Source organism: Flexibacter flexilis DSM 6793 (genome assembly GCF_900112255.1).
GTDB lineage: Bacteria > Bacteroidota > Bacteroidia > Cytophagales > Flexibacteraceae > Flexibacter > Flexibacter flexilis.
Window position 1 is genome coordinate 1 of the sequence record NZ_FOLE01000009.1, and the last position, 204,081, is coordinate 204,081.

158 protein-coding genes, 4 tRNA genes and 1 pseudogene are annotated in these 204,081 nt (G+C 42.9%); 98 read left to right on the plus strand and 65 right to left on the minus strand.

The window, feature by feature from the left end:
• Positions 1–666: 666 nt before the first annotated feature.
• Positions 667–5,478, minus strand: a complete 4,812-nt coding sequence (locus BM090_RS13695) for a T9SS-dependent choice-of-anchor J family protein (protein ID WP_091514328.1) — start codon at positions 5,476–5,478, stop codon at positions 667–669.
• A 314-nt stretch (positions 5,479–5,792) separates the two neighbouring features.
• On the opposite strand from BM090_RS13695, the gene BM090_RS13700 reads away from it, so the two are divergent.
• From BM090_RS13700 to BM090_RS13725, 6 genes are all read left to right on the plus strand, one after another.
• The gene (locus BM090_RS13700; protein WP_091514331.1) at positions 5,793–7,931 is read left to right on the plus strand and encodes a glycoside hydrolase family 97 protein; all 2,139 of its coding nucleotides are present in this window, start codon (positions 5,793–5,795) and stop codon (positions 7,929–7,931) included.
• 187 nt (positions 7,932–8,118) lie between these two features.
• On the plus strand, positions 8,119–8,439 hold the full coding sequence (gene trxA / locus BM090_RS13705; protein WP_091514334.1) for a thioredoxin: 321 nt from the start codon (positions 8,119–8,121) through the stop codon (positions 8,437–8,439).
• A gap of 87 nt (positions 8,440–8,526) precedes the next feature.
• Positions 8,527–9,375: an alpha/beta hydrolase gene (locus BM090_RS13710; RefSeq protein WP_091514338.1), complete on the plus strand. Its 849-nt coding sequence runs from the start codon at positions 8,527–8,529 to the stop codon at positions 9,373–9,375.
• A gap of 42 nt (positions 9,376–9,417) precedes the next feature.
• Positions 9,418–10,476: a DNA cytosine methyltransferase gene (locus BM090_RS13715; protein ID WP_091514816.1), complete on the plus strand. Its 1,059-nt coding sequence runs from the start codon at positions 9,418–9,420 to the stop codon at positions 10,474–10,476.
• Positions 10,473–11,588: a DUF262 domain-containing protein gene (locus BM090_RS13720; RefSeq protein ID WP_091514342.1), complete on the plus strand. Its 1,116-nt coding sequence runs from the start codon at positions 10,473–10,475 to the stop codon at positions 11,586–11,588. The genes BM090_RS13715 and BM090_RS13720 overlap by 4 nt, the downstream gene beginning before the upstream one ends.
• Positions 11,581–12,282: an MAE_28990/MAE_18760 family HEPN-like nuclease gene (locus BM090_RS13725; protein ID WP_091514345.1), complete on the plus strand. Its 702-nt coding sequence runs from the start codon at positions 11,581–11,583 to the stop codon at positions 12,280–12,282. Before BM090_RS13720 ends, BM090_RS13725 begins: the two co-directional genes overlap by 8 nt.
• A gap of 82 nt (positions 12,283–12,364) precedes the next feature.
• Here BM090_RS13725 and rpsB read toward each other — a convergent pair whose 3' ends face one another.
• The 3 genes from rpsB to rplM form a co-directional block, all read right to left on the minus strand.
• Positions 12,365–13,150, minus strand: coding sequence for a 30S ribosomal protein S2 (gene rpsB, locus BM090_RS13730; protein WP_091514349.1), 786 nt, complete (start codon positions 13,148–13,150; stop codon positions 12,365–12,367).
• A gap of 100 nt (positions 13,151–13,250) precedes the next feature.
• Entirely contained in the window at positions 13,251–13,637 is a 387-nt protein-coding gene (gene rpsI / locus BM090_RS13735; RefSeq protein WP_091514352.1) for a 30S ribosomal protein S9, read from the minus strand.
• A 15-nt stretch (positions 13,638–13,652) separates the two neighbouring features.
• On the minus strand, positions 13,653–14,096 hold the full coding sequence (gene rplM / locus BM090_RS13740) for a 50S ribosomal protein L13 (protein WP_091514355.1): 444 nt from the start codon (positions 14,094–14,096) through the stop codon (positions 13,653–13,655).
• Positions 14,097–14,383: 287 nt separating this feature from the next.
• Between rplM and BM090_RS18430 the strand changes: the two genes are divergently transcribed.
• From BM090_RS18430 to BM090_RS13775, 5 genes are all read left to right on the plus strand, one after another.
• Positions 14,384–15,769 carry a hypothetical protein gene (locus BM090_RS18430; RefSeq protein ID WP_091514360.1) on the plus strand — a complete coding sequence of 462 codons (1,386 nt, stop codon included), beginning with the start codon at positions 14,384–14,386 and terminating at the stop codon, positions 15,767–15,769.
• 96 nt (positions 15,770–15,865) lie between these two features.
• On the plus strand, positions 15,866–17,434 hold the full coding sequence (porX, locus tag BM090_RS13755) for a T9SS response regulator signal transducer PorX (RefSeq protein WP_091514363.1): 1,569 nt from the start codon (positions 15,866–15,868) through the stop codon (positions 17,432–17,434).
• A 319-nt stretch (positions 17,435–17,753) separates the two neighbouring features.
• The gene (locus BM090_RS13765) at positions 17,754–19,610 is read left to right on the plus strand and encodes a pseudouridine synthase (RefSeq protein WP_091514370.1); all 1,857 of its coding nucleotides are present in this window, start codon (positions 17,754–17,756) and stop codon (positions 19,608–19,610) included.
• Between the two features lie 460 nt (positions 19,611–20,070).
• Positions 20,071–21,282 carry an ADP-forming succinate--CoA ligase subunit beta gene (sucC, locus tag BM090_RS13770; protein WP_091514374.1) on the plus strand — a complete coding sequence of 404 codons (1,212 nt, stop codon included), beginning with the start codon at positions 20,071–20,073 and terminating at the stop codon, positions 21,280–21,282.
• Between the two features lie 279 nt (positions 21,283–21,561).
• Complete coding sequence (locus tag BM090_RS13775; protein WP_091514377.1) at positions 21,562–21,783, plus strand: DUF2795 domain-containing protein; 222 nt, start codon at positions 21,562–21,564, stop codon at positions 21,781–21,783.
• Positions 21,784–21,850: 67 nt separating this feature from the next.
• On the opposite strand, the gene BM090_RS13780 is transcribed toward BM090_RS13775, so the two are convergent.
• The 3 genes from BM090_RS13780 to fmt are packed head-to-tail and all read right to left on the minus strand — an operon-like array spanning position 21,851 to position 24,634.
• On the minus strand, positions 21,851–22,873 hold the full coding sequence (locus tag BM090_RS13780) for a DUF4421 family protein (protein ID WP_091514381.1): 1,023 nt from the start codon (positions 22,871–22,873) through the stop codon (positions 21,851–21,853).
• Positions 22,874–22,886: 13 nt separating this feature from the next.
• Positions 22,887–23,642 (minus strand): tRNA pseudouridine(38-40) synthase TruA, encoded by a 756-nt coding sequence (gene truA, locus BM090_RS13785; protein ID WP_091514384.1) that lies wholly within the window; start codon positions 23,640–23,642, stop codon positions 22,887–22,889.
• Positions 23,643–23,689: 47 nt separating this feature from the next.
• Entirely contained in the window at positions 23,690–24,634 is a 945-nt protein-coding gene (gene fmt / locus BM090_RS13790; protein WP_262487671.1) for a methionyl-tRNA formyltransferase, read from the minus strand.
• A 254-nt stretch (positions 24,635–24,888) separates the two neighbouring features.
• Between fmt and BM090_RS13795 the strand changes: the two genes are divergently transcribed.
• Together BM090_RS13795 and BM090_RS13800 are read left to right on the plus strand one after the other, a co-directional pair.
• Positions 24,889–25,437 carry a gamma carbonic anhydrase family protein gene (locus BM090_RS13795; RefSeq protein WP_091514388.1) on the plus strand — a complete coding sequence of 183 codons (549 nt, stop codon included), beginning with the start codon at positions 24,889–24,891 and terminating at the stop codon, positions 25,435–25,437.
• Positions 25,438–25,479: 42 nt separating this feature from the next.
• The gene (locus BM090_RS13800; RefSeq protein WP_091514391.1) at positions 25,480–26,334 is read left to right on the plus strand and encodes a hydroxymethylglutaryl-CoA lyase; all 855 of its coding nucleotides are present in this window, start codon (positions 25,480–25,482) and stop codon (positions 26,332–26,334) included.
• Here the strand turns inward: BM090_RS13800 and BM090_RS13805 are convergent.
• Entirely contained in the window at positions 26,331–27,281 is a 951-nt protein-coding gene (locus BM090_RS13805) for a C40 family peptidase (RefSeq protein ID WP_177199939.1), read from the minus strand. The genes BM090_RS13800 and BM090_RS13805 overlap by 4 nt on opposite strands.
• Before the next feature lie 154 nt (positions 27,282–27,435).
• Here BM090_RS13805 and BM090_RS13810 point away from each other — a divergent pair, with 154 nt between their 5' ends.
• The 3 genes from BM090_RS13810 to BM090_RS13820 all read left to right on the plus strand — a co-directional run bounded on the left by BM090_RS13810 (position 27,436) and on the right by BM090_RS13820 (position 31,313).
• Positions 27,436–27,897 carry a metal-dependent hydrolase gene (locus BM090_RS13810; RefSeq protein ID WP_091514397.1) on the plus strand — a complete coding sequence of 154 codons (462 nt, stop codon included), beginning with the start codon at positions 27,436–27,438 and terminating at the stop codon, positions 27,895–27,897.
• Positions 27,898–28,033: 136 nt separating this feature from the next.
• Complete coding sequence (locus BM090_RS13815) at positions 28,034–30,370, plus strand: TonB-dependent receptor (protein WP_091514400.1); 2,337 nt, start codon at positions 28,034–28,036, stop codon at positions 30,368–30,370.
• 526 nt (positions 30,371–30,896) lie between these two features.
• Positions 30,897–31,313 carry a hypothetical protein gene (locus BM090_RS13820; RefSeq protein WP_091514402.1) on the plus strand — a complete coding sequence of 139 codons (417 nt, stop codon included), beginning with the start codon at positions 30,897–30,899 and terminating at the stop codon, positions 31,311–31,313.
• 70 nt (positions 31,314–31,383) lie between these two features.
• On the opposite strand, the gene phbB is transcribed toward BM090_RS13820, so the two are convergent.
• Positions 31,384–32,136 carry an acetoacetyl-CoA reductase gene (phbB, locus tag BM090_RS13825; RefSeq protein ID WP_091514404.1) on the minus strand — a complete coding sequence of 251 codons (753 nt, stop codon included), beginning with the start codon at positions 32,134–32,136 and terminating at the stop codon, positions 31,384–31,386.
• 328 nt (positions 32,137–32,464) lie between these two features.
• Between phbB and mfd the strand changes: the two genes are divergently transcribed.
• Positions 32,465–35,839 (plus strand): transcription-repair coupling factor, encoded by a 3,375-nt coding sequence (gene mfd, locus BM090_RS13830; protein ID WP_091514408.1) that lies wholly within the window; start codon positions 32,465–32,467, stop codon positions 35,837–35,839.
• Between the two features lie 70 nt (positions 35,840–35,909).
• Here the strand turns inward: mfd and BM090_RS13835 are convergent, their stop codons facing one another.
• Positions 35,910–36,269, minus strand: coding sequence for a hypothetical protein (locus BM090_RS13835; protein WP_091514412.1), 360 nt, complete (start codon positions 36,267–36,269; stop codon positions 35,910–35,912).
• Between the two features lie 301 nt (positions 36,270–36,570).
• On the opposite strand from BM090_RS13835, the gene BM090_RS13840 reads away from it, so the two are divergent.
• The 3 genes from BM090_RS13840 (at position 36,571) to BM090_RS13850 (ending at position 38,839) form a co-directional block, all read left to right on the plus strand.
• Positions 36,571–37,572 (plus strand): M28 family peptidase, encoded by a 1,002-nt coding sequence (locus BM090_RS13840; RefSeq protein ID WP_091514820.1) that lies wholly within the window; start codon positions 36,571–36,573, stop codon positions 37,570–37,572.
• 38 nt (positions 37,573–37,610) lie between these two features.
• The gene (locus tag BM090_RS13845; RefSeq protein WP_091514415.1) at positions 37,611–38,141 is read left to right on the plus strand and encodes a YfiR family protein; all 531 of its coding nucleotides are present in this window, start codon (positions 37,611–37,613) and stop codon (positions 38,139–38,141) included.
• 317 nt (positions 38,142–38,458) lie between these two features.
• Positions 38,459–38,839: a DNA cytosine methyltransferase gene (locus tag BM090_RS13850; RefSeq protein WP_394333477.1), complete on the plus strand. Its 381-nt coding sequence runs from the start codon at positions 38,459–38,461 to the stop codon at positions 38,837–38,839.
• On the opposite strand, the pseudogene BM090_RS18920 reads toward BM090_RS13850, so the two are convergent.
• The 3 genes and pseudogenes from BM090_RS18920 to BM090_RS13865 form a co-directional block, all read right to left on the minus strand.
• Positions 38,806–39,521 (minus strand): annotated as a pseudogene (locus BM090_RS18920) (Eco47II family restriction endonuclease). The gene BM090_RS13850 and the pseudogene BM090_RS18920 overlap by 34 nt on opposite strands.
• Before the next feature lie 134 nt (positions 39,522–39,655).
• Entirely contained in the window at positions 39,656–40,321 is a 666-nt protein-coding gene (locus BM090_RS13860) for a CBS domain-containing protein (protein WP_091514418.1), read from the minus strand.
• 12 nt (positions 40,322–40,333) lie between these two features.
• Positions 40,334–41,089, minus strand: coding sequence for an alpha/beta fold hydrolase (locus tag BM090_RS13865; protein ID WP_091514422.1), 756 nt, complete (start codon positions 41,087–41,089; stop codon positions 40,334–40,336).
• 298 nt (positions 41,090–41,387) lie between these two features.
• On the opposite strand from BM090_RS13865, the gene bioA reads away from it, so the two are divergent.
• The 4 genes from bioA to BM090_RS13885 all read left to right on the plus strand — a co-directional run bounded on the left by bioA (position 41,388) and on the right by BM090_RS13885 (position 46,125).
• Positions 41,388–42,752 (plus strand): adenosylmethionine--8-amino-7-oxononanoate transaminase, encoded by a 1,365-nt coding sequence (bioA, locus tag BM090_RS13870; protein ID WP_245756734.1) that lies wholly within the window; start codon positions 41,388–41,390, stop codon positions 42,750–42,752.
• 3 nt (positions 42,753–42,755) lie between these two features.
• Positions 42,756–44,033, plus strand: coding sequence for a M28 family metallopeptidase (locus tag BM090_RS13875; RefSeq protein WP_091514426.1), 1,278 nt, complete (start codon positions 42,756–42,758; stop codon positions 44,031–44,033).
• Between the two features lie 33 nt (positions 44,034–44,066).
• The gene (locus BM090_RS18850) at positions 44,067–45,095 is read left to right on the plus strand and encodes a tetratricopeptide repeat protein (protein WP_091514430.1); all 1,029 of its coding nucleotides are present in this window, start codon (positions 44,067–44,069) and stop codon (positions 45,093–45,095) included.
• A 169-nt stretch (positions 45,096–45,264) separates the two neighbouring features.
• Complete coding sequence (locus BM090_RS13885) at positions 45,265–46,125, plus strand: choice-of-anchor V domain-containing protein (protein ID WP_177199940.1); 861 nt, start codon at positions 45,265–45,267, stop codon at positions 46,123–46,125.
• Between the two features lie 67 nt (positions 46,126–46,192).
• Here BM090_RS13885 and BM090_RS13890 read toward each other — a convergent pair.
• From BM090_RS13890 to BM090_RS13900, 3 genes are all read right to left on the minus strand, one after another.
• A tRNA-Arg gene (locus BM090_RS13890) sits at positions 46,193–46,266 on the minus strand.
• A gap of 17 nt (positions 46,267–46,283) precedes the next feature.
• Positions 46,284–46,367: transfer RNA gene (locus BM090_RS13895), tRNA-Leu, on the minus strand.
• A 45-nt stretch (positions 46,368–46,412) separates the two neighbouring features.
• Positions 46,413–46,488 (minus strand) — tRNA-Lys (locus BM090_RS13900).
• A gap of 275 nt (positions 46,489–46,763) precedes the next feature.
• On the opposite strand from BM090_RS13900, the gene BM090_RS13905 reads away from it, so the two are divergent.
• The 3 genes from BM090_RS13905 to BM090_RS13915 all read left to right on the plus strand — a co-directional run bounded on the left by BM090_RS13905 (position 46,764) and on the right by BM090_RS13915 (position 48,284).
• Positions 46,764–47,294, plus strand: a complete 531-nt coding sequence (locus BM090_RS13905; protein WP_143083982.1) for a hypothetical protein — start codon at positions 46,764–46,766, stop codon at positions 47,292–47,294.
• Positions 47,294–47,968: a tRNA (5-methylaminomethyl-2-thiouridine)(34)-methyltransferase MnmC2 gene (gene mnmD, locus BM090_RS13910; protein ID WP_091514442.1), complete on the plus strand. Its 675-nt coding sequence runs from the start codon at positions 47,294–47,296 to the stop codon at positions 47,966–47,968. Before BM090_RS13905 ends, mnmD begins: the two co-directional genes overlap by 1 nt.
• Positions 47,969–48,068: 100 nt before the next feature.
• The gene (locus BM090_RS13915; protein ID WP_091514447.1) at positions 48,069–48,284 is read left to right on the plus strand and encodes a hypothetical protein; all 216 of its coding nucleotides are present in this window, start codon (positions 48,069–48,071) and stop codon (positions 48,282–48,284) included.
• Here BM090_RS13915 and BM090_RS13920 read toward each other — a convergent pair.
• On the minus strand, positions 48,277–49,110 hold the full coding sequence (locus tag BM090_RS13920; protein ID WP_091514450.1) for an inositol monophosphatase family protein: 834 nt from the start codon (positions 49,108–49,110) through the stop codon (positions 48,277–48,279). The two genes, BM090_RS13915 and BM090_RS13920, sit on opposite strands and share 8 nt — an antisense overlap.
• A 163-nt stretch (positions 49,111–49,273) precedes the next feature.
• Between BM090_RS13920 and BM090_RS13925 the strand changes: the two genes are divergently transcribed.
• Positions 49,274–51,862, plus strand: coding sequence for a glycoside hydrolase family 31 protein (locus tag BM090_RS13925; RefSeq protein ID WP_091514454.1), 2,589 nt, complete (start codon positions 49,274–49,276; stop codon positions 51,860–51,862).
• Between the two features lie 77 nt (positions 51,863–51,939).
• On the opposite strand, the gene BM090_RS13930 is transcribed toward BM090_RS13925, so the two are convergent.
• A complete protein-coding gene (locus BM090_RS13930) occupies positions 51,940–53,007 on the minus strand; it encodes a branched-chain amino acid aminotransferase (protein WP_091514458.1) in 1,068 nt (355 codons plus the stop codon).
• Between BM090_RS13930 and BM090_RS18445 the strand changes: the two genes are divergently transcribed.
• Positions 53,006–53,164: a hypothetical protein gene (locus BM090_RS18445; protein WP_221405404.1), complete on the plus strand. Its 159-nt coding sequence runs from the start codon at positions 53,006–53,008 to the stop codon at positions 53,162–53,164. The genes BM090_RS13930 and BM090_RS18445 overlap by 2 nt on opposite strands.
• Before the next feature lie 132 nt (positions 53,165–53,296).
• Here the strand turns inward: BM090_RS18445 and BM090_RS13935 are convergent, their stop codons facing one another.
• The 6 genes from BM090_RS13935 to BM090_RS13960 all read right to left on the minus strand — a co-directional run bounded on the left by BM090_RS13935 (position 53,297) and on the right by BM090_RS13960 (position 60,114).
• A complete protein-coding gene (locus BM090_RS13935; RefSeq protein WP_091514461.1) occupies positions 53,297–53,650 on the minus strand; it encodes an MmcQ/YjbR family DNA-binding protein in 354 nt (117 codons plus the stop codon).
• Positions 53,650–53,838, minus strand: a complete 189-nt coding sequence (locus tag BM090_RS13940; RefSeq protein ID WP_091514466.1) for a DUF6728 family protein — start codon at positions 53,836–53,838, stop codon at positions 53,650–53,652. The genes BM090_RS13935 and BM090_RS13940 overlap by 1 nt, the downstream gene beginning before the upstream one ends.
• An 86-nt stretch (positions 53,839–53,924) precedes the next feature.
• Positions 53,925–55,811, minus strand: coding sequence for a DNA mismatch repair endonuclease MutL (mutL, locus tag BM090_RS13945; protein ID WP_091514470.1), 1,887 nt, complete (start codon positions 55,809–55,811; stop codon positions 53,925–53,927).
• A gap of 36 nt (positions 55,812–55,847) precedes the next feature.
• The gene (gene gldG / locus BM090_RS13950) at positions 55,848–57,521 is read right to left on the minus strand and encodes a gliding motility-associated ABC transporter substrate-binding protein GldG (RefSeq protein ID WP_091514473.1); all 1,674 of its coding nucleotides are present in this window, start codon (positions 57,519–57,521) and stop codon (positions 55,848–55,850) included.
• Positions 57,522–57,575: 54 nt separating this feature from the next.
• Positions 57,576–58,313 carry a gliding motility-associated ABC transporter permease subunit GldF gene (gene gldF, locus BM090_RS13955; protein ID WP_091514476.1) on the minus strand — a complete coding sequence of 246 codons (738 nt, stop codon included), beginning with the start codon at positions 58,311–58,313 and terminating at the stop codon, positions 57,576–57,578.
• A 277-nt stretch (positions 58,314–58,590) separates the two neighbouring features.
• A complete protein-coding gene (locus tag BM090_RS13960; RefSeq protein ID WP_091514479.1) occupies positions 58,591–60,114 on the minus strand; it encodes a choice-of-anchor I family protein in 1,524 nt (507 codons plus the stop codon).
• A 324-nt stretch (positions 60,115–60,438) separates the two neighbouring features.
• Between BM090_RS13960 and BM090_RS13965 the strand changes: the two genes are divergently transcribed.
• Complete coding sequence (locus tag BM090_RS13965) at positions 60,439–60,705, plus strand: NifU family protein (RefSeq protein ID WP_091514482.1); 267 nt, start codon at positions 60,439–60,441, stop codon at positions 60,703–60,705.
• A gap of 72 nt (positions 60,706–60,777) precedes the next feature.
• Here BM090_RS13965 and uvrB read toward each other — a convergent pair whose 3' ends face one another.
• On the minus strand, positions 60,778–62,805 hold the full coding sequence (uvrB, locus tag BM090_RS13970) for an excinuclease ABC subunit UvrB (protein ID WP_091514485.1): 2,028 nt from the start codon (positions 62,803–62,805) through the stop codon (positions 60,778–60,780).
• 110 nt (positions 62,806–62,915) lie between these two features.
• Between uvrB and crtD the strand changes: the two genes are divergently transcribed.
• The 10 genes from crtD (at position 62,916) to BM090_RS14020 (ending at position 78,525) form a co-directional block, all read left to right on the plus strand.
• Complete coding sequence (gene crtD / locus BM090_RS13975) at positions 62,916–64,394, plus strand: 1-hydroxycarotenoid 3,4-desaturase CrtD (RefSeq protein ID WP_091514489.1); 1,479 nt, start codon at positions 62,916–62,918, stop codon at positions 64,392–64,394.
• Positions 64,395–64,456: 62 nt separating this feature from the next.
• On the plus strand, positions 64,457–65,722 hold the full coding sequence (locus BM090_RS13980) for a hemolysin family protein (RefSeq protein ID WP_091514492.1): 1,266 nt from the start codon (positions 64,457–64,459) through the stop codon (positions 65,720–65,722).
• 167 nt (positions 65,723–65,889) lie between these two features.
• A complete protein-coding gene (locus tag BM090_RS13985) occupies positions 65,890–68,925 on the plus strand; it encodes a M16 family metallopeptidase (protein ID WP_245756735.1) in 3,036 nt (1,011 codons plus the stop codon).
• A gap of 194 nt (positions 68,926–69,119) precedes the next feature.
• The gene (locus BM090_RS13990; protein WP_091514496.1) at positions 69,120–71,687 is read left to right on the plus strand and encodes a M1 family metallopeptidase; all 2,568 of its coding nucleotides are present in this window, start codon (positions 69,120–69,122) and stop codon (positions 71,685–71,687) included.
• Between the two features lie 46 nt (positions 71,688–71,733).
• Positions 71,734–74,352 (plus strand): DNA mismatch repair protein MutS, encoded by a 2,619-nt coding sequence (gene mutS, locus BM090_RS13995; RefSeq protein ID WP_091514500.1) that lies wholly within the window; start codon positions 71,734–71,736, stop codon positions 74,350–74,352.
• Between the two features lie 210 nt (positions 74,353–74,562).
• Positions 74,563–75,606 carry a 4-hydroxythreonine-4-phosphate dehydrogenase PdxA gene (gene pdxA / locus BM090_RS14000; protein WP_091514503.1) on the plus strand — a complete coding sequence of 348 codons (1,044 nt, stop codon included), beginning with the start codon at positions 74,563–74,565 and terminating at the stop codon, positions 75,604–75,606.
• A gap of 18 nt (positions 75,607–75,624) precedes the next feature.
• Positions 75,625–76,764 (plus strand): zinc dependent phospholipase C family protein, encoded by a 1,140-nt coding sequence (locus BM090_RS14005; RefSeq protein ID WP_317040748.1) that lies wholly within the window; start codon positions 75,625–75,627, stop codon positions 76,762–76,764.
• Positions 76,765–76,794: 30 nt separating this feature from the next.
• Complete coding sequence (locus BM090_RS14010; protein WP_091514507.1) at positions 76,795–77,661, plus strand: flavin reductase family protein; 867 nt, start codon at positions 76,795–76,797, stop codon at positions 77,659–77,661.
• Positions 77,662–77,701: 40 nt separating this feature from the next.
• On the plus strand, positions 77,702–78,178 hold the full coding sequence (locus BM090_RS14015; RefSeq protein WP_091514510.1) for a hypothetical protein: 477 nt from the start codon (positions 77,702–77,704) through the stop codon (positions 78,176–78,178).
• Positions 78,179–78,195: 17 nt separating this feature from the next.
• Positions 78,196–78,525: a translation initiation factor gene (locus BM090_RS14020; protein WP_091514513.1), complete on the plus strand. Its 330-nt coding sequence runs from the start codon at positions 78,196–78,198 to the stop codon at positions 78,523–78,525.
• 60 nt (positions 78,526–78,585) lie between these two features.
• Here BM090_RS14020 and BM090_RS14025 read toward each other — a convergent pair whose 3' ends face one another.
• The 4 genes from BM090_RS14025 to BM090_RS14040 form a co-directional block, all read right to left on the minus strand.
• Positions 78,586–79,581 carry a bifunctional phosphoglucose/phosphomannose isomerase gene (locus tag BM090_RS14025; protein WP_091514516.1) on the minus strand — a complete coding sequence of 332 codons (996 nt, stop codon included), beginning with the start codon at positions 79,579–79,581 and terminating at the stop codon, positions 78,586–78,588.
• An 89-nt stretch (positions 79,582–79,670) separates the two neighbouring features.
• Positions 79,671–80,537, minus strand: a complete 867-nt coding sequence (locus BM090_RS14030; protein WP_091514520.1) for a hypothetical protein — start codon at positions 80,535–80,537, stop codon at positions 79,671–79,673.
• Between the two features lie 18 nt (positions 80,538–80,555).
• Entirely contained in the window at positions 80,556–80,987 is a 432-nt protein-coding gene (locus BM090_RS14035) for a DUF2721 domain-containing protein (RefSeq protein WP_091514524.1), read from the minus strand.
• 14 nt (positions 80,988–81,001) lie between these two features.
• Positions 81,002–81,301: an FtsB family cell division protein gene (locus tag BM090_RS14040; protein ID WP_091514528.1), complete on the minus strand. Its 300-nt coding sequence runs from the start codon at positions 81,299–81,301 to the stop codon at positions 81,002–81,004.
• A 281-nt stretch (positions 81,302–81,582) separates the two neighbouring features.
• Here BM090_RS14040 and BM090_RS14045 point away from each other — a divergent pair, with 281 nt between their 5' ends.
• The 4 genes from BM090_RS14045 to BM090_RS14060 all read left to right on the plus strand — a co-directional run bounded on the left by BM090_RS14045 (position 81,583) and on the right by BM090_RS14060 (position 88,647).
• Entirely contained in the window at positions 81,583–82,863 is a 1,281-nt protein-coding gene (locus tag BM090_RS14045; protein ID WP_091514531.1) for an acetyl-CoA hydrolase/transferase family protein, read from the plus strand.
• A 238-nt stretch (positions 82,864–83,101) separates the two neighbouring features.
• Positions 83,102–83,608: an inorganic diphosphatase gene (locus tag BM090_RS14050; protein ID WP_091514534.1), complete on the plus strand. Its 507-nt coding sequence runs from the start codon at positions 83,102–83,104 to the stop codon at positions 83,606–83,608.
• Between the two features lie 78 nt (positions 83,609–83,686).
• On the plus strand, positions 83,687–84,337 hold the full coding sequence (plsY, locus tag BM090_RS14055) for a glycerol-3-phosphate 1-O-acyltransferase PlsY (RefSeq protein ID WP_091514538.1): 651 nt from the start codon (positions 83,687–83,689) through the stop codon (positions 84,335–84,337).
• Positions 84,338–84,714: 377 nt separating this feature from the next.
• Positions 84,715–88,647, plus strand: a complete 3,933-nt coding sequence (locus tag BM090_RS14060; protein ID WP_091514541.1) for a DEAD/DEAH box helicase — start codon at positions 84,715–84,717, stop codon at positions 88,645–88,647.
• A 150-nt stretch (positions 88,648–88,797) separates the two neighbouring features.
• On the opposite strand, the gene BM090_RS14065 is transcribed toward BM090_RS14060, so the two are convergent.
• From BM090_RS14065 to BM090_RS14080, 4 genes are read right to left on the minus strand one after another with little or no spacing between them, the layout of a single operon-like run.
• Positions 88,798–89,166 carry a hypothetical protein gene (locus BM090_RS14065; protein ID WP_091514544.1) on the minus strand — a complete coding sequence of 123 codons (369 nt, stop codon included), beginning with the start codon at positions 89,164–89,166 and terminating at the stop codon, positions 88,798–88,800.
• A 12-nt stretch (positions 89,167–89,178) separates the two neighbouring features.
• On the minus strand, positions 89,179–90,084 hold the full coding sequence (locus BM090_RS14070; RefSeq protein ID WP_221405405.1) for a DUF5777 family beta-barrel protein: 906 nt from the start codon (positions 90,082–90,084) through the stop codon (positions 89,179–89,181).
• The gene (locus BM090_RS14075; RefSeq protein WP_221405406.1) at positions 90,084–90,656 is read right to left on the minus strand and encodes a YceI family protein; all 573 of its coding nucleotides are present in this window, start codon (positions 90,654–90,656) and stop codon (positions 90,084–90,086) included. The genes BM090_RS14070 and BM090_RS14075 overlap by 1 nt, the downstream gene beginning before the upstream one ends.
• 44 nt (positions 90,657–90,700) lie before the next feature.
• Positions 90,701–91,360, minus strand: a complete 660-nt coding sequence (locus BM090_RS14080) for a c-type cytochrome (protein ID WP_091514550.1) — start codon at positions 91,358–91,360, stop codon at positions 90,701–90,703.
• Positions 91,361–91,903: 543 nt separating this feature from the next.
• Between BM090_RS14080 and BM090_RS14085 the strand changes: the two genes are divergently transcribed.
• Both BM090_RS14085 and BM090_RS14090 read left to right on the plus strand, forming a co-directional pair.
• Positions 91,904–92,617: a head GIN domain-containing protein gene (locus BM090_RS14085; protein WP_177199943.1), complete on the plus strand. Its 714-nt coding sequence runs from the start codon at positions 91,904–91,906 to the stop codon at positions 92,615–92,617.
• A 322-nt stretch (positions 92,618–92,939) separates the two neighbouring features.
• Positions 92,940–95,345: a TonB-dependent receptor gene (locus BM090_RS14090; protein ID WP_245756736.1), complete on the plus strand. Its 2,406-nt coding sequence runs from the start codon at positions 92,940–92,942 to the stop codon at positions 95,343–95,345.
• A gap of 149 nt (positions 95,346–95,494) precedes the next feature.
• Here the strand turns inward: BM090_RS14090 and BM090_RS14095 are convergent, their stop codons facing one another.
• Genes BM090_RS14095 through BM090_RS14110 form a run of 4 tightly spaced genes read right to left on the minus strand, consistent with a single transcriptional unit; the run spans position 95,495 to position 98,866 of the window.
• Positions 95,495–96,253 carry an SDR family NAD(P)-dependent oxidoreductase gene (locus tag BM090_RS14095; protein ID WP_091514560.1) on the minus strand — a complete coding sequence of 253 codons (759 nt, stop codon included), beginning with the start codon at positions 96,251–96,253 and terminating at the stop codon, positions 95,495–95,497.
• 51 nt (positions 96,254–96,304) lie between these two features.
• Positions 96,305–96,700: a helix-turn-helix transcriptional regulator gene (locus BM090_RS14100; RefSeq protein ID WP_091514563.1), complete on the minus strand. Its 396-nt coding sequence runs from the start codon at positions 96,698–96,700 to the stop codon at positions 96,305–96,307.
• A 58-nt stretch (positions 96,701–96,758) separates the two neighbouring features.
• Entirely contained in the window at positions 96,759–98,171 is a 1,413-nt protein-coding gene (locus tag BM090_RS14105; RefSeq protein WP_091514567.1) for an ATP-binding protein, read from the minus strand.
• Positions 98,168–98,866 (minus strand): response regulator transcription factor, encoded by a 699-nt coding sequence (locus tag BM090_RS14110; RefSeq protein ID WP_143083983.1) that lies wholly within the window; start codon positions 98,864–98,866, stop codon positions 98,168–98,170. The genes BM090_RS14105 and BM090_RS14110 overlap by 4 nt, the downstream gene beginning before the upstream one ends.
• A gap of 295 nt (positions 98,867–99,161) precedes the next feature.
• On the opposite strand from BM090_RS14110, the gene BM090_RS14115 reads away from it, so the two are divergent.
• From BM090_RS14115 to BM090_RS14145, 7 genes are all read left to right on the plus strand, one after another.
• Positions 99,162–99,584, plus strand: coding sequence for an RrF2 family transcriptional regulator (locus BM090_RS14115; protein ID WP_091514570.1), 423 nt, complete (start codon positions 99,162–99,164; stop codon positions 99,582–99,584).
• A 41-nt stretch (positions 99,585–99,625) separates the two neighbouring features.
• Entirely contained in the window at positions 99,626–100,300 is a 675-nt protein-coding gene (locus tag BM090_RS14120) for a class I SAM-dependent methyltransferase (protein WP_091514572.1), read from the plus strand.
• A gap of 32 nt (positions 100,301–100,332) precedes the next feature.
• Positions 100,333–100,686, plus strand: a complete 354-nt coding sequence (locus tag BM090_RS14125) for a DoxX family protein (RefSeq protein ID WP_091514575.1) — start codon at positions 100,333–100,335, stop codon at positions 100,684–100,686.
• 42 nt (positions 100,687–100,728) lie between these two features.
• The gene (locus BM090_RS14130; RefSeq protein WP_091514579.1) at positions 100,729–101,325 is read left to right on the plus strand and encodes a hypothetical protein; all 597 of its coding nucleotides are present in this window, start codon (positions 100,729–100,731) and stop codon (positions 101,323–101,325) included.
• A gap of 228 nt (positions 101,326–101,553) precedes the next feature.
• Positions 101,554–102,807 carry a hypothetical protein gene (locus BM090_RS14135; RefSeq protein ID WP_091514582.1) on the plus strand — a complete coding sequence of 418 codons (1,254 nt, stop codon included), beginning with the start codon at positions 101,554–101,556 and terminating at the stop codon, positions 102,805–102,807.
• A gap of 48 nt (positions 102,808–102,855) precedes the next feature.
• Positions 102,856–103,860 carry a T9SS type A sorting domain-containing protein gene (locus BM090_RS14140; RefSeq protein ID WP_091514586.1) on the plus strand — a complete coding sequence of 335 codons (1,005 nt, stop codon included), beginning with the start codon at positions 102,856–102,858 and terminating at the stop codon, positions 103,858–103,860.
• A 76-nt stretch (positions 103,861–103,936) separates the two neighbouring features.
• A complete protein-coding gene (locus tag BM090_RS14145) occupies positions 103,937–104,146 on the plus strand; it encodes an alkylphosphonate utilization protein (RefSeq protein WP_091514589.1) in 210 nt (69 codons plus the stop codon).
• An 80-nt stretch (positions 104,147–104,226) separates the two neighbouring features.
• Here BM090_RS14145 and cmk read toward each other — a convergent pair whose 3' ends face one another.
• The 5 genes from cmk to BM090_RS14165 all read right to left on the minus strand — a co-directional run bounded on the left by cmk (position 104,227) and on the right by BM090_RS14165 (position 109,769).
• Positions 104,227–104,922, minus strand: a complete 696-nt coding sequence (gene cmk, locus BM090_RS14150) for a (d)CMP kinase (RefSeq protein ID WP_091514593.1) — start codon at positions 104,920–104,922, stop codon at positions 104,227–104,229.
• A 41-nt stretch (positions 104,923–104,963) separates the two neighbouring features.
• A complete protein-coding gene (locus BM090_RS18450; protein WP_177199944.1) occupies positions 104,964–105,104 on the minus strand; it encodes a hypothetical protein in 141 nt (46 codons plus the stop codon).
• Between the two features lie 25 nt (positions 105,105–105,129).
• Positions 105,130–106,095 (minus strand): ADP-glyceromanno-heptose 6-epimerase, encoded by a 966-nt coding sequence (rfaD, locus tag BM090_RS14155; protein WP_091514597.1) that lies wholly within the window; start codon positions 106,093–106,095, stop codon positions 105,130–105,132.
• 497 nt (positions 106,096–106,592) lie between these two features.
• Positions 106,593–107,234, minus strand: a complete 642-nt coding sequence (locus BM090_RS14160; protein WP_177199945.1) for a porin family protein — start codon at positions 107,232–107,234, stop codon at positions 106,593–106,595.
• A gap of 45 nt (positions 107,235–107,279) precedes the next feature.
• Positions 107,280–109,769: a YfhO family protein gene (locus tag BM090_RS14165; RefSeq protein ID WP_177199946.1), complete on the minus strand. Its 2,490-nt coding sequence runs from the start codon at positions 109,767–109,769 to the stop codon at positions 107,280–107,282.
• A 244-nt stretch (positions 109,770–110,013) separates the two neighbouring features.
• Between BM090_RS14165 and BM090_RS14170 the strand changes: the two genes are divergently transcribed.
• The 3 genes from BM090_RS14170 (at position 110,014) to BM090_RS14180 (ending at position 111,730) form a co-directional block, all read left to right on the plus strand.
• The gene (locus tag BM090_RS14170) at positions 110,014–110,361 is read left to right on the plus strand and encodes a hypothetical protein (RefSeq protein WP_143083984.1); all 348 of its coding nucleotides are present in this window, start codon (positions 110,014–110,016) and stop codon (positions 110,359–110,361) included.
• Positions 110,362–110,575: 214 nt separating this feature from the next.
• Positions 110,576–111,379, plus strand: a complete 804-nt coding sequence (locus BM090_RS14175) for a type II toxin-antitoxin system antitoxin SocA domain-containing protein (RefSeq protein ID WP_091514610.1) — start codon at positions 110,576–110,578, stop codon at positions 111,377–111,379.
• A 6-nt stretch (positions 111,380–111,385) separates the two neighbouring features.
• On the plus strand, positions 111,386–111,730 hold the full coding sequence (locus BM090_RS14180) for a hypothetical protein (RefSeq protein WP_091514613.1): 345 nt from the start codon (positions 111,386–111,388) through the stop codon (positions 111,728–111,730).
• Between the two features lie 77 nt (positions 111,731–111,807).
• On the opposite strand, the gene clpB is transcribed toward BM090_RS14180, so the two are convergent.
• Complete coding sequence (clpB, locus tag BM090_RS14185; RefSeq protein WP_091514617.1) at positions 111,808–114,417, minus strand: ATP-dependent chaperone ClpB; 2,610 nt, start codon at positions 114,415–114,417, stop codon at positions 111,808–111,810.
• Between the two features lie 244 nt (positions 114,418–114,661).
• On the opposite strand from clpB, the gene BM090_RS14190 reads away from it, so the two are divergent.
• The gene (locus BM090_RS14190; protein WP_091514619.1) at positions 114,662–115,327 is read left to right on the plus strand and encodes an ATP-binding protein; all 666 of its coding nucleotides are present in this window, start codon (positions 114,662–114,664) and stop codon (positions 115,325–115,327) included.
• A 62-nt stretch (positions 115,328–115,389) separates the two neighbouring features.
• On the opposite strand, the gene BM090_RS14195 is transcribed toward BM090_RS14190, so the two are convergent.
• A complete protein-coding gene (locus BM090_RS14195) occupies positions 115,390–117,117 on the minus strand; it encodes a tetratricopeptide repeat protein (RefSeq protein ID WP_091514622.1) in 1,728 nt (575 codons plus the stop codon).
• An 86-nt stretch (positions 117,118–117,203) separates the two neighbouring features.
• Here BM090_RS14195 and BM090_RS14200 point away from each other — a divergent pair, with 86 nt between their 5' ends.
• From BM090_RS14200 to BM090_RS14240, 9 genes are all read left to right on the plus strand, one after another.
• A complete protein-coding gene (locus tag BM090_RS14200; protein WP_091514626.1) occupies positions 117,204–117,641 on the plus strand; it encodes a ribosomal eL19 family protein in 438 nt (145 codons plus the stop codon).
• Between the two features lie 100 nt (positions 117,642–117,741).
• Complete coding sequence (locus BM090_RS14205; RefSeq protein ID WP_091514628.1) at positions 117,742–120,759, plus strand: tetratricopeptide repeat protein; 3,018 nt, start codon at positions 117,742–117,744, stop codon at positions 120,757–120,759.
• 153 nt (positions 120,760–120,912) lie between these two features.
• The gene (locus BM090_RS14210) at positions 120,913–122,748 is read left to right on the plus strand and encodes a tetratricopeptide repeat protein (RefSeq protein ID WP_091514632.1); all 1,836 of its coding nucleotides are present in this window, start codon (positions 120,913–120,915) and stop codon (positions 122,746–122,748) included.
• 167 nt (positions 122,749–122,915) lie between these two features.
• Positions 122,916–123,446 (plus strand): hypothetical protein, encoded by a 531-nt coding sequence (locus tag BM090_RS14215; protein ID WP_091514634.1) that lies wholly within the window; start codon positions 122,916–122,918, stop codon positions 123,444–123,446.
• Positions 123,447–123,606: 160 nt separating this feature from the next.
• Positions 123,607–124,644 carry a hypothetical protein gene (locus BM090_RS14220; RefSeq protein WP_091514637.1) on the plus strand — a complete coding sequence of 346 codons (1,038 nt, stop codon included), beginning with the start codon at positions 123,607–123,609 and terminating at the stop codon, positions 124,642–124,644.
• A 32-nt stretch (positions 124,645–124,676) separates the two neighbouring features.
• Positions 124,677–125,711 carry a hypothetical protein gene (locus BM090_RS14225; RefSeq protein ID WP_143083985.1) on the plus strand — a complete coding sequence of 345 codons (1,035 nt, stop codon included), beginning with the start codon at positions 124,677–124,679 and terminating at the stop codon, positions 125,709–125,711.
• 32 nt (positions 125,712–125,743) lie between these two features.
• Positions 125,744–126,796 (plus strand): hypothetical protein, encoded by a 1,053-nt coding sequence (locus tag BM090_RS14230; RefSeq protein ID WP_143083986.1) that lies wholly within the window; start codon positions 125,744–125,746, stop codon positions 126,794–126,796.
• 29 nt (positions 126,797–126,825) lie between these two features.
• Positions 126,826–127,869 carry a hypothetical protein gene (locus BM090_RS14235; protein WP_143083987.1) on the plus strand — a complete coding sequence of 348 codons (1,044 nt, stop codon included), beginning with the start codon at positions 126,826–126,828 and terminating at the stop codon, positions 127,867–127,869.
• Positions 127,870–128,171: 302 nt separating this feature from the next.
• Complete coding sequence (locus BM090_RS14240) at positions 128,172–129,404, plus strand: NAD(P)-dependent oxidoreductase (protein WP_091514651.1); 1,233 nt, start codon at positions 128,172–128,174, stop codon at positions 129,402–129,404.
• Positions 129,405–129,470: 66 nt separating this feature from the next.
• Here the strand turns inward: BM090_RS14240 and BM090_RS14245 are convergent, their stop codons facing one another.
• Positions 129,471–133,040: a BspA family leucine-rich repeat surface protein gene (locus BM090_RS14245; protein WP_091514655.1), complete on the minus strand. Its 3,570-nt coding sequence runs from the start codon at positions 133,038–133,040 to the stop codon at positions 129,471–129,473.
• Between the two features lie 189 nt (positions 133,041–133,229).
• Here BM090_RS14245 and BM090_RS14250 point away from each other — a divergent pair, with 189 nt between their 5' ends.
• The 4 genes from BM090_RS14250 (at position 133,230) to BM090_RS14265 (ending at position 137,577) form a co-directional block, all read left to right on the plus strand.
• Entirely contained in the window at positions 133,230–133,481 is a 252-nt protein-coding gene (locus tag BM090_RS14250) for a hypothetical protein (RefSeq protein WP_091514658.1), read from the plus strand.
• A 183-nt stretch (positions 133,482–133,664) separates the two neighbouring features.
• Entirely contained in the window at positions 133,665–134,321 is a 657-nt protein-coding gene (locus tag BM090_RS14255; RefSeq protein ID WP_091514836.1) for a peptidylprolyl isomerase, read from the plus strand.
• A gap of 192 nt (positions 134,322–134,513) precedes the next feature.
• Positions 134,514–136,820, plus strand: a complete 2,307-nt coding sequence (locus tag BM090_RS14260; protein WP_091514662.1) for a penicillin-binding protein 1A — start codon at positions 134,514–134,516, stop codon at positions 136,818–136,820.
• Positions 136,821–136,890: 70 nt separating this feature from the next.
• Positions 136,891–137,577 carry a DUF4129 domain-containing protein gene (locus BM090_RS14265; protein WP_177199948.1) on the plus strand — a complete coding sequence of 229 codons (687 nt, stop codon included), beginning with the start codon at positions 136,891–136,893 and terminating at the stop codon, positions 137,575–137,577.
• Positions 137,578–137,638: 61 nt separating this feature from the next.
• Here the strand turns inward: BM090_RS14265 and BM090_RS14270 are convergent, their stop codons facing one another.
• Complete coding sequence (locus BM090_RS14270; protein ID WP_091514670.1) at positions 137,639–138,067, minus strand: hypothetical protein; 429 nt, start codon at positions 138,065–138,067, stop codon at positions 137,639–137,641.
• Positions 138,068–138,091: 24 nt separating this feature from the next.
• Positions 138,092–139,111 carry a patatin-like phospholipase family protein gene (locus BM090_RS14275; RefSeq protein WP_091514674.1) on the minus strand — a complete coding sequence of 340 codons (1,020 nt, stop codon included), beginning with the start codon at positions 139,109–139,111 and terminating at the stop codon, positions 138,092–138,094.
• A gap of 331 nt (positions 139,112–139,442) precedes the next feature.
• Between BM090_RS14275 and ftcD the strand changes: the two genes are divergently transcribed.
• Positions 139,443–141,107, plus strand: a complete 1,665-nt coding sequence (ftcD, locus tag BM090_RS14280; RefSeq protein ID WP_177199949.1) for a glutamate formimidoyltransferase — start codon at positions 139,443–139,445, stop codon at positions 141,105–141,107.
• A gap of 51 nt (positions 141,108–141,158) precedes the next feature.
• Here ftcD and BM090_RS14285 read toward each other — a convergent pair whose 3' ends face one another.
• Entirely contained in the window at positions 141,159–142,589 is a 1,431-nt protein-coding gene (locus tag BM090_RS14285; RefSeq protein ID WP_091514681.1) for a TolC family protein, read from the minus strand.
• A 30-nt stretch (positions 142,590–142,619) separates the two neighbouring features.
• Positions 142,620–143,978: an HlyD family secretion protein gene (locus BM090_RS14290; protein WP_091514684.1), complete on the minus strand. Its 1,359-nt coding sequence runs from the start codon at positions 143,976–143,978 to the stop codon at positions 142,620–142,622.
• A gap of 320 nt (positions 143,979–144,298) precedes the next feature.
• On the opposite strand from BM090_RS14290, the gene BM090_RS14295 reads away from it, so the two are divergent.
• The 3 genes from BM090_RS14295 to BM090_RS18455 all read left to right on the plus strand — a co-directional run bounded on the left by BM090_RS14295 (position 144,299) and on the right by BM090_RS18455 (position 147,837).
• A complete protein-coding gene (locus BM090_RS14295) occupies positions 144,299–146,326 on the plus strand; it encodes a dipeptidyl-peptidase Dpp5 (protein ID WP_221405407.1) in 2,028 nt (675 codons plus the stop codon).
• Between the two features lie 136 nt (positions 146,327–146,462).
• Entirely contained in the window at positions 146,463–147,419 is a 957-nt protein-coding gene (locus BM090_RS14300; protein WP_091514692.1) for an Rpn family recombination-promoting nuclease/putative transposase, read from the plus strand.
• An 88-nt stretch (positions 147,420–147,507) separates the two neighbouring features.
• Entirely contained in the window at positions 147,508–147,837 is a 330-nt protein-coding gene (locus BM090_RS18455; RefSeq protein WP_177199950.1) for a hypothetical protein, read from the plus strand.
• A gap of 89 nt (positions 147,838–147,926) precedes the next feature.
• Here BM090_RS18455 and BM090_RS14310 read toward each other — a convergent pair whose 3' ends face one another.
• Positions 147,927–148,790 carry a DUF4249 domain-containing protein gene (locus BM090_RS14310; protein WP_091514695.1) on the minus strand — a complete coding sequence of 288 codons (864 nt, stop codon included), beginning with the start codon at positions 148,788–148,790 and terminating at the stop codon, positions 147,927–147,929.
• Between the two features lie 27 nt (positions 148,791–148,817).
• A complete protein-coding gene (locus tag BM090_RS14315) occupies positions 148,818–151,205 on the minus strand; it encodes a TonB-dependent receptor (RefSeq protein WP_091514699.1) in 2,388 nt (795 codons plus the stop codon).
• Positions 151,206–151,472: 267 nt separating this feature from the next.
• Here BM090_RS14315 and BM090_RS14320 point away from each other — a divergent pair, with 267 nt between their 5' ends.
• A complete protein-coding gene (locus BM090_RS14320) occupies positions 151,473–152,909 on the plus strand; it encodes a hypothetical protein (protein ID WP_091514702.1) in 1,437 nt (478 codons plus the stop codon).
• Here BM090_RS14320 and BM090_RS14325 read toward each other — a convergent pair.
• Positions 152,906–153,745 carry a universal stress protein gene (locus tag BM090_RS14325; RefSeq protein WP_091514705.1) on the minus strand — a complete coding sequence of 280 codons (840 nt, stop codon included), beginning with the start codon at positions 153,743–153,745 and terminating at the stop codon, positions 152,906–152,908. The genes BM090_RS14320 and BM090_RS14325 overlap by 4 nt on opposite strands.
• Here BM090_RS14325 and BM090_RS14330 point away from each other — a divergent pair.
• Complete coding sequence (locus BM090_RS14330; RefSeq protein WP_091514708.1) at positions 153,737–155,152, plus strand: AbiH family protein; 1,416 nt, start codon at positions 153,737–153,739, stop codon at positions 155,150–155,152. The genes BM090_RS14325 and BM090_RS14330 overlap by 9 nt on opposite strands.
• A 49-nt stretch (positions 155,153–155,201) precedes the next feature.
• Here the strand turns inward: BM090_RS14330 and porZ are convergent, their stop codons facing one another.
• Complete coding sequence (gene porZ, locus BM090_RS14335; RefSeq protein WP_177199951.1) at positions 155,202–157,496, minus strand: type IX secretion system anionic LPS delivery protein PorZ; 2,295 nt, start codon at positions 157,494–157,496, stop codon at positions 155,202–155,204.
• A gap of 222 nt (positions 157,497–157,718) precedes the next feature.
• Here porZ and BM090_RS14340 point away from each other — a divergent pair, with 222 nt between their 5' ends.
• The 4 genes from BM090_RS14340 (at position 157,719) to BM090_RS14355 (ending at position 161,406) form a co-directional block, all read left to right on the plus strand.
• Positions 157,719–158,174, plus strand: coding sequence for a hypothetical protein (locus BM090_RS14340; RefSeq protein ID WP_091514716.1), 456 nt, complete (start codon positions 157,719–157,721; stop codon positions 158,172–158,174).
• 175 nt (positions 158,175–158,349) lie between these two features.
• Positions 158,350–159,465, plus strand: coding sequence for a glutamine-hydrolyzing carbamoyl-phosphate synthase small subunit (gene carA, locus BM090_RS14345; RefSeq protein ID WP_091514720.1), 1,116 nt, complete (start codon positions 158,350–158,352; stop codon positions 159,463–159,465).
• Positions 159,466–159,538: 73 nt separating this feature from the next.
• The gene (locus BM090_RS14350; RefSeq protein ID WP_091514723.1) at positions 159,539–160,693 is read left to right on the plus strand and encodes a tetratricopeptide repeat protein; all 1,155 of its coding nucleotides are present in this window, start codon (positions 159,539–159,541) and stop codon (positions 160,691–160,693) included.
• Positions 160,694–160,749: 56 nt separating this feature from the next.
• Positions 160,750–161,406: a 3-oxoacid CoA-transferase subunit B gene (locus BM090_RS14355; RefSeq protein ID WP_091514726.1), complete on the plus strand. Its 657-nt coding sequence runs from the start codon at positions 160,750–160,752 to the stop codon at positions 161,404–161,406.
• A gap of 209 nt (positions 161,407–161,615) precedes the next feature.
• On the opposite strand, the gene BM090_RS14360 is transcribed toward BM090_RS14355, so the two are convergent.
• Both BM090_RS14360 and BM090_RS14365 read right to left on the minus strand, forming a co-directional pair.
• The gene (locus BM090_RS14360; protein WP_091514730.1) at positions 161,616–162,017 is read right to left on the minus strand and encodes a hypothetical protein; all 402 of its coding nucleotides are present in this window, start codon (positions 162,015–162,017) and stop codon (positions 161,616–161,618) included.
• Positions 162,018–162,037: 20 nt separating this feature from the next.
• Positions 162,038–162,751 (minus strand): hypothetical protein, encoded by a 714-nt coding sequence (locus BM090_RS14365; RefSeq protein ID WP_143083988.1) that lies wholly within the window; start codon positions 162,749–162,751, stop codon positions 162,038–162,040.
• A gap of 388 nt (positions 162,752–163,139) precedes the next feature.
• Here BM090_RS14365 and xerD point away from each other — a divergent pair, with 388 nt between their 5' ends.
• Positions 163,140–164,051, plus strand: a complete 912-nt coding sequence (gene xerD / locus BM090_RS14370) for a site-specific tyrosine recombinase XerD (protein ID WP_091514736.1) — start codon at positions 163,140–163,142, stop codon at positions 164,049–164,051.
• A 73-nt stretch (positions 164,052–164,124) separates the two neighbouring features.
• Here xerD and BM090_RS14375 read toward each other — a convergent pair whose 3' ends face one another.
• Positions 164,125–164,910 carry an N-acetylmuramoyl-L-alanine amidase family protein gene (locus BM090_RS14375; protein ID WP_091514739.1) on the minus strand — a complete coding sequence of 262 codons (786 nt, stop codon included), beginning with the start codon at positions 164,908–164,910 and terminating at the stop codon, positions 164,125–164,127.
• A 70-nt stretch (positions 164,911–164,980) separates the two neighbouring features.
• Between BM090_RS14375 and BM090_RS14380 the strand changes: the two genes are divergently transcribed.
• Together BM090_RS14380 and BM090_RS14385 are read left to right on the plus strand one after the other, a co-directional pair.
• Entirely contained in the window at positions 164,981–167,647 is a 2,667-nt protein-coding gene (locus BM090_RS14380; RefSeq protein ID WP_143083989.1) for a putative LPS assembly protein LptD, read from the plus strand.
• Between the two features lie 150 nt (positions 167,648–167,797).
• Positions 167,798–167,874, plus strand: a tRNA-Ala gene (locus BM090_RS14385).
• Positions 167,875–167,917: 43 nt separating this feature from the next.
• Here BM090_RS14385 and BM090_RS14390 read toward each other — a convergent pair.
• The 3 genes from BM090_RS14390 to BM090_RS14400 all read right to left on the minus strand — a co-directional run bounded on the left by BM090_RS14390 (position 167,918) and on the right by BM090_RS14400 (position 173,177).
• Positions 167,918–170,986: an ATP-binding cassette domain-containing protein gene (locus BM090_RS14390; protein ID WP_091514747.1), complete on the minus strand. Its 3,069-nt coding sequence runs from the start codon at positions 170,984–170,986 to the stop codon at positions 167,918–167,920.
• A gap of 159 nt (positions 170,987–171,145) precedes the next feature.
• A complete protein-coding gene (locus BM090_RS14395; RefSeq protein ID WP_091514750.1) occupies positions 171,146–172,033 on the minus strand; it encodes a hypothetical protein in 888 nt (295 codons plus the stop codon).
• 136 nt (positions 172,034–172,169) lie between these two features.
• Positions 172,170–173,177, minus strand: coding sequence for a ClpXP adapter SpxH family protein (locus tag BM090_RS14400; RefSeq protein WP_245756737.1), 1,008 nt, complete (start codon positions 173,175–173,177; stop codon positions 172,170–172,172).
• Between the two features lie 72 nt (positions 173,178–173,249).
• Between BM090_RS14400 and BM090_RS14405 the strand changes: the two genes are divergently transcribed.
• The 5 genes from BM090_RS14405 to BM090_RS14425 all read left to right on the plus strand — a co-directional run bounded on the left by BM090_RS14405 (position 173,250) and on the right by BM090_RS14425 (position 178,631).
• The gene (locus tag BM090_RS14405) at positions 173,250–173,555 is read left to right on the plus strand and encodes a winged helix-turn-helix transcriptional regulator (RefSeq protein WP_091514841.1); all 306 of its coding nucleotides are present in this window, start codon (positions 173,250–173,252) and stop codon (positions 173,553–173,555) included.
• 53 nt (positions 173,556–173,608) lie between these two features.
• Positions 173,609–174,148 (plus strand): hypothetical protein, encoded by a 540-nt coding sequence (locus tag BM090_RS14410; RefSeq protein ID WP_143083990.1) that lies wholly within the window; start codon positions 173,609–173,611, stop codon positions 174,146–174,148.
• A gap of 50 nt (positions 174,149–174,198) precedes the next feature.
• The gene (locus BM090_RS14415) at positions 174,199–176,727 is read left to right on the plus strand and encodes a DNA gyrase/topoisomerase IV subunit A (protein ID WP_091514757.1); all 2,529 of its coding nucleotides are present in this window, start codon (positions 174,199–174,201) and stop codon (positions 176,725–176,727) included.
• 106 nt (positions 176,728–176,833) lie between these two features.
• Complete coding sequence (gene purE / locus BM090_RS14420; protein WP_091514761.1) at positions 176,834–177,319, plus strand: 5-(carboxyamino)imidazole ribonucleotide mutase; 486 nt, start codon at positions 176,834–176,836, stop codon at positions 177,317–177,319.
• Between the two features lie 76 nt (positions 177,320–177,395).
• Complete coding sequence (locus tag BM090_RS14425) at positions 177,396–178,631, plus strand: BaiN/RdsA family NAD(P)/FAD-dependent oxidoreductase (RefSeq protein WP_091514765.1); 1,236 nt, start codon at positions 177,396–177,398, stop codon at positions 178,629–178,631.
• Between the two features lie 105 nt (positions 178,632–178,736).
• Here BM090_RS14425 and panD read toward each other — a convergent pair whose 3' ends face one another.
• Both panD and panC read right to left on the minus strand, forming a co-directional pair.
• Positions 178,737–179,084, minus strand: coding sequence for an aspartate 1-decarboxylase (gene panD, locus BM090_RS14430; RefSeq protein WP_091514769.1), 348 nt, complete (start codon positions 179,082–179,084; stop codon positions 178,737–178,739).
• A gap of 54 nt (positions 179,085–179,138) precedes the next feature.
• Positions 179,139–180,011, minus strand: a complete 873-nt coding sequence (panC, locus tag BM090_RS14435) for a pantoate--beta-alanine ligase (protein ID WP_245756738.1) — start codon at positions 180,009–180,011, stop codon at positions 179,139–179,141.
• Between the two features lie 199 nt (positions 180,012–180,210).
• Here panC and BM090_RS14440 point away from each other — a divergent pair, with 199 nt between their 5' ends.
• From BM090_RS14440 to BM090_RS14465, 6 genes are all read left to right on the plus strand, one after another.
• Complete coding sequence (locus tag BM090_RS14440) at positions 180,211–181,026, plus strand: glycogen/starch synthase (protein ID WP_091514776.1); 816 nt, start codon at positions 180,211–180,213, stop codon at positions 181,024–181,026.
• A gap of 7 nt (positions 181,027–181,033) precedes the next feature.
• Entirely contained in the window at positions 181,034–182,392 is a 1,359-nt protein-coding gene (locus BM090_RS14445) for a DUF4270 family protein (protein ID WP_221405408.1), read from the plus strand.
• Between the two features lie 109 nt (positions 182,393–182,501).
• A complete protein-coding gene (gene glmS, locus BM090_RS14450; RefSeq protein ID WP_091514783.1) occupies positions 182,502–184,337 on the plus strand; it encodes a glutamine--fructose-6-phosphate transaminase (isomerizing) in 1,836 nt (611 codons plus the stop codon).
• Positions 184,338–184,415: 78 nt separating this feature from the next.
• On the plus strand, positions 184,416–185,219 hold the full coding sequence (locus tag BM090_RS14455; RefSeq protein ID WP_091514788.1) for a polysaccharide biosynthesis/export family protein: 804 nt from the start codon (positions 184,416–184,418) through the stop codon (positions 185,217–185,219).
• 69 nt (positions 185,220–185,288) lie between these two features.
• Entirely contained in the window at positions 185,289–186,047 is a 759-nt protein-coding gene (locus BM090_RS14460; protein WP_091514791.1) for a PspA/IM30 family protein, read from the plus strand.
• A gap of 38 nt (positions 186,048–186,085) precedes the next feature.
• Positions 186,086–186,532, plus strand: coding sequence for a YbjN domain-containing protein (locus tag BM090_RS14465; protein ID WP_091514795.1), 447 nt, complete (start codon positions 186,086–186,088; stop codon positions 186,530–186,532).
• Positions 186,533–186,594: 62 nt separating this feature from the next.
• Here the strand turns inward: BM090_RS14465 and can are convergent, their stop codons facing one another.
• Entirely contained in the window at positions 186,595–187,257 is a 663-nt protein-coding gene (gene can / locus BM090_RS14470; RefSeq protein ID WP_091514798.1) for a carbonate dehydratase, read from the minus strand.
• A gap of 265 nt (positions 187,258–187,522) precedes the next feature.
• Between can and BM090_RS14475 the strand changes: the two genes are divergently transcribed.
• Complete coding sequence (locus BM090_RS14475) at positions 187,523–188,785, plus strand: DUF1573 domain-containing protein (RefSeq protein ID WP_091514802.1); 1,263 nt, start codon at positions 187,523–187,525, stop codon at positions 188,783–188,785.
• Between the two features lie 85 nt (positions 188,786–188,870).
• On the opposite strand, the gene argS is transcribed toward BM090_RS14475, so the two are convergent.
• Positions 188,871–190,652 carry an arginine--tRNA ligase gene (gene argS / locus BM090_RS14480; RefSeq protein WP_091514805.1) on the minus strand — a complete coding sequence of 594 codons (1,782 nt, stop codon included), beginning with the start codon at positions 190,650–190,652 and terminating at the stop codon, positions 188,871–188,873.
• Between the two features lie 353 nt (positions 190,653–191,005).
• Here argS and BM090_RS14485 point away from each other — a divergent pair, with 353 nt between their 5' ends.
• The 3 genes from BM090_RS14485 (at position 191,006) to BM090_RS14495 (ending at position 201,286) form a co-directional block, all read left to right on the plus strand.
• Positions 191,006–198,031, plus strand: a complete 7,026-nt coding sequence (locus BM090_RS14485) for a T9SS type A sorting domain-containing protein (RefSeq protein WP_177199953.1) — start codon at positions 191,006–191,008, stop codon at positions 198,029–198,031.
• 267 nt (positions 198,032–198,298) lie between these two features.
• The gene (locus tag BM090_RS14490) at positions 198,299–199,006 is read left to right on the plus strand and encodes an OmpA family protein (RefSeq protein WP_091514810.1); all 708 of its coding nucleotides are present in this window, start codon (positions 198,299–198,301) and stop codon (positions 199,004–199,006) included.
• Between the two features lie 36 nt (positions 199,007–199,042).
• A complete protein-coding gene (locus tag BM090_RS14495; protein ID WP_091514812.1) occupies positions 199,043–201,286 on the plus strand; it encodes an OmpA family protein in 2,244 nt (747 codons plus the stop codon).
• Positions 201,287–201,348: 62 nt separating this feature from the next.
• Here the strand turns inward: BM090_RS14495 and BM090_RS14500 are convergent, their stop codons facing one another.
• Both BM090_RS14500 and BM090_RS18685 read right to left on the minus strand, forming a co-directional pair.
• Positions 201,349–203,499 carry a S46 family peptidase gene (locus BM090_RS14500; RefSeq protein WP_091514814.1) on the minus strand — a complete coding sequence of 717 codons (2,151 nt, stop codon included), beginning with the start codon at positions 203,497–203,499 and terminating at the stop codon, positions 201,349–201,351.
• Positions 203,500–203,676: 177 nt separating this feature from the next.
• Positions 203,677–204,081, minus strand: a 405-nt coding sequence (locus BM090_RS18685; protein ID WP_221405409.1) for a hypothetical protein, incomplete at its 5' end; no start/stop codon positions are given.

A 204,081-nucleotide genomic window follows, 5' to 3' on the forward strand; every position in this document is an offset into this window, starting at 1 on the left:
GGTACTGCGGTCACACGTGGGAGAGTAGGTAGCTGCCAACCTTATTAAGCACAGGGTCATCTTCACAAGAGATGACCCTCTTTGCTGTTTATACCTAATCTAACTCAAATAAGGAATAGGGCAGAGAAAAAAATAACAATAAAAAAGGGTCTTGCAACAATGCAAGACCCTTTTCTTTTGATTTGATTACCAATTATCTTTCAATTAGTTCAGCAGGCTGACGCTGCGTTCGATAAACTCGGCTAAGGCTTGCCCTTTTAACTCGTTCTGGGATAGCAAAGCCAAATCGTACGCATGACGGATTAGTTTGGTCTTGGGGTGGCGGGAGATGTATTTTTGGCCTATTTAGATGTTTACTTTTGTATAAATTGATTGCTTTATTATATAAAACGTAGTGTGGCACTTTCAGTCTTTATGCAATCAAAACTACTTGACTTTGATATTGGTTTGAAGGTTAATCTTAGTAGCTATCTATTTGAATTAGATTTCATCTAAAAATAAGCCATTTTTGGTTTTGTAAAAGTTGAATTTAGGTTGTCTGCTAAGGTTTATATCTAATTATTGTAAAACGTTAGCATGATTCCAATAGGTCTAAATAGTTTATCGGTTTGTACATAAAAAAGGCGTTGAGATTTCTCAACGCCTTTTTTATTGATAAAAGAAATATTAGTGTTGAACGATAATACGTTTAACTGCTAATCCTTTATTTGTATTGATTTGTAACAAGTAAGAGCCTGTAGCCAAGTTAGATAAGTCTATGGTGCTTACCGTTTCGGTGGCGTATCCTGTCCAAACTTTTTTACCTTGTAAATTCGTAACAGAAACAGAAGCTTCTCCTGTTATTTGTGAGAGATCTACTGTAAATAAACCTGAACTTGGATTGGGATATACTTCAATAGCCTTGGCCAATCCTGTATTAGGTTTTGTACCAACTACAGCTATGTGCTCTACTTTCACATAATCTAAGCCGATGTTATTACCATAACCACTGTAAGCATCAAATGCGAATCTTACATTTTGGCCTTGATATGCAGCTAAATCAATACTGAATATTGACCAACGTGGCAAGATATGAGGCACATAACGACGCACCGCTAATATTGGTGCTTCCGAATAAGATTGTCCTGCATTTGTAGAAACACGTACTGACAGGCTATCCGTTCTGTCATTGTAGCTACTGTCTTGTGACATGGCAAATACCAAACGTAGCGTATCGTTGGCCGCTACTGAAGGTAATGCGAAACATGGAGTTGCTAAGCGAGCTTCTAAACCTTTCGAAAAGCTATAAGAGTTGAAGTATGCTATTGAACCAGATACAGGACTTATTGAAGGGTTCGTCATGCTAGAAACAAATGACCAGTTGCCTGTAGATGTACCGCTACCTGTGCCTGTTGTTAGCATCTGACTACTCCAGCCATTAGGCAATGTATTTGTAAATTCCTCTACGTATGGAAGAGTTGTTACCGAGCCAAAATGATTGATAGTATAACCTTTTATGGTATCGTTGGCATGTGTAAGTGTTTCTGTTGCCAAATCGGTATAAGCAGTGATACTGTAAACTGCCGTTGCCGTTAAATCTACTGGCATAGCAAATTCAATAGTGTCTATTTGACCTACTGCTAAAGACTTGTTGAATGTTTCGTTGGCAGAAACGCTACCTGCTGTTTGGCCATTTACAGTCCAAGACATCATAAAGCCTGCATTAAAGCTACTTTGTGCTACTGTACCGATATTTTGTACTGTGATTTTTACTTTTTCTGTTGCGGAGAAATCACAGCCATTAGGTTTGGTTGGTGCTATTACAGCCACAGCTTTTAGGTCATTTGCTTCTTGTATGAAGATTTCCAAATCATCTATGTGCAAATCATAATCATTAGCGTTGTCAACTGTACCATCGGTTGCTAATAGGGCAACAATTACTTCTTGTCCCGCATAGGCCGCTAGGCTGTATTGTTTGGTTTGAACGGCAAAGCCTAAATTGTCGGCAGCTGTAATGTTGGCAAGTGTTTGCCATGAAAAACCACAGTTTGTAGAAATCATTACTTTTAAGCTATCATCTGTGCCCGTCATGTTATCTGCGTCAGCAGATGTACTGGCAAAATTGGTAATAGCGGTATTAAAACGAATAGCAGATGTCGGTGTTGCAATAACCTTTGGGCCTACAATCCAATCGCGGTGTGAAGTAGAGAAAAGATTTACTTTAGCTGTTTTTCCTCCAAATAAAGCTGTTTGTGTACTTGAAATCCAATTAGAAGTTGTTCCTGTTGGTGTTGTTTGGCCAGTAGCCTCTGTGTACAATCCATTTGTAACAGTATTAAGGTTTTCTCCATCAAAAGTTTCAAATGTCAGAACAGGCAATGGCAATGCCACTGGTGCTACAATTACTTTATTCAAAACGACCGAAGAGTCATTGCCTGAAACCGTTGTAGGTTCGCCATTAGCTTTCACAAAGCCGCGCAAACGATAAGTACCAACTTCTGTTAAGTTAAGCCCATCACTTACAGTTACATCTAACGTTTGACCGATTGCCAAAGCACCTTCATTTAATGTTGTCTGTAATACACTATGTACACCAGAAGGGCTTGTAATAGCAAGGCCTACCACGTCATTAGAAAAGTTACGTGTTACACCGCCAAGGTTTTTGATTTGCACTACGGCTGTAAGATTTTCGCCTCCACAGCCCAATGCTTTAGGGGAAACGATAACAGTTGAAGCCAAATCCAGATCAAGCGATATGTATATTTCCAAATCATCTATGTGTAGATCGTAGTCGTTATTGTTACTAATAGTTCCGTCTGTAGCAAAAAGTGCTACCATGATATTCTGACCTGCATATGCTGCCAAGCTGTATTGTTTGGTTTGAACAGCAAAGCCTAAGTTGTCGGCGGCTGTAATGCTGGCAAGTCTTTGCCACGAAAGACCACAGTTCGTTGAAACCATTACATTTAAACTATCATCCGTACCTGTCATACCATCAGCATCAGCACTAGTAGAATTATAATTCGTAATAGCTGTACGGAAACGTACAAACGTATTTGCATCTGGTGTTACTTTTGGCCCAATAATCCATTCACGACGTGTACTAGAGTAAAGATTTACTTTAGCTGTTTTTCCACCAAACAAAGTTGGTTGATTATACGAAAGCCAGTTTGAAGTACTGCCACTTGGTGTTTGGCCAGAAGCTTCAGTGTAAAGTCCATTAGTGATTGTGCTAAGGTTGCTTCCATCAAACGTTTCGAAGGTTACGACAGGTAATGACAATGCTACAGGGGCAGTAATGATTTTGTTTACTACCGTAGCCGAGTCGTTTGAGGTTGTACCTGTAGATTCGCCAGCAGCTTTTGCAAAAGCACGTAAACGATATGTTCCTACGTCGCTAAGCTCAATGCCAGATGCTAATGTTACGTCCATTGTAGCATTAACGTCTAAAAAGCCAGTATTTAATACAGTACGAACTACTTGGTGTGCTCCCGTAGGATTTGTAACAAAAATACCTACAGTGTCATTGGCAAAAGTACGAGTTGCACTACCAAAGTTTTTGATCGTAACAATAACAGGAACATTTGTTCCGCCACAACCAATGTTTTTGGGTGAAACTAAAACAGTAGCACCTAGGTCATTAGCAGCTACGGTCGTGGCAAATGCAAAGAATGGGTTGTTGGCTACCGCAAAACCAGCATTTGTTGTGCGTGTACCTGAAGTAAGTGAACCCGCCGAAGAAGAAGCCGAAACTTCAGCCCAAGCACCAGAAGCTGTTGAGGCTTGTGCTACACGGATATTACCTACACCACCTGTCATATTGTCGTCTGCACCATAGCTAAATGTAACTGTTGCCGTTGCTGCTAAAGTAGCTGTAGAGCCTAATTTATATACGCGAGCACCAAGTACGCTTGTAAGTGGGGTGATCACAGCACCTGTTGGAGCAGTAGTTAAAATTTGCGCATAATACACATCATTAGTGCCGCTAATGCTATTAAATACTACGGGGCGGTACTGACCACCAGAGCCTAATGGAAAGGTGCGTGTTACAGATGATGTGTTAACTACTAAACTAATAGCACCTTCTATATAAGAAGATGAACTTCCTGAAGGAAGTGTAGCTGTATTGCTTAAAAGTTTTAAGGTGTCATCAGCATTCTCAACTTTCAAATAACCACTGCTTAAGGTAAGTGGCGAAGTTGATTTGAGGTGTAAAGATGCTGGCAATGAAACGGTAGAAGACGGACGTTCGATGGTTAAAGCATTAATATAACCATTTATTAATTCTGAACCAGCCGTAATATTAGGTTCAGTAACAGTCGATGTAATTGCGCTATAGTTAACATTGTATGTGGCCGCTGCTGGAACATTAATGTTGCCAACGAAAGCACCGTGCATTCTGCGTAAAGTAACAGTGTTAGGAGACGTTACACCCGCAATCGTGATTGTATTATCTAATGTTAAGTTGTCGTATGTCATTACATTACCTGCAGACAATGTAAATCCTATTGTAGCGGCTATTGGGCGAGTAATAAGGAAAACCCCATTTGCACCAGTGTTATTTACCACTATCTGACGAAAAACAGCCACGCCATTTACACCTTCGTATGTACCAGTTCCATCCAACATTTGGGTTTGGGTTCCATTAAAGTAGAGATTTGTGCTACCGCGTGTAAAGTTTGCATAGCCATTGTTGGTTAGATTTTTTCCTACATAAACATTACGAGTAGATGTTCCATTGCCATAAGCCAATAGCGTGTCCATATTGTTAACAACTAGATTGCCTGTTACGGTTAGTGTGCGTGAAAGCGTTCCCGAAAAACGCAATACAGAGCGAGTGTCAGCAGCATTAGTACCAATTTCTAGATTGGCAACCGTTGCGTCAACATCTATTAATACTTTTGAACCATCGGCAATCAGTACGCTGTCTTGTTCTGTAGGTAATACACCTCCAAGCCAAGTATTAGTGCTGCTCCAGTTGCCGCCATTAGGCGTAGATACAATTTTGCTAGGAGGAGGAAGCTCTGTAACACACACAGTAAAATTACCGCTTCCTGAACCCGTAGAATAATGATAAACACGGAAATAGTATGTTTGACCTACTACCCAGTCTGTACGCTTGATAAACTCAGTACCTCCGTTACCTGTAGCATCTTTACAGGTAAGCGCAGCAGATCCACAAGCTCCTGAAAAAACCTCAACAACAGCATCAAAAGAGCTAGAGCCAACTACTGTAATTTGTTGTCCTGAAGTAGTAGGAACAAAAGAAAACCATACATCATCGTCAGATTCACTGGAACTGCTACAAACCGATTGCGGAGGCAAAGATGCTGTTGCATTGGTTGATGATGCGGCTGTAGGTGTACATACAATGCTAGGGGTGAGGGGGAATGCTCCTGCACAATTATCATTGTTGGGTTGTTGTGCCAGTGCCATTGTAGGCAATGCTCCGAACGCCAATAATTGAAGACAAAGCCTCGTAATTGTTCGTTTCATCATAAAAATTGATTGAAAAATTTAAAAAATAAATGAGTTAGGTTGTTTCGTTTGGTGGAATTGAAGTTCCATTTCGACAAAAGCGCGTGCAAGATAGAGGATTTTTATTAGGAATAAAGATGCCTGTAATTATTTATAAAACACTAATAATACGGTCTAAAATGAAGGTAGCTGGAGCAATAATTAAGCGTTGAAATTTTTAAAGAAATGCTTTTGTTGGGAATATGCAATCGTTGTTCTAATTTGCAGCCCCATTGCGCTTGCACTTGGAATCAGGTGTTGGCCAATATTTTTCAAATTAATAACAATACGCCACAATGAAAAAAACAATTATTTTTGGCTTAGGGATACTTTCCCTGAGCTTATCGACTGTTGCCCAGTCGATCAAATCGCCCAATGGCCAATTAGAATTTGCCTTTGAAATAAAAGATGGAAAACCGTCTTACAAACTCAATTACAAGGACAAAGCCGTTGTGCGAAACAGCCGCTTAGGTCTTACGCTCAAAGACGCGCCAGCACTGCTGGAAGGTTTTGAAGTGAAAAAACAGGAAACAAAATCCGTAAACGAAAACTGGAATCCTGTTTTGGGTGAATTTAAAACCATCAAAAACAACTACAACGAATTGGCCGTTACGCTGCGCCAAGCCAAAGAAGACCGCGAAATTTTGGTTCGCTTCCGTGTGTTCAACGACGGTCTTGGATTTCGTTACGAATTTCCCCAACAAAAAAATCTGAATTATTTTGTAATCGCTGAAGAAGAAACGCAATTCGCACTTTCGGGCGACAACAAAGCGTGGTGGATTGCAGGCGATTACGACACGGAAGAATACAACTATGTTACTTCCAAACTTTCGGAAGTTCCTGCACGTTTCAAAGAAGGTTACGAACAAAATGTTTCGCAAACTGTCATTCCTAATGGTTTGCAAACGCCTTTGATGATGAAAAGCCAAGACGGTTTGTACATAAACCTTCACGAAGCTGCTTTGATGGACTACGCCGCCATGAACGTAGAGCTTGACAGCAAAAATTTTGTACTCAAAACGCACTTAACCCCAGACGCACAAGGCGCAAAAGGTTATATGCAAACGCCTTGTCAAAGCCCTTGGCGCACGATTGTGGTTTCTGACAAAGCCACTGATATTTTGGCTTCAAAATTGATTTTGAATCTGAACGAACCTTGTAAACTGCCTACGACGGACTGGATTAAGCCAGTAAAATATGTGGGCGTTTGGTGGCAAATGTTCTGCCCAAATCAGGGTTCTTGGTCGTATGCCGATGTGGACAATATCCATTTGGGCGTAACCGATTACAAAAAATTAACGCCTAACAAAACACACGCAGCCAACAACAAAAACGTAAAGAAATACATTGACTTTGCGGCCAAACATGGTTTTGATGCCGTGTTGGTAGAAGGTTGGAACGAAGGTTGGGAAGATTGGTTTGGCCACTCGAAAGAATTCGTTTTTGATTTCGTAACGCCTTATCCAGACTTTAACGTAAAAGAACTCAACGAGTACGCACAAAGCAAAGGCGTGCGCATCATCATGCACCACGAAACATCAGCTTCGGCAACCAACTACGAACGTTGGATGGACACAGCCTATAAATTCATGGTAAATCATGGTTACAAAGCTGTAAAATCGGGTTATGTGGGCAATATCATTCCGCGCGGCGAGCACCATTACAGCCAATGGATGGTAAAACATTATCACAGAGCTTTTACGCGTGCCGCCGACTACAAACTCATGGTAAACGCGCACGAAACCGTACACCTTACAGGTATGCACCGCACTTACCCGAACTACATTGCAGCGGAAGCGGCTCGCGGTACGGAGTACGAAACTTTTTCGGGTGTAAATCCAGAACATACTACTATTCTGCCATTTACGCGCCTGATGGGTGGCCCAATGGACTATACACCAGGTATTTTCCAAACGCAATTTAACTATTACAAATCCGACGATACACGTTTTATCAAAACTACTTTGGTGAAACAATTGGCTTTGTATGTAACCATGTACAGCCCACTGCAAATGGCTGCCGACATCATCGACAACTACGAACGTTTCCCTGATGCGTTCCAGTTCATTAAAGATGTGGCCGTAGATTGGGACGATACCAAAATCATTGAAGCCGAACCAGGCGACTACATTACGATTGCGCGTAAAGCCAAAGGCAAAGAAGATTGGTTTGTGGGCGGCATCACAGACGAAAATCCGCGTACTGCCAAATTTGATTTCTCGTTCTTGGACGACAAAGCAACCTATGTAGCCACAATTTACGCCGACGGCGCAGACGCACACTATGTTACGAAGCCTCAAAGCTACGCTATCCGCAAAGTGTTGGTAACCAAAAAATCTAAGTTGACGCAAAAGTTGGCGGCAAGTGGCGGTTTCGCGATCAGCCTTAAAAAAGCAACTGCCGAAGATTTGAAAACAATTAAAGCAAAACTTTAATCGACTGAAAATCAAAATTTAAAATAAACAAAACGAGGCTATAACTCAAGCGGTTGTAGCCTCGTTTTGTTTGGCGTTCAAAATTTATTCCTATATTGAACTTTTTATTTGTTTTTAGTCTTTTATGATAAAACAAGCTAATCGACTTGAAACTAAATTTATATAAAATCTTTAATTCATTATTCTCATGGGAAAAGCAATAGAAATTACTGACGCAAACTTCGAATCAATCATTGCATCAGATAAGCCAGTTTTGGTGGATTTTTGGGCTGAATGGTGCGGTCCTTGCCGCATGATTGCGCCAATCGTAGAAGAGTTGGCTGGCGAATACGAAGGCAAAGCCGTAATCGGCAAATTGAACGTGGACGAAAATCCTAACGTTGCCGTACAATTCGGTATCCGTAGTATCCCAACGCTACTTGTTTTCAAAGATGGCAAGATAGTGGACAAACAAGTTGGTGCAGTAGCAAAAGGCGTATTAGCTGGCAAAATTTCTGCCCAATTCTAATAAAATAACATTCTGGATTCAGAAAAATTTTTATCTTGCAAAGCCTGTCCGTTGTGGTCAGGCTTTTGCCGTTTAATTTGAGTGCCTATGCCCAAACATTTATCTAATCATTTAGTCCCAGAATTGGCGGCTGTACAAGGGTCGGCCATTGAGCAATGGGTAATTAAATCGTTTCATTCTGCTGTTCAGCACAAAGATTACACTGTGCGCATTTTTTTGCCGCTCGGCTACCACGACAGCAACGCGCATTACAAAGTGCTTTATGCCAACGACGGGCAAGACATGGAAGCCATCAAGCTGGCCGCAACACTGGAAAACCTCCAAAATGCTGGCCAAACCAATCCGCTTATTGTGGTGGCCATTGATGCCAACGAACGCATTTTGGACTATGGAACTGCCGAAATTTTGGATTTTGCCAACAGAGGCCGCAAAGCCAAAAAGTATATTTCTTTTATTTTGGAAGAACTAATGCCCTACATCAACAGCCATTACAGAACCTTGCAAGGAGCTGAAAATGCGGCGTTTATGGGCTTTTCATTGGGCGGACTCTCGGCCATAGACATCGTGTGGCATTATCCGCATTTGTTCGGAAAAGTCGGCGTTTTTTCGGGTTCGTTTTGGTGGCGCAGACGCGATATTGGCAAAGGATATGTGCCCGCCGACCGCATCATGCAAGCCCAAATCCGTGAAAGTCAGGCAAAAAAAGAAGGGTTACGTTTTTGGTTGCAAACAGGCACCAACGACGAAACCAACGACCGCGACGGCGACGGCATCATTGATTCTATTGGCGATACGTTGGATTTGATACACGAACTAAAAGCCAAAGGCTACACCGACCGCGACATCGAATACGTGGAAGTACAAGGCGGAGAGCATAACCAACAGACTTGGGGCGAGATTATGCCCGATTTCCTGAAATGGGCTTTTGGGCGTTAGTGGAAATTTATTCTTAAATTTGCGGTGTAGATGATGACAAATATGTTAAATAACACTGTTGTAATAGATTTATTTTGCGGAATTGGTGGCTTATCACATGGTTTTGTGAAAGAAGATTTTAAGGTTGTTGCAGGAATAGACATTGATAAGTCTTGCAAGTATCCTTTTGAGGCAAATAATAATTCCGTTTTTATTTTAAAAAGTGTCTCAGATATTTCAAAAAAGGATATTGCTCCTTTATTTGAAAAAGCTGAATGTAAAATATTAGTAGGTTGCGCCCCATGTCAGCCATTTTCCTCTTATACTTTTAAAGATGAAGAAAAAAAAGATAACGAGAAATGGAGTTTATTATATGATTTTGCGAGAATAGTTAGAGAAACTCAACCTGATATAGTTTCAATGGAGAATGTATCTCAACTAATAAACTTCAAAAAAGCTCCAGTTTTTGAGGATTTTCTTAATTCTTTAAAAGAGTTAGGCTATTTTGTGCATTACGAAGTGGTAAACTGTCCTGATTATGGTATTCCTCAGAAAAGAAAGCGACTTGTTTTATTAGCATCAAGGCTTGGTAAAATTCAATTAATTCCCAAAACTCACACTAAAAAAACGTACGTTACTGTTAAAGATGCCATAGGACAGCTTCCTGCAATTCAGGACGGAGAGGCATATAAAAATGATAAATTACATTATGCAAGAAAACTAACGCCTCTCAATAAAGAAAGAATTGAGAAAACGCCTTATGGTGGCAGTTGGAAAGACTGGCCTAATGATTTAAAGTTGGAATGCCATAAAAAGGATTCGGGGAAGTCTTATCCAAGTGTATATGGGCGAATGAAATGGGAAGAGCCTGCTCCAACCATGACAACGCATTGTATTGGCTATGGCAATGGTAGATTTGGGCATCCTGAACAACATAGAGCAATTTCTTTAAGAGAGGCTTCGCTGCTTCAAACATTTCCAATTGACTATAAGTTTTTTGATGAAAAACAGCAAAACTTCTCTTCGGTAGCCATTGCAAGACAAATTGGAAATGCTGTTCCTGTTAAATTAGGAGAAGTAATTGCCAAAAGCATTAAAGAACATCTAAAAAATATAGCATGAAAACCTTAGAAGAATCAGAAAAAGCAGAAGAACAAATCAAGGACGTTCAGGCAGACTATAATTATAGATTTGCAGATTATTCTATTGGCGAACTTCTCAAAAAATTTGTACCTAAAGGGCAAAAACCAAATTTTGAAGATGACGCTATTTCGGGGCTTTATGTACCTATTTATCAACGTGATTTTGTTTGGCCAGAAAACATGAAATCTCGATTTATTGAATCGCTTTTGATGGGTGTTCCTATACAGCCATTGTTTGCTTTTGAGTTAGATGAAGATGGAAATTTAGAGTTATTAGATGGCGTTCAAAGGCTTTCATCTGTAAAGTCATTTGTTGATAATGAGCTTGTTTTGTCAGATTTAGAAGCGTTAGATACGTTAAATGGATTTTCTTTTAGTGACCTAAATTCAGCACGAAAACGTAAATTTTTGAATATACAACTCAAGCTCTATATAATTGATGATAACACAACTGAAGGTGTTCGGGCAGATATTTTTAGGCGTGTAAATGAAGGAGGTAAAAGATTAGAACCCGCAGAAATTAGAAAAGGTAAATTTTTAGACAATAAATTTTATGAATTTATTCTAAAAATGGCAGATTCCCCTGAATTTGGCGCACTTTTCAGTTCTACAAAAGATAGTAAAAAACTAAGAGGAGAAAAAGAAGAATTAATCACGCGCTTTTTTGCTTTTTCTAATAATTATCAAAATTTTGTTCATTCTGTTAAAGGTTTTTTAGATGATTATATTATAAATGTAGGGCAAACATTTGACCAGCAACAAGAACAAATAATGCAAGATGAACTATTTAGAACATTAGATTTTGTGCAAAAAAATATACCAAATGGATTTAGAAAATCACAAAATTCTAAATCTATACCTCGTGTTCGTTTTGAGGCTATATCCATTGGTACTAATTTAGCTTTAAGGGAAAATCCACAATTATTGTTTGCTAAACCAGTGAATACAAAGTGGATAAACTCCAATGAGTTTAAAATACAAACCACTTCTGATGCTGCCAACAATAAATCTAAAGTTATTGGAAGAATTGATTTTGTAAAAAATTGTCTGCTTGGCATTCAAGATTTAAACAAACTTACTTACAATGATTAGAGATGAATTTAATACAAGAAAAGCAGAAATAGACTCATATTACGAGATATTGAGAATAATTGAATTAGAAAGCCCTAATATTTCTGCTTATAACCTCAATGAAGGTATAACAACATCATTGCCAATAAACAGCGAGAAAATATGCGCATTACGTTCTACGGCATATTTGCTTCTGTACAATTTAATCGAATCAACCGTCTATAACTCTATTGTTTCAATATTTGACAGTATTAGCGATGACCATTTAAAGTACTTTGATGTTATTAATGAAGTACAAAAATATTGGCTAAATCAACTTTATAAACACGATGACAAAAAAAAGAAAGAAGCGATTATTGAAACAATAATGAATATTGCTATTCAGATTCAAAATGACACAATATCATTAGTATCAAATGAAATAAGCTATGGAGGGTCTTTGGATGCACGAACAATCCAAAATACAGCCCAGTCTATGAATATTGAAATAAAATACATTCATCAAATGTATAATGCAAGTACTCATGGTACAGCCTTATCTAATATTAAACAAAAACGTAATTGGTTGGCTCATGGAGAAAAATCATTTACAGATGTAGGCAGACAATGTTCCACTACAGAATTAACTGATGCAAAAGATAGAGTGTATGAATACTTAGACGCATTTATTACATCAGTAGAAAAATACATAAACGACAAAAAATACAAAAAATAATTACCTCATACACAAAGCAAAAGCGACTGTAACTTATTAGTTTACAGTCGCTTTTGTTATTTTGGTAAGAACTCAAAATCAATTATTCTTCGTCTTGAGCAGCAGCTTTTGGAGCTTCTGACGTTTCGTTGATTTTTGCTTCTTCGTCTTCACGAGTTTTGTCTTCGTCGCGTTCACGTTTGCGCTCCATCAAGCCTTCTTCGATAGCTTGGCCGATTGCTTTAGTGATAAGGGCGATAGATTTGAAAGCATCGTCGTTAGCAGGGATAGCGAACTCAACCGCAGTTGGGTCAGAGTTTGTATCTACCATTGCAAACACAGGAATACCAAGTTTGTGAGCTTCCGCGATAGCGATGTGTTCTCTCTTAATATCCACTACGAAAAGAGCTGAAGGCAAACGGTTTAGGTCAGTTACACCGCCTAAGATGCGCTCCAATTTCTCTTTTTCACGAGCGATAGTAAGTTTTTCTTTTTTCGCAAGACTCTTGTAAGCCTCTTCTTTCATCAAACGCTCGATGTTAGAGAGTTTTTTCAAGGATTTGCGAATTGTTACGAAGTTAGTAAGCATACCACCCAACCAACGTTCTGTAACGTAAGGCATTTTAAGGCGACGAGCTTCTTCCGAAACAAATTCTTTTGCTTGTTTTTTAGTAGCAACGAACATCACTTTGCGACCAGAACGCACGATGCCTTTGATAGCTGCTGTAGCTTCGTCAAGGCTTGTAAGCGTTTTGTTAAGGTCAATAATGTGGATACCGTTACGCTCCATGAAGATATAAGGAGCCATTTTAGGGTTCCACTTGCGGGTGAGGTGGCCGAAGTGTACACCAGCATCCAACAAATCTTTATATTCTATTTTTTGAGCCATTTTTTTTGTAAATCTTTGAGATGATTAAAGGTTGTAGGCAACGCTTCAGGCAGCTAATTTTTCGGAAAAAGAAGCCGACAGCAACGCGCCAAAACAAATATTAACGCTTGCTGAATTGGAATCTGCGACGTGCTTTGCGACGACCGTATTTCTTGCGTTCCACCATGCGAGGGTCGCGAGTAAGGAAACCTTCCGCTTTAAGAGCAGGACGGAAATCCGCGCTGATTTCGCACAATGCACGAGAGATAGCCAAACGAACTGCTTCAGCTTGGCCAGCGATACCACCACCTTTTACGTTTACTTTTACGTCGTATTTAGCTAATTCGCCAGATACCGCAAATGGTTGGTTTACAATTGTTTGCAGAATTTCAGAAGGAAAATATTCTTTAATATCACGTTTGTTTACAGTGATGGCACCACTGCCAGCAGACAAATAAATGCGTGCTACTGCTGTTTTTCTTCTTCCTAATGTGTTTACAACTTCCATTGACTTGAGAGGGGATTAAAGTTTAATCTCTTTAGGTTGTTGAGCAGCGTGTGGATGCTCAGCACCTTCATAAACATACAACTTGGTGAAAAGGCGGCGACCCAAACGGTTTTTAGGCAACATACCTCTTACAGCGTGTTCGATGATAATCGCTGACGATTTTGCTTTAAGCTGGCGAGGGGTTGCTTCGCGTTGTCCGCCTGGATAACCAGTATGCGAGATATACACTTTGTCGTCCCATTTCTTACCAGTAAGCTTGATTTTGTCAGCGTTAATAACGATTACATAATCACCGCAATCAACGTGAGGGGTGTAATTTACTTTGTGTTTACCCCGAATCATTTTGGCAACTTCACTTGCCAAACGACCCAAAACAGCGGCTTCGGCGTCAACAATCACCCACTGCTTGTCAGCAGTTGCGTCGTTGGCCGATACAGTTTTGTAACTTAATGCGTCCACTTTTTTACTTGGCTTAATTTATGGTTAAATAATTTATCTATCCTTTTTCACAAAAGGACTGCAAAGGTACACATTTTTTCTTTCTACCAAATTTTTATTCCCAAAAACCCAAAAATATTTTTGCATGAAACATTCTCCATCAATACTTTACCGCCCCGACACGCTCCCGCACCTGCTATCAGGTCATTTCGCCTTACGCCCCTTTTCCCCTCGCCTGCTGCTTTTTTTCTATAACTTTGTTTTTTTGAACAAATAAGCTCAATTGCAACATTCCTTAATGTATTGGCATGGAAAATCAAATCCCGAACATAACTCCGAACACCGACTTACCAACAGATGACCTTTACAATCGCGGTTATATGAATGGTTTGCTCAAAGTGCAACAAGAACACTACAAAGAATATATACAAGAAAAAGAACGAAGCAAACAATATACCGTAGAGCGCGAAATTCTCGAACAAAAAATAGTTGAGAAAAAAAGTGCCTACGCGGTGTGGCGCGAGAAAACGCTTTTGTTTCGAAATCAAATCATTGACAATGAGCAGATAATCGAAACCGAACAAAAAAGTTACAAACGCGTTCAGGCCGATTTTGCTACGTTGGGGCAAGCCATCGACGCGGGCGAAAAAGAAAAAAACAGCCTGATTGCACCGTATAGCTGGATTCCTGCCGTGCTGTATTTGTTGGCGGGTATCGTATTTATTAGCTCGGATATTTCTATCACACATGATATTGTGTCGTGGGGGTTGGACATGGGCGGCATCGAATCTTGGATTTTTGCCGTCGGGTTGGCCGCACTCGCTTTCCTGATAAAACCCGCCATTGACCGCATCGTCGAAAAGCCGTACCGCACGGGACAAGGCATCCGCACCAATCACGGCGTTTTGGTGGCTTTGTGCGTGGTGGCCATGATTACACTTGGCATTTTGGGCTATTTTCGCGGCGAAGCCGACAAACTCAAAAACACCAAACGCGATTTGGTAAGCCAAAAAAATAAAATTCAGGAACAACAAAGCCGCGAACCAGACCAAGCCGTGCGCCTACGCATGAACAAAGAAATTGAGCGCATAGACCAAGAAATCGCCGCGCACCAAAACGCCCTGACCAACAACTGGGCGCGTGTTACTTCGTTTATTTTGAGCAGTATTTTATTTGCTTTTGCGGGGGCGGTTTGTTTGGGAATTGCTTTTCCTGCACTTGATATTTTGTATAAAAAACAGTTGGTGTTGCCGAAACTTTTGCGCAAAAAGCAAGCACAATTGGCCGAAGAACGCCAAAAATTACAGGCCAGTGAGCAGCAAATCGCGCAAGCACAAGCCCAAATCCAACGCGCCAAAGTGGAGTTGGAACTGCTGCCTTCGGCGCAAGATTTGACGAAAGAATTAGAAGACTTGGACGCGTCTTACGAGCAACTTTTGAGCGACATTTACACCAGCGAAATCGCCTCGCAAACAGCCTATTATGCAGACGGTTACGAACACGGCCATTCGGCAGAATTAGACAGACGAATTTCTCATTCAGCCTCCGAGTTGGAAAATAAAATGCTAAAAAATATCTTGGCTACACAAAATACAGTCGAGAAAAAAACAGCGTCGGAAGCCAGCCGTTTGAGGCCTTATCAGCTTTTGCGCCAGCACATCACCGACGAGTTTAAGCGCAAAAACAAAGAATAATTCATTCAAAATAAAACATTACAGAGAGCCGTTAGTTTACTGAAAAGCTAATTTTCTCGAAAATAAATACAAACATTCACTTTAGCTTCTATCCTTATGCAACAGTACAATATTTTGTGGGCAGACGATGAGATAGACCTTCTCAAACCGCATATTCTTTTCCTTAAAAATAAAAACTGCGACATCACGCCTGTAACCAGCGGCTCGGACGCATTGGAAAAATGTCAAGAAAACAACTACGACATTGTTTTCTTAGATGAAAATATGCCAGGCATGACGGGTTTGGAAACGCTCTCGCAAATCAAGGCAATGTGGCCGCATTTGCCTGTGGTGATGATTACCAAAAGCGAGGAAGAACACATCATGGAAGATGCTATCGGGGCAAAAATTGCGGATTATCTCATTAAGCCCATCAACCCGAACCAAATTTTGCTTTCGCTCAAAAAAATATTGGATAACAAAAGGCTCGTAACCGAAAAAACCAACTTGAGCTATCAGCAAGATTTTAGGCAGTTGGCCATGGCCTACAACGACCGCATCGGGCATGAGGAATGGGCAGATATTTATAAAAAACTCGTTTTCTGGGAGTTAGAAATTGACAATACCGAAAACAAAAGTATGTCGGAAGTTATCGTGATGCAAAAAGACGAGGCAAACTCCAATTTTGCGCGTTTCGTAACCGACAACTACGAAGAATGGCTCAACGACCCAGACGCAGAACGCCCTGTAATGTCGCATCAAATTATGCGCAAAAAAGTGTTTCCGATGCTGGCAGACACCAAAGATACTTCGCCTGTTTTCTTTATTTTGATAGATAATTTGCGCTACGACCAATGGCGCATTTTGCAACCGATTTTGCAGGAATATTTCTTGATAGAAGAAGAAAGTTCGTACTATTCGATTTTGCCAACGGCAACGGCTTACGCCCGTAACGCGATTTTTGCGGGACAAATGCCTTCGGAAATCGAACGCCAATATCCAAACCTTTGGGTTGGCGACGACGAGGAAGAAGGCAAGAACAACCACGAAGACGAACTTTTGGGCAAACAATTGGCAAAGAACAAGTTAGGACACGTCAAGTTTTCGTATCATAAAATCCTGACTACGGCGCAAGGCCGCGATTTGGCCGACAAAATCCCGAATTTGTTTCACAACCAGTTTAACGCCATTGTGTATAACTTTGTGGATATGCTTTCGCACGCACGCACGGACACGGCCATGATTCGGGAGTTAGCCCCTGACGAGTCGGCGTATCGTTCGCTTACGCAGTCGTGGTTTTTGCATTCGCCATTGCTGGATATTCTCAAGAAAATAGCCGAGAAAAAAGGCCGCGTTGTGATTACCACCGACCACGGCACTATCCGCGTGAAACGTCCGTTCAAAATCGTGGGCGACAAAAGCGTGAACACTAATTTGCGTTACAAACAAGGCAAAAATTTAGGTTTCGACTCGACCAACGGCGTATTTGTGGCACGCAAACCCGAACGTTTATTTTTGCCCAAACCCAATGTTTCGACGGCCTACGTGTTCACTACGCAAGATTATTTCTTTGCCTACCCCAACAATTTTAACTATTACGTGAACTATTACAAAGACACGTTCCAGCATGGCGGCATTTCGTTAGAAGAAATGATTTTGCCATTTATCGTGCTTTCTTCCAAATAAAAAATAGGTTTCCAACGCTGCTTTTGCCCGAAAGTAGCGTTGGAAATTTAATAGCGTAGAGCCTTGATTATCATTTTTTTAGGTAAAAAATAAATACTTGCCAATATATTTTTATTCCTGATTTGGCTTTCGTACCTTTGCGCCCCTTGTATCTAACACAAGTCCTTTGTGATAGGCCGACAGAATCTTTTGCGCATCATCTTTTTTTCTTCTGTATTTTTCTGAACCAACAATCGAAGTAAGGCTGTGTGTAAAGGTGTTCGCAAAAGCACTTTGAGCCGACTCGCTTGGTTTTATTTTGTAAATATTAAAAAACACAATGAATAGAAATTCAAATCGTTCATTTGGAAAGTCCTCACAACGTTCCAAATCTGATAACGATACTTCAAAATCAGCACCGCGCTTGCGCAAACCTGCTGACAATAATTTCCGTGGCCGTGAGGGCCAGTCGGAGTTCAAGAAATCAAACCGCGACTTTTCGGGCAATAATGACCGTTTTGAGAAAAAAGAAGGCGGCTTCCGCAGCCGTGAGGCTTCATCGTCTCGCCCAGATTTCAAAAAATCTTCTGGCCGCGATTTCTCCTCAGATAGAGGCAATCGTTTTGAGAAAAAAGAAGGCGGTTTCCGTAGCCGCGAAGAGTCTTCATCTCGTCCTGACTTCAAAAAATCTTCTGGCCGCGATTTCTCCTCAGATAGAGGCAATCGTTTCGAGAAAAAAGAAGGTGGCTTCCGCAGCCGCGAAAATTCTTCATCTCGTCCTGACTTCAAAAAATCTTCTGATCGCGATTTCTCGTCGGACAAAGGCGGACGTTTTGAGAAAAAAGAAGGTGGCTTCCGTAGCCGCGAAAATTCTTCTTCTCGTTCAGACTTCAAAAAATCTTCTGACCGCGATTTTTCGTCGGACAGAGGTGGACGTTTTGATAAAAAAGAAGGTGGTTTCCGCAGCCGCGAAAATTCTTCGTTCCGTTCAGACTTCAAAAAATCTTCGGACCGCGACTTCTCGTCGGACAGAGGCGGACGTTTTGATAAAAAAGAAGGTGGTTTCCGCAGCCGCGAAAATTCTTCATCTCGTCCTGACTTCAAAAAATCTTCTGACCGCGATTTTTCGTCGGACAGAGGCGGACGTTTTGATAAAAAAGAAGGCGGTTTCCGCAGCCGCGAAAATTCTTCATCTCGTCCTGACTTCAAAAAATCTTCTGACCGCGATTTTTCATCGGACAAAGGCGGCAACAGAGAAGGTGGTTATTTTGAAAGAAAAGAAGCCAATGCTCGTAGCCGCGCAGAAGCTGCACGCCCTAAATTCAAAAGCAGAGGCGGTCGCAACAACTTTTCAGAAGACAAATCAGATAAATTTGTTAATAAATATGCACGTCGTAACAATGATTATGATCAAGATGGCCCACCGTCTTACGACTTCAAACATTACGAAAAGCACCACAAAAACGAACCTGATCGCAGCATAGAACAAGGCATTCGCCTGAACCGTTATATTGCAAATTCGGGTGTTTGTTCGCGCCGCGATGCCGACAAATTGATTCACGATGGTCTTATTTCTGTTAATGGCACTGTCGTTACGGAGATGGGTTTTCGCGTGCAACCAACCGACGTAGTGAAATACGGAAAAAAAAAATTAAGTCGTGAAAAGAATGTTTATGTGCTTTTGAACAAGCCGAAAGATTTCATAACGACTACCGACGACCCTGAAGAGCGCAAAACAGTCATGCAGTTGGTGGCTTCGGCTTGCGAGGAACGCATTTACCCAGTGGGTCGCCTCGACCGCAACACAACGGGTTTGCTTTTACTTACCAACGACGGCGAGTTGGCCGACAAACTTTCGCACCCATCCCAAAAAATTACCAAAATTTATCAGGTAGATTTGGACAAACCGCTTACCGAAGAAGATTATGAAAAAATCATGGCGGGTTTGGAATTGGAAGATGGTACAGCGCAAGTGGACGAATTGGAAATCCTTTCGCCAGATCGTAGCATTTTGGGAATTGCCATTCATATTGGCCGTAACCGTATCGTTAGACGTATTTTCGAACATTTGGGTTATGACGTTGTTCGCCTCGACCGCGTAATGTACGCAGGCCTTGACAAGAAAAATTTGTCGCGCGGACACTGGCGTTATCTCACTGAAAAAGAAGTGATTAACCTCAAATATTTCTTAAAATAATTCTTGTTAATTGGTAAAACAAGAAAGGCGGTTGAGTCAGGATAATTCCAGATTCAGCCGCCTTTAATTTTTATATTATTCAACTAAAAAACTAACTCAGCACTTCGGCATAAGCTCGTAACACATTATACGCGGCGTGTTTCCAGCTTAATTGTAACGATATTTCTCCTCCACTTTTTTGTATAAGTAGTCTTATCTATATCACAATACATCAACAGTAAATCCTTGGATAAGTAAAAATATAATAACGTTGTGCAAACGTTAGCTTTTTTGCGTTTATTTGTATAAAAGCTCTACTAGAATAAAAAGCAACAGTTCTGCATTAGTTGTGTTAAAACCTTGAATTAGAATCAAATAAATATTTTTCTATTGAGAAATAGCACAAAAAAAGGAATGCCTGACAAAAGTCTTTTGAAACTAATCACAAATACATTACTTTCGTGCCAAACCCCTAATAATTATGAACATTCACGAATATCAAGCCAAAGCTATTCTTAAAAAGTATGGCGTTCGCGTGCAAGAAGGCGTTGTAGCTGATACGCCAGAACAAGCAACAGCCGCCGCCAAACAACTAAATGCCGAAACAGGCACAACATGGTATGTGATTAAAGCGCAAATCCATGCTGGCGGTCGCGGTAAAGGTAAAATCAATGAAACAGGCTCAAACGGTGTAGTTTTGGCTAAAAGCCTTGAAGATGTAGCTCCTAAAGCAGCTGCTATTTTGGGTGGTGTGTTGGTAACGCACCAAACTGGCGCAGAAGGCAAAAAAGTAAACAAAGTGCTTGTGGCACAAGATGTTTACTATCCAGGTGCTTCTGCCCCAAAGGAATACTATGTTAGTATTTTGCTTGACCGTGCTTCTGGCCACAACGTAATCATGGCAAGTACAGAAGGTGGTATGGACATCGAAGAAGTAGCGGAACATACTCCTGAAAAAATCTTCAAAGAGTGGATTGACCCATTGGTAGGTTTGCAAGCATTCCAAACACGCAAAATTGCGTTTGCTTTGGGTCTGAGCGGCAACGCCTTCAAAGAGATGGTGAAATTCCTACACGCTCTTTACAATGCTTACGTAGATACAGATTCATCTATGTTCGAAATCAACCCAGTGTTGAAAACTTCTGACGACAAAATTTTGGCCGTAGATGCGAAAGTAAATCTTGACGACAACGCTTTGTACCGTCACCCTGATTTGGCAGAGCTTCGCGACATTACGGAAGAAGATCCATTGGAAGTAGAAGCTGGTGAAAACCACCTTAACTACGTGAAATTGGATGGTAACGTAGGTTGTATGGTAAACGGCGCAGGCTTGGCAATGGCTACAATGGACGTTATTAAATTGGCTGGTGGCGAACCTGCTAACTTCTTGGACGTAGGTGGCGGGGCTAACGCTAAAACAGTAGAAGCTGGTTTCCGTATCATTTTGAAAGATCCTAACGTAAAAGCTATCCTTATCAACGTGTTCGGTGGTATCGTTCGTTGCGACCGCGTGGCTAATGGTGTGGTTGAGGCTTACAAAAACATCGGAGATATTAAAGTGCCAATTATCGTTCGTTTGCAAGGTACTAACGCTGAAGAAGGCGCACGTATCATCGACGAGTCTGGTCTTAAAGTATTCTCGGCTGTATTGTTGAAAGACGCAGCTCAAAAAGTAAAAGAAGTATTAGCTTAATCGCTGTATCAATACTTTTATTAAAAAAATAAAAACGCTTCAGACCTCACAGTTTGAAGCGTTTTTTGTTGATAATCATAGCAGATACAAAAAAGCTTTGTTATTAACAAACAAACACGTTTCCAAAAAAATGTAGTAAGATTTGGAATTTTGCTTAACTTTTTTATTTTTGCAGGGCATCGGATAGTAAAACATTAAATTTTTATGGGCTTTCCGCAAAAAATCCAGAAAACGCTCCGGTGTAGCAAACATTTTGTGTAACAATAAAGAAAAAGAACTATGTACTGGACACTCGAATTGGCTTCTTACTTAGAAGATGCACCTTGGCCAGCCACGAAAGACGAATTGATTGACTATGCCATTCGTTCTGGTGCGCCTTCGGAGGTGGTAGAGAATTTGCAAGAGTTGGAAGATGAAGGACAGCCTTACGAAAGTATCGAGGAAATTTGGCCTGACTATCCTACCAAAGACGACTTCTTTTTTAACGAAGACGAATATTAAAAAAAAAATGGCTACAAGACGCTGGTATCCAGTATTTTGTAGCCATTTATCTTTTGTGGAGTAGTCATTAAAACCGCACTCCCATAAAGAAACGCAAGTTGCTTAACTCGCCACCTAATACCAATTTATCAACTTGTGTAGTTTTGCGGTCGAGCAAATAAGATACACCTGTAAAGAAACGCCTGTCGTTGTAACCAGCCGCAAAACGTGTGTAAAGTCGGCCAATACCCCGTACGCCGCGTTTGTCCTCTATGGCTGTTTGATATTTTTGAGCTTGTACGCCAAAGCCGCCCAACACTGTCCCCGACACATACCAACGCCGCCAGACAAACGTATGTCCGTAGCCGCCCAGTATCGAAAAGTCGATGAATCGCCCGCCCAAAAATGTCTCTGATTCCCGAAATTTGGTAGAGTCTGCTGCATATGGAATCAAGTTAGAATCCGCTTCAATGGAATAGTTGGAAGCTCCCGCCATCAGCATCACCGAACCCGCGCTGCGGCATTGGTGGCGCGTTTGCCTGAATGCCGACTGATACGAAAACTTGCGATAATTCAGGATATAATAAAAGTTAAGTGCCTGATTGGTAACCTTGATGTCGTCGCGCTGCGGATACACGTTGCCTTTTTCCCATGTTTTGTTAAAATCTTGTGGGTTGTTCAGATAGAAACCTTTATAGTTTTGTGAAACCAAATCTATGCCGAATTGTTGGGCGTATAAATTGAGCTGAAAGTCACGCAAATAGGTGCTTCCATACAGCGACAAATCTTCTTTGTTGTCTTTCTTGAACGTAAAAAAAGAGTATTCCAAACCAATGCCCGAATACAAAACCCCAAAATTTAAGTTGTTGTTTACGTTGGGATTGTAACGCGCCACCGCCGTATTTCTTTTATTTCTTAGATAAAAAGAAAGATACTTGCGCGAAATGGCCGTGTAAGTCATTAGCTTACGCGGATAGAGTGTAATATAATTGGTGTCAATGTCTGGGCGAATGATTTTGTTAATCAGGCGCATTTGTGCTTGTGCCTGATTTTCTATCAAACAATTGATTATCAACAAAAGAAACGTTACACTAAAAACTTTTTTTTGCATTACAACCAAACAACTATATTTTAAGAACTTCTGTTGGATAAACCACCTCCGATAAAAATAAACCTTCGGGCGGTGCGCTGCGACCTGCTTTATTGCGGTTGCGGGACAAAATGATTTGTTCAAATTCTTCTACGCTCATTCGTCCCACGCCTACTTCCAGCAATGTGCCGACGATGGCGCGCACCATGCCGCGCAAAAACCGATTGGCCGAGATGTGAAACACCAAACTATGCGCGTCGGGCTGTTGCCACTGCGCTCGCGTGATGTGACACAAAAAGTTATTTACTTCTGTCTTGACCTTACTAAACGCCTCAAAGTCTTGATGCTGAAGTAATACGGCGGCGGCTTCGTTCATTTTCTTCACCTCGACAGGCCGCGTGAAGCAATAACGCTCATTTGGGAGAAATGGTATTTTGCGCGTGCAAATATGATACTGATAGCTTCTGGAAATAGCATCAAAACGTGCATGTGCCGTGTCGGCCACCAGCCAAAGGCCATTGGCGGCGATGTCGGGCGGCAAAATGGCGTTGAGTTGATAGACAAAGCGGCTGGGGTCGGCGATAACTATCGGGATGTCGAAATGTACAAGCTGTTGCAAGGCATGAACACCCGTATCCGTGCGGCCACTGCCCAGCGTTTCGACACGCTCGCAGCGCAGCAATTTGCCTAAGGCCAATTCTAATACCTCTTGTACGGTTCGGGCGTTCTCTTGTTTTTGCCAGCCATGATAATTTGTGCCTTTGTAGGCTACATCAATGAAATATCGCAAAATAATGGGGTTAGAAAATGGAAAATAGCTGTTTGGTTGGGCGTAATTTATTCCATAACAGTTCCTTCGGCGATTTTGTTGCCGCGTAGAAACTCCGCAATGTTCATTCGCTTTTTACCTTCAGTTTGTAACTCTTCAATCGCTAACAAACCTTTGGCCGTACCGACGTGCAAAAAGGTTTTGTGGTCGGTAAAAAGCTGCCCAACGGCGGCATTTACATCTGTATCAACCAAATTAGTTTTGAAGACTTTGCAAGATTTACCATTAAGTAAAGTCCAAGCGGCAGGGTAGGGACTTAGGCCGCGTACAAAGTTGTGGATTTGCTCGGCAGTTTGCTCAAAGTTGATGCGACAGGTCTCCTTAAAGATTTTGGGAGCGGCTTTAAGCGGTGCATCAAAGACTTGTGGCGTTGGTTGCACGGCGTTGGCTTCGATGGCTTGCACGGTACGCAACACAAGGCCTGCACCTTTGTGCATGAGTCGCTCGTACAGCGTGCCGACGTTGTCGGTGGGTAAAATGTTTTCGGTTTCTTTGAGAATAATGTCGCCTGTGTCTATCTCGTGTTGCAAGAAAAATGTCGTAATGCCTGTTTGTGTTTCGCCATTGATGATTGCCCAGTTAATGGGGGCTGCGCCTCTGTATTGCGGCAACAAAGATGCGTGCAAATTGAATGTTCCTAACCGTGGCATATTCCAAACGGCTTCTGGCAACATACGGAAGGCTACCACAATTTGCAAATCGGCTTCGTAGCTACGCAACGTTTCCAAAAACGCGGGGTCTTTGAGCTTTTCGGGTTGCAAAACTGGTATGTTGTGGGTGAGTGCCGCCGCCTTCACTGGAGAGTGTGCCAGTTGCAGGCCGCGCCCTGCGGGTTTGTCGGGGGAGGTAATCACAGCCACGACGTTGTAGCCGTTTTCTACCAAAATATCTAAACAAGGAACGGCAAATTCGGGCGTTCCCATAAAAATGATTCTAAGATTTTTGTTGTTCATGCCCAGCAAAATAAAAACTAATGTGGATTGTGGGGCGTAAAATTAGTGAAAGAATGTGGTTTTAGGGTAAATAAAAATAGAGTAGGGGGCACGCAAATATTCATATGTAACGCGGAACGTATTTTTGATTAAACGCGATACTATAAAAGTAATAAACATTAAATGCATTTTTTGTGGTATTTTTGACCTGCAAGGGCGGCGCAAAAACGTAAGACCGCATCTATTACTTTTTTCAACCTAAAACATTTAAAATCATGGCTTTAATTAAATCTGTGAAAGGCGTAAAGCCACAGTTTGGTAAAGATTGTTTCTTGGCCGACAATGCCACTGTAGTCGGAGACGTGCAAATGGGCGACCAATGTAGCGTTTGGTTTAATGCCGTTGTGCGTGGCGATGTGCACAGTATTCGCATCGGCGACCGCACCAATATACAGGACGGCGCAGTAATTCACTGCACGTACCAAAAAGCTGCGACAATCATTGGTAGTAATGTTTCCATTGCGCACAATGCTATCGTTCATGGCTGTACCATCGACGATAACGTACTTATTGGAATGGGTGCTATCGTCATGGACAATGCTCACGTACAAAGTGGTGCTATTGTGGCGGCTGGTGCAGTAGTTTTGCAAAATACGGTAGTAGAACGCGGTTGGATATATGCTGGTGCTCCTGCTCAAAAAGTGAAACCTGTTTCGTCGGAAATGGCCGAAGTGTTTCCGCGCACGGCCAACAACTATATTATGTATGCCAAATGGTTTGAGGAAGGCGAAAATCTTTCACAAGAAGATTTGATACGCCCCTAAATCACGGCGATAATTGCCCATTAACACACCAAATTTCTTTATATGTCCAATCAAGTTTTTATTACCGAATGCCCGCGTGATGCCATGCAAGGGCTACACGACTTTGTGCCCACAGAGCAGAAAATCAATTATTTAAACAAACTTTTGAAGGTTGGTTTTCCTGTTTTGGATTTTGGAAGTTTTGTGTCGGCCAAAGCCATTCCGCAACTGCGCGATACCGCCGAGGTGTTAGCGGGTTTGGAACTAAATCTGTGTACCAAACTGCTGGCTATTGTGGCCAACGTGCGCGGCGCGAAAGAGGCGGCAGCTTTTGAACAAATTTCATTTCTGGGTTTTCCGCTTTCGGTGTCCGAAACGTTCCAGATGCGCAACACCAACAAAACCATTGCGCAAGCCCTGACGGAAGTGGCTGAAATACAACAGATTTGTCAAGAGACTGGCAAACAACTGATTGTGTATTTGTCTATGAGTTTCGGCAATCCTTACGGCGAAGCGTACAGCGTGGCGCAAGTGGCGGCTTTGTCAGAAAAGTTGGTGCAAATGGGAATTTCTACGATTGCTCTTTCGGATACGATTGGCGTTTCGCAACCCGAAAATATTAGTCCGCTTTTCGAGCAACTCACTGCCCAATATCCGCAAACTATTTTTTCGGCGCATTTGCATTCTACACCGCACACGGCACAAGAGAAAATCGCTGCGGCTTACGCGGCTGGTTGTCGGCATTTCGACGGGGCAATACGTGGGTTCGGCGGCTGCCCAATGGCCAAAGACGACCTGACGGGCAACGTAGCCACCGAACAACTTATTTCGTTTTTTGAAAGTAAAAATATTGATTTACAATTAGATAAAGCTGCTTTCGGCGAAGCCTTTGCTTTTTCTTCGCAAATATTTGGTTAGTCCAACACCGAGCGCACGAACAGCACTTGGCGCGACCAATAGCCCGCATCGAGGCGGTTGGTAGCCACGCCGCGCGTAACCGAATGAATCACTTCGGGGGTTTGGCCTTTGTCGGAAATAATCATGCCCACGTGTCGGATGTGATAAGTGTTATCCGCGCCACGTTCTCCAAAAAATACCCAATCTCCCTTTTGGGCTTCTTGCAATGGCACTTCTTTTCCGAGTTGTGCCATTTCTTTTGTGCCATGAATAAAATCGTAACCAAAATTACGCATCACGTAGAGCAGCAACCCCGAACAATCAAAACCCGTTTTGGGGGTTTCGCCCGTCCAATGATACCGCGCACCAACCAATTTTTTAGCAACTTGTACCACGTCTTGGCGGTTGGGCTGTTGGGTTGGTACAACCCAAAGTGGCAGATTTGGACTAATAACACTGCTATCTTTGGCCGCGGACAGGCTTTGAGTGATGGCGGTTTTGGGTACGGACGGATACAAAATTGCGTACTGGGGCGTAGTGTCGGCAAACAACCGAATCGCCATTTGCGCGTAACGCTTGGCTTCGGGCAAGTTGTTAGCAGCCATAGACTTACTGACATTTTCTTGCAAAAAACGACTCACAGCCACCATAAAAACAGTGTCGGCACTGCCCAGCAGCGTATGGGTTTGGTCTTTGGTTTGTACCACGAACAAGGCTTTCATGCACTCGTTAGCCGCGTCGGGGTACTGTTGGCGCAAATCGCGGTCGGGGCTTTGGGCAATAGCAAAATAGGCTTTGGCTTTATAGAAATGTGGCACGGCGGCACGCGGATATTTGCGGGCGGCTTTTTGGCTCTTGCAAATTAGTTTTTCGTAGCGTTGCTGTGTGTAGAGTTTTTCTAACTTCTCAAAAGACTGACCAACAGCCAATACAGGCAACAAAAGCAGCAGTAACAGGGTCATTTTCATGGCGATCATCAAATTTTAAGTGAGGTAGTTTCTTTGTTTTTGATGAATGATTACCGCCGCTGCAAAAGGTCTCCTAATTATTTTGAAAGAAAATTGTTTTTATGAATTATTTCGCAAATTATTGGTGCTAATAATCAACTTTTTATAGGCCATCATGCAACCCAACGACAAACTCCGTTTTCCTATCGGGACATTTGCCAAACCCGACACCATCACATCCGCACAACTCGCCACTTGGATAGAAGAGATTGCTTCTTTTCCTGAGAGGCTGCGTAAAGAAGTATTGCAGCTTTCTGATAGCCAACTGGATACGCCATACCGCCCCGAAGGCTGGACGTTGCGCCAAGTGGTACATCATTGCGCCGACAGCCACCTGAACAGCTATATTCGTTTTAAATTGAGCCTTACGGAAGAAAACCCCACTATTAAGCCTTACGAAGAGCAACTTTGGGCGGCACTGCTCCAAAGCCTTGACGAACAACAACTTTTGCGCACTTTTTTTCACCCAAAATATGAAAAAACATATTCCCTAAATGAAGCAATTGGGCTTTATGCTTGGCACGGGAATCATCATTTAGCACACATTACCACGCTAAAAGCACAAAAAGACTGGTAATTTGATTAAATCTTCACTAAACCTACTCTCTTTTGATGACTCTAAGCAAAAAATAGAAAGTGTATGTCTATAACTACATATTGTACAACATAGACAACGTTTTGAACGTTTTTAGCGCGTAAATCATCAAAGAAGAATGACCTATTTCATACGTTTACTGATATTCTCCAACTTATTTTGGCTATTTACCAATGAGCTTTTTGCTCAAAATATTGTAGTTCGTGGCCGCATAAAAGATGCACAGAACAATGAGCCACTCATTGGCGCGACAGTTTTTGCTCCTTCGCTTCAAAAAGGCACAAGTGCTGATATTTCAGGAAATTATATACTTGAAATAGCTGCTGCCGATACGCTTACTTTGTTGTTTTCGTATGTGGGCTACACGACCAGCCGCAAAACGATTTCTGCTACAAAAAATCAAACTATAAACGTTGCGCTTGCCTCACAAACTACGCTGCAAGAGGTGGTAGTTACGGAACAAAAATCCTACAAAGAGCAAATCCAATCTACGCAAATGAGCGTAACCAGTATTGATATGCGCGAAGCGAAACTCTTGCCTGCGCTGTTTGGGGAAGTGGATATTCTCAAAACACTGCAACTCAAACCTGGCGTAAAGTCGGGCGGGGAGGGCACAAGCGGCATTTATGTACGTGGCGGTGGTGCAGACCAAAACCTGATGCTTCTGGACGATGCGCCCGTTTATAACGCCTCGCACTTATTTGGTTTTTTTAGCGTGTTCAATAGCGATGCCGTCAAAGGACTGGATTTGTACAAAGGCGGCTTTCCGTCGCAATATGGCGGCAGACTCTCGTCGGTGGTGGACGTGAAACTTCGTGAAGGCAACCAAGAAAAATATTCGGCTACGGGCGGCATTGGGCTTATTTCGTCGCGCCTTTTGGTCGAAGGGCCTATTCAAAAAAACAAATCGGCTTTTATTGTATCGGCTCGGCGCACGTATTTCGATACGTTTACGCGCCGTTACAACGATTCTCAAAAAAGCAAGCCTGATTATCAGCCAATTCCAGATTATTATTTCTATGACCTTAATGCCAAACTGAATTACGAGTTAGGCGACAAAGACCGTTTGTTTTTCAGCGGCTACTATGGCCGCGACGTTTTTCATTACAATCAAAATCGTTTTACAGTTAATTTTGATTGGGGAAATACGGCCTCTTCCTTGCGTTGGAATCACGTGTTTTCGCCGCATCTATTTGCTAATACTTCGTTGGTGTATGCGGGTTATAACTACGGTATTCACAACGATTTCAGCGGTTTTAAATTTAGTTTGGGTTCGGGCGTAAAAGATTATACCCTCAAAACAAACTTCAATTATACGGGTTACGAAAAACATAACATTCAGTTTGGGGCAGAAGCAACGCACCATGTTTTTGACATTGGCCGCGCCAGTGGAGCGAGTTCGGACGGAGAATTTTCGTTCAGTGTGGGCGAGCAGCTCACTGCCCGCGAATACGGCATTTATGTTTCAGATGACTATACCATCAATCCGCGTTGGCAACTCAATGGCGGTGTGCGCCTTTCGGGCATGGAACGCAGCGGCGAGTACATGGGAGGCGTAGAACCGCGTATTTCGGCGCGTTATATGCTCGACGAAAATAGCTCTCTCAAACTCGGTTATTCGCGTATGTATCAGTACCTTAACTTGGTTTCAAGTTCGGGTTCGTCCTTGCCCACAGATTTGTGGTATCCGTCGGGAGGGCGCACGCGTCCGCAAAATGCCGACCAGTTGGCCGCCTCGTATAGCACTACGTTTTTGGACGGAAAATTGCTGTTTACCAACGAAGTGTATTACAAACAAATGCGTAATCAAGTCGATTTTAAAGACGGTTCAAACCTGTTCATTAACAGCCAATTGGACACAACTTTTGTGTTTGGGAAAGGTTCGGCCTACGGCACAGAATTTTATTTGGAAAAGAAAAACGGCAGACTTACAGGGTGGATTGGTTATACGTTGGCGTGGGCTTGGCGGCAGTTCGACGAAATTAGTCAGGGGCAAAAATTCCATCCGCGTTATGACCGTCGCCACGACATTTCGGTCGTAGTGATGTATCAGATTAGCAAGCGTTTGAGCCTGAGTGCTTCGTGGATTTATAACACTGGCAATGCCATTACGCTGCCTAAAGGCCGCTATTATTACCAAGACATCAACGGCACGACCTCGCCCGTACCGGGAATTCAGCTTGTGCCTGATTATGGTGCGTTGCGCAACACGTTCCGAATGCCTGCGTATCATCGCATGGATGTGGGATTGGTGCTAAAAACGCATCCGCGTTGGGGCGAGGCCGACTGGACATTTAGCATTTATAACTTGTACAGCCGCATGAATCCGTATTTTATTTACTTCGAGACGGTAACAGAAAACCCCGACGGTACAGGCCAAATCAAAGGCATTCAGGCCAAACAAGTTTCCTTGTTCCCGATTATACCGTCCGTAACCTATAATTTTAAGTTCTAGAAGCAGAAAATATGTTGAGTGATTTAGAGAGGAAAATCATCAGATACAGAGTATGTTATGGGCGGGTTTGCAATTCCAAAAAAATATTTCAGGGATGTAGTTACTTTTGCTATGCTTATTGATTATTATATATTCTTTAATTGTCTGATAGGTAGATAACATCAATAACATATCAAACTTTCATAATATCTTACAAGCATTTTTAGTAACATTTGTTATGCTTTATTGCGCAAGAACAAATTAATACCCTATTGCATGCGGAGTGTTTGGTAAAATAATATGTTACTTTTGAAATAAAATAAGTTGTATTGGGCCAATTTTTTAAAAAAATAAATAATTCTGGTGTTTTATTGATTATATGGCTTGTTTGTTATAAATAGCAATGTATATAAATCTAATATATTATTCTGTTTATTGAATCATTTTGCTGATTTAAACGTACATTAGTAAAAAAACATTTTAATTTTGTATATAATTTTTTTACACTATTGTAACTTTGTGATAACAAACAACAACAACGTAAAATATGGCAATTATATTTAAAGAAACATACTTGACAATAGAAAAGAACGAGCGTGAACCTTTTGCTCGTTTGGTTTGGTCGGGTGATTTGACAAATGAACAATATAAGAAAGGTTGGCAAGCGGCTTTGAAAGCGATGCAGGATTTGGATTTGCGTAAAGCCATTAACGATCAACGCGCGTTGGGCAATGTGAGTATGGAGGCCTATGCGTGGATGACAACAGTATTTTTTCCAGCAGCCCTCAAGCAGCTTGGGCGTTTGGATATGGCAATTTTGCCTTCCAAAAAGTTGTTCACTAAACTTTCCGCGCAAAATATGCAGAATAAAATGTCTGCGATTGATATGAATTTCAATAAAGAATACTTTCTGGAATTAGCCGAAGCAGAAACTTGGCTTGCCAATACTTCTGAAATTGCATAATACTAAACATACGAAAAGGACTTTCTTTTAATTAAGAAAGTCCTTTTCGTATGTTTATCGCGATTAAATATTAGGCTACGTGTTGACCACCATTGATGGCGTAATTCGCACCAGTAATAAAACTTGCTTTGTCGGAAGCCAAAAACGACACCAAATGCGCTACCTCTTCCGTACCTCCCAAACGCCCCAACGGAATTTGTGCCACGATTTGATTGCGAATCTCTTCTTTTACGGCCATTACCATGTCCGTCCCGATGTAACCAGGTGAAATAGTGTTTACGGTAATGCCTTTTTGCGCTACTTCCATCGCCAATGTTTTGGTAAAGCCGTGCATACCCGCTTTCGCTGCCGAATAGTTGGCTTGGCCGAACTGTCCGCGTTGGCCGTTTACGGACGAAATATTGATAATTCGCCCAAAATTGCGTTTTATCATGCTTTCGATTACGTGGCGCGAACAATTAAATACGCTGGTTAGGTTTGTGCCAATTACATCGTCCCACATTTCTTTGGTCATTTTGTGGAAAGCGCGGTCGCGCGTAATACCCGCATTATTCACCAAAATATCCACAGGTCCTACTTTTTCCTCGATGGCCGCAATCATGCGTCCGCAAGAATCAAAATCCGATACGTCGGCCTGAAAAAGCTCAATGTCATAACCTTCGGCTTTCATTTGGGCTTTCCATTCGTCAGCTTTGGTTTGGCTGCGATAGCTGCCTACTACGGTATAACCGTCGTCATACAATTTTTTGCACATGGCCGTACCCAAGCCACCCGTTGCACCTGTTACTAAAGCTACTCTTTTTGTGTTCGGTTCGTTTGTCATAATGAAGAAATGGTGTAATAACTGTAATTGTTTTGTGTTATAGAGATGATGTGTTTTGTTAGCAACCGAATCTTGTAGAAAGTAACCTACATGGATTCTGCTTTTAAGTTATGGTATTTATTTTGAATAAATAAATATTTTTACTAAAAAAAATAAAATATAATATTGGGTTTTTATCAGTCAAATATAACAATACACAGAAGCACTAATTGCGACAACATCGTTCTCAATCGAATCAAATCGCTGGGAGAAACCTTCCTGCCAGATATTTAGTTATTTTTGCAGAAGCTCATATTTTTGGCTCATCAAATCAAAAACGCCAGTTGTCGTGAAGGTTAGAGATTTTATCAAATTATATCAGAATGAAGCCCTGTTGCAAACGCTTGCTACTCGTTTGCGTGCGCAGGATTCGTCTCGCATTCAGTTGAAAGGGCTTATAGGCAGTGCCGACGCTATTTATGCAGCTGCGCTGTATATGTCCGACGAAAAAAGTAATCATTTGTTCGTACTGCCCGATAAAGACGAGGCCGCCTTTTTTGTGCAAGACCTCCAACAGCTTTTGGAGCACCATCGCAATATTTTATATTTCCCGTATTCCTACAAAAAGCCGTATCAGTTTTTGGACGTGGAAAATGCCAATATCGTGGAACGCTCCGAGACGCTAAGCCGCCTAAACACGCCCGACGATAAAGGCTTTCTGATGGTTACTTACCCAGAGGCTTTGTCCGAAAAAGTGATAAATAAACGTTCTTTATTGGATAACACTTTTACCATACGCGTAGGCGACACACTCGACCTGAATTTTTTAGCGGAAGTGTTGGCGGATTACGATTTCGAGCGAAGTGATTTTGCTTACGAGGCTGGCCAATACGCTATTCGCGGCGGTATCGTGGATATTTTTTCGTATTCGGGAGAATTGCCGTACCGTATTGAGCTTTTCGGCGACGAAATAGAAAGCATTCGGACGTTTAATCCTGAAACACAACTTTCCGTAGAGCCGCGCCAACATTTGAGCATTGTGCCAAACGTCCAAACGCGACTTTTGCAGGAAACGCGCGAATCGTTTTTGGGCTTTTTGCCCCAAAATACTGTGCTTTGGTTCAAAGACGTAGTGCATACGATAGACGTAATTGATAAATATTTTGAACGTGCGACGGCAGCTTTTGAGCAAATCGTGGCCAGCAGTGGCAGCGACAAAGTAGCCATGCAACCCAGCGATTTATTTGATTCGGGAAAGGATTTTAAAGACGCACTCAAGGTCAAAACTGTCGTAGAATTTGGTTCGAGGTTTCATTTTAAGAATGCCGAGAAATTGACTTTTTCCATGAAACCACAACCATCTTTTAACAAAGATTTTAAGTTGTTGGCCAATACTTTAGCGCAGCATCAAAGTAAAGATTTTGTCAATGTTATTTGTTCGGACACGCCCAAGCAGCTCGAACGCCTCCAAACTATTTTTGAGGAATTGGACAAAGACCTCAAGTTTCAGCCCTTGTATTTGTCGCTGCGGCAAGGTTTTGAAGACGAAAATTCGCGGTTGGTTTGCTACACCGACCACCAGATTTTTGACCGCTACCACCGCGTAAAAGGCAAAGACAAATTTTCCAAATCCAAAGCCCTGACTCTGAAAGAACTCAAAAGTTTGCAGGCTGGCGACTACGTTACGCACATAGATTACGGCGTTGGGCGTTTTGTGGGGCTGGAAAGAATAGACATCGGAGGCCGCGCACAAGAAGCCGTGCGGTTGCTGTATCGCGACGACGATTATTTGTTTGTGAGTATCCACTCGCTACACAAAATCTCGAAATATAGCGGTAGAGAAGGCACGCCACCGCAAATCAGCAAGCTGGGAACGGGAGAATGGGAAGCCAAAAAATCGAAGGTTAAGAAAAAAGTAAAAGACATTGCCAAAGACCTGATTCAGCTATACGCCAAACGCAAGGCCGCCCCTGGCATGGCTTATACTAAAGATGGTTTTATGCAAATAGAGCTGGAATCCTCGTTTTTGTACGAAGATACGCCCGACCAAGCCAAAGCCACCGCCGACGTAAAAGCCGACATGGAGCAACCGCACCCAATGGACAGGCTCGTTTGTGGTGATGTGGGTTTTGGGAAAACGGAAGTAGCCGTAAGAGCCGCGTTTAAGGCCGCCGCCGACGGTAAGCAAGTGGCGGTACTTGTGCCTACTACGATTTTGGCCATGCAGCATTACAAGACTTTCAAAGAGCGTTTGCACAAATTTCCCGTAACGGTGGAATATGTAAACCGCTTCAAATCAGATAAAGAAATTAAGGAAACCCTTAAAAAAGTAACAGAAGGAAAAGTTGATATTCTGATTGGTACACATCGCTTAGTGAGTGCCGATGTCAAATTCAAGGATTTGGGTTTGATGATTATTGATGAAGAACAAAAATTTGGCGTGAAAGTAAAGGACAAGCTCAAGGAGATGCGCGTAAACGTGGACAGCCTAACGCTGACGGCTACGCCGATTCCGCGAACCTTGAATTTTTCGTTGTTGGGTGCACGCGACTTGTCGATTATTGCCACGCCGCCACCCAATCGCCAACCCGTAACCACCGAAGTACACGTTTTTGATGAGCTTTTTATTCGCGATGCGCTGCATTATGAGCTAAAACGCGGCGGCCAAGTATTTTTTGTGCATAATCGCGTGGGCGACATTGAGGAAGTGGCCAATAATTTGTTAAAACTCGTGCCTGATGCACGCATTGGCGTAGCACACGGGCAAATGGACGGTTCGCGCCTCGAAAATGTGATGCTCAAATTTATTGAAGGCGAATACGATATTTTGGTTTCGACCAATATCATCGAATCGGGTTTGGATATTCCCAATGCCAACACCATCATTATCAACCGTGCGCACATGTACGGTATGTCGGATTTGCACCAAATGCGCGGACGTGTGGGGCGAAGCAACAAGAAAGCGTATTGTTATTTGCTCACGCCTGCCATGTCGTTGCTAAGCACCGATGCGCGGAAGCGTTTGCAGACTTTAGAAGAATTTTCGGAGTTGGGCGATGGCTTTAAAGTGGCCATGCGCGATTTGGATATTCGGGGCGCAGGCGATTTGTTGGGCAGCGAGCAAAGCGGCTTTATTACAGATTTGGGATTTGATGCCTATCACAAAATCTTGGACGAAGCCGTACAAGAACTTAAGGAAACCGAATTTGCAGACCTTTTCAAAACTGAAATTTCGCTCAAGCCGTTGGTGCGAGATTGCGTGATAGAAACCGACTTGGAAATTTTGATTCCCGAACAATACGTGAACAGCATTTCGGAGCGTTTGAGTCTTTATTCCAAACTCGACGACATTAAAGACGAACAGGCTTTGGCGGAATTTGAAACCATGCTTACTGACCGTTTCGGGCCATTGCCGCCGACGGTGAAAGACCTTATCCAAACGGTGCGTTTGCGCTGGTTGGCCGAAAAAATTGGGTTTGAAAAATTGGTGATTAAGGAAACAACCATGCGCGGCCACATTCTGAACGACGAAACCCGCGCCGATTATTTCCAATCCGATGCGTTTGGCAAACTCATTACCTACATACAAATGAATGCCCGCACGTGCCGCCTGAAAGAGTCGGGCAAAAAAGTAGTAACCACTTTCGAGCAAGTGCGCGGCGTGCAGCAAGCTATTCGTATTTTGCGCGAAGCGGCAGGCGAGCCACAGCCGACAAGTGTATAAAATGATGATTTTCAACAACAAAGAAGCCTACCACACACGCGGTAGGCTTCTTTGGTTTTATATGAAATAATTACTGAATTACTAATTCGCGGGAAAAAACCTCATCGCGGCGACTTAACACTACTTTGTAAGTGCCTTTTTCTAATTTTTCGAGAGGATAATGTTTAATAACCGAACCCAAATTGCTAATATTTTCGGATACGACAGCATTACCGTTGCCATCTTCGATGCGGAATTTTACAGCATTGTTGTCGGCTTTTTTCATCATAACGACCAACTCATTTTTTACAGATGGGTACATTCCCACAGTAAAAGAAGTGTTGTTGTTTACAGCATTTTCTGTACGTACTACGGCATTTCCTTCAGCCTTTACGATGGCTGGACTTGCTATAACCAGACTGGCAGCAAAAATTAAAGCAGAGAATTTCATTTTGTTGATGATTATAATGTGATGATGATTTATTATTAAAACATTGTATATCAAATATTTGAGATAACAGCTATTTTGTTGATGCAAACTTATTGTCTCGCTGAAAATCTTACAAATGAATGCGGTTGATTGAACAAAAAGCTACATAAGCGGCCTGTAAAACAGTTGAGTTGTATAAAGGCTTTAACTATTAACAGAAATTTTTTAATCTTTGCTAACCCAAATGCTTCCCAATTCGTATATAGGAGTGTATTGGTTTCTTTTTTATAAATTTAATTTGTTTTTGATTAAAATATCTAATATGCGTCGTTCATTTCCTCTGATACTTGCGGCTGTTGGGCTGTGTTTTTCTTGCGAACAAAAACCAAAATCAAGTAGTACTACAGAAACGCCTGTGGCCAAACCAGCACTGAATAAAGCACCTGATTTTAATGCAGATTCGGCTTTTGTTCAGGTGAAAAACCAAGTAGATTTTGGGCCTCGCGTACCAAGCACAACCGCGCACAAAAAATGTGGTAACTACCTGACAGTCAAACTAAAACAATATGGTGCAGAAGTAATAGAGCAGCCTTTTACGGCACAAACTTTTGACGGGAAATCGCACGCTTGCCGCAACATTATTGGGGTGATTAATCCGCAAGCTACCAAACGCATTTTGCTGGCCGCGCACTGGGATACGCGCCCTTTTGCAGACCAAGACGCGAAAGACCAAGATAAACCCATCGACGGAGCTAACGACGGCGGCAGTGGGGTAGGAGTGTTGCTTGAATTGGCCAGAACGATTCAGGCCGCGCAGCAAAAACCAAATGTTGGCATAGATATTGTGTTATTTGATGCCGAGGATTATGGCGAAACAGAGGGCTATCAGCCAAAGCCTAACGAAGAGGCGGGACAATGGTGGTGCATTGGTTCGCGTTATTGGGCAAATAATCCACACAAACAAGGTTATGCTGCGTATTTCGGGGTGCTACTGGATATGGTCGGCAACAAAAATGCGAAATTTGCCAAAGAAGGTGCTTCGATGGAATTTGCGCCGTCGGTTGTCAATCAGGTTTGGGAAGTAGGGCAGCAATTAGGCTATACGCAATTTAATAACTCGGTAGTGGAAGCCATTACAGATGACCATATTGCAGTGAACCGCATTGCCAAAATTAATATGATAGATATTATCGAATATGACGAAACAGATGGCGCGTATTTTAGCAACACTTGGCATACACACAATGATAATATCAATAATATAGATAAACAGACACTTAAGTCCGTAGGGCAGACACTTACGCAGGTGCTGTATCAGCAATAAAAATAAAATTAGGTTTCTCTCTATAACACTATTTTATTATGAAATACAAACTACTGCTCTTTTGGTTGATTAGCTTTTGGATAGGGCAACAGCCGTGTATGGCACAACAAGAATTGGATTATCGTTTGGCTTCGTTGTTTATTTACAATTTTACCAATTATATCCAATGGCCTGAGCCTGTACACAGCCAACCAGATTTTGTGATTGGGGTGGTCGGTAGTCAGAAAGCCACTAAAGCCCTGACGGAAATGGCGAAAGTAAAAAAAGCCAACCGCGTAAAACCTATTGTGGTACACCAAATTACAAACCTGAAAGAAATAGGGCGTTGTAACTTGGTGCTGCTGACCCATGAAGAGACTGCTAAATTTAAAGATGTGTTGGCTGCGGTAGGCGAACACCCTATTTTGTTGGTTACGGAAAAGCAAGGCTTGGCCGAAAAAGGCGCAGCTATCAATTTGTTTTTGGAAAATGGAAACAAAACAAGGTTTGAGCTGAATAAGCATGTAACCGACAAGCATGGTTTTAAAGTTTCTACGCAGCTAATAGATTTGGCTGTTGTAGTAAAATAAATGATTATTGGCAAAAATACTTTTGTATATCTTCACTAAAAAAGCTTGTTTTATTTTGAATAATTTCTTTCAGAAAAAATTCATTTTCACCAATAAAATGCAAACCGCCTCAAAAGGAACTGACTTCTGAGGCGGTTTTTTATTTTATCATAAAAGAAAATTGTTTGACTAAAAAATAGTATATTTGTAACCATGTATAAGGTTTTGTAATGTGGTTATGACTAAATTTTTAACATTAGCTGAAGCCGCCGAATTATTGGGAAAAAATAAAAACCCTCCGCCGTTGGGATAGAGAGGGTAAACTAACAGCCGTAAGAGTGTCCTCCAAAGGTTATTGGCGCGATTTGCCCATAGAAATCCAAAAATCGTTTATGGGCGGTAGTTTTTATTTGGGTGGCGGCAAAACAGGTATGGCCAGAAGAATTGGTTGGGACGAACCTTGTCTTGCTTTAACGTGTAGCCCAGCGCAGAAACAAACGGAGCGTTGTCGTCCAGACGAAACGCGTCCGTTTACGGTTCGAGAATATGCCCGAATCCAAACTTTTCCCGACGATTGGATTTTTGAAGGCTCTTTAGCGCAACAATACAAACAAATAGGAAATGCTGTTCCCGTTAATTTGGGTCGCGAAGTAGGATACTCGATTGTTAGATTTTTAAATCAATATTATAGTTTATCAAAATCTAAATCGTATTCATAATTTTCGAATGTTATTTGGTCTAAAATACTACGTTTGGTCGATTCGGTTTCAGATGAAATTTCATCTAAAGCCGAATTTTCTTTTATAACATTTTGACTGTCAATAGATTTCAAGTAGTCGCTTATTGCCAATGGCAATGCTTTGTAAAGCGGGAAAAAGGCATCTTCTTGGCCTGAAAGCAACGCGTAAAATTGGTCTCCAGATATTTTATAAACACGGCTATGACTGTATTCTTTGCCGTTGATTTCTCCGTGCCACAGCTCACAAAAACTACTTTTTGCTAAAATCTGAACCCAATAACACTTTGCTTTTTTGTAGTCATTGGCGTAGCGCGAAAGTTTTTGAAATAGAGCTTCTGCTTCACTACTTTTGCTTTAATATCAAAACCACTCAACTGACCAACCTCAAAACCCTTGATTCCGCCTAAAATTTGTTCGTGAAACGTGCCTATGGAATTGTTGATGGATTTGTCTATTTGCCTTAAAATCTCAGACTCAATCAGCAGTTCTTCACTCATATTGTTAAAATGAGCATCAAAAGTCAGCTTAATGGTATCAATTTTATTGGCATAAAAACTTTTCTTAGAAAGATTGTTTTTGGCCTTAAGATATGATTTATGAAGGTTGGCAACACAATTCAAAAAATGCTCATCCGAAACAAAGTTCACGTATTTATTGGCCATAACTCTTTGGTATTTTAGGTCTAATTTTTCGGCTAAGTTATTGTTTTATTTGAAATTAATCTTTTCTTACTTCCCCAATCAAAATAAAAAACACCCCTCAGAAGTCGATTTTGAGGGGTGTTTTATTTTATGGATTAAATATTGAGGAATCGGAATAATAAATCAAGCCGTTCGCTGTCAAGGTCAGGCATTTGGCTTTGGTGGTACTGCTCGGCAATGATGTAACCAAACCGCTCCAGCGTAGCAATCACACGCGACAAATCAGGCTGATTTATTTTGAGTGTTACCCGAATCTTGGCCATGTCGTCTTCGTCCGTGTCCACAGTGGCATTCAGCACTTTAGCGTTATTGGATTCTACCAATCGGCTAATTTCGGCCAGCGAATAATCTCTTTCGTACAGCGAAAGCACCAACACGCCGCCATTTTGCTGCATACTGTAGCCTGCCGAAAGATGCGCTACCAAGTCCATCGTAGTGGCACAGCCCAAATAATGTTCTTCTTTGTCCACGACGGCAACCACGCGCGACTTGTATTGTGCCGAAGTACGCAACAAATCATAATAATGTTGCTGCTGAAACACAAACGCCCTTTGTCCTTCTAATTCCAACGCCGAGAGTTTGATATTTGGATTGGGTACATTGAAAAGGCCGTCTTCCGACACAATTCCCACAAACGTGTCATTGTCAATGACTGGTAGATACATGATGCCGATTTCTTCCATCTGATGCAAAGCTCTTGCGACTGTATCGGTTGTTTGTAGTGCTGGTATGTTAGGGTTTATAAGTGTTTCAGCAGTCATAGTTTTATCGAATTAAGTGGCGGACAAGAAATTGTCCAATATTTCATTAAATTCTTTGGGGTGTTCCATCATTGGCACGTGGCAGCATTTGTCTATAAAGTGCAGTTCCGAATTTGGAATCAAGCGGTTAAACTCATGTGCTACCATTGTTGGCGTAATCGTGTCGTTGAGTCCCCAAACGAGCAAGGTTGGTACTTTAATATCCGAAATCAAATCGGCCATGTTATTGCGTTGGGCAGATTTGGCAATGGCCACAATGCGCATACATTTCGGAATACTTTTCGTTATTTCAAAAACCTCTGTTACCAGCTCTTCGGTGGCAGTGGCAGGGTCATAAAACGTATAAGCAACTCTTTCTTTGATGTACTCGTAAGAGCCGCGTTTCGGATAAGAGCCGCCCATCGAGTCTTCAAAAAGCCCCGAACTTCCCGTCAACACCAAACGCTTCACGTTGGTCTGATTGCGAAGCGTATAAGCTAAGCCAATATGTCCGCCCAACGAGTTGCCCAAAAGCGTTACATCTTTTAGTTGTTTGAAAGCCACAAAGCCTTCTATAAATTCGCAAAGCCCTTCTATCCCTGCCGACGTGAGCGGCATATCATAAATAGGCATCATGGGGATTACAACTCTATAATTTTTGGAAAAATGATGTACTACATCTTGCCAGTTGCTCAACGCTCCAAACAGCCCATGCAATAGCAATAGTGTCTCTCCTTTTCCTTCGTCTATGAAAACAAAATCTCCGTCAGTTTTTACTGTTAGCGTCATAATCTTTGTTTAATCTGTTTTTTTCAATTTTTACGCGTGTAAAGTTAAATCTATATTTCTACCAAAAAATCTTTTTAAATAATAGTTGTAAGGATTTTGGCTAAAAAGTTAATTTATAATTCTCTAAATCAATGCGCTATTAAAATGTAAAATAAGCATTATTCTGCAGTTTTACTATCATATCTTCAAACATATTTCTGACAAAAATCGTGCTACAAGTGTAGCACCTATCGCAAAATACTTGTTAGATAGCGTATTTTGCTCGACGTACAATACTTTCCGCTCGACCAAACCAAGAATGCCCGTATATTTGGCCGCCTATTTTTTGGAAAATTATTTGTTTATGGAAAAATCCAATGCCGCCGCACTCTTGGCACAAGACGCGCAAGCCGTGTGGCATCCTTTTACGCCTTTGGTGGGAAGTGCGCAGCCGCTTTTGGTTACGCACGCACAAGGCGCATATCTTTACACTTCGGACGGTCGTCAGATTATAGATGCGATTGGTTCTTGGTGGGTCAATCTGCACGGCCACAGCCACCCGCACATTGCGCAAGCAGTGGCGCGCCAAGCCACCCAACTCGAACATGTTATTTTTGCGGGCTTCACACACGAGCCTGCTATTTCGTTGGCTACAAGGCTTTTGGAGGTGTTACCAACCAACCAAAAAAAGATTTTTTATTCGGATAATGGCAGTACTTCCATTGAAGTTTCGCTCAAAATGGCCATGCAATATTGGTACAACCAAGAAGGCGAAAACACGCGCCGCCGCAAGGTTGTAGCCTTAGAAGGCGCGTATCACGGCGACACTTTCGGGGCGATGTCGGTGGGCGAACGCAGCCCTTTCAACGCGCCTTTTGCGCCGTTTTTGTTCGATGTGCATTTCTTGCCAGTGCCTTATACGCCCGACGTTTTTAGCGCAGCGGATGCCACCGACACGCAAGCGTGCTTGCAGGCTTTTACCGAATTAGTCCAAACGCAGGAAGTGGCCGCTTTCATTTTTGAGCCGCTTTTGCAAGGCACGGCAGGCATGAAAATGTTTTCGCGCGATTTGCTCAACGAGCTTTTGGCCATTGCCAAAAAACATGACGTTTTGTGTATCGCCGACGAAATTATGACAGGTTTTGGGCGCACGGGCAAACTTTTTGCCTGCGAATATCTGGACGTTGCTCCCGACATGATGTGTCTTTCCAAAGGCTTGACGGGTGGCGCGTTGCCGCTTGGCATTACCACCTGCACCGAAAAAATAATGGAAGCGTACCGCAGTTACGATTTGCTCAAAACCTTCTTTCACGGGCATTCGTTTACGGCTAATCCGTTGGCTTGCGCCGCCGCCAATGCCAGTTTGGATTTGTTGCTTGCTCCCGAATCGGTGGCAAATAGGGCGCGAATTGCGGCCAAACATCGTGCTTTTGCTGAGAGAATTAGCACTAAATCTTTTGTGCGACAAGTGCGTGCGTTGGGTGTGGTGTTGGCCGTTGAGTTTGAAACCCAAACCCAAACGTCGTATGTGAACGAGGCCAGACATTATTTGTATCAATATTTCTTAGACCAAGATATTTTGCTGCGGCCTTTGGGCAATATTGTCTATATTCTGCCACCTTATATTATTTCTGACGAAGATTTGGAAAAAGTATATCAGGCCATTGAGCAAATAAAATTATAAGCGATGAAAAAATATGTCGGTTGGTTTACGGTGTTGTGTTGGCTGTGTTGGGACGAACCCGCCACGGCGCAAAACATGCAGCGCGTGCGCCAAAATTTGGATACATTGTGTTCGGCGGCTTTCGGTGGGCGCGGCTACGTGCAACACGCCGACAGCGTTGCGGCGCAGTGGTTGGCCAAGCAATTTTCTGTTTTGGGACTTAAGCCTTTGCCACAACAATCGTCTTATTTTCAGCGATTTGAGTTAAGTGTAAATACTTTTCCGCAGCCCATCAAATTGCAAATTGGTCGCCGCAAATTCCGAATTGGCGAGGATTTTATTATGCACGAGGCCAGCGGCAGCAGCTATTTTTCTAAACTAAAACTTTGCCGTCTAGATACGCTTTGGCTCAAAGAAGGCGCGGCGCAAACCGATTTTTTACAAAAAGATTGGACAAAAACAGCGTTTTGGTTTGGCTCGGCTACGGCCAAATTGTTGCTCAAACAAAAGCCCGATGTTTTACAAAAATTCAAGCAAGCAGGCGCGTGGTTGGAGGTTACGGACGGAAAACTAACGGCCAGCATCGCCAAAGAAGCCAACCGACCGCCACATTTCAAATTCAAACGTGCGCTTTTCGACAGCACAGCCCGCACGCTTCGTTTGGAGGTTTTTGCTGAACAAATCCCTCATTATCAGACACAAAACGTAGTGGGTTATGTGCGAGGCACGGCGCAGCCCGACAGTTTTTTGTTGGTGTCGGCGCATTACGACCACTTGGGAACGATGGGTAAAACGGCACTTTTTGCAGGCGCAAACGACAACGCAAGCGGTACCACGTTTTTGTTGGAAATGGCTGCGCATTATGCCCAAAATCCGCCGAAGTACAGCATTGTTTTTGTGGCGTTTGCTGCCGAAGAAGCGGGTTTGTTGGGTTCAAAATTTTTTGTAGAAAATCCGCTTGTACCGCTTTCGCGCCTTAAATTTGTCCTGAATCTGGATTTGTTAGGCACTGGCGACGAGGGAATTACGGTAGTGAATGGCAGCGTGTTTACGCGTGCGTTTGAGCGATTGCAGCAGATTAATGACCAACGACATTTGCTCAAACAAATAAAAGCGCGTGGCCGTGCGGCCAATTCTGACCATTATTGGTTTTCGGAAAAAGGCGTACCTGCGTTTTTTGTCTATACGATGGGCGGCACAGCGGCTTACCACGACGTACACGACACTGCCACGCAACTGCCCCTTACGGCCTACCGCGAAGTGTTTGGGTTGCTTACGGAATTTTTGGATACTGTGCCATAATTAATTGATTGTTAGTGAAATAATAAAAAGGCAATGGATAATTATTATCAGATATTGGGAGTAGATATGCGTGCCACACCCGACGAAATAAAGTCGGCGTATAAGCGTATGGCCATGCAGTATCACCCCGACCGTCATCAGGGCAGCAAATTTCACGAAGAATATTTCAAACAAATTGTAGAGGCTTACCAAACGCTTTCTGACCCTGCGGCGCGTAATCGCTACGACATGAAACTGTTTTACAGGGCCGTAACCGATGCCGTGAAGCCGCCGCCGCGTCCGTATGGCACGGCGCACGAATACGGGCAAGCCGCGCACAACCGTTATAGACCCGCCACGCCCGACGAGGAAAAAGCCGAAACAGGCTGGGGATTGCAAAAAGTAGCCATTGCGCTGCTGGTGGTGGTGAGTTTGGTGATGTTGGGGTATTGGTGCGTGCAGTTGTATGGCCGCTATCAGGCCGAAAAAGCCTACAAAGCGGGTGATATTGTCGCCGCGCTCGGATATGATGCCACGTTTGCACCCGCCAATTTTGCGAAAGCCCAACAACTTTTGGCCAAAAGGCAACCATCGGAAGCAATGCCGTATTTTGATGCGGCCATTCAGCACGCCGACCGCACGCAACCGAATTATTACAGAGGTCGTGCGCTGTGTTATGTGAAATTACGCCAATACGAACAGGCTACCAGCGATTTACAAACGGTTTTGCGCGTAGCTCCCCAAAACGATACGGCTTTATATGAGTTGGCCGACTTGCAGGTTTTTGTACAAAATCGTCCCGATTTGGCCTTGCCCAATTTGGATAAATTGCTCAAAATGAAGCCACTGTATTACGATGCACTTTTTGCCAAAGGCTATGCTTTGTTGCAAATGCAACGCTACGACTCAGCCAATTTTTATTTAGAAAAAGCCAGAGAAGCCAACAATACGCAAGCAGAAGTGTTTTATTATCAGGGTTTTGTGAAAAAAGCTTTAGGCGATACGGCACAAGCACGTGCGGCATGGCAGCAAGCCGCCGCCTTGGGTTTTCCTGAAAGTCGGATTCCGAAGAAAATTTATTAATATTCTTGATAAGTTGGTGGCTTCTTCCAAAATAAAGGCTTTTCATTTTATATGATAAATGGTGCGATTATTTTTCTATTTTTACAAAGAGTTATTCTAAATGGTGCATGATTATTTACAAGAAAAGTCTAAATACCTTCAATTAAACAACATATTATTAAATCAACACATGATTATTTTCAAGAAACTGCAATTAAAAAAAAATGCAAAAATAGTGGCCGTATTGGGTTCGGCTGTGGCATTGGCTTCGGCGGGGATTCTTTCCAATAATGGGCGAGCGGGTTACACAGGTGCACCAAATGAGAGTAATTGCAGAAGCTGCCATGGGAGTTTTGCACTCAATGCAACTGGTGGATCCGTAACGCTTACCAGCGAACCAGCCATGACCAACAACCAATATGTAGCAGGCACCAGTTATACTATGACCGTAACCGTAGCCCGTACGGGTAGCTCTGTTTTTGGTTTGGGTGTAGAGGTATTGAATGCATCTAATACCAATGCGGGTACATTGGCTGTCAGCAATAGCACTGAAACACAGCTCAAAACTTCGGGAACACGTTCCAATATCATTCACAAACTCAATGGTGGTTTGGTGAGTAATTCTAAAGCTTTTTCATTCAAATGGACAGCCCCCGCCAGTGGTGCCGCTACGTTTTATGTGGCCACAGTAGCAGGTAACAACAACGGTAGCGACAATGGGGATTATGTTTATACCACCAGCTTGGCATTAACGGCAGCACCAGCCACCAGCATCAAAACCTTAGATAAAGAAAGTTTGAAACTTGCTATTTACCCAACGCCCGCCCAAAGCCAGTTGAGTGTAAATTATGAGCTACAAGAATCGGCTCACGTAAAAGCCAAGTTAGTTTCGCTACAAGGTGCGGCAGTGGCTATGCTTTTGGACGAAAAACAAAATGCAGGTGCTCAAAAAATGAATTTTGAAATTCCTGCGACCGTGGCGGCAGGTACTTATTTGTTACACTTGTCTATAGACGACAAATCCGTAGTACAAAAAGTAGTGATACAGTAAAAAGTACGTTTTAAAAACAAAAAAGCACCTTGCAAAATGCTGGTGCTTTTTTGTTAAGACTAAGGAGTGATTCCATTTGGATTCGAACCAAAGACCTACTGCTTAGAAGGCAGTTGCTCTATCCAACTGAGCTATGGAACCGAAGATTTTTGAAGTAGTGCCCAGAAGGAGACTCGAACTCCTATGACCATACAGTCACCACCCCCTCAAGATGGCGTGTCTACCAATTTCACCACCTGGGCTTTAGGTAAAAAGGCTTCTGCGCAAAAGTACAGAAGCCTCTTTCTTGGTGATTCAGCTGGGATTCGAACCCAGGACCCTTACATTAAAAGTGTAATGCTCTACCAGCTGAGCTACTGAATCTTTTTATTATATTTGCGTTTCAGAGTTTGTTTCCCTTAATTGCGATGCAAAGGTACGGTTAATATTTAATTATGCAAAAGTTAGCACAAAAAAAATTTACTTTTTTTTTATTTATCATTTTTTTTCTCGGTCAAAATGCTTATAGTCAGGACTTTTACCAAAAAATAAATTTTGCAGATTCTTTGTTCGCAAAGCAGCAATACGGAAAAGCCTACACGATTTACGACTCGTTGTTGTCCCAAAAGCATCTTTACACAAACCAAATGTTATTAAAAATGGCTTTCGTTAAAGAAAAAAATAACGAAATTCCGAAGGCTCTTTACCTGCTCAACTTATACTATGAGTATAATCCTTCGCCATTTGTAGAACGCAAAATCACGGAACTGGCCAAGCGTAATGAATATAGCGGTTATCAGTTCGGAGAATTTGAGTTTATTTTCATGCTTTATCGCAAATATTTCGATTATGTATTGGCGGCGATTTTGCTGTTTTGCGTGCTTCCGTTTTCGACCATTATCAAAAACAAACTCCGCAACGAGCCACTTACCTACAAACCAATGGTGTTCATTGTGCTGCTGTGCATTGTGTATTATGGAATCAATTACGCCAAAATTTACCGCTACGCAATCGTAATGAACCAACACACCTATTTGATGGCTGCGCCTTCGGCGGCGGCATCAGTACAGGAAATCATCGGCGACGGCCACCGTTTGCCCATCGAAGCCGAAACTGATATGTGGTACGAGGTGAAATGGAACGACAAAGTCGCGTACGTGAACAAAAATAACGTGGAGGTGCTGCAATAATGAATTTGGAAATTGTAACTACGGCCGACGGCTCTACGACGCTCTACAACCCCGAACTAAACGAACATTATCACTCGCAACGCGGGGCACAGGGCGAATCCGAGCACGTATATATTCAGGCTGGACTCAGGCCATTGTTAGAAGCAGGTCAAAAGCATATCAAAATACTGGAAATCGGGACAGGAACGGGGCTAAACGTATTGCTAACACTGCGCGAGGCGGCAGCCAATCCAAGCGTACAAATCGAATATCATACCTTAGAACCGTTTCCTTTGTCGGCGGACGTGGCGGCGGGTTTGCATTTTCCGTTGCTCGACGAGGCTCCCGAATTAGTGCCGATTTTGCCAATCATTCACAAGCATTGGAACAATAAAAAACTATTGCCCAACTACGACGTACATAAATACTATGTCGGGTTGCTGGATTTTGCGGCTTGCCAAAACTTTGATTTGGTTTATTTCAGTGCCTTTGGCCCTAAAAAACAACCTGATTTGTGGACAATTGAGGTTTTTACACATTTGCGTACCTTACTGAAACCTAATGCCTGTTTGGTTACTTACGCCTCGCAAGGCCAAGCCCGCCGCAATATGCAAGCCGCTGGTTTTGAGGTTTTTAAGTTAAAAGGAGCTTTGGGTAAAAATGAAATGATACGGGCTTTTGCCAAAGCATTATAGCAATGGACTTTTAATAAACGCGCAAATTGTCATAGCTTTGTAAGCAATAAACTATCACTTTATATTTTTACTTAATTTGATTAACAAAACACCTAACATTATGCCTGCTAAAAAGAAAAAAACCGATAAAGAACAAGAAGCAACTCCCCGCGTTCATCCTGATTTAGAGGGATTTAATATTACAATTAACTCATTCGGGGAGTTGCAGTCGTCGTTTGATATAGAAAAAATCAATCGTTTTTTGAACAAAAACGTAAAAGATAAAAAATTCAAAGGCCGCGAAGATATAGACGGCGTTCCGCCCGAATCTAAGTAGTTTTTACCCAAATTTTCTTGATGATGTCTAGCATTTCGGGTTGCGCTGCGCCGCCCGAAACGACATCTCCTTTAAACAAAAAATCTGCTTCACCTTCAAAACCCGTTACCGTACCACCCGCCTCGCGCACAAGCAGCACGCCAGCGGCAATGTCCCAAGGTTTTAGGTTAAATTCAAAAAAACCTTCATTACGGCCACAAGCCACATACGCCAAATCCGTAGCTGCCGAACCCAAACGGCGCAAACCACGTGTGCGTATCATAAACTCGCGCATGATGGCCAAATAATCGTCCAAACGCCCGAAATCATAATACGGAAATCCTGTAGCTAATAAACTGTTATCCAGATTATTGCCTGAAACACGTATCGGCGTGCCATTGCAATAAGCACCGCCGCCAGCCCACCCATAAAAACATTCGTCGGCATTCACTTCATATACACAACCTACTACCAGTTGGCCGTCTTGCCATAGAGCCACACTCACCGCGTACACGGGTTGCGAATGAATAAAATTAGTCGTCCCGTCCAGCGGGTCAATTATCCAATACAAGCCCTTTGTAGGCGGATTTTGGCTATCAAACACAACTTCTGTGCCTTCTTCGGCAATAAAACCCACTTCAGGCCAAAGGCTTTTCAGGCGCGTAACCAACAGCTTTTCGGTTTCTTTGTCCACATACGACACTAAATCGTGCAAACCTTTATGCTCCACGCGTGAGCGGTCGAAACTTTTGGCTTCGCGGCGAATAAATGCGCCTGCCTCTTTGCAAACTTCCGTGAGATTGTGGCAAATTGTTTCGAGCGGAAGCGAAGAAATATGTTGTTCCATACTGATTTATAAAGAAATAATAAATTGAGCGAGGGCAGCAAGTTAGCCAAAAATCAGATGACCAGCGGGTTTTGCTTTTACGAGAGATTTTTGTTTACTTTCCCAAACCACTATACACTAATATTTTTTTTCAACAATTTAACCAATCAAAAACCCCGAAACAATGCCGAAAACACCAAATTTCAACTGGCTTTCTGCGGCTGCATTCGCCTTCGTACTGGCTTCTTGCGGCCACGAAAGCAGCAAAGTAGAGCACCTTACTTTTGCCTCTGGCACAGATTCTTTGTTTGTGGAAGTCTTAGACGACGACCTTTTGCACGTCCAGTACAAATCAGCGCAAGCCGATAAGCAATCGGCCAAACTCGCTCCTTCCGACGTGATTTTCAAACGCGATTACAAAGGCGCAACCGCTTTCACCAAAACAGAAAACGGTTTTGAAACCAAAGATTTAAAAATCGAAATTAATCCTAAAACCTTAGCAATGAAGGTTTTGGATAAAACCAAAAACAACGTTGAGCTAACCACCTTCTCGCCACTAAATTTGAGCAGCGACACTTTGCGCGGATTAGTGGCGCACAAACCAACCGACGATTTTAGGGCGTTTGGTTTGGGACAACAATTTTCCAAAGAAGGCTCTGTGGAGTTCAATTATAATGGCCGCAAGCGCGAAAGCGGGAAGTTTGGCAATGAAATGATGGGCTTCAATTGGGGCGCAAACGGTAATACGCAAATCCCTGTGTTGTATGCCCAAAACGGCGCGACTTACGAGAATTACGCTTTGTTTTTGGATAATAAATTTAAGCAAACATGGGATTTTACGCCCAAAGAAGAATGGAACGTACAAATGTACGGCGGTGAAGTTTGCTTTTATTTTATGAGTGGCGCGGATTTGCTCGACTTGCGCAAAGATTACATGGAACTGACGGGCAATGCTTTAGTGCCGCCCAAAAAAATGTTTGGGTTGTGGGTATCTGAGTACGGCTACGACGACTGGAAAGAACTGGAAAGCAAACTGGCCACCATGCGCGAAAACAAATTCCCGTTGGATGGCTTTGTGCTTGATTTGCAGTGGTTTGGCGGGATTGTGATGTGGAAAGACAGTACCAAAATGGGACGTTTGGCTTGGGATCCAGTACATTTCCCGAATCCAAAACAAAAACTTGATTCACTGGAAAAAGCCGACGGCGTGGGCGTAATGAACATCGAAGAAGTGTATGTGGGTCGTTTGTTGCCTGAATATGAGCAATACGCCAAAGAAGGCATTTTGGTAAAAGACAGTGCCAAAACGGATTCTTATATTTTCAAAAAAGAATGGTGGGGCGCAGGCGGCATGATTGATTATACCAATCCGAAAGCAGGCGAATACATTCACCAAAACAAACGTTTGGCCTTTATCAATGACGGCGTGCTTGGCCACTGGACGGATTTGGGCGAACCCGAAAACTATCGCGCCAATGCCCAATATCACAGAGGTTCGCACAAAGAAGTAAGCAATCTTTGGAATTTTTATTGGATAGAAAGTATTTACAAAGGCTACACGCAAGCCAAGACCCCACAACGTCCGTTCATTATGTCGCGATCTGGATCAGCTGGTATTCAGCGATTTGGAGCGGCCATGTGGTCGGGTGATATTTCTTCGCGCCTTACGAGTTTGGCCGCGCACGCCGCCAACCAAGCCAATATGTCATTTTCGGGTATAGATTATTACGGCGCAGATTTGGGCGGCTTTCATCGCAATTTGGAAGGCAATGAGTCGATGGAAACCTACAAAAATATGTCGTTGGGAAGCCCGCTTGTCAATCCCAAAGCGGCGGCTATCCTGAAAGACCTTTATACGCGTTGGTATGCGTACGGAATGTTATTTGATATTCCAGGTCGTCCGCATGTTTCGAACGTGGACAGCAAAGAGCCAAGAGAAACTGCTCCAGACCGCGTGGGCGATATGGCCAGCAATTTGGCCAATACACGTATGCGTTATGAACTTGTACCTTACACGTATTCGTTGGCGCATAAGGCGCACCGCACCGCAGAGCCTGTTGTTCCGCCTTTGGTGCTGTATTACCAAACCGATAAAAATGTATTGAATTTGGGCGACCATAAACTCTTAGGCCGCGATTTGTTGGGCGTGATGAGCACGGAATATTTTGCCAAAGACCGTGACGTATATTTGCCTGCTGGCGCGTGGTACGATTGGTACACAGGCGAACGCCTCGACAGCAAAGGCCAAACTTATGCAGACGTGCCGCTTTACCGCGATGGCGTGTTGCGTTTGCCGCTGTATGCGCGTGAAGGTGCGATTATCCCGATGGCCGTAGTTGATGAAAATACACTTAACGTTTTTGGCCGTACCAAAACAGGCAAAACGCATAACGAATTGGTTTTGAAAGTGTTCCCTTCGGAAAAAGCAACAGATTTTACGCTGTACGAAGACGATGGCAAAACGATTGATTATCAGAACAATAAAGTGCGTGAAGTGAAAATTTCGCAACAAAAAACAGCTTCAAGTTTAGAGGTGACCGTAGCGGCGGCTAAAGGAGCGTATTCACCCGACGAAAAGCGCAATACGATTCTGAAAGTCGTAAGTTCCGCGCCTAAAACAGTAACTTTGAACGGCAAGGCCTTGAACAAATTGGCTTCTGTACAGGCGTTGGAGGCAGCCGCCGAAGGTTGGGCTGCCGATGGCAAAACGATTGTGGTAAAAACAGCCGCCACAGCCGTAAGCACGGCGCAAGCGTTTAAATGTTCGTTCTAAAAAAACAATTTCAAATTAACAAAAAATGCTTCTAATTCAATGAGTTAGAAGCATTTTTTGTTGTTTTTTAATCTTAATTAGATTTTATAAACCCAATTATGCGTGTCGGCTACGCGGCTGTGCTTGATGTCGTCGAGTGCTTTACCCAAACGTTTTGACAAAACACGCGTTTCCATGGCAGGCAATTGGTAGTCTGTTCCTTCGTGATTGATAACGATAATAGGAGCAATTACGGCAGCCGTTCCCACGCCAAAGGCTTCGTTAAGCGTGCCATTTTTCGCGGCTTCGATTACTTCCGCTACCGATACGCGGCGTTCTTCCACAGGTATTCCCCATTCTTTAGCCAACGTAATAACGCTATTGCGCGTAATACCCGAAAGAATAGTAGCGTGCTCCAAACTTGGCGTAACTAATTTGTTATCAATTATAAACATCAGATTCATTGTGCCCGATTCCTCAAAATATTTATGCTCTTTAGCATCAGTCCAGAGGAGTTGTTGGTAGCCTTCGGCCTGCGCAATTTTAGACGGATACAATGCAACTGCGTAGTTACCTGCTGTTTTGGCAAAACCCGTACCGCCTTCAGAAGCACGTGTGTAGTGTGTTTCTACACGCACGCGCAAAGGCTGGCTGTAATACGCATCTACAGGGCTTGTGAAAATAATAAATTTATAGTTGTCAGAAGGGCGAATGCCTACATATTCGTCGGTGGCGAACATAAACGGACGTATGTACAACGAACTTCCATCTTTGTTAGGAACCCACTTGGCATCGAGCTGCAAAAGTTGTTGTAGCCCACTCATGAAAATATCTTTCGGAATAGAAGGCATACAAAGGCGTTCTGCCGAATGATTCAAACGCTCCCAATTGGCTTCTGGCCTAAAGACGACTATTTCATTTTCGGTATTGCGATACGCTTTCATGCCCTCGAAGATCGCTTGGCCGTAATGCAATGCCGACATGGCAGGGCCAAAACTCAAAGGCTGGTAAGGCAATATTTGCAAATTGTGCCACTGTCCGTCGCTGTAATCGGCGATAAACATGTGGTCGGAAAAGGTTTTTCCGAATTTTAAGTCGCTGAAATCCACCTCGTTGATACGAGATTGGCTTATAGGCGTAATTTCAATGGGAAGAATATCAGTCATGACGCTTCACGTTAAAATAAATGAATATGATTTTAGGGTTACTTTGGGTGTATTGGTTGATTCGTGGTCACAAAAAGCCACTTATCGCGGCCAATTTAGGGAGATTTTATACAACTCCAAAAAAACAGTTGAGTTGCCACCCATAGCAGATGTATAATATTAGGGAAATTACAGCGAAAATGTAGGTATTTGTAATAAAGGCTTCTTTTTTTAAGCAATAAAATCAAAAAACATTCTTTTTGTTGAAAAGTGAATCAAAAAAATAACGAGATGTTGTGTTTTTAGAAAATTACAATCCTAAACTTTCACGTGTTTTTTTGGGTAAAGATGCGGCAACTAATTCGTAAGAATGCTTGATAAGTTGTTGAAACAGTGCTGCCGAAAGTCTTCCGTCGGGGGTTACGGTGTTCCAATGTTTTTTGTTCATGTGAAAACCCGGCACAATGGCCGAATGTTGTTCGCGCAACTGCATAGCCCATTCGGGGTCACATTTGAGATTGACCCGAAACGGCGTGCTATCCAAGCCCGTTAGTGCAAATATTTTGCCGCCCACCCGAAAAGCCAACGTGTTTTCATCGAAAGGCAAATCTTCGGTTACGGCAGGCAACGACAAACAATATTGTCGGAAAGTTTCGATGTTCATTATCGTGCCAACACTTTGATAATGAAAAAGATAATACCAACCAAAAACATCAGCATCGAAATCTTGTTGATGGTGTGCATCGTGCGCAAATTGAAATTGGTTTGGCGGTTAGGGTCTGGTTTACGGAAAAAATAACCAAACATTTCACCCAAAGCGAAATAATGTTTTATGGGTTTTCTCTCTTTCATGGCTCCTAATTGTTAGAGATTTTGAGTTGTTGTTATGCAAACGATTTTGGGCAATCAAATGGTTTCCTGCCCAAGCGTTTATTTTTTTAACTAAAAAATGAAGCCAACCTGTCCATGTCGCAAATGGCGATAATGGCTTTGCCGTCGGGCGTATAGTTGGGCACAGAACACGCAAAAAGCTGCGTGATAAGGCTGTTCATTTCCACGTTGGTAAGTGGCGTACCTGTGCGCATGGCGGCTCGCTTGGCCAATGCGCGGGCAAGGGCTTCGCGGTGCGGCAAATTCAGGTCGTTGCGGTAGTTTTTGAACTGCTCCAAAAAGCTATCAAAAAGTTCGCGTTCGTTCACATTTTCGATGCCCGCAGGAATGCCCCGAATCACGATTACATTTTCCCCAAAAGACTCATACACAAAGCCTAATGCCTGTATTTCGTCTTGCATTTCCATTACCAAAGCGTAGTCGGCGGCGTGTAGGCCGAGTGTAGTCGGGAAAAGTGACTGTTGCGACGGTGCGCCGCTGTGCTTGAAACTTTCCAGATATTTTTCGTACAAAATACGTTCGTGCGCCGCTTGCTGGTCTATGAGCATGAGGCCAGATTTCACTTGCGACAAAATGTAACGGTTGTGCAACTGAAACGTAATTTTTTCTTCCGAACCACCCGCATGATTTTTGCCCGTAGCCATAGCACTTGGCTTGTTGTTCAGGGCACTGCCAAACGTAATCGAAAGGTTTTCCACAGGGTTTTCTTCTTGCTCAAATCGACTAATAAAACCTTCCGTGCCGCCGCCTTGTCTGGAACTTTGGTACAAAGATTCCCAGTGGCGTGTGTTGGCTTTTTGGCGTGCGTCGGTAGGCTGTTTACTGCCGCCAAGCGAATAAGAATGACGATTCTCTACGCTTAATGCCTGCATGGTTTGCGGGTTTTCGATGTCGCCCAACATTCCTAAATTCACGTTTTTATCAAAATCCAACGAAGGCGTAAGGTTATAACTGCTAAACGCTTTGCGCACGGAAGCCATGAGCATGGCGTAAATGCCGCGTTCGTCGTCGAATTTGATTTCGGTTTTGGTTGGGTGAACGTTTATGTCGATGTGCTTGGGGTCTATGTCGATAAACAACGCGTAAAACGGGTGCGTTTCGGGCTGCAAAAGTCCCTCGAAAGCACTTACTACGGCATGATGCAAGTAGTTATTTTTGACAAAACGATTATTAACAAAAAAATACTGTTCGCCGCGCGTTTTCTTGGCCGATTCGGGTTTGCCCACATAGCCCGAAATTTTCAGGTGTGGCGTTTCCTCTTGGCACGGAGCTAATTGTTCTTTATAATTTGTTCCCAAAATCCCGATGATGCGTTGGCTCAATTTGCTGGCCGCGAGGTTATACACTTCGCTGTCGTTTTGGTGAAGCGAAAACGCAATTTGCGGATTGGCCAATGCCACGCGGTTAAATTCCTCTAAAATATTGCGCATTTCTACTGCATTGGATTTGAGGAAGTTGCGGCGTGCTGGCACATTGAAAAACAAGTTTTTGACCGAAATACTCGTGCCTATGGGCGTGGCCACTAAGCTACTTTCTTTCAGTTCGGAAGCCTCAATGCGAATCAGTGCGCCCACTTCGTCGGTTTGGCGACGCGTGCGCATTTCCACTTGGGCTACGGCAGCGATAGAAGCCATCGCTTCGCCGCGAAAACCTAAGGTGCGAATATTAAAAATATCGTCCGAAGTCCTGATTTTGGACGTGGCGTGCCGCTCAAAACACATTCGAGCGTCATTTTCGGACATTCCGCAGCCGTCGTCTATCACTTGTATCAGCGTACGACCTGCGTCTTTTACAATCAGTTTAATATGCGTACTGCCTGCATCAATGGCATTTTCCAGTAGTTCTTTCACTACGGAGGCAGGTCGTTGCACTACTTCCCCAGCCGCGATTTGGTTGGCGATGGCATCAGGCAACAAACGAATAATATCTGACATAATTCTTTTTGTTTTAAAAGCCTATCGGATAGGCACTTAGTTTCGGGTATATCGTCTTTTACGGCGATAGAAGCGGAGAAGCCCAAACACGGCGACCACTAACGCAGGCAAAGCCATATTCAGGATTTGCCAATTAAGTTTTTCTTTTTCGATGCGCGGTTTGTCCAACGGACGCACTTGTATTTCTTTGGCTCTGGCCAAAATCACGCCGTCGTCGTCGAGCAAATACGACATGGCATTCATCAAAAATTCTTTGTTGCCAAATTGAACACCCGAAAAACGGTCGTAACCCAACAAATAACGTTGGCCGTTTTTCGTAATTTCATTTTCGGCAATATCCCCATCAGAACAAACAATAATTTTAGAAGGTTTGTCTTCGGCTTTAAATTTTAGATTGCTTTGCGCCTCTGGCGGAAGTCGGTTGGTAAATAAAGACTGGAATTTTCCTTCCAACAAATAAGCAATCGGAATATCAGATTTTTGGTACTGTTCGGGCAAAGGTTTGAGGCGTGCCTCATTGAAACTCAAACGTACAGGCGCGGCAATAATTCGCGCATATTTTGAGCTAAGCAACAAAGGCGTTTTCTTGATGCCTGCGGCCTTTACGGTGTCTATAGTGCTGGCAAATTTTGTATAAATCGCGTCCAGATTCTTCACAATTGGGCTATTGCCAAAGCTGCTAATCAGCGGGAAATAACGCCATTGCACCAGTTGCGTTTGGGGTTTGTCGCCCATGTAGCCCACCACCAGCGGAATATACGCAGAACTCAAATCCATTAACAAATCATTGTTTACGCGCACGCCGTAGCGGAACATCATGTCCGTTAGATTTACGTCGTTGCCTATCACCAGCGAGCCTTCTTGCTTGATGCTATCCATTTCCATCTGAATTGGGTCTAACAAAAATAAGGCTTTTCCGCCACCAACAATAAATTGGTCTATCTTGAATTTGTCTGGTTCTAAAAATGCCGTGTCGGGTTTGGCCACAATAATAGCATCATATCCACTCAAATCCAGTGTATTACGCAAATAAACAGGTTCTACTTGATAAAAATCTTTCAGAGCCATGCCAAAATCGTACATCTGTCTGCCGTTTAGCTCGCCGTTACCTTGCAGTACCGCAATACGTTTTTTGGACGGAGCAATTAATTTCTTGATAGCAGAAGCCAATTCGTATTCTACGCCTTCAGCAGATTGATTGAGGCGTTCGACGGCAGAGGCCGCCTGATTACCTTTGAGCAATGTTACGGCAGCTTCTTTTCCGCCATAACTGACGATAGCCCCTGGGAAAATGATTTTCTGTACGCGATTGTCTTCACCACCTTCGTAAAGATTGGTTGGTTGCAAACCTCTTTTCGCCAACTGATTGTACAGTTCTGTACGCGCTTTTTGGTCTGGGTCGGCACTTGGATTAATAAATTTGAACTGAATATTTTCACCGCCGTAAGCCCTAAATTCTTCCAGCGTCTCGCGAATGGAACTTTGCAATATTTTGAAAGCCGCAGGAAAATCACCTTCCAAATACACTTCCACATACACTACGTCATTGAGTTTGTTGAGTAATGTTTTGGTGGCTGGCGTAATGGTATAGCGTTTGTCTTCGGTCAAATCCAGACGATAAAAAAACTGAGAACCTATAATATTGATAAAAACAATCGCTACGACAGCTAAGCCGTATTGTATCCAATCAGATGCTTTTTTACTTTTCATTTATATATAAACGCTGATTATCAGTATTTTGTATTCAAAATAATAAATTTAATTTTACCATTTGCGGCTACCCAACACAAGGCGCGTAGAAAGCAACATAAAGCCAATAACGCTCAGGAAATACAACACGTTGCGCGTGTCTATTAGCCCTTTGCTCATGGCGTTGTAATGGTAAATAATGCCCAATTTGCTCACCAATTGCCCCACAGGATTGCCTGAGAGCAAGCCTGCAACGCCGTCAAAACCTGCGTATAACATTCCGCACAATAAAAAGGCAAGGATAAAAGAAACGATTTGGTTTTCGCTAATGGCCGAAGCAAAAATCCCGATAGAACAGAACACCGCCGCCAACAGCACCAATCCAATATACGAACCTGTTACACCTGCCGAATCTATATTGCCCGCAGGATTGCCCAGACGATAAATAGACAAATAATACACCAGCGTAGGCAAAAGCGCGAACACCGCCAAAAGCCAGCTTGCCAAATATTTACCCACAATAATTTGATAGTCGGTGAGCGGCTTGGTAAGCAAAAGCTCCATTGTGCCCGCCTTTTTTTCTTCGGCAAAAGAGCGCATCGTAATGGCTGGAATCAAGAATAAAAAAACGACAGGTGCAGAAATGCCCATAGGCGAAAATAGGGCGGACATATCCGCAAAACCTGCGTCTAATACGTTGCTCGGAAACACCCACATCGGCAAGCCAATCAGCACCAAAAATACCGTGATGACCAAATACGCAATGAGAGAATTTAGAAAACCATTAAATTCTTTTCGCAGAATACTCAACATAACTAATGGGTTTGTAATACAATTTTGTTTGGGCTGCGAAATTAGTAGGAATTATTGAAAAAACATTTCATTTGTGCGGATTCATGCAATCAAAGTAGGCGGGATCTGTTCTCTTTCTCTACTAAAATATTTTAAATTTCTGATGATATCCAGCATTAATTTCCAACATACTTTATCGCGGCTATTAAATTTACGATTATGGGGTATGGTGTATATAAAAAAGGCCTTCCACCAAAAGCAGAAGACCTTTTTGAGTACAGTAGAATGAAGTGGAGAATTATTGTTTGTTGGCTTTATAAACTTTTACCAAACCGTCGTTTTCGCTGCTTACCACTACCAAACTTTGTTGGATTGGGCTTTTGGTGGCAGGAATAAACAACACACCTTCTGGCGCGTCGCCCGTCGGCAATATTTTGATGAATGAAGGCGCGGTTGGGTTGGTTACGTCGTAAATGGCTACGGCATCGGCTCTTTCCATGCCCACGAAAGCTACTTGCTTGCTGCCCACTTTGCCGATGGTAATGGCTTCTGGCTCAACGGATTTGTCGTCGCTGCGTGCATCGTCGTAAAGGCTGGCTTCTTTTACTTTTACGTCCAACTCGTTTTTGCTGTCAAATACTTGTTGGCCTGTGGCGGCGTTCCACACCGAAAACGAACGCGCTCCAAAACTATAAAGTGCATCAAAATCGCCGTCGTTGTCTGTGTCGCCGAGCGTATTGGTGATGTTGAGGCGGCCTAATTTTGTTTGGTCTTTCAAGGTAGTGGCATCAGGGAAAGCCGTTGCGTCGAGTGTAAGCGTGGATACACGTTTTACTTCCGAAAAACCATCGTATTCGCGTGCATCGCCTTCGTTGGCTGTGAACAAATATTGTGTGCCGTTGTGCGTAAGATGTGCGATTGCATCAGGCATATAAGTACCGAAAACTTTCCATGTGGCAAACGAACCAACGGCATTGTCTTTGTCGCTTACGTCGATGGCGTTGGCTGTCTGTGAATAATCTTTGAAGCCCAAAGGCATGATTTTGGTGATAGAACCACCCGCCAAGTTTACTTCCGCAATGGCATTGTTTTCTTGAAGTGTTACCCATGCTGTTTTAGAATCGTCGGAAACGGTAATATATTCTGGTTCAATGTCTTTGGTGAAATTTTTACCCACGCCAAAAATTCTGAAACCTTTGCTCGACAACGCTGTTAGTTGGTCGGCAAAAGCAGCAAAATTAATGGTCGTTACAGCGTAATTATTTTCGGTGTTAATGATTGATACAGAGCCTTCTGGATCGTTGGTATAGTCGGCGTTGGGTTCGCCTTCGTTGGCCGAAATAATGTATTTTCCGTCGGGGCTGTACGTTACCATATCAGGCAAAGCACCCACCGTAATCACTTTTTCTTCGGCGTAGGTTTGAGCATTGAACACTACAATTTTGCCCGCGTCTTGTTTGGTAGCCGACTCGATAGCCGCCGCCACTTTTCCGTTGTAAGCTGCCACGCTGTTCACGTAGCCGCCGTAGGTGGTTACGCTGATAGAATGAATCACGGAAATGCTGGAAGGATTAGCAAAATCAATGACATCAATTTTGTTAGTAGAGCCATTATTTACGGCAAAAAGACGCTTTGTTGTTGCGTCAAACGTCGTGATTTCGGCAGCACCTGCACCGCCCAAATTCAAGGATGCAATTTCCTGATAAGAGCCAATGTCCTCGTTTACAATAATTTCTGATGGACTGTTGTTGTCATCATCATTGTTACAACCAGTAAATGTAGCAACAGCCACCACCGAAAGGGTCAATAAAACTTTTCTCATAGCTCGTCTTTTTTGCCGCAAAACTATGAGCCTTTGATTATGATACGATTAGCCATTTATCAAGAAATAAGACAAAATACAGTACTGAATTTTATTCTTTAGTAAGCAAATAACCTTCAGGTAGTCAAAATATTATCATAAAAATAACAGTGTTATTGCTGCGGGTTAATATTGTTTAATAACAAAAGAGTTGCTTTGAAAAGAATAATCCTGACTGCGGGGCACTACTCTGTTATAAAATACGTTACATAATGGCTCGAAAATCAGGTTTTTGGTTTTCTTTTTGGCAAAAACAGCGATATTTGTGACTCAAGTCTTACGAACATGGATACTAATATTATAAATCAGGAAAATATAACGCAAAAAGTAGAAGCAGCTCTCGACTCTATTCGCCCGTATCTGGAAGCAGACGGCGGTAATGTGCGCGTGTTGGAAGTAACGCCCGAAGGTGTGGCACGTCTGGAAATGCTTGGTTCGTGTGGAGCTTGCCCCATGTCGCCTATGACCCTGAAAGCGGGTGTAGAAGAAGCCATCAAACGCGAAGTGCCCGAAATCGTCCGCGTAGAAGCCGTGAACGTTCCTGCTCTTTAGTGATTGCAATTAATTGAAATTCAACCCTTATAGACTTTGAAATCTATAAGGGTTGAAAATACAATATACGCGTTATTGCCGCTTTTTGACCAATTCTTTGAGTGCGAAAAGCTCATCGCGCAGACGAGCCGCCTCAATGAAATCAAGGTCTTTGGCCGCTTTTTCCATTTGTTTTTGCGTGTTAGCCATTTGTTTTTCGAGGTCGGCTTTGCCCATGTGCGCAACTACTGGGTCAGCTACCACATTGCTCGGCTCGGCATCAAAAGCATACACTTTGCTATCTCGCTTAGAGTCTGCCACTTTGGTTTGTTGGATAATCGCTTCCGTAGATTTGAGAATCGTGCGCGGCGTAATGCCATGTTCGGCGTTATATTCTTCTTGCAAAGCGCGGCGGCGGTTGGTTTCGTCCATGGCTTTTTCCATCGAACCTGTAATGCGGTCAGCGTACATAATTACTTTGCCTTTGTCGTTACGTGCCGCGCGTCCCATCGTCTGGATAAGCGAACGCACATCACGCAAGAAGCCTTCTTTGTCCGCGTCCATAATTGCCACCAATGAAACTTCGGGCAAGTCCAAGCCTTCGCGCAGCAGGTTTACTCCCACCAACACATCAAACACGCCCAAACGCAATTCGCGCAAAATTTCCACGCGATCCAGCGTCTTAACGTCGGAGTGAATGTATCGGGATTTAATGCCCACGCGGTCAAGGAATTTTTGCAACTCTTCGGCCATGCGTTTGGTCAGGGTCGTGATAAGTACACGCTCTTTTACCTTCACGCGCATTTCTATTTCTTCCAACAAATCATCTATTTGATGAGCCGTCGGGCGTACCTCAATAATGGGGTCAAGTAATCCCGTTGGGCGAATAATTTGCTCTACCACTACACCTTCAGAGGCTTTGAGTTCGTATTCGCTTGGCGTGGCCGTAACGTAAATGATTTGGTTAATCAATCCCTCAAACTCATTGAAAGTCAGTGGTCTATTGTCCATTGCGGACGGAAGTCTGAATCCATATTCCACCAAATTCACTTTGCGGGAACGGTCGCCGCCCCACATGGCACGAATTTGCGGAACGGTTACGTGACTTTCGTCCACGACCAACAAAAAATCATCGGGGAAATAATCCAGCAAACAGAAAGGTCTGTCGCCTACGTTGCGGCGGTCGAAGTAACGCGAATAATTTTCGATGCCCGAACAGTAACCCAACTCTTTCATCATTTCAATATCAAATTCTGTGCGTTCGCGGATTCGTTCGGCCTCCACGTGGCGCAACTCTTTTTCAAACTGCTTGATTTGCAATTGCAAATCGTCCTGAATCTCGCCAATGGCCTGATGCAGCAACTCTTTACCCGTTACAAACAAGTTGGCGGGATAAATCGAAATCATGGGTTCGTCGGCAATTTTCAAGCCTGTTTCGGGGTCTATGCGTTGGATGGATTCTATTTCATCTCCCCAAAAAATAAAACGCAAAGCATGGTCGGCGTAGGCTGGAAATACTTCAACCGTATCGCCTTTTACCCTGAAATTTCCGCGTTTAAATTCGGCTTCCGTGCGGCTGTACAAAATATCCACGAGTCGGAACAACAACGTATTTCGGCTAATAATGTCGCCTTGCGCAAGGCGCACGATATTTTTTCCGAACTCGGTCGGGTTGCCGATACCATAAATACACGACACAGACGCAACTACAATCACATCGCTACGCCCCGACATGAGGGCGGCGGTAGCACTCAATCGCAATCTTTCTATCTCTTCGTTGATGGCCAAATCTTTTTCAATGTACGTGTTCGTAGTCGGCAAAAAAGCCTCTGGTTGGTAATAATCATAGTAGGAAATATAATATTCTACGGCATTTTCTGGAAAAAATTGCTTAAATTCGCCATATAACTGCGCAGCCAATGTTTTGTTATGGCTCAAAATGAGGGTTGGCTTGCCGTGTTTGGCGATAACATTGGCCACCGTGAATGTTTTGCCCGAACCCGTAACGCCCAAAAGGGTTTGGGATTTGTCGCCGCGTTCTAAACCTTCGACTAATTGCTCAATGGCTTTGGGTTGGTCGCCTTGCGGCGTGTAATCCGAAATAAGTTTGAAGCCTGACATACAGAAATGGAAATGTGTTTGGTTGGGAAAGAAAAATTGCCGAATAATATTAACACTTTTGGTTGCATTGTAGTTTACTACGACACACGTTTATTTTTAAACACGCACTAATGAACACTAAAAAAATTGCCATTATTGGCGCAGGCGTTGCGGGCATTGCCGCGGCTATTCGTTTGCGCACCAAAGGCCACGATGTAGAAGTATTTGAAGCCAACGATTATTTGGGTGGCAAACTCTCGCTACTGGAGCAAGACGGCTACCGCTTTGACGCTGGCCCTTCGCTGTTTACCATGCCCGAACTGGTAGAAGAGCTTTTTGCGTTAGCTGGCCGAAATATAGACGATTATTTTCATTACCAAAGACTTACAGAAGGTTGTCGCTATTTCTATGAAGACGGAACGCGCATTGTTACGCCTACTTCCGCCCAAGATTTTGCGCAAGAAATCGCCAAACAGACAGGCGAACCCGCCGCCAATATTACCAGCTTTCTGAAACGTAGTGCCAATTATTACGGTTTGGTTGGCGAATTGTTTTTGTACAAATCTATGCACAAAACCAGCACGTTTCTGAACTGGAAAGCCGCTAAAGCCATCGCCCAATTGCCGGCACTGGGCATTTTCAAGACCATGCACGAGGCCAACGCCACGCATTTCCGAAACCCTAAAGTAGTTCAGCTTTTCGACCGCTTCGCCACGTACAACGGCTCAAGCCCTTACCAAACGCCTGCCTTACTGAACATGATTCCGCATTTGGAACACAACAAAGGCGCGTTTTTGCCCAAAGGCGGCATGTATGCCATTACCGAAAGTTTGAGCCGCTTGGCCAAAGATTTGGGCGTAAAATTCCATTTGAAAAGTAGGGTAGAAAAAATCTTGACGCAGCAAGGCCGCACCGTCGGGCTGAAAGTAAATGGCCAAGAATTGCCGTTTGAGGCGGTGGTGAGCAATATGGACATGGTGGCCACTTATCGCAAATTATTAGCCCACGAACCCGCTCCCGAAAAACTTTTGAGCCAACCCAAATCCAGTTCGGCACTGATTTTTTATTGGGGAATAAATAAGCAATTTGAGCAATTAGGACTGCATAACATCTTGTTTAGCAGGGATTACGCCACAGAGTTTGACCATATTTTTAAACTAAAAACCATTTATGCCGACCCAACCGTTTACATCAACATTACCAGCAAGCACGAGCCTTCGCACGCTCCCGAAGGCGCAGAAAATTGGTTTGTGATGATAAACGTCCCCAACAATATCGGGCAGGAATGGGATACGCTCATTGCGCAGGCGCGGCGCGACATTGTCCGCAAAATCAATAGGACTTTGAAGACGGATATAGAAAAACTCATTGTAACGGAAGCAATGTTAGAACCGCGCACGATTGAGAGCCGTACCAGTTCCGTGAAAGGGGCTTTGTATGGCAACAGTTCTAATAATCGGTATGCGGCATTTTTGCGACACGCGAATTTTTCGGCCAAAATCAAGCACTTATATTTCTGTGGTGGGAGCGTGCACCCAGGTGGCGGCGTACCGCTTGCTTTGCTTTCGGCGCGTATCATGGCCGAACTTTTGGAAGAGCGTGAGCGTTAAGGCGTTGTGTTTTTAGTATTTTTCCGTTAGCTTTGAACAAAAGCGTTTTATTTTAATACATTATGGACGACCCCTATCCCTCCTTAATCTTCGGTTTGTTTGCTTTGTTGCTGGCCGCTGTGCTGTCGGCGATGATGTGGGTACTGACGGCCTCCCAATGGTGGCAGGCCAAGCATTTGAAAGTTGCCCAAAGCCTTAACGAACGAATCCTTACTTATTTTTCGCGCCATTTGCTGCGCCTCGTGCTTACCATCAAGACAGCACATTATGCGGCATTGGGGGCGGCGGTGCTGGCTTTTATGCAGACGGCCAACCAATGGCTACAAATTACTTTAGCTCCCGTACACGACAGTCTCGACATTTTTTTGTTGGGTCTGATGGCTTTGCTGCTGGCGTTTGTGTATGTGGCATTTAGTAGCTTGGCTATCAGGGGTTTTTCGGAATATGCTCCCAACGATTTTATGAACTGGGCGGCATTGCCGCTCTATACTTTGTATTTGGTGCTGTACCCTGTGGTGGAACTTATGCGGCGTTGGGTGCTTTTACAAAACAAACAAAACATTAGTCCCGAATCTAAATTAGCTCCGTTGGCCGTTGGGTTGCACACGTGGGCGATGCCGTTGCTTTCTGCCCAAAACGACACCACACAAAACTCGCTAAGTGTTCAGATTTACCGCAATGCTTTGGAGTTACCTACGTTGCGTGTGCGCGACTGCATGATTCCGCGTACGGAAATTGCGGCCATCGACAAAAACAACGACGTAGAGGCATTGGCGCAAAAATTTATCGAAACAGGTTATTCTAAAATTTTGGTGTACGAAGAAAGTATTGACAATATCGTGGGATATTGTCATAGCTCAGAGCTTTTCAAAAAACCCAAAAGCATTGACCAAATTCTGACGACTGTACCAAGCGTGCCCGAAACCATGTCGGCGGAAGATTTGCTGTTATTTTTTAACAAAGAACACCGCAGTATTGCCGTCGTGATAGATGAGTTTGGCGGAACGGCTGGCCTGATTTGTATTGAAGATGTAATGGAAGAAATTTTTGGGGAAATAAAAGACGAACACGACGAAGACACGCTCGAAGAAAAGGCATTGGCCGAAAATATGTACTTGCTCAACGCGCGTTTGGAAGTTTATTACCTAAACCAAAAATATGATTGGCAAATTCCTGAAGGCGATTACGAGACGTTGGGCGGTTATATTTTATCCATTTACGAAAATATTCCCGATGTCGGGACGGTGGTAGAAGCTCCGCCTTTTAGTTTTAAGATTCTGGGCAAAACCGATGCGCGTTTGCATTTGGTGGAAATGACGATTTTGTAAAAAGAATACATATAGTTATTTGTTACTAATTTAATTCTAATTTTTTAAAGTCCACAAACCATTAGTCAGCCACAAACGCCGTTTTTAACGTGTTGTTTTGTGGCTTATCGTTTTTTGTTTTAGTATTGCCAATTATCGTAACCAATTTTTTATAATTCCAACTTCTTATGCTAAAGAAAACAATTATTCTTTCGATGGGAATGGCGTTGGCTTTGGGTGTGGTGCAAGCGCAGAAAAAAGCACCAGCCAAGAAGCCTTCCGCAACAGCTGTTGCACCTAAAAAAGAAGCGGCTGCTAAACCAGCTGCCGCACCTGCCAAACTTGGCGACGGAACACGCTTTATCGAAAAAGTAACTCGTAAAGGCGACGAAATTATCATCCCTTACGAAAAATATGAATTGGCCAACGGTCTTACGTTGGTGATTCATGAAGACCATTCTGATCCGGTGGTTCACGTGGATGTAACCTATCACGTGGGTTCGGCGCGCGAGCAAATTGGCAAATCTGGTTTTGCGCACTTCTTCGAACACATGATGTTTCAGGGCTCTGACCACGTAGCTGACGAAGAGCACTTTAAAATCGTGTCGGAGTCGGGCGGAACGCTCAACGGTACAACCAACCGCGACCGTACCAATTATTTCGAGACAATGCCAAGCAATCAGTTAGAAACGGCCCTTTGGCTTGAAGCTGACCGCATGGGCTTTTTGCTTGATGCCGTTACGCAGAAGAAATTTGAAGTGCAACGTGCTACCGTAAAAAATGAACGCGGCCAAAACTACGACAATCGTCCTTACGGCTTGGCGAGTGAATATGCAGCCAAAACATTATATCCTTACGGCCATCCGTATTCTTGGCTTACTATCGGTTATATCGAAGATTTGAACCGTGTGGACGTACAAGACCTTAAAAACTTCTTTTTACGTTGGTATGGCCCGAACAATGCCGTAGTTACGGTGGGCGGCGATGTAAAACCAGCCGAAGTAATTAGTTTGGTAGAAAAATATTTTGGCTCGATTCCACGCGGTCCAGAAGTAAAGAAAATGAGTTTGCCAGCCCCAGTGTTGGAGTCAGACCGTTATGTTTCTTACGAAGACAACGTTCGTTTCCCATTGATGCAAATGGTATTCCCAACTGTTCCCAATTACCATCCAGACGAAGTGGCTTTGGACTGTTTGGCTGAAATTTTGGGCGGTAGCAATACATCTCTTTTTTACCAACGTTTTGTAAAAGCTCAAAATGCGTTGCAAGCGCAAGTGTATCATCCAGCCTTTGAATTGTCGGGCGAATTTACGGTAACTGTATTGCCGTTCCCTGGTAAAGGTTTGGCCGATATGGAGAAAATGGTTCGTGAAACATTCGTTGAATTTGAGAAACGCGGCGTAACTGACGACGATTTGAAACGCTTCAAAGCAAACTATGAAGTACAGTCTATTGAAGGTTTGGCCAGCGTAAGTGGTAAAGTTTCAAGATTAGCTTCGTTACAAACTTTTACAGGGAATGCCAATTACAGTGTAAAAGATATTGAAGCACATCGTAAGCTTACCAAAGAAGATGTAATGCGTGTGTATAACCAATACATTAAAGGCAAAAAAGCGGTGATTACGAGCGTAGTACCAAAAGGTAAAACAGATTTGGTTGCAGCTCCAAACAACTTCACGCCAGACGGTAGCAAATACCAAGCTCCAGCCGACGAGTACAAAGGATTGGTTTATAACAAAGCTAAAGATAACTTTGATCGTAGCAAACGCCCTGCCGCTGGTGCAAATCCTGTGGTAAATGTGCCTGATTATTGGCAAGATAAATTCCCGAACGGAATCCGTGCTATCGGTACTTATACCGACGAGTTGCCGATGACTTCTATCCTGATGAGTGTAAAATGCGGCCACCGCATGGAAGCCCTCGACCCAACGAAAGCAGGTGTAGCGCAATTAGTGGCGGGAATGCTCGAAGAAGCAAGCGAGAAATACACAGCCGAAGAGTTGAGCAGCGAACTTGAAAAATTAGGTAGTAGCATTAGCGTAAGTGCTGGTAACAATGAAATTGCTATCGAAATTACGGCACTTACCAAAAATCTTGATGCGACTTTGCGCCTTGCTGAGCAACGTATTTTGCATCCACGTTTCGACAAAGAAGACTTTGAGCGTTTGAAAAATCAACAGCTAGAAGGTATCGCCAATCAAGCCAACCAGCCTGTAGCTATTGCCAACGCCGTATATAACCGTTTGCTTTATGGTGAAGGCAATATTTTGGCTGTTCCTACCGCTGGTACAGTGAAAACTGTAGAAAATATCACGCTGGATGATGTGAAGAAATATTACAAAGATTATTTCTCTCCATCCCTTACTAGTTTGGTGGTAGTAGGTAATGTTACGGGTGAGTCTATTATGCCTAAATTAGATTTCTTGGCTCGTTGGAAAGGCGAAAAAGTAAAACGCGCCCCAGTACAACTTACGCCAAAAATTGAGAAAACACGTATTTTCTTAGTGGACAAAGAAAAAGCACCACAATCAGAAATTCGTATTGGCTATATCGCCATGAAATACGATGCTACGGGTAAGTATTACAAAGCAAAACTCATGAACTACATTTTGGGTGGTGCGTTTAACAGCCGTATCAACTTGAATTTGCGCGAAGACAAAGGCTATACTTACGGTGCGCGTTCGGGCTTTAGCGGTTCAGATATTGCAGGGCCATTCACGGCTTCGGCAGGCGTAAAAGGCAATGTAACGGATAGTGCTATCATTGAGTTTATCAAAGAAATTAAACTTTATGCTGACAAAGGTATTACACCAGAAGAGCTTGAGTTTACCAAACGTTCTATCGGCCAATCAGAAGCTCTTAAATACGAAACGCAAATCCAAAAAGCGTATTTCTTAGGCCAAATCATTGATTACGGTCTCGATCGCAACTATACTCAAAAACAAAACGAGGTTTTAGAAAAAATTGCTCGCGGCGAAATCAATATGTTGGCACACAACCTGTTGCCTGTGGACAAGATGAACATCGTGGTAGTAGGCGATAAAGCAAGTCTTAAAGACAAGCTCGTGAAGTTGGGCTACGAAGTGGTAGAGTTGACTAAAGATGGTGAAGTAGTGGAAGGTGCTAATTTTACGCTTCCTGTCATGCCAAAACCAGAACCTGCTCGCAATCCAAAGACTGCTGAGCTACCAAAACATAGCCAAGATAAAAAAATGGAGCCGTAATAATGTTATAGCTTATTAAATGGTTATAGACCCACAAACCCTCAGCCTTTTTCGATAGGTTGGGGGTTTTGTGTTATGGGGAATTTTGTGCCCCAATATTCTATTGTCTATCTTTATTAGTTATGTTTGTGAATTAAAGTGATACAAACTCTAATTATTCTTGCACTACATTAATCCGTAAGAAAACGTCAGCTATGAGATTATCTTTTCATATAAAATTACACTGGCTCTTAGCCATTGCCTCTGCAATAGTTGGTTGCCAGTCTATCGGTCGAAACACACAGCCCAAAACTACCGCCGCCGTTGCTACTATTACCACAGACACCACGAAATCAACCAAAAAAGAACCGCCTGTGTGGGCTGCCAAAAAATACGGTTACAACCCATCGCGCACGCTTAAAAATGACTTGGTGCACACCAAATTGGAAGTAGAATTGGATTGGAAAAAACGCTATTTGTTGGGTGTGGCTACGCTTACACTTCGTCCGCATTTTTTCCCACAAAATACTTTAGAACTCGATGCCAAAGGTTTTGATATAAAATCGGTAAAACTTTTGGTTTCGGATAAAAAATCTAAGCTGCTCAAATACAATTACAACAATACCCAAATGACCATTTACTTGGACACACTCTACACGTGTACCGACGAGTACCGCGTAGAAATCGAGTATGTGGCCAAGCCCGACGAGTTGGTTACCAAAGGCAGCGCGGCTATTACTTCCGACAAAGGGCTGTATTTTATCAACCCCGACGGCACAGACCCCGACAAACCGCGCCAAGTCTGGACGCAAGGCGAAACGCAATCGGCTTCTTGTTGGTTTCCGACCATCGATTCGCCCAACCAACGTTGCACCGACGAGATACACATTACCGTAGATACGAATTTCGTAACACTGTCTAACGGCCTTTTGGTGTATTCTACTCAAAACCCCGACGGCACACGCACCGACGTTTGGGAACAAAAGAAACCTCACGCACCGTATTTGTTTACGATGGTAGTCGGCGATTTTGCCATTATCAAAGACCGTTGGCGCAACAAAGAGGTGAACTATTATGTAGAACCCAAATACGCGCCTTATGGCAAAGCTATTTTTGGCCACACGCCCGAAATGATAGAGTTTTTCTCCCAAAAACTGGGCGTTGATTTTGTGTGGGACAAATATTCGCAAGTGGTGGTGCGCGATTTCGTGTCGGGCGCGATGGAAAATACCTCCGCTTCTACGTTTATGGAGGCCGTGCAGTCCGACGACCGCGCCTTGCTCGACCAAGATTGGGACGGCATCATTGCACATGAGCTTTTTCATCAATGGTTTGGCGATTTGGTTACCTGCGAATCGTGGTCAAATTTGCCGCTCAACGAGTCGTTTGCCAATTATTCAGAGTATTTGTGGGCTGAGCATAAGTTTGGCATCGAACAAGCCGACTTCGACGGCCAACAAGAAAAGCAACAATATTTCCGCGAGTCACAACGCAAACGCGAACCGTTGATTCGCTACTACTACAACGACCGCGAACAAATGTTTGACAGCCACTCTTACGCCAAAGGTGGCCGCGTGCTGCACATGTTGCGCAAGTACGTGGGCGATGAAGCATTTTTTGAAAGTATCAAACGCTATTTACTTAAAAATCAGTTTAGTTCCGTAGAAATTCATAACCTGCGCTTGGCTTTCGAGGAGGTTACGGGCGAAGATTTGAATTGGTTTTTTAACCAATGGTTTATGTCGGCAGGCCACCCCGAACTGGAAGTTAATTACAGCTATTCGGACAAAAAAGTATGGCTAAAAGTGCGCCAAACGCAAGACAGTCTTTATTCGCCTAAAACCTACCGTTTGCCGCTGAAAGTAGATATTTGGGTGAAAAACCAAAAACTCCGCTACCCGATTACCATCGACGAACGCGAGCAGGAATTTACTTTTGCCGTGGACTCTGTGCCACAACTTTTGGTTTTTGATGGCGAGCAGCAACTTTTGGCCAGCATCGACCAAACCAAAACGCAAGACGAATTGCGTTTTCAATATTATCACGGCGACAAAATGAAGTTGCGATTGGACGCGCTACGTGCTTTGGACGAAGACAATAGCCCCGAAACGCAAGCAATGTTATCGGCGGCTCTTTCCGACCGTTTTTGGGCGATACGCGTCGAGGCTTTGCAGGTAATGGCCGAACTTGATTCGCAATTGGTGGCCAATAATGCCCAGAAAATGAAGGATTTGGCTAAAAACGACCCTAAAGCTGCCGTGCGTGCCGAAGCCTTTCGCACGTTGCAACGCCTCCAAGATAGCGGCTTGCAAAGTACGTTTGCGGCTGGCCTTTCCGACCGTTCTTATGATGCTTCCGCCGCCGCGCTGGAAGGTTATATCAAAACCAAGCCGTCGGATATTGAGGCAAAAATTGCAGACTTTGAAGCCCAAAAACATCCGTACATTGCGCCAGTAGCTGCCGAATATTATGCCCAAAAAACAGATAGCACTTATTACAATTGGTTTACGGACAAAATAAAAACAGGTTCTAAAGACGAAATGTACGGAGTGTTACAAAGCTTTGCTGTTTATTTGCTCAAAATGTCGAAAGCCAAACAGGCCGAAGGCGTTGCGCTGATTGTAAGCACTGCCCAAAACAGCAAAGCGTCTATGTTACGATTTGCAGCTTATCAGGCTTTGGGAATTTTGTCGGAAGTGGCTGGCGTAGAGCAACACAAAGTCGCCATTCGTGAGGCCGAAACCGACCCCGAACTCAAAAAGATTTATGAGTATTTTCGTTAAGAAAAATAAAATATAAAGTACAGATTTTCAGATATTTAATTTTAAAATGACTAAGGTAAAAGAAGCGAAAGAAACGCCACTAATGAAGCAATACAACGCCATCAAAGCCAAACACCCTGGGGCTTTGTTGTTGTTTCGGGTAGGAGATTTTTACGAAACATTCGGCGACGATGCTGTTACGGCCAGTAAAATTCTGAACATCACCCTGACCAAACGCGCCAACGGTGCGGCTTCCGAAATGGCCTTAGCTGGTTTTCCGCATCATTCCTTAGACACTTATTTGCCCAAACTCGTGCGTGCGGGGCAGCGCGTGGCCATTTGCGACCAACTCGAAGACCCCAAAGATGCCGTTGGTATCGTCAAGCGTGGCGTAACCGAATTGGTAACGCCCGGCATTACGCTCAACGACAACGTACTGGAAACCAAGCAAAATAACTTTTTGGCGGCCATTCATTTGCAAAAAAATGGGGCGGTTGGTGTTTCGTTCATGGACATTTCGACGGGGGAGTTTTATGTGGCACAAGGCGATGCCGACTACTGCGAAAAGCTGCTACAAAGTTTTATGCCGTCCGAAGTGCTTTTCTGTAAGCCGCGCCGCGTGGAATTTGAACAACATTTTGGTAATCAATACAATACTTACACCTTAGAAGACTGGATTTTTCAGCCCGACTACGCTCGCGAATCCCTGACACGCCATTTCAACACGGCCACGCTCAAAGGGTTTGGGGTGGAAGAAATGGACGCGGGTATTATTGCCGCAGGTGCAGTGTTACATTATTTGGCCGAAACTGAACACCGCGAACTCGGACACGTGTCGGCACTTTCGCGCATCGAAGAGGAACGTTATGTTTGGTTGGATAAATTCACGATTCGCAACTTAGAATTGGTATTTCCGCAACAAGAAAACGGCGTGCCACTCATCGAAATTCTTGACCATACCGTTACGCCAATGGGCGGACGCCTTTTGCGCAAATGGACACTTTTACCGCTCAAAGAAAAAAATAGAATTGACGAACGCCTTCAGGCCGTAGAAGCCTTCGTACAGGACAGCGATTTGCGCCAAACAATGTTGCAGCACCTCAAACCGATTGGCGATTTGGAACGACTCATTTCCAAAGTTGCCGTGCGCCGCATCAATCCGCGCGAAATGCTCCAACTCAAAAAGGCATTGAAAAATATTTTGCCAATCAAAGATTTATTAGCCCAAAGCCCTGTAAATCAACTCAAAAAACTGGCCGACCAACTCAATCCGTGTAGTTTTTTGTATGAAAAAATAGAACGTGAGTTGCAGGAAGAATTGCCGATTGTGAGCAATCAGGGCGGAATGTTTCGGGAAGGCGTGGATACAGCACTCGACGAGTTACGCGAAATTTCCCATTCGGGCAAAGATTATTTGCTACAAGTACAAAACCGCGAGATTCAGCGCACGGGCATTTCTTCGCTCAAAGTTTCTTACAACAAAGTGTTTGGCTATTACTTGGAAGTAAGCAACGCCAACAAAGACAAAGTGCCTGCCGACTGGATTCGGAAACAAACGCTTACCAACGCCGAGCGTTACATTACCGAAGAGCTAAAAACGTATGAGGAAAAAATCCTGACGGCAGAAGAAAAAATCACGGCCATAGAGCAGCGACTTTTCAACGAGTTGGTGCTGGCTGCTGCCGATTTTGTGGGAGCAATTCAACAGAACGCCAAAACGTTGGCCGTACTCGACAGCCTTATTTCTTTTGCGACGGTGGCCACGCGTCAAAACTACGTGAAACCCAATGTTACGGAAGACAACGTACTGGACATCAAAGACGGCAGACATCCCGTAATCGAAACGCAATTGCCTGTTGGTGAGCCATATATCCCCAACGATGTTTTTTTGGACGATGCCTCGCAACAAATCATCATCATCACGGGCCCGAACATGGCGGGTAAGTCGGCACTGCTGCGCCAAACGGCTTTGATTGTGCTCATGGCGCAAATGGGCAGCTACGTGCCAGCTACGGCGGCGCACGTGGGCATGGTGGACAAAGTGTTTACGCGCGTGGGTGCTTCGGACAATCTTTCGCGCGGCGAATCTACGTTTATGGTCGAAATGACCGAAACGGCCAGCATTCTCAACAATTTGAGCCCTAAAAGTTTGGTGCTAATGGACGAAATCGGGCGCGGCACAAGCACTTACGACGGCGTGGCCATCGCGTGGAGCATCGTGGAATATTTGCACACACACACCAAATGCAAGGCGCGGACGCTTTTTGCTACGCATTACCATGAGCTAAACGAATTGGCGGCGGATTTTCCGCGCATCAAGAATTTTAACGTGTCGGTCAAAGAGTCTGGCAATAAGGTGATTTTTATGCGCAAATTGCAGGCAGGGGGCAGCGCACACAGTTTCGGGATTCATGTGGCGCAAATGGCAGGGATGCCCAACGCGGTGGTTTTGCGTGCCAACGAGATTATGCACCATTTGGAAAAAGACAATCGGCGTGAGCAGCAGCAAGAGAAAGTCCGCGACATTCCCAAAAACAATTATCAGTTAAGCATTTTTCAGGCCGCTGACCCGCAAATGGAGCAAGTGGCCGAAACATTGCGCCAGATAGATGTAAACACACTTTCGCCTGTAGAGGCTTTACTCAAACTCAACGAATTGAAATTAATACTCGCCAAAAAATCGTAAAAAAGGCAAGTAAGGATTTATTAGAAAAAAAACGGGTTGGTTTTTGCACAAAATATATGCAAAATGGCTTTTTTTGGGTTAATTTGACTCACCTTTAATCCAGCTATCATTTTTTATAAATAGTCAAATCCGTTATTGAAATTATTTAACTTTAAAAATAAGGCTGACGAAATGGGTTAAGTTCCTGTAAGTCAGCGTTACTAACATACAATGGAAAAACAAACAAACGAAACAGCATCACATCACCACAAGGAAAAACCCATTATCGGTATTTCGATGGGCGATTTTAATGGCGTGGGGCCAGAATTAATTCTCAAACTTCTGGAAGACAACCGTTTGTTGCGTTTGTGTACGCCTGTGATTTATGGTTCGTACAAGATTTTGAATAAATACCGTCGTTTGCTCAACTTGGAGGACACGGGTATCGTACATATCAAATCTGCCCAGCAACTCAACCACCGCAAAGCCAATATCGTGATGTGTTGGGAAGAAGATTATGAAATCCAGCCTGGCAAACCTACGCCCGAATCGGGTTTGGGAGCTTGGAAGGCTTTACAAGTGGCTACGGCAGACCTCAAAAACGGCCTGATTGATGCCATCGTAACCGCGCCAATCACCAAAAGCAATATGCCGCGCGAACATTTTGCCTTTGCGGGACATACCGAATATTTTGCAGCAGAATTTGGCGTGGCCGACAACCTGATGTTATTGGTGAGTGAAGATTTACGTGTGGGCGTTGTTACGGGACATATTTCCATTGCCGACGTGCCCAAAACGTTGACCAAAGAAAAGATTTTGAGCAAATTCAACCTGATGCACGAGTCGCTCAAGCAGGATTTTGGCATTATCAAACCGCGCATTGCGATTCTGGGACTCAACCCGCACGCAGGCGAAGAAGGTTTGATGGGCAACGAAGAAAAAGAAATTATTGCTCCGCTCATTAAAGACCTGAAAAACAAAGGGTTGTTGGTGTTTGGGCCATATCCCGCCGACGGCTTTTTTGGTTCGCATTTGTACAAAAAATTTGATGGCATTTTGGCCATGTACCACGACCAAGGCCTTACGCCGTTCAAAACATTGGCGTTCGACCATGGCGTAAATTTTACGGCAGGTTTGCCAGTGGTACGCACTTCGCCAGACCACGGAACGGCCTATAACATTGCGGGAAAAGGCGAAGCCGACGAATCGTCGTTCCGTAGTGCCTTGTATTTGGCTTGCGATGTGGTGCGTTCGCGTCAGGAGCATAAAAAGTAATTTTTCTATAAAAATTATATGAAAAAAATAAGTGTATTGTTGGTAATTGGTTTCTGTTTGTTGCAAATGCAACGTGCGCAGGCTTGGGGCTTTTTTGCTCATCAACGCATTAACCGACTGGCTGTCTTTACGTTACCGCCCGAAATGATGGGATTTTACAAACATCATATCGTTTACCTAACAGAAAACGCCGTAAACCCAGACGCACGCCGCTACGCCGTGAAAGACGAAGCTCCACGCCATTACATAGATTTGGATGAGTATGGGGACAGTGCCGTGTACAAGCTGCCGCGCCGCTGGGAAGATGCCGTAAAAAAATACACTGAAGATACGCTCATGGCCTACGGGATTGTGCCTTGGCAAATCAACCGCATGAAATTTCAGCTCACAAGAGCGTTCAAAGACCGCAACGCACGCGAAATTTTGAGACTTTCGGCGGATTTGGGGCATTACATCGGCGACGGAAACGTACCGTTGCATACCACTTCCAACTACAACGGCCAAATGACCAACCAAAAAGGTATTCATGGTTTTTGGGAATCGCGTTTGCCTGAATTGTTTTCGGATAACTACGATTTTTTTGTAGGCCGCGCCGAATACGTGGAACGTCCGCAACAACGAGCATGGCAAGCCGTAACCGAAGCGAATACGGCTTTGGATTCGGTATTTACTTTTGAGCGAAAATTAAATGCAGAATATTCGCCCGACAAAAAATACAGCTACGAACAGCGCGGCAACGTCAATACGTTGGTGTATTCGAAGGCGTATTCGGGAGATTTTCATAGAATGTTGGGCGGCCAAGTGGAACGCCGTATGCGTGCGGCTATTCGTATGGTTGGCGATTTCTGGTACACTTGCTGGGTAGATGCTGGTCAGCCTGATTTGAATGGCTTAGTTGATTTCAAATTTAGCAAAGAAGAGCAAGAGCAAATGCAGAAAGAGCAGCAAGAATGGCAAAAACGCCGTGAAGGAAACACTAAAATTCGTGAGGAAGCACATAACCATCCACACGGTGCAGACGAAGACCATCACGCCTTTGCGGAAGTGGAGGGTGATTGTTCTTGTTGTTCTTTTCATGTTTTTTTGACAGAAACAAAGATAGAAATGCCTATTTTTGCGCTGCCGCCAAGCAGAATACCGAGCGTAACGGCCAAATAGTTATATTAGCACCCGATTTCAACCCAAAATATGTCTGGAAAAGTATTGACCGTTAATCCTAAAGAAGTTTCTATTGGTGTATTTCATGCCTTTATGATGGGGGCAGTAGCTCCGCGACCAATCGCTTTTGCCAGTACGCAAGACGCAGAAGGCAATGTAAATCTTGCGCCATTTAGTTTTTTCAATGCTTTTGGGTCAAATCCGCCGCTTTTGATCTTCTCGCCAGCGCGTCGAGTACGAGACAATACCATCAAACATACGTTGGAAAACGTTTACCAAATTGACGAAGTTGTTATTAACATTGTAAATTATGCGATGGTAGAGCAAATGTCGTTGGCTAGTTGCGAATACGAACGCGGTGTAAATGAGTTTGAAAAAGCAGGTTTTACGCCTATCGCCTCGCAAATGGTACGCCCTCCGCGCGTGGCTGAGTCGCCTGCAGCCTTTGAATGCAAAGTGCTGCAAGTGATAGAAACAGGCCAACAAGGTGGCGCGGCCAACCTGATTTTGTGCGAAGTGGTTTTGGCGCACTTCCGAGAAGACATATTGGGTTTGGACGGCAAAATTGATACTACGCGCCTTGATGCGGTGGCTCGTATGGGTGGCGACTGGTATTGCAGAGCGCACGGAGATGCGCTTTTTGAAGTTCCGAAACCCAATGAGAAAAAAGGGATTGGTTTTGACCAATTGCCGCATAGTGTAAGGCATAGTAATATACTGACAGGCAATGAATTAGGGCGTTTGGCAAATATAGAACAGTTGCCGACTGCTGAAGAAATAACACAGTACAGACAAATACACACAACACTATTAACCGAAGAAGCAAAACACATAGAGGCAAGCCGACTACTACGCGAACAATGCGTAAAAGAAGCGTGGCTTACTTTATTGCATTAAAATATACAAATACGATTAAAAACATTGAGATTATCAGAAAATGCGCGAACAGATTTTATCATATTCCTTAATTATTCCTATTTTGGGTATATTGGCTGGCTTGGGAACTCTTGTTTATGGAATGTTAAAACAAGAAATTGAGATATTTAAATACTCTTTTTATATATACATAGGTTGTTTTATAGTGTCCTCTCTTTTGTATATGATTCTAATTCCTGCGATTGTTTTGAGAAGAGATATAAATGAAGGGGCAGGCGGTTTATTCTCTATTTTCTTAACAGATTCTGACCTTAGCACTATGGGTTTTGTAGCTTTAAATGCAGTGTTAGGATTTATTTCTATTGTAGCTGTGGGCTATTATCATTTCTCTAAATTTATACCACAATTATTTATTAGGGTGGTTTTGTTGGTTTCAATTCTTACGCTAGTGCTTAGTATTTTGTCAGGCATAGGGACGGCAGGACAAAACGGGAGCGATAAAGTGGTGGATGACGGCGGTTTTGTTGAAGTTAAATAATTTAAAATCAGGAATTTATGCCTTCACATAAAAATAGAATTGGGGTGGTTTATTCCACCGATAGCAATTTTTCGTATCAGGAAGAAAACCAAGAGCAACCCGACACATTGCCAGCCGCCCAACAAAATTTGCGCGTGCAACTAGACAAAAAAATGCGGGCGGGCAAGCAAGTAACTTTAATTACGGGTTTTGTGGGAAAAGACGAAGATCTCGAAAAATTGGGTAAGTTGCTCAAAACCAAATGCGGCGTTGGCGGCTCAGCCAAAGACGGCGAAATTATTATACAAGGCGATTTTCGGGCAAAAGTCCTCGAAATTCTACAGAAAGAAGGTTATAAAGCCAAGTAAAATAAAAAAGCTCACAACATCGACTGTCGTGAGCTTTTTATTTATCTAAAAATCAGATAATTATCTTTTAGAAAGTTCGCCTTTCAAGAAATTGATTACTTCTACAGGGAATGGGTCAACGCCATTGATTTCGGCCAAGAAGAATGAAACCCAGTCGAGTAAGTGAATCAAATAGAAAGATTGTTGGATTACGTCCGCGCCTTTGGCTGGCAAATCTACTACTTCCGAACCTTTTTCGCGGAAGATGTTGCGGCAGATGTCCATACGAATCGCTACGCGTTCGTTGTCGAAACCAGTCGTAACCATAACAGTAAGGGAGTTTTGCAACACGTTTTCTGGATAAACCCAACCCACCAACTCATTGTGGTTCATTTCTGGGAATACGTTTACGTGGCAAAGTTGTTTTGAATTTTCGTTGATTTGTTGTTGTGTACGAATCACTACGCCTTCAAAACGAGCATCTGAATAAAGAATTGGCAAACGGCCTTTCATTTTGCCAGCCAAAACTTTCGCAGTTTCGATGATGTTGGCTTCTTCGGCATCAAGCAAGGCGGCTGTTGCTTTGATAGAATCCCAAGAGTTGCTTGGTGTAAGGCCAAAGAAATTGAACACCGTAAGTAATTGTACGATACCGTACCCGATGCTTGCGCGTGGGCTGTTCGATTCGCCAGGGATAAGGATTACGTCAAGGCCGTTTGTTTTAGCGATTTCGCCCAACTTACCGCCCGACGTGATACATACGATTTTCGCACCTTTCGCGATGGCTTTGCCTACTGCCGAAGTTGTTTCTTCGGTGTTGCCCGAAAAAGAACAAGCTATAAAAAGCGTGTTAGCATTTACAAAACCAGGGATGTCGTAAGATTTGGTAGTGCTGATAGGCACTGCGATGTTGTCGTAAGTGAACGAGCTAACCAAGTTTCCACCGATGCCCGAACCGCCCAAACCAGCGATAACAATATTATGAATAGGAGCAGCCGCCTTGGTAAGTTGGGCTTTTGCTGCGATGTCTAATGCTACGTTAAGTTGTTTACTGAAATCCTCAATTAGTTTTTTCATAATAGCCTAATGCTTTTAGTTAAAGCGTTTTTTTATATAAAGAAAGCACAAATAAAAGTAAATATTTGGTATTGAGCAACAAGGCCAAATTATGAATTTGTAATGCCGTGATACGCCAAAAGCCCAGCCATGGGCGTTGCCAAAATATTCCCAATTTGTAAGTTATACGGCAAATCGGCGGCAGTTTTGCGCAACGGTTCGGCAAAGTGATACGCCACAGACCCCGTAAAATGGATAGGTAATTGCTCGAAATTGTCGAATTTCAAAACGCATTTTTTGAAGAAAATCGTCATTTCTTCCTGCAAAAGAGCTTGCGCATATTCCGAATGCAGGTGTTTGCTCAGAAACGGCGTGAAAGAAGCCGAATAACGGTTGGGGAATGTTTTTTGATATAAACGCTCCAATACTACTTCGCGGCTCACGTCGTAGCTTTGCTCAAAGTCTTTGCGCAAATCTGCAGGCATATCTTGGTAGAAATAATCCTGCAAAAGTCGAAGCCCCAGTTTGCAGCCTGCGCCTTCGTCGCCGAGCAAGTAGCCCAAACCCATGCCATTGACGGCAATGTCTTGCCCGTCGTAAACACAGGAATTAGAACCCGTCCCGATAATGCACGCAATGCCAGCCTCACGTCCGCAAAGCGCACGCGCAGCAGCCAACATATCGTGTTGCACTTCTACTTTTAGCTCAGAGCCAAACACTTGGCGCAAAGCTGCCGCGATTTTTTGTTTTTTCTCGGCAGTGCTGCAACCCGTTCCGTAAAAATACACCATGCGCACCAAAGGCGATTGCATCACAGGAAAAAGCTCTTTTTTGAGCAGTTGCACGATCTCATCGTAGCTTTGGTGATAAGGGTTAATTCCTTGTGTCAGAATGGTTTGTATTTGTTCTGTGCCGCGCACAAGTCGCCAGTCGGTTTTGGTAGAGCCGCTATCGGCAATGAGTATAGTTTCCATCATAAGTAGAGATTCAGTATATCAGGACTGAAAAAATTTGCCCAACAAATTTCCGTCTTTGGCGTTGGCCTCAATGTCCGAAAGTTGCATTTGTAAGGCGTGAGTAGAAATAAGTATTTCGTGAATGGACATGGCCAGCGAAATAATCAGCGACAACAAACCCGCACCAAACAGATATTGAGCAGCTTGGTTGTAGTTTTCATAAATCAAAAACATAGACACGACACACAAAAACATCGAAGAAATCCCCGCCACTTGCATATTCCGAATCAGGATTACGCGAAGTTTTAGGTTTTTGATTTGCTTGAGCGTCATGGGGTCGGGCGACTCCTTGTAGCGTTCGTGTAGCGTGCGAATCAGCCCCGCCAAGGTCATAAACCGATTGGTATAAGCCAGCAGCAACAACGAAATGGCAGGAAACAACAACGCAGGCGTGTTTAGGGTCAGTTGCATAGTGGGTTGTGTTATTACTCTTCTTCTTTAATAATGTACACGTCTTCGGTTTTCTTTTTCATCAAAAAATCTTCGCGGGCAAAGCGTTCGATTTGGCGCGGATTACCAAAAAGCTCTTCACGGTCTTTGCGCACTTCTTCTATTTTTTCGAGATAATAGGCTTTTTCAGCTTGCAAATCACGCAGCTTTTTGCGTGCCTTGTATTGCGTAAAAACGTCGTTGCTGTCAAAAAACAACATCCAAACCACAAAAACAGCAATAGACGCACCATAAAAATTGCGTAAAAATCGCGGCAATGAAATAGGAATACGCATTGTTTTTCAGATAATTAAATTTTTTATCAATATAAATCCCTGTTTTGGGAACTGCGAAAAGACAAAGATACGCAAACGGCCATTTCCCCAAAACCTTTGGGCGTATTATCGTTTCAGAATCTTGCCGCAAACATATATATTTTGTTGGCTTACAGCTTGGCCACAACTCGGCGCGTGAGGATTGTCATTTTTTTGATACAAACGGAAAGTATAGTTTTGTAGTCTTGGTTTTTTATAATTAGTATTTCTATTTAGAAAACAATCTTTTATCAATCAGTTTCATGAAAAATACAATACAGTTTGTCTCTGCCGAAGAGGCTGTAAGCCATGTCCAGTCGGGCAACCGCGTTTTTGTGCATGGCAGTGCCGCCACGCCGCGTTTTTTGCTCCAAAAACTCATTGACCGCAAACATGAGCTACAAGATGTTGAGATAGTGAGCATTACCACGCAAGGCATCGACCTAAATTCTCCTGATTTGGCAGGGCATTTTTACTTTAACTCGCTTTTCGTGTCGGACAGCAACCGCACCGCCATCAAAGAAGGACGCGGCCATTATACGCCCGTTTTCTTGAGCGAAATCCCGAAATTATTTAATCAAGGCTATTTGCCGTTGGACGTGGCCATCGTGCAACTCTCGCCACCCGACAAACATGGTTATTGTTCGTTGGGTACGTCCATCGACATTGCGCGTTCTGCTGTGCGCATGGCCAAAAAAGTAATTGCCCACATCAATCCGCAAATGCCGCGCGTGCATGGTGAAGGTTTTGTACACGTGAGCCAAATCACGGCAGCCGTTTGGGCGGATGTGCCTTTGCTGGAGATGAACTATGGCGCAGAAGCCAGCGAGGCTTCCGCCAAAATCGGGCAAATAATTGCGGGCTTGGTCGAAGATGGCGCAACGCTCCAAATGGGTATCGGCACGATTCCAGACCAAGTGTTAAGCAACCTGACCAATCACAAAAATTTGGGTTTGCATACCGAAATGTTTTCGGATGGCGCGTTGCCGCTGCTCGAAAGTGGTGTAATTAACAATGCTTTTAAGAAAAAACATCAAGGCTATACTGTTACGTCGTTTTTGTTTGGCACGCGCAAACTCTACGATTTCGTGGACGATAATCCGATGATTAAGGCCATAGACATCGCCTACGTGAACGACCCGACCGTAATCATGCAAAACCCTAAGGTTCACGCCATTAACAGTGCCATCGAAGTAGATTTGACGGGGCAAGTTTGCGCCGATTCGATTGGTTCTTATCAATATTCGGGCATCGGTGGGCAAGTGGATTTTATTAGAGGTGCGGCACTTTCCGAAGGCGGCAAACCGATTATTGCGTTGCCGTCGACTACTAACAAAGGCGTTTCGCGCATCGTGCCATTCCTGAAAGAAGGGGCAGGTGTAGTAACAACACGCGGCCATATTCATTGGGTGGTTACGGAATTTGGGGCGGTAAATTTGTTTGGGAAAAACATGGAACAACGTGCCAAAGCCTTGATAGAATTGGCACACCCAGATCACCGCGAAGCCTTAGACCGCGCCTGTTACGAACGTTTCAAGATGTAGGCAAGGGCTTATTTTTTACAAAAAACAGGTAAAAAGATAAAAGTTTGTAACTATGGCCTCATTCGTAGATAAAACATTGCTTACGAACCGCTTGGCATTAGTTTATTTTGGGTAAAAACAAAAAAAGTTGTACTCAAATGGATTTTGTCATTAGCGAATCTGGTTTTTATTCCTAATTTTAGCCGTTTTACTGCGTTAGCTATTTTATATATTTTTATTTATAAACACAGAAAGTTTTATGTCAGAATTAAACTCCCACTTTTCCCTTGACGCGATAGTGGAAATCCCTAAGGGAAGCCGCAACAAATATGAGTATGATTACGAGAAAAAAATGATACGTTATGACCGTATGCTTTTCTCGCCAATGCACTACCCAACTGATTACGGTTATTTCCCTGAAACATTGGCTGGCGACGGCGACCCATTGGACGCTTTGGTTTTGGTTTCTGAACCAACTTTCCCTGGTTGTTTGATTGAGGTACGTCCTATCGCTTTGTTCCGTATGCACGACGAGAAAGGCCCAGATTCTAAAATTTTGTGCGTGCCAGTTTCTGACCCAATTTGGAACAAACTTTACCGTTTGTCGGAAGTGAACCCACACCTTATCAAAGAAATCGAACACTTCTTCGCGGTTTACAAAGACCTTGAAAAGAAAAAAGTAGGTATCGAAGGTTGGGAAGACGAAGATGCGGCAGTTGCTTCTATCCGTCGTTCACAACAACGTTTCTTGGACAAACAACAATAATTGTATAAAAGAAATCCAAAAACCCCACAAATCTAAGCCATTTGTGGGGTTTTATCGTCTCCATTAGTTTACCAATTTATGAATACACCTACCTTCTATATTGCAGTTGCCTGCGCGATGGCTTATTTGTTGGGTTCTATCCCGACGGCGGTTTGGTTTGGCAAGCGTTTTTATGGCGTAGATGTGCGCGAGCACGGGAGCGGCAACGCAGGCGCGACCAATACGTTTCGGGTTTTGGGCAAAAAAGCAGGCGCGATTGTGTTTGTCATAGACGTAATCAAAGGCTTTGCTTCTACCATGATTGCGTATTTTTTGCTTGAAAAACAGGTCATTAGCTCCGAAAATTTCATGTTGTATCAATTGCTTTTGGGTGTTTTGGCGGTGCTGGGACACATTTTTCCTGTGTTCGCGGGCTTTCGTGGCGGCAAAGGCGTAGCCACATCGTTGGGCATGGTGCTGGGCGTTTATCCTGCGGTAGCGGCTTTGTGTTTTGGCGTGTTTGTGTTGGTATTTGGTGTTTCTAATTATGTCTCTTTGGGTTCGATTACGGCGGCTACTCTTTTTCCGTTGTTGTTGCTTTTGCCTGCTTTCAAGCCCGAAAATCCTCTGGCAACGGTTGGCGGCTTCATTCTCGGTGCGACAGTGGTAGCCATGCACCACAAAAACATCAAGAAATTGATAAAAGGAGAAGAAAGCAAAACCTTTTTGTTTAGAAGTAAAGACAAATAAAAAGCTATCTGTCAGTTTTTTAGCTAAAAATAAAATCTTTGCTGTTGGTCACCGTTCTTACTGGTGACCATTTTTGTTTGGGGCGGGTTTGCGGCGAATAGCGGCCTTAATCTCCGCAAAATATGCGGTGAATAATTTGGTGGCTTGCGGCGGGATTAGAAATGTTATTTGTTGGTATATTGACGTTGTTTAGTATTTTGGCTAAAATCAAAGAAAGAAATCAGACCTATCGATTTGTTGAATTTATATTTTACCACCAAAGCCTTTAGGTTTAACATCTTTGTAGTAGAAAATATTATCGTTTAGAAATAAACACTGTAGGTGTGGCATCTTCATCTTTTTAATTTCAATAAAACACCCCACTAAAACGGGATTTTATGCAAACCCACGACAACAATAAACCCATTCTCGAAAATTATTTGCGCAAGCTCACCAACCTGAGCAATGCCAATAAATCTTTGTTGCTTTTGCGTTTGTCCAAAAGTCAAGATATTGGTTTTCAGGATTTTGATTTTTTGTTAGGGAAAAAATCGTTTGACGTGCTGCGGCCTTTGCTGGAACACAAAAAGCAAATTTCGCTTTGTGCTGTGCACGACCCGCGCCATGCCGCTAACAATTTGGTTTCGAGTCGTTTGCATCAGATTTGGCGCAAAACCCAGCAAATCGCCGAAGAACGCGGTACGCAGGATTTGTTTGTGGGTTATCCGTTTGTGGAAGGTTGCTTGCCCAATGGCACGCGGTTGCGCTGTCCGTTGCTGTTTTTTCCTGTGCGCCTCGAAGCGCAAAATAATCTTTGGCAACTGGAGCTACTTGATGAGTCGCTGATTGGTTTTAACAAAAGTTTTTTGTTGGCTTACGCGCAGTTTTCGGGGGTAGAACTCTCGCAACCACTTTGGGAGTTTTCGGGTGAACAATTGCCCGACGGCGACGCGCTGACGGTGCGGACTTTTTTGTATAATTTACTAAAAGACAGTAACATACAAATCAATTTTGGCCGCGAAACACTCGCCGATACGCTTTTGCCTTTCACGGATTTTCAGCGCAAAGACTACGACGAAGCCCACAGCGAAGCGGGTGTTTTGCGATTGCAGCCGCAAGCCGTGTTGGGACTTTTTCCGCAAGCCGACTCGTATTTATTGCCTGATTATGAGTTTTTTATAAAAAATAACATTACACTTTCGTCTCTGTTTCATTCTGAGTCAACGCCACACGCGCCCATACGCGAGGAGCAAATTTTCGCGCCTTTCGCGCTGGACGCTTCGCAGGAACAAGTGTTGCGGGCGGTGAAGTCGGGGCAGTCGTTGGTGGTGCAAGGGCCTCCAGGTACTGGCAAATCCGAACTGATTTGTAATCTGGCCGCCGATGCCATCGCCAAAGGCAAACGCGTGTTGGTGGTGAGCCAAAAACGCGCGGCCTTAGATGTGGTGTATCAGCGTTTTGTTAGAAAAAATTTGCAGCAGTTTGTGGGGCTGGTGCATGATTTTTTGGCCGACCGCCCCGCCATTTATGCGCAACTGGCCGTCCAAATCAGCCAAACCGACACGTACAAACAACATAACAGTAGCCTGAACGCTATTGCGTTAGAACAAGATTTTGTACGTGAAGCGCGGCTCATCGACCAACACGCGCAGCAATTGGAGGCGTACAAAATCGCGTTGTTTTCGACGCACAAAATGGGACTTTCTCCCAAAACCTTGTACCTGACTTCGCGACCGAGTGCGCAGCCATTGGATTTGGGCGAGGCGTACAAGCATTTCGATGCGCAAACATGGTATATTTTTGAGCGAAAATTTCAACAATATGCACAGTATGTGGATAACCTACAAAATGTGGATAACTTATGGCTTCATCGGCTCAATTTTGCGCATTTTTCGGCCATTGACAAGCAAAAGTTATTGGAAACATTGGCCGATATTCAACAACAAAGAAGCACTTTACAACAAGATTTTGAAAGGTTAGAGGCTGTAAATCAATATTTTATACAAAAAGAAAATTTTGAGCAAATACTGGAGGCCATCGGCAGCGAGCAAGAATACGCACTTTTGGCCGAATGCCTTAGAAATCAGGTATCAAGCGCGGTTGTTGGCAAAAGTTATCAACATTTTGTAGAAAATTTTACCGAAAAACCAATACTTCAAGCCACCAACGAAGCCACCACTTTAGCGGTGAATATTGCGCAATGGCAAGAACTTTTGCCGAAAGCACAGCAAGCCGCCGACGCGCACGCGCATTGGTGGACGCGCACCATTTGGCAGCTTTCTAATCCCAACAAAAAAACATTGCTTTCGCTTGCCGCAGCAAACGGCATTGCGATAACAGATTTGCCCGACAAAATAAAAAAACGAATTGACTATCAGAAATTTATAGCACAATTACAACAAAAAAAAGGTTATGGAAGTGTGCCGCCAAGCCTTCAACCCGAAACCGTAGCACAAAGTCTGCAAGCGTTACAAAAAGTCAGCCGTTGGGCGGAACTTTGGCGCAAAACCATGCCCGACAAAAATCGAATAGCCATAACAAAACTTACTTGGTCGCAGTGGTGTAAGGCTTTGACTGAATTAATACAAAAAACAGCCTTTTGGCAAAATAAAATATCGCAATGGCATACTTATTTGGCTTTTATACAAATAGAAATTTTGTTGCAATGCCCTGAAAATGAATTTTCCACGTGGAAGGCATATTATCAGCAACATTTTGATAATTTGGTTGCCTTCGATAAGTTATGCACGGAGTTATCCACAACCGAAAAGCAGGTTATACACGATTTGGAGGCATATCTTCACAAAAATGCCACAAGTTATCCACATTTCTTACATACTTGGTCAGTGTTGGATAATGCTTGGCGGTTGGCTTGGCTGGCAGATTTAGAAAAGCAATTTCCAGAACTCAAATTTCCGTCGGAATTGGCTTTTGTGAACACGGTGGAGCAGTTGCAAACGTCGGTGGCACGCAAACAAACGCTTTCGGCGCATTTGCTCGAACTCCGTGCCAAAGAACGTACGTACAGGCTTTTGCAATACAATCGCTTGGGTAATATGGTCTCTTACAGGGAGTTGTACCATCAGACCACCAAAAAACGCCGCATTTGGCCGCTGCGCCGACTGCTGGCCACTTACGCCAACGAAATTTTTGAGCTTTGTCCGTGTTGGCTGGCTTCGCCCGAAACGGTGTCGGCGATTTTTCCGCAAGAACAATGTTTTGATTTGGTGATTTTTGATGAGGCTTCGCAATGTTTCGCCGAAAAAGGCCTGCCCGCCATGTTTCGCGGCAAACAAGTGGTCGTGGCTGGCGATGAAAAGCAGCTTTCGCCGCATCATTTGTACCAATTGCGTTGGGACGGCGACCCGACCGACGAGCCTTTGGCCGAGTTGGATTCGTTGCTGGATTTGGCGTTGCAATTTTTGCCGCAATACCAACTTACGGGACATTATCGCAGCCGCACGCCTGATTTGATAGACTTTTCCAACCTATATTTTTACCGTTCTTCTTTGCAAATATTGCCGCATCGGGATGTACTCAATCATTACGAACCAGCTATTAAGTATTTGAAAATAAATGGTTTGTGGGAAAATAATCATAATACCACAGAAGCCGAACATATTTTGCAACTACTCCAAAGCATTAGCCAAAACCCCGCACTCAAAAACAAAAGTGTGGGCATTGTTACGTTTAATGCGCAGCAGCAAAACTTGATTTTGGACTGTTGGGAAAAAGCCAACGCCCAACAACGTATTGAGGTTAAAGACCTGTTTGTCAAGAATATAGAAAACGTACAAGGCGATGAACGCGACATTATTATTTTTTCGGTAGGTTACGCCCCCAACGCGCAAGGCCGCGTAATGGCGCAATTTGGGAGTCTTAACGCCGAAGGCGGCCAAAACCGCCTGAATGTGGCTGTAACCCGTGCGCGCGAACAAATTTGGGTGGTTTGTAGTTTTTGGCCGCAACAACTCCAAACTGACCATACGCAACACGAAGGCGCGAAACTTTTCAAAAAATATTTGGAATACGCACTGCTCGTTTCAGAAGGAAAATGGCAGCCGCAACCGTACCCCAAAAATGAGAAGTATTACGAGAGTTTGGCCGAAAAATTAAGCCAACAACAAGACCATTTGCAAGCGGTTTTGCCGTTTGCAGACCTGATGGAAACGACTGAAAATCAATACAAAAGCCTTGTGCTCACGGACGATAATTTATTTTATCAAAGCCTTTCGGCGAAAGATTGGTTTGTATATAGGCCAGCGGCTTTTGCCCGACAAAATTGGCCGTTTCGGTGGGAGCATAGCCGCAATTGGTGGCTCAGGCAATAGGGTTTGTTTTGTAGCTCAAGAAAACTAGATTGACGATAAAATTATTTATTTTAGCTACGCACAACAGCGCGTATTTCCCAATAAAAAGCCGCAAATAAAGGCTTTGGCGGCCAATGTTTGCGGCTTTTGTTTTGAATGATAAAACCTATTTTATTGCGGTGCGCCCAGATTTACCCAATTACGAATTTTCTTGATTTCGCAGTTTGTAAGTGTGCCCGTTTGGGGCATGGGCTGATAGCCCGACTGATGCAATACCGCTCCTAATAGTTTCCCATTGTCCACATAGGTTTTTACTTGCGCATAATTGGACAACGAAATACCCGACGAAGGTTCGGCGGCGGCGTGGCAACTAATGCAACTTTGGTCAATAATCGGGGAAATACTGCTGGTATAAGTTACGCTTGCAGTGTCGCAACCTGTAAATGTACCGTAAACCACCGCTTCGCGTTCGCAGGCAAATTGTGCGCCTGCCATTGCCAGCAATCCGCTCAATATCAATATTTTACTTGTATTTTTCATGTCGGTAGCCTGCTAAATTTTGTTTTTCTTTACCTGAAATACTCTCGAAAGGTTGAAGCCAAAACGTATTTGGCCTTTGCCCCATTTGTTGCTCTTGTCTGCAATGAAAGCGCGTTCGTTCAGGCCGTTGGAGTTAGAGAAATGTAACTGAAAAATGTGGCCGCCTGTCTCGATGTCGAAGCCCAAAGACAGTGGATTGTAGCCCATGATGCCAGGAAAGCGGTTGAACGCCAGCGAATAATCCCACACGAAAGCCACACGTTGCGAAAACTTATAGCGTCCGCCGATTTCCATTGCCCACAAATTGTTGGGTGTTACTTCATTTTCTACCAAATTGGTGTGTACTAGCGTCGGGGCAACTTGCAAGCTAAAATGGTCGTTGAATTTGCGGCCAATAACCAACTGATGATAGTAGGCCGAACGACGCGCAAACGTAGCTTTTACGTCGGGTTGGCTAATGGGGTTGTCTAACGTGTTGTAAGTCATGCCACTAACCCAAATTACAGATATAGGCATTGGGCTTTTTCCGCCTTTTTCTTGCCACAAAATGCGGTATTTGGCATAGCCATCCAGCTCTTTTTTGAGCGTGCTGCGGCCTACGCCGACCATCAGGTTTTTGGTTACGCCATAGTCGAAACCAATGCGCATGGTGGCATTATCCAACCCAAACAATTCTTTATAACCGCCATTGATTAGCCCAAAACGGTGCAAAATCCTGAAATCAAGCGTTCCTGCGGGTAGCATTTCCATGCTATGCGTGTTAATGACACGCGGTGACTTGAAAGCATTGGTTACTTTTTCGGGTTTTTCCTCCTCGCCAAGCAAATCCAGAAGGCTGCCGCCGCTGGTCGTGTCTGTTTGGGCAAAAGTCTTTGTACCCAGCAATAAAAAGGCAAACAAAAATATCTTTTTCATCATTATTTCAGGGGTTGAAGCGGCGTATTGACACTGATTTTCACAACTTCGGCCACTTTCATAAATACAACCGAAGGAATTTGAATGTTATAATCTTTGAGGGCAACCTCAAAGGCAGACATGCCTGTGATTTGGCCTTTGGTTACTGTGAAACTACCATTGATAGTTACGTCTTTACTCACACCGTGCATCAGCATTTTGCCTACCACTTGCGCGGGATACGTGCCGTCTTTGCTCAAATCTATGGTTGAATAATTTTGAACTTTTCCTTTGAATATTGCTTTAGGAAACTTGCTGGTTTCCATGTAGTTTTCGTTGAAATGCTCTTGCATGAGGCTATTGGCAAACACAAACGATTTGACAGGCACTGCCCATTCAAACGCGCCAGAGGCCGCGTCATAAACGCAAGTAGCCGACGTGGTTTTGGCTTTAATTTCTTCTACGTCATCGAGTTTGCCTTCCGCATCAAAAGAGATGGTGGCGTTTTTGGAAAAAAATTTGCCTTGTGCCATCGCAGCGGTGCTGCTCAACACAGTGGCAGTAAGGATAAGGCCAAAATAAACTATCTTTTTCATGGCTAAATCTTGTTTAGTGTGTAAAGTATTTGATTGAAAACCAGTTAATTGTTTGGCGCACCAGCGTCAATCCATGCCTGAATAATGGAAATATTACAATTGGAGAGTTTCGCTCCGTTTTCGGGCATAGCCGAAGCCGTGCCGTCGTGGTTAATGCTACTGATCAATTTTTGATTGATAGCTGCTTTTACTCCATTATAATTGCTCAAATCCACGTTACCCGAAATGTCGCCATCGCCATGGCAACCAATACAATAGTTGTCCATGATGGGTTTTACGCTGAGGCTGTAAGTAATGTTGGTGGTGTTGCAAGTGGTGGCTTCGCAAGTAGTGTTTTTGGCTCCTTGCTCAATCCATAATGCAATTTTGGTGATTTGGTCGTCAGACAAGCGACCTCCATGCGAGTTGGGTGGCATCTGGGCAACGGGTTGCACTAGTATTTTGTACAACTCACTTTTGCGGAAATTTCCAGCCGAAATACCTTGACTTACAATACTTTCGTAAGTCGTCAGGTCGTAGCCGTGTTCTCTGTCTTGGCTGTTGTGGCAGCCGCTCTGCGTACATTTCGATACAAAAATAGGTTGCACATCTTGCTGAAAACATACGGGATTGATGTCCTCCAAATACTCGGACTTACAACTGTTGTAAGTGATAGCCGCCCCGAAAGCCAGTACCCCTACCAATAATCTGTTTGCTAAAGACATAATGGACTTACAAATTTGTTTAGCTCTTGTTAAAAATAATTAGACGTTTCATTTACAAATAGGTTTGGGCTAAGATAGCATATTGCCATTCAGACAAATAAAAAGAGGGAACAGTTCTGATGCTTAAATTAAAACTGTAAATATCCGACAAAATATATTGTAAAAATCAATAAACCAAACACATAACGTGCTGTATTATTGATTATTTTCTTTCATTTTTACAAATACATTCCAAAAACCCTATTTATACGAAGTCTAAATACATTTAATTGAGATATTTTTTTGCTGGGGTTTAATTCCTGAAAAATACAAAAATAATGGCCGTGTAATAGACATTATGAAAATTGTCGCTTTGCAGGAATGTCTTTTGATTGTATAAATTATTCTTTTGATAATCAGCTCTATAAATCTTACATCAATTATTTTTATTCGTTTTTTGAAAAATTTTTGAACCCTCATGCAACCTTCGTAATCTCTATTGCATCTTATAGACAAAAACAACAAAATTTAGCTTTTTATCAATCTTTAAGATATATAACAACTATGGTATTCTCCCTACCTCCGCTTTTTTTAGCTTCTGTAAATTTGTGTGCGTCGCTTGTTTCGGGCGACCCAGTTACACAAAATCGCCAAGTGCCGAACTTCACGAAGTTGGAAGTAGAAGGCGCATATCATGTGGAACTCACGCAGGGCAATAGCGTTGCTTTGCAAGTGGTAGGCGAGCAAGAAGACCACGACGATTTGATTACGGAAGTTGTAAACGGCACACTCAAAATTCATCGCCGCGAAAAGAAAGGCTGGTCTTGGGGCAAAACCGAAAATAAAAACGTAAAAATTTACTTAACAGTCGCTTCGCTTTCCAATATAGAAATTGGCGGAGCTTCTAAATTGGTAGGCAAAAGCACGTTCAAAGTCAATTCCTTGCATTTGGATTTGTCGGGTGCATCCAGTGTAGAAATGACCTTAGATGTAACTAAATTGGACGTGGACGAAAGCGGCGCAAGTTCTGCCTCGCTTACGGGAAGAGCAAGCCATCAGGACGTAGATTTGTCGGGTGCGTCCAGCTACAAAGGCTTTGAACTATCTTCTGAACACGCTGATATAGATGCCTCTGGCGCGAGTTCTGCCCGTTTGACCGTAAAACAAGAATTAGTGGCCGAAGCCTCTGGCGCATCGAGCATCAAATACAAAGGTTCGCCGAATGTGCGCAACATCGAATCTTCTGGCGCATCAAGCGTGAAGCGCGTAGATGATTAATTCTTTCCGAGATACTGCTGTTGTTTTATTCTAATTTACTAAATCATCATCAATTCCATATTCATTTCTTCTCTACAGCAGCATTGGCAGCAACTCTTTTTAGGGTTGCTGTTTTTTTTGTGGCTAAATAAATCCTGTGGCCTGATTTTCTCCCTCCGATTCAGCCTTTTTTTGAGTGGGTTCGGGAGCGATTTTGGCGGCTTAGTCGGTGCAATGTTCTTTTCTTTTTGTATCAAACCTACGTTTGTATCGTCGATGTAGGCAATTGACAGCAGCTACTAAATCATCAAAAAATTTGAAATACTAATATCATCAAGAAATCATGAAACAACTTTTTCGTACAAACAGCCTTCTAACGTTTTTAATGGCGTTGCTCTGGACGGCAACAGCCCAAGCCCAAAACACCCAAACCGTGCGCGGCAAACTTACCGATGCCGCTTCCAAAGCTCCCATTATTGGCGCGTCGGTGGTCGTGGTGGATTCCAATCCGCTCAAAGGTGCGGCCTCAGACATCGACGGTTATTTCAAAATAACGGAAGTGCCCGTAGGCCGTGTTACGCTCAAAATTACGTCGGTGGGTTACGAAGATGCTTTACTCAAAGACATTGTGGTCAATTCGGGGAAAGAAGTCGTGCTTGATCTTGCGCTGACTGAAAGTTTCCGCAACCTTGATGAAGTGGTCGTTACTTACGACCGCGCCAAAGACGACCGCGTGTCCAACAACGAAATGGCAACCGTGAGTACACGCGCTTTCAATCCGTCCGAAACCACAAAATATGCGGGTAGTTTTGGCGACCCTTCGCGTATGGCGGCCAACTTCGCAGGCGTAAGCGGTGCGAATGATGCCCGCAACGACATTGTGGTTCGTGGCAACTCGCCAGCCTCTTTGTTGTGGCGCATTGATGGCGTAAATATCCCGAATCCGAACCATTTTGGCTCGTTGGGCACAACAGGCGGCCCTGTTTCGATGATTAATGCCAACCTTTTGGCTAAATCGGATTTTATGACGGGTGCATTTCCTGCCGAATATGCCAACGCTTTAGGTTCTGTATTCGATTTGCGCTTGCGCAATGGCAACGACGAAAAACATGAGTTTTTGGGGCAAGTGGCTTTCAATGGTTTTGAGTTGGGTGCAGAAGGTCCTTTCAGCAAAAAATCTAAAGCATCATTCTTGGTCAATTATCGTTATTCGGTGTTTGCACTGATGAACTCCATTGGTTTTAAAATCGCGGGTACGCCTTATTATCAGGATTTTACAGCCAAAATAAATGTACCTGTCGGCAAACGTGGTAACTTCTCTACTTGGTTTATTGGTGGCAAAAGTCATATCACATTTTTGGGTAAAGACGTAGCCGCCGATGCCGACGCTTACGGTAGCGAAAACCTCAATTCTCGCCCAAAATTCAATAGCTACATGGGTGCAGCCACTTACGAACATCGTTTGTCAGATAAAACCGTAGGCAAATTTACGCTTTCTACTTCGCGCAGCTACCAAGACTACAGCAGCGATACGGTAGTTTACAATGGCACAGGCAACGACAAACAAGTTGTTTATGAGTCTCTTAATCAAAAAGCCTTATTCAAAAACGAAAAATATTCGGCCAACTTGAGCCTAAGCCACAAATTCAACTCCAGACACCGCATTTCGGGCGGCGTGATTACGGATTTGATGCTTTTTGATTTCACTAACACCATGTACCCAACCGTTGCCAAGCCTTACGAAAGCCAAATTCTAAACGTAAACGGTAATACTACACTTACACAAGCCTACGGCCAATGGAAATACCGCGCCACCGAAAAACTAACATTTAATTCTGGCCTCACGTATTTGTATCACGCCCTTAGCAGCAAATCGGCTTTAGAACCACGTGTAGGTGCCAGTTATTTGCTCAATAGCGTAAGCACCCTGAATTTTGCTTATGGCTTGCACAGCAATTTGCAACCTGCTTGGATGTATTTTATCCAAACCAGACAAGCCGACGGCTCGTATTTGCAAACCAACAAAAACTTAGGTTTTACAAAAAGTCATCACTTCGTGGCGGGTTATGAGCGCAATCTTACCGAAAATCTTCGCCTCAAATTAGAAACCTATTACCAATATGTATTTGATGCACCGATAGAAAACGATACCGCTACTTATTTTTCTGGCCTGACGCAAGGCGCAGATTTCGCCCCGACGGTTATCGGTAATTTAGTGAACAAAGGCAAAGGCCAAAACTACGGCGTGGAGCTTACGTTAGAGAAATTGTTGTCTAATAACTATTTCTTTTTGCTTACCACTTCGCTGTTCAACTCCACGTACAAAGGCAGCGACAACGTAGAGCGTAGCACGCCATTCAATAGCAAATACGTGATTAATGTGTTGGCTGGCAAAGATTTCTTGCTTGGATCAAAGAAAAATGTCTTTACGATTAGCTGGAAACTAACGACGGCTGGCGGTCGCTACATTCGCCCCGTAAACAAAGCCGCTTCCGACCTCGCAGGCACAACCGTTTACGACGATGCCAACGCGTACAGCAAACAACAAGCCGCCTATTTCCGTACCGACCTAAAGTTTAGTTACAAAATCAATAGCAAGCATTTCACGCAAGAGTTTGCGTTGGATTTGCAAAACGTAACCAACCACCAAAACATATACCAACAAGCCTACAATCCACGCACCAAACGCGTCGGAACGGCTTATCAGCAAGGGTTTTTACCTATTCCTTTTTATCGCATTACATTCTAAAATAAGTATCTAACCTTAATTTAAAAGCAAACGTGTGAAGTAGTAAAGTAAGAATTTGTATTGCCTCTTTTCAAGACTACAACTCTTACTACGCAAAAAGCCTCTCGTACATTACGAGAGGCTTTTTATTGAATAAAATTTGAACAAAATTATAAAAACATTCCGCCCGAAACTTCAAGGCGTTGGCCTGTAAGCCAGCGAGCTTCTTCCGTGCACAAAAACGCCACCACGCCGCCGATGTCATCAGGCACGCCTGCGCGTCCCAAGGCCGTAACCGAAGCGATAAAGGCATTTACTTGGGCGTTGTCGCGCACGCTGCCGCCTCCAAAGTCCGTTTCGATGGCACCAGGAGCAACCACATTTACGCGTATTTCTCTGCTGCCCAACTCTTTGGCCATGTAGCGCGTGAGCGTTTCAATTGCGCCTTTCATCGTGCCATAAGCCGAATAATTGGGCAAAGCAAAACGCGCCAGACCCGACGAAATATTCACGATTCCGCCGCCGTCGTTGAGCAAGTTTAGGGCTTTTTGAGAAATGAAAAAAGTAGATTTCAGGTGCACGTTTACCAACGTATCAAATTGTTGTTCAGTGGTTTCTGCAAATGAGTTATAAACGCCAATGCCTGCATTATTTACCAAAAAGTCAAATTTGTCTGCACCAAATTTGCTGGAAAGCAAAGCCGAAATTTCCGCGAAAAAAGCATCGAAAGAAGCCGAAACCGACACGTCCAACTGCAACGCGGCAGCTTTTTGGCCTAAAGCCTCGATTTGAGCTACTACCGCTTGCGCCTCTTCTTTTTTGCTGTGATAAGTCAGGATTACGTCCAGACCTTTAGCGGCCAAAGCCAACGCCATATTTTTGCCAAGTCCGCGGCTGCCGCCTGTTACTAATGCGATTTTTGTTGCCATTTTTTTCTGATTTTAATGATTTTGTAATGGCACAAAGGTCAGCGCAAAAAGTTATACTAACGTGGTGATAGCTTCAGAATTTTTCACCCAAACACGATATTGATTCGGCGTAACGCCCTCAAAGCGTTTGAAAAATTTATTGAAATTGGAAGGGTCGAAAGTCAGGTGTCGGGCAATGCTGGCAATAGAGTCGTCCGAATTGGCTATCATGTCTTTGGCAATTTCCATGAGCCGTTTTTCAAAAATATCGCAAGGCGAGCAATGCAACACTTCGCGTATGGTATTGCTCAAATGGCGCGGGTGAATGTGCAGCAGTTCCGCAAAATCCCGAATTTCAAACATATATTCGGCTTCGCCCTTACGGACGGCCTCCAAATGAATTTCTAATTCCCGCAAATAAGCGGCTACAATTTCTTCGGGGCGATTATCGGGGCGTAGTACAGACATAGTTTTGGGATTAGAACTTTTCACTAAAAACACGAACATTCACCCCGAAAGTTCAGCCTTATATTTCCGTATAATAGTTTTTGCCTTCTATTTTCTTAGAAAAAGTAACTAAAAACTGGTTTTCTTTTTCGGCGGAAATGCTGTATTGTACATAGCCTCCGTAATAACGGGCAATGCGATTGCAAATCGAAAGCCCCAAACCGTGTCCTACTTGGCTTGCGCTATTGGCTGCCCTAAAAAACGGCGTAAACAAATAGCCTTGTTCTTCGGGGCTTAATGTTTTACCGCCATTGACAAAGTAGGCGTAAATCATTTCGTCGTCTTCGTCCAGATAAACGTTTACTTTTTGGTCAGGTGCATATTTGGCGGCATTTTCCAACATATTCATAAAAACAGTAGAAATCAGCGACTTATCGCACGAAAGCGCAAAAAGGTCGCTATTTTCCAAGTCTTGTGGCAAAAACTCCACCGAAACCTTCAGGTTTGGCCGCACGCCGATGGCCTTGTCTATGGTTTCAAACAAAATATCGTCGATTCGTTCGGGTTTGAGGCCATCTACACGCTCCAGTTTGGCCGTGCGCGAAAGCAACAAAAGTGAGTTGATAAGCTCTGATATTTGGTCAAGGTCTTTGACAAGTACCTGTAAAACAGCTTTGTATTCTTGTTCCGTCAAATTTTTGTTTAAGGCCTGTTCTGCATCGCTCATCATACGCGCAATGGGCGTGCGCAACTCGTGTGAGGCGTGCCGCACAAAGGCTTTTCGCGAGTCGAAAGCGGCATCAAGGCGTTGCAACATTTGATTAAAACTATAAGCCAGTTCCGTAATTTCGTCGTTTTGGCTCGGATTTACGGGAACAAGCTGTTGCAAATTTCGTTCGGTAATGGATTTGATGTTATAGCTCAAAACCTCAATCGGCTTAAAGGCGCGTTGCATAAATATATAACCCGTCACCGCGCCAATCACGATGCCCACAAACGAGGCGATGAGGAGCGAGTAAATCAGATTTTGAAGTTTGCGCCGCCCCACATTGTCATAAGCAGAAGCCAAAATAACGTAATCGTGCCCTTTGTATTTGGTCTTAATTCCTATTTGTTCGTGTTGATTTTCGGCATCTATGTACTCGATGTATTGCTTTTCTTCTATCTGATGAAGTAAACGTTCCGAATAGCTAACGGCATGATTAGAATCTATACTGCTATATACTAATTGGTGTTGATTATCAAAGATATATATTTTCTCTTCGTACAGCGGATTAAGTGTATTTTGCCCGATGGCGCGTAGTTTTTCGGGGTCTATTTCCTGCAAATCTTCCAATAAGTGCAGCGTGTTTACAGCCTTAATTCTGAGCCGCTGGAAAAACTCTTCGCGCCTGAAATCTGCATACGAAATATAAACATAGGCGTTGAGTAGCAAGGTAATCCCCGCAAAAACAACGGCAAAAAGTATCGAAAGTCGTACTTTTAATTTCATTCTTTTTCTGCCAAATAATACCCGAATCCTGCTTTTGTGTGTACGAGTTTGGTCGGGAAATTTTTATCAATTTTTCCACGCAAAAAACTGATATACACCTCTACCGTATTCGTGCCTGTGTCGAAATTCAAGCCCCATACTTTTTCGGAAAGTTGCTGTTTGCTCAACACGCGGCCACCCGCCTGCATCAAGGCCACCAACAATGAAAATTCTTTGGCCGTCAGGTCTATGTTTTTGCCTGCGCGGGTTACGGTTTTCGCATCTAGGTCGAGGGTTAAATCTGCGATTTTGAGCACGTCGTGCGCCTGCAAATTGCGGTTTGAACGCTTGAGCAGCACTTCCACCCGTGCCATTAGCTCGCGCGTATGAAACGGTTTTACCATATAATCATCCGCGCCCATCTTGAAGGCTTCCAGTTTGTCTTCTATCGCTCCCAACGCTGTGAGCATCATAATTGGCACAACGCTACTACTTTGGCGCAACTGCACACAAAGTTCAAAACCAGATTTTTGCGGCAAACCTACGTCCAGTATAGCCAAGTCAAAAGTCTGATGCGCAATAAGTTCTGATGCCTGTAATCCGTCTGATGCTGCGTGTACCACAAATCCGTGTCCGCGTAACTCTTGCGTGAGTGCGGCCAATAACTTCGGGTCATCTTCGGCCAATAACACTTGTAAATGATTGGCTATTTCCATAGGTTATAATGTTTTTGTTGAAATCAATTGTCCGAAATATACAGAAGTGCCAATGTTTTTCAAAAAAAGCTATGACCTTATTTTTGTATCGTTGCGTTGTATGCTTGCTGGCCAACTTATTCCCGATTTTTGCGTTATTGGCTCGAATATATAGCATTAGGTTAAAATTTTTTATTACATAAAATTCTGATTTTTAGCATTTTGTATTTTGTGATAAAAAAAATTTTTCAACCAAAATTTGCAAATTCAAAAAAGCCACTGATATTTGTATTCTAAATATTAAGAATATATAGTTATGGCGTACACACTTTCTTATTCAAAAGCTATTTTGGTGCTAATTTTCATTTCGGATAAAATCCGACGCGGCGAAACGGACTACATTTCTACCAAGATAATGAGCGAGTTACTCAATATTCCGCGCCCGACGCTGTCGGTGATTTTGAGCAACCTCATGCGGGCGGGAATCCTGCAAACCAAAGAAGGCGCGAACGGCGGTGTGCGAATGGCCAAGACTGAGGAAAACATTACGTTGCTGGACATCCTGACGGCCATCGAAAGCGAAAAGCCGCTTTTCCAAACCGACATCGAGCTGAACGTATCGGGCAACCGCCCCGACAATGCCAAGAGAGTTGTCGGCGAAAAGCTCAAAGCCGCCGAAGCCACACTCAAAGAGGAGTTGAGGCGCACCACGCTAAGAGATATTTTAAATTCTATGTGAGAAATCACATATTTTTTTACTTAAAACTAAATATACTAAATATGTTGTTAATATCAATTTTGTTGTCTATGCAGTCGGTTTTCATGAAAGCCCAAGACAGTGGCTGGTATCCCGAATTTTTAGAACCAGTGGTTGAGCAAGTCGCACAGGCCGCTCCCGCCCAACAACATTTGCAAGTGTTAGACATCGGCACGGGGCCGGGCAAATTGCCCGAAATGCTTATCCGAAAAGACACGAGTTTGCACATTACGGGCATCGACATAGATACGGGCATGATAGATGCCGCACGCCAAAGATTGCAACACAAAAACGTGCGATTTGAATACGAAAAAATAAATGCGCCGCTGGATTTTGCAGACCAACAATACGATGTAGTAACGTTTTGTTCGGTGCTTTTTTTGGTAGATGATTCGGTCAAAAATTTACTTATGAACGAGGCTTTACGAGTGTTAAAACCCAACGGAAAAATAATTGTACTGACACCTTCTGGCGAACGTTCTTTTTTGTCGGCATTTGCAGAAGTTTGGCGATTTCCGTTTACGGCCTATAACTGGACATTTTTGATTTGGCGTGCTTTTACGTCGCACCGTGGAAGTGGTTGGCAAAAAACTAAATGGCTCGAAAATTATGCCAAACAAAAAAAATTAAACTACCAAACATCTCTTGTATTTAATCAAAATTCATCTTTAGAAATTATTACTAAATCATCAAATTAAAATAATTTTTAACACTTAAATTTTATACTAAAATGAACACTACACTTTGGATTATTCAGGCAGTTTTGGCCGCTGTATTTTTTATGTCTGGTACGGTTGTGTATTTGATGCGCGACAAATTAAAAAGCAAAATGACTTGGCTTACAGCATATTCGTCAAGCATGGTTTTGGTGATTTGTTTATCAAAAATAGCAGGTGCAATTGGTCTTATTTTGCCACTATATCTGGGCATTGCAACCATACTTACGCCGCTTGCCGCTGTGGGACTTGCTATTGTCATGGCCTTGGCTTTTGCGTATCACTTACAGCATAAAGAGTACAAAGATGTACCAGCTACTGTTTTGTTTTTTGCCTTGTCTTTGTTTGTGGCTTATGGCCGTTTCTAAAAAATAAATCAAAAATTATTCACTTATAAAACTTCTAATAAAATGAAAAAAACAATTAAATTTTTCGCTATTATTTTTGCTATTTTGGTAGGTTTTACGGCTAATGCACAAGAAAAAACTACAGAAAATAAAACGACTTATTCGGTGGAAATCGACCCGATGACTTATGCGTTCAAAGGCTACGCGGTACACGTGCGCATTAAGCCCAAAAACAGCAAACGTCTGTTGTTGGGTGCGGGTACTTACGCGATGACTTATCCCGACTTTTTGGTAAATATGGAGTCGGCCAACAAAGACAAAGGCTGGAACGTGCGCATTACGAGTGCTTACTCGTTTTTCAGTGAATATTATTTCAAAGAAGCGAATAATAAGTGGTTTGTGGGCTTGCAAGGCGGTGTGCAAAACATCAAAATCAAGAACGATAACGTAGAAGGCCAAAGCGAAAAATACAGCAATATGCTCATTATGCCTTCTATCGGTTACAACTGGCGACCATTTGACAACGGATTTTATGTAAAGCCTTGGTTAGGATTGGGTTATACGTCTAAAGTTTCGGGAACAAACTCGATTGGCACTTACAAATACAAAATCAATCCGATGGTTAATTTCTTAACTTTCCACGTAGGTTATACGTTCTAAAAGCATAGCTAAACCTGTTTCATATACACTTAATGTTGCTCTGGAAAAGTTGCTTTCGGTTATAAGAAAGCAACTTTTATTTTTATTATCATTTTTAATATAAAAATAGTTAAAAAATAAGGTTGATTTGTTTAAAGTAAGATTTGGTAAATTCAAAAGCCTGATTGGTAAAGTTGATGTAAGTTGTACGCAAAATGCAGTATAGTTTTGCCTCAAATTAAAACAATCATGAAAAGAAAAGTATATGTATCGGTTGCGCTTATCGCAGCCCTTCAGATAGGCGTAGCCACTAACGCCCATGCACAATTAGGCAAACTTTTGAACAAAGTAGCAGAGAAAACATTGGGTACTCCCGAAGGCGACGCGGCCAAAGCCTTGAAGCCAAACAAAAAACAACAAAAAGAACTGGACGAAGATTTGGCAGACGAAACGCTTGAAAAACGTACAGATTTGAAGAAAGATGCCAAAGGTCGCAGCGGAATTTATTATTTCTCGCAGCCAGTAGCCGCCATGACAGATGATGAGCAAGACGGCAGAATGATTGCTAAAATCTATTTGGAGTTTTCGGACAAAGATAAAAATGCAAAAGTACATACGCGCTATGAGCAACTAACCGACCGCAGTAAAAAAGTGCCTTTGATGGGTTGGTCGTTTCCGAGCTCTATCGCCGCTTCTGAAAAAGATAAATACTATACGGCCATGATGAATATTGGCAAAATCTTTTTGCGTGAGGCTTATGGCGTAAGAAACATGAAATATCCTCATTTTGCAGGAAAAGGCGAATCGCTTTCGGACGGCGTGGAATATGTAAGTCCACAAGGTTTGTTTGAGTTGGAACCAGGTTTGTTTTATATCTCGAATGAGCCTTATGCGGCTTCTAATATGGGCGTATATGGCCACAATTTGCCCGAAACGCAGATGTATTTGTTTATGTACAAAAAAGGAATGGACGCTAAAATAAAAGATTATCCGATTTCGCGCATTAAGCAAATGTACGAAAAGCGCATGGACGAAATCGAGAAGAATTATAGCAAAGAGAATCAGAAGGTTAATGCGAATTATCAGCTAAAACCAACGACGATTACTTCCGTGCCGAAAGATGAATACGAGGCCGCCAAAGAGCAGTTCGCAAACTTTATCGTCAATCCTGCGGTAAAAAATCTTAACCCTGATTTAAAATACAAGTTTGTGTATGCCTACCCATTGGAAAAATGGATTAGTATGTACGTGGATAAAGTAATTAATGGTTCGGTACAAAAAACCACCGAGAGCCGCCGTAAAACGTATGTGGTGGTTTGCACTGACCAAACGGGCAAATATTGGACTACACAATATTTATTGGTGGAAAAAGCACCAGTGGGTGTGTATTTCGAGGAGCGTTGGAGCGACGATTATGATTATTTGGTAGCCAATACGTCTATTCCTGTGGCCATTAGCAAACAAAACGCCCTGAAATATCAAGGCAAATTGACTGTGAAATAAACTATACTTTCATACCCTTTATTTTTATTACAAAAACTATTTTATTTTATGAAAAAGACAATTTTAAGCTTGCTTTCAGCAGCTACTCTATTTGTATGCGCACCTGCGCAAGTTTGGGCGAATAATGCTTTCGCGCCACAAGAAATGTATAGTATTAATGCGACTTCTGTTATTGCTGGCATATCTGCTTCTAATATTAGAGCAACGAGTGCTGCTGTAAATATTGATTTTAGTGCTCCATCAGGAAATACAAGTGTTGTAGTGCGTTATGGAACGGGCTCGCTTGTTGCAGGATCTGCTCCTCTAACAGTTTTAAGCAGCGGAGCGGGGATTTTTAGCCGACGAATTACGCTTAGTAATCTTACTCCAAACACCGTTTATTATTATAAATTTGAAGTTACAGATGCGAATGGACTTATAGTAAATTCTGCTACCAAATCATTTAAAACGGCACTTGCTGTGCCTACTATATCAAATCTGGTGGTTAGTAGTATTACAGACAATAGTGCAATTATTAATGCTTCTGTAAATCCTCAAAATAGCATTGCTACATTTTACATTGATTATGGTACAAGTAGCTTGAATTTGTATAATACGGTTAACCTAACAACTCAAATAGGCAATAATACCGCGAATTTTTCAAAATTATTAACAGGATTAAAATATAACACGACTTATTACTATCAAATCAGAGTTGAATATAGTGCAGAAAGAGATTGTGGGATAATTACCGCCACTTCTCCTATTAGCTCTTTTACAACTCTTGATCTTACGCCTGTCCCTCCAGTTCCCCCAGATCCAGAATTTCCAGGAAGATTCGGTACAGGAAAATCAGAGAATGTCTCTGTTTTCCCGAACCCCGTAACAGATGTTTTGAATGTAGTGGTAGAAGATGATATCATTTTTGTAGAAGTAGTGGATCGGCAAGGAAAGACGCGCGTAGTATCTAAAACATCTCAGGTCAATGTTAGTCATTTGGCCGCAGGAACTTATTTGGTTCGTGTAACGGATAAAAACGGCAAAATTTCTACGCAGAAATTCAATAAACAATAGGGTTTCTTTTTCCTTAGAAAATACCGATTTTTGCACAAAATTTCTGGTAACTTTTTAACAAAAAAACAAACCCATCATGGAAGTAAGAGATAGCAACGGCACTTTGTTGCAAGAAGGCGATTCGGTACACGTAATCAAGGATTTGAAAGTGAAAGGCTCTTCGGCGGTGATCAAACGCGGAAAAGTAGTAAAAAACATCAGCCTAACGAACAATCCTGAAGAGGTGGAAGGCCGTGTGGACAAAGTACAAATGGTTCTGAAAACTTGCTTCCTGAAGAAAGTATAGTTTATTAATGTATATAGTTTGAATACAAGCGGCGCAACCATTGGTTGCGCCGCTTGTTTGTTTATACCCAAAAGAAAGATTTAAGCCCTGCCTTCCAGTACCAAGATTTCCGAAACGGCCATATTCACCACAATTTCTACTTGTTCTTCGAGGGTGATGTAGCTGCTATCCAGCAAATAAGCATCTTGTGCACGCACCAACGGGCTTTCTTTGCGCGTAGTGTCCAGATGGTCGCGGTGTTCCAGATTCTTGACAATATCCTCCAGATTCACCATTTGTTTTTTCTCCAACAGTTCTTGTTGGCGGCGTACGGCACGAACCTGCATATCTGCTTCCATAAATATTTTAAGCTCGGCATCAGGGAATACCATTGTCCCGATGTCGCGGCCGTCCATGACAATGCCCCGCTTTTTGCCCATACGTTGCTGTTGAGCTACCATCGCGTGACGCACTTGCGGCAAGGCACTTACTTCGCTTACCTGCTCAGAGATGTACATTTTGCGTATTTCATTTTCTACGTTTAGGCCGTTGAGGTACGTCTCATTTTGGTTGTTTTTGTCGTTGTGCCTAAATGTGATTTGAATTTCGTTGAGTGCTTTTTCCACCTCTTTTTCGTTGGTGATTTGCACGTGATTTTCCTTAAAATACAAAGTAACTGCTCGGTACATCGCACCCGTATCAATGTAGGCATAGCCCATACGAGCCGCCACCATTTTGGCCGTGCTGCTTTTGCCGCAAGCCGAATAGCCATCTATGGCAATGATTATCTTTCGCATATCGTTGGTTATAAGAACAAAAGTAATGTCATTAAAAAGTGCTAGCAGTCTTTTACGGGACAAGGAATCGGGCCTTTGCGCGGTTGACGGCGACCTCCTTTTCCTTTTTGACTGCTACAAGCCGCCAAACTAAATGCAGCACACAAAAGCATTATCCACACAAATTTTACGGATAGTTTCATCGGTTTTACTATAATTTTTTAAGCACTAATAATATTTCTCTGCCACCAAATAATTGGTTACATAATCGGCAACGCCTTCTTCCAACGTATGAAACGGTTTCTCATAACCAATGCTGCGCAACTTGCTCATATTGGCTTCCGTAAAATACTGGTATTTGTCCCGAATGTCGGCGGGCGTGTCCACAAAACTAATATTTTCGGCCACTTGCATCGCTTTAAATGTATTTTTCGCTAAGTCCAAGAATGTACGTGCCTTGCCACTGCCCAAGTTGTAAATCCCTGAGTTTTTGCGATGGTGCATCAAGAACATACACACTTCCACCAAGTCTTTCACGTACACGAAATCGCGCATTTGTTCGCCGTCGCGGTAGTCGGGGTTATGCGAACGGAACAGTTTCATTTCGCCGTTTTTCTTGATTTGTTGATAGGTGTGCCAGATCACCGAAGCCATGCGGCCTTTGTGATATTCGTTAGGTCCATATACGTTAAAAAACTTTAATCCTGCCCAGAAAAATGGCTTTTCGGCTTGCGTCAAAGCCCATTTATCAAAATCATTTTTAGAATCGCCGTAAGGGTTCAACGGTTTAAGTTGTGGAATAATCGCTTCGTTGTCGTCGTAGCCGTGTTCGCCCAAGCCGTAAGTTGCCGCTGACGAGGCATACACCAACGGAATTTGGTAGCGGCAACAAGCCTGCCAAACGGCCTGCGTGTAATGCAAGTTCAGTTTGTTAAATACCTCGCGGTCAAACTCTGTGGTGTCTGTACGTGCGCCGATATGGAAGATAAATTCTACTTCTTGTTGGTTGGCAGCCAGCCATTCCACGAACTGCTCACGCGGCACAAACGCTTTTATATTTTTATGTTCGTAATTGAGTTTTTTGGCCTCTTTTGAAAAATCATCTACAGCCACAATCGCATTAAAGCCTTCTTTGTTAAGGCGGCCAATCAGTACACTACCAATAAAACCTGCTGCACCAGTTACTACTATCATATTTTTAGTAAAATGTTAGGCTTGCAATTTGGGAAATAATCTCTTAAAAATGGAATCTTGTACGGGTAAAATATCCATGCTCTTCTGGATCGGCTGCGCAAATAAAATACAACAATGGAGTAGGGGATTGCAGAAGAAATAGGCCTACCCAAAAGGTTCTTTACGATTGTTAAATCAATGCGAGGGAATGTTTTATTAGAATATTGCTTAAAACTACAAACAAACACGCACCCTTCTTTTACTTTTTTCCTACCTTTTTTATGTTTAGACGAATAACTTTTATGTTCGAACGAGTAATTTTTATTTTCGTACGGATAATAGTAACAATATTGGCTTTTTGTATTTCATTTAGGCGCATTGATAATGCTTTTAACGCTTAGGAAAATGCATAGGAACGTATTCTATTAGCATTTTACGCCATACAAAAGCAAAACTCCCGACATACACGCCAATTAAGCAATGTACATCGGGAGTTTTTGTATGAGTAATAATACAAATTAGAACTTCAAACCTGCTTCAATAGAAAGAAGTGATTGACCCAAGCGATAGGCTTTGCGAGAATCAGAATCTTTTACCATGTTCAATAAGCCGCGGTTGTAGCTCAAGCCCGTAAAGAATTTAGTAGATTCACTCAACTCCATTTCTATACCCGAACCCAAGAGCAAGCCTGCATCTACAGGCAAGAAATATTTCTCATCTGGTTTTGCTACTGTGCCTTCTTTTAGTTTTTCAGAAATTTTCACGTCAATCGTACCACCCAATTGGAAGTAAAGTTTCATACCGTCGTTCAGATCGTCGGTATAGAATTTAAGACTCACTGGCAACTGAACAAATTGGTTGTTGTAAGCGACTTTAGTCGAACCGCCAGCCCAAGAGGCCTTAATACCAGCACGTTTGGCCGTGTACCAAAGACCCGTAGAGAATGCAGCTCTTTCCGAAAAGAAATAGTCTGCCACTACACCTGCACTGAAACGCACGCCTGCACCATTATTGTCATAGCTAACGCCGTCATCGCTTTTCTTATCCGCCACACGGTTAAAAGCAATATTAGGAGCTACACGCAAACCGAATTTAAGTTGCGCAGATGCCGCATACGAAAGGCTCATTAGCAAAGAAGCCATTAAGACGATTTTTTTCATAAGCATTTTTTTTGTTAGAATTTAAAAATAAATCAAAGTTATAAACTACTCTTTGGGCTTCACTGTAGCCGAACGCAAACCCATTGCCACACCACCGACCATTAGCAAGATTACAGCCAACGAAGCGATAAGTGAAATGGTATTACCTTTTGTATAAGATTCTGGCACAAAATCAAATATGATTTTGTGCTTGCCCGCAGGCACTTCCATGCCACGCAAAATATAGTTTACGCGCAAATGTTCGGCTGGTGCACCATCAATGCTGGCTTTCCAACCAGCACCGTAATAGATTTCTGAAAATACGGCCAAGCCATTGTGCGCATTGTCCGACTCGTACTCCAAATGATTTGGCGTAGCAGCTACCAAACGAATGTGTGCGCCTGTTGTGTCAAAGCTATTGTTTTTGAGCGTAAATTTATTTTTGTCAAAAATAGCCGTAACTGCTGGTTCAAACTGCTGGTTCAACGCTGCAATTTCTTCATCTGGCGAACCCACCGCTTTTGTACCAGATACAAACCAAGCCGTACCCATCGCATACGGATTTGAGATAACGGCATTCGCGTCAGTACCTGCCAAGAAATATTTCGTATTGAGCATGGCTAATACTTTTTGCTCTTTCAATACATTGTTGATGGCCTCGTAAGTCATGTTTTGTTGTTGCAAAGCTCCGATTACTGTCCCAATTTCGCGTTGCAAGTTATTTTCGATAAGATCTTGATAACGACGGATTTTGGCAGGGCTATAACCACCCAACGAATGATGAAAATACGAAGTACGCGTTTCTGTAAACGGATTTTGTAAGTTCGACACGCGGTAGTGTAACGATTGGTCTTTCAAAATCACTTGGTCGGCAGGCGTTGGCTCAAACGTGCTAGCATATTGTTCTTTTCTTTCAAAATTATCTTTGTTCACATAACGTTTGTCCACTACCCAAATATCAAACACCACCAGCACGCCAATGGCCACAATGCCCCAAACAGGTTGCAATTTCTTTTTGAGCAAAAGCCAAAGCACTCCGCCCGAAAGCAAAATAAATACCAAACTACGGAACGCATCGCCGCGCAACATAGATTCGCGGTCTTCCATGATGGCCTGCACCAACCAAGGGGCTTGGCTGCGGATTTGCTCGTCGTTAGCAGAACTAAAATTACCTGCAATACTTGGCACAAGGGCAAAAATTAAGGCTAAACCACCCGTAACACCTACCGCAATGAACAATTGTTTTTGGAGTTTTTCGGAGAAAGGACTTTCTAACCAAGTTTTCAAAGTCAACAAAGCCATCAGCGGCAAGCAAAGTTGCGCAATGAAAATCGCCATTGTTACGGCTCTGAATTTGTTGTAAGCAGGGAAATGGTCGAACAAGAAATAATTGAACGATTCAAAATTGCGTCCCCAAGTCAGTATCAGCGAAAGCAATGTAGCGGCAGCCAACCAATAGCGGTAGCGTTTGTCCACGATGAGCAGGCCCAGCACGAACAAAAAGCAAATAATCGCGCCTGCATACACTGGCCCAGAAGTAAAAGGCTGGTCGCCCCAATAGTACGGAGCTTGCGGGAACTGCTCTTTGCTAATGCCGTTTTGTTGTAAGGCACGCGCTACGGCAGAATTTTTGTCATAGCTTTCACCACTGCTTCCGCCGTAAAAACTCGGAATCAGGAGCGTGAAAGTTTCCATTTTGGAGTTACTCCAATCGAATACATATTTGCGGTCAAGACCTCCATCTTTGGGTTTGTTGTCGTCTTTTACCGTTAGTTCGGTTTTGCCGCGCATCGAAAGTGGCGTATATTCTTGCAGCGTCCAGAGGCGTGCGGCGTTCGTGGCAATACCCAGACCTGCCGCTACCAAAAGCAACGCAGTAGAGATGGCAAAAGATTTTATTTTTCCTTCTTTTACAGAAATAATTAGCTCGCTAATACCCCAGAAAAGCACGATAAAACCTAAATAATACGTGATTTGGTAGTGGCCTGCGCGTACTTGCAGGGCTACGCCCAAAGCCGCCAATACAAAGCCCCAAAGGTTTTTACCTCTGAATGCCAACGCAATACCCGCCAGCACCAACGGCGCAAAGCTCATGGCACGCAACTTACTATTGTGCCCCGCCTCGATACTGACAATGGTAAAGGAGAAAAATGTAAAAGCAATTGCCCCAATAATGGCCATGTACGGCCTTACGCCAAAAGCCAACATCATGGTATAGAAGCAAAGCATACTAACGAAAATAATAGACGTGGGGTAGGGTAAACCTACGCGCATGGCTTTTTCGATGTGTTCGAGTAGTTCGCCCGAATAAACAATAGAAATCGTGTAAGCTGGCATACCCGCAAACATCGAATTGGTCCAAAGGGCTTCTTTGCCTGTTTTGTCGCGATAAGCGTTGATTTCTTGTGCGCCACCCGACCACTGCACGGCATCGGATTGTTTGAGTTGCTTGCCTCCCAACACGGCAGGTTCAAAATACACGACTACTAACAGTAAAAAAACGGCAATCGCCAACAAATGCGGTAGTACGTCTTGCTTAAAGTTGATATTTTTCATAAATGAAGTAAAAGGTTTTTTCTGTTGGTGCATCTTGAAAAATTGCACCAATACGCGCCGAAAGATATAAAATTATTGGATAAGAGTATTAAACAAAAGCGTTTTTACAAAAAACATAGCTGTTGGCTCAAATGCTAAAAGCATGACAAAAAGCAGGTCAATATTTTTTGTATTCTGCTTTTCTGACTATATATTTGAGCCGAGAAAATACAATCCCTCCTGATACTATAATTTTTATTGAGATATGACTAAGACTACAATGCGTTCGGCAGTAACTTTGTTCGGCTTTGCTGCTACCTTAGTGTTAGCTTCTTGCGACACATACAGCTACAAAACGCCTTTGCCAAACAAAAAACAAGAGGCGAAAAATCCTTATGTGTATGGCGACCCTAATGGCCCAGCCAAACAATCAAAATTGACTTACCCAACAGATCCTGCTGCTGCTGAGAAAGCTGCTGCCCTAAAAGCAAAACTTTTTGGTGATGCACAACCTGTAGCGGCTGCCAAAGAAGTGGCTGCTCCTGCTGCCGCTCCTGCGGATTCGGCTGCCACAACTGACACAGCTGCCAAAGCAGTTGCTTCTGCTCAATAATCTGATTTGAAGACTTTTAGACAATAAAAGTTATAATATCCAACGTCCACTATTGAAACATTCGCGTGCTTCAGTAGTGGACGTTGTTTTTGTAGCTTATCTGAGCTATTGGCGATATATAAGTTTGATGTAATTATGTTTTAATTTAAAACAGTTGTTTGTTTCAAATTAAAACATAATTACATTTGCACAAATTAAAAATCAAACATACGCCATGATAACTAATACGCTTTCCCAAGAACAAATAGGCCTGAGAATAGTCGCTATTCGTAAACAAAAAGAGTTATCACAAGAACAGCTTTCTAAGTTACTGGACATATCCAGACCCTCTTTAGCCCAAATAGAATTAGGAAATAGAAGTATAAGTGCTTTGGAGTTGCAAAGATTAGCATTAGTGCTTCATTTCTCTCTTGATGATTTTATGTCAGAATCATTTAGTGTAGATAAACTACAAAGAGATAATTCTATTGCTCATGCAACAGCGCAGGAGGCAATTCGTATTTCTGTGCCTGAGCTGCAAATACAAAAGCTCAAAAATGTATTGTTGTATGTATTGGAGTATTGTGCAGGGAAACCGAATGTAGGAGAAACGGTATTATATAAATTGCTGTATTTTTCTGATTTTAACTATTACGAATTATACGAAGAACATTTGACTGGAAGTAAATATCGCAAACTACCATTTGGGCCTGTACCTTATAGTTTGGATAAGGTAATCAATGAAATGTTAGAAAGCCAGCAAATACAACGTATTAAAACGCACTATCACGGTTATACTCAAACACGGTATATTCCATTGGAGAAAGCAGATTTGCTTCAACTCAAAGCGAGTGAAACAGCCGTTATGGACTATGTACTTAAGCAAATGGCAGACTGGTCGGCGAAAGCGATTAGCGAGTATTCGCATGGCGATTTGCCTTGGCAAGCCACAGATGAAGGCAAAGAAATTGATTATGAATTGGCTTTTTATAGAGAGCAGCCCTATTCGGTGAGAGTGTATGACGAAAACGAAGAATAAATTTCTATGAATTTTGAGTCTCTCTCCGAATTTGATAAAGACCTGAAAAGTTTATTAAAAAAGTATAGAACGCTTCAGGAAGACTTGGAAATACTTAAACGTATTTTGCAACTGCGACCTGACGCACACCCTCCTCATAGCTTTCAAATAGATGGCTTGGGTCTGGAAACGTGTGTAATCAAGGTCAAGAAAATAGCTTGTAAAGCATTGAAAGGCAAAGGGGTAAATTCTGGATTACGTTTGATTTATGCGCATTTTGAAGCTGAAGACAAAATAGTATTCGTGGAATTATATCATAAAAATGAGAAGGACTCAGAAGATAGGGAAAGAATTTTAGCTAACTTCAGTTAAAAGCAGAAACCCTAAAAAAACAACAAGCCGCCATAAGAAATACAGCGGCCTGTCTTTTTCATCATTCTACTTATTCATTACAACTCTACTTTGTCTAAATTCACGAACTGAATATTCTTGTCGTCGTCGAGCACGATGCCCACCACCGAATCTTTATTCACACGTCCCGACAAAATCTCTTTGGAAAGTTCGTTCAGGATACGGCGTTGCAACACACGTTTGAGCGGCCTTGCGCCAAATTGTGGGTCGTAGCCCACTTCCGCCAAATAATCCAACACTTCAGGTTCTGACTCCAAACGAATGCCACTTTCGGCCAAACGCTGCTGAATTTGTTTGAACTGGATTTGCACAATCTTGCGCATTTCCTTGCGCGAAAGCGGTTTGAACATCACGATTTCATCAATACGGTTCAAAAACTCTGGACGTATCGTCTTTTTCAAAAGTTCAAAAACCTGTTCGCGTGTCTCAAAAACCACGTCTTCTTCGTTGGTTTCGGTCAGGTGCGAGAAGTTTTCTTGTATCAAATGCGCCCCAATGTTGGAGGTCATAATGATAATCGTGTTTTTGAAATTGGCTACACGGCCTTTGTTGTCGGTGAGGCGACCGTCGTCGAGCACCTGCAACAAAATGTTGAATACGTCGGGGTGCGCTTTTTCTATCTCGTCGAGCAACACCACACTGTACGGTTTGCGGCGCACGGCTTCGGTCAATTGTCCGCCTTCGTCGTAACCCACATATCCGGGAGGCGCACCAATGAGGCGGCTCACGGCGTGGCGTTCTTGGAACTCGCTCATGTCGATACGCACCAGCGCGTTATCGTCATTGAACAAATATTCGGCCAGTGCCTTCGCCAACTCGGTTTTACCTACGCCCGTCGTGCCCAAGAAAATGAACGAACCAATCGGACGTTTTGGGTCTTGCAAACCCGCACGGCTGCGGCGTACCGCGTCGGCAATTGCCTCAATTGCAGTATCTTGCCCCGCTACGCGTTTGCCCAATTCCGCTTCCAAATTCAAAAGTTTGTCGCGGTCGCTTTGCAACATTTTGTTTACGGGAATACCAGTCCATTTGGCCACTACTTCCGCAATGTCTTCGGCGGTAACCACTTCTTTGAGCATGGCGTTTTCGCCTTGCTTTTCTTGTACTTGCTTGTTTAGCACTTCCAAACGTTGCTCGGCATCGCGAATCGAACCATAGCGCAACTCAGCCACTTTGCCGTAGTCGCCTTGTCTTTCGGCTTGGTCGGCTTCCAACTTGAGTTTTTCAATGTTTTCTTTTTCGCGCTGAATGGCCTCAATTACGTTTTTCTCGTTTTGCCATTTGGCTTTCAAATCGTTGCGAACTTCCGTAAGCTCGGCTATTTCTTTGGAAAGCGTTTGTTCTTTTTCCGTGTCGTTTTCGCGCCTGATGGCCTCACGTTCAATTTCGAGTTGCATTATTTTGCGTTGCACTTCGTCCAACTCTTCGGGCATCGAATCTATTTCGATACGCAATTTAGAGGCGGCCTCGTCCATGAGGTCAATGGCTTTGTCGGGCAAAAATCTATCCGAAATATAGCGGTGCGAAAGCTCAACGGCTGCGATTACCGCATCGTCTTTGATGCGCACGCCGTGATGCAACTCATATTTTTCTTTTATCCCTCTCAAAATCGAAATGGCATCAGGAACAGAGGGTTCGTCCACCATAACGGCCTGAAAACGACGTTCCAAAGCCTTATCTTTTTCTACATACTTTTGGTACTCTTTCAAGGTAGTAGCCCCAATCGTATGCAGTTCGCCACGCGCTAAGGCTGGTTTGAGCAAATTGGCCGCGTCCATGGCACTTTCGCCACCACCGCCCGCACCAATGAGCGTATGTATTTCGTCTATGAACAAAATTATTTCGCCGTCAGAGTCCGTAACTTCCTTTATTACAGTCTTTAAACGTTCTTCAAACTCGCCTTTGTATTTAGCTCCAGCCACCAAAAGCCCCATGTCCAAAGATACTAATGTTTTGGTTTTAAGGTTTTCGGGAACGTCTCCGCTTACGATACGTTGCGCCAAACCTTCCACGATAGCCGTTTTACCAACACCAGGCTCTCCAAGCAAAATAGGATTGTTTTTAGTACGGCGGCTCAAAATCTGCAACACGCGGCGTATTTCTTCGTCGCGCCCAATTACGGGGTCTATTTTACCCGCTTTGGCCAACTCGTTCAGGTTTTTGGAATAACGCTCTAAGGATTTGTATTTGCCTTCGGCGTGTTGGTCGGTTACGCGAGCATTGCCGCGCAATTCTTTGATGGCCAATTTCAATTCTTTTTCCGCAAAACCTGCGTCTTTCATGGCCTGCGCAATGCGGTCTTTACCCGCCAACAAGCCCAACAAAATATGTTCGATGGCTACATACTCATCGCCAAATTCTTTCAGAAAAGAAGTTGCTTTTTGCAAAGCGGCGGCGGCATCGTTGGCCAAATACGGACTTCCGTCGGTGCGTGCGTACGATTGTAACGCCTCGCCGAGTTTGGTTTCTAATAGGTTGCGGTTAATGTTGAGTTTTTTGAGTAAGAAAGCTATCATGTTTTCGTCCGAAACAAGAATAGCTTGCAGCAAATGGCCTGTTTCTATCGCTTGCTGACCTGCTGAGGCCGCAATTTCGGTTGCCTTTTGGATGGCTTCCTGCGATTTGATGGTATAGTTATTAAAGTTCATCGTTTTGTAAGATGTTAGTTGAAAGTGTTTTTACAAAATTGATGCAGAAATTTACACACTATTTCATTATCAGGCTTTTAGCCACAAAAGTATTTTTTATTAAATAATTTCAAGACAAAATGTCCGCTTTTGCCGTTTTTGCTTCAAATAAAAATGCCAAAATGTCCGTTTTGGTTATTAAACTAAAGCGGCCTGTTTGTGGTTTTAATAGATAAAAACAATAAATTTCTTTTAAAAAAAGCCCATGAACTTCAAAGACCTCAAACGCATTGTGGCCGCAGGCGAAAACCAACACGTTGAGTTTAAGCGCAAAGCGGCTCACCCCGACAAAATCATGAAAGAGATTGTGGCTTTTGCAAATACAGAAGGCGGCGGCTTGTTGCTGCTCGGCGTGGAAGACAACAAAACGATTTATGGTTTTGCCAATCCCGACGAAGAAGAATATACCATTGAAAATGCTATCCAAAAATATTGTTATCCTATTCCAGACTACCGTTTGTACCGTGTGCCGATTTCTGATGAGGTTTCGGTATTGGCTTTGGAAATAAAAGAAGGCACGCAAAAGCCATATTCGGTACTTTATGATTTTGAACAAAAGTTAGGGAAAGTGTATGTGCGCGTGGCCGACCGCAGCATTCAGGCCAGCCGCGAAGTGCGCGAAATCCTGAAAATCAGGGCACAAGGCCGAAGCATTCGTTTTTTGTTCGGGGAAAAAGAAAAACTTTTATTGGAGTATCTGGACAAACACCCTTACATCACACTGGAAACTTTCGCGGCATTGGCGGGCATCAAATCCAAAGTTGCTTCACGGACATTGGTGTTGTTGGTTATCAATGGCATTTTGCAAATTCACCCGTACGAAGAAGGGCAAGACCAATACACACTTAAAACGGTGGCGGGGGCGGAGTAAAATAAATGAAACGGGGAGATTAGAATAGATAAGATAATGTTGTTCGGAGGGTTGGGTGGGGTTTACTTGATTGGTGGCGGGGTGTTGATGGCTTGCTGAAAGGCCAAGACCTGTGCCATATCGGGGTGCTTGAGTTCCTGCGCCCTTTGGCAAACTACCTCCAAATTAAAATAAGGCAAACGAATCCCTTTGTCTAATAACTGCTGTATGGCTTGGGCGGCTTGCGCCAAATCCTGCTCCCAGAAAATAGCATAGCGATAAAACCAAAGTTCTAATAAGATACTATTTTCTTCATTATTATTTAACTCAAAAGCCTTATAGATAAGCTCTTGGGCTTCGGGGTATAAGCCTTGTACTATTTTGTTTTTGGCATAATTACCAAAAATGTTTGCGTCATCAGGGTCTATAATTATTCCTTTTAGGAAATACTCATCTGCTTTATCGTAATCTTTGCGAATATCTAAAAGAAAAAGTGCATAGTTATTTAGAAAACCAGCATCATTAGGTTTTTGTATTAAAGCTTTATTATAAAGATTCTCTGCTTTATCGTAGTCTTGATGAATAGTATTAAGGAAAATAGCATAGTTACTATAAAAACTAGCGTTGTTAGGTTCTTGTGCTAAGGCTTTAAGATAATATTCCTTTGCGTTATCGTAGTCTTGATAAGTAATGTAAAGGAAAACAGCATAGTTGTTGATTAGTCCAGTACTATTAGGAAATAGATTTATTCCTTCCAAATACATTTCATTTTGCTTGTCGGGGTCTTTCTCCTCATTGATTTGTAGTTGCCAAGACCACCAATCTTCGGGCTGTTGTTTGGCCGCCGTGATGATGGCTTCTTTGGTTTCGGTATCCGCATTCTTACGAAGTTCATCTACTTGCTTTTTGTAAGCGTTGGCGCGTTTTTCGGCTTTTTCCTCAATGACATTATTGAGCAGAGGGAAACCAAGTGTTTCGTTGAGTGCAAACATTATTTCATCAAAACCATTAATCGGCACAATACTTCCGCTGTAGCTTGCCACCAAGTCCAAAATTTCTTGTCGCGGCTTGCCGTCAGCTTCTCTATACAGCCAAAACATTCCTTTGGGTTGTTTTTGATTTCTCAGAAAATCCATGAGGCTACCATCGTTGCCACCGTAGCCTATTACGATAGGCGTGTAGTTTTCCAGCACTTTGGTAAGACTATGCTCCCAGTTTTCGTCGAGTTGGCTTGTATCCTCTGGGTTGTTTTTGGGGTCAAACAGAAGGTCTTGGTGTATTTTGGCGATGATGGGGCGTTTGGAAAAGATATTCACGTAATTGGCTAAGGCATAATGCCCCAATACCAAAGGTTTGGCATCGGTATAAATGAATAGCGCGTCTTCTATGAGGCTATCGAAATTCGTTGTAATGACCAAACGGTGTGGCGTTTTGGAGAGTATTTGCGCCAAAATAGAATACCCTACGCTGGGTTCTTTGTCGGCCATGAGTTCTTCGAGGGTCGCTGCGCCTTCTTTGGGGTCTATCTCAAATCTTTTTTCGTAAATGGCACTGTAATGAGTGGGTGCGTTGTCGTCGGTGATTCCTTTTTGCTTTTTCCAATTCTCGTCATAAATTTCTGTTAGCCAGCGTTTGGCCAATGTTGCTCCCGTAGGAATTTTGGAGGTGAAAGACGTACCTGCACCTGTGATAAAACAAAATCGCCCGAATTTCTTTTCGGTACAAGATTGAAAATGACGAACAAACTCTTTGTGAGAGATTTCTTTGGGTTGTGGTATGTCTTGTTTGCGGACTTCTTTCGGTTCGGCCATAAATAATGCGATGGTTTTTGGGTAGAGATGAGTGAAATGTAAATATAGTGCCGAATGAATAGGTTTTCCAAAAGTGGTGTAGGTTTTTGTTTGTGGGATACCCCACCCAACCTTTCCTACTGGGAGGGCTTTTTTTCCTCCGTGGTTTGTGTCCTCACAAACCACATATTATTCTTGCCATTGCTTCCGCGAAAAGATTTATTCTTTCCGCCCAAAGATTTATTGCTTCCGCGAAAAGATTTATTCTTCCCGCCAAAGGATTTATTGCTTCCGCGAAAAGATTTATTCTTCCCGCTAAAGGATTTATTCTTCCCATCAAAAGATTTATCCTTCCCGCCAAAGAATTTATTGCTTCCGCTAAAGGATTTATTCTTCCCGTCAAAGGATTTATTGCTTCCGCTAAAAGATTTATTGTTCCCGCTAAAAGATTTATTCTTCCCGTCAAAAGATTTATTGCTTCCGCGAAAAGATTTATTCTTTCCGCCCAAAGATTTAGCCCGATTAATGACAGCGTAAGAGCTTAAGGACGTAGGTTTTTGCGCGTGTAGTTGAAACATTGCGCCGATAGGCTTTTCTTTGTAGCCCGAATGCTCCTTTTTATAGAAAATTTCTTATTCAACCATAATGCAACAACTGTTTTTCTGGCAGGCGTGGCCACAGCCACAACGCCGCCTCTTTGTAAGTTTGTTAGTGCTGTTTGTGGCCGTGATGGGCTATTATTTGTACGGTTATTATGTGGGTACGCCGACGGCCATTCCGCTACAACTCGAAACGGCGACGGCAACCATGCGCGTGCCTCTGGATGCGTTTCCGCGTAGTTTGTTCACGCAGGTAGTCGAAACGGACAGTTATTATGTAACACAGCGTTTTGCGGCGGGAGCTTTGCAAGTCAGTCCGTTGGCGGCGCGTGTGTATTTGGCTTTGTTGTTGGCGGGTGTGGTGCTGATTGTCAGTGCGATTTCGGACTTTACGCGACTTTGGTACTACGTGGGCATTACGGCCATCATTGCGTTTTTTGCGTATTTGCGCCTTGATATTTTGGGTATTTTTGGCCTCGACAACCAAATTCCGTTGGGTGTGGTGTTGGTGCTTTTCGGAGGATTGAGTTACTACTTTCATGCCTTTGCGCCCCACACTAATTTGTACAAACGTGTAGTAGTGTTTGCGCTGTTGGCGGTGGCGTTGTCGGCGGTGGTACTGTACGGGGCAACCGTTCCCAACCCCGAATTGTATTTGGCCAACTATGGTTTGGCTGTGCCATTGGTGTTGGCCTTGCTATTTGTGGCGTTGGTGGCTTTTGATATTCCAGCGGTTTTTTATGTACTCATGACCGACTCTAAGGCGCAAGGCAAAAGCAATAATATGCTCAATTTCAGTATCCTGATGGTGTTGTATTTGGGTAATTTGCTGTTGCTGCACTTGCGTAACCGCATGGTTTGGAGTATGGACATGGTGTATTTCAATATGTTCTGGTTGCTGATTGTCTCGGCAGTGGTGGGGCTTTGGCATTTCCAGAAAAAAGAAGTTTTATACAAAAGCATTATGCGTTTTGCCCCAACGGGTGCGGTGTTTTTTGTGGGCTTGGCGGTGGTGGCTTTCGCTACGATTGCCTATGCCTTCACATCGGCCAACGACCCGTTGGTAGAAGTGTTTGAAGATGCGGTGTTGTATTCGCATTTGTCGTTCGGAACGGCTTTTTTCATTTATGTTTTTGTGAATTATTCCGACATTATGAACCGCGCCGCCAAAGCGCACCGCGTCATGTACGAACCGCGTTATATGCCTGTGTTGGGCGTGCAATTGCTCGGCCTGACTGGTGTGTTTGTGTTTGTGGTGGCAGCCAGCCGTTTTCAATATTATCAATCCAAAGCCGCTTATTACAATGGTTTGGGCGATACTTATTACGCGTTTGGGGATATGCCTTTGGCACAAAAATTTTATGAAGAAGCCCTCGCCAACGAATACCAAAATCACCATTCCAACTACGCCATTGCCAGCATTTACCAAAAACAAGAAGACCCGATTCGGGCGGCAGCGTATTACAAACAGGCTTTACGCAAAAAACCAACCGAACAGACTTTTGTGGGTTTGAGTAATTATTACCTCAACACCAAACAAGTAATTGAAGCCATGTTTACGCTGCGCGAAGGCTTGCGCGAGTTCCCCGAAAGTGGCGTGTTGTACAACAACTTGGCGTTGGCGTACATGGAAACTAAGTTTGCAGATTCGGCAGCACATTATTTCGGGAAGGCCGAAGAATATGGCTTCGCGGACAAGCAATTTAAACCCGTACCGCAAACCAATTTGTTGGGCTTTTTGGCGCGTCGGGATTTGGCCAAAACGCTGGATTCTATCCCGTATCTGCCCGAATATTTCAATTATACCCCTTACCAAACCAACCGATTGGCTTTGCTCAATTTGGCGCAAAAACCTGATGCAAAGGCTTTTGATGCAAAAACACATTTGCCAGATACGACACTGGACGCGGTGACGTTTGGGTATTTGTTTAATGTGGCCATCAATGCCGTGCAGCGTGCCGACACTGCCGCCGCGCCTGTGTTGCAGTCGTTGCGCGTGAAAAACGCGAATGCGGATTATTCGTCCAAACTCAAATTTGCGCAAGCCATTAACTACTATTATGCGGGTCAGCACCTGAAAGGTTATGACTTGTTGGCGCAACTGGATTTGTCGTACAACGAAGATGCGACTTCTTACACGGAAATGCACGCGCAATGGCTTTCGCAGCAGCAAGCGTGGCCGTTGGTGGTGAAAGCGTATTTCCGTTTGCTTAATTCCACCGATGCCAACAGCGTGATAAATTATGCGATGGCTTTGGCTGAAAATGGCGAGTTGGAAAGGTCGTTGAGTTATTGGCAGAAAATAGCCGCCGCCGACACGAGCAATGAAGTAGCCAAAATCATGAACAATATTTTGACGAAAACTTCCGAAACCGAGCTTGCAGGCATGGCCGAAAGTTCGCGACTGTTGGCCTTGCATTACCGCAAAGCGCAAATGTCCGAGCAGCTACGCGCCAAAGTCTTGGCCAGCTTTACGGACGTGAATTATAAAGTAATGGCGGCGTGTGAGTTAGCAGATTTTTATGCAAAAGAAAACCAACCCGAAGCCCTCGCCGACGTGTTGCGTACCGCCGAGCTAAACGCCTCCAATGCCGACCAAAAAACACGCAACGAATACCATTTCAGGGATTTGAAATACAGACAAGTAGCCCAAACAGACGGCAATATTTTGCGAAATGCCATTGCCAACGAGCCGCGCAACATTTGGCACGCGCAATGGAATCCGTATTTTGAGGCGATGGCCGCTTACAAACTCAAACAGCCGCAAGCCAAAACGTTGTTTGCGAAGGCTTTAGAATCTACGCCATTTGATGAACAAGTGATTTTGGATGTTTGCGCCGCGCTTAATGCCGAAGGCGACAAACAAGCCGCTTACGATGCGCTGGTCAATGCCCTGAATACAAACCCACGCGCCGACAAAGTGCGTCAAGAATATGTGCTGCAATGCTTCCGCCTCAACATGGACATTCTGACTGATGATGAGATTGCTAAACTTAAAAACTATCTCAAACCCGCAGAATTTGAACAGTTTATGAAAAAAGTGGCCACTTTTACGGCCAGCTAAAATATTAGCTGAGAATAAAAAGAAGACGGTTGTACGCAAGTACAGCCGTTTTTTATGGATAAAAAATAGATTTTGGGAACGCTCAAAACCTCCTACATTTGCACTATCAACCCGCAAATTTTTTAGCTCTCTTTATTATTCTGATAGGACAATATGACACGATTTTTCAGCTATGGACTCACAGCTTTCTGGCTGTTGGTTTTGGTTTCTTTTACCCATGCCCAAAATGCTGCAAGGCCTACGCCTTCCCAAATCCAAGTACAATTGGACAAACTCCCCACCGATACGGCCAAAATAGCTTATCTGAACGCCATCGCGCAACGTTTCCCTAACGAACTCGACGCTAAGGCAGAAAAAGAAACGGTTACGTTCATGGCCGCGCAAGCCTCCGAACTGGCCAAACATACGGCCTCGGTTCGGCATCAGTATTTTGCGCTGCATCTGCTATTTCAGAACATGATTACCTACCAACGCTACAAAAAAGCCCAAGATTACGCCCAACAAATATTGGTATTGGTCAATCAGACACCCGAACCCGCCCTACAAGCCGAAATGTACAATGCCGTAGCGGTGAGCTATTTTTATTTGAATGATTGGAAAAATTATTTTGACTATCAATTCAAAGCCTTGCGCCTGTACGAAGCCGAAGGCATGACGGCCAGCGTGGCCAGTGTTTACGCCTCGTTGGGAAAAGCAGCCTACTACACAGGCGACCCCAAAGAAGGCATTGCCCACATTCGGAAGGCTTTGGCGTATTACCGAACGGCGGCAGCCAACGATAAGATTTCGGATTTGTGCAACGACATGGGTACGCTTTTTATGAGCCAAGAAAACCGCAACGATTCCGCCGAGTATTATTTGTTGCAAGCCATTACTTATGCCCAAAAAGGCCAAAACGAAAATTTGCTTACTACGCCACAGTTCAATTTGGCGGGGATTTATGTAGCCCAAAAAAAATATGATCAAGCCCTTGCCCTCGTACAAAGTGCTTTGCGCACGGCTCAAAAAGGCGAAAATGTAGGTTCGTTTATCTTGTATTCGGTGGGGTTGAGCTACATTTATACTGAAATGAAAAAGAATGCGCAGGCCGAAGCCGTGTTGCTGGAAGCACTCAAAGACACGCGTTTGGTGGATAATCCGTACCAGAAAATGCAACTCTACAAAGGCCTAAGCGATTTGTACAAACAGACAGGCAACGCCGCCGCCAATGTGCAGGCATTGGAGCAATACATCGCCCTGAAAGATTCGGTTTTTAGCCGCGAAAAAGCCGAAGCCATTTCCCAAACCAAAGTAGAATATGAAACCGAGAAGAAAGAACAACAAATCGAAATGCTCCAAGACCGCGTGCGTGCGCGTAACTGGATTATCGGGATTTCGTCGTTGGCGGGAGTGTTGGCTTTGGGGCTTTTCTGGGGTTATAGAAGGGCTTTTCGTTTGCAAAAACAGTTGCGCCAACAAGCGCAACAAACTTTTGAGCAACAAGAAAAAAACATGCGATTGGAGCAAGCCGCCTTGCAAGCCCAAACGCAATTGGCCGAACAAAAAACGCAAGCCTTGCAAGCCGAGATGGAAGCCAAACAGCGCGAACTCACGACGGCGACTATGTTTATTCAACAAAAAAATGAGTTGCTCGACTCGCTGCGCCAACAAATCCGAGAGCTGCCCAGCACCGACGAAAGCAACCAAAAACAATTGCACAAGATTAGCCAAACGATTCGCCGCAACATGAATTTTGATGACGACTGGGAAAAAATTAAAGTACACTTTGAGGGTGTACATCCCAACTTTTTTGAGCGGCTTTCGGTGAGTAGTCTCACAGACCACGAGTTGCGGCATTGCGCGTATATCAAGATGAAATTTAGCCCCAAGGAGATCGCCAGTTTGTTGCATATAGACGTGAATAGCGTGCGCGTTTCGCGCTATCGTATCAAGAAAAAGCTCGGTTTGGACACAGAACAAGACTTACCAGATTATATCAATTTAATTTAAAAGTTGTTGATTTAGTTATTTTTCGTATGATTTAATGAATAAAATCAAGCTTGTACATACTTTGTAACGCTGCTTTTGATACAGTTTGGGGGTTGGTAGAATACATTTGCTTCGAAATCAGACAAAGGTTTCACCGCACAATTTTTACCAACTTAAATCATTCAGTCATGAGAGTATTAGTAGTTTTGATTGTTTCATTTTTTATCTCTGTTCCGTCGTTTGCCCAATTGGGTGGTATGTTGAAAAAGGCGAAAGATAAGGCTTCGTCTCAGGCACAAAGCAGCAGCTTTGACGGCACAGCTATTCAGCCCGACGCTTGTATTAGCAACGTGGAAGGCCGCTTGAAATCTATCAACGAAACGTATTATCCAAAATTCCAAAAAGACCCGAAAGGCTATTTGTCTGGCCCAAGTGCTTTGTGGTTTGCTCGCAAAGATTTTGAAGCTGCCCGTTACTTTTACACAGGCGGCAAGGAAGGTTATGGCCGTCCAGGTGCAAGAGTTTGCGACATGGGGCCTGCCACCCTCGACCCACGTTACAAAGATTTAAAACCAAAAGTAGAAGCCGCCGAAGCCAAAATAAAAGAAATGGAAAAGGCCAAAGGTTATGAGTTTGTGGGCGTAAAAGACAACAACATTTTGTACAAAGAAATCAAAACAGGCAAGGAGCTATCGGCAGACGAGTCTGGAAATCTTTAATACGGATTACCTTCTATCATACAATTTACTAACCAACACTTAATTTATTTAGATGAGTATGGAAGTGAAGCCGTTACTTTTTAAGTAGCGGTTTCTGTCTTACTATGGCCTGTTGGTGAATGAATTACGCACTTATTTACGCTTTAGTTATTTACAAATCATGAAAAAGCACTTTATTAAAATATTAGCCGCCGCCGTGTTGTTGGCGTTTGGCGCAACGTCTTGTTCTAAAGACGATGAGGAAACAAGTATAGGGTCAGTTGTTTATGCGGTGGGTTACGAGTCCAATGGGACGAAAGATGTCGCCAAATTGTGGACAAATGGTAGGGCTACGAATTTGTCCAACGGCACTAACAATCAGCAAACTAATTCTATTTTTCTTTCAGGAAATGATACTTATGTCTGTGGCTATGAGACGGTTTCGGATGGAAACGTTGGTATTGAGTATGTGGCCAGACTTTGGAAAAATGGCGTGGCGAAGAATCTTTCGGATAGTTCCAATTGGGCTTTTGCACAACAAGTATTTGTGTCGGATGGTGATGTGTATGTTGCTGGTTCTCAGTTTAATGGTGCGCATTACGTGGCCAAATATTGGAAAAATGGCGTAGCAAAGAACATAACGGATGGCTCAACAAATGCGCATTTTAATTCGGTGTTCGTGTCGGGAAGTGATGTATATCTTGCTGGTTATGAAGAAAAGACTAATGGCAAAAAAGTGGCGAAACTTTGGAAAAACGGTGTGGCTTGGGCCATGTCTGGCGGCAGTAATGATGCCATTGCAGTCAAGATTTTGATTTCGGGTAGCGATGTATATGCCGTAGGTTATGAATTTAATAGCGAAAAAACGGTGGCTGTTCTTTGGAAAAATGGTCTTTATACGGGCCTCACCGACGGCTATAATGATGCCCAAGCAAGAGACATTGTACTTGTTGGTAGCGATGTGTACGTGGCTGGTTATGAGTCGAATGGTTCTAAAACAGTGGCTAAATATTGGAAAAATGGCGTGGCCGTTAGCCTGACCAATGGTACGAATAATGCTGGAGCCAATACACTCTATGTACATGAAGGCAATGTATATGTGGCTGGTTTCGAGTCGAATGGCTCTAAAAACGTGGCGAAGATTTGGAAAAACGGCGTAGCTACTGCGCTTTCTGATGGCCAAAACAATGCAGTAGTTCGTAGTTTGGTCGTGAAATAAAAGCTTCTAAATCAATTTTTTAATCAAAAATTATGAAAAAATCTTTATTCCCAATGCTGGTGGCTGTTTTGCTGCTAGCATTGGGTGCTACGTCTTGCAAAGACGATGATGATGAAACTGAATACATCAATCCAAATCCAGATGTGTATATGGTTGGTTATCAACTCAAATCAATGGGGGTATTTGCTGGAAAAATTTGGAAAAATGGTGTTGATTCCGTGTATGGAGATACAACGAAAAGTCCTTTTCTCAATAAAATATTTGCTTCTGGTAAAGACCTGTACGTGGCAGGAGAGATGCGCAATGTTGACAAATTCGCGGCCACGCTTTGGAAAAATGGCGTGGTAATGCCGTTGGCATTGGATAATAAGAATTATTCCAGTGCTTCAAACGTATTTGTGTCAGGCAACGATGTGTATGTATCAGGCCTTGTGAGCAAGGGCGGATACAATGTTGCTCACTATTGGAAAAATGGTGTGGGGCACGATTTAGCTGACAGTACCACAAACTCGCAAGCTTATTCCATTTATTCCTCTGGCAAAGATGTTCATGCGGTTGGTTATGAGTATAGAGGTTCTAAATCCGTAGCTAAATATTGGAAAAATGGTGTGGCGACGAATCTAACTGACGGTCAAAACGACGCGGCCGCGATTGGTGTAGTGGTCTCTGGTAGTGATGTATATATCGCAGGAAGAGTATCAAATGGAAGTAAGGGCGTGGCCACACTTTGGAAAAATGGTGTAGCAACCAATCTGACCAATGGCCAAAACGAAGCCAGCGTGTCGGGCTTAGCGGTAGCTGGAAAAGACGTTTACGTGTCTGGTTGGGAGGACATTGGGACTAAATCGGTGGCTAAGTATTGGAAAAATGGCGTGGCCGTAAATTTGGGTGACGGCACAACAAAGACTTTGGCTACTTGTATTTGTGTGTACGGAGGGAATGTCTATGTCGGAGGTTACGAATGGGATGGCGTTCGTTATGTAGCCAAATGCTGGAAAAACGGTGCGGCTACTGTTCTTCCTAATCCTAAATCAAACTGTGTTGTTACAGGCATTGCCGTGAAATAATGAAGTGTATCAACTATTCTCAAATTAAAATCATGAAAAAGTATTCTTTTAAAATAATCGTAGTTGCGGTAGCCCTAGCCTTGGGTGCAACGTCTTGCAAAGATGATGACGACGAAACGAAGGCAGACCCAGTGGTTTATGTTGCAGGTTATGAGTACAATGATAACCTCTCGGCGTATGTGGCCAAATTATGGAAAAACGGCGTGGCTACCAATATTGCTAATAGTTCCAGTAGTACTGGTGGCCGATCTACGGGGTATGTGGCTAATTCTATTGCGGTTGCCAATAACGATATTTATGTAACAGGCTATGAGAAGAAAGTTGTTGAAGGCGTGAGCGTTAAATATGTAGCTAAGCTTTGGAAAAATGGCGTAGCTACTACGCTTTCGGATACTTCTAAGCGTGGATATGGCGAACAAGTATTTGTGTCGGGTAGTGATGTGTATGTGGCTGGTTCAGAGAATAATGGCTCGGCGTACGTGGCTAAATTGTGGAAAAATGGCGTAGCCAAAAACATCACATCTGGTACAAATGCAGCTAACTTGTACACGGTGTTTGTGTCGGGAAGTGATGTGTATGTGGGCGGCTATGAATACAATAGTGCCAATAAACTCGTCGCGAAAATTTGGAAAAACGGCGTGGCTACTTCACTTTCTGATGGTAGCAGCGATGCAACCGTTTATTCAATGTTAGTTTTTGGTGGTAATGTGTATGCCGTTGGTTATAAGTCGATTGGGGATAACAAGATTGCGACCCTTTGGAAAAATGGCGTAGCCAGTAGCTTAACAGACGGCAACAAGGAAGCCAGTGCCAATTCAATATTTTTGGACGGCAATGATGTTTATGTGGCTGGTTATGAGGGAAATAATGATAAATATGCTGCCAAATATTGGAAAAATGGTGTAGCTGTAAACCTAACCGATGGCACAAACTATGCCCAAGCAACCTCCATATGTGTGCATAATGGCGATGTGTACGTGGGCGGTTATGAAAAAAATATAGCCAAACTTTGGAAAAATGGTGTGGTTACTACGCTTTCCGATGGCCAGTACGACACACAAATAACAAGCCTTTGTGTTAAATAAAACGCTCATTATTTCTAAAACTAAAAATCATGAAAAAGTCTTTTCTATCAATATTAGTAGTGGCAGCTATCATTGCCTTGGGCGCAACTTCTTGCAAAAAAGACGATGACGTCAAACCCAACCCTGATGTACATGTGATTGGTATGCAATCTCGTAAGAATAATGGCGCATTTACAGTCAAATACTGGAAAAATGGCGTCGTGGAAAATTGGACAAGTGCCGACGAGCATAACTCTGATGATGCCTCCGCCAATGCCTTGCTCGTTTCGGGTAATGATGTATATGCAGCGGGTTATTATTGGCCATTAAACTCAACATCAGGTAATAAGCGGGCAACTTACTGGAAAAATGGTACACCTGTTTTTGTTTCTACAGAAGCCCAAGAGGCGGTGCTTACTGGTATTGCGGTAGTGGGTTCGGATGTTTATGTAGGCGGACGCGAAGAGATAGGCCTTGGTGCAAGGGCAAGGCTCTGGAAAAATGGCACACCAATTACCTTAGTAGATGATGCTTATAATTCTGAAGTATGGTGCTTAACTTCTTCTGGAACAGATGTATATGCTTGCGGAAGATATGGTAAATTTGCTACTTATTGGAAAAATGGCGTAGCCACACGCCTCAACGATGGTACAAACTATGCTGTACTTATGGGCATGGCTATTTCGGGTACGAATGTTTATGCCATAGGTTACGAACGTGATAATACTACGCAACGCGATATAGCCAAATATTGGAAGAATGGCGTAGGTATTGCACTACTCAAAAGTAGTGATATTCAATACGATTCGTATGCCACTAGGATAGTTTTGTCTGGCAATGATGTACACATATTGGGGACAAAAGATGGTGCCGCCACTTATTGGAAAAATGGCGTAGAAACTGACATTAGTTTTACGAAGTCTGCTTCTACGAGTTTATCGGGCTTGGCAGTGGTAGGTTCAGATGTGTATTTTTCGGGTTGTCAGCGATTTGCGCCTAATAAATATATGGCTAAATATTGGAAGAATGGCGTAGCTGTAAATCTAACAGATACTGCCATGGCTGCGTATGCTTCCGATATAATTGTAAAGTAAAATATATTTGTGTTTATTTAAATGAGAAAGCCGTTATCCTGATTTCAGGTAACGGCTTTTGGTCATTACAACACGAGGCACGTATCTTTAATTTTCTTTAGGATTAAATTGAAATGATAGCAACCGATTGACCAAATAGTTTGAAGGAACCAACTTGACATTTTGATATAAGGTAACGAAAGTAAAAGCACGTACTTTTGGGTTGTGGCCTGATGATGTACGAAGAATAATAGCTCAAACAGCTTCGGCTTTTTTTGCTACCTTTGCTCCCATAATTTTATTATCTACACATCAAAGCAACCATGAATTACTTAAAGTTAGGCTTAATTCGAGAATACAAAAACCCACCAGACAAAAGGGTGGCATTACTGCCAGAGCAGTGCCTCGAACTGCAAGCTCAGTATCCTTTTTTGCAAGTAAAAGTAGAATCCAGTTCGATACGTTGTGTTCCTGACGATGCCTATACCCAATTGGGAATTGAGGTAGGAGATGATATGAGTGACTGTGATTTACTCTTAGGAATTAAAGAAGTTCCCGTAGATAAACTTTTGTCAAATAAGACGTATTTGTTTTTTTCGCATACCATCAAAAAACAAGCACATAATCGTAAATTATTACAAACGGTTATTAAAAAAAATGTAAAGCTTGTTGATTATGAGTGCCTTACTAATGAGCGTGGCGAACGAATCGTTGCATTTGGCTACTACGCAGGTATCGTTGGAGCTTATAACGGAATACGTGGTTATGGGTTGCGTTATAGCCTTTTCAATCTTAAACCCGCCAATCAGTGCCATTCGATGGCAGAAATGATTAGTACGGAATACCCCAAAGTGGCTGCGCTGCCTGCTATCAAAATAGCATTGGTAGGCAAGGGGCGTGTCGGAAAAGGAGCTAAAGATGTGTTAGATGGCATGAATATAAAGCAGGTAAGCCCAGAAGAATATTTAACGCAAACATTCTCAGAGCCTGTTTATACGCAAATCAGTTCGGCTGATTATTATGCTCGTAAAGATGGAAAAACATGGGATAGCCAATATTTTCACCAAAATCCAGCGCAAGTATATAGTACTTTTGAACGATTTGCCGCTCTAACGGATATTTTGATTACTACGGCATTTTGGCATCCAAGTACGCCTTCCTTGTTTTCTTTGGAAGCACTGAAATCCACTGATTTTCGTATCAAGGTAATTGCAGATATTACTTGCGACATAGAAGGTTTCGTGCCATGTACGCTCAAGGCATCAACAATAACAGAGCCATTTTTTGATTACCAACCTCATACGCATAGTCTGACAGATGCATTTTCTAATGAAAATCATGTTACACTGATGTCCATTGATAATCTTCCTTGTGAACTTCCCTACGATGCTTCCCGCGCTTTCGGTCGTCAACTTTTGGATAATGTCTTTCCTCATTTGCTTGTTGGGCACGATTCTGAAAAGGTAGTAAAACGCGCCACAATCGCCGAAAAGAATGCACTTACTGGTTACTTCGAATATTTGAGCGACTATATTTATAGTAAAAAAGACGAATAATTTTTTTGACGAAAAAAGCCTCTCATTGATTATACTTCAATGAGAGGCTTTTTTCAGATCAATATTTTACTTCCCGATACTTACTTTTTTGGTTTTCGTTCCGTTGTCAGAAACAAGCCTTACCAAATAAATGCCGCTGCTGTAGCCCGATAAATCCAGTTGGGTATTTTCTTCTTTGTTAATGGCCATTTCGAGTACCTTTTTACCCAACGCATATGTTACCGTAATGCGTGCATTGGCTGTGGTGCTGTTTACATAAAAAATTCCGCTGGCCGAAGGGTTCGGGTAAACCTCAAAAACATCTGCTCCTTTACCGCTGCAATTGCTTGTAGCCGTTGGCGAATAGCTGTATTTTCCATCAAAATCTGTTTGTTTGAGACGATAATAGGACGTTTCGGAAAGCGGATTTTTATCCATAAAAGCATATTGCTGCGCTTGGTTAGAGTTGCCCAAGCCTTTCAACGTACCGATTACTTCCCAGTTTTTGGTGTCCAAGCTGCGCTCAATGGCAAAAGATTCGTTGCTGGTTTCGGAAGCCGTAGCCCAACGAAGCGTTACGTTATTTTGCTGGCAATCAGCCTTAAACGAGATGAGCTTGATAGGTAAAATCGTAGTAGCGTAGCTATAAAATCCAAAGGTACTAAAGCTGCTTACTTTAAATTCAGCATACTTGATGCCTGACTCTATCCCTGTGGCTGTTGGCGTGATAAATTCTGCATTGTTGAGGCCAAGCGTTGTCATGTCGTTGACTACGTCTTGCGCCGAGCTACCCGAATGCTTGAACCAACCCGACGTAACCGACGGTGTGGCATTGTCTGGCCAAGTATCAGTAGTCATCAAACTGTTTTCCGAAGAACTATAATACACGCGTACAATTACGCCGCCGTTGGTGGTGTAGCTACCTGGCGCAACGATTGTGTTGAGGCGTTTGCTTATGCGCAGCGTATTGCCGCCGTCCGAGAGCTGATAATAACCAGTAGGTATATTGGTAAACGAGCCAGTGCCGCCGCCAATCAAATTTCCTTGATTGTTAATGGTTATGGAGGCAGGCAAAAAACTGTTGCCATTGGCGTTCAGGGTCATATATTTGGTGGTAGCATTGGCGTTTCTAACATAATAATTGGGTTCGCAAGAAGGAATAATAGTTAGGGGTGTTACGCCAGAACTTAACAATACTGGTGCAGGCGCAAAAACAGCATCCCCCGCAATCGTCCAGCCTTTGCCGCTTACCAAATTGGTACGAAAAGCCACCGCCGCAGTTGAATATTTTCGGCCTGTTGCTCCCAAACCTCTGCCCGTAGGCGTGGCTGCATTATTACTCCAACCCGTAAGCGTAGCCGAATAATTACTACAATTCATACCGCAGTTGTTGAGCATACTGTTCATGTTTACGGCGGCGTTGAGCGTCCAAGCCCCAAGGTCTTGATTAAAGGCCGTCGCACTTGAAAACATACTCGACATATCAATCACATTGGCTGTACTCCAGCCACCAATATTTTGATTAAAGGCCGTCGCGCTGATGAACATCGCATACATTGATATTACATTGGCTGTATTCCAAGCACTAATATTTTGATTGAAAGCCGTTGCGCCATTAAACATCGCCGCCATGTTGGTTACTTTGGCCGTATTCCAACCGCCAATATTTTGGTTGAAGGCTGGTGCACTCTGAAACATATAGGACATATTTAGCACATTGGCCGTGTTCCAAGCCCCAATATTTTGGTTAAAAACAGTAGCTCCATTAAACATTCCTTCTATGGCCGTGACGCTACCCGTATTCCAACTACCAATATTTTGGTTGAAAGCAATTGCCCCCTGAAACATATAAGCCATGTTCGTCACATTAGCCGTATTCCAAGCACTGATATTTTGATTAAAGGCTTTGGCCAAACTAAACATAGCGTACATACTACCTACGTTGGCCGTGTTCCAAGTGCTGATATTTTGATTAAAAACCGTTGCGCCATTAAACATATTGCTCATGTTCGTGACGCTGGTCGTGTTCCATGCTCCAATATTTTGATTAAAAACCGAAGCCCCATTAAACATGGCGGCCATAGTGTTTACATTGGCCGTATTCCAAGCGTTAAGACTTTGGTTAAAACTCGTGGCACTCTTAAACATGCCGTCCATGGCGGTTACATTGGCCGTATTCCAAGCGTTAAGATTTTGGTTAAAGGCCGTAGCTCCGTGAAACATATAGCCCATATTGGTTACGCTCCCTGTGTTCCAGCCGCCAATATTTTGGTTAAAACTCGTAGCCGCCGCAAACATTCCGTACATAGACAATACATTAGCCGTATTCCAAGTCCCAATGTTTTGGTTGAAAGCCGTGGCGGTATTAAACATATTGGCCATATTCGTCACATTGGCTGTATTCCACGCGCCAATATTTTGATTAAAAACCGTTGCCCCGTTAAACATGTGGCTCATATTGGTTACGTTGGTGGTATTCCAAGCCGCAATATTTCCGTTAAAGCTCGTCGTAAATCGGAACATCCCATCCATTAAAATGGCGTTACTGGTGTTCCAAGCGTTAAGGTTTTGGTTAAAAGCTGCCGCCCCCGAAAACATATAACCCATGTTAGTTACTTTGCTCACGTCCCAAGTGCCAATATTTCCATTAAAAGCGGTTGCGCCTGCAAACATTCCGTACATGGTGGTTACATTACTCGTATTCCAGCCACCAATATTCTGATTAAAAACCAATGCCCCATTCAACATATTCGACATATTGGTTACTTTGGTAGTGCTCCACGCGCCAATATTTCCATTAAACGCTTTGGCATTGTAAAACATATTACCCATAGTGGTTACGTTGGCTGTATTCCAGCTACCAATATTTTGATTAAAATTTTCGGCATTCCAAAACATTGCTTCCATGCTCACGGCTTTAGCTGTATTCCAGCCACCAATATTTTGATTAAAAGCCGTAGCCCCCGAAAACATATAGGAGATATTAATTACATTGGCCGTATTCCACGCGCTAATGCCTTGATTAAAAGCTACTGCATTTGTAAACATGGCATACGTACTGACAACATTGGCCGTATTCCAGCCGCCAATATTTTGGTTAAAAGCCGTCGCCCCCTGAAACAGCGAAGCCATATTGGTAATGCTACCCGTATTCCAACTATTGATGTTGGTAGGGGAATTAAGCGTCGTGCAATTATAAAACATCCCCCCCATGTCTGTTACACCAGCCAAATTAGGAACGTCTGTTGCAGAAATTTGTAGATTGGAGCAGCCATAAAAAGCACTATTCATGCTTGTCCAAGCCACTGCGCCCCATTGACTTACGTCTGTGAGGCGGTCGCGGTCTGCGCCGTTACTGATATTGATTCTTTGGAAATTGGTGGGGCTGATTTCTAAACGAATGTTAGTACTTGCTGGCAAACCTGTAATCGTAAGTGTTGTGCCGCTCCATGAGCCACTACCCGAAGCCCCCGACGGGAGTTGCTGCCAAGTGTAATTTACTGTGCCACTGGTGGCCGTGCCTATGCTTAGTTGCGTTGCTCCCGAACCTGCGGTAGCTAAATTCCATTGCGTAATAAAGTTTTGGGCAATAGCTGAATTATGTCCCAAAAAACAAAGTATAGCCAACAGGACTATGCTTTTGTAAATATTTTGCATACGATGTATGTTTTAGGTTTTATTGTGTTCAAATCAGGCACAAATATAGATTCAATTTGAGTATTTTATATTTTTTATTTAAAAATAATAATATTGTTTTGTTTTTATTTTATCATTCAAAAAGTTTAATGTATAATACTAATATGGCAAAATTTTATGCGGTTTTCTTAATCTAAAACATCATTCAATATGCTTTCTTCTGCTATCAATCTCGACGAGATAAACCAAAAAAATCCCCAAAATTATTTGTGGGATGGCTTTTGGATAGACAGTTTCAAACGCAAAACACTGAACATTTCGGCTTCTTTCGACCGCATTTATTACCGCGACATCATGATTGTGTATAAAGGCGTTACGTTTTTCAACTTGCCGAGCCAATGGCGCGATTACGAATTGGCTTACACCGACCCTTTGCCCAATGAGCATTACACCCAAACGTGATTTGCCAACCGCGTGCCGCTACTAAAAAGGTGAAGAGGTGGTTAGCATAATTAAATTTCCGATATTTTGAGTGCCTATAATTTTATAATTGGAGGCCTCAAATCAATGGATATGCAAGATTAAATGCTTGGAGCGGGCTTTGTGCAGAGAATTTTTATCTTTACCCCAAAACAACCTTGGGTTATGTATTCTTTTGCTAAAAAACTTTTTTTGATGATGATGGTCGTGGCTGTGCTGGCAGGTTGCTCGCAGAGCTACGACATCGACCCCGCCAAAGTGCGCGAAGTTCTGACCGAATATGGTAAACAAAATCCTGAAAATCAGGTGCAAATCCAAACTTCTTACGGTAATATTACGCTGCGCCTTTATGATGATACGCCACTGCATCGGGCCAATTTTATTAGGCTAATTAAGCAGGGTTTTTATGATAATGGCGCAGATTTTTACCGCGTGATTTATGCGTTTATGGTGCAGGGTGGGAGAGGAGCAGGTTACGACAGCTATTTGGTGCCGCCCGAATTTACACCCAACCATTTCCACAAACGCGGTGCGTTGGCGATGGCACACGGCGACAATCCCGAAAATGCGTCCGCACCAACGGAATTTTATATCGTGCAAGGCCAACGCCAAGACAGCACCGAAATAGATTTAACACAACTTACACCCGAACAAATTCGCACGTACACCACTTTGGGCGGCAGCCCGAATCTGGACGGAAAATATACGGTGTTTGGCGAAGTAACCGAAGGCATGGACGTGGTACAGAAAATTGCGGAAGTGGAAACCTACAGCGAAAAACCGCTCAAACGTATTCCGCTTAAGCTGGTAGTTTTGCCCTAAAACCCCGAAATAGGCTATTGCTTTGAGTGATAAAAAACTGATGCTAAGGGCTTTGATTTTAAATTTGATTAAGATTGTACCAAAATATTGCAGCCTTCACGCCCAAAAATACTACCTTTGCTAGTTGAGAGTTTGGCGCGGTGATGCGCTCAGGCTTTGTATTTTAAATTTGTGTCTATCTTTTTTTGAGTTATGTCAATACCCTCACCCGCCGCACTGGTACGAATACTTTGGATTGGCTTTGTGGCTACTGTCGCCTTTGTCGTGTTTTATGTATATGCCGTTTCTGTTGATTTGGGGGGATTTTTTGGGGGAATGCCAGGCATTGATAAATTAGCCAACCCGACGCTGGAGCGTGCCTCCATCGTGTATAGTGCCGACAATCAGATTTTGGGTAAATATTTCCGCGAAAACCGCGAAGACGTGAAGTTTGAGCAAATTTCACCCAACCTTATCAAAGCCCTGTACGCCACCGAAGACGTACGTTTTGATGAGCATTCGGGCATAGATATGAAAGGTACATTTACGATTGTGCCGTATTTGTTGATTGGCAAAAAACGCGGTTCGAGTACCATTTCCCAACAGTTAGCCAAAAACTTGTTCCAGACCAGAGGCGAGGAATATTCGGGACGTTTGGCCGAGTGGGGTTTCAGTAAAATCGCGACCGTGATTGCCAAAAGCAAAGAATGGATTACGGCCATCAAACTCGAACGCGCCTACACCAAACGCGAGATTTTGACGATGTATCTCAATACCGTTGATTTTGGTAGTAATGCTTACGGAATCAAAGTAGCCGCTAAAACTTTTTTTGGTACAACACCCGACCAATTGTCTGTCTCTCAGGCGGCTATTTTGGTTGGTTTGCTCAAAGGCCCGACACTTTATAGCCCTATTCTGAATCCAGAACGCTGCAAAGCGCGTCGCAATACGGTGTTGGAGCAAATGGAAAAATACGATTATATCACGGAAGAAGAATTTGAACAGCTTTCAGCCTTGCCGATTGATAACAACAATTATAAAGTTGAAAATGCAAATGATGGCCTTGCGCCATATTTCCGTGCTGAGTTGCGCAAGGATTTGATCGCTTTTTGTAAAGAAAATAATTACGATTTGTTTTCGGATGGCCTGAAAATTTACACGACAATAGATTCGCGTATGCAACGCTATGCGGAAGCTGCCGTAGAACGCCACATGAAAAAATTACAAGCCAAATTCTTTGATTATTGGAAAGGAAGAGCTCCTTGGGTGGACGAAAATGGCAAAGTAATTCCTAATTTTATAGAAAATGCCGCCAAACGTACCGAAACCTACAAAGAATACATGGAGCTGTATGGCGGCAACGAAGATTCGGTAATGGCAAAGCTGAATATGCCTGTGAATCGTCGTTTATTTAGTTGGAAAACAGAGCGTTATGCGATTGATACTACGCTGAGTTTCATGGATTCTATTCGTTATACCAAACGCTTTTTGCACGCGGGTCTGATGTCTATGGAGCCGCATTCGGGACACATTAAGGCGTGGGTTGGGGGAATAAATTTCCGTGCCTTTAAGTACGACCACGTGCGACAAGGTCGCCGCCAACCTGGTTCTACGTTCAAGCCGTTTGTGTATGCAGCGGCTTTGGATTTGGGTTATCATCCTTGCAACGAAATGGTAGATGCGCCGTTTACGATTACCGACGGGAGTACGGGCAAAAGCTGGACACCTAAAAACAGCGATGGCGTTTATTCGGGCGAACGCAAAACCTTGCGTTTGGCTATGGCACAGTCTATCAACACGATAGCCGTACAATTGATAGAGAAAATCACGCCGCAAACCGTCGTGGATTATGCGCACCGCTTAGGGATTGAAAGCCCTTTAGACCCTGTGCCTGCTTTGGCCTTGGGCGTAAGTGATGTGTCGCTGTACGAGTTGGTGGGTGCGTATAGCACTTTTGTGAATCAAGGCACTTGGACGAAGCCGTATTACATTACGCGCATCGAAGACAAAAGTGGCAATTTGATAAAAAGTTTTAAACCAGCGCAAAAAGAAGTACTCAGTCCCGAAACGGCCTTTTTGATGGTGTATATGCTCAAAGGTAGCACGACGGAGCGAAACGGTACGGCTCTTGGGCTTTATAATTTGGGTAAAACACTGTACAGCAACGAAGTAGGTGCGAAAACAGGTACAACTTCTAACTATTCGGATGGCTGGTTTATGGGTGTAACCGAAGAGTTGGTAACAGGTGTTTGGGTTGGTGGCGACGATCGCAGTATTCACTTCCATACATCCAATCTGGGACAAGGCGCACGTATGGCCATGCCTATTTGGTCGTATTACATGGACGCAGTGTATGAAGACAAAACTTTGCCTGTGAAAAAGAAAATGTTTAAACGTGTAACGAACATAGACGAACGCGAGCAACTAAACTGCAAGAAAGTGAATGCACCTGCGCCAGATTCTTTGCAAACCGATTCGGCCAGCCAAGTATATAAACAGCAAAACGACGGCATCGAATAACATGAAAATCAGGGCTTTATTTCTGGGCATAAGTTTACTAATAGCTGTACAGGTATTAGGCCAAGAAAGCATGCCTCAAGATACCGCAGTTTCGCAATCTGCTGTAAAAGAGGCGGTTGCTTTGGACACTGCTGCTGCTCCTGTTCGGACTTTCGACAAAAAGACATTAGAGCCGTACGCTGCCGATAAAGATTATAATTACGGCCACGATGTAGTAGAAGTGCCTACGCTGTGGGAACGTTTTAAAGCGTGGCTGCTGAGCCGTTTGTTATTGCTGCTTTTTGACAAGAATGCAGGTACATTTTGGTTGGTGTTGCGCTATACGTTGGCCGTGTCGGTGGTTTTGTTGTTTGCGTACATGATTTACAAAAACCAATGGCGCACATTGTTTCTGGGTGGTAAAAAAAGCAAAGACAAGGCACTGGATTATACGGTAGAAAGAGACAACATTCACGCTATTGCGTTTGAGGAAGAAATTCGTAAGGCTATCGCCGCGCAAATGTACGGACGTGCCACACGTTTGTATTATTTGCAAACACTCAAAACCCTGAATGACAAAGGCTTAATTGATTGGAAAAAAGAAAAAACGAATCAGGATTATTTACAAGAATTTAAGTTGAAAAAGCCTAATTCCGTAGATTTTCAGCAATTGACTCAAACCTTTGAATATGCGTATTACGGTGATTTCCCGATAGATGCCACGACATTTGAATCAATCCAAGAACATTTTAAGACATTTAGTGGCACTTTAAAATAAAAAGCAATGTGGGGCGCGGCAGATTCTGCCGCGCCCCACATTGCTTTTGGTTCTATAAGGTTTATCCCACTTGTTTGCTGGCAAGTGAGTATTCAACTTCCTTTATCCATACGGTGGCTTGTGTGTAATTGTCGAAAAAATGTACAGTAAATTTATTTTTGTCCAAATCATTTACAATTTTCTTCACGGCCATATCACGGAAAATATCTTTAGGTACTACTACTGCCGAAGTACGAAATCCTGCTGCAAATGCTTTCGGAAACCAAACGTCATTCATCCATTGTTGGTCTTCGGATTTTAATACTTTGGCTTTGGTATTGTCGGCGATCATTTTGTCTGCGCCTTTTTGGATAAGCAACTCCAATGAGGCGTTGCAGGCTTCCCGAAACTCGTCGGAGTTACAAAAGCCGTCCCAATCCAAATGTACGCATCTAGATTCTTCGATGTAGTAGATTTTGCAATATCTTTTATTGAAAAATAAGGTTTCCATTGTCGTAAAAATTTTAGGAATGAACTAGATAAATGAGTATGAAAGTTGATTTTTTTGGCTTAAAGTGGTAAGCGCATCGCGGTAGCCTGTACGGAAACGTAGATTCATGGCGGCTGGCGTAAAATCGTCAGTTCCTTCCACGCCTTCGGCTTCGTACTGCAACACGGTGTGTTTATTAATTTTTTTATGGTTCATGAGTTTCTGGTAGGCTGGCTCTTGCTTGATGGGGCTGTCGGCTGGCAAAACGGCATCTATCTTATGAATCAGGTCTATGTAGCTATCCATTGCGGCAAAAGTGCGGTTGTCCAAAGCCAATTTGCTTTCAAACATCAATTCTTTGATGCGGTTAGAAATCTGGTCTATGTTGGTAGGCATGGCTGCATTTTTTCGAAATAGATTGATAATTAATAACTCACGTTCGATGTTATGCCCTTCAATTGCTTCCAGATAATTAATGGCGGGAGCCAATGGCATATTGGCAAACAAACCACCGTCCCAATAGTAGTTGTTATCTACTTTTACGGCAGGAAAATTGGGCGGAATGCTCATACTTGCCACGATTTTATCTAAACTAATGCCGTCTTTGTCGTGGTTGCTAAACGGCACTAAATCGCCAGTTTCTACGTTTACGGCTTCTACGACCAATTTGGTTTCGAGGCTATTAAGTTTTTGTATATCAATGAGTTTTTCGAGCAATCCCCAAAACGGAGCTAAGTCATAAATGTTCAGCGCAGTAAGCGGCGAGGCCAGAAAAAACGGATTGATGTAGTACATATTCGGGTTGGCAATCTTAGATTCTTTGGCTTGCCAGCTTTGCGGTAAAAACGGATTAACGCGCATTTGGATAGTCGTCCAAAGCGTATCCAACGCTTCTACGCCACCACTCAAATACACGGCGGCATTGATTGCTCCAATGGAAACGCCCGTAACAATACAAGGATCAAACGATGATTGCTCTTCAAATGCTTTAATCGCCCCCCACTGATAAGCCCCTAACGCGCCACCGCCTTGGAGCACAAGTCCTGTTTTGATTGTTTTTGCCATACGCTTAAAATGTAATTATTTGTATATTGAACATAGTTTTAGATTTTGCATTGATAAGTTTTTGGTTCTGGTTATAGATAAGACGTTTCTCGGCAGCAAAAAGGGTTACAAGCTTTTGATATTTTTTTTGAATAATATGTTAATTGTTTGATTACTAGTAATTTATATTCTTTATTTTTTCAAAAATATTTTTATATTTTTGGCCAATAGAATAAATCCCCCCAATAACATCAAATGTAATCGTATGCTTGAATGTGTTATTTTGGATTATTTTTAGTGAAAAAACTACCGCATATATTGCACCCAATTATTTCAATTCAATAAAAAGATTATGATACAACTCATTGAGTGTGTTCCCAATTTCTCAGAAGGCCGCAACTTGGCCATTATCAAACAAATCACGGATGTCATAGAAAGTGTAGAAGGCATTAAGTTACTGGATGTTGATCCAGGGGCGGCTACTAATCGCACCGTCGTTACGTTTGTAGGGCAGCCACAACCTGTCATGGAAGCTGCTTTCAGGGCTATGCAAAAAGCCAAAGAGCTGATAGACATGAGCAAACACAAAGGCGAACATCCGCGTTTTGGCGCAACAGACGTTTGCCCGTTTGTGCCCGTGAGCAATATTACGTTGGAAGAAACTGCCGCTTACGCTCGCCAATTGGCCGAAAGAGTAGGCCGTGAATTAGAATATCCTGTGTATTTGTACGAAAGTGCCGCCTCGCGTCCAGAACGCAAGAATTTGGCAACGGTGCGTGCTGGCGAATACGAAGGTTTGGCCAAAAAACTCGAAGACCCGAACTGGATGCCCGATTTTGGTGGCAATACTTTCCGCCCGACGGTTGGCGCAACAGCCATCGGTGCACGTGATTTCTTGATTGCGGTTAATTTTAACCTTAACACTACTTCTACGCGCCGCGCCAATTCGGTGGCTTTTGATGTGCGTGAGGCTGGCCGTTTGGTAAAACAAACCAATCCTGCCACTGGCCAAACGGAAGAAGTACGGGTAGCGGGTTCGCTAAAGGCTTGTAAAGCAATTGGTTGGTATATAGCCGAATACGGTGTGGCGCAAGTTTCCATGAACCTTACCGACATAGGCATTACGCCAATTCACGTGGCTTTTGATGAGGTGAACAAATCGGCCACGGCGCGTGGTTTGCGCGTAACGGGCACAGAAATCGTAGGCCTTTTGCCGCTAAAAGCCCTCACGGAAGCAGGCAAATATTTCTTGCGCAAACAAGAACGTTCGGTGGGTGTTTCAGAAAAAGAATTGATTAAGATTGCCGTCAAGTCGATGGGGCTTGATGAGCTAAGACCTTTTGAGCCAGAGAAAAAAATTATTGAATACATACTCAAAGATGCCAATAGTTCGCCACTGATTAACATGAACTTAGAGGCGTTTGCAGACGAAACGGCTTCCGAATCTCCAGCCCCAGGGGGCGGTTCTATTGCGGCGTATTGCGGTGCGTTGGGTGTGTCGTTGGGAACGATGGTAGCCAATTTGTCGTCGCACAAACGCGGCTGGGACGAACGTTGGGAAGAGTTTTCGGACTGGGCAGAAAAAGGCGAAAAACTCAAAAAACAATTGCTTTACTGCGTGGACGAAGATACACGCGCCTTCAATCGCATCATGGACGCGTTCGGGTTGCCCAAATCCTCTGATGCCGAAAAACAAGCCCGCAAAGCAGCCATTCAAGCCGCAACGCGCAATGCTATCGAAGTGCCTTTCAAGGTGATGGAATTGTCTTTTGAGTCAATGGAAATGCTCAAAGCGATGGCCGAAACAGGCAATCCAAATTCTGTGAGTGATGCAGGCGTTGGGGCTTTGTGTGCGCGTACTGCCGTGTGGGGTGCGTGGCTCAATGTCAAAATCAATGCCGCTTCTTACGATGACGAGGTTTTCAAATCAGATATTTTAGCCAAAGCAAAAATGTTGGCAGAAGCTGCTGCCGCTGCCGAAACCGCTATTTTGGCGATTGTGGAAAGTAAATTGTAACGACAAATTTTGTAGTAGATACGCACTGAAGTGCGTATCTACTACAAATGTTTACTGTTGTTCCAGCTCATTTTGGCCTGCTGCCCACAAAAGCATGGCCATTGCTTTGCGGTATTTGGCTTGCAACGAAGCCATTTTTACTTGTGCGTCCAAAAACTTGCTTTCACGCGAATTAATCAAAAACAAAGAACTTTCGCCTTCTTCGTATTTGCGCAACTCGGCATTTCGCAGACGTTCGTAGTCTTGTGTAATGCGTTGCTGCATTTGCAAAAGTGTCGTGAGATTTTGCAAATCGTTGTATTGCGCCTGAATATCGTTCATTATCTCGCGGTTGGTTTGGCTTTGTTCCCAGCGCGTTTGTGTTTGCTTTACTTTGATGAGTTGCAGCTTGCCGCGTTCTTTGCGTAGCAACAACGGAAACGAAAAATCTATGCCTACTTTGTAGTTGTTGGTATAATAGGCTTGTTGGAAATTTTCGCCAGCCGTAGGCGTGGCACTCAGTAAATTATAATTGACATTGAGCGCAGGTTTGAGCATTTCGCGCCCCAAACGGCGTTGTATTTCGAGCTGTTGAATTTTGTATTCAAACTTTTTGAGTTCGGGGTGATTGGCCAGCGCATTTTCTTTCAAATGGCTTAATTTTTCTTCTGTTACCAACGGTTGCACTGCAAACGCTTCGGGCTGCAAACTGGCTTGCACTTCTACGGGTTGATTTTCTTCATTCCATAAATAATTGGAAACTACCAAACGCGCATTTTGCAAAGCCACATCGGCCTGTTGGCGTTGGATGATGCGTTCTTGCCAAATAATAAAAGCCTCCACCGTGTCGATGGCCGCAATTTCGCCAACGGCTGCTCTTTCCCGAACGCCTTTGTAACGAATATCAGCCAGTTTTTCGGCATCTTTCCAAGCGTTGTACGTTTGTTGTGCCGTAAACCATTCCCAATAGTCTTTGGCTGCCGAAAGCATGATTTTGTTAATGGTTTTGACTTGGTCGGCTTGCGCAATTTGCTGAAACAGTTGCGCTTGGCGCAGCGTAGAGCGGCGTTCGTCGATAAATAATCCTTGCCCGACGGGTACAGAAATTCCGATATAACTCAAGCCGTCGGCGGGCGTGCGGTATTGATTGCTCAAATAAACCCCGTTGTTGCGTTCGTACCCGATTTTGAGGTCAGTTCCCGTCCAAACGGGAACTTTCAGGTGCGCATCAAACAGGTTGTAATAGCTTGTTCCGTTGTATTCTTTGCGCGTGAGCGAGCTATTCAGTTTGGGGTCAAAGCCACCGCGAGCAATGCGCAATTCTTGTTGTGCCGCTTCGGGCAAGGATTTGGCCTGCTTGACGATGGGGTGATTATTGGCAATAATTTGATAAAATTCTTTGAGACTAAGTGTCTTATTTTCTGCGTTTTGGGCAAAGCTGCTCGGCCATAGCCCCAAGGAGAGCAAGACAAAAATGCTAAATTTTTTATGTGATAATTTCATACAAACAAAAAGATCATTTTGAGAAAAACCTTATTTCTTCGCGCCTTTCGCGTCGTCTTTGGCGGGTTCTGCTTTCAGACTTGGCGGGAAGCCGTTGAGTTGTCGCCAGATTTCGTACCAAATCGGCACTTCGTCGAGCATTGCCCAGCCGAACACACCCGAACCCACACGTAATTGCATCGGCCAAGGGTCATCGTTGGGGTCTGGTTTTACCAAAATTCTATAATTTCCGTCTGCACTATTCACATAATCAATTACTTGCACCACGCCGCCAAACGTCCCGACAGCCACACTCGGCCAACCCGAAAACTGTAATGCTGGCCAACCATCGAACTGCAAACGCACTTTCCGACCCTTCGAGAGCAAAGGCACGTCCATGGGACGAATGTATAACTCAACGGCTTTCATGGGAATATCAGGCATGACGGTAACGACGGCCTCGCCTTCTTTGATGGTTTCGCCGATACCCGCTTTCAGGGCTTTGACGATGTGGCCATCTTGTGGGGCAATGAGGGCGTGTTGTTCGGTACGAACTTTTACGTTCACGATTTTATTTTTCACCTTCGAGAGTTCGCCTTTGGCATCGGCGATGTAGGCAAGTTTGGCGTTTAGCTCTGACTCGGCCTTCGATATTTTGTCTGTGTATTCGGCTTGCAACGAATTAAGCTCAATCAGGGCATTGGTCATTTCGTTTTGCGAAACCAAATATTTGTTCTTTACGGACATTAGTTTGGCCGAACTTTCTTGCAGCTTGAGGCGACGACGTTCCAAATCGGTCAGGGAAATCAGGCCGTCTTTGGCGTGCAGGCGTTCGTAACGTTCAAACTGCGCTTTTGCGATTTGATAATTTATTTTTTCGGCCTCGTAGTCGGTACTATCGCTTACGTTTTTGAGGGAAGTTTGTTTGTACTTGTTTCGGGCTTTGTTGAGGCTGAACTGCAAACCCGATTTGAGCGCGCCGATTTGCCGCGACACGGCGGCGGCTTGTTGTTCCGTTGCTCCGATGCTGGTTTCTTTGGCGTTCTGCTGTTCGCCTAATCGCGTAAGAAGCTCAGGGTCAAAGTAATCGTCTTTGATTTCGGTCAGCGTCAGGATGGTATCGCCTTTGTTTACAAAATCTCCTTCCTGTACTTTCCAGTCTTCGATACGCCCCGCAATGGCCGTCTGAACTGTTTGGGGTCGGTCGCGCGGGTCGAGTGCAGTTACTTTGCCCGTGCCGTCAATGTTTTGTTGCCAAGGCAAAAAAAGCATGAAAAAGAAAATAGCCGCAATAGCCATGAGCCAATACGCCAGCACACGCCCCGAACGCGGCGTGTTCAGTGTGTTGAGCGAGTAAAGTTTGTAAGACTTTACTTTGTTTGAAACTGATTTTGGTGAAATGTTAAGCATCTTGTATATGATAAGTTTGTATAGCTGGCTCCAAAAGCCATGTTGAAGTAACAAAATTAACGAAGATTTGGGCTTATAGTTTATAATTATTCTAAAAAACGCGCAAAAAAAACATACATGAACCTTTCATCAGTTTAGGCGAATGGCAAAAAAAAGCGTGATAAGCTATGTTTTTGGCACATCTACAAATAATTGATTGTCAAATTTTTATTTAATAAAAACATACTTTTATGTGCTTTGATTATGCTAAATAAATCAGGCTTTGGGGCAATGCTTTTCGGGCGAGTTATTTACCTTTGCGCTTTCACCAATCTGATTTTATGATGACAAAAAGACTATTAGCGGCGGCCTTATTGCTGCCAACTTTAGCCATGGCACAAGAAAAATTAACCCCCGAAAAACTTTGGCAATTGGGGCGCGTGAGCGAAGAGCAAGTTTCACCAGACGGCAAACAAATCGTTTTTGGCGTAACCAATTATGACCTTTCGGCCAACAAAGGCAACAAAGATTTATACATTGTATCGGCGCAAGGCGGCGAACCCAAACGCCTTACCAACCTGACAGGCAGCGAGTTTAATCCGCGTTTCAGACCAGACGGCAAAAAAATTGGCTTTTTGGCTGCCCAAAACGGCCAAGTGCAACTTTGGGAAATGAACCCCGACGGCACGGAGCAAGTCGTGGTGAGCCACGTGGAAGGCGGCATTACGGGTTTTGAATATTCGCCTACCATGCAGCACATTCTTTACACGGCAGACGTGAAGTTAGACGCGACCGTTACGGAAGTGTATAAAGATTTGCCCAAAGCCGATGCTCGCATTATTGATGGCCTGATGTATCGCCACTGGGCAGACTGGCACGACTACGCTTACAGTCATGTGTTTGTAGCCGCGTATAAAAACGGCGAAGTAGCCAAAGAAGCAACCGATTTGCTAAAAGATGAGCGTTTTGACGCGCCAACCGCGCCAATGGGCGGCATGGAAGAAATCGCTTGGAGCAAAGACGGCAAAACCATTGCTTACACTTGCAAAAAACTTAACGGGACGGCGGCAGCCATCAGCACCAACAGCGACATTTATTTGTACGATGTAGCCACGGGCAAAACCCGCAACGCTTCCGAAGGCATGAACGGCTACGACAAAGAGCCTGTTTTCTCGCCAGACGGCAAAAAATTAGTGTGGCAAAGCATGGCTAACGCTGGTTTTGAGTCGGACAAGACAAGCATTATTTTGTTTGATTTGGCCACAGGTAAAAGAGAAAATATTACCGAAACGATGGAAGAAGCGGCCAACAGTTTGGTTTGGAGTGCCGACAGCCGTTACATTTATTTTACTTCTGGCCTAAAAGCAACGGTACAAGCCTTTGAAATTGAGGTAAAAACCAAGAAAATCCGCCAAATCACGCAAGGAACGCACAATTACAATTCGTTGGCATTGGCTGGCAAAACATTGATTGCCGAAAAAACAACAATGAGCCAACCAACCGAACTTTACGCCATTGATCTCAAAACTGGCCAAGACCGCGCCATTACCAAAACCAATGAAACGGCTTTAGGTAAATTGAAAATGGGCAAAGTGGAACAACGTTTTGTAAAAACTACCGACAACAAGGATATGCTCGTTTGGGTGATTTATCCGCCAGATTTCGACGCAAAGAAAAAATATCCGACGCTTTTGTATTGTCAAGGTGGCCCACAAAGCACTGTTAATCAAAGTTTTTCGTATCGTTGGAATTTTCAGCTAATGGCTGCCAACGGCTACATTGTTGTTGCGCCAAACCGCAGAGGTTTGCCAAGTTTCGGTAAGGCTTGGAACGATGACATTAGCGGCGATTGGGGCGGCCAACCTATCCGCGACTATTACAGTGCCATCGACGCTTTGGCCAAAGAACCATTCGTGGACAAAGACCGTTTGGGCGCAGTGGGTGCAAGTTATGGCGGCTATTCGGTGTATCAGTTGGCCGGTACGCACAACAAACGTTTCAAAACCTTTATTGCGCATTGCGGCTTGTTCAATTTGGAAAGCTGGTACGGCACAACCGAAGAAATGTTTTTTGCAAACTGGGACATCAAAGGTGCGTACTGGCAAACGCCACAGCCGAAAAGCTACGAGCAATTTTCTCCACACAAATTTGTAAAGAACTGGGACACACCTATTTTGGTGATTCATGGTGGCAAAGATTTCCGTGTGCCTGAGTCGCAGGGTATGGAAGCGTTCCAAGCCGCACAACTCAAAGGGATTCCGAGCAAATTTTTGTATTTCCCCGAAGAAGGCCACTGGGTAACTAAGCCACAAAACAGTGTGGTTTGGAACAGAGTATTTTTTGAGTGGTTGGATAAATGGTTGAAATAAAAATCTAAGTTCAGATGAAGTATTAGGACTTTTACTAAAACAAAGTAAGCTGATAAACAAGGCTTTATGTTTGGGTTGAAGTCCTAATTTTTTGTAAATTGCTTGCTGAAAACCACCATTTTAGACAGAAGACATTATGAGAGCGAAATACGTTAATCCATTTACTGATTTTGGTTTTAAGAAAATCTTTGGGGAAGAGGCCAGCAAGCCACAACTCATTGATTTTCTGAATGCATTATTGCCGCCAATCAACAAAATAAAAGACCTTTCGTTCAAAAATACGGAGCAACTCGGCCAAACCGAAGCCGACCGCAAAGCCATTTACGACATTTATTGCGAGGCGGAAAACGGCCAAAAATTCATTGTAGAACTTCAGAAAGCCAAGCAAAATTATTTCAGAGAACGCACGATTTATTATTCTACCTTCCCGATTCGGGAGCAAGCCGAAAAAGGCAATTGGAATTATAATTTGTCGGCGGTGTTTTGCATCGGGATTCTGGACTTTACGTTTGATGATTACTTGGCCAGCGAACATAAAGACGAGGTTTTGCATACGATTAAGCTCAAGAATCAACACGGCAAAGTATTTTACGATAAGCTCACGTACATTTATCTGGAGATGCCCAACTTCCGCAAAAGCGAACAGGAGTTGGAAACTCGTTTGGATAAGTGGCTGTATTTCATCAAAAATTTAGAGGATTTCCAGCAGATTCCGAGTATTTTTAAAGAAACGGTTTTTGTGGAAGCCTTCGAGAAGGCCGCGATTGCCAATTTCAGGCAGGCCGAGTTGGACAGCTATGAGGCGAGTCTGAAGATTTTCCGTGATAACAAAGCCGTGTTCGATTATGCCCAAGAAACAGCCTATAACGAGGGACGAACCGCAGGCATACAAGACGGTAGAATAGAAGGAATAAAAGAAGGCATAAAAGAGGGAATAAAAGAAGGTTTGCAAGCGGGTATAAAAGAGGGACTGGAGCAAGGTCGCAAAAATGCGGTTATTGAAATGGCTAAGGCCATGAAAACTAAGGGTTTGCCTGCGCAAACTATTGCCGAACTCACAGGGCTTTCGGAGCAAGAAATAAACCAAATTTAACCAAAAAGTAAAGGAGTAATCTTGTTTAAATTAAATTTTATCGCTTATTTGGCAGTGATTAATAATCATCAATTTTCCCTTTACGAACATGGAAGAATTAGTAAAATTAGTATCTGAAAAAACAGGTATTTCGGCAGAACAAGCCAAATCTGCTGTTGAAGCGGTATTAGGTGCAGTAAAAACAAAATTGCCTGCTTCGGTAGCAGGTCAGGTAGATAACTTGTTGGCTGGCAAAGAGTTTGATTACAATGCTGTATTGAAAGGCCAATTGGAAAATCTAAAGGGCGAAGCCTCAGAAAAATTTGCGGATTTGAAAGAAACAGCTTCTGAGAAATTAGAAGACTTCAAAGAATCTGCTTCCGAAAAATTGGAAGATTTGAAAGATGATGCAGAAGGTTTTATCAAAAAATTATTCTAATCTGAAAGTCATTTTTGTTCAAAACAAAAAGCGTTGTATCCGAAAGAGTACAACGCTTTTGCATTTATGAGTAATTGGTATTAAAAGTGTTAAGGTTTGCAAATAATAGAAGCCGAACTCAAACCCACGCAACGGAAATAACCAACCGCTTTTTTATTTGAAGAGGCATTGCTATTCACAATGTTGGTGCGCACGTTGGCAAATGGTGGCGAAAATGGCCCGCCACCGCTTTGCATTTGGCTTTGAAGTTCCAAATAAAATTGGTAGGTGTCATCGGTTAGCGAAAGTGTTTCTATTTTCACGGTGTCGCCTTCTTCGCATGGCTCGGAACTTAGTTCGAGGTCATCAATATAATTTCCGTCCACAAGCTGGTCAGAAGTAAAGGCCAAATCGCTGGGTTGGTTGCGCAATTTGCCATTCACGTACATTTTGAAGCGGTAATAATCTCCAGAACCTACGGGTTCGGGGCCAAAATATTGGATATAATATCCTTTGTCATAAATTCCTGTATTTTCTGGGCGATAATTTGTTTTGAGCGAATCTATTGGCGGTACGCGTTTGAGCAATGAAGCAGCCGTAAACGTCTCACTTTCATAGCCGTTGCCTTGTACGTTGCTAATGTTTATGGTATAAGTTTTGCCTACTTCTCCCACAAATGTTTGGTTCACATATTTGCCTGACTTCTCGGCTGTTTCTGCAAAAACGTAGGTTGCGCCATCGCTGCTATTTACTTTTACGGTTGCGCCTGTGGCGGCAGGCAATGGCTTATTGACAAAATAACTACCAGTCCATTTCAACAAAATAGTGTCGGGTTGCGCGGCACTGTTGTCGAGTTGGCCATCTACGACCAACTGAATGGGGCCATCGTTCAAATCAAGGTCAATGACATCATCACAAGAACTAAACGCCACCAACACGGCTAACAATTGGAAATAAAATTTAATATTTTTCATTTTATCTGAAATAAAATTGAGTTCTTCTTAGAATTTGAAATTGTAAGTAACAGAAGGAATAAAGCTGCCAAAAATAGAAAGACGATGTGCTTCCGTAATGTATGGTGATGCGTCTTTGTCGTTGTTTATCTTCTGTTGCAAGCTGATAGAGAATGGGTTACGGCGTGCGTAGGCGTTATAGACTGAGAACACCAATTCTCCTTGATACTTTTTGCTAATGTTTGCCTTGCGCGTCGCGCCCAAGTCCAAACGGTGATAAGCAGGGATACGGTCTCCGTTGCGGCTGTCGTTGGAATTATGCGCTACAATCAGGCCATCAAATTCGTAACGAGAATTAGGGAACGTAACTGGCGTGCCTGTCGCATAAGTGAAAGTAGCAGAAAGCGACCATTTGTCGTTGAGTTCGTACATTCCGACTACTACCACGTTGTGAGGGCGGTCAAACTTGGACACATACCATTCGTTGTTGTTGATGCCGTTTACTTGGCGTTCGGTGCGCGAAAGTGTGTAGCTAATCCAGCCTGTGAGTTTGCCCGTATTTTTCTTTACATAAAGCTCCAAACCGTAAGCACGACCTTTGCCCGAAAGTAACTGACTTTCAAGGTTTCTGTTCAATAAAAGCTCTGCGCCGTTGATATAGTCTATTTGGTTTTGCATGGTTTTGTAATAGATTTCGGCGGAAGTTTCGTAGTCGTCATCTTCACCCAAATTCTTGAAAAGCCCTAAAGCCACTTGGTCGGCGATTTGCGGTTTGAGGTTGTTGGTGCTTGGTGTCCAAACGTCAATTGGCGTAGCGGCGGTGCTGTTAGAAATCAAGTGAATGTATTGCGTGGTGCGGTTGTAGCTGGCTTTCAGGGAAGTACGTTCGTCCAACGAGTAGTTTACCGAGAAGCGAGGCTCAAAGTTGTTGTAAAATTTCACGGATTGATACTTGTCCATATAGTCCAGATTTTTCTGGTCTATTGCTTTTTCGTCGCCTTCTTTTACCGTTTTGTAAGTATATAAAGTGTCTTTGTTGCCACGATAATCGAACATAGAGAAACGCATGCCGTAGTGGAACGATAGGCGAGGAGAGGCTTTATACTCGTCGCTGCCATAGATGGCGTATTCAAGTGCCTGTTGGTTTGGCAGTTGTTGAGAATTGAAAATACTTTCGCCGCCGCCCGTTACTTTGCCAGGTTTGAAGGTGTAGCGAATGGCACTTGCACCAAAGTTAAAGGTGTTGTCTGGTGTAATGTAATAGTTGAAATCCGCTTTCGCGCTGTGATTCACGATATTCGAAACCCACTTGAATTTTTGTGTTCCAGACGGAACGCCCAGCGAATAATCGTAGTTGCTGTAATAGGTAGTGAAGTTGGCGAAAAGTTTTTGGTTAAAAATGTGATTCCAACGCAGTGTTCCTGTGGCATTTCCCCAATTAAATTGAAATTCGCTCCCAAAACGCATTACATCGCGACCCGCGTAGCCCGACATGAAAACCGTGTTTTTGTCGTCTATCTTGTAGTTGATTTTTCCGCTCAGGTCATAGAAAAACAAACGACTTTTGGCTAAATCTTTTTTCAAAAATGGTTTGGCCAATACGTCGATGTACGAACGTCGCGCCGCTACCACATACGAAATTTTGTCTTTTTTGATAGGGCCTTCCACCGACAAACGCGTCATAATCGTACCGATACCGCCCGAAACTTGTGTCTTTTTGGTGTTGCCTTCTTTCATACGAATATCCAGCAACGAAGCCAAGCGGCCACCGTAAGCGGCAGGGATTCCGCCTTTGTAAAGTTTGAGGTCTTTTACGGCATCAGGGTTAAACACCGAGAAAAAGCCCATCAAGTGCGAGGCATTATAAACGGGGGCTTCGTCCAACAAAATAAGGTTGTGGTCCACGCTACCGCCGCGCACGTTGAAACCCGTCGCGCCTTCACCGACACTCGTAACCCCTGGTAGCAATTGCACGGCACGAATCACATCTACTTCCCCAAATACCGCAGGGATTTGCTTGATGGTTTTCATCTCCATTTTGTTTACGCTCATTTGCGTACTGGTTACGTTTTCTTGGCGTTCTTTGCGCTCCGCCGAAACGACCACTTCTTGCATTTGGGTAGATTCTGCACCAAGCTCTATGCTTTTGGTGAGGTTGGCGTTAAGTGTAACTTGTTCTGTTTTAGAAGAATAGCCCACATACGAGTACGTGATGTTGTATGTGCCTTTGGGAAGTGTGATGGAATAAAAGCCGTACACGTTGGTCGTAGTGCCGCCTTTGAGTTCTTTCACATAAATACTTGCGCCAACCATGGATTCGCCGTTGGAAGCGTCCTTCATGTAGCCACTGAGCGTAACTTTTTCTTGGGCTTGAGAAGGGATAATAAAAAACAATGTCAGGCATAAACCCAACAACCAGCAAACAGGGTTTTTCATTTTAAGTGAATGAATTAGTAAAAGAGAATTTAGTAAACTATATAATTGTATTAAATAAGTACGATTTTTTATGAAATCGGCAACAAATAAATCCAAAGACTACATTTAGCACAAATTATTACAGATGAATCCTATAATTTTACATCTGAATGGACAAATTAAAAGGTTCTACGGTTCGGGCGCGACAAAATTAGAATCTATAAATGACCATTTTCTTAACTTAAGATAAAATATTAAATATTATAGAATAAAAACGCTAAATAAATAATGCAACCGTCTAACCGCTTACCCTATTGGTATTATGTTTGGCCAAGTGCCGTGTACGCGCTGCTTACTTTGCTTTGTGCCGACAACAGTTTCTTTTGGGATAATATCATGCAAGCTTCCAAAGCTGGCCAATGGTACTATAATACGAATCTGAGTACCCTAATATTGCCTACGGAATTAGATGCAGGGCATCCGCCGCTATTTGGTTTGTATTTGGCTGCTGTCTGGAAACTCATGGGGCAAAGTTTGGCGGTCAGTCATTGGGCGATTTTTCCGCTTTTGTTGGGGATTGGTTGGCAAGCTACGCGCTTAGCTGCTTTGGTGAGTCCCGACCGCAAATGGGTTGTGCTTATCACTGCTTTTTTGTTGGCTGATACTGCTTTGTTGGCGCAGGCTTCGCAAGTTTCGCCAGACCTCGCCCTTACGTTTTTTGCGCTTTGGGCGGTGGCCAATATTCTGACGCACTCGCGCCGCGAATGGTTGGCTATTTCTTTGCTGGGCTTGGTGATGGTGAGTACGCGCGGGATTTTGTTGGGTTTTGGAATTGGTTTGGCTGAGCTTATTATCTTGGTTTTTATAGAAAAAGCACCGAACACCCAGACGCTTCTCAAACGATTGGGGGCGTATATTCCCGCTATTTTGTTGGTGCTGGCGTGGCTGTGGTGGCACTATCACCAAACGGGTTGGGTGGGTTATAATCCAGCTTCGCAATGGAGTGCCAATTATGAACGCGTAGGTGTGGCGGGTTTTTTCCGTAACATTATCATTATGAAAGCGCGTTTGTTGGAGCTTGGCCGTGTGGCTACTTGGTTGGTGATGACTTTGGCGGCGGTAGTCTGGTGGCGCAAACGCGTACTTTTGCCGCTTATTTCCCTGAAAATATTTGCTTTTTTGGTCGGAATAATGGTAGTGCTGGCTATTTTTATGCTGCCTTACGCCAACCCGATTGGTCACCGTTATTTGATTTTGCCTGCGCTGATGGCCAGTTTGTTGGCCATGCAATTACTTCTGTTTTTGTGGGAAGATGGCACGCAACGCCGCTGGATTTATCGCGGGGCGTTGTTGGTTTTGTTGTCGGGGCATTTGTGGATTTATCCTGCGGGTGTGGCCATGGGTTGGGACTCAACGCTGGCGCATATCCCGTATTTTGGCTACCGCAAACAAGCTGTTGCGCACCTGAAAGCCTACCAAATTCCTGCGGGAACGGTGGGTTCGGATTTCCCGAATTTGGCCAGTTTCTGGGACACCGATTTGATGCAAGAGCCTTATTTTTTCAAAGAAAAAAACTTGAAAAAAGATGATTTCGTGCTGGAATCCAATATTATGAATGGATTTTCGGACGAAGAGTTGGCAGACTTGCGCCAACACTGGCAAGTGCGCCGAGAGTGGGGTGGCTGGCCTGTGTATATGCGTTTGTACGAACGCAAACCGCACTAATGCACGTGCTTATTTTCTTTGATTAACAGCAAGTTAGTAGGCAAATCGGACAGTAAATAATGTAGTTCGCGGTGAATCCATCTGTCCACCAACGGCCAATGTGTTTGCGGCGCACTGAGTACAAGCAAATCGGCTTGTTGTTTTTGGGCAATGTATTTGAGGGCATGGCCTTCGCGGGCAGACGTAATGCTGATATTGAGGTTTAATTTTTTGGTTTTAATCCCCGAAAAAATCTCTTCGATGGCCTCTGTTTCGGCTACAACGGTGCGCTCCGAAGGCGGCGCGGGCACACTCGAAAACGACCAAAGCGGTTCTACTTCTCGGATAATCTGCAATTGTTGGGCTTTTTCTTTTCTGGCCAAACGCGCCGCGTGATACAGCGTAAGTGGCCGCACGGGTTCGGGTCTGGCACTGACGATAATTTGCTGAAAACGACGTACTTTGCGGCTCGGTTCTGTGAAAATAAGCACCGAACAAGGCGCGTGCATCGTGATGTAACGCGCCACCGAACCTAAATAAAAATTCAATAAATTTTCTTTGCGCAAAGCACCAGCCACCAACAAATCTACTTGTTCGTGGCGGCAAATTTCCACGATTTTCTGGGCAGGAAGGCCTTTTCCCCAGCAGATGTGTACTTTGTCGTGTGGGATTTTATAATCGTCGATGAGCGCGTCTAATTGCACCAGTTTGTTTTCTTGTTTTTCGCCAATGTGAATGAGTATTAACTCCGCGTCGTAAAGCTCGCGTAGGTGCGCCGCCTCAAACAAAACGGCCTCGCGGCGTGGCGAAAAAGCAATGGCAACGGCTATGCGCCTGAATGGTACTTGATGCAACATGATTTTTTACTTAATAACAAAACTTTCCGACAAGATAAAAAAAACTATCAAACCTTGCGGGGTTTGGGATTGAAAAGCAATGATTATATTTGTGCTATATATAATTTAAACTTTAAAAATAACACGCTATACAAGATGCCTAAAATACTGATAACTGGTAATGGTTTTGATTTAAACCTAAACTTACCAACCGCCTACCAAGACTTTATTCGGATTACAAGTTTTGTGCAAGCAACAAATGTGAAAAAGTGGAAATTTGATGATGTATATAAAAATGTTGGAGATTGGAAGTATAATAAACTTAAAGAAAATATTGATAAGGATTTCTCTTTTGATAAGAATAATATTGAAGCATTGAAAGAGAAAATAATTGGAAATGTATGGTTTGATTTCTTTGAAACTGAATTAGAAATAGAAACATGGATAGACTTTGAAACAAAAATTAATTATGTATTGAATATAATTGTAGATTCTACTACTTTGATAAATAGAATATTATTTTTAACAAATCAAGAAACTAACCCAAAATACCCAAAAGGGCAAATAATATCTTCGCTATTAAATGGTAATGTAGAGTATTACAAAATACTAACTACTTTTCAATTGATTACAATCAATGATTATGCAAAGACAGAGGAAATAAATGAAGAATATTTAATTCAAAAATATGATTCATTTTTAGGCTTTAATCATGAAAAAATAACAAACTTTCTTCACGAACAATTAAATGAATTTATTGAAATATTTTGTATGTATTTCAGAATATTTGTGTATCCGTTGTATGACTATGTAAAACAACATGTTAATAATGACTGGTTTAAGGAAATAGATTATCATTTTACATTTAACTATACACCATCTTTTGAGAAGCTATATAATAGTTCTAAAAAGACAAAAACGTTCTTTTTACATGGAAAAATAGAAAGTGATAAAAATAATATTGTGCTTGGCGTAAATGAAATGCCAGAAAGCGTTATAAATCGTAAATTTTATTTTCCTTTTACCAAATATTATCAAAAATTAAATAAAGATACTGATTATCAATTTTTGAATACCTTAAAGTATCGTGATACAATGAATATTGAGCTTTATATTTGGGGACATTCTTTAGATATTTCTGATGCTGATTACATCAATGAAATATTTGATTTTATTGATAAAAAGAAAAAGGATATACAGACTGTTAGAAAAATAGTAGTAATTTACCATAATAAAGATTCTAAATCAAATTTATTGCTCAATTTGTTGCATATTCGAGGTAAAAATGATATAGAAAGTAAAATGAAAGATGAGAAGCTACTTTTTATTGAATCTACTTCATCTGAATTAAAAACGCTACTTAATAAGGAATTAGAACCAGATTATAATTCTTCTTATAGGCCAGTAGCTCCTTCTATTTCTTATTAAAGTATAAAAAGAAGCCTCTATAGCTCACTAAGGAAGTTTTGCTTCACATCTACTTCACCACCATCACTTTCCCGACAAATTTTTGTTCGCCCGTATCGTCGGAGCTAAACACCAAATAAACGCCGCTTTCGGCTTCTGCACCTGTGTAATTTTTCTTGTTCCAAGTGGCTGTGCCGCCTTGCGCGGTGGTCTCGTACATGAGCTTGCCCGACACGTCCGTAATTTTGACGGTGGCGTTATTGACAAGTCCAGAAATGGCCACATATCCCTCAAAATCAGGCTTTACGGGGTTCGGGAAAATCTTCACGTTTTCGTGCGTTTCGGTGCCTGCCGTAGCGGTAGTTCTGTACGAACAAATGCCTTTGTCGGTACTAACAAACAGCTCGCCTGTACTGGCGTTGATGCCCAAAGCCATGATGTTATCCGAAGGCAAAGGACTATTTTCTGTATAAAAATGGGCTAATGCTTTTTGGCAATCAGCATCAAAAAGCCAAATGCCGTTGGTGCGTGTGCCTACCCATTTGCGATTGCCGCCGTCTATGGCAATGGCCGAGACAACGTCTGTTTCCAGCACGGGGCGGCCATCAATAATCGGCAAACGAGCATTCACAGAACCACTTAGCACCGTACTTGGATTGTCGAAGACCACCATTCCTTTGCCCGTTCCGACCCACATACTGCCCTCTAAGTCTTTGGTAATGCAATAAACAGAACCATCAGGAAGGCCGCCAATATTAGTGGTGGTCGTGAGTTGCCGAGAAACGCCAGCGTCATTAAACACAATGATACTGCCGCCTCCACGCGGCGAAACACGCAGCCATTTATCATTGTTATCCGCAATTTCTATATCCAGCACAAATTGCTCTTGTGAGGAATTGAAATAAAAAGTTTTCCATTGGTCAGAGCCGTTGGGCTTGGTGTGAATGGCAGGTTTTTGGCTTTGCAAATAACTTACCGCCCACAAATTATTATTGTTATCAACTTTTATATCCGAAATACGAAGCGTAGGGTAATTAGGATCATTAAGGATTTCGACAAATTGAGAGCCTGCCGTTTGGTGGTTAATGAGGCCGTAGGAAGTGTCTTTGAGTGTCAGGATTCCATGACTAAAAGAAGCAAAATATAAAGTGTTGTCTTTGGCCGAATACGCAGCACTCACCAAATCTTGCACATAAGGCATATTCGGTGTGCCTTCGGCTGCACCATAACTTTTCCATTCGTTATTTTCAAATACCCCATATCCTGTTGTTTTGGTAAGTGGCGCATTGATTCCCAAGTCATAGCCGCCATACATAGCTACCATTTTCCCGTTGTAATAATAAAAACGTTGGCAAGCATCTTCGTAAGGAGAATTGATCGTGTAGTTTTGAATTTCTGCATTGTTATTAGTCAATGTCCTCAGACCTTTCCATCCGTCGGCAATCCAATATTTGCCTGTGGCATCAAGTAATGCGTCATTAAAGTTCTGATTGCTTGTGGCATAGATTTGAGTGCTGGTATTGTTTGTTAAATCTGCATAATAAACATTGTTATATTCGGCCAATACCAACCCAGTGCCATTGTTTGCCAGTTTCATACTTCGGATATTGTAGTTCATGTACAAACCCGTGTTGCTCCATCTATTGCCGCTGCCCGTAAGCAAATTGTTATTTTGGCTCAAATACAATTTGTTATTGGCGGTAATGATATTACTAACATTACTTACGCTTGAAGAAACACTCCACAACGTAGTATTGAGGATATTTTTGGAAAGGCTGATGTATTTGAGACCTTCGGAGGTGAGGCAGTAAAGTGTGTCGCGCAATAGAGCCGAATTACTCACGGCAATCTGACTTGTGCCACTATTGCCGAGCATCGTATTACTTTCTTTGATTTCTTTCTTAGCGATATTGAGTACCACCAAGCCAAAAGCAGTGGACAAATACGCATAATCGCCTTGAATCGTAATGTTATTAATTTGCTTTGACCCAATAATGCTGGCCCTGCGAATGTCGGAAAGGATTGTTATTGTTCCATCGTCAGCAATAAAATCCAGAAGACCATCAGCATAACCCACTACCAAAAGTTTGTGTGCGGGACTGTAACGTAAGGCCGTGATATTTAGCCCCGACAAACCGTCCATTTTGGTAAAAGAGGTTAGTTCAGTGCTTTTTTTGTCGAAATAAAATAAGCTGTTGGCGGTGGTAGTGTAAATGCGCGAAGGCGTTTCTTCTAATGTGAGTGCTTGATTATAAGCAAAATGCATTCGCCAAGTACCAACAGGAATATCTTTGTAAGGTTGGCTAAAAGCATTGTTCCAACCCAATATCAAAATCAGTAAAATAAGTATGCTATATTTTTTCATAAAATAAATGCTGACCATTAGCCCAACGAAAGTGGCTATAATTTATTGCCAAAGCAACTCCTACGGGCAGATTGGCATTTTCGTATAATTTAGGTTATTGGGCAATAGCAAGAATGTTTTTCCTGAAAAGCAATAAAAATAAAGTAAACGCTTGATATTCTGCAATATATTCAGGACTTTAGCGTTACAAAGTCATATTTTTATCTAAAACAATTTTCAGGCATGAAAAAAAGCATTTTATCTCTTTTGGTCGTGGGATTTTTTGTTGCTGCGGCTCTTAGTTCTTGCGAAACACAAGGTTGCTTAGATGGCGCCCCAACTCCTAAAAAAGAAGTTTGTATCAATTCATCTTCTTCAAGTAGCGATACAGCCAGCAATAGCAGTCGTGTGTTAGACGAAGGAACATTAACAGATGTTTCTGAAATTAAAACCGACGAAGATGCAGCACTTGCCTTTGCTTTTATCGAAGAAAATCAGTGTGTTGTGCTTACTGACAAAGCCAATGGCGACATTGATTATACGTTTTATGAGGTGCAACAAACAGGTACTTTCCATGCAAAATGTGTTTTTAAGCAAGCCAAACCAGATTTGCAAATGGCGCAAAACGTCATTAGTACGATACGCCAAAGAGGTTCGATAAAGATTACGCGTCTCAATGGCGTTTATATCGTGCAATAAGCTATGAGATAAAAATATATACGAAAGAGAGGTCTAATCGCCTCTCTTTTTGCATTTTGGGCATAGCCGTACAGTAATTCAAGGACTTGCCCATAATTTTTGGGGCAATTGTGCGCATAATGTGGCATCGTTTTTGCATTTTTGCACATCAAACCATCATAAGCTACCCTTTTATATGAAATACATTGCCAAGCAAGATGCTTTTTTGCTTCTCGAAGATGGCAGCCTTTTTAAAGGTCAGGCTGTCGGGAAAATAGGAACAACGGGCGGAGAACTCTGCTTCAATACGGGCATGACGGGTTATCAGGAAATTTATACTGATCCGTCGTACACAGGACAACTTATTGTCCAAACAGTTGCGCACATCGGCAATTACGGGGTTCATGTTACCGAAACAGAGTCGAGCAGTGTAAAATTTGCGGGGTTGGTCTGCGGTACTTTTGCAGATGTTTACTCGCGCACAGTGTCGGAGGGTAGCCTTCAACAATACTTAGAAAAAGCGGGTATTGTGGGCATTAGTGGCTTAGACACGCGTCAAATCGTGCGCCACATTCGCAGTAAAGGAGCCATGAACGCGGTTATTTCTTCGGAAATGAGCGACCAGGAGCAACTCCAAGCCTATTTGCGTAGTGTTCCGTCTATGAGTAACTTGGAACTTTCTTCGCAAGTAAGCACGCCTCACGCCTACACGGTGGGTAGCGAGACGGCCTCTTGGCGCGTTGCGGTGCTGGATTTGGGTGTGAAGGAAAGCATTATCAAAAATTTGGTAGCCCGTGGCGTACAATGCCGCGTATTTCCTGCCAAAACTACTTTTGAGCAAATGCAAGCATGGCAACCCGACGGCTATTTTATTTCAAATGGCCCTGGCGATCCTGCCGCGATGGATTATGCCGTTGAGACCGTACAAGCCATTTTGGCTTCGGGCAAACCACTTTTCGGGATTTGCTTAGGTCATCAGATTTTGGCCAGAGCCTGTGGTATTAGCACTTACAAAATGCACCACGGACACAGAGGCCTGAATCATCCAGTCAAGAATTTGCGCACAGGCCGCACGGAAATCACTTCCCAAAATCATGGTTTTGCAGTAAACAAAGCTGATTTGCTGGCCAATGCCGAAGTAGAACTTACGCATCTGAACCTTAACGACGATACCGTAGAAGGTTTGGCACTACTTCATAAGCCTGCGTTTTCGGTGCAATATCATCCCGAATCTTCGCCAGGTCCACACGATTCTACTTATTTGTTTGATGATTTTGTTGCACTTATCGCCAATAATGCGGTTTTAGCTTAAAATTTTTCAGACAAATAAAAGGCTGTGCATCATCGTTTTATATTTTTTGTACCACATAATACGCTACAATTCAATGAAAAAGTACATTCTTTCTCTGCTTATAGCAGGTAGCCTCCCGACCACTGTTTCGGTTTTGGCTCAAACCAAACAACAGGCATTAGATTTACTAATGAAGAAAAAAGCTGTTTTGGAAGCCAAAGAAGCCATAGACAAAGTAACAGAGGGTTCGGGTAAAAGCGATGCGGAAGCATGGTTTTACAGAGGTATGATTTACAAGAGTTTATATGACGATGATGCACTTCGCCAAAATAACAAAGAAGCGGATTTGGAGGCTTACAAAGCCTATAAAAAATCAATCAAGATGGGCGATGCGGAAGACGAAAATTTACAGCAGTCGCGCGAAGATATGTTTGAGTTGGCCGCAGGCTTTGTAAGCACAGCCACTAACTATTACGAAGATGGCATGAAAGGCGAGCAATTGGCCTTGAAAAAAGCTATTGAGTATTTTGATGCGTTCATTGATATTTATAACACTGTAACTGTAGAACAGGCCAATATTGATAAAAATCTAAAAGATAATGAGTTGGATTTTGCGAAAGTAAAATACATGGCCGCGCAAGCCAAAGAACGCGTAAAAGATATTGCGGGAGCTGAAAAATATTATCAAGAATTGGTAGATGCAAAGTTTAATGAACCTGCTTTGTATCTGAATTTGAGTAATTTATACATCGGCGATGGCAAACGGGACAAAGCCGAAAAAGTGTTGATAGACGGCAGAAAACGCTTGCCCGAAGCCACCGAAATTTCGTTGGCTTATGCCAAACTTATCAGTGATGACAAACGCTACCAAGAAGCCATCGACATTGCTCAAAAAGCCTCCAAACGAGACAAAAACAGCGGTTTGCCTTGGGCTACTTTGGGTGAGATTTACGAAAAAATGGTAGATTATCCGAAAGCCGAAGAAGCCTTCAAGAAAGGAATTGATGTTGCGCCAGACGATTTTGAGCCGACACACAATTTTGGTTGTTACTACTACCGCCGCGCCGAAGCAAAAGCCAAGAAAAATGATGAATCGGCCAAAGAAGATTATTTAGCGGCTATCACATTTTTTGAGTCGGCCAACCGCGCAGACCCTAAAAATCAAGATAATTTGAGTAAATTGTACGACTGTTATTTAAAGACTGAAAATCAGCGCAAAGCCGACCAAATCAAGTTGCGTATGCGCTAAGATTTTGCTCAAAAAAAAATTTCATTAAAACTAAAACTAAAACTACGAAAATAATCATGCTCGATAAAAATGGCATTGCTAAGCGTATCGCACGCGAATTGCGCGACGGCTATTATGTAAATTTGGGTATCGGAATCCCGACTTTGGTGGCCAACTATATTCCAGAAGGCGTAAATGTAGTGTTACAGTCAGAAAATGGCTTGCTCGGCATCGGGCCGTTTCCGCACGAAAACGAAGTAGATGCAGACCTTATCAACGCTGGTAAACAGACGGTTACGATGGTTGATGGCTCTGCCTTGTTTAGTTCTGCCGAAAGTTTTGCCATGATTCGCGGCGGCCACGTACACCTGACTATTTTGGGCGCAATGGAAGTATCCGAAAACGGAGACATTGCAAACTGGAAAATCCCTGGCAAAATGGTAAAAGGCATGGGTGGCGCGATGGATTTGGTGGCTTCTGCCGAAAATATCATTGTGGCCATGCAGCACCGCAGCAAAGACGGACAATCTAAACTCCTGAAAAAATGTGAGTTGCCGATTACGGGTTTGGGTTGCGTGAAGAAAGTAGTAACAGAATTGGCCGTGCTTGACGTGTTGCCTGAAGGCGGATTTAAGTTGCTGGAACGCGCACCAGGGGTTTCGGTTGAAGAAATTAAGGCTGCCACCGAAGGCAAACTCATTGTAGAAGGCGAAATTCCTGAAATGGTATTATAAAATTTGCTTATATATCTCAACAACAAAAAAGCCAAGACGATAACATCTTGGCTTTTTTCGTAATCAACAGTAAGTTTACCTAACCTTGTAATTGCAAGCCCGAAGGCTGCATTATTGTTTTATCAAATTTGATGCCAAAGCATTTTTTAGATAAAAGGTTAAGCAAAAAGCTGTTGCAAAATATTTTTATTTATCTGAAAATCAGGTAATTACTGGTTTTTTACTAAACGATTGATTTGGCCTAAGCTCTCGTAATTAAGTGTATCGGCTGTTACCGAATAATTCCAAGTTGCCATATTGTAAGACTTCATTACGATTTTATGCGTAGAGTCAGCTTTGCGGTAGCCAGTCATCGTAAACATGATATTGTTGCGTTTGGAATCTACTTCATAAGTTCCGAAAATGCTGTCAGCGTTGGCCGTATCTTTTACTGATGAGGTTTTGCGTAGAATCAACTGCCCAAAAGAACCGTCTTCTTTAAACTCAAATCTTTCGCCTACGCTACCCCATTTGCCATACAATTGGGTGTCTGGGGAAATGCTTACAGTTTCGCAAGCCAATGCAAATGCAGCGATTACAGTAGTTACAGCGATTTGTCTAAAATATCTCATTGTTATTGTGTTTCAGGGAATTAGAAAATGATACCAATCGATGGAGCCAAGTAAAGCGAGAAAATAGTACCGTCGTCGTCAAAACCTACGATAGCACCGCCATTAAGATTGGCTACCAAATGGCGAGTTGGCATAATAAACTGATAACCAACACCTAAACTCCCTCTGTATGGCTTTAGTTCTGCAAATGGAACAGCTACGTTAGGTTGCTTAAATTCGCGTGGACGTACAATCATCGAATAAGGTTTGATAGTGCCGTCTCCGTACAACAAATTACCGTAACCAGCATTGAGGTAGCCATAAAAGCCTGCAGGAGCTTCGCCTGTAAAATAGTATTTGAGAGCAACTTCCGCCAAATAGCCATTTTTCATGAAAGATTCTTCGTATTTCTGCATGGCGTTATTCTTTTTGCTGTCGGTGGTTCCCAACTTCCCAAAAACATTTACACCAAAAGACATCTTGTTGTTAATTGGAAATTCAAATTCCAAACCTGCTGTATTCCAAAGAAATCCAGGCGCAAATTTTACGTTTATGCCACTTCCATCGTGCTTGATGGGGGCGTGATGTTCTGAGCTTGCGCCATCTTCTTCGCCTCCATCGGCTGAGGATTTGCCTTTTTTCTTAGAAGATTTTTTGGCGGGTTTTCTTTTTTGTGCAGCAGCTTCATGCCCCGAGACCATCAAAAAACAAAACAATAAACTTAAACAGCCAATTAAGTAAAAATGTCTTTTCATATACAATTTTATGTTTTTGGTATTTCACTACACCTAAGTAACTTCTATCAGACTCTATTTTTTAAATCAAAAGTAAAGCCTTAGTCAGTAAGACTGCAAATGTAATATTTTTTATAAAAAACAAGAAGTATTATTTTTCTATTTTATGTAAAATAAGGATAAATATCTGATTGTTAGTTGATTATAATTCAATAAATATATAGGTCATGTCTAGGCCAATTCCTAAAGTCTCTTTATATCACAAAACAACGCAACTGTTTTATAGTGTTATACAGCAAAAAGGCTCATTACATTGCATCACAATTAGTTAAATCAGGTGGTTTTGAGAAACAAAGCCTACCTTTGCCCCACAATTCTATATTATATACCTAAATTCCTCCGAATACACATGAAAAACATTGCCTCTTGGGACGACGCGCTGCTGGATTTTAAGAATTATATGCGCTTGGAAAGGAGTATGTCCGACAACTCCATCGAAGCCTATTTGCGCGACGTAGAGCGTTTTCGACAATTTCTTGCGCTCGACAACAAAAAAACAGAGCCTTTGGCCATACAAGCCAACGACATTCGTAACTTCTTGATTTACATTGCTGAATTGGGAATGTCGGCCACCTCACAGGCGCGTATGCTTTCGGGCCTCAAGGCGTTTTTTAAGTTTATGATGTACGAGCATCAGCTTAGCATCGACCCGACCCAAAACATACAAGGTCCTCAGATCGGCAAGAAACTCCCTGAAGTGCTGGAAGTACACGAAGTCGAACAGATTTTGGCCGCGATAGATGTTTCTAAACCAGAAGGTATCCGTAACCGCGCCATGCTCGAAACGCTGTACAGTTCGGGGTTACGCGTGTCCGAGCTGATAGATTTGCGCATCAGTAACCTGTTTTTTGATATTGGTTTTATCAAGGTAATCGGGAAAAATAACAAAGAACGCTTTGTGCCAATCGGCGAAGAAGCCATCAAACACATTGGCTTGTACATGAAGCATGTGCGTGCCAATTGGGACATACAAAAAGGCAGTGAAGATGTGGTGTTTGTGAACCGACGCGGCAGCCAACTCACGCGCGTGATGGTTTTTGCTATTATCAAAGACCTAACACTCAAAGCGGGAATTACAAAAAGTGTGAGTCCGCATACATTCCGACATTCGTTTGCTACGCACTTGCTCGAAGGCGGCGCAGACCTCAGAGCCATTCAAGAAATGCTCGGTCACGAGTCCATTATTACCACCCAAATTTATACACATTTGGATGTGGAATATCTCAAACAAGTAATCAAAGAATTTCATCCAAGAAGTTAGTTTTCAGATTTTATAAAAAACAAAAAGCCGCGTTGAATATCAGATTTCAACGCGGCTTTTTTGGGTAACTATTTTAGTTTTGTTCCATTTCCTCGCGATAGTCGCGAATGGCTCTATAAATTCCTGAAGCTAAATAAACTTGTCCTAGTTCGTTGTTCAAATATTTTTCTTCGTCGCGGTTGGTCAAGTAGCCCGTTTCGATGAGTACGCTCGGCATAGCGGTACGCCAAAGCACCAAGAAACCTGCTTGTTTTACGCCTCGACTGTTGCGGCCAACGCGTTTTTTGAACTGATTTTCAATTTTTTCGGCCAAAATTAAAGAACTTGCCACGTGTGCATTTTGCATTTGTGCAAAGAAAATATGTGCCAGTGGCGATTTTGGGTCAAAGCCTTCGTATTTCTGCAAATAGTTGTCTTCCTGCAAAACTACGTCATTTTCGCGTTTGGCTACTTCTAAGTTGCCTTTGGTGGTATGCAAACCCATCGTGTAGGTTTCTGAGCCATAAATATGCTTGGGTCCAGAGTTGCAGTGAATAGAAATGAAAAGGTCGGCATTATTTTTGTTGGCAATGCCTGCGCGGTCGTGTAGCTCTACGAAATGATTGGTTTTGCGTGTGTAAATGACTTTCACATCAGGCATATACGTGTTGAGGGTTTTGCCCAACTCCAGCGCGATTTTGAGCGTAACTTCACCTTCTTTGGATTTGGCACCCAAACAACCAGGGTCTTTGCCGCCATGCCCCGCATCAATAACAATGGTGCGTAATTTATAGTGGCCTTTGGATTTCTCTAAAGTAGTAAACGAACCCAATACAACAACTGAAGCAATAAGACAGATAGAAACAATATTTTTGAGCATGACACGGCAAAAAAAGAGTTATTCCCTATTTTTGTGCAAAATTGTAAATTTTTGGCTAAAAGGTAAACAATTGTTACGCAAATTCGACCTGAAAGGAACATTATTCCTTTGCACAATGCTGTTAGCTCTGGGAGCTGCCGCACAAAACAACACGAGTAGTCCGAAAACAAAGACTGCTCCACCAACAGACACTACGCGCACCGACAGCTTGAAAGCCAAGCAGATAGGCGATGTAAAGACAACCGTAACCTACACGGCTACCGACTCGATGCGTTTTGATATTGATACAAAAAAAGTATATCTGTACGGACAAGCCGATATAGATTACGGCGACATTTCACTCAATGCCGACCGCGTAGAAATCAATTGGGAAAATAATACGCTCAAAGCAACAGGTACACCCGACTCGGCTGGAGGGAAAGAACACGGCACACCCGTATTCAAACAAGGGGCAGATCAATATGTTGCCAAAGTCATTAAATACAATTTTAAAACCAAGCAAGGCCATATTTCCGAAATCGTAACACAGCAAGGCGAAGGCTATTTGCACGGCGAAACCGTCAAGAAAGCGGCCAACGACGAAATGTTTGTGCAACACGCTCAATACACTACCTGTAATTTGGCGCACCCGCACTTTTATATCAATGCCCAAAAAATTAAGATGATACCGAAAGATAAACTTATTTCGGGGCCTTTTAATTTGGTACTGGCCGATGTGCCTACGCCGCTGGGCTTTTTTATGGGAATTTTCCCGACTCCAGAGTCAAGGTCTTCGGGCATTATTATTCCGACTTACGGCGAGGCTACCGACAGAGGTTTTTATCTGCGCGATGGTGGCTATTATTGGTCTGTAAATGACAATATTGGCATTAACTTTTTAGGCCAAATTTATTCTAAAGGAAGTTATGGCTTGTCGGTGGCTTCGCAGTACAAAAAACGCTATGCCTACGACGGTAATTTTGCCATCAGACACAACTACCGTAAAACAGGCGACGAAAGTAACCCTGATATTTTTAAAGATTATTGGATAGAATGGTCGCACAGGCCTGTTACGCGTAAAAGTAGCAGTTTCTCGGCTTCCGTTAATGCAGGTTCGTCGGGCTACAACAACCGTAACTCATTCAATGCCAACAACTATTTGGCGGCTTCATTTAGCTCGCGCGTTTCTTATTCCAAAACCTTTACGGGTACGCCTTTTAGTTTGGGGGTAAATGCTTCGCAGCAACAAAGCAGTTCGGGTGTTATGAATTTCACATTGCCCGATGTGGCCTTCAACATGATGAGTATTTATCCGTTCAGAGGCAAAACGGGCAGCCAAAATAATTGGTATCAGAACATCAACATGAGTTATGCCATGACCTCGCAAAACTCCATTTCCAACAACCGACTTATCAGACCGACTTTTACAGACATCGACGAAAAATTATACAATCGCGATTTGAATACAATGTTGGTCTTGAAAGAATCAAGTACTTCTGATGTACTGAAACGTATGAATACAGGCGTTTCGCACCGTATCCCGATTTCGACTACGTTTAGAATTTTGAATAACATTAACGTTTCGCCTTCGGTGAGCTATTCAGAAAACTGGTATTTCAGACGTTTTAAGTTTAATACGGTAAATTATGGAAGTGTGTTAGGCGACAGTATCAACGCCGATACAACCAATGGTTTTTATCGCGTGTATAACTACAATACTTCTATCAGCCTTAATACGCGTATGTACGGAACATTCTATACACGTCGTAGTAAAAAAATTGAGGCATTCCGCCATACGATTAACCCAAACGTAGGTTTTTCGTATCAACCAGACTTTTCGGATACACGTTACGGAATGTACAAACGCGTAACAGCCAACAATAAAGAATATGTACTTGACCCGTATCAGGGCAGTTTGTACGGTGGCGCATCGCGCGGCAAATCAGCCAGTATGTCGTTTGGCCTCACCAACTCATTGGAAATGAAGCTACGCGCCAAACCTGACACCAACGCCAAAGCAGACGCCAAGCCACCCAAAGGCAAGAAAGTTTCGTTGATTGATAACTTCTCGATTAACAGTGCTTACAACTTTGCGGCGGACTCTTTCAATCTTTCGCCTATTTCGATGCGTGCGCAAACCAATATTTTGGGACGTTTTGCCCTCAACGTAGGCGCGACACTCGACCCGTATATTTATGTGATTGACGATAAAAATACGACCACAGGCACGCGCATTAACAAGTTTGCTTGGGATACGAAAGGCAAAGGCCTTGGGCAGTTTTCTAATTTTATGGCAACGCTTTCTACGAGCCTAAACCCTGCGGCACTCAAGCCAAAGACGTTGGCCAAAGCCCAAAACGATCCGAATTTGCAATCCGAATTAGATTTTATTAATGCCAACCGCGATTTGTACGTGGACTTTACGGTGCCTTGGAATTTGAGTATCAACTACGCGTTCTATTATAGCAAAACAGGTTATGCGGCCTCGAACATTACGCAATCCGTAACCGTATCGGGCGATATTAGCATTACCAAAAACTGGAAAATCACTTCTAATTCGGGTTACGATTTCAAATCAAAACAGTTTGTTTACCCGAATATTGGGATTTTCAGGGAAATGCACTGCTGGCAAATGCGCTTCGACTGGACACCGACAGGTACACGTGGCGGATCGTTTAGCATCAACATTAGCCCGAAAGCCTCTATCCTGCAAGACCTCAAGTTTACGCGCCGCCGTAGCTGGTACGATAACTATTAAGTCGTTTGTTTTCGGTGCTGTTGGGTTTGAGTTGAATTAACTAACAGCACTGAAAATGAGTTTTTTATGAAAAATAAAAAATTAATTGCGGTAAAAATGGAAACTGTTTTTGTTTTTCTTGGATAAATAATACAGATTTGCACCGCAAACGGGGGATTAGCTCAGCTGGCTAGAGCGCTTGCATGGCATGCAAGAGGTCGTCGGTTCGACTCCGATATTCTCCACCAAACACTAAAAAGACCTAAGTCACGCGGCTTAGGTCTTTTCTTTTTAGTCCATCATCTTGGCCAAATAAGCAACTATTTTGCTCAACAACTCGTAATACAGTGCCGCATATGCCACCAAACACATGAGCCAAATAACGAGCAAGTTGAACCATAACGTACTGATTTTGTAACCCAACCAACTTTTTTCGGCAGCAAAAAAATGGCTTCTTACGCTCCAAACGGGCGTATCAGGTGTGTTTGGGCGATAAATGGGATAAAGTTTTTGATAAAATTGCGTTTCGGCTTCTTCCATGCGTTCGGTTTGGCTGGTATTTTTGACCATCTCGGCCACTGCCGAATTGCTATACAATTGTTTTCGCTCCAACCAAAGCCGCGAGGAAGTCGGCGTAGCCGTCTTGATGGCGATGTACATTTGCTTGTCTTGCAGCGTTCTGTTATAAATATCCGACTGATAATCAGTGAGTTTTTGGATAAAAAACAAAGCACTGTCGGCCACTGCCGCCGTAAAATGATCGGCAGTGAGGTTGTGCATAAAAAGTGGCTGAGGTATGGCCAGTAGCTCGGCTTCTTGCGCCAAATGTGTATTCAGAATAGTTAAATCATGTGTTAATTTAGCGGTTTTGTTTGCTACCCCAATCAAATCTTTGGCTTCTTGTGCCTTGTTGGCTAATGCAGGATACAAATACACTTTTTTAAATTCGGCCTGATTGATTTGGCGATCATAGTCGAAAAGCGGCTGCATATACGGATTGTAGCGGAATTGGCTCACCATCACGGCCTCAAACGCCCAACGCGAAACCATCATGTCGCCCAGAAATGGCACTTTGTCGCCGCTGCTCATGGCGGGGTTTATTTTATCAAATTTCACGACGATGCCACCCAATACCAGTTGAGGAATGAGCAAAATAGGAATCATAATATAAATCGTTACCGCCGAGTTGAAAGCCGAGGAAATATTGAGTCCGAGTATGTTGGCAAAACAAGAAACTGAAAACAAAATAAGCCATTCCACCAGCGTAAAATCCCGAATATCCAAAATCAAATTGCTGACTAACACAAACATAAGTGTCTGAATCGCAGACATCGTGAATAGCACCGCAATTTTTGAAAGCAAATAACCGCTTCGGCTCAAATCCAAAAAGGCCTCGCGTTTGAGCATTCGGCGGTCATGAAAAATTTCTTCGGCACTGACCACCAAGCCCATAAACAATGCCACGATAATGCCAATAAAAAAGAAGACGGGAATGTTTTCGTTTTCTCCAAAAATATAACCCTGCCCATCGCTTGTGTTTTTGTAATAACGATTCACGAAGGCCAACACAAATGCCAGCAAAGGAGCTTGTATAAAATTGATAATCAAATATTGCTTGTCATTGATTTTGGATAAAAAATCCCGTTGCAAGAATAATTGCCACTGTTTGAGCCAGTTCGCTACGTGCAAATTGCCTGTGATGGGCGATTTGATGACCTTAAATTCTTGGTCTTTTTGTATTTCTACAAAATGTTGATTCCAGGTTTCGGGCAAAAATTTACGCTTACTCGTAAACCTGCCGTACTGATTGACGATACGCGTTTCCACGATGTCAAAAATCTGTTCTGGGTTCACGTTCCCGCATTCCGAACAAACCGTTTGTTGTTTATTAATTTGGTTTACAAGGCTTTTGAAATAAACAATGGCTTCGATGGGATTGCCGTAGTAAATCGGGTAGCCGCCCGTATCTATGATAACAAGTTTGTCGAACATCTTGAAAATATCCGAAGAGGGTTGATGGATTACGACAAAAACTAACTTCCCCGAAAGCGTCAGTTCTTTGAGTAAGTCCATGATATTGAGCGAGTCGCGTGAGGAAAGGCCAGAAGTTGGCTCGTCCACGAACAGCACCGACGGGGCGCGCAGCAACTCCAAACCAATATTGAGGCGTTTGCGCTCGCCGCCGCTAATACTTTTGTCTAAAGCTGTGCCTACTTTCAGTTGGGCTATGTCCGAAAGTCCCAAACTGAGCAGTGTTTTATCTACCAACTCATCTATTTGAGTTTTTGAATAATTACCGAAGCATAGCCGCGCCGCGTAGTAAAGATTTTGATAAACGGTTAGTTCTTCGATGAGCAAATCGTCTTGCGGCACGTAGCCGATTACGCCTTTGATGTCTTTGGGATATTTGTGAATATCTACACCATTGAGCAGCACTTGGCCGTGAGTGGGGGGCATATTTCCATTCAGGATTTCTAATAAAGTAGATTTGCCTGCTCCACTTGCACCCATTAAACCCACCAACTTGCCTGAGTCTTCGCTAATACTGAGGTTGTGCAGCCCAACCCGACCACTTGTAAACTGGTAAGAAATGTTCAGTGCCGTGAAGTTGATATGTTCGTGGCCTTCGGTATCCAAAAATTTACTGACAATGTCGCTATAATAAATGGCGTGTAAATGGTCGCCTTTAATTACGCTGCCCGATTCTAAGGCATAAATTTCCCCCGAAAACATTTGTAAACCATTAAGATAATACACGCCTGCACCATCAAACCGTACCATGTACATTCCGATGGCGGCCACGCGCATGACCGTAATTTCGCCCTCCAGATGCGGGGCTACAATATGACGACTAATGTTGTATTGGCGTTGGCGTTTGGACGAAATTAAAAGCAAATCTTCCATGTCGGCCTCGTGCAGTTGCTTGCTCCACGCAAATGTTTCGATGAGCTTAAACTCTTTAATACTGATATTGAATATGTCTGCCACGGTGGTCAGAAATTCATATTCGATGGCCGAAATATGGTCGTCCGCTCGAATCAGCGAAAATAATGTAAACAATACGACTACTTTTTGCCGCTGGCTCAATTCCTGATTGATGCGCGTACAAATCAAGAGCATTTTCGAAGAATCGCGCACGGTAAGTCGTACATTTTCCGTGACATTTTTGGGCGTTTTGCGCACACGGCTATGCTCTTCGAGGTATTGGTCAAAAAATGACAGGTATTTTTCGCTGTCTTCTAAGTTTAGTTGATTGTTCAGAAACAACGCCACCACGTTGCGTTCTTCTGCTTTCGTGCCGTCGAGCTTGGCAATGATAGCAAAAAGCTGCATGAGGCTTTGTAAGAGTTCTTCGCTCATAGCTGGAGATATATGTGTCGTGCCTTTGAAGCTATGAAAATAAGGCGAATCTTTAAAAAAAACAATGCCAATAAAAATTTACGAAGAATCCGTTTTCTTAGGGATAAAATATTGAATAAAAAGGCACAAGGTAAAATCGTATCCCTTGTGCCTTTTTGCTTATTGTGCGCCTGCCAATTTGAATTTTACTTTGGTGCGGGTCGTTTCCGTAATGGGGTTGGTTGTGGACATATCGCCACCTTCGCCCATCGGTGGTGGGCCCCCACCCATCTCGCCCCCACCCATCGGTGGGCCTCCGCCTCCCATGTCGCCGCCGCCTTGTGGAGCTCTGCCACCGTTACGGGCTTGGCTACCTTGTGGCATTTCCAATCCTTTTATTTCAAAAATCAAACTCAATTTTTGTTTGGGATTAATGCTGGCCAATGGTTTATAAAAGCTGCTAATGCGTATGGCATACTCGATATTGAGCGAACCCGAACCGTCTATTTGTGCCGCAATGTGTACATTTTCCGAGCTGTTATTGGCATACATTCCGTCTGGGAAATAAAATCCTTGTAGTTTGAAATGCTCAAAAGCTCTTGGCAAATGCTGTTGTAGGCGTTTTTGCATCATCTCCGAAGCGTTATTGCCTTTAGCCGCTTGGCGGTCAGGACGCTGACCACCGTCAAAACCATTGGGCTGCTGGCCTTGCATTTCCGCAAAGTTTTCGGGTGGCATTTCTCCGCGAGAAATGGGACAGAAAATCGCAATGGTTTGTTTCTTTTTGCCCGTCGTGTCCAGATACAACGTCAGCCCGCCATCTATTACTTTGGATTGATAAGTGGCCTCATTCAGGCGGGCACAAATATACAGCCAGTCGGCATCGTTGGCTACCGAATATTGCAAATGTGCGTCGGAGTCGTAATAATTGAGAGGTACGCTCCAGTCCGTAACGATGCCATCTACTTGCTTCGTGCCATAGGCTGCATTAATTGTTTTTTGAGAAAAAGCCGAAGGCAAACACGCCAAAAACGCTGCTGCGGTCAGCAGCGAGAACCGTAAAAACATAAGATAATTTCATAGAAAGTAAAAACATAACAAAAGATTATACCAGTAAAAAACTATCTTATTAGAGAGCCACAAGGCAAGCGGCAAGACAAACACTCACCCTGCAACTACTCGTATTTACGAAAAAAAAACACTTTTATTTTATCCAAAGCACACCATTTTTGCAGCTTTGTTGGCGGAGTTTGTTTTGTTTGAATAAATCCAACAAGCGATTTTGCGCAACAGCAAACGAACTCCCCGTTAGCACTGCAAACTCTTGTGTGCTCAGTGTCGGGTATTTAGCAAACAAACTTTCCCAATCTGCCGCGAAAGGCTGAGCCGTTGCCGTCGGATATAGGCGTTTAAGCGCATCTACATACGCCTCATAAGGCCTAAATCCATAAACAGTCAGGCGGTTGCCGTCGGCATCCGTAAAAAACATGGTCGGGAAGCCGCGCACACTCATTTGCCTGCCCAATGCCAAATCTTGTTCAAAAAGGGTTTGGGCTTTGCCTCCAATGTCTTGGGCTAATTGCTTGGCATCTAAGCCCGACTGCGTGGCAGCAGTAGCGATATGTTCAGGTTTGGTAATGTTCTTTTTCTCCAAAAAAACCATTTCGCGCAGGCGGCGCATAAACGCAATGGCTTTCGTGCCGTCTTGCATTTGGGCGGCTTTGAACGCCACCGACGGCGGATAAGACGAAGGCAATGGGTCTTGCAGCCACACATCGCCATCAATGGGCATTTGGTAATACGCGCTTGCTTCGTCCCAGTGCTGCGCCACGTCCGAAGGCTTGCTGATGCCGCCGCTGTTATAGATTTCCCACGAAGGCAGCAGGCCGCCCATGCGGTATTCAATGTCCAGATACGCGCCGTATTCGAGCTTTAAGCGACGCAATTGCGGTTCTATTCCCCAACAGCTTGAGCATATTGGGTCGGTGAAATAAATAATTTTGACGGGTTTGCCCGCCGTAGTTTCAGGGGTAATCGTAGCCTCCGAAGGATTGGCCGTGTGTGCGGTTTCGGGCATGGCACAAGTGCCGCTGGCCGTGTCGCAAAGCAAGGGATTTTGGGGTGTTGTCATGGATTGAGAAGTGTTGGGTCTGCTGCACGCCCAGCCACCGAAGGCAAGCACACAGCAGAGAATCAGCCAATATTTTATCATCGAATGGGGTTTACTGCTAACTTTGTGCAAAGCTCCATGTATCGTGTTACACTTACAATAAGTCAGAAAAATATGACCAACACCACCCCGCCGCCCCAATGCCCCGCCGAAACGCTGCTCAAATTGCTTTCGGGCAAATGGAAACCCCAAATCTTTAGAATGGCCACCCAAAACGCCCTGCGTTTCAGTGTGTTGCTCAAAACATTAGAAGGCGCAAACAAACAAAGTATTGCCGTTGCTCTCAAAGAACTCGAACAAGCCGACCTGCTCCACAAACAAATTATTTCCCAAAAACCGCTGCACATCGAATACAGGCTTTCGGCCAGAGGCCAACAAATGATACCTGTGTTTGAGCAGTTAGAAAAGCTATTGGGGTAATGGATTGATGATTTGTTAATTAGAATATTTAAAACACAACAATCTTAAACCTGATGAATACGCTACTACTTACATTTTTATTGTCATTCAAATCTGGACTTTTGCCGCCGCCAGGGACGGTTCGTCTCAACGATTCTCTTTTTATTGACGAACAAATTATTACTGTTCTCGACTGGAAAGAATACGTTTATTATCAAACACAAGACAATCAAAAAGCCATTTTACCAGACACCGCCATCAGGTACAAAGGCCGTAATTATTATAACAGTGGCGATTTTGACGAATATCCTGTTTTGGGCATTGATGAGAAAGCTATCAATGCGTATTGTGTGTGGCGCAGCCAGTTGGTAACCAATACGATTCGAACTTATACCAAAGACAATCCGTGCCAAAGCCCGTTTTATGTGCAGAATATGGGTAAAAAGATAAAAGTAACTTACCGAAAAGCACAAGACAATGAGATAGTGGCCGCTACGAAAAAAGGCATTCTTCAATCAAACCCATTTTGTAAGAAAAACCTCGCTTGGCTCAATGCCCAAAACCTAAAATGTACGTTTAGGTGCGTGGCCGTAATGAAAAAATTAAATCCATAAGGTTTTTTGAAATCTTACAGGTTTGCAAAGAATCAACTATTTTTGCGGCTATGGAAAAAAACAAAGACCTCGACGACAAACTAAGCGACATCGGCCCTGTGTCTGGAATGTACGAAAACTGGTTTCTTGACTATGCCTCGTATGTAATTCTGGAACGTGCCGTGCCTGCCGTAGAAGATGGACTCAAACCCGTACAACGCCGCATCATGCACGCCATGTACGAGATGGACGATGGTCGCTATAACAAAGTAGCCAACGTCATCGGACAAACCATGCAGTATCACCCGCACGGCGATGCTTCCATCGGCGACGCTATTGTTAATTTAGGACAAAAAGATTTACTCATAGATACACAAGGTAACTGGGGCGATATGCGCACGGGCGACGGTGCGGCAGCTCCTCGTTACATTGAGGCGCGTTTGTCGAAGTTCGCCAACGACATACTTTTTAACCCCCAAACCACCAACTGGCAAGTTTCTTACGATGGCCGTAAACGCGAACCCGTTACTTTGCCTGTTAAGTTCCCGTTGTTGCTCGCGCAAGGCGTAGAAGGCATTGCCGTAGGTTTGGCAACCAAAATTTTGCCACACAATTTTTGTGAGCTAATAGAAGCGTCGATTGATTTGCTTAATAATCAGCCTATCACATTGCACCCCGACTTCCCGACGGGTGGCATGATAGACGTAAGCAATTACAACGACGGCCAAAAAGGTGGCAAAGTGCGCATCAGGGCACGCATTGAGGATGTGGACAAAAAAATGTTGGTGATTCGTGATATTCCGTTTAGCACCACCACCACCAGCCTCATGGAATCCATCGTGAAAGCCAGCGATGCGGGCAAAATCAAAATCAAGAAAGTAGTTGATAACACGGCCAAAGACGTTGAGATACAAGTACATTTAGCACCAGGCGTTTCGCCAGATATTACCATAGATGCCTTGTATGCCTTCACGGACTGCGAAGTTTCTATTTCGCCGAACGCCTGCGTGATTATTGACGAAAAACCGCATTTTGTGAGTGCTTCGCAAATTTTGCGCTACAATACGGAGCAAACCATGGAGCTTTTGCGCCGCGAGTTGGAAATCAAACGCGGGGAATTGCTCGAAAAGATTTTGTTCTCATCTTTGGAGAAAATTTTTATCGAAAATAAAATTTACAGAGACATAGAAGAGTGCGAAACGTGGGAAGCTGTTCTGAAAACAATTGATGCTGGTTTAGAGCCATTCAAACCACAATTTTACAGAATTATCACGGAAGAAGACCTCGTAAAATTGACCGAAATACGCATCAAACGTATTTCAAAATTCGATGCTTTCAAAGCCGACGAACTGATGCGCGGCCTGCAAGCCGAACTGGAGGAAACCGAAAAGCAATTAGCCAATTTGCGCACTTATACGATTCGTTATTACCGCGATTTGCTCAAAAAATATGGCAAAGGCCGTGAGCGCAAAACCGAAATTCGCACTTTCGACGTAATCGCCGCCAACGTGGTAGCGGCCAACAACCAAAAGTTGTATGTCAATCGTACAGATGGTTTTATTGGTTATGGCTTGAAAAAAGATGAGTTCGTGTGCGACTGTTCCGACCTTGACGACGTGATTATTTTCCGCCGCGATGGAGTGTTTAAGGTGGTGAAAATCGGGGAAAAAGTTTTTGTGGGAAAAGACATTTTGTATGTGAATGTTTTCCGCAAAAACGATGAACGCATGGTATATAACATGGTCTATTTGGACGGCGATTCGGGTTACACGATGGCCAAGCGTTTTCAGGTGCTGGCCATTACGCGCGACCGCGAATATGACCTTACCAAAGGCGGTAAAGGGTCAAAATGTTTACATTTCTCGGCCAACCCGAACGGCGAAGCCGAATCGGTAACCGTGCAACTTTCGCAAGGCTCAAAGGCCAAAATTAAGTCTTTGGACTACGATTTTGCGGGGCTGGACATCAAAGGCCGCCAATCGCAAGGCAACATCGTAACCAAACATCCCGTGCGTAAAGTGGTATTCAAAGCGGCAGGCGTTTCTACGCTTGGAGGCCTGAATCTCTGGTACGATGAAGTAATTGGCCGCCTCAACACCGACCAACGTGGCAAGTTTTTGGGGAATTTTTCGGGCGCGGATACGCTGCTTTTCGTAACCAAAAATGGCCAATACGAACTGACTTCTTTTGAGCTAACCAACCGTTACGAACCAGAAAATTTGGTGCTTTTGGAGAAATATAACCCCGAAAAAATATTGTCGGTGGTGTATTATGAAGGCGAAACCAAAAATCATTTTGTAAAACGCTTCAAAATAGAAACCTCGACAGTAGGCAAACCGTTTGGCTTTATTGGTGAACACAAAGATTCTAAAGTGTTGGTAGCAAGCACTGAAGCGCAACCGCAAATCCAAGTGGCATACCGCAAAGACAAGAAAATGCCGCAAGAAGTGACCTTGTATGATGTGGATGTGTTGGCGGAAGTGAAAGGCTGGAAAGCGATTGGTTCGCGATTGAGCCAATACATTGTGCAGCAAGTAATGTTGGTCAATGGCCAAGAATCGGACGAGGCCAAGCAACTCGGACTTTGGCAGCAACAGTAATTTAATTTCTCCAAACCCTTACAGACTTTCTAAACTTGTAAGGGTTTGTTTTTTTGAAAAGTCATTGATTTATAGTAATTTATAACATAAAATTTAATTCAAGAAAATGGTAGGAATCATTATGGGCAGTCAGTCGGATTTGGTGGTAATGCAAGCCGCCGCCGACGTGTTGGAGCAACTCGGTGTTGCTTATGAGCTTAATATCGTTTCGGCGCATCGCACGCCGTTGCGTATGGTCGAATATGCCCAAACTGCCGCAGCCAAAGGCATCAAAGTAATTATTGCGGGTGCGGGAGGTGCAGCGCATTTGCCAGGGATGGTGGCTTCGCTCACGGTGTTGCCTGTGGTGGGCGTGCCTGTCAAATCCAGTAATTCCATAGATGGCTGGGACTCGGTGCTTTCTATTCTGCAAATGCCGTCGGGCGTGCCTGTGGCCACGGTGGCACTCAATGGCGCGACCAATGCGGGACTTTTGGCTGCGCAAATCATGGCCACTTCCGATGTGGCACTTACCGACCGATTGATTGCCTACAAACAATCGCTACACGATAAAGTAATGGATTCGGTAGCCGCTTTGCAGTCAAAAAAGTAGTCTAAATGTTTTTTGATGAAACCTTATAGGCACTCAAAACCTATAAGGTTTTTGTTTCGTTTTCCCAACAACTCCCATGAGTAATTCCAAAACCGTGATAGTGATAGGAGCAGGGGCGGCAGGTTTTTTTGCGGCTATCCGATGCGCTACTGTTTCGCCTGATTGTCAGGTGATTATTTTAGAAAAAACAACAAAAGTTTTATCCAAAGTAAAAGTGTCGGGCGGCGGACGCTGCAATGTTACGCACGCTTGTTTTGATATAAAAAAGCTCTTGTCATTTTACCCGCGTGGCGGCAAATTCCTCCGACCTGTATTCAAAAATTTTAGCCCGACCCAAACCGTCGAATGGTTTGAGCAGCGAGGCGTTCCGCTCAAAACCGAAGCCGATAACCGCATTTTTCCCGTTTCGGATAGCTCACAAAGTATCATTGATTGTTTGGAAGAAGAAGCCAAGCATTTGGGCGTACAAGTACGTTTGCAAAGTGCTGTAATTGATATTCAAAAAACAGAAAATCAGGATTTTATAATTCAAACGCCTACGCAACAATACATTTGTCAGAAAGTAATTTTGGCGGCTGGCGGCCATCCGCAACCCCAACATTACCAAATTGCGGCGGCTTTGGGACACCAAATCGTTGAGCCTGTGCCGTCGTTGTTTACGTTCAACACGCCTAACAGTCCGTTTCTGGAATTGGCTGGCGTTTCTACGCCCGAAAGTAAAGTGAAAATTTCGGGTGTGGACATGGAGCAAACCCAACCGCTACTCATTACGCATTGGGGTTTTAGTGGCCCTGCCGTGCTGAAACTCTCGGCATGGGCGGCGCGTGAGTTGGCGGAAAGAAACTATCGCTTTGATTTTCAGATACATTGGTTGCCAAAATACAACCAAGAACAATTGTTACAGATTTTACAAACCAAAAAACAAGACAGCCCGCAACAGCAAGTAAGCAGTCATTCGGTGGAAGGTTTGCCGCTTCGTTTGTGGAAAAGTTTGTGTGCGCAGGCGGGCATCGAAGCCGCGCAACGCTGGGTAGATTTACCCAAAAAGAATTTGAACAAATTGCTGGATTTGCTCACGCGTACCGTGTTGCAGGCCGAAGGCAAAACGACTTTTAAAGAGGAATTTGTAACGGCTGGCGGCATTAGTGCTGAAGACATCGACTGGAATACGATGGAAAGCCGTGTGTGCAAAGGCTTGTATTTTGCGGGGGAAATAATTGATATTGACGGCGTTACGGGAGGTTTTAACTTTCAGGCCGCTTGGGCGACGGGCTTTGTGGCGGGTACGAATGCCGCGCAAATGCTTTCCTGAAAATAAATTTTTATTGATCAAAAATAAAAAACCTCAAACAGTTGTGTATCTGCTTGAGGTTTTTGTTTTAGTAAGCAAAATGTGCCTTTTGGGGCGCATGGTGGACTATACCAAACGGTTGTTGTTGTCTGGGAAAGCTAAGGATGGTTTGAAGGTTTTGGCTGCTTCAAAATCCATGTAGCCGTAGCCGATGATAATCACAATGTCACCTACTTGGGCTTTGCGTGCCGCAGGCCCATTGAGGCAAATAATACCGCTATTGCGTTCACCTTTAATCACATACGTTTCCAAACGCTCGCCGTTGTTTACATTCACGACTTGCACTTTTTCGTTTTCGATAAGGTTGGCCGCGTCCATAAGAGCCTCGTCGATGGTGATACTTCCCACGTAATGCAATTCGGCTTGCGTTACGCGTGCGCGGTGAATTTTTGATTTACAAACTTCTATTAACATAGTTGAATTAAATAAAAAGCTGGCTTGCAGCCAATTAGATACACAATGAAGTGTTTATTTTTCAATTAAAATATTATCAATGAGCCTTACATCGCCCAAGAATGCGGCGATACAAAGCGCAATAGATTTTTCGGGTGAATAATGTTTTATTGATTCGAGTGTCTGGCCGTCGGCAATTTCAAAATATTCCAGTTTAAAACTTGGTTCGGTGGCCAACAGTGCGGCTACTTCTTCTTGAATTTGACCAAAATCTTTGGTAGCCAAAAGGCTTTCTGCCTTTTGAAGTGCTTTATACAAAAGTGGCGCAATGGCTCTTTGCGTGGCGGTCAGGCGTTTGTTACGCGAAGACATGGCCAAGCCGTCTTCGTCGCGGATAATGGGGCAACCAATGATTTGGACAGGAAATCCCAAATCTGCTACTAGTTGTTTTACCACCAAATATTGTTGTAGGTCTTTGAGACCGAAATAGGCTTTGTCGGGTTGCACCAAGTGCAATAATTTTGAGACGATAATCCCCACGCCATTGAAATGCCCAGCGCGAAAAGCCCCTTCCATGACCGTTTCCAATGCGCCAAAGTCGAAACGTGTGCGCGGCGTGCCTGTGGGATACATGGTTTCGCTGGTAGGCAAAAATAAGTAATCGCAGCCTGCCTCTTGCAGTAGTTGGGTGTCCTGTTCGATGGTTTTGGGGTAATGTAGAAAGTCGTCGGGGTTGTTAAATTGTGTCGGATTGACGAAAATACTACATACGGTTACATCGTTTTCGTTCCACGATTTTTCGATAAGTGAGGCATGTCCGTCGTGTAATGCACCCATTGTAGGCACAAAACCGATGCTTGCCCCTTGTCTTTTACGCTCGTTGAGGAGTGCTTGGAGTTCGTGGGGCTGATGTATAACAGATAACATAGGCTTTAGGGTAGTAGCCATTTGTGTGTAAAAATGCTACAATATGTTCAAAATCAGTTGTTTATAGAATACGTGTGTGCTTGCAAGCTTGCGAGGCCTAAGATAGGCGGCGCAAAGCTACATTTTATTGCAAACAAAAAAAGTTGAGAAATGATATTTTTTTTGTTAATTTTGCGTTCCCAAACTTTTGTCTAATAGCATTTTATTAGAGTATATATATATGTCGAAACTACGGATACTTTATGTAGCGAGCGAAATCAACCCGTTTTTGCAAACTACCCAAGTGGCAGATTTCTTGCGCAAGCTACCGCAAGCCATGCAAGAAAAAGGAATGGAAATCAGAATTTTAATTCCGCGTTTTGGTTTGATAAATGAAAGAAGAAATAAATTGCACGAAGTGGTGCGTCTTTCAGGAATCAACATATCGGTAGGAGATGAGGAGAAACCGTTAGTCATCAAAGTTGCATCTATCCCCAACGCGCGTTTGCAAGTCTATTTCATTGATAATGAAGATTATTTCCAGCGCAAATCAGTATTTTTTGATAAAGATAACCGCTTTTATGCCGACAACGACGAAAGAGCTATCTTTTTCTGCAAAGGCGTGTTAGAAACGGTGAAAAAATTAGGTTGGTCGCCAGACATCGTGCATTGCAACGATTGGATGACAAGTCTGATACCCATGTATCTGAAAACCACCTACAAAAAAGACCCTGTTTTTAAAGATACCAAAACAGTGTTCTCTGTGTACAATAATTCATTTGATTATAAGTTTGATAGTAGTCTGGTGGAGAAAGTAAAAATGATGGACATAGAAGACTCAATGTTGTCTGCTTTGCTTTCTGCCGATTATGAGGGATTTGTGAAAATAGGAGCAGAGTACGCTGATGCGTGCATCAAAGCTCCCGAAGAAGCAAATCCAAGCCTTGATAAACTATTTTCAGAACTTCATAACGCAAAAAAAATTGAACACATTCTCGAATCAGAAGAAGATGTCGTCGAATCTTACTTCAATCTTTACACAGAACTTATGGGCTAACGCCAAAATGGGGCTAATAATATGTTTATTAGCCCTTTATACTTTACCTTCTTGCGAAGACCCCAACCGCATAGGGCTTGACGTTCAGCCCGAAGAAGATTTAATCAATGCCATTTATTTGGATAACCTGCCTGTTAATACCTACACCATGATGCGTGATTCTGTTTATACGTATTCTTCTGGTGGGTATTTGGTAGGCTCTTATCTAGACCCTCAATTTGGCCGTACTACTGCTGAGGCTTATGGTCAAATATACACAACAAGTATTAGCTTTCCTGCAGGAGAAACGCGCACGTTGGACTCTATTGTCATGATTCTTGATTATGCGTATAATTATTATGGAGACACAAGTAAAATACAGCATTTCAAGATATACCAACTACAAGATACGCTTACAGCACCGTTGTATGCCAATTCTGAAAAAGCCGTAAAAGCTGGAGCGGCTTTGTTGGGCGAGACATCATTCAAACCTAATCCAGGGGGTACCGATGCGGTGGCTCGGATTAAGTTAAATCCTGCATTGGGTAATCAGATTCTCAACAAACAAACTTGGACATACACGGAGCTTTCACGTGATTTTCCTTCATGGTTTGTTATAAAACCTGATATTGATAATAACACATGTATATTAGATTTTGCTATCCTGAAGAATGAAACAACAACTGATAGTAAATCAGAAGTGAAAATCTATTATAAAGGAACAACTGGTGTTACTACTACTGCTAAGACACTTTCGCTTAACATTATTAATGGCAATAGATTTAATCAAATAAAAGGAAATAGGGCTGGTACATTTTTGAGTAATGTCAGTGCCCCTAATTTGGTAAGTTCTAGTACTACGAATCAATTAGTGGCGGTGCAAAGCGGTACTGGTATCAGAGGGTATCTAAATTTCCCATTCTTGGATAATATTCCTCAGTATTTTAATGGAGCGAATAAAATAAAGATAGTGAAGGCTGAATTGGAGTTGAAGAGCCAATATGCTACGGGAGAAATGATAGCTCCTGCCGCACTGTATCTGTCGCAACCCCGAGAAAAGTATCCGCAGACGCGTGTGCCTCTGATAGATGTAGATACAACAATAGGGCTTAAAACTGAATCGTATATGTATAATTCATCAGGAACTACCTATTATACTGCTTCTCGCACAATACTAAGCAAGCAGGATACTATCAATCATTTATACACTTATACACTTCCGCTTACTTCGTATTTTAATGATGTTTTGCAGGGGCAAGTGGATAATAATGGGTTAATTATTACAAGTGCCAGTACCAGAACGTCTGTTTCTCGTTTACTTTTTGGCGATCAAAATAATACGACAAATCCCCTACGTTTGAAACTATACTATATAAAATTAGACTAATGGGTTACTTTTTTTAAAATAATTGTATAGAATTGCAGGTGTTTTTAACACACAATTAAAATTAACGCTAGGAAACATTTTTTAATATTTAACTCATTACGACCAATTTATGTGTGGAATCGTAGCTTATGTTGGCCATAGAGAAGCCTATCCGATTATTGTTAAGGGTCTAAAACGCCTTGAATATCGCGGTTATGATAGTGCAGGTATTGCTCTTTTGAACGGCGGCCTGAATGTATATAAGAAAAAAGGTAAAGTTGTTGATCTTGAAGCAACACTTACAGAAGAAGAGTTGAGCAGTAAAATTGGTATTGGTCATACGCGTTGGGCTACACATGGCGAACCTAATGACAGAAATGCCCACCCGCATTATTCTTCTAATAAAAATTTAGCCATCATTCACAACGGAATCATAGAAAACTATGATTCTTTGAAAAAGGAGCTAACGGCACGCGGGCACGTATTTCATAGCGATACGGATTCAGAAGTTTTTATTCACTTCATTGATGATATTTACCAAAATACAAAATGTAGTTTGGAAGAAGCTGTTCGTTTGGCTTTGAATAAAGTTGTAGGAGCTTACGCCATTGTTATTATTGACGAAAATGCACCAAACCAACTTATTGCAGCTCGCAAAGGCAGCCCGTTAGTGTTGGGTATAGGCAAAGATGAATTTTTCTTGGCTTCGGATGCTACGCCAATTATTGAATATACTAATGAGGTGGTGTATCTGAACGATTATGAAATTGCAACGATCCGTGATGGTTCGTTAAGTATTCGTAACGTGGAAGATATTCCTTCTACTCCTTACATTCAGAAGTTGGAAATGCAACTGGAAGCTATCGAAAAAGGTGGTTATGAGCACTTCATGCTGAAGGAAATTTTTGAGCAACCACGTTCGATAAGTGACTGTATGCGTGGTCGTTTGGACGCAAACAGAGGCCATTTGGTGTTGGGTGGCTTGCGCGAATACATTAATAAGATTGTTAATGCAGACCGCATTTTGATTGTGGCCTGTGGTACATCTTGGCATGCAGGCACAGTAGCCGAATATATTTTTGAAGAATTTACGCGCATTCCTGTGGAAGTAGAGTATGCTTCAGAGTTTCGTTACCGTAACCCAATTATCAAAGAAGGTGATGTGGTGATTGCTATTTCTCAATCAGGCGAAACGGCGGACACATTGGCGGCTATTGAGTTGGCTAAATCTAAAGGAGCAATTATTTTTGGTGTGTGTAATGTGGTGGGTTCTTCCATTGCAAGAGCATCGCATGCAGGTTCTTATACGCACGCTGGCCCTGAAATTGGGGTAGCAAGTACCAAAGCATTTACAGCTCAAGTTACAGTACTTACAATGGTTGCCTTATTAGTAGCACATCGTAAAGGTTCTATTACGGAGGCGCGTTATCATGAGTTATTGACTGACTTGGAGCAAATTCCAGTAAAAGTAGAAAAAGCCTTGGCTCTCAATAAGCAGATTGAGTATATCGCTGATATTTTCAAGGATGCGCGTAATTTCTTGTATTTGGGTCGTGGGTATAATTTCCCTGTGGCTTTGGAAGGAGCATTGAAGCTAAAAGAAATTTCTTATATCCATGCGGAAGGTTACCCTGCGGCAGAAATGAAGCACGGACCAATTGCTTTGATAGATGAAGAAATGCCAGTGGTATTTATTGCTACGCATGATAGTTCTTACGAAAAAATAGTTTCGAATATTCAGGAAGTAAAAGCGCGTAAAGGAAAAGTAATAGCTGTGGTAACTGAAGGCGATACCCTTATTCCTAAAATGGCTGATTTTATTATTGAAGTTCCTGCTACGAACGAAGCTATTATGCCACTAATTTCTGTAATTCCATTGCAATTGCTTTCATATCACATTGCCGTGATGCGTGGTTGTAATGTGGATCAGCCTCGTAACTTGGCTAAATCTGTAACAGTAGAATAAAGAATTTTATACTAATCTATCAATAGCGACTAAGGCAAATAAAGTGTTTTTAGTCGCTATTATTTTTAACCAAAGGTCATGATAAAGAATTTACAAACTGCTTTTTGTTTTTGCTTATTTGTTTGCTTATCGGTTTCTTGTATTCCGAGGAAAAGTTATATTTATCTTCAGAGTAAAGTAAAACCTGAGCCTGATTCTGTCTTTTTGAAAGTAGAAAAACAAAAATATTTAGTAAGACCTGGAGATATTTTATATATAACAGTTTTGTGCCCAGATCAAGAAGCTGTTGCTTTATTTAATATTGAGAGTGCTAGAAATAGTACGACAGGAAATAGTTCTAGCAATATGGGTGCTGGGGGAGGATATTTTAGTGGATATATTATCAATGATAGTGGCGAAATTCGTATGCCGATGATTGGTAAAATCAATGTACAAGGTCTCCCGCTGGATTCTATTGATGCTCGTATTTCTCGTAAATTATCTTTGTATTTAAATGATGTAATTGTAAAAGTAAGGTTATATAGCTTTAAAATTACGGTTTTAGGAGATGTCAAAAATCCTGGAGTTCAAAATGTTATGGCAGAGCGATTTACTATTTTAGAGGCTATTGGAAATGCCAATGATTTGACGGATTATGGTGATAGAAAACGGATAGAATTGTTGCGAGCTACACCAGATGGTTATATGGTACATAAAATAGATCTGACTGATCAAGACTTAGTTAAATCTCCGTACTTTTTCATGGCTCCTAATGATATATTGTATGTCAAGCCAATTACGGCCAAGATGGTACGTTTAAATTACCCTGTATATGGTTATATAACAACAGGGGTTAGTGCCATATTATTGGCCTTGTCTTTATTTAATAGATTTTCTAACTAAAAAATATTAGATATTTTGCTAAATTTCTGATATTTTTATCGCATCATTTAATCTTTATTTTTATAAAAAATGGGAATATTCTCAAGATTCGTTGATATTTTCAAGGCAAATGCCAACGATTTGGCCGACAAAGCCGAAGACCCCGAAAAAATGATTAAACTCATGGTCGTGGAAATGCGCGAAGGTCAAGTAAAAGCAACCGCCGCATTAGCACAGGCAATGGCCAATGAAAAACGTTTGGAGGCGCAAACAGCTAACTTCAAAAGACTGGCCGAGGAAATGCACGGCAAAGCCGTAAAAGCATTGCAAGGCGGTAATGAAGAACTTGCAAAAGCTGCTTTGGCCAAAAAAGCACAAGCAGACCAGCAATATGCGCAGTACAAACAAATGTTTGAATCGGCGCACGCTACGACTTCCCAAATCAAAGAACAAGTAGATAGACTCAAAGCCAAACTTGATGAGGCGGTAATGAAGGAATCTATGTTGATTGCCCGCAGCCAAAATGCGAAAGCACAATCTGATGTAGCCAAGAAATTGGGCGGTTTGGACAATAGTTCTTTTGCGAAATTTGATAAATTTGAGGAAAAAATTCTTAAAATCGAAGCTGAGGCACAGGCATTTACGCAACTTGCTGACGAAAACACTTCGATTGATGAAGAGTTGCGCAAAATGGAGAAAAACACTCAAGTGGACGACGAGTTTGCCAAACTTAAAGCCCAACTTGCGGGCGGCTCAAATCCTACGGCTATCGGAACGGGCGGCACAACGGCTACTCCTTCGGCAGACGATGAGTTGGCCAAACTCAAAGCCCAATTAGGTCAACAGTAGGTTTTTAGTTTTACTTTTCTCTATCAAAAATCAAGAAAATGCCTAAGTTTCAGATATTAAAAGAAGGTGTAAATGAAGCAATTATTGCTTCTACAAACCAAAACATTGAGCATTATCTTTCACAACTTTTCGACGAATACGAAATCGTGAAAGTAGATGATATTTATTCGTTTAGTTTCGGAACGGTTACAGTTTGTATTCGTGTAGTGCCTTGGCACAGCGAAGATGCCTTGGTTTCGGTATTCTCATATTTGGCCGAAAACGTAACTGTTTCAGAAGAATTTGCTAAAGAATTGTTGCATCTGAACGCAACCATTCCGTTTGGTAGCTTCGGGCTAAGCTTTGACTCAGTAGTATTTACTTACTCATTGCCAGCCAGTAACTTAGACTTTAGCGAATTTTCGGCAGCCGTTCAAACGGTAGCCTATATTGCTGACGAATACGACGAAATGGTAAAAGAAAAAGGCGGTATTGTTACGCTATAATTTTGCCCTAAAAAGATAGAAAATGCCTCTGTTTACTTTGGTGAGTCAGAGGCATTTTTGTTTTATTTCTTCTCTTCTTCGGCTTTGAAGTCAAATTTATAAATGTCGTCGAGACTATTGTTACTTTTGAGCGTAAAATCCAGATTTTTGATAAGCCCATTTCCCAAATCATAAACCCAGCCATGTAACACAGGTGATGGGCCTTCTTGCCATGCGCGTTGGATTGATGTAATCTTCGATAAGTTATACACTTGCTCCAAAACATTTAATTCACTTAGACGATTGGCTCTTATATTTTCGTCTTCGATGGCCTCCAATTCGCGGTCGTGCAGGCGGTACACTTCTTTGATATTACTGAGCCAGTTATCCAAAATACCAACGGTACTGTTGCTCATGGCAGCTCTTACACCTCCGCATTGATAATGGCCACAAACAATAATGTGCTTTACTTTCAACACACGAACGGCATAATCAACCACACTCAATACATTCATATCGGTATTAACGACCAAGTTGGCAATGTTGCGGTGTACGAAAAGTTCGCCTGGCTCTGCACCCGAAATGCTTTCGGCAGGTACGCGGCTGTCCGAGCAACCTATCCACAAGATAGAAGGCGATTGCCCTTGCGATAAATCCTCAAAATAACTGGGGTCTGTTTTGAGGCGTTCCTCCACCCACTGTTTATTGTTGTCTAAGAGTTGATGTATGATGCTGCTGTCTGTCATATAAAATTGATTGGGTGTCAAATGTTGTTGCTCATTGAAAATAGATTCTTACAAAAATATAGCAAAAAGTTAAAGGGTAAGTATTTTTTATACAAAATTTATAAAATCTAAATCGTTTGCCCTACTTTTCATTTAATATATTTGCAAATATTACTTGAATAAATTTTGACTAAAATGTTTGAACTTTTTAACCGATAAATTGTTGTTTAACACTGTTTTAGTATCTTATTTATTCACTAAAATTATAAAATAATACTATAAAAATATGAATAAACAAGTCATTGCCTTTTCATTTGTTTTGGCGAGCCTGACGGCTACCGCACAGCCTTTGCGTTCGTTGGTAGCACCAACGCCTCAGCCTGCCGCTACACAACAACCTGTTAATGTTGCTCCCGTTCAAAACACACAACCTGTTATTGAATTTGAGAAATTAAAACATGATTTCGGGACAATTCGTGAAGAAGGTGGGCCACAGAAATACCGCTTTGTTTTTACCAACAAAGGAAAATCGCCTTTGAATATTAAAAACGTACAGGCTTCGTGCGGTTGCACTACGCCCGACTGGACAAAAACGCCAGTAGCTCCAGGCAAAAAAGGTTTTGTGGAAGCTGCCTACGATCCGAATCATAGACCAGGTAATTTTGATAAACAATTGACCGTGACCAGTGATGCAACTGCGCCAGTAATCGTGTTGGGCATAAAAGGAACGGTAACGCCGCGCGTGAAAACACCAGCAGATTTGTATCCTGATAGCTTAGGACTTACCAAAAAGTTGCGCATGGTGTCGCGCTACATGAACATGGGTCGCGTGTCGCCGTCCAAACCTTCTACCGAAAAATTTGTAGTGTATAATGCTTCCGACTCGGCCATTTCGTTGGGTACAATTGCTAACTTGCCCAAACATTTGACCGCCAAAGTAGAACCTGCGGTTGTGTTACCAAAAGCAACGTCGGAAATTATCATAACCTATGACGCAAAAGTTCGTGGGGACTGGGGCTATACTAATGATGGTTTGCAACTTAGCTATGCCACCGTTCCGACCAAAGCCAAGAAAGCGGCCAAAAGTGGCAAAACTTCTTACAGTTACGATTTAGCGAAAGCCAACGCTCCTAAAAATTTGCCTTTGTCGGTGGTAGCCACCATCGAAGAAGAGCCGCGTAAACTTTCGGAAGATGAAGCAGCCAAATCGCCAAAAATGATTTTTAACAAAAAAGAACACAATTTTGGAGATATTAAGTTGGGTGAAACGGTAAATACGGAGTTTGTATTTACCAACAAAGGCGGCGCACCATTGCAAATTTTCAAAACGAAAGCAAGTTGCGGCTGTACGGCTTCTTCGCCCGAAAAAACAACTTTAGCCCCAGGCGAAAGCAGCAATATTAAAGTTTCGTTTAATACAGTTGGCAAACACGAAGGCGACCAACAACAATCGGTTACCATCTATACCAACGACCCGTCTGAGCCTACGCAAATGATTACTATCAAAGGAAAAGTAGTAAAAGCGGAAGCTATTAAACTAGAAAAATAATTGATTATCAGTTTTGATATAAAAACAAAAAAGCGTGGCTTGTAAGAAGGCCACGCTTTTTTGTTGCGATAAAATCAATCTTGGATTACATGCGCGAGGGAACAGACACGCCGAGCAAGCCCATTGCTTTGCGCAATACTTTGGCTGTGAGTTCGGAAAGTGCCACGCGGAAGGCTTTTTGTTGTTCGGTTTCGGCAGAAAGTACAGGTACTTCGGCCACGAAACGGTTATACTCACGTGCCACGTCGTAGGCGTATGCCGCAATTGTCGCAGGTGAATAACTTTCGGCAGCCTCGCGGATTTTCTTAGGGAAGTCGGCAAGCAAAATAATTAACTCACGTTCAGCGGTTTGCAACGCTGGCAAATCCGAATAGTTGGCTTCCACTTGTTGTTCTTTGGCTTTGCGCAAAATCGAAGAAATACGCGCGTGCGTGTACTGAATGGCCGTTGCCGTATTGCCTTGTAACTCAATAGATTCTTCGGGGTTGAAAAGCATACGTTTCTTTGGCTCAACTTTCAGCAAGAAATATTTGATAGCCCCGATGCCAAGCATTTCGTACAATTCGGCGGCTTCTTGTTCGCTATAGTCGGCCACTTTGCCCAAAGCCAAGGTGCGTTCTTTGGCAGTGCTTACCATGTCGCCCATCAATTCATCGGCATCAACTACCGTTCCCTCTCTGGACTTCATTTTTCCCGAAGGCAAATCCACCATGCCATACGACAAGTGATACAAACCGTCGGCGTAGCTGCGGCCTAATTTTTTCAGGATTAAGAAAAGTACATTAAAATGGTAATCTTGCTCGTTACCAACCACATACACAGATTTTTGAGCAGCAAAATCCGCAAAACGCAAATCCGCTGTTCCCAAATCTTGGGTAATGTACACGGACGTGCCGTCGGCGCGAAGTACGAGTTTCTCGTCGAGGCCGTCGGCGGTCAGGTCAATCCAAACCGAGCCGTCAGGTTTACGGAAAAACACGCCTTTTTGTAGGCCTTCTTCCACGATGTCTTTGCCGAGCAGATAGGTATTGGACTCGTAATAATATTTATCAAAATTCACGCCCATGCGTTTGTACGTGGCCTCGAAACCTTCGTAAACCCATTCGTTCATTTGTTTCCAAAGTGCGACAGTAGCCTCGTGGCCGCGTTCCCAGTCTTGGAGCATGGCTTGCGCTTGCAACATAAGCGGAGCTTGTTTTTTTGCTTGGTCTTCGGCGATGCCTTGTGCTTTGAGGGCATCTACTTCGGCTTTGTAGTGTTTGTCAAACTCCACGTAGTATTTGCCGATAAGGTGGTCACCTTTCATGTTGGCAGACTGTGGCGTTTCGCCATTACCAAATTTTTGGTAGGCGAGCATTGACTTACAAATATGAATGCCTCTGTCGTTTATGATATTGGTTTTCACAACGTTATAACCTGCCGCCGCTAAAATTTGCGATACGGAAAAGCCCAAAAAGTTGTTGCGCAAGTGGCCTAAGTGCAAAGGCTTGTTCGTGTTGGGCGAAGAATATTCGACCATTACGGTTTGGTTGTTTTCGGGCAACTGACCAAAATCTGAAGCACTGGCCATCGTTTGAAACTGATGTTGCCAAACCGAGTCGGCTACGACCAAGTTCAAAAAGCCTTTCACTACATTAAAGCCACTGATTTCTGTCAGATTTTCTAATATAAATTGTCCTATTACTTTCCCTGTTTCTTCAGGATTTTTGCCAGATATTTTACCATACGGAAACGTAACGAAAGTGTATTGTCCTTCAAATTCTTTACGTGTAGGCTGCAAAGTTATATCGTGGGCTTCTAAAGAAGAGTTGAATAATTGCTTGAAAGCAAGGCTAATCCCAGCCTTAATGACATTTTCTATGTTCATGAGTTTGTGTAAATCTTTTGGGGTGCAAATATGCGAATATTCGTGTTGACTGCGTTAATTATTTTCCGTAACAAAACACGCTTGAGTAATGTTATGTGTTAGCTCTTTGCTCTTTTTTAGTTTTTTGCATAAAGAAAACTAAATATTTTTTTCTGTATAAAATAATGGCAGTAGGCGTATAAACCAGAATATACATTGGAAAACAAGGTGATAACCATTTTTTTATATTGTAATAGATAGTGTTATGTAGTGTATGATATTGTATTGAATGTTAGAGCTTTATAATATTAATAACAAAATTTTTCTAAATTTGCTTGATTAAATTAACTATTAAATCTCTTTTTATGAAAAAAATGAAACTCTTTCATTTTTTCTATGTATTCTTTATGCTGGTGTCCGTAGGGGCACAGGCTACGAGTTATACGTGGAATGGTTCTGTATCGTCGGCTTGGAGCAATCCGAGCAACTGGACACCCAATTCGGGCGTGCCTTCTGCCACAGATGACATCGTGATTGTCTCGGCAGCTAATGTGCCACAATATAATGGTGTTTCGGGTGGCTGCACCAATCTTACCCTTACATCAGGTACACTTGATTTGGGTAGCTTCGCATTTACAGTAAGCGGCAATGCTACGTTTACGTTGGGCACTATTAAGAACGGTTCGTTTGTCGTGTCGGGTGCGACCACAGCATTGTTTGGCTCGGTAGGGCCAATTGTTTTTGACTGTCCAGTAAGTATTACAGCACAGACAATGGCCGTGCGTAATGCTACATTTAACAATACGGTTACGCTCACCAAAACAGGCAGTAGTAATGATAATAGTGTAGGAAATAATACGTTTATGGGGGCTACTACCATCAATAATAGCGGTAGTGGTTACTTTTTATTTGGGAGCAGTTCGCCTGATAATTTTCAGGGTGCTGTTACGGTAAACAATATGGGTTCTTCGTCTGTACACTTGGCTTATGGCTCATTGGGTAATACATTTGGTTCTACATTAACCATCAATCAAAATAGTACGGGAAGTACGACTAATAGTATTGTTTCGGTTGGTAGAGGCAATAACAGTTCGGCCACAATTGCTGGAGTTACCACATTTAATGGAGCATCTGCGGCAGCGGGAAGTTTGATAGAGCTAGGCAGTGGAAACGGCTGTAACTTGCAATTTAACTCGGCAGTCAATATTACGCAAGCTAGTACAGGTACAGGAGACCATGATGTAAGTATTGCTAATACGTCAGGTACAGTCGTATTTAATGGTGCGTTTACTTATATAAATACGTCGTCTGGTTGTAATAATTCACGATTTTATATAGCAGAAAGTAATTCGGCGGGTAATGTTACATTCAATGGAGATTTTACGTACAACAGTAGTTCTTCGGCAGTGGCAAGTTCTTATATGCGTATTCTCAGAGGTAATGTAGCTTTTAATGAAAACATAATAGTAAGCAGTACTGCTACGGGTGCAGGAACTATCGGTGCGTATTTCGGTTGGACCAGTACTTATACAGGTATAGTTACTTTGGCTTCGGGTAAAACGGTAAGTATTGGAGCTGATGGTTTTAATAGAGGTACTCTTAAGTTTGAGAACTTTAAGCAGTTGGGAGCGACAGCTCAAAATATTACACTTACAGGTACAGCCGCTTTGTACTCGGAGACCAATACTGTTTGGAATGCCGATGTAAATTTTAAAGCACCGCAACTGTATTTAAATGGAGCTACCTATAATGGAGTGGCTATATTGGAGAAAAATGGTACAACGGATAATGCTGGTGATGGCGGTAATACGTTTAATGGGCTAACAACCATTACGAGCAGTGGTTCGGGTAGTTTGAGGACAGGAAATCTTAATGCGGACGTGTTTAATGCTGCTGTTACGTTTAACAATACAGGAACACACGCTATGTATATAGCTTATAACCACACTGGTCAGACTACGACCTTTGCTTCGACCGCTACTTTTAATTCCAATAAAACAGCATCGATGGGTTCTACAGCAGGTTTTGTTATTGCAGAGAGTGTTGGTAATGTGGTGTTTAACGGAGCTGTTGTATTTAATGTGGACGGCGGAGGAGTAGAGTCTGATATCCGTTTGGGTAATCCAGCATGGGCAACAGGTATCTCTACGTTGACTTTCAATGACAAACTTACGGTCAATGTAACGAATAGCAACACAATAACGGAAGTCTATTTGGGCTTTGATAAAGGTATCTGCATCTTCAATGAAGATGTTGAGCTAACGAATACAGGAGGTGGTCGAGGTATTTATTTTAGCTCGGGTTCATTATCCACATGTACTTTGGCGGCAGGCAAAAAAGTTTTGATAGGAGCAGCAGGTTTTAATGCAGGGACTTTGAGTATTTATCGTTTTATGCAGGTTGGCAGTACAGCGCAAGCCATTACTTTGACAGGTACAGCGTCATTGATTTTGGGTACAGGTAGTGTTTGGAATGGTGATGTTAATTTTGTTTCGCCGCAACTGTATTTGAGTGGAGCTACCTATAATGGGGTAGCAATATTGGAGAAAAATGGCGCAACGGATAACGCTGGTGATGGCGGAAATACCTTTAATGGCCTGACCACAATTAACAATAGTGGTACAGGATACTTGCTTACGGGATATGTTAATGCTGATGCGTTTAATGCAGCCGTTACATTTAACAATACAAGTGCGCATGCTATTTATGTTGCACATAACCATACTGGTCAGACTACTACCTTTGCTTCGACTGCTACTTTTAATGCCAACAAAACAGCTTCTACGGGTTCTGTTATGGCTTTTATGATTGCGGAAAGTACTGCGGATGTGGTGTTTAATGGAGATGTGGTATTTAATGTGGATGGTGGAACCATAGAATCTGATATTCGTTTGGGCAATCCTGCATGGACGGGAGGAGTCTCTACGTTGATTTTTAATGGTAAGCTTACGGTCAATGTAACAAATAGCCACCCAACAACAGAGGTGTATTTGGGTTATGATAAAGGAGTGTGCAATTTTAATGAAGACATAGAACTAACCAATACAGGAGGTAGTCGAGGAATTTATTTTAGTTCTGGTACACTTGCGACTTGCACTTTGGCCAGCGGCAAAAAACTATTGATAGGAGCAGCAGGTTTTAATACGGGAACTTTGAGTATTTATCGTTTTACGCAGGTTGGCAACACGGCGCAAGCCATTACTTTGACAGGCGCAGCTGTTCTGGTTTTGGGTACTAGTAGTGTTTGGAATGGTGATGTAAACTTTGTGGCACCGCAACTGTATTTGCACGGTACTATTTATAATGGTGTAGCAACTTTGGAGAAAAATGGCGCAACAGACAATTGGGGTGATGGCGGCAATACCTTTAATGGGCTAACCACAATTACAAACAGTGGTACAGGATATTTGCTTACAGGTGGTACTAATGCCGATGCATTTAATGCTGCTGTTACGTTTAATAATACAGGGGCACATGCTATTTACGTTGCGCATAGGCACACAGGCCAAACCACAACTTTTGCGTCCGATGTGGTCTTTAATAGTAATAAAACAAGTATTGCAGGCTCTTCTGTCGCATTTTTCATTACAGAAGGTAATGCTAATGTTAGTTTTAATGGGGCTGTAACTTTTAACATTCTTGGTGCGATGCGTTCGGATGTTAGGGTTGGTAATAATGCGAGTGCCAATGGTACCTTTAATGGAAAAGTAACAGTCAATAGCAATTCATCTGCTTCTACTAGTATTACTTTTGGCTTGTCAAGTCCTGTTATTTTTAATGATAATATAGAGGTTACGAATACGGGTTTGACCAATATTGCTTTTGGGGCTAGTTCAGCTACCTCTTCAGCGATGTTAGCCGATGGCAAAACCGTTACGATTGGTGCTGCTGGTTTTTCGGGTGGCTCATTGTCGTTTATCCGCTTTACGCAAGTTGGTAACACGGCGCAAACTTTAACCCTGACGGGTACAGCTTTACTTACACTTGGTATAGCCTCTACTTGGAATGCCAATGTAGATTTTAAAGCACCTCAGTTATTATTGGCAAATACTGTTTATAATGGTGTTACTGTATTAGAGAAAACAGGAGCAAGTGATAATCACTCCAGCGGTGGCAATACCTTTAATGGTGTAACGACAATTACCAATAGTGGCTCTGGTTATTTGCTAGTTGGGGGTACAAATCCTGACTTTTTTAATGCGTTTACCACTTTTAATAATACGGGTGCAAATGCCATTTATATTGCTTATAGTCATAGTGGCCAGATGACTGTATTCGCTTCAGATGTAGTGTTTAATAGTAATAAAACAGCATCAACAGGCTCTAACACGACATTTTTTATAACAGAAACTGCTGCCAATATAAGGTTTAATGGGACTGTAACTTTTAATATACTGGGTGCTGTGCGTTCAGATGTGAGAGTTGGTAATGGAACTGGAAGTGTCAATACTTTTATGGGTAAGGTTACTGTAAATAATAGTAATACGAATGCTTCCACGGTTATCAATTTACCCATCAATGGTACAGCTTTATTTAATGATAACATTGAGCTTACCAACGTAGGTGGCGGTGTTGTGCCTATTACATTTTGTAACAATGCTTCTGCTTCGGCTACTTTAGCCGATGGTAAAACAATAACGGTTGGTGCTGCTGGATTTGATTCAGGAACATTAAATATCTATCGTTTTACGCAACAAGGCACTACTCCTCAAGCCTTAACTTTTACGGGGACAGCCACGCTGGTGGTTTCGACAGGTACGGTTTGGAATGGCAATGTAAACTTTTCTGCTCCGAATGTTTATTTAAGTAATACCCTTTATAATGGTACAAGCCTTATTTCCAAAACAGGTAGTGGAGCCAATAACAGTAGCGGTGGTAATACGTTTGTGGGCGTTTCTAATATTCGTAATACAGCTAGTGGGATAATTCGTTTGGCTAATACAGCACCAGATATTTTTACAACTGATTTTACGGCTGATAACGTAGGATCGGGTAGCATGGAATTGGCATACGGTTCGGCTGGAAACGTTTTTGGTGGTACTACAACAATTAATAATACAACAAGTGGTGCTAATCCCACTAGCTCTATTGCTGTTGCTAGTGGGGCAACAGCTACATTTGCGGGGACTACGATTATTAATAACACTCCTATGGGTAATAGCAGTACATTCCATTTAGGACATAATGGAGCTACTGTTACTTTTAATGCGCCGCTGACAATTAATCATGGTGCTACAAGCCTTGGTTCTCATGATTTTTATATAAATTCAATAGGAACAGGTATCTATAATGCAGATGTAGTTATGAATAACACTTCTACGGGTGGATCTAATTCTAGACTTTATATAGGAGAATCTAGCAATAGTGCTACTACTGCATTTAATGGAAACTTTACTTTCAATAATACAAGTACAGCGACATCCGAATCTTATTTGCGTATATTAAGAGGTACAGCATTCTTTAATGGAAATATAAATCTTACCAACACGGCCATAGCCTCAGCCTCTAATGGCTTTTTGGTAGGTTGGAGTGGGTATAATGGGAATGCAGCGTTAGCAGACACGAAGACGTTTAATGTCGGAACATTTAATACGGGTATGATTCGTTTATACCGTTTCACGCAATTAGGCACTACGCCGCAAAACATTAATTTGACGGGCAGTGCTCGTTTAGAAATTGGTCTGGCGGGTTACAGTAGTACCATGAACGGAAATTTGACTTCTTCTGTGGTTGATGGGGCTATTTCATTAAATGGTTCTACTTTTAATGGTTCTGTCTCCGCGATCACTTCTGGCGCAAACTCTTCTATGGCGTTTACGAGTAATATTTTTAATGGAGCAATAAACTATACTTCTCCATCACAGAGGTTTACGGGCAACACGTTCAATGGAACGGTGGCTATCACGAAGACTGGAACATCAAACAATGATAGCAACGGCGGTAATATCTATAATAGCTCGGCAAACTTTACAGTTACCAATACAGGGCGTTTGAGACTCGGTAGTACCGCTGCCGACGACTACAATGGTAATGTTACTTTCCTTCAAAATGGCACTGGTTTGCTATTACCAGCTTATACTAATGCTTCTACGTTTGCAGGCAATATTTCGACGATTGGTTCTGGAAATGCGATTACTTTTTCGAGTAGTGGCGGCACTGTTATTTTAGATGGTGCGGCAGACCAAACTTGGAGTGGTGACGTAGTCAAAGCCCCTGCTGTTAGTCGTTTAACAATTGCTACTAGCAACAATTCAAATCTAAATCTAGCAGTTCCTTTAACCATTTCTACTACACTTACGCTGACAAGTGGCCTGATTAATACTTCTGCTACTAATTTGCTTATTATGGCCAATGGCTCGGCGGCTTCGTCAGGCAATGCCCTTAGCTATGTAAATGGTATTATGAAGAAAATAGGCAATACGGCCTTTACATTCCCTGTGGGTGCGGGTGGTTACTGGGCGCGTTTGGGTATGATCCCTGTTTCGGGTTATGCCACTACCACAGAATTTACTTGTCAATATTATGCCTCAGCTCCCGCAAACAATGCTAATGCTGCGTATATGAATCCAGGTATTACTTATGCCAGTGGTGTAGAATATTGGGATTTGAAACGTGTTACAGCAGCAGGACCTACTTGTCAAGTAACATTGTACTGGGAAAATTCGGTGCGCAGTGATTTGAACTCTTCAGCTCCTTCAGACTTGGTGGTGGCGCATTTCTCTTCATCTACCAACAAGTGGGGTTCGCAAGGAGGTTCGCCAGCTTCAATTCCGAGTGCGGGTAGTATTACTTCTACTTCTACGCTATCAAGTTTTAGCCCGATTACTTTTGGTTCTATTGCAGGGTTGCAGCCGTTGCCAATTCAGTTGCTTTCTTTTGACGCGCAGGCGCAAAATTCGGGTGAGGTTTTGGTAAAATGGATTACCGCTTCTGAGCTAAATAATCAAGCATTTGTGGTGGAACGCGCTGCGGATGGTCGCAACTTTGAAGCCATCGGGACAATACAAGGTGCAGGAAATAGCCGCGAAACCCGTAATTATAGCTTCTTAGATCAAAAGGCATTGCAAGCAGGCGCGTATTATCGCCTTAAACAAATAGATTTTGATGGCGCGTTTACTTATTCGTCTATCGTAAAGGTGAGCGGCTCAAAAGCTACTTGGGCGATGTATCCGAACCCTGTGGCCAAAGGCCAAATGGTTTGTGTAGAATTAGGTGCAGAAAATGTGCAGGAAGTAAACCTAACGGTTACAGATGCTTTGGGTAGGGTAATGCTTGAAAAAGTACTAATGACTCAAGGTCGCATTTTGCTCAATGATTTTGCAATATTGCCAGAAGGCGTGTATGTGGTACGTGCAACTGCTGGCAACGAAACATTTATTCAAAAGCTTGTAATTCAATAATTATAAGTTAATTATTACTTCAAAAAGGTCTGTTATATTGTTGCGTTTGGTGGCGTGGCAATATAACAGACCTTTGTTATATATAGATTTTTATTTTTATGATAAAAAAATAAATTATTTGTTAAGCGTAATATTTGTGAATATTTAGCATAAAAAAGTATGATATAAATGGCTTTAATTGAAAGTATTTATTGCTTTTAGATTATAAATGCTTTATTTTTGCCCCTCTTTAGCCCTGTACATCAAGTGTCTTAAATATGTAATATTATGAAATTACTAAAAGAAATTGCTACAAATAATAAAAGAAATCGCTTTTTCTTTACAAAACCCCTGACCATTGCAGTGGGGTTGCTATTAGTTGTAACGCAGTCTTTTGCTGCCAACACACAAACGCAGGATTCATTGATAATAGCAGGTAAAGTATTTGATAAGGTATCGCAACATCCCATCAAAGCAAAAGTATATTATCGCGACATTCCCAATGGCAATATCATTGGCTTTTTGGATACGGAAGACAATACGGGTGCTTTTAGCATTGAGCTATATGAACGCAACCAGTATGCCATTGAAGTCCAAGCAGCAGGCTATTTGTCTGGGTATGTGGTGGCTAATGCTACGGACGAAAACAATCATTCCTTTGCGCAGGATTTAGCTTTAGAGCCAATTCAAGCCAAACAAACAATTGATTTGCGCAGTGTTTCTTTTGGTGAAGATAATGAATTATTGGTGAGCTCTTATGACGAATTGGATAGACTGGTTGCACTGCTTCAGCTAAATCCAACGCTTACCATTACCGTGGGCAACGGAGCAAAAGCCCCTGCGAGCTCCGAGCAACGAGATTTACACCTTAAAGCTCTTCGACATTTTCTTATCAAAAGAGGAATTGCTCGTGCACGTGTCAAACTTTTGCCAGATGCTTCTAAGCCAACATCAAGCACCGAACAAGTAGTAGAAGTAACCGTGCTTAAACCTTAATTTTTTGCCAGCTATCAAAAACTAACGTGATTAGTCATGAATAAAAAACTGTTACTCAGTATTGCTTGTTCTTGTATTGGTTTTAATTTGGTTGCGCAAAAGGCTCACCAACAATGGGCTACTTCTGTTATTGAAGTTTCTTCGCAACTTTCCAAAACGCAATATAGTGCCGAACAAGCACTCAAACGTCCTAATGTGTTGCCAGGTTATGGGGAAAACCCTAGTGCTTGGGTGCCAAGTGCGGGTGGTTTGGAGTATTTGAAAGTGGGGTTTGATAAACCGACACAAGTTTGCCAAGTGGCCATTGCCGAGTCTAACTTCCCTGGTAGTTTATACCAATTGTTTTTGTACGACACGCAAGGCAAGGAATATTTAGTTAATACCTTTTCGGCCAAATCATTGGCCGCCAAAAATCGCTTATTACGTGTTTATTTTCCACTTACATCGTATAAAGTAGCTGCCGCCAAAATCGTATTGGATGTGTCGCGTATGCACGACCAGCCAGCCATTGATGCGATTGGTATCTCGGATTCGCGCCGACCTATTGAATTAGAAATCACGCTTTCCGAAGAGAGTGAGCGTTATTTGTGGGCAGAGCATTTGGGCGAAGGGGTTAATAGTCCTTACCGCGAACACATGGCGGTGCTTACTCCTGATGGAAAAAATCTATACTTTAGCCGTCAAAATCATCCGAATAATATTGGTGGTACAACCGATGAAGATATTTGGGTTTCTACATTAGATGAGAAGCATAATGAATGGAATGCCGCTACTAATATTGGAGCACCGCTTAATAATGCGTATCCAAACTTTGTTTGTGCTATTTCTAAAGATCAAAAAGATCAACCATTCTTTTTGTTGGGCAACCAATACAAAGAAGATGGCTCGATGACAGACGGAGCATCCACTTGTTCGCTTGCGCCACAAGGTTTTACCAAGCCTCAAAACGTTAATATTCCTGATCATCATAACTCATCGGTTCATACAGATTATTACATGACTACCGATCATAAAGTATTGCTAATGGCCATTGAAAGTTTTGACGCAATTGGCGACCGCGATATTTATGTGAGTTTCAAAAAAGGAGACAACTCTTGGTCCGATCCCAAAAATTTGGGAAAAGACGTTAATACTGTAAGCGAAGAGTCGGCTCCTTTTATGGTGGCTGGTGATAACACTACACTTTATTTCTCTTCAAAAGGACATAGTGGTTTTGGCGACAGCGATATTTTTATTACCCGCCGCCTCGACGATACTTGGGAGAAATGGTCTGAACCCGAAAACTTAGGACCAGTACTTAATACGGCTTTTGATGATGCGTATTATTATGTATCGCAAGCTGGCGATTATGTTTATTATTCTCGTGGCGTTTCTAGCGAAGATGTGGACATTTTCCGTATTCCGTTTTTGCGCAATGCCGTACCTAAACCAGTAACTGCCGTTGCGGTGGTAAAACCAACGATGCCAATGACTCTGACAATCAATAAAGGTCGTGGCGAATATGTAGCTTATAAAGCTCCTACTATCGAAGAAGTGATTGCTAAAAATACAGGCGTGGATACGACAGGTAACGGCTCTTTGCTTACGCAAAAAACATTGGCTTTGGCAGACCAAACCACGACCCCAGATGCCAATGACCCTGTTACCAAAACGGCCAATGTTCGCAAAGCAGTAGATGAATCTGGCGCAAGTACGGTGAGCAGTGGCAAATCTGGTATTAAAACAACATTACCTGACCCGAAAGCAAATCTTTTGCGTAGGGATAAAAATATTAGCAAATACAAAGTTCAAAGCGAAAACAACACTACGACTTCTGTCAATACCAACACGCCGTCTGATATGGAAATCACTATTACAGACAGTACAGAGTCAAACTCAAACGTAGCAAAAGGTTCCTCTGGAGCTAAGAAGTCAACCAGAATCCCGCGTTCTGTGTTAGAGGAGTTCCGCCGTACGATGGTGGCGTTCTCTGTGGGAAAATCCTTAGTTCCTGAAGATATTAAGCCGCAATTGTCTAAGTTGGTGATTATTATGAAAAAGTATCCGTCTATTTCTATCGAGATTGATGGCCATACCGACAACTCTGGTAATGCAGAATTAAACAAGAAACTCTCCGAGCAGCGTGCCGCAACTGTGAAAGCATATTTTGCAGAAAATGGCGTAAATCCTGATCGCGTTCGTTCGGTAGGTTTTGGTGAAGAGCGTCCACGTTTCAGCAACGAAACCAAAACGACACGTCAGAAAAACCGCCGCGTGGAGTTCGTGCCAGTTGTGAAATAAGTATTTTAGATTTTTAGCAATAAAAAAAGGAGGTCAAAATAAATTGGCCTCCTTTTTTATTTTTATTTAATATCTAATTCTTTAATCAAATGTCCTGCTCCCGCAAATTTGTCTATGATAAACAGCGTGTAGCGAATATCAAGCGTAATGTTACGGCATTGTTCGGAGTCGTACATCAAATCGCTCATTGTTCCTTCCCAACAGCGGTCGAAGTTTGTACCGATAAGTTCGCCGCGAGCATTTAGCACTGGGCTACCCGAATTGCCGCCAGTCGTGTGATTAGATGCAATAAAAGCCAACGGCATTTTGCCTTTTTCACCATAACGCCCAAAATCTTTTTTCTGATAAAGCTCTTTGAGTTTGGCAGGAACTACAAATTCATCTACACTCGGATTTTCTTTTTCCATCACACCGTCCAGCGTAGTTTGCACGCCGTAAGTAACCGCGTCGGCGGGTTGGTATGGTTTCACTTTTCCGTAAGCTACGCGCAAAGTGCTGTTTGCATCAGGATAAAACTTTTTATTGGGCTGCATTTCGCGCAAACCTTTTACATACAAACGGCTTTGCAACTCGATTTGCTGTGCAGTCTGTTGATACACAGGCAGTATGTTTTGGATATAATGGTCGTTGCACGATTTCCACAAGCTATAAAGTGGGTCATTTGTAAGAGCCGCCACATTCTTTTTGCGTAATTCATCCCATAACTTGCTGGCTTTCTGCGGACTCACCAAATACGAATTGGCGTAGGCATAGTCAGCATATTTCCCGAAATCGCCGCCAAATTTTTCGGTAACAGTCTTGAATATCGCTGGATGATATTCTGGTTTAATGTCTTTGTAATAAGCCGACATACACACCACAAACAATTTTTTATCCGTTGGTTGGTGATAATCTTTGAAGAAATCTTCGGTTTGTTCTTTTATGATATTAAAGAAACGTTCAGGGTTTTTGGTCGTCGCGATACTGTCCGCAAATACTTTGTACGCCGAAGCATAGGCCAACACGTCCGCCGCAAAAACGGCATCACGCTGATAATCAACATTTAAAATGATTTTATCAATGGTTTGATACGCTTTTTCCAAAGAAGGCAGCACTTGCCCATATTCTGCGACACGTTCTGGCGTAGCATTTGCCCATTGCGTAAACTCTTTTTCTAAGGCTTGTTTTTTCTCAATAGCCTGTAAACGCTTTAGGCCTTTCAACTCGCCCGACCATTTTTTCCACGCATTCGCAATGTCCGATTGCTTGGCCGAATATTGAATACGAATCGTATCAGAAGAACGCATGGCCTCATCTATAATATTGAGACGTTGTGTGCGCAGTGCAATTTTGTAAGGATTTGATTTTTGGGTAATAATATTAAGCGCATACGAAGTCAAATACTCCTGTGTGCGACCTGGGAAGCCCATCACCATCGTAAAATCATTGGTTTTGATGCCTTGCGTCGAGATGGTCAGACACTTTTTAGGTTTGTAAGGCACATTGTCTTTAGAATAAGCTGCAGGTTTGTTGTCTTTGTCTGCATAAATTCTGAAAACTGAAAAGTCGCCCGTGTGGCGTGGCCAAACCCAATTGTCTGTATCGCCACCAAACTTTCCGATAGCCGAAGGAGGCGCACCCACCAAACGTACGTCTTTAAAAACCTCCGTAACGAACAAATAATATTCTGTACCATAAAAAAATGGTCTCACAAACGAACTATAATGTGTTCCCTCTACGGCTTTCGCGCGAATCTTGTTTACGTTGGCCGTTACAATTTTCTCGCGTTCTTGTTCGCTCATGCCACGAGCTGTTCCTTCCAACACGGCTTTGGTTACATCTTCCATGCGCACTATTATAGTAGCGGTAAGGCCAGAGTTCGGCAACTCTTCTTGTTTGTTCATTGCCCAAAAGCCATTTTTGAGATAATCGTGTTCTACGCTGCTGTGTGTTTGGATAGCGTCGTAGCCGCAATGGTGATTGGTGAGCAAAAGTCCTTCGTTAGAAATAATTTCGCCAGTACAGCCACCGCCAAACAACACAATTGCATCTTTAAGGCTCGATTTATTGAGGTTATAAATATCGTCGGCAGAAAGTTTCATGCCTTGCGCCTTCATTTCTTTTTCGTTGAGTTGCTTCAAAAATAGCGGCAACCACATTCCTTCGTCGGCGCGAGATGTCAGAAACGTGCCCAATAATAGAATACTAAGCAGTAATTTTTTTGTGTTAAACATGATAAATGAATCTTTAATGATAAACTCTTATGATAAGGGCAAAGATAACTTTTTCGTTTTGTTGGCCTAATCTGCGTGTTTTTCTTGCTTTAAAAGTCCTTTGTTAAAAACATTCATTATGTAATTTGCTGAAAATAAGGCTCTTGATAAATAAATTAAAAATAAGTTGTTGGAAAATTAGGAAAATAAGGAAAAAGGGGAGATGTTTGCAGCCCGATAAAGGGGGAGGTGCTCGAACGAGGGCGTTTCTGGGTGGAGGCGAGAGAGCTTTATAATGTTGTTAGCTAACGAGTTATAGGGGGCGATAAAAAAACTCAAAAAATATTTGCGAAAATATTTGGAGAATAAAAATAAAACGCTGACTTTTGCAACCCGATTAAGGAAGAGCGGTTCTAATGAGAGCGGCTTTAAGTCTTGAAAGAAGGAAAAAGAGCTTGTGTTGAGCGATTGATACGAGTAGAGACTTGAAAAAACTTTAAAAATTTTTGAAAAAGATTTGGAAGTTAAAAAAAAGTTTCTGACCTTTGCACCCCGATTAAACGAGAGAGGGGTTAAGATTTTGAAAAGCGAGGCACTGAAAAA

What these genes read in the sequence shown, in the direction of transcription:
- BM090_RS13695 (WP_091514328.1), bottom strand. Translation starts at nt 5,478, where the DNA reads ATGATGAAACGAACAATTACGAGGCTTTGTCTTCAATTATTGGCGTTC.
- BM090_RS13700 (WP_091514331.1), top strand. Translation starts at nt 5,793, where the DNA reads ATGAAAAAAACAATTATTTTTGGCTTAGGGATACTTTCCCTGAGCTTA.
- trxA (WP_091514334.1), top strand. Translation starts at nt 8,119, where the DNA reads ATGGGAAAAGCAATAGAAATTACTGACGCAAACTTCGAATCAATCATT.
- BM090_RS13710 (WP_091514338.1), top strand. Translation starts at nt 8,527, where the DNA reads ATGCCCAAACATTTATCTAATCATTTAGTCCCAGAATTGGCGGCTGTA.
- BM090_RS13715 (WP_091514816.1), top strand. Translation starts at nt 9,418, where the DNA reads ATGTTAAATAACACTGTTGTAATAGATTTATTTTGCGGAATTGGTGGC.
- BM090_RS13720 (WP_091514342.1), top strand. Translation starts at nt 10,473, where the DNA reads ATGAAAACCTTAGAAGAATCAGAAAAAGCAGAAGAACAAATCAAGGAC.
- BM090_RS13725 (WP_091514345.1), top strand. Translation starts at nt 11,581, where the DNA reads ATGATTAGAGATGAATTTAATACAAGAAAAGCAGAAATAGACTCATAT.
- rpsB (WP_091514349.1), bottom strand. Translation starts at nt 13,150, where the DNA reads ATGGCTCAAAAAATAGAATATAAAGATTTGTTGGATGCTGGTGTACAC.
- rpsI (WP_091514352.1), bottom strand. Translation starts at nt 13,637, where the DNA reads ATGGAAGTTGTAAACACATTAGGAAGAAGAAAAACAGCAGTAGCACGC.
- BM090_RS18430 (WP_091514360.1), top strand. Translation starts at nt 14,384, where the DNA reads ATGGAAAATCAAATCCCGAACATAACTCCGAACACCGACTTACCAACA.
- porX (WP_091514363.1), top strand. Translation starts at nt 15,866, where the DNA reads ATGCAACAGTACAATATTTTGTGGGCAGACGATGAGATAGACCTTCTC.
- BM090_RS13765 (WP_091514370.1), top strand. Translation starts at nt 17,754, where the DNA reads ATGAATAGAAATTCAAATCGTTCATTTGGAAAGTCCTCACAACGTTCC.
- sucC (WP_091514374.1), top strand. Translation starts at nt 20,071, where the DNA reads ATGAACATTCACGAATATCAAGCCAAAGCTATTCTTAAAAAGTATGGC.
- BM090_RS13775 (WP_091514377.1), top strand. Translation starts at nt 21,562, where the DNA reads ATGTACTGGACACTCGAATTGGCTTCTTACTTAGAAGATGCACCTTGG.
- BM090_RS13780 (WP_091514381.1), bottom strand. Translation starts at nt 22,873, where the DNA reads ATGCAAAAAAAAGTTTTTAGTGTAACGTTTCTTTTGTTGATAATCAAT.
- fmt (WP_262487671.1), bottom strand. Translation starts at nt 24,634, where the DNA reads ATGAACAACAAAAATCTTAGAATCATTTTTATGGGAACGCCCGAATTT.
- BM090_RS13795 (WP_091514388.1), top strand. Translation starts at nt 24,889, where the DNA reads ATGGCTTTAATTAAATCTGTGAAAGGCGTAAAGCCACAGTTTGGTAAA.
- BM090_RS13800 (WP_091514391.1), top strand. Translation starts at nt 25,480, where the DNA reads ATGTCCAATCAAGTTTTTATTACCGAATGCCCGCGTGATGCCATGCAA.
- BM090_RS13805 (WP_177199939.1), bottom strand. Translation starts at nt 27,281, where the DNA reads ATGAAAATGACCCTGTTACTGCTGCTTTTGTTGCCTGTATTGGCTGTT.
- BM090_RS13810 (WP_091514397.1), top strand. Translation starts at nt 27,436, where the DNA reads ATGCAACCCAACGACAAACTCCGTTTTCCTATCGGGACATTTGCCAAA.
- BM090_RS13815 (WP_091514400.1), top strand. Translation starts at nt 28,034, where the DNA reads ATGACCTATTTCATACGTTTACTGATATTCTCCAACTTATTTTGGCTA.
- BM090_RS13820 (WP_091514402.1), top strand. Translation starts at nt 30,897, where the DNA reads ATGGCAATTATATTTAAAGAAACATACTTGACAATAGAAAAGAACGAG.
- phbB (WP_091514404.1), bottom strand. Translation starts at nt 32,136, where the DNA reads ATGACAAACGAACCGAACACAAAAAGAGTAGCTTTAGTAACAGGTGCA.
- BM090_RS13835 (WP_091514412.1), bottom strand. Translation starts at nt 36,269, where the DNA reads ATGAAATTCTCTGCTTTAATTTTTGCTGCCAGTCTGGTTATAGCAAGT.
- BM090_RS13840 (WP_091514820.1), top strand. Translation starts at nt 36,571, where the DNA reads ATGCGTCGTTCATTTCCTCTGATACTTGCGGCTGTTGGGCTGTGTTTT.
- BM090_RS13845 (WP_091514415.1), top strand. Translation starts at nt 37,611, where the DNA reads ATGAAATACAAACTACTGCTCTTTTGGTTGATTAGCTTTTGGATAGGG.
- BM090_RS13860 (WP_091514418.1), bottom strand. Translation starts at nt 40,321, where the DNA reads ATGACTGCTGAAACACTTATAAACCCTAACATACCAGCACTACAAACA.
- BM090_RS13865 (WP_091514422.1), bottom strand. Translation starts at nt 41,089, where the DNA reads ATGACGCTAACAGTAAAAACTGACGGAGATTTTGTTTTCATAGACGAA.
- bioA (WP_245756734.1), top strand. Translation starts at nt 41,388, where the DNA reads ATGCCCGTATATTTGGCCGCCTATTTTTTGGAAAATTATTTGTTTATG.
- BM090_RS13875 (WP_091514426.1), top strand. Translation starts at nt 42,756, where the DNA reads ATGAAAAAATATGTCGGTTGGTTTACGGTGTTGTGTTGGCTGTGTTGG.
- BM090_RS18850 (WP_091514430.1), top strand. Translation starts at nt 44,067, where the DNA reads ATGGATAATTATTATCAGATATTGGGAGTAGATATGCGTGCCACACCC.
- BM090_RS13885 (WP_177199940.1), top strand. Translation starts at nt 45,265, where the DNA reads ATGATTATTTTCAAGAAACTGCAATTAAAAAAAAATGCAAAAATAGTG.
- BM090_RS13905 (WP_143083982.1), top strand. Translation starts at nt 46,764, where the DNA reads ATGGCTTTCGTTAAAGAAAAAAATAACGAAATTCCGAAGGCTCTTTAC.
- mnmD (WP_091514442.1), top strand. Translation starts at nt 47,294, where the DNA reads ATGAATTTGGAAATTGTAACTACGGCCGACGGCTCTACGACGCTCTAC.
- BM090_RS13915 (WP_091514447.1), top strand. Translation starts at nt 48,069, where the DNA reads ATGCCTGCTAAAAAGAAAAAAACCGATAAAGAACAAGAAGCAACTCCC.
- BM090_RS13920 (WP_091514450.1), bottom strand. Translation starts at nt 49,110, where the DNA reads ATGGAACAACATATTTCTTCGCTTCCGCTCGAAACAATTTGCCACAAT.
- BM090_RS13925 (WP_091514454.1), top strand. Translation starts at nt 49,274, where the DNA reads ATGCCGAAAACACCAAATTTCAACTGGCTTTCTGCGGCTGCATTCGCC.
- BM090_RS18445 (WP_221405404.1), top strand. Translation starts at nt 53,006, where the DNA reads ATGACGCTTCACGTTAAAATAAATGAATATGATTTTAGGGTTACTTTG.
- BM090_RS13930 (WP_091514458.1), bottom strand. Translation starts at nt 53,007, where the DNA reads ATGACTGATATTCTTCCCATTGAAATTACGCCTATAAGCCAATCTCGT.
- BM090_RS13935 (WP_091514461.1), bottom strand. Translation starts at nt 53,650, where the DNA reads ATGAACATCGAAACTTTCCGACAATATTGTTTGTCGTTGCCTGCCGTA.
- BM090_RS13940 (WP_091514466.1), bottom strand. Translation starts at nt 53,838, where the DNA reads ATGAAAGAGAGAAAACCCATAAAACATTATTTCGCTTTGGGTGAAATG.
- mutL (WP_091514470.1), bottom strand. Translation starts at nt 55,811, where the DNA reads ATGTCAGATATTATTCGTTTGTTGCCTGATGCCATCGCCAACCAAATC.
- gldG (WP_091514473.1), bottom strand. Translation starts at nt 57,521, where the DNA reads ATGAAAAGTAAAAAAGCATCTGATTGGATACAATACGGCTTAGCTGTC.
- gldF (WP_091514476.1), bottom strand. Translation starts at nt 58,313, where the DNA reads ATGTTGAGTATTCTGCGAAAAGAATTTAATGGTTTTCTAAATTCTCTC.
- BM090_RS13960 (WP_091514479.1), bottom strand. Translation starts at nt 60,114, where the DNA reads ATGAGAAAAGTTTTATTGACCCTTTCGGTGGTGGCTGTTGCTACATTT.
- BM090_RS13965 (WP_091514482.1), top strand. Translation starts at nt 60,439, where the DNA reads ATGGATACTAATATTATAAATCAGGAAAATATAACGCAAAAAGTAGAA.
- uvrB (WP_091514485.1), bottom strand. Translation starts at nt 62,805, where the DNA reads ATGTCAGGCTTCAAACTTATTTCGGATTACACGCCGCAAGGCGACCAA.
- crtD (WP_091514489.1), top strand. Translation starts at nt 62,916, where the DNA reads ATGAACACTAAAAAAATTGCCATTATTGGCGCAGGCGTTGCGGGCATT.
- BM090_RS13980 (WP_091514492.1), top strand. Translation starts at nt 64,457, where the DNA reads ATGGACGACCCCTATCCCTCCTTAATCTTCGGTTTGTTTGCTTTGTTG.
- BM090_RS13985 (WP_245756735.1), top strand. Translation starts at nt 65,890, where the DNA reads ATGCTAAAGAAAACAATTATTCTTTCGATGGGAATGGCGTTGGCTTTG.
- BM090_RS13990 (WP_091514496.1), top strand. Translation starts at nt 69,120, where the DNA reads ATGAGATTATCTTTTCATATAAAATTACACTGGCTCTTAGCCATTGCC.
- mutS (WP_091514500.1), top strand. Translation starts at nt 71,734, where the DNA reads ATGACTAAGGTAAAAGAAGCGAAAGAAACGCCACTAATGAAGCAATAC.
- pdxA (WP_091514503.1), top strand. Translation starts at nt 74,563, where the DNA reads ATGGAAAAACAAACAAACGAAACAGCATCACATCACCACAAGGAAAAA.
- BM090_RS14005 (WP_317040748.1), top strand. Translation starts at nt 75,625, where the DNA reads ATGAAAAAAATAAGTGTATTGTTGGTAATTGGTTTCTGTTTGTTGCAA.
- BM090_RS14010 (WP_091514507.1), top strand. Translation starts at nt 76,795, where the DNA reads ATGTCTGGAAAAGTATTGACCGTTAATCCTAAAGAAGTTTCTATTGGT.
- BM090_RS14015 (WP_091514510.1), top strand. Translation starts at nt 77,702, where the DNA reads ATGCGCGAACAGATTTTATCATATTCCTTAATTATTCCTATTTTGGGT.
- BM090_RS14020 (WP_091514513.1), top strand. Translation starts at nt 78,196, where the DNA reads ATGCCTTCACATAAAAATAGAATTGGGGTGGTTTATTCCACCGATAGC.
- BM090_RS14025 (WP_091514516.1), bottom strand. Translation starts at nt 79,581, where the DNA reads ATGAAAAAACTAATTGAGGATTTCAGTAAACAACTTAACGTAGCATTA.
- BM090_RS14030 (WP_091514520.1), bottom strand. Translation starts at nt 80,537, where the DNA reads ATGATGGAAACTATACTCATTGCCGATAGCGGCTCTACCAAAACCGAC.
- BM090_RS14035 (WP_091514524.1), bottom strand. Translation starts at nt 80,987, where the DNA reads ATGCAACTGACCCTAAACACGCCTGCGTTGTTGTTTCCTGCCATTTCG.
- BM090_RS14040 (WP_091514528.1), bottom strand. Translation starts at nt 81,301, where the DNA reads ATGCGTATTCCTATTTCATTGCCGCGATTTTTACGCAATTTTTATGGT.
- BM090_RS14045 (WP_091514531.1), top strand. Translation starts at nt 81,583, where the DNA reads ATGAAAAATACAATACAGTTTGTCTCTGCCGAAGAGGCTGTAAGCCAT.
- BM090_RS14050 (WP_091514534.1), top strand. Translation starts at nt 83,102, where the DNA reads ATGTCAGAATTAAACTCCCACTTTTCCCTTGACGCGATAGTGGAAATC.
- plsY (WP_091514538.1), top strand. Translation starts at nt 83,687, where the DNA reads ATGAATACACCTACCTTCTATATTGCAGTTGCCTGCGCGATGGCTTAT.
- BM090_RS14060 (WP_091514541.1), top strand. Translation starts at nt 84,715, where the DNA reads ATGCAAACCCACGACAACAATAAACCCATTCTCGAAAATTATTTGCGC.
- BM090_RS14065 (WP_091514544.1), bottom strand. Translation starts at nt 89,166, where the DNA reads ATGAAAAATACAAGTAAAATATTGATATTGAGCGGATTGCTGGCAATG.
- BM090_RS14070 (WP_221405405.1), bottom strand. Translation starts at nt 90,084, where the DNA reads ATGATGAAAAAGATATTTTTGTTTGCCTTTTTATTGCTGGGTACAAAG.
- BM090_RS14075 (WP_221405406.1), bottom strand. Translation starts at nt 90,656, where the DNA reads ATGAAAAAGATAGTTTATTTTGGCCTTATCCTTACTGCCACTGTGTTG.
- BM090_RS14080 (WP_091514550.1), bottom strand. Translation starts at nt 91,360, where the DNA reads ATGTCTTTAGCAAACAGATTATTGGTAGGGGTACTGGCTTTCGGGGCG.
- BM090_RS14085 (WP_177199943.1), top strand. Translation starts at nt 91,904, where the DNA reads ATGGTATTCTCCCTACCTCCGCTTTTTTTAGCTTCTGTAAATTTGTGT.
- BM090_RS14090 (WP_245756736.1), top strand. Translation starts at nt 92,940, where the DNA reads ATGAAACAACTTTTTCGTACAAACAGCCTTCTAACGTTTTTAATGGCG.
- BM090_RS14095 (WP_091514560.1), bottom strand. Translation starts at nt 96,253, where the DNA reads ATGGCAACAAAAATCGCATTAGTAACAGGCGGCAGCCGCGGACTTGGC.
- BM090_RS14100 (WP_091514563.1), bottom strand. Translation starts at nt 96,700, where the DNA reads ATGTCTGTACTACGCCCCGATAATCGCCCCGAAGAAATTGTAGCCGCT.
- BM090_RS14105 (WP_091514567.1), bottom strand. Translation starts at nt 98,171, where the DNA reads ATGAAATTAAAAGTACGACTTTCGATACTTTTTGCCGTTGTTTTTGCG.
- BM090_RS14110 (WP_143083983.1), bottom strand. Translation starts at nt 98,866, where the DNA reads ATGGAAATAGCCAATCATTTACAAGTGTTATTGGCCGAAGATGACCCG.
- BM090_RS14115 (WP_091514570.1), top strand. Translation starts at nt 99,162, where the DNA reads ATGGCGTACACACTTTCTTATTCAAAAGCTATTTTGGTGCTAATTTTC.
- BM090_RS14120 (WP_091514572.1), top strand. Translation starts at nt 99,626, where the DNA reads ATGTTGTTAATATCAATTTTGTTGTCTATGCAGTCGGTTTTCATGAAA.
- BM090_RS14125 (WP_091514575.1), top strand. Translation starts at nt 100,333, where the DNA reads ATGAACACTACACTTTGGATTATTCAGGCAGTTTTGGCCGCTGTATTT.
- BM090_RS14130 (WP_091514579.1), top strand. Translation starts at nt 100,729, where the DNA reads ATGAAAAAAACAATTAAATTTTTCGCTATTATTTTTGCTATTTTGGTA.
- BM090_RS14135 (WP_091514582.1), top strand. Translation starts at nt 101,554, where the DNA reads ATGAAAAGAAAAGTATATGTATCGGTTGCGCTTATCGCAGCCCTTCAG.
- BM090_RS14140 (WP_091514586.1), top strand. Translation starts at nt 102,856, where the DNA reads ATGAAAAAGACAATTTTAAGCTTGCTTTCAGCAGCTACTCTATTTGTA.
- BM090_RS14145 (WP_091514589.1), top strand. Translation starts at nt 103,937, where the DNA reads ATGGAAGTAAGAGATAGCAACGGCACTTTGTTGCAAGAAGGCGATTCG.
- cmk (WP_091514593.1), bottom strand. Translation starts at nt 104,922, where the DNA reads ATGCGAAAGATAATCATTGCCATAGATGGCTATTCGGCTTGCGGCAAA.
- BM090_RS18450 (WP_177199944.1), bottom strand. Translation starts at nt 105,104, where the DNA reads ATGAAACTATCCGTAAAATTTGTGTGGATAATGCTTTTGTGTGCTGCA.
- rfaD (WP_091514597.1), bottom strand. Translation starts at nt 106,095, where the DNA reads ATGATAGTAGTAACTGGTGCAGCAGGTTTTATTGGTAGTGTACTGATT.
- BM090_RS14160 (WP_177199945.1), bottom strand. Translation starts at nt 107,234, where the DNA reads ATGAAAAAAATCGTCTTAATGGCTTCTTTGCTAATGAGCCTTTCGTAT.
- BM090_RS14165 (WP_177199946.1), bottom strand. Translation starts at nt 109,769, where the DNA reads ATGAAAAATATCAACTTTAAGCAAGACGTACTACCGCATTTGTTGGCG.
- BM090_RS14170 (WP_143083984.1), top strand. Translation starts at nt 110,014, where the DNA reads ATGACTAAGACTACAATGCGTTCGGCAGTAACTTTGTTCGGCTTTGCT.
- BM090_RS14175 (WP_091514610.1), top strand. Translation starts at nt 110,576, where the DNA reads ATGATAACTAATACGCTTTCCCAAGAACAAATAGGCCTGAGAATAGTC.
- BM090_RS14180 (WP_091514613.1), top strand. Translation starts at nt 111,386, where the DNA reads ATGAATTTTGAGTCTCTCTCCGAATTTGATAAAGACCTGAAAAGTTTA.
- clpB (WP_091514617.1), bottom strand. Translation starts at nt 114,417, where the DNA reads ATGAACTTTAATAACTATACCATCAAATCGCAGGAAGCCATCCAAAAG.
- BM090_RS14190 (WP_091514619.1), top strand. Translation starts at nt 114,662, where the DNA reads ATGAACTTCAAAGACCTCAAACGCATTGTGGCCGCAGGCGAAAACCAA.
- BM090_RS14195 (WP_091514622.1), bottom strand. Translation starts at nt 117,117, where the DNA reads ATGGCCGAACCGAAAGAAGTCCGCAAACAAGACATACCACAACCCAAA.
- BM090_RS14205 (WP_091514628.1), top strand. Translation starts at nt 117,742, where the DNA reads ATGCAACAACTGTTTTTCTGGCAGGCGTGGCCACAGCCACAACGCCGC.
- BM090_RS14210 (WP_091514632.1), top strand. Translation starts at nt 120,913, where the DNA reads ATGACACGATTTTTCAGCTATGGACTCACAGCTTTCTGGCTGTTGGTT.
- BM090_RS14215 (WP_091514634.1), top strand. Translation starts at nt 122,916, where the DNA reads ATGAGAGTATTAGTAGTTTTGATTGTTTCATTTTTTATCTCTGTTCCG.
- BM090_RS14220 (WP_091514637.1), top strand. Translation starts at nt 123,607, where the DNA reads ATGAAAAAGCACTTTATTAAAATATTAGCCGCCGCCGTGTTGTTGGCG.
- BM090_RS14225 (WP_143083985.1), top strand. Translation starts at nt 124,677, where the DNA reads ATGAAAAAATCTTTATTCCCAATGCTGGTGGCTGTTTTGCTGCTAGCA.
- BM090_RS14230 (WP_143083986.1), top strand. Translation starts at nt 125,744, where the DNA reads ATGAAAAAGTATTCTTTTAAAATAATCGTAGTTGCGGTAGCCCTAGCC.
- BM090_RS14235 (WP_143083987.1), top strand. Translation starts at nt 126,826, where the DNA reads ATGAAAAAGTCTTTTCTATCAATATTAGTAGTGGCAGCTATCATTGCC.
- BM090_RS14240 (WP_091514651.1), top strand. Translation starts at nt 128,172, where the DNA reads ATGAATTACTTAAAGTTAGGCTTAATTCGAGAATACAAAAACCCACCA.
- BM090_RS14245 (WP_091514655.1), bottom strand. Translation starts at nt 133,040, where the DNA reads ATGCAAAATATTTACAAAAGCATAGTCCTGTTGGCTATACTTTGTTTT.
- BM090_RS14250 (WP_091514658.1), top strand. Translation starts at nt 133,230, where the DNA reads ATGCTTTCTTCTGCTATCAATCTCGACGAGATAAACCAAAAAAATCCC.
- BM090_RS14255 (WP_091514836.1), top strand. Translation starts at nt 133,665, where the DNA reads ATGTATTCTTTTGCTAAAAAACTTTTTTTGATGATGATGGTCGTGGCT.
- BM090_RS14260 (WP_091514662.1), top strand. Translation starts at nt 134,514, where the DNA reads ATGTCAATACCCTCACCCGCCGCACTGGTACGAATACTTTGGATTGGC.
- BM090_RS14265 (WP_177199948.1), top strand. Translation starts at nt 136,891, where the DNA reads ATGCCTCAAGATACCGCAGTTTCGCAATCTGCTGTAAAAGAGGCGGTT.
- BM090_RS14270 (WP_091514670.1), bottom strand. Translation starts at nt 138,067, where the DNA reads ATGGAAACCTTATTTTTCAATAAAAGATATTGCAAAATCTACTACATC.
- BM090_RS14275 (WP_091514674.1), bottom strand. Translation starts at nt 139,111, where the DNA reads ATGGCAAAAACAATCAAAACAGGACTTGTGCTCCAAGGCGGTGGCGCG.
- ftcD (WP_177199949.1), top strand. Translation starts at nt 139,443, where the DNA reads ATGATACAACTCATTGAGTGTGTTCCCAATTTCTCAGAAGGCCGCAAC.
- BM090_RS14285 (WP_091514681.1), bottom strand. Translation starts at nt 142,589, where the DNA reads ATGAAATTATCACATAAAAAATTTAGCATTTTTGTCTTGCTCTCCTTG.
- BM090_RS14290 (WP_091514684.1), bottom strand. Translation starts at nt 143,978, where the DNA reads ATGCTTAACATTTCACCAAAATCAGTTTCAAACAAAGTAAAGTCTTAC.
- BM090_RS14295 (WP_221405407.1), top strand. Translation starts at nt 144,299, where the DNA reads ATGATGACAAAAAGACTATTAGCGGCGGCCTTATTGCTGCCAACTTTA.
- BM090_RS14300 (WP_091514692.1), top strand. Translation starts at nt 146,463, where the DNA reads ATGAGAGCGAAATACGTTAATCCATTTACTGATTTTGGTTTTAAGAAA.
- BM090_RS18455 (WP_177199950.1), top strand. Translation starts at nt 147,508, where the DNA reads ATGGAAGAATTAGTAAAATTAGTATCTGAAAAAACAGGTATTTCGGCA.
- BM090_RS14310 (WP_091514695.1), bottom strand. Translation starts at nt 148,790, where the DNA reads ATGAAAAATATTAAATTTTATTTCCAATTGTTAGCCGTGTTGGTGGCG.
- BM090_RS14315 (WP_091514699.1), bottom strand. Translation starts at nt 151,205, where the DNA reads ATGAAAAACCCTGTTTGCTGGTTGTTGGGTTTATGCCTGACATTGTTT.
- BM090_RS14320 (WP_091514702.1), top strand. Translation starts at nt 151,473, where the DNA reads ATGCAACCGTCTAACCGCTTACCCTATTGGTATTATGTTTGGCCAAGT.
- BM090_RS14330 (WP_091514708.1), top strand. Translation starts at nt 153,737, where the DNA reads ATGCAACATGATTTTTTACTTAATAACAAAACTTTCCGACAAGATAAA.
- BM090_RS14325 (WP_091514705.1), bottom strand. Translation starts at nt 153,745, where the DNA reads ATGTTGCATCAAGTACCATTCAGGCGCATAGCCGTTGCCATTGCTTTT.
- porZ (WP_177199951.1), bottom strand. Translation starts at nt 157,496, where the DNA reads ATGAAAAAATATAGCATACTTATTTTACTGATTTTGATATTGGGTTGG.
- BM090_RS14340 (WP_091514716.1), top strand. Translation starts at nt 157,719, where the DNA reads ATGAAAAAAAGCATTTTATCTCTTTTGGTCGTGGGATTTTTTGTTGCT.
- carA (WP_091514720.1), top strand. Translation starts at nt 158,350, where the DNA reads ATGAAATACATTGCCAAGCAAGATGCTTTTTTGCTTCTCGAAGATGGC.
- BM090_RS14350 (WP_091514723.1), top strand. Translation starts at nt 159,539, where the DNA reads ATGAAAAAGTACATTCTTTCTCTGCTTATAGCAGGTAGCCTCCCGACC.
- BM090_RS14355 (WP_091514726.1), top strand. Translation starts at nt 160,750, where the DNA reads ATGCTCGATAAAAATGGCATTGCTAAGCGTATCGCACGCGAATTGCGC.
- BM090_RS14360 (WP_091514730.1), bottom strand. Translation starts at nt 162,017, where the DNA reads ATGAGATATTTTAGACAAATCGCTGTAACTACTGTAATCGCTGCATTT.
- BM090_RS14365 (WP_143083988.1), bottom strand. Translation starts at nt 162,751, where the DNA reads ATGAAAAGACATTTTTACTTAATTGGCTGTTTAAGTTTATTGTTTTGT.
- xerD (WP_091514736.1), top strand. Translation starts at nt 163,140, where the DNA reads ATGAAAAACATTGCCTCTTGGGACGACGCGCTGCTGGATTTTAAGAAT.
- BM090_RS14375 (WP_091514739.1), bottom strand. Translation starts at nt 164,910, where the DNA reads ATGCTCAAAAATATTGTTTCTATCTGTCTTATTGCTTCAGTTGTTGTA.
- BM090_RS14390 (WP_091514747.1), bottom strand. Translation starts at nt 170,986, where the DNA reads ATGAGCGAAGAACTCTTACAAAGCCTCATGCAGCTTTTTGCTATCATT.
- BM090_RS14395 (WP_091514750.1), bottom strand. Translation starts at nt 172,033, where the DNA reads ATGTTTTTACGGTTCTCGCTGCTGACCGCAGCAGCGTTTTTGGCGTGT.
- BM090_RS14400 (WP_245756737.1), bottom strand. Translation starts at nt 173,177, where the DNA reads ATGATAAAATATTGGCTGATTCTCTGCTGTGTGCTTGCCTTCGGTGGC.
- BM090_RS14405 (WP_091514841.1), top strand. Translation starts at nt 173,250, where the DNA reads ATGACCAACACCACCCCGCCGCCCCAATGCCCCGCCGAAACGCTGCTC.
- BM090_RS14410 (WP_143083990.1), top strand. Translation starts at nt 173,609, where the DNA reads ATGAATACGCTACTACTTACATTTTTATTGTCATTCAAATCTGGACTT.
- BM090_RS14415 (WP_091514757.1), top strand. Translation starts at nt 174,199, where the DNA reads ATGGAAAAAAACAAAGACCTCGACGACAAACTAAGCGACATCGGCCCT.
- purE (WP_091514761.1), top strand. Translation starts at nt 176,834, where the DNA reads ATGGTAGGAATCATTATGGGCAGTCAGTCGGATTTGGTGGTAATGCAA.
- BM090_RS14425 (WP_091514765.1), top strand. Translation starts at nt 177,396, where the DNA reads ATGAGTAATTCCAAAACCGTGATAGTGATAGGAGCAGGGGCGGCAGGT.
- panD (WP_091514769.1), bottom strand. Translation starts at nt 179,084, where the DNA reads ATGTTAATAGAAGTTTGTAAATCAAAAATTCACCGCGCACGCGTAACG.
- panC (WP_245756738.1), bottom strand. Translation starts at nt 180,011, where the DNA reads ATGGCTACTACCCTAAAGCCTATGTTATCTGTTATACATCAGCCCCAC.
- BM090_RS14440 (WP_091514776.1), top strand. Translation starts at nt 180,211, where the DNA reads ATGTCGAAACTACGGATACTTTATGTAGCGAGCGAAATCAACCCGTTT.
- BM090_RS14445 (WP_221405408.1), top strand. Translation starts at nt 181,034, where the DNA reads ATGGGGCTAATAATATGTTTATTAGCCCTTTATACTTTACCTTCTTGC.
- glmS (WP_091514783.1), top strand. Translation starts at nt 182,502, where the DNA reads ATGTGTGGAATCGTAGCTTATGTTGGCCATAGAGAAGCCTATCCGATT.
- BM090_RS14455 (WP_091514788.1), top strand. Translation starts at nt 184,416, where the DNA reads ATGATAAAGAATTTACAAACTGCTTTTTGTTTTTGCTTATTTGTTTGC.
- BM090_RS14460 (WP_091514791.1), top strand. Translation starts at nt 185,289, where the DNA reads ATGGGAATATTCTCAAGATTCGTTGATATTTTCAAGGCAAATGCCAAC.
- BM090_RS14465 (WP_091514795.1), top strand. Translation starts at nt 186,086, where the DNA reads ATGCCTAAGTTTCAGATATTAAAAGAAGGTGTAAATGAAGCAATTATT.
- can (WP_091514798.1), bottom strand. Translation starts at nt 187,257, where the DNA reads ATGACAGACAGCAGCATCATACATCAACTCTTAGACAACAATAAACAG.
- BM090_RS14475 (WP_091514802.1), top strand. Translation starts at nt 187,523, where the DNA reads ATGAATAAACAAGTCATTGCCTTTTCATTTGTTTTGGCGAGCCTGACG.
- argS (WP_091514805.1), bottom strand. Translation starts at nt 190,652, where the DNA reads ATGAACATAGAAAATGTCATTAAGGCTGGGATTAGCCTTGCTTTCAAG.
- BM090_RS14485 (WP_177199953.1), top strand. Translation starts at nt 191,006, where the DNA reads ATGAAACTCTTTCATTTTTTCTATGTATTCTTTATGCTGGTGTCCGTA.
- BM090_RS14490 (WP_091514810.1), top strand. Translation starts at nt 198,299, where the DNA reads ATGAAATTACTAAAAGAAATTGCTACAAATAATAAAAGAAATCGCTTT.
- BM090_RS14495 (WP_091514812.1), top strand. Translation starts at nt 199,043, where the DNA reads ATGAATAAAAAACTGTTACTCAGTATTGCTTGTTCTTGTATTGGTTTT.
- BM090_RS14500 (WP_091514814.1), bottom strand. Translation starts at nt 203,499, where the DNA reads ATGTTTAACACAAAAAAATTACTGCTTAGTATTCTATTATTGGGCACG.